General features: G+C 75.1%; 197 protein-coding genes, 3 tRNA genes, 2 rRNA genes and 6 pseudogenes (2 of these 208 running past the window's edge). 82 read left to right on the forward strand and 126 right to left on the reverse strand.

What is annotated here, in order from left to right:
• From ACOQFB_RS13935 to ACOQFB_RS13965, 7 genes are all read right to left on the reverse strand, one after another.
• Positions 1–1,032, reverse strand: partial view of a caspase family protein gene (locus ACOQFB_RS13935; RefSeq protein ID WP_421610576.1) — the 5' portion only. Its footprint begins 708 nt before the window's first position; only the first 1,032 of its 1,740 coding nucleotides appear in the window; it begins with the start codon at positions 1,030–1,032; the stop codon falls past the left edge of the window.
• A 119-nt stretch (positions 1,033–1,151) separates the two neighbouring features.
• Positions 1,152–1,982 (reverse strand): hypothetical protein, encoded by an 831-nt coding sequence (locus ACOQFB_RS13940; protein WP_059438368.1) that lies wholly within the window; start codon positions 1,980–1,982, stop codon positions 1,152–1,154.
• 4 nt (positions 1,983–1,986) lie between these two features.
• Positions 1,987–2,604 carry an RNA polymerase sigma factor gene (locus ACOQFB_RS13945; RefSeq protein WP_421610577.1) on the reverse strand — a complete coding sequence of 206 codons (618 nt, stop codon included), beginning with the start codon at positions 2,602–2,604 and terminating at the stop codon, positions 1,987–1,989.
• Positions 2,605–2,618: 14 nt separating this feature from the next.
• Positions 2,619–3,608, reverse strand: coding sequence for a lysylphosphatidylglycerol synthase transmembrane domain-containing protein (locus tag ACOQFB_RS13950; RefSeq protein WP_059438366.1), 990 nt, complete (start codon positions 3,606–3,608; stop codon positions 2,619–2,621).
• A gap of 3 nt (positions 3,609–3,611) precedes the next feature.
• The gene (locus tag ACOQFB_RS13955) at positions 3,612–4,454 is read right to left on the reverse strand and encodes a polysaccharide deacetylase family protein (RefSeq protein WP_421610578.1); all 843 of its coding nucleotides are present in this window, start codon (positions 4,452–4,454) and stop codon (positions 3,612–3,614) included.
• A gap of 7 nt (positions 4,455–4,461) precedes the next feature.
• On the reverse strand, positions 4,462–5,574 hold the full coding sequence (locus tag ACOQFB_RS13960) for a glycosyltransferase family 4 protein (RefSeq protein WP_059438364.1): 1,113 nt from the start codon (positions 5,572–5,574) through the stop codon (positions 4,462–4,464).
• 30 nt (positions 5,575–5,604) lie between these two features.
• Positions 5,605–5,883: a hypothetical protein gene (locus ACOQFB_RS13965; RefSeq protein WP_421610579.1), complete on the reverse strand. Its 279-nt coding sequence runs from the start codon at positions 5,881–5,883 to the stop codon at positions 5,605–5,607.
• A 101-nt stretch (positions 5,884–5,984) separates the two neighbouring features.
• On the opposite strand from ACOQFB_RS13965, the gene ACOQFB_RS13970 reads away from it, so the two are divergent.
• A complete protein-coding gene (locus ACOQFB_RS13970; protein WP_421610580.1) occupies positions 5,985–6,473 on the forward strand; it encodes a hypothetical protein in 489 nt (162 codons plus the stop codon).
• Positions 6,474–6,478: 5 nt separating this feature from the next.
• On the opposite strand, the gene ACOQFB_RS13975 is transcribed toward ACOQFB_RS13970, so the two are convergent.
• A complete protein-coding gene (locus tag ACOQFB_RS13975) occupies positions 6,479–7,381 on the reverse strand; it encodes a tetratricopeptide repeat protein (protein ID WP_421610581.1) in 903 nt (300 codons plus the stop codon).
• 94 nt (positions 7,382–7,475) lie between these two features.
• Between ACOQFB_RS13975 and ACOQFB_RS13980 the strand changes: the two genes are divergently transcribed.
• From ACOQFB_RS13980 to ACOQFB_RS14020, 9 genes and pseudogenes are all read left to right on the forward strand, one after another.
• Entirely contained in the window at positions 7,476–9,866 is a 2,391-nt protein-coding gene (locus ACOQFB_RS13980; protein WP_421610582.1) for an endonuclease MutS2, read from the forward strand.
• 201 nt (positions 9,867–10,067) lie between these two features.
• Positions 10,068–11,351 (forward strand): hypothetical protein, encoded by a 1,284-nt coding sequence (locus ACOQFB_RS13985; RefSeq protein WP_421610583.1) that lies wholly within the window; start codon positions 10,068–10,070, stop codon positions 11,349–11,351.
• Between the two features lie 96 nt (positions 11,352–11,447).
• Positions 11,448–12,110 (forward strand): annotated as a pseudogene (locus ACOQFB_RS13990) (ABC transporter substrate-binding protein); the annotation flags it as partial.
• Between the two features lie 101 nt (positions 12,111–12,211).
• Positions 12,212–12,580: an ABC transporter substrate-binding protein gene (locus ACOQFB_RS13995; protein ID WP_494492584.1), complete on the forward strand. Its 369-nt coding sequence runs from the start codon at positions 12,212–12,214 to the stop codon at positions 12,578–12,580.
• Between the two features lie 211 nt (positions 12,581–12,791).
• On the forward strand, positions 12,792–13,658 hold the full coding sequence (locus ACOQFB_RS14000) for a branched-chain amino acid ABC transporter permease (protein ID WP_059438842.1): 867 nt from the start codon (positions 12,792–12,794) through the stop codon (positions 13,656–13,658).
• Between the two features lie 4 nt (positions 13,659–13,662).
• On the forward strand, positions 13,663–14,667 hold the full coding sequence (locus ACOQFB_RS14005; protein ID WP_494492253.1) for an ABC transporter permease subunit: 1,005 nt from the start codon (positions 13,663–13,665) through the stop codon (positions 14,665–14,667).
• 119 nt (positions 14,668–14,786) lie between these two features.
• Positions 14,787–15,506 (forward strand): ABC transporter ATP-binding protein, encoded by a 720-nt coding sequence (locus ACOQFB_RS14010; RefSeq protein WP_059438844.1) that lies wholly within the window; start codon positions 14,787–14,789, stop codon positions 15,504–15,506.
• The gene (locus tag ACOQFB_RS14015) at positions 15,506–16,210 is read left to right on the forward strand and encodes an ABC transporter ATP-binding protein (RefSeq protein ID WP_421610584.1); all 705 of its coding nucleotides are present in this window, start codon (positions 15,506–15,508) and stop codon (positions 16,208–16,210) included. Before ACOQFB_RS14010 ends, ACOQFB_RS14015 begins: the two co-directional genes overlap by 1 nt.
• A 2-nt stretch (positions 16,211–16,212) precedes the next feature.
• Positions 16,213–16,662, forward strand: coding sequence for a CBS domain-containing protein (locus tag ACOQFB_RS14020; RefSeq protein ID WP_059438846.1), 450 nt, complete (start codon positions 16,213–16,215; stop codon positions 16,660–16,662).
• A 63-nt stretch (positions 16,663–16,725) separates the two neighbouring features.
• Here the strand turns inward: ACOQFB_RS14020 and ACOQFB_RS14025 are convergent, their stop codons facing one another.
• Positions 16,726–17,469: a sulfite exporter TauE/SafE family protein gene (locus ACOQFB_RS14025; protein WP_421610585.1), complete on the reverse strand. Its 744-nt coding sequence runs from the start codon at positions 17,467–17,469 to the stop codon at positions 16,726–16,728.
• Between the two features lie 96 nt (positions 17,470–17,565).
• On the opposite strand from ACOQFB_RS14025, the gene ACOQFB_RS14030 reads away from it, so the two are divergent.
• On the forward strand, positions 17,566–17,880 hold the full coding sequence (locus tag ACOQFB_RS14030; protein WP_059438848.1) for a hypothetical protein: 315 nt from the start codon (positions 17,566–17,568) through the stop codon (positions 17,878–17,880).
• A gap of 140 nt (positions 17,881–18,020) precedes the next feature.
• Here ACOQFB_RS14030 and rnr read toward each other — a convergent pair whose 3' ends face one another.
• Together rnr and ACOQFB_RS14040 are read right to left on the reverse strand one after the other, a co-directional pair.
• Positions 18,021–20,582: a ribonuclease R gene (gene rnr, locus ACOQFB_RS14035; protein ID WP_421610586.1), complete on the reverse strand. Its 2,562-nt coding sequence runs from the start codon at positions 20,580–20,582 to the stop codon at positions 18,021–18,023.
• 1 nt (position 20,583) lies between these two features.
• Complete coding sequence (locus ACOQFB_RS14040) at positions 20,584–21,429, reverse strand: TIGR00266 family protein (RefSeq protein WP_421610587.1); 846 nt, start codon at positions 21,427–21,429, stop codon at positions 20,584–20,586.
• A 111-nt stretch (positions 21,430–21,540) separates the two neighbouring features.
• On the opposite strand from ACOQFB_RS14040, the gene ACOQFB_RS14045 reads away from it, so the two are divergent.
• The 5 genes from ACOQFB_RS14045 (at position 21,541) to ACOQFB_RS14065 (ending at position 25,721) form a co-directional block, all read left to right on the forward strand.
• Positions 21,541–22,764: a molybdopterin molybdotransferase MoeA gene (locus ACOQFB_RS14045; RefSeq protein ID WP_421610588.1), complete on the forward strand. Its 1,224-nt coding sequence runs from the start codon at positions 21,541–21,543 to the stop codon at positions 22,762–22,764.
• 35 nt (positions 22,765–22,799) lie between these two features.
• Positions 22,800–23,546: a response regulator gene (locus ACOQFB_RS14050; protein WP_059437986.1), complete on the forward strand. Its 747-nt coding sequence runs from the start codon at positions 22,800–22,802 to the stop codon at positions 23,544–23,546.
• Positions 23,547–23,646: 100 nt separating this feature from the next.
• Positions 23,647–23,853: a helix-turn-helix domain-containing protein gene (locus ACOQFB_RS14055; RefSeq protein ID WP_011421488.1), complete on the forward strand. Its 207-nt coding sequence runs from the start codon at positions 23,647–23,649 to the stop codon at positions 23,851–23,853.
• A gap of 172 nt (positions 23,854–24,025) precedes the next feature.
• Positions 24,026–24,304 (forward strand): oxidative damage protection protein, encoded by a 279-nt coding sequence (locus ACOQFB_RS14060; RefSeq protein WP_012525478.1) that lies wholly within the window; start codon positions 24,026–24,028, stop codon positions 24,302–24,304.
• Positions 24,305–24,347: 43 nt separating this feature from the next.
• Positions 24,348–25,721 (forward strand): CUAEP/CCAEP-tail radical SAM (seleno)protein, encoded by a 1,374-nt coding sequence (locus tag ACOQFB_RS14065; RefSeq protein ID WP_421610589.1) that lies wholly within the window; start codon positions 24,348–24,350, stop codon positions 25,719–25,721.
• A gap of 268 nt (positions 25,722–25,989) precedes the next feature.
• On the opposite strand, the gene ACOQFB_RS14070 is transcribed toward ACOQFB_RS14065, so the two are convergent.
• The 5 genes from ACOQFB_RS14070 to ACOQFB_RS14090 form a co-directional block, all read right to left on the reverse strand.
• The gene (locus tag ACOQFB_RS14070; RefSeq protein ID WP_421610590.1) at positions 25,990–26,553 is read right to left on the reverse strand and encodes a Swt1 family HEPN domain-containing protein; all 564 of its coding nucleotides are present in this window, start codon (positions 26,551–26,553) and stop codon (positions 25,990–25,992) included.
• Positions 26,553–27,194, reverse strand: coding sequence for a DUF5343 domain-containing protein (locus ACOQFB_RS14075; RefSeq protein WP_421610591.1), 642 nt, complete (start codon positions 27,192–27,194; stop codon positions 26,553–26,555). Before ACOQFB_RS14075 ends, ACOQFB_RS14070 begins: the two co-directional genes overlap by 1 nt.
• Positions 27,195–27,389: 195 nt before the next feature.
• Positions 27,390–28,193 (reverse strand): class I SAM-dependent methyltransferase, encoded by an 804-nt coding sequence (locus ACOQFB_RS14080; RefSeq protein ID WP_421610592.1) that lies wholly within the window; start codon positions 28,191–28,193, stop codon positions 27,390–27,392.
• Positions 28,194–28,236: 43 nt separating this feature from the next.
• On the reverse strand, positions 28,237–29,511 hold the full coding sequence (locus tag ACOQFB_RS14085; RefSeq protein ID WP_421610593.1) for an ATP-grasp domain-containing protein: 1,275 nt from the start codon (positions 29,509–29,511) through the stop codon (positions 28,237–28,239).
• A 96-nt stretch (positions 29,512–29,607) separates the two neighbouring features.
• On the reverse strand, positions 29,608–30,738 hold the full coding sequence (locus ACOQFB_RS14090) for a thiamine pyrophosphate-dependent dehydrogenase E1 component subunit alpha (protein ID WP_421610594.1): 1,131 nt from the start codon (positions 30,736–30,738) through the stop codon (positions 29,608–29,610).
• A 234-nt stretch (positions 30,739–30,972) separates the two neighbouring features.
• On the opposite strand from ACOQFB_RS14090, the gene ACOQFB_RS14095 reads away from it, so the two are divergent.
• The 3 genes and pseudogenes from ACOQFB_RS14095 to ACOQFB_RS14105 form a co-directional block, all read left to right on the forward strand.
• Positions 30,973–31,875 (forward strand): LysR family transcriptional regulator, encoded by a 903-nt coding sequence (locus ACOQFB_RS14095; protein WP_421610595.1) that lies wholly within the window; start codon positions 30,973–30,975, stop codon positions 31,873–31,875.
• 665 nt (positions 31,876–32,540) lie between these two features.
• The gene (locus ACOQFB_RS14100) at positions 32,541–33,278 is read left to right on the forward strand and encodes a hypothetical protein (RefSeq protein ID WP_421610596.1); all 738 of its coding nucleotides are present in this window, start codon (positions 32,541–32,543) and stop codon (positions 33,276–33,278) included.
• A 143-nt stretch (positions 33,279–33,421) separates the two neighbouring features.
• Positions 33,422–33,661: pseudogene (locus ACOQFB_RS14105) on the forward strand (helix-turn-helix domain-containing protein); the annotation flags it as partial.
• Positions 33,662–33,961: 300 nt separating this feature from the next.
• On the opposite strand, the gene ACOQFB_RS14110 reads toward ACOQFB_RS14105, so the two are convergent.
• The 4 genes from ACOQFB_RS14110 to ACOQFB_RS14125 form a co-directional block, all read right to left on the reverse strand.
• The gene (locus ACOQFB_RS14110; protein WP_421610597.1) at positions 33,962–34,561 is read right to left on the reverse strand and encodes a hypothetical protein; all 600 of its coding nucleotides are present in this window, start codon (positions 34,559–34,561) and stop codon (positions 33,962–33,964) included.
• A 591-nt stretch (positions 34,562–35,152) separates the two neighbouring features.
• Positions 35,153–35,803, reverse strand: a complete 651-nt coding sequence (locus ACOQFB_RS14115) for a hypothetical protein (protein WP_421610598.1) — start codon at positions 35,801–35,803, stop codon at positions 35,153–35,155.
• A 152-nt stretch (positions 35,804–35,955) separates the two neighbouring features.
• Positions 35,956–36,028, reverse strand: a tRNA-Ala gene (locus tag ACOQFB_RS14120).
• 9 nt (positions 36,029–36,037) lie between these two features.
• Positions 36,038–36,319 carry a hypothetical protein gene (locus ACOQFB_RS14125; protein ID WP_421610599.1) on the reverse strand — a complete coding sequence of 94 codons (282 nt, stop codon included), beginning with the start codon at positions 36,317–36,319 and terminating at the stop codon, positions 36,038–36,040.
• 288 nt (positions 36,320–36,607) lie between these two features.
• Between ACOQFB_RS14125 and ACOQFB_RS14130 the strand changes: the two genes are divergently transcribed.
• On the forward strand, positions 36,608–37,720 hold the full coding sequence (locus tag ACOQFB_RS14130) for a hypothetical protein (protein WP_059437998.1): 1,113 nt from the start codon (positions 36,608–36,610) through the stop codon (positions 37,718–37,720).
• Between the two features lie 162 nt (positions 37,721–37,882).
• Here ACOQFB_RS14130 and ACOQFB_RS14135 read toward each other — a convergent pair whose 3' ends face one another.
• From ACOQFB_RS14135 to ACOQFB_RS14185, 11 genes are all read right to left on the reverse strand, one after another.
• Entirely contained in the window at positions 37,883–37,990 is a 108-nt protein-coding gene (locus ACOQFB_RS14135; protein ID WP_193388360.1) for an aminopeptidase, read from the reverse strand.
• Positions 37,991–38,062: 72 nt separating this feature from the next.
• The gene (locus ACOQFB_RS14140) at positions 38,063–39,526 is read right to left on the reverse strand and encodes a DmpA family aminopeptidase (RefSeq protein WP_421610600.1); all 1,464 of its coding nucleotides are present in this window, start codon (positions 39,524–39,526) and stop codon (positions 38,063–38,065) included.
• Between the two features lie 102 nt (positions 39,527–39,628).
• Positions 39,629–41,815, reverse strand: a complete 2,187-nt coding sequence (locus ACOQFB_RS14145) for a D-alanine--D-alanine ligase family protein (RefSeq protein WP_421610601.1) — start codon at positions 41,813–41,815, stop codon at positions 39,629–39,631.
• Between the two features lie 67 nt (positions 41,816–41,882).
• A complete protein-coding gene (locus ACOQFB_RS14150; protein ID WP_059438616.1) occupies positions 41,883–42,416 on the reverse strand; it encodes an RDD family protein in 534 nt (177 codons plus the stop codon).
• 4 nt (positions 42,417–42,420) lie between these two features.
• On the reverse strand, positions 42,421–42,633 hold the full coding sequence (locus ACOQFB_RS14155; protein ID WP_237758077.1) for a DUF4177 domain-containing protein: 213 nt from the start codon (positions 42,631–42,633) through the stop codon (positions 42,421–42,423).
• 2 nt (positions 42,634–42,635) lie between these two features.
• Positions 42,636–43,661, reverse strand: coding sequence for a porphobilinogen synthase (gene hemB / locus ACOQFB_RS14160; protein ID WP_059438614.1), 1,026 nt, complete (start codon positions 43,659–43,661; stop codon positions 42,636–42,638).
• A 91-nt stretch (positions 43,662–43,752) separates the two neighbouring features.
• Complete coding sequence (locus tag ACOQFB_RS14165; RefSeq protein ID WP_059438613.1) at positions 43,753–45,102, reverse strand: DUF1015 domain-containing protein; 1,350 nt, start codon at positions 45,100–45,102, stop codon at positions 43,753–43,755.
• Between the two features lie 18 nt (positions 45,103–45,120).
• The gene (locus tag ACOQFB_RS14170; RefSeq protein WP_494492585.1) at positions 45,121–45,687 is read right to left on the reverse strand and encodes an L-threonylcarbamoyladenylate synthase; all 567 of its coding nucleotides are present in this window, start codon (positions 45,685–45,687) and stop codon (positions 45,121–45,123) included.
• Between the two features lie 79 nt (positions 45,688–45,766).
• Complete coding sequence (locus tag ACOQFB_RS14175) at positions 45,767–47,179, reverse strand: sugar transferase (protein WP_421610603.1); 1,413 nt, start codon at positions 47,177–47,179, stop codon at positions 45,767–45,769.
• A 141-nt stretch (positions 47,180–47,320) separates the two neighbouring features.
• Positions 47,321–48,619: a glycosyltransferase family 2 protein gene (locus tag ACOQFB_RS14180; RefSeq protein WP_059438610.1), complete on the reverse strand. Its 1,299-nt coding sequence runs from the start codon at positions 48,617–48,619 to the stop codon at positions 47,321–47,323.
• A 151-nt stretch (positions 48,620–48,770) separates the two neighbouring features.
• Positions 48,771–50,282 (reverse strand): hypothetical protein, encoded by a 1,512-nt coding sequence (locus tag ACOQFB_RS14185; protein WP_421610604.1) that lies wholly within the window; start codon positions 50,280–50,282, stop codon positions 48,771–48,773.
• Between the two features lie 144 nt (positions 50,283–50,426).
• Here ACOQFB_RS14185 and ACOQFB_RS14190 point away from each other — a divergent pair, with 144 nt between their 5' ends.
• Entirely contained in the window at positions 50,427–53,123 is a 2,697-nt protein-coding gene (locus ACOQFB_RS14190) for a glycosyltransferase (protein ID WP_421610605.1), read from the forward strand.
• Between the two features lie 4 nt (positions 53,124–53,127).
• Here ACOQFB_RS14190 and ACOQFB_RS14195 read toward each other — a convergent pair whose 3' ends face one another.
• From ACOQFB_RS14195 to ACOQFB_RS14265, 15 genes and pseudogenes are all read right to left on the reverse strand, one after another.
• On the reverse strand, positions 53,128–55,314 hold the full coding sequence (locus tag ACOQFB_RS14195; protein WP_494492254.1) for a glycosyltransferase: 2,187 nt from the start codon (positions 55,312–55,314) through the stop codon (positions 53,128–53,130).
• Positions 55,296–56,738 carry a hypothetical protein gene (locus tag ACOQFB_RS14200; protein WP_421610998.1) on the reverse strand — a complete coding sequence of 481 codons (1,443 nt, stop codon included), beginning with the start codon at positions 56,736–56,738 and terminating at the stop codon, positions 55,296–55,298. The genes ACOQFB_RS14195 and ACOQFB_RS14200 overlap by 19 nt, the downstream gene beginning before the upstream one ends.
• Positions 56,739–56,749: 11 nt before the next feature.
• Positions 56,750–57,514: an ABC transporter ATP-binding protein gene (locus tag ACOQFB_RS14205; RefSeq protein WP_059439583.1), complete on the reverse strand. Its 765-nt coding sequence runs from the start codon at positions 57,512–57,514 to the stop codon at positions 56,750–56,752.
• 1 nt (position 57,515) lies between these two features.
• Positions 57,516–58,367, reverse strand: a complete 852-nt coding sequence (locus tag ACOQFB_RS14210; protein ID WP_421610997.1) for an ABC transporter permease — start codon at positions 58,365–58,367, stop codon at positions 57,516–57,518.
• Positions 58,368–58,437: 70 nt separating this feature from the next.
• Positions 58,438–59,820: an O-antigen ligase family protein gene (locus tag ACOQFB_RS14215; RefSeq protein ID WP_421610996.1), complete on the reverse strand. Its 1,383-nt coding sequence runs from the start codon at positions 59,818–59,820 to the stop codon at positions 58,438–58,440.
• A 69-nt stretch (positions 59,821–59,889) separates the two neighbouring features.
• Positions 59,890–60,972 (reverse strand): LptF/LptG family permease, encoded by a 1,083-nt coding sequence (locus tag ACOQFB_RS14220; RefSeq protein ID WP_059439165.1) that lies wholly within the window; start codon positions 60,970–60,972, stop codon positions 59,890–59,892.
• A complete protein-coding gene (locus ACOQFB_RS14225) occupies positions 60,969–62,084 on the reverse strand; it encodes an LptF/LptG family permease (protein WP_421610995.1) in 1,116 nt (371 codons plus the stop codon). Before ACOQFB_RS14225 ends, ACOQFB_RS14220 begins: the two co-directional genes overlap by 4 nt.
• A gap of 8 nt (positions 62,085–62,092) precedes the next feature.
• Positions 62,093–62,605, reverse strand: a complete 513-nt coding sequence (purE, locus tag ACOQFB_RS14230; RefSeq protein ID WP_012525445.1) for a 5-(carboxyamino)imidazole ribonucleotide mutase — start codon at positions 62,603–62,605, stop codon at positions 62,093–62,095.
• Positions 62,602–63,863, reverse strand: a pseudogene (gene purD, locus ACOQFB_RS14235) (phosphoribosylamine--glycine ligase). Before purD ends, purE begins: the two are co-directional and overlap by 4 nt.
• A 112-nt stretch (positions 63,864–63,975) precedes the next feature.
• Entirely contained in the window at positions 63,976–65,550 is a 1,575-nt protein-coding gene (purH, locus tag ACOQFB_RS14240) for a bifunctional phosphoribosylaminoimidazolecarboxamide formyltransferase/IMP cyclohydrolase (RefSeq protein WP_421610993.1), read from the reverse strand.
• Between the two features lie 148 nt (positions 65,551–65,698).
• Positions 65,699–66,253: a sigma factor-like helix-turn-helix DNA-binding protein gene (locus ACOQFB_RS14245; protein ID WP_421610992.1), complete on the reverse strand. Its 555-nt coding sequence runs from the start codon at positions 66,251–66,253 to the stop codon at positions 65,699–65,701.
• A 79-nt stretch (positions 66,254–66,332) separates the two neighbouring features.
• On the reverse strand, positions 66,333–66,839 hold the full coding sequence (locus tag ACOQFB_RS14250) for a MerR family transcriptional regulator (RefSeq protein WP_421610991.1): 507 nt from the start codon (positions 66,837–66,839) through the stop codon (positions 66,333–66,335).
• A 226-nt stretch (positions 66,840–67,065) separates the two neighbouring features.
• Entirely contained in the window at positions 67,066–68,697 is a 1,632-nt protein-coding gene (locus ACOQFB_RS14255; protein ID WP_494492255.1) for a protein kinase domain-containing protein, read from the reverse strand.
• A 117-nt stretch (positions 68,698–68,814) separates the two neighbouring features.
• Complete coding sequence (locus tag ACOQFB_RS14260) at positions 68,815–70,638, reverse strand: DUF4091 domain-containing protein (protein WP_421610806.1); 1,824 nt, start codon at positions 70,636–70,638, stop codon at positions 68,815–68,817.
• A gap of 445 nt (positions 70,639–71,083) precedes the next feature.
• Complete coding sequence (locus tag ACOQFB_RS14265) at positions 71,084–71,644, reverse strand: hypothetical protein (RefSeq protein ID WP_421610805.1); 561 nt, start codon at positions 71,642–71,644, stop codon at positions 71,084–71,086.
• A 346-nt stretch (positions 71,645–71,990) separates the two neighbouring features.
• On the opposite strand from ACOQFB_RS14265, the gene ACOQFB_RS14270 reads away from it, so the two are divergent.
• From ACOQFB_RS14270 to ACOQFB_RS14285, 4 genes are all read left to right on the forward strand, one after another.
• The gene (locus ACOQFB_RS14270; RefSeq protein ID WP_421610804.1) at positions 71,991–74,099 is read left to right on the forward strand and encodes a heparinase II/III family protein; all 2,109 of its coding nucleotides are present in this window, start codon (positions 71,991–71,993) and stop codon (positions 74,097–74,099) included.
• Entirely contained in the window at positions 74,096–75,445 is a 1,350-nt protein-coding gene (locus tag ACOQFB_RS14275) for a nucleotide sugar dehydrogenase (protein ID WP_059439160.1), read from the forward strand. The genes ACOQFB_RS14270 and ACOQFB_RS14275 overlap by 4 nt, the downstream gene beginning before the upstream one ends.
• A gap of 73 nt (positions 75,446–75,518) precedes the next feature.
• Positions 75,519–77,384, forward strand: a complete 1,866-nt coding sequence (locus tag ACOQFB_RS14280; protein ID WP_059439161.1) for a TldD/PmbA family protein — start codon at positions 75,519–75,521, stop codon at positions 77,382–77,384.
• A complete protein-coding gene (locus tag ACOQFB_RS14285) occupies positions 77,381–77,869 on the forward strand; it encodes a hypothetical protein (RefSeq protein WP_421610803.1) in 489 nt (162 codons plus the stop codon). Before ACOQFB_RS14280 ends, ACOQFB_RS14285 begins: the two co-directional genes overlap by 4 nt.
• Here ACOQFB_RS14285 and ACOQFB_RS14290 read toward each other — a convergent pair.
• Positions 77,821–78,837 carry an alkaline phosphatase family protein gene (locus ACOQFB_RS14290; RefSeq protein ID WP_421610802.1) on the reverse strand — a complete coding sequence of 339 codons (1,017 nt, stop codon included), beginning with the start codon at positions 78,835–78,837 and terminating at the stop codon, positions 77,821–77,823. The genes ACOQFB_RS14285 and ACOQFB_RS14290 overlap by 49 nt on opposite strands.
• A 94-nt stretch (positions 78,838–78,931) precedes the next feature.
• On the opposite strand from ACOQFB_RS14290, the gene ACOQFB_RS14295 reads away from it, so the two are divergent.
• From ACOQFB_RS14295 to ACOQFB_RS14310, 4 genes are read left to right on the forward strand one after another with little or no spacing between them, the layout of a single operon-like run.
• Positions 78,932–80,221: a 2Fe-2S iron-sulfur cluster-binding protein gene (locus ACOQFB_RS14295; protein WP_421610801.1), complete on the forward strand. Its 1,290-nt coding sequence runs from the start codon at positions 78,932–78,934 to the stop codon at positions 80,219–80,221.
• Positions 80,214–81,704, forward strand: a complete 1,491-nt coding sequence (locus ACOQFB_RS14300) for an FAD-dependent oxidoreductase (RefSeq protein ID WP_421610800.1) — start codon at positions 80,214–80,216, stop codon at positions 81,702–81,704. Before ACOQFB_RS14295 ends, ACOQFB_RS14300 begins: the two co-directional genes overlap by 8 nt.
• A gap of 15 nt (positions 81,705–81,719) precedes the next feature.
• Positions 81,720–82,544 (forward strand): pyrroline-5-carboxylate reductase, encoded by an 825-nt coding sequence (proC, locus tag ACOQFB_RS14305; RefSeq protein ID WP_059438148.1) that lies wholly within the window; start codon positions 81,720–81,722, stop codon positions 82,542–82,544.
• Positions 82,541–82,993 carry a hypothetical protein gene (locus ACOQFB_RS14310; protein WP_421610799.1) on the forward strand — a complete coding sequence of 151 codons (453 nt, stop codon included), beginning with the start codon at positions 82,541–82,543 and terminating at the stop codon, positions 82,991–82,993. Before proC ends, ACOQFB_RS14310 begins: the two co-directional genes overlap by 4 nt.
• A gap of 100 nt (positions 82,994–83,093) precedes the next feature.
• Here the strand turns inward: ACOQFB_RS14310 and ACOQFB_RS14315 are convergent, their stop codons facing one another.
• Positions 83,094–84,881: an adenosylcobalamin-dependent ribonucleoside-diphosphate reductase gene (locus tag ACOQFB_RS14315; protein WP_059438146.1), complete on the reverse strand. Its 1,788-nt coding sequence runs from the start codon at positions 84,879–84,881 to the stop codon at positions 83,094–83,096.
• Between the two features lie 161 nt (positions 84,882–85,042).
• On the opposite strand from ACOQFB_RS14315, the gene ACOQFB_RS14320 reads away from it, so the two are divergent.
• Entirely contained in the window at positions 85,043–85,228 is a 186-nt protein-coding gene (locus ACOQFB_RS14320) for an Em GEA1 (EM1) (RefSeq protein WP_059438145.1), read from the forward strand.
• A gap of 58 nt (positions 85,229–85,286) precedes the next feature.
• Entirely contained in the window at positions 85,287–85,985 is a 699-nt protein-coding gene (locus ACOQFB_RS14325) for a hypothetical protein (RefSeq protein ID WP_059438144.1), read from the forward strand.
• 223 nt (positions 85,986–86,208) lie between these two features.
• On the opposite strand, the gene ACOQFB_RS14330 is transcribed toward ACOQFB_RS14325, so the two are convergent.
• Positions 86,209–86,976, reverse strand: a complete 768-nt coding sequence (locus tag ACOQFB_RS14330; RefSeq protein WP_059438143.1) for a CehA/McbA family metallohydrolase — start codon at positions 86,974–86,976, stop codon at positions 86,209–86,211.
• A gap of 90 nt (positions 86,977–87,066) precedes the next feature.
• Entirely contained in the window at positions 87,067–87,327 is a 261-nt protein-coding gene (locus ACOQFB_RS14335) for a hypothetical protein (protein WP_059438142.1), read from the reverse strand.
• Between the two features lie 217 nt (positions 87,328–87,544).
• Here ACOQFB_RS14335 and ACOQFB_RS14340 point away from each other — a divergent pair.
• A pseudogene (locus ACOQFB_RS14340) lies at positions 87,545–87,743 on the forward strand (hypothetical protein).
• Between the two features lie 4 nt (positions 87,744–87,747).
• On the opposite strand, the gene tatA reads toward ACOQFB_RS14340, so the two are convergent.
• Positions 87,748–87,969 carry a twin-arginine translocase TatA/TatE family subunit gene (tatA, locus tag ACOQFB_RS14345; protein ID WP_059438140.1) on the reverse strand — a complete coding sequence of 74 codons (222 nt, stop codon included), beginning with the start codon at positions 87,967–87,969 and terminating at the stop codon, positions 87,748–87,750.
• Between the two features lie 211 nt (positions 87,970–88,180).
• On the opposite strand from tatA, the gene truD reads away from it, so the two are divergent.
• On the forward strand, positions 88,181–89,443 hold the full coding sequence (gene truD, locus ACOQFB_RS14350) for a tRNA pseudouridine(13) synthase TruD (protein ID WP_494492256.1): 1,263 nt from the start codon (positions 88,181–88,183) through the stop codon (positions 89,441–89,443).
• A 28-nt stretch (positions 89,444–89,471) separates the two neighbouring features.
• Here truD and ACOQFB_RS14355 read toward each other — a convergent pair whose 3' ends face one another.
• The 6 genes from ACOQFB_RS14355 to ACOQFB_RS14380 all read right to left on the reverse strand — a co-directional run bounded on the left by ACOQFB_RS14355 (position 89,472) and on the right by ACOQFB_RS14380 (position 94,445).
• Positions 89,472–89,948, reverse strand: a complete 477-nt coding sequence (locus ACOQFB_RS14355; RefSeq protein WP_059438138.1) for a DUF4265 domain-containing protein — start codon at positions 89,946–89,948, stop codon at positions 89,472–89,474.
• Between the two features lie 23 nt (positions 89,949–89,971).
• Positions 89,972–90,766: a uroporphyrinogen-III synthase gene (locus ACOQFB_RS14360; RefSeq protein WP_059438137.1), complete on the reverse strand. Its 795-nt coding sequence runs from the start codon at positions 90,764–90,766 to the stop codon at positions 89,972–89,974.
• A gap of 8 nt (positions 90,767–90,774) precedes the next feature.
• Positions 90,775–91,719, reverse strand: a complete 945-nt coding sequence (gene hemC / locus ACOQFB_RS14365; RefSeq protein WP_421610797.1) for a hydroxymethylbilane synthase — start codon at positions 91,717–91,719, stop codon at positions 90,775–90,777.
• 11 nt (positions 91,720–91,730) lie between these two features.
• Positions 91,731–93,071, reverse strand: a complete 1,341-nt coding sequence (hemA, locus tag ACOQFB_RS14370; protein ID WP_059438135.1) for a glutamyl-tRNA reductase — start codon at positions 93,069–93,071, stop codon at positions 91,731–91,733.
• Positions 93,068–93,922: a cytochrome C assembly family protein gene (locus ACOQFB_RS14375; protein WP_059438134.1), complete on the reverse strand. Its 855-nt coding sequence runs from the start codon at positions 93,920–93,922 to the stop codon at positions 93,068–93,070. The genes hemA and ACOQFB_RS14375 overlap by 4 nt, the downstream gene beginning before the upstream one ends.
• Before the next feature lie 61 nt (positions 93,923–93,983).
• Complete coding sequence (locus ACOQFB_RS14380; protein ID WP_059438133.1) at positions 93,984–94,445, reverse strand: hypothetical protein; 462 nt, start codon at positions 94,443–94,445, stop codon at positions 93,984–93,986.
• A 144-nt stretch (positions 94,446–94,589) separates the two neighbouring features.
• On the opposite strand from ACOQFB_RS14380, the gene trxA reads away from it, so the two are divergent.
• Positions 94,590–94,919 carry a thioredoxin gene (trxA, locus tag ACOQFB_RS14385; protein WP_011421548.1) on the forward strand — a complete coding sequence of 110 codons (330 nt, stop codon included), beginning with the start codon at positions 94,590–94,592 and terminating at the stop codon, positions 94,917–94,919.
• A gap of 109 nt (positions 94,920–95,028) precedes the next feature.
• Here the strand turns inward: trxA and rodA are convergent, their stop codons facing one another.
• Genes rodA through mreC form a run of 4 tightly spaced genes read right to left on the reverse strand, consistent with a single transcriptional unit; the run spans position 95,029 to position 99,571 of the window.
• Complete coding sequence (gene rodA, locus ACOQFB_RS14390; RefSeq protein ID WP_059438132.1) at positions 95,029–96,150, reverse strand: rod shape-determining protein RodA; 1,122 nt, start codon at positions 96,148–96,150, stop codon at positions 95,029–95,031.
• The gene (gene mrdA, locus ACOQFB_RS14395; protein WP_421610796.1) at positions 96,140–98,188 is read right to left on the reverse strand and encodes a penicillin-binding protein 2; all 2,049 of its coding nucleotides are present in this window, start codon (positions 98,186–98,188) and stop codon (positions 96,140–96,142) included. The genes rodA and mrdA overlap by 11 nt, the downstream gene beginning before the upstream one ends.
• Before the next feature lies 1 nt (position 98,189).
• A complete protein-coding gene (locus ACOQFB_RS14400) occupies positions 98,190–98,699 on the reverse strand; it encodes a hypothetical protein (RefSeq protein WP_011421551.1) in 510 nt (169 codons plus the stop codon).
• Entirely contained in the window at positions 98,696–99,571 is an 876-nt protein-coding gene (gene mreC / locus ACOQFB_RS14405; RefSeq protein ID WP_421610795.1) for a rod shape-determining protein MreC, read from the reverse strand. Before mreC ends, ACOQFB_RS14400 begins: the two co-directional genes overlap by 4 nt.
• A gap of 129 nt (positions 99,572–99,700) precedes the next feature.
• Between mreC and ACOQFB_RS14410 the strand changes: the two genes are divergently transcribed.
• The 3 genes from ACOQFB_RS14410 (at position 99,701) to ACOQFB_RS14420 (ending at position 102,543) form a co-directional block, all read left to right on the forward strand.
• Positions 99,701–101,164: a SurA N-terminal domain-containing protein gene (locus tag ACOQFB_RS14410; protein ID WP_494492257.1), complete on the forward strand. Its 1,464-nt coding sequence runs from the start codon at positions 99,701–99,703 to the stop codon at positions 101,162–101,164.
• A 126-nt stretch (positions 101,165–101,290) separates the two neighbouring features.
• Positions 101,291–101,875, forward strand: coding sequence for a Maf family protein (locus ACOQFB_RS14415; protein WP_421610793.1), 585 nt, complete (start codon positions 101,291–101,293; stop codon positions 101,873–101,875).
• On the forward strand, positions 101,872–102,543 hold the full coding sequence (locus tag ACOQFB_RS14420; protein WP_421610792.1) for a YggS family pyridoxal phosphate-dependent enzyme: 672 nt from the start codon (positions 101,872–101,874) through the stop codon (positions 102,541–102,543). The genes ACOQFB_RS14415 and ACOQFB_RS14420 overlap by 4 nt, the downstream gene beginning before the upstream one ends.
• Here ACOQFB_RS14420 and ACOQFB_RS14425 read toward each other — a convergent pair.
• Positions 102,530–102,742, reverse strand: a complete 213-nt coding sequence (locus ACOQFB_RS14425; protein WP_059439105.1) for a hypothetical protein — start codon at positions 102,740–102,742, stop codon at positions 102,530–102,532. The genes ACOQFB_RS14420 and ACOQFB_RS14425 overlap by 14 nt on opposite strands.
• A 353-nt stretch (positions 102,743–103,095) precedes the next feature.
• On the opposite strand from ACOQFB_RS14425, the gene ACOQFB_RS14430 reads away from it, so the two are divergent.
• The 3 genes from ACOQFB_RS14430 to ACOQFB_RS14440 all read left to right on the forward strand — a co-directional run bounded on the left by ACOQFB_RS14430 (position 103,096) and on the right by ACOQFB_RS14440 (position 106,408).
• On the forward strand, positions 103,096–103,845 hold the full coding sequence (locus ACOQFB_RS14430) for a DUF3108 domain-containing protein (RefSeq protein ID WP_059439106.1): 750 nt from the start codon (positions 103,096–103,098) through the stop codon (positions 103,843–103,845).
• Positions 103,846–103,929: 84 nt separating this feature from the next.
• The gene (locus ACOQFB_RS14435; protein WP_421610791.1) at positions 103,930–105,591 is read left to right on the forward strand and encodes a DUF4091 domain-containing protein; all 1,662 of its coding nucleotides are present in this window, start codon (positions 103,930–103,932) and stop codon (positions 105,589–105,591) included.
• Positions 105,592–105,619: 28 nt separating this feature from the next.
• Positions 105,620–106,408 (forward strand): DUF3108 domain-containing protein, encoded by a 789-nt coding sequence (locus ACOQFB_RS14440; protein WP_421610790.1) that lies wholly within the window; start codon positions 105,620–105,622, stop codon positions 106,406–106,408.
• Between the two features lie 7 nt (positions 106,409–106,415).
• On the opposite strand, the gene ACOQFB_RS14445 is transcribed toward ACOQFB_RS14440, so the two are convergent.
• From ACOQFB_RS14445 to ACOQFB_RS14460, 4 genes are all read right to left on the reverse strand, one after another.
• A complete protein-coding gene (locus ACOQFB_RS14445; RefSeq protein WP_421610789.1) occupies positions 106,416–106,772 on the reverse strand; it encodes a hypothetical protein in 357 nt (118 codons plus the stop codon).
• Positions 106,769–107,521, reverse strand: a complete 753-nt coding sequence (locus tag ACOQFB_RS14450) for a hypothetical protein (RefSeq protein ID WP_059439475.1) — start codon at positions 107,519–107,521, stop codon at positions 106,769–106,771. Before ACOQFB_RS14450 ends, ACOQFB_RS14445 begins: the two co-directional genes overlap by 4 nt.
• A 138-nt stretch (positions 107,522–107,659) precedes the next feature.
• Entirely contained in the window at positions 107,660–108,178 is a 519-nt protein-coding gene (locus tag ACOQFB_RS14455) for a DUF507 family protein (RefSeq protein WP_011421561.1), read from the reverse strand.
• Positions 108,179–108,531: 353 nt separating this feature from the next.
• A complete protein-coding gene (locus tag ACOQFB_RS14460) occupies positions 108,532–109,461 on the reverse strand; it encodes a class I fructose-bisphosphate aldolase (protein ID WP_012525398.1) in 930 nt (309 codons plus the stop codon).
• Between the two features lie 185 nt (positions 109,462–109,646).
• Between ACOQFB_RS14460 and ACOQFB_RS14465 the strand changes: the two genes are divergently transcribed.
• On the forward strand, positions 109,647–109,946 hold the full coding sequence (locus tag ACOQFB_RS14465; protein ID WP_421610788.1) for a DUF2795 domain-containing protein: 300 nt from the start codon (positions 109,647–109,649) through the stop codon (positions 109,944–109,946).
• A gap of 101 nt (positions 109,947–110,047) precedes the next feature.
• Positions 110,048–110,225: pseudogene (locus ACOQFB_RS14470) on the forward strand (HNH endonuclease); the annotation flags it as partial.
• Between the two features lie 21 nt (positions 110,226–110,246).
• On the opposite strand, the gene ACOQFB_RS14475 reads toward ACOQFB_RS14470, so the two are convergent.
• The 4 genes from ACOQFB_RS14475 to queD are packed head-to-tail and all read right to left on the reverse strand — an operon-like array spanning position 110,247 to position 117,361.
• Positions 110,247–111,713, reverse strand: coding sequence for a PD-(D/E)XK nuclease family protein (locus ACOQFB_RS14475; protein WP_494492258.1), 1,467 nt, complete (start codon positions 111,711–111,713; stop codon positions 110,247–110,249).
• Complete coding sequence (locus ACOQFB_RS14480; RefSeq protein ID WP_494492259.1) at positions 111,650–113,842, reverse strand: UvrD-helicase domain-containing protein; 2,193 nt, start codon at positions 113,840–113,842, stop codon at positions 111,650–111,652. The genes ACOQFB_RS14475 and ACOQFB_RS14480 overlap by 64 nt, the downstream gene beginning before the upstream one ends.
• Entirely contained in the window at positions 113,839–116,922 is a 3,084-nt protein-coding gene (locus ACOQFB_RS14485) for a PD-(D/E)XK nuclease family protein (RefSeq protein ID WP_494492260.1), read from the reverse strand. Before ACOQFB_RS14485 ends, ACOQFB_RS14480 begins: the two co-directional genes overlap by 4 nt.
• A 46-nt stretch (positions 116,923–116,968) precedes the next feature.
• On the reverse strand, positions 116,969–117,361 hold the full coding sequence (queD, locus tag ACOQFB_RS14490; RefSeq protein WP_059439394.1) for a 6-carboxytetrahydropterin synthase QueD: 393 nt from the start codon (positions 117,359–117,361) through the stop codon (positions 116,969–116,971).
• 100 nt (positions 117,362–117,461) lie between these two features.
• Between queD and ACOQFB_RS14495 the strand changes: the two genes are divergently transcribed.
• Positions 117,462–118,136: a class I SAM-dependent methyltransferase gene (locus tag ACOQFB_RS14495; RefSeq protein WP_421609718.1), complete on the forward strand. Its 675-nt coding sequence runs from the start codon at positions 117,462–117,464 to the stop codon at positions 118,134–118,136.
• 17 nt (positions 118,137–118,153) lie between these two features.
• Here the strand turns inward: ACOQFB_RS14495 and ACOQFB_RS14500 are convergent, their stop codons facing one another.
• Complete coding sequence (locus tag ACOQFB_RS14500; RefSeq protein ID WP_421609719.1) at positions 118,154–118,765, reverse strand: thiamine phosphate synthase; 612 nt, start codon at positions 118,763–118,765, stop codon at positions 118,154–118,156.
• A 45-nt stretch (positions 118,766–118,810) separates the two neighbouring features.
• Here ACOQFB_RS14500 and ACOQFB_RS14505 point away from each other — a divergent pair, with 45 nt between their 5' ends.
• Positions 118,811–119,617 (forward strand): hypothetical protein, encoded by an 807-nt coding sequence (locus tag ACOQFB_RS14505; RefSeq protein WP_421609720.1) that lies wholly within the window; start codon positions 118,811–118,813, stop codon positions 119,615–119,617.
• A gap of 180 nt (positions 119,618–119,797) precedes the next feature.
• Here the strand turns inward: ACOQFB_RS14505 and ACOQFB_RS14510 are convergent, their stop codons facing one another.
• Together ACOQFB_RS14510 and thiS are read right to left on the reverse strand one after the other, a co-directional pair.
• The gene (locus tag ACOQFB_RS14510; RefSeq protein WP_059439390.1) at positions 119,798–120,571 is read right to left on the reverse strand and encodes a thiazole synthase; all 774 of its coding nucleotides are present in this window, start codon (positions 120,569–120,571) and stop codon (positions 119,798–119,800) included.
• A gap of 3 nt (positions 120,572–120,574) precedes the next feature.
• Positions 120,575–120,775, reverse strand: a complete 201-nt coding sequence (gene thiS, locus ACOQFB_RS14515) for a sulfur carrier protein ThiS (RefSeq protein WP_011421571.1) — start codon at positions 120,773–120,775, stop codon at positions 120,575–120,577.
• Positions 120,776–120,949: 174 nt separating this feature from the next.
• Here thiS and dps point away from each other — a divergent pair, with 174 nt between their 5' ends.
• Entirely contained in the window at positions 120,950–121,489 is a 540-nt protein-coding gene (dps, locus tag ACOQFB_RS14520; protein ID WP_421609721.1) for a DNA starvation/stationary phase protection protein Dps, read from the forward strand.
• A 53-nt stretch (positions 121,490–121,542) separates the two neighbouring features.
• A complete protein-coding gene (locus ACOQFB_RS14525) occupies positions 121,543–122,271 on the forward strand; it encodes a VTT domain-containing protein (protein WP_421609722.1) in 729 nt (242 codons plus the stop codon).
• A gap of 1 nt (position 122,272) precedes the next feature.
• Here ACOQFB_RS14525 and ACOQFB_RS14530 read toward each other — a convergent pair whose 3' ends face one another.
• Both ACOQFB_RS14530 and ACOQFB_RS14535 read right to left on the reverse strand, forming a co-directional pair.
• Positions 122,273–122,881 (reverse strand): phosphorylase family protein, encoded by a 609-nt coding sequence (locus ACOQFB_RS14530; RefSeq protein ID WP_421609723.1) that lies wholly within the window; start codon positions 122,879–122,881, stop codon positions 122,273–122,275.
• Between the two features lie 37 nt (positions 122,882–122,918).
• On the reverse strand, positions 122,919–123,077 hold the full coding sequence (locus ACOQFB_RS14535; RefSeq protein ID WP_421609724.1) for a hypothetical protein: 159 nt from the start codon (positions 123,075–123,077) through the stop codon (positions 122,919–122,921).
• Positions 123,078–123,281: 204 nt separating this feature from the next.
• Here ACOQFB_RS14535 and ACOQFB_RS14540 point away from each other — a divergent pair, with 204 nt between their 5' ends.
• The 3 genes from ACOQFB_RS14540 to ACOQFB_RS14550 all read left to right on the forward strand — a co-directional run bounded on the left by ACOQFB_RS14540 (position 123,282) and on the right by ACOQFB_RS14550 (position 129,142).
• A complete protein-coding gene (locus tag ACOQFB_RS14540; RefSeq protein ID WP_494492261.1) occupies positions 123,282–123,812 on the forward strand; it encodes an insulinase family protein in 531 nt (176 codons plus the stop codon).
• Complete coding sequence (locus ACOQFB_RS14545) at positions 123,740–126,136, forward strand: insulinase family protein (RefSeq protein ID WP_494492262.1); 2,397 nt, start codon at positions 123,740–123,742, stop codon at positions 126,134–126,136. The genes ACOQFB_RS14540 and ACOQFB_RS14545 overlap by 73 nt, the downstream gene beginning before the upstream one ends.
• A 255-nt stretch (positions 126,137–126,391) precedes the next feature.
• The gene (locus ACOQFB_RS14550; protein ID WP_421609726.1) at positions 126,392–129,142 is read left to right on the forward strand and encodes an SNF2-related protein; all 2,751 of its coding nucleotides are present in this window, start codon (positions 126,392–126,394) and stop codon (positions 129,140–129,142) included.
• 1 nt (position 129,143) lies between these two features.
• On the opposite strand, the gene ACOQFB_RS14555 is transcribed toward ACOQFB_RS14550, so the two are convergent.
• The 6 genes from ACOQFB_RS14555 to aspS form a co-directional block, all read right to left on the reverse strand.
• Positions 129,144–130,109: a hypothetical protein gene (locus ACOQFB_RS14555; protein WP_421609727.1), complete on the reverse strand. Its 966-nt coding sequence runs from the start codon at positions 130,107–130,109 to the stop codon at positions 129,144–129,146.
• 40 nt (positions 130,110–130,149) lie between these two features.
• Positions 130,150–131,079 (reverse strand): diacylglycerol/lipid kinase family protein, encoded by a 930-nt coding sequence (locus ACOQFB_RS14560; RefSeq protein ID WP_421609728.1) that lies wholly within the window; start codon positions 131,077–131,079, stop codon positions 130,150–130,152.
• A 49-nt stretch (positions 131,080–131,128) separates the two neighbouring features.
• Positions 131,129–131,626 carry a 4Fe-4S dicluster domain-containing protein gene (locus ACOQFB_RS14565; protein ID WP_059438900.1) on the reverse strand — a complete coding sequence of 166 codons (498 nt, stop codon included), beginning with the start codon at positions 131,624–131,626 and terminating at the stop codon, positions 131,129–131,131.
• A gap of 57 nt (positions 131,627–131,683) precedes the next feature.
• Positions 131,684–132,994 carry a glycerol-3-phosphate dehydrogenase subunit GlpB gene (glpB, locus tag ACOQFB_RS14570; RefSeq protein ID WP_421609729.1) on the reverse strand — a complete coding sequence of 437 codons (1,311 nt, stop codon included), beginning with the start codon at positions 132,992–132,994 and terminating at the stop codon, positions 131,684–131,686.
• Positions 132,991–134,628, reverse strand: a complete 1,638-nt coding sequence (locus tag ACOQFB_RS14575) for a glycerol-3-phosphate dehydrogenase/oxidase (protein ID WP_059439151.1) — start codon at positions 134,626–134,628, stop codon at positions 132,991–132,993. The genes glpB and ACOQFB_RS14575 overlap by 4 nt, the downstream gene beginning before the upstream one ends.
• Before the next feature lie 110 nt (positions 134,629–134,738).
• Positions 134,739–136,550, reverse strand: a complete 1,812-nt coding sequence (aspS, locus tag ACOQFB_RS14580; protein ID WP_059439150.1) for an aspartate--tRNA ligase — start codon at positions 136,548–136,550, stop codon at positions 134,739–134,741.
• Positions 136,551–136,798: 248 nt separating this feature from the next.
• Between aspS and ACOQFB_RS14585 the strand changes: the two genes are divergently transcribed.
• Together ACOQFB_RS14585 and ACOQFB_RS14590 are read left to right on the forward strand one after the other, a co-directional pair.
• On the forward strand, positions 136,799–137,020 hold the full coding sequence (locus tag ACOQFB_RS14585; protein ID WP_059439149.1) for a YHS domain-containing protein: 222 nt from the start codon (positions 136,799–136,801) through the stop codon (positions 137,018–137,020).
• A gap of 158 nt (positions 137,021–137,178) precedes the next feature.
• Positions 137,179–138,189, forward strand: a complete 1,011-nt coding sequence (locus ACOQFB_RS14590; protein ID WP_421609730.1) for an MDR family oxidoreductase — start codon at positions 137,179–137,181, stop codon at positions 138,187–138,189.
• A 70-nt stretch (positions 138,190–138,259) separates the two neighbouring features.
• On the opposite strand, the gene recJ is transcribed toward ACOQFB_RS14590, so the two are convergent.
• Entirely contained in the window at positions 138,260–139,981 is a 1,722-nt protein-coding gene (gene recJ, locus ACOQFB_RS14595) for a single-stranded-DNA-specific exonuclease RecJ (RefSeq protein WP_059439147.1), read from the reverse strand.
• Positions 139,982–140,152: 171 nt separating this feature from the next.
• On the opposite strand from recJ, the gene ACOQFB_RS14600 reads away from it, so the two are divergent.
• On the forward strand, positions 140,153–140,818 hold the full coding sequence (locus tag ACOQFB_RS14600) for a hypothetical protein (RefSeq protein ID WP_421609731.1): 666 nt from the start codon (positions 140,153–140,155) through the stop codon (positions 140,816–140,818).
• Between the two features lie 64 nt (positions 140,819–140,882).
• On the opposite strand, the gene ACOQFB_RS14605 is transcribed toward ACOQFB_RS14600, so the two are convergent.
• The 10 genes from ACOQFB_RS14605 to ACOQFB_RS14650 all read right to left on the reverse strand — a co-directional run bounded on the left by ACOQFB_RS14605 (position 140,883) and on the right by ACOQFB_RS14650 (position 150,863).
• Positions 140,883–141,254 carry a response regulator gene (locus ACOQFB_RS14605; protein ID WP_237757977.1) on the reverse strand — a complete coding sequence of 124 codons (372 nt, stop codon included), beginning with the start codon at positions 141,252–141,254 and terminating at the stop codon, positions 140,883–140,885.
• Between the two features lie 398 nt (positions 141,255–141,652).
• Positions 141,653–142,861, reverse strand: coding sequence for a protein translocase subunit SecF (secF, locus tag ACOQFB_RS14610; protein WP_059438209.1), 1,209 nt, complete (start codon positions 142,859–142,861; stop codon positions 141,653–141,655).
• Positions 142,861–144,702 (reverse strand): protein translocase subunit SecD, encoded by a 1,842-nt coding sequence (gene secD, locus ACOQFB_RS14615; RefSeq protein WP_059438208.1) that lies wholly within the window; start codon positions 144,700–144,702, stop codon positions 142,861–142,863. Before secD ends, secF begins: the two co-directional genes overlap by 1 nt.
• On the reverse strand, positions 144,703–145,050 hold the full coding sequence (gene yajC, locus ACOQFB_RS14620) for a preprotein translocase subunit YajC (RefSeq protein ID WP_059438207.1): 348 nt from the start codon (positions 145,048–145,050) through the stop codon (positions 144,703–144,705).
• A 140-nt stretch (positions 145,051–145,190) separates the two neighbouring features.
• Entirely contained in the window at positions 145,191–146,354 is a 1,164-nt protein-coding gene (tgt, locus tag ACOQFB_RS14625; RefSeq protein ID WP_059438206.1) for a tRNA guanosine(34) transglycosylase Tgt, read from the reverse strand.
• A gap of 31 nt (positions 146,355–146,385) precedes the next feature.
• A complete protein-coding gene (locus ACOQFB_RS14630) occupies positions 146,386–147,006 on the reverse strand; it encodes a PilZ domain-containing protein (RefSeq protein ID WP_059438205.1) in 621 nt (206 codons plus the stop codon).
• A gap of 72 nt (positions 147,007–147,078) precedes the next feature.
• Positions 147,079–148,113 (reverse strand): tRNA preQ1(34) S-adenosylmethionine ribosyltransferase-isomerase QueA, encoded by a 1,035-nt coding sequence (queA, locus tag ACOQFB_RS14635; protein WP_421609732.1) that lies wholly within the window; start codon positions 148,111–148,113, stop codon positions 147,079–147,081.
• A 6-nt stretch (positions 148,114–148,119) separates the two neighbouring features.
• Complete coding sequence (locus ACOQFB_RS14640; protein WP_059438203.1) at positions 148,120–148,995, reverse strand: SpoIID/LytB domain-containing protein; 876 nt, start codon at positions 148,993–148,995, stop codon at positions 148,120–148,122.
• 7 nt (positions 148,996–149,002) lie between these two features.
• Positions 149,003–149,647, reverse strand: coding sequence for a VTT domain-containing protein (locus ACOQFB_RS14645; protein ID WP_494492263.1), 645 nt, complete (start codon positions 149,645–149,647; stop codon positions 149,003–149,005).
• Between the two features lie 7 nt (positions 149,648–149,654).
• Complete coding sequence (locus ACOQFB_RS14650; protein WP_421609733.1) at positions 149,655–150,863, reverse strand: KamA family radical SAM protein; 1,209 nt, start codon at positions 150,861–150,863, stop codon at positions 149,655–149,657.
• Positions 150,864–151,108: 245 nt separating this feature from the next.
• Between ACOQFB_RS14650 and ACOQFB_RS14655 the strand changes: the two genes are divergently transcribed.
• The gene (locus ACOQFB_RS14655; protein ID WP_059438200.1) at positions 151,109–152,353 is read left to right on the forward strand and encodes a KamA family radical SAM protein; all 1,245 of its coding nucleotides are present in this window, start codon (positions 151,109–151,111) and stop codon (positions 152,351–152,353) included.
• Positions 152,354–152,369: 16 nt separating this feature from the next.
• Here the strand turns inward: ACOQFB_RS14655 and ACOQFB_RS14660 are convergent, their stop codons facing one another.
• Positions 152,370–152,756, reverse strand: coding sequence for a RidA family protein (locus ACOQFB_RS14660; RefSeq protein ID WP_421609734.1), 387 nt, complete (start codon positions 152,754–152,756; stop codon positions 152,370–152,372).
• 63 nt (positions 152,757–152,819) lie between these two features.
• Positions 152,820–155,060 carry a RelA/SpoT family protein gene (locus ACOQFB_RS14665; RefSeq protein WP_082100259.1) on the reverse strand — a complete coding sequence of 747 codons (2,241 nt, stop codon included), beginning with the start codon at positions 155,058–155,060 and terminating at the stop codon, positions 152,820–152,822.
• A gap of 228 nt (positions 155,061–155,288) precedes the next feature.
• Here ACOQFB_RS14665 and ACOQFB_RS14670 point away from each other — a divergent pair, with 228 nt between their 5' ends.
• Together ACOQFB_RS14670 and ACOQFB_RS14675 are read left to right on the forward strand one after the other, a co-directional pair.
• Positions 155,289–156,401, forward strand: coding sequence for a double zinc ribbon and FHA domain-containing protein (locus ACOQFB_RS14670; RefSeq protein WP_421609735.1), 1,113 nt, complete (start codon positions 155,289–155,291; stop codon positions 156,399–156,401).
• A 21-nt stretch (positions 156,402–156,422) separates the two neighbouring features.
• Positions 156,423–156,725 (forward strand): MTH1187 family thiamine-binding protein, encoded by a 303-nt coding sequence (locus ACOQFB_RS14675; protein ID WP_011421604.1) that lies wholly within the window; start codon positions 156,423–156,425, stop codon positions 156,723–156,725.
• A gap of 1 nt (position 156,726) precedes the next feature.
• Here the strand turns inward: ACOQFB_RS14675 and ACOQFB_RS14680 are convergent, their stop codons facing one another.
• On the reverse strand, positions 156,727–156,915 hold the full coding sequence (locus ACOQFB_RS14680) for a hypothetical protein (RefSeq protein ID WP_421609736.1): 189 nt from the start codon (positions 156,913–156,915) through the stop codon (positions 156,727–156,729).
• A gap of 102 nt (positions 156,916–157,017) precedes the next feature.
• On the opposite strand from ACOQFB_RS14680, the gene ACOQFB_RS14685 reads away from it, so the two are divergent.
• Positions 157,018–157,908 carry a double zinc ribbon and FHA domain-containing protein gene (locus ACOQFB_RS14685; protein WP_421609737.1) on the forward strand — a complete coding sequence of 297 codons (891 nt, stop codon included), beginning with the start codon at positions 157,018–157,020 and terminating at the stop codon, positions 157,906–157,908.
• A 61-nt stretch (positions 157,909–157,969) separates the two neighbouring features.
• Here the strand turns inward: ACOQFB_RS14685 and ACOQFB_RS14690 are convergent, their stop codons facing one another.
• Positions 157,970–158,332, reverse strand: a complete 363-nt coding sequence (locus tag ACOQFB_RS14690; protein ID WP_011421606.1) for a TraR/DksA family transcriptional regulator — start codon at positions 158,330–158,332, stop codon at positions 157,970–157,972.
• A gap of 206 nt (positions 158,333–158,538) precedes the next feature.
• On the opposite strand from ACOQFB_RS14690, the pseudogene ACOQFB_RS14695 reads away from it, so the two are divergent.
• Positions 158,539–159,422, forward strand: a pseudogene (locus ACOQFB_RS14695) (DNA integrity scanning protein DisA nucleotide-binding domain protein).
• 45 nt (positions 159,423–159,467) lie between these two features.
• Positions 159,468–160,985 carry a glycosyltransferase family 39 protein gene (locus ACOQFB_RS14700; protein WP_059439494.1) on the forward strand — a complete coding sequence of 506 codons (1,518 nt, stop codon included), beginning with the start codon at positions 159,468–159,470 and terminating at the stop codon, positions 160,983–160,985.
• Here ACOQFB_RS14700 and ACOQFB_RS14705 read toward each other — a convergent pair.
• Genes ACOQFB_RS14705 through ACOQFB_RS14715 form a run of 3 tightly spaced genes read right to left on the reverse strand, consistent with a single transcriptional unit; the run spans position 160,903 to position 163,236 of the window.
• Entirely contained in the window at positions 160,903–161,892 is a 990-nt protein-coding gene (locus ACOQFB_RS14705) for a TIGR02757 family protein (RefSeq protein WP_421609738.1), read from the reverse strand. The genes ACOQFB_RS14700 and ACOQFB_RS14705 overlap by 83 nt on opposite strands.
• 55 nt (positions 161,893–161,947) lie before the next feature.
• A complete protein-coding gene (locus ACOQFB_RS14710; protein WP_421609739.1) occupies positions 161,948–162,460 on the reverse strand; it encodes a MogA/MoaB family molybdenum cofactor biosynthesis protein in 513 nt (170 codons plus the stop codon).
• Between the two features lie 56 nt (positions 162,461–162,516).
• Positions 162,517–163,236, reverse strand: a complete 720-nt coding sequence (locus ACOQFB_RS14715; protein WP_494492264.1) for a tetratricopeptide repeat protein — start codon at positions 163,234–163,236, stop codon at positions 162,517–162,519.
• On the opposite strand from ACOQFB_RS14715, the gene polX reads away from it, so the two are divergent.
• The 3 genes from polX to ACOQFB_RS14730 all read left to right on the forward strand — a co-directional run bounded on the left by polX (position 163,226) and on the right by ACOQFB_RS14730 (position 167,392).
• Positions 163,226–165,004, forward strand: a complete 1,779-nt coding sequence (gene polX / locus ACOQFB_RS14720) for a DNA polymerase/3'-5' exonuclease PolX (RefSeq protein ID WP_059439444.1) — start codon at positions 163,226–163,228, stop codon at positions 165,002–165,004. The two genes, ACOQFB_RS14715 and polX, sit on opposite strands and share 11 nt — an antisense overlap.
• A 61-nt stretch (positions 165,005–165,065) precedes the next feature.
• Positions 165,066–166,619 (forward strand): AmpG family muropeptide MFS transporter, encoded by a 1,554-nt coding sequence (locus ACOQFB_RS14725; RefSeq protein ID WP_059439443.1) that lies wholly within the window; start codon positions 165,066–165,068, stop codon positions 166,617–166,619.
• Between the two features lie 188 nt (positions 166,620–166,807).
• On the forward strand, positions 166,808–167,392 hold the full coding sequence (locus tag ACOQFB_RS14730; protein WP_059439445.1) for an outer membrane beta-barrel protein: 585 nt from the start codon (positions 166,808–166,810) through the stop codon (positions 167,390–167,392).
• Here the strand turns inward: ACOQFB_RS14730 and ACOQFB_RS14735 are convergent.
• From ACOQFB_RS14735 to ACOQFB_RS14770, 8 genes are all read right to left on the reverse strand, one after another.
• Positions 167,364–168,905, reverse strand: a complete 1,542-nt coding sequence (locus ACOQFB_RS14735) for a hypothetical protein (RefSeq protein WP_421609741.1) — start codon at positions 168,903–168,905, stop codon at positions 167,364–167,366. The genes ACOQFB_RS14730 and ACOQFB_RS14735 overlap by 29 nt on opposite strands.
• A 76-nt stretch (positions 168,906–168,981) precedes the next feature.
• Complete coding sequence (locus ACOQFB_RS14740; RefSeq protein ID WP_012525341.1) at positions 168,982–169,701, reverse strand: NuoI/complex I 23 kDa subunit family protein; 720 nt, start codon at positions 169,699–169,701, stop codon at positions 168,982–168,984.
• 4 nt (positions 169,702–169,705) lie between these two features.
• Positions 169,706–171,070 (reverse strand): complex I subunit 1/NuoH family protein, encoded by a 1,365-nt coding sequence (locus tag ACOQFB_RS14745; RefSeq protein WP_237758056.1) that lies wholly within the window; start codon positions 171,068–171,070, stop codon positions 169,706–169,708.
• A 30-nt stretch (positions 171,071–171,100) separates the two neighbouring features.
• Entirely contained in the window at positions 171,101–172,852 is a 1,752-nt protein-coding gene (locus ACOQFB_RS14750) for an NADH-quinone oxidoreductase subunit G (protein WP_421609742.1), read from the reverse strand.
• A gap of 32 nt (positions 172,853–172,884) precedes the next feature.
• The gene (locus tag ACOQFB_RS14755) at positions 172,885–174,177 is read right to left on the reverse strand and encodes an NADH-quinone oxidoreductase subunit D (protein ID WP_059438529.1); all 1,293 of its coding nucleotides are present in this window, start codon (positions 174,175–174,177) and stop codon (positions 172,885–172,887) included.
• 85 nt (positions 174,178–174,262) lie between these two features.
• On the reverse strand, positions 174,263–174,790 hold the full coding sequence (locus ACOQFB_RS14760; RefSeq protein ID WP_059438530.1) for an NADH-quinone oxidoreductase subunit C: 528 nt from the start codon (positions 174,788–174,790) through the stop codon (positions 174,263–174,265).
• A gap of 14 nt (positions 174,791–174,804) precedes the next feature.
• Positions 174,805–175,353: an NADH-quinone oxidoreductase subunit B gene (locus tag ACOQFB_RS14765; RefSeq protein WP_059438531.1), complete on the reverse strand. Its 549-nt coding sequence runs from the start codon at positions 175,351–175,353 to the stop codon at positions 174,805–174,807.
• A 16-nt stretch (positions 175,354–175,369) separates the two neighbouring features.
• Positions 175,370–175,759 (reverse strand): NADH-quinone oxidoreductase subunit A, encoded by a 390-nt coding sequence (locus ACOQFB_RS14770; protein WP_011421622.1) that lies wholly within the window; start codon positions 175,757–175,759, stop codon positions 175,370–175,372.
• A 160-nt stretch (positions 175,760–175,919) separates the two neighbouring features.
• Between ACOQFB_RS14770 and ACOQFB_RS14775 the strand changes: the two genes are divergently transcribed.
• The 11 genes from ACOQFB_RS14775 to ACOQFB_RS14825 all read left to right on the forward strand — a co-directional run bounded on the left by ACOQFB_RS14775 (position 175,920) and on the right by ACOQFB_RS14825 (position 187,702).
• Entirely contained in the window at positions 175,920–176,357 is a 438-nt protein-coding gene (locus ACOQFB_RS14775) for an NADH-quinone oxidoreductase subunit A (protein WP_059438532.1), read from the forward strand.
• An 82-nt stretch (positions 176,358–176,439) separates the two neighbouring features.
• Positions 176,440–176,961, forward strand: a complete 522-nt coding sequence (locus ACOQFB_RS14780; RefSeq protein ID WP_011421624.1) for an NADH-quinone oxidoreductase subunit B — start codon at positions 176,440–176,442, stop codon at positions 176,959–176,961.
• A gap of 111 nt (positions 176,962–177,072) precedes the next feature.
• Positions 177,073–177,663 carry an NADH-quinone oxidoreductase subunit C gene (locus tag ACOQFB_RS14785; protein WP_059438533.1) on the forward strand — a complete coding sequence of 197 codons (591 nt, stop codon included), beginning with the start codon at positions 177,073–177,075 and terminating at the stop codon, positions 177,661–177,663.
• A gap of 9 nt (positions 177,664–177,672) precedes the next feature.
• On the forward strand, positions 177,673–178,812 hold the full coding sequence (locus ACOQFB_RS14790; RefSeq protein ID WP_011421626.1) for an NADH-quinone oxidoreductase subunit D: 1,140 nt from the start codon (positions 177,673–177,675) through the stop codon (positions 178,810–178,812).
• Positions 178,809–180,203 carry a complex I subunit 1/NuoH family protein gene (locus ACOQFB_RS14795; protein ID WP_059438534.1) on the forward strand — a complete coding sequence of 465 codons (1,395 nt, stop codon included), beginning with the start codon at positions 178,809–178,811 and terminating at the stop codon, positions 180,201–180,203. The genes ACOQFB_RS14790 and ACOQFB_RS14795 overlap by 4 nt, the downstream gene beginning before the upstream one ends.
• A 13-nt stretch (positions 180,204–180,216) precedes the next feature.
• Positions 180,217–181,023, forward strand: a complete 807-nt coding sequence (locus ACOQFB_RS14800; protein ID WP_421609743.1) for a 4Fe-4S binding protein — start codon at positions 180,217–180,219, stop codon at positions 181,021–181,023.
• Between the two features lie 8 nt (positions 181,024–181,031).
• Positions 181,032–181,667 (forward strand): NADH-quinone oxidoreductase subunit J family protein, encoded by a 636-nt coding sequence (locus ACOQFB_RS14805; RefSeq protein ID WP_421609744.1) that lies wholly within the window; start codon positions 181,032–181,034, stop codon positions 181,665–181,667.
• A gap of 16 nt (positions 181,668–181,683) precedes the next feature.
• The gene (gene nuoK / locus ACOQFB_RS14810; protein WP_011421630.1) at positions 181,684–181,992 is read left to right on the forward strand and encodes an NADH-quinone oxidoreductase subunit NuoK; all 309 of its coding nucleotides are present in this window, start codon (positions 181,684–181,686) and stop codon (positions 181,990–181,992) included.
• Positions 181,993–181,995: 3 nt separating this feature from the next.
• A complete protein-coding gene (locus tag ACOQFB_RS14815; protein ID WP_421609745.1) occupies positions 181,996–184,467 on the forward strand; it encodes a proton-conducting transporter transmembrane domain-containing protein in 2,472 nt (823 codons plus the stop codon).
• A gap of 18 nt (positions 184,468–184,485) precedes the next feature.
• Positions 184,486–186,135 (forward strand): complex I subunit 4 family protein, encoded by a 1,650-nt coding sequence (locus ACOQFB_RS14820; RefSeq protein WP_421609746.1) that lies wholly within the window; start codon positions 184,486–184,488, stop codon positions 186,133–186,135.
• A gap of 16 nt (positions 186,136–186,151) precedes the next feature.
• Complete coding sequence (locus tag ACOQFB_RS14825) at positions 186,152–187,702, forward strand: NADH-quinone oxidoreductase subunit N (RefSeq protein WP_059437295.1); 1,551 nt, start codon at positions 186,152–186,154, stop codon at positions 187,700–187,702.
• Between the two features lie 235 nt (positions 187,703–187,937).
• Here the strand turns inward: ACOQFB_RS14825 and ACOQFB_RS14830 are convergent, their stop codons facing one another.
• The gene (locus ACOQFB_RS14830; RefSeq protein ID WP_059437296.1) at positions 187,938–188,789 is read right to left on the reverse strand and encodes a PHP domain-containing protein; all 852 of its coding nucleotides are present in this window, start codon (positions 188,787–188,789) and stop codon (positions 187,938–187,940) included.
• A gap of 101 nt (positions 188,790–188,890) precedes the next feature.
• On the opposite strand from ACOQFB_RS14830, the gene ACOQFB_RS14835 reads away from it, so the two are divergent.
• The 3 genes from ACOQFB_RS14835 (at position 188,891) to clpX (ending at position 191,685) form a co-directional block, all read left to right on the forward strand.
• The gene (locus tag ACOQFB_RS14835; RefSeq protein WP_059437297.1) at positions 188,891–189,373 is read left to right on the forward strand and encodes an RrF2 family transcriptional regulator; all 483 of its coding nucleotides are present in this window, start codon (positions 188,891–188,893) and stop codon (positions 189,371–189,373) included.
• Positions 189,374–189,482: 109 nt separating this feature from the next.
• Positions 189,483–190,508, forward strand: coding sequence for an agmatinase family protein (locus ACOQFB_RS14840; protein WP_421609747.1), 1,026 nt, complete (start codon positions 189,483–189,485; stop codon positions 190,506–190,508).
• Positions 190,509–190,578: 70 nt separating this feature from the next.
• A complete protein-coding gene (gene clpX / locus ACOQFB_RS14845) occupies positions 190,579–191,685 on the forward strand; it encodes an ATP-dependent Clp protease ATP-binding subunit ClpX (protein ID WP_421609748.1) in 1,107 nt (368 codons plus the stop codon).
• A 6-nt stretch (positions 191,686–191,691) separates the two neighbouring features.
• Here clpX and ACOQFB_RS14850 read toward each other — a convergent pair whose 3' ends face one another.
• Genes ACOQFB_RS14850 through ACOQFB_RS14860 form a run of 3 tightly spaced genes read right to left on the reverse strand, consistent with a single transcriptional unit; the run spans position 191,692 to position 194,411 of the window.
• Positions 191,692–192,198 (reverse strand): CvpA family protein, encoded by a 507-nt coding sequence (locus ACOQFB_RS14850; RefSeq protein WP_059437300.1) that lies wholly within the window; start codon positions 192,196–192,198, stop codon positions 191,692–191,694.
• Between the two features lie 2 nt (positions 192,199–192,200).
• On the reverse strand, positions 192,201–192,764 hold the full coding sequence (locus tag ACOQFB_RS14855; protein ID WP_059437301.1) for a J domain-containing protein: 564 nt from the start codon (positions 192,762–192,764) through the stop codon (positions 192,201–192,203).
• A gap of 36 nt (positions 192,765–192,800) precedes the next feature.
• Positions 192,801–194,411 carry an Hsp70 family protein gene (locus tag ACOQFB_RS14860; RefSeq protein WP_059437302.1) on the reverse strand — a complete coding sequence of 537 codons (1,611 nt, stop codon included), beginning with the start codon at positions 194,409–194,411 and terminating at the stop codon, positions 192,801–192,803.
• 191 nt (positions 194,412–194,602) lie between these two features.
• Between ACOQFB_RS14860 and ACOQFB_RS14865 the strand changes: the two genes are divergently transcribed.
• Positions 194,603–195,448 carry a class II glutamine amidotransferase gene (locus tag ACOQFB_RS14865; protein ID WP_421609749.1) on the forward strand — a complete coding sequence of 282 codons (846 nt, stop codon included), beginning with the start codon at positions 194,603–194,605 and terminating at the stop codon, positions 195,446–195,448.
• Positions 195,449–195,462: 14 nt separating this feature from the next.
• Here the strand turns inward: ACOQFB_RS14865 and ACOQFB_RS14870 are convergent, their stop codons facing one another.
• Together ACOQFB_RS14870 and mrtX are read right to left on the reverse strand one after the other, a co-directional pair.
• Positions 195,463–196,521 carry a deoxyguanosinetriphosphate triphosphohydrolase gene (locus ACOQFB_RS14870; protein ID WP_059437304.1) on the reverse strand — a complete coding sequence of 353 codons (1,059 nt, stop codon included), beginning with the start codon at positions 196,519–196,521 and terminating at the stop codon, positions 195,463–195,465.
• A 72-nt stretch (positions 196,522–196,593) separates the two neighbouring features.
• Positions 196,594–197,373 carry a myxosortase MrtX gene (gene mrtX / locus ACOQFB_RS14875; protein WP_421609750.1) on the reverse strand — a complete coding sequence of 260 codons (780 nt, stop codon included), beginning with the start codon at positions 197,371–197,373 and terminating at the stop codon, positions 196,594–196,596.
• 153 nt (positions 197,374–197,526) lie between these two features.
• On the opposite strand from mrtX, the gene ACOQFB_RS14880 reads away from it, so the two are divergent.
• Positions 197,527–202,764: a choice-of-anchor Z repeating domain-containing protein gene (locus ACOQFB_RS14880; RefSeq protein WP_421609751.1), complete on the forward strand. Its 5,238-nt coding sequence runs from the start codon at positions 197,527–197,529 to the stop codon at positions 202,762–202,764.
• 37 nt (positions 202,765–202,801) lie between these two features.
• Here the strand turns inward: ACOQFB_RS14880 and ACOQFB_RS14885 are convergent, their stop codons facing one another.
• A complete protein-coding gene (locus ACOQFB_RS14885) occupies positions 202,802–203,176 on the reverse strand; it encodes a response regulator (RefSeq protein ID WP_421609752.1) in 375 nt (124 codons plus the stop codon).
• On the opposite strand from ACOQFB_RS14885, the gene amrB reads away from it, so the two are divergent.
• A complete protein-coding gene (gene amrB, locus ACOQFB_RS14890) occupies positions 203,154–204,002 on the forward strand; it encodes an AmmeMemoRadiSam system protein B (RefSeq protein ID WP_494492265.1) in 849 nt (282 codons plus the stop codon). The two genes, ACOQFB_RS14885 and amrB, sit on opposite strands and share 23 nt — an antisense overlap.
• A 33-nt stretch (positions 204,003–204,035) precedes the next feature.
• On the opposite strand, the gene ACOQFB_RS14895 is transcribed toward amrB, so the two are convergent.
• On the reverse strand, positions 204,036–205,058 hold the full coding sequence (locus ACOQFB_RS14895; protein WP_421609754.1) for a matrixin family metalloprotease: 1,023 nt from the start codon (positions 205,056–205,058) through the stop codon (positions 204,036–204,038).
• Complete coding sequence (locus ACOQFB_RS14900) at positions 205,055–205,561, reverse strand: hypothetical protein (protein WP_421609755.1); 507 nt, start codon at positions 205,559–205,561, stop codon at positions 205,055–205,057. Before ACOQFB_RS14900 ends, ACOQFB_RS14895 begins: the two co-directional genes overlap by 4 nt.
• Positions 205,562–205,595: 34 nt before the next feature.
• On the opposite strand from ACOQFB_RS14900, the gene gltX reads away from it, so the two are divergent.
• The 3 genes from gltX (at position 205,596) to ACOQFB_RS14915 (ending at position 209,980) form a co-directional block, all read left to right on the forward strand.
• On the forward strand, positions 205,596–207,014 hold the full coding sequence (gene gltX, locus ACOQFB_RS14905) for a glutamate--tRNA ligase (protein WP_421609756.1): 1,419 nt from the start codon (positions 205,596–205,598) through the stop codon (positions 207,012–207,014).
• Positions 207,015–207,072: 58 nt separating this feature from the next.
• The gene (locus ACOQFB_RS14910; RefSeq protein ID WP_059437312.1) at positions 207,073–207,579 is read left to right on the forward strand and encodes a bactofilin family protein; all 507 of its coding nucleotides are present in this window, start codon (positions 207,073–207,075) and stop codon (positions 207,577–207,579) included.
• Between the two features lie 76 nt (positions 207,580–207,655).
• Complete coding sequence (locus ACOQFB_RS14915; RefSeq protein WP_421609757.1) at positions 207,656–209,980, forward strand: glutamine--tRNA ligase/YqeY domain fusion protein; 2,325 nt, start codon at positions 207,656–207,658, stop codon at positions 209,978–209,980.
• A gap of 146 nt (positions 209,981–210,126) precedes the next feature.
• On the opposite strand, the gene ACOQFB_RS14920 is transcribed toward ACOQFB_RS14915, so the two are convergent.
• The 6 genes from ACOQFB_RS14920 to ACOQFB_RS14945 all read right to left on the reverse strand — a co-directional run bounded on the left by ACOQFB_RS14920 (position 210,127) and on the right by ACOQFB_RS14945 (position 214,121).
• A tRNA-Glu gene (locus ACOQFB_RS14920) sits at positions 210,127–210,201 on the reverse strand.
• Positions 210,202–210,261: 60 nt separating this feature from the next.
• Positions 210,262–210,335: transfer RNA gene (locus ACOQFB_RS14925), tRNA-Gln, on the reverse strand.
• A 4-nt stretch (positions 210,336–210,339) separates the two neighbouring features.
• Positions 210,340–210,684 carry a hypothetical protein gene (locus ACOQFB_RS14930; protein ID WP_237758153.1) on the reverse strand — a complete coding sequence of 115 codons (345 nt, stop codon included), beginning with the start codon at positions 210,682–210,684 and terminating at the stop codon, positions 210,340–210,342.
• Positions 210,685–210,803: 119 nt separating this feature from the next.
• Positions 210,804–211,118, reverse strand: a complete 315-nt coding sequence (locus ACOQFB_RS14935) for a hypothetical protein (RefSeq protein ID WP_494492266.1) — start codon at positions 211,116–211,118, stop codon at positions 210,804–210,806.
• 280 nt (positions 211,119–211,398) lie between these two features.
• Complete coding sequence (locus tag ACOQFB_RS14940) at positions 211,399–212,673, reverse strand: cyclic di-GMP-binding domain-containing protein, MshE-related (RefSeq protein ID WP_421609759.1); 1,275 nt, start codon at positions 212,671–212,673, stop codon at positions 211,399–211,401.
• A 17-nt stretch (positions 212,674–212,690) separates the two neighbouring features.
• Positions 212,691–214,121 (reverse strand): aspartate ammonia-lyase, encoded by a 1,431-nt coding sequence (locus ACOQFB_RS14945; RefSeq protein ID WP_421609760.1) that lies wholly within the window; start codon positions 214,119–214,121, stop codon positions 212,691–212,693.
• Positions 214,122–214,379: 258 nt separating this feature from the next.
• Here ACOQFB_RS14945 and ACOQFB_RS14950 point away from each other — a divergent pair, with 258 nt between their 5' ends.
• Complete coding sequence (locus ACOQFB_RS14950) at positions 214,380–216,611, forward strand: OmcA/MtrC family decaheme c-type cytochrome (protein WP_421609761.1); 2,232 nt, start codon at positions 214,380–214,382, stop codon at positions 216,609–216,611.
• Positions 216,612–216,688: 77 nt separating this feature from the next.
• Here the strand turns inward: ACOQFB_RS14950 and ACOQFB_RS14955 are convergent, their stop codons facing one another.
• From ACOQFB_RS14955 to ACOQFB_RS14970, 4 genes are all read right to left on the reverse strand, one after another.
• Complete coding sequence (locus ACOQFB_RS14955) at positions 216,689–216,994, reverse strand: hypothetical protein (protein WP_059439008.1); 306 nt, start codon at positions 216,992–216,994, stop codon at positions 216,689–216,691.
• 59 nt (positions 216,995–217,053) lie between these two features.
• Complete coding sequence (locus tag ACOQFB_RS14960) at positions 217,054–217,767, reverse strand: NUDIX hydrolase (protein WP_421609762.1); 714 nt, start codon at positions 217,765–217,767, stop codon at positions 217,054–217,056.
• Positions 217,768–218,471: 704 nt separating this feature from the next.
• Positions 218,472–218,588 (reverse strand): 5S ribosomal RNA (gene rrf, locus ACOQFB_RS14965).
• 159 nt (positions 218,589–218,747) lie between these two features.
• A 23S ribosomal RNA gene (locus ACOQFB_RS14970) occupies positions 218,748–219,249 on the reverse strand; it runs 2,478 nt beyond the window's last position.

Genomic DNA, 219,249 nt, shown 5'->3' on the forward strand with positions numbered 1-219,249 from the left:
CCGCGTGGCGTAGCTGTACAGCTCCGGCTTCCCCTTCCGCTCCACCCGTCCCACCAGCACGATGGGATCGGCGCCCACCTCGGTGGACTCGGCGCTGGGCCGCTGCCGGCCGGCGGTGTAGGCGTAGGTCCGGCGGCGCGCGTAGTCGTGCGCCTCCGAGGCGGTCACCGCGCCGTCGCCGTTGCGGTCGGCGCCGGAGCGGAGCGCCTCGACCAGGAAGTACGTGTAGATGTCGTGCCCGAGCCGCTCGTCCTCGCGGGCCGTCTCGCCCCAGTCGCTGGCGGCGAGCACCGTGCTCGCGCGCGAGACCTCCTCGATGGGGCGCACCAGGAAGCCGGCCTTGGTGGCCTCGAGCTCGCGGCGGACCTCCTCCGGCAGGAGCGACTTGCCGCCGCCGGAGTGGCAGGTGGCGAGCACCAGCACCTTGCGGCGCGAGCGGAGCCGGTCGAACTCGGCGTTCAGCTCGTCCATGGCGAGCGCGGTGCCGGGCACGTCGTCGAGGCGCGTGTCGCGCACCACCAGGTAGCGGCGGAGCTGGCCGGCCGCGTCGCGCGCGAGCGTGCCGTGCGAGGAGACGTAGACGACCACCGTGTCGCGCTCGTCGCGATCGGACGAGGCGAGCGCCCGGAGCGCGTCGCGCACCTCGGCGCGCGTGGCGCCGGTGAGCACCCGCACCTCGTCGAACCCGCCCGGATCCCGCAGCGCCTCGCCGAGCGCGCGCGCGTCGGCGTCCGGGTACCGCAGCGGCCGCCAGCTCGCGTCGTCGAAGCGCTGCACGCCGAGGAGCAGCGCGATCCGCTTCGGCGCGTGCGCCGCCGCCACGGTCGCGCGGGGCAGGTCGAGCGGGACGAGCCCGCCCTTCTCCGCCGGCGCCCCGGGGTCCCCGGCGGGCGGCGGCGCGGGCGCGGCAGGGGGCTCCGCGCGGACGGCGGCCGGGGCGAGGCAGGCGAGCGCGGCGAGCAGCACGCAGGCGCGGCGCGCGCGCGGGGGCGCGGCCGCGGGCCGTGGCGGGCTGGGGGACGGCGCGAACATCGGGCTCCTTCGTCTCGCCGGCGGCGGTTCCCTCGGCCGCCGCCGGCCGTTGCTCCGGTCGAGGGAGCCGCCCCGTGGCCCCCGTCCCGGCGCGACCCCTCGCGCCGGCGCAGCCCCTCCTATTGCACCGTGACGTCCACCGCGTCCACCGAAAGCCCCTCCAGGCCGGGGGCGATCGGCTCCATCCGCGCACCGCCCGCCACCTGCCCGGCGGCGCGCGCGGCCGCGGCCTCGTCGAGGGGGGCGGAGCTCGCGATCGCCACGAAGCGCTGCGGGCCGGAGAGGTCCGCGAGCGGGTACGCCGCCGGCCGGCCCTCCACCGCGACCACGGTGCGCCCCGCGGGCAGCGACGCGCGGAAGAACACCTCCGGCAAGCGCCCCGGCGCCGCGCGCGCCAGCGCCACCTGCGCGGCGCGCCCCAGCTCCACCTCGAACTGCAGGCTGGCCGCGGCGGGCACCGCCTGCCCGGAGACGCCCTTCTCCACCGACGGCGCGCCGGCGCCGCCGGCGATCACGAGGAAGCGCAGCCGCACCGGGACCGCGGCGGGCGCCGCGCCCATGCCCTTCTCGCCGGTCCACTCCGGCCGGCCCGGCCGCTCCGGCGCCCGGCTCGCGAGCCACAGCCCGGCCAGCCCGGCGGCGACCACGCCCGCCGCCACCGCGAGCGCCGGGCGCGGGAGGCGGAGGCGCCCGGCGCCCCGGGCCTCGGCGGCGAGCCGCTGCTCGATGCGGCGGTACTCGAGATCGTTCCCGGGCGCGCCGGGCGGGCCGAGCGCCGCCAGGGCCCGGTCGGCGCGGGCGTCGAGCGCGTCCGGCTCCGGCCGGGCGGCGAGGAACGCCTCGCAGGCGTCGCAGCCGGTCGCGAGGTGGCGCGCCCAGGCGGCCGCCTCGTCCGGGGGAAGCTCGCCCCGGATCAGCTGCGCGTAGACGGGTTCGGTCAGGTGGGCCACGTGCCTAGGACTCCTCACCCCGCAGCCTGGCCACCTCGGCCAGCAGCCGGCGCTTCACCTTCGCCCGGAACCGCTCGAGCCGCATGGTGATCGCGCTCTTGCCGACGCCCAGGCGGGCCGCGATCTCGCGCGCGGTGAGCTGGCCCTCCAGGTAGAAGAGCCGGACCGTCTCCTTCTCGGGCCCCTCCGGCAGCTCGTCCACCACCCGGCGGACCAGCTCCAGCTCGGCGCCGGCCTCCGGATCCGGGGCCTCGGCCTCCGCCGTGCCCAGCGCCTCCGCCTCGCGCCCCAGGTCCTCGGCGAGCTGGCTCCGCGCCCGGCCGCGGGCGATGCGGGTGATGGCCCGGTTGCGGGCGATGGTGAGCAGCCAGCCGCCGAAGCGCGCCGGCTGCTCCAGCCGCGCCAGGCTCGCGAAGGCGCGGACGAACGCGTCCTGCACCACGTCCTCGGCGTCGTCGGCGTCGAGCGCCGGGAAGCCGCGCGCCAGCCGGTGCACCGCCGGCCGGTGCCGGTCGTAGAGCGCGCGCTGGGCGGCGCGGTCGCCGCGCAGGGCGGCCGCCACGTCGGCGGCGTCCGCCGCCCCCGCGTCCTCCCCGCCCTCGGCCTTGCCGTGCGCCGTCACGGGCGCGGAGGGTACTACGGACCAGTCGGAGCGTCCCGTCCCGCCGCGCGCGCCTCCCGCAGCAGCACCGCGCCGCCCACCACGCCCACCGGCACGAGGTGCGCGAGGTGGTACAGCAGCGCGAACGCCAGCGCGGCCTCGCGCGAGGCGCCCGCCCCCGCCAGCGCGAGCACCACCGCCGCCTCGAACGGCCCGGCGTTCCCGGGCGACACCGCCACCACGTTGGCCGCGGTGGACGCCACCACCGCCAGCCCCGCCGCGAACAGCGAGGGGGGCAGCCCCACCGCCACCAGCGCGAGCAGCGCGATGAGCACCTCGGCCGCCCACCCGGCGAGCCCCCACGCGAAGGACGCGGCGAGCGCGCGCGGATCGTGCGCCGCCGCGAGCCCCGCGCGCAGGCGCACCAGCAGGCCCGCCCCGCCGCCGCGCTCCGGCGCGCGCCCGCGCGGAGGCCGGAGCAGCCGCGCCAGGAGCACGCCGGCCACGGCCACCGCGGCGAACACGAGCAGCACCTGGCGCGCCCAGCCCGGCAGCGGCCCGAGCAGCGCCAGCGCGGCGAGGAGCGGCACCAGCGTGGCCGCGCCGACCACGTAGTCGAGCGCCGCTGCGGTGAGGAGCGACGCCACCGGCACGCCCGACCGGCGCGAGAGCAGCATGGCGCGGGCCACGTCGCCGGCCCGGGCCGGGATCACGAGCGAGAGCGCGAAGCCGGCCACCACCGCCGAGAACGCGTCGCGGAAGCGCACCCGCAGCGCGGGGCCGCGCACCACCGAGGCCCAGCGCGCGCTGTGCAGCGCGAGCGAGAGCAGGTTCGCGCCGCCCGCGGCGAGCAGGAGCAGCGGGTCGGCGCCGGCCACGACGCCGGCGACCTCGCGCAGGTCCACGTGGCGCGCCGCCAGCACCGCCAGCCCGGCGACCACCGCCAGGCCGGCCAGGTGGAGCGCGGTCCGGCTCCCGGGTCGCGCCGGCGCGAGGGACCGCAGGCCCGCGAGCCGGTCGCCCATCCGCTACGCGCCCCCCCGCGCGGCGGCACCCGCCCCGCCCGCGGCCGCCCGCGCCGCGGCGAACGCGTCCAGCGTGACGAACGCGTAGCCGGCCTCGCGCCAGCGGCGGACGATCTCCGGCACCGCCGCGGCGGTCTGGTCGCGCCGCGGGTCGAGGCCGGGCGTGGCGCAGCCGTCGTGCAGGAGCAGGATCTCGCCCGCCCGCATGCGGCGGCTCGCCCGCGCCGCGATGACCTCGGCGCCGGGCCGCTCGGTGTCGAACACGCCGCGCGTCCAGCCCACCAGCGTGAGGCCGCGCCGGCGCAGCGCCGGCCCGAGGAACGGCCCGCGGAAGCCGTGCGGCGCGCGGAACAGCGGCGCGGGCTCGACCCCGGCGGCGCGGATGGCCCCGGCGCAGCGATCCAGCTCGGCCGCCACCCGCCGCGGCCCGGCGAGGAGCAGCTTCGCGTGCGTGTCGCCGTGCAGGGCCACCAGGTGCCCGCGGCGCGCGACCTCCCGCACCCGCTCCGGCGCGCGGCGCGCGGCCTCGCCCAGCACGAAGAACGTGGCCCGCACGCCGGCGCGATCGAGCGCGTCGAGCACCGCCGGCGTGTCGTCGGAGGGGCCGTCGTCGAAGGTGAGCGCCACCGACCGCGCGCCGGCGGGCCCGCGCCGCAGGCTCCGGCCGGTGAGGTCGAACGGCACCCAGAGCGCCTGGAGCACGGCGAGCGCGGCGGCGACGGTGGCGAGCCCGAGCGCCGCGCCGGGACCGGGCCGGCCCTCGAGCGCGAGCCGCGCCGCCAGGCCGAGCAGCGCCACGCCCCCGAGCACCGCCAGCGCCACCGCGAGCCGCTTGCGGGCCGGCACGCGCGCCTCAGCCCCGCACGCCGATGGAGCGGTACAGCCCGAGCACCTCGCGCGTCACCGAGGGCCACGCGTAGCGCTGGGCGGTGAGGCGGCCGTGCTCGCCGTACGCCTGCGCGCGGGCCGGCTCGCGCGCGATGCGCACCAGCGCCCGCGCCCACGCGGCGGGGTCGTCGCCGGAGAGCAGCTCGCCCTCCCGGCCGTGCTGCATCACCTCCCGGAAGCCGTCGATGTCCGCGGCCAGCACCGGCTTGCCCGCCGCCATGGCCTCGAGCAGCGTCACCCCGAAGCTCGCCAGCCGCGTGGGCGCGCAGTAGACGTCGGCCGTCGCGTACCAGTCCGGGCGCTCGTCCAGCACCCGGCCGGCAAACACCACGTCCTCACGCAGCTCGCGCGGCACCATGGCACGATAGCGCGGCAGGAGCGGGCCGTCGCCGAGAACCAGCAGCCGCGCCCCCACCTGGCGCCAGGCGCGGTGGAACGACGCGAGCAGCCGGTCGAGGCCGTTGCGCGGCTCGAGCCGGCCCACGAACAGCACGTTCAGCTTGCCGTCGTCGTAGCGGCGGATGCGGCGCCCGCGCGCGAAGCGGTCGGTGTCCACGCCGTTCGGGATGATGCGGAAGTCGGCGTGCAGCCGGTCGCGGAACGCGCCCAGGCAGGCCTGCGAGACCGCCACCGCCGCGTCGAGCCGGTCGAGGTAGCGCTGCAGCGGCCCGCGCATCATGCGGAACAGCAGGCCGGGCCGGAAGTTGGTGTGGAACGTGCCGACGAGCGGCCCGGTGGCGTGGTGGATGGCCAGCAGCGGCAGCACCGGGGTGAGCGGCGCGTGCACGTGGACCACGTCGAAGCGCTCGCGGGCGAGCACCTCGCGCACCGCGCCGCGGATGCCGAGGCCGCCGGTGACCCGGCCGAAGCCGCCGTTGGTGTACGCGGGCAGGCTGCGGCCCAGGCGGATCACGTCGGGCTGGGGCGCGCCCGCCTCGGCGCCCAGGTCCGGCATGGCCGAGGTGACGATCCGGACCGTGTGCCCGAGCCGCCTCGCCTCGCGGGCGAAGTGGTGGACGTGCTCCTGGATGCCCCCGACGCTCGGGTAGTAGTACTCGGTGACGACGCCGATCTTCACGGGGCACCTCCCTCCGGCGGAGGGGCGCCGTCAGCGGGGCATCGCCTGGCGGCGCTGGAACGGGATCACCCGCGCCTCGCGCCGCGCCAGCGGGGTGAGCCGCCGGCCGAGGGGCGCGCGCCGCCAGAGCAGCGGGAAGAGCGCGAGCGCGGCGGCGAGCCAGGCGCGCGCGGTGACGAGGACGAGCGCCACCGCGGCGACGAGCGTGCGCGCGAGCAGCGCGAGCCGGCCCTCGGGGCTGCCGCGGGGGCCGGGGGCGGGGGCGAGGCGCAGGTGGCGGCGAGCGGGCTGGGCAGCGGGATCCGGCACGGGTTCCGTCCTCCGCGACGAATCTAGACACCGCTCCCGCGGACGGCCAGGCGACCTCGGGCGGTGGCGAGGGGCGGCGCCGACCTGCTACACACGGCGAGATGCCCGGCCCACCCCGACGCGCCCACGGCCTCACCCTGGCGGCCCTCGCGGGCGCCGTCCACCTCGCGTGCGACGCGGCCGCCGCGCAGGTCCACGCGGTCGCCCCGCCCTACCTCCTCCTCGACCACGCGGCCGAGCTCTTCAGGGATCTCCTGGCGTTGGATCGCACCGCCATCCTCGTCACCGTCTCGGTGGCCGCCTCGGCGGTGAACGGAGCCATCGCGGCGCTCATGGCGGTCGCGCTGGAGGACGCGCCGAGGCGCCGGCGCGCGCTCGCCTGGGTGCTCACCGCGTTCTGGGTGCTGTCCGGGGGCCTGCTCATGCTGATCTACCTGTCCCCGCCCTGGGGCGTGGCGCTCGGCAGCCTGGCCGCGGGGATCCCCCGCGCGTGGGCCGTGGCCTGGGTGCTCGATCGGGCGCTGGGCCGGCCCGCGCCGGCGGAGCCGGAGGGCGGGGCCGGGCGGCCGGATGGCGTGCCCCCGGCGTAGCCCGCTCAGCGGCTGGACGGCAGCAGCGGCCGCAGCACGCGCTCGCGCGTGCCGGACGCGGCCCGGGCCTTCGCCTCGGCGGCGCGCGCCTTGTCCTCGCGGTGCGTGCGCGCGTAGAAGCGGGCCAGCCGGTCCCAGCCGGCGGCGCGGTCCGGCGCGGCCTCCGCCGCCGCCACCAGCTCCGCCTCGGCCGCGGGCAGCAGCCCCGCCGCCTCGTACCGCTCGGCGAGGCGGGCGCGCACCAGCGCGTCGCCGGGCCGCTCGCGGCTGGCGCGGTGCAGCTCCAGCAGCGCCTCGTCGCCGCGCCCGAGCCGCTCCAGCGCGAGCGCGCGCCGCACCCGGACCTCGGGGTCGGCGCCGAGCTCGAGCGCGGCCGCGTACTCGGTCACCGCCGCCGCGTCGTCGCCGCGCAGCTCGGCGAGGCGCCCGGCCAGCACCCGGCGCCGCGGGACCGCGGCCGCCTCGGGGGCGCCGGCGATGAGCGTCGCGGCGCGGTCCAGCTCGCGGCCGTCCGCGACCAGCAGGTCGGCGAGCGCGAGGCGCGCCTCGCCGGACGCGGGCGCGAGCGCGAAGGCGGCCTCGAGGATCTCGCGCGCGCCCTCCAGGTCGCCGTCGCCGCGGAGCGCCTCGGCGCGGGCCACCAGCACCTCGGTGCGCGGGCGGCGGCCGCCGGGCTCGGCCGCGGGCGCCGGGGCCGGCGGGGTGGCCGCGGCGGCGGGCGCGCCGGCCGGGGCCGGCTGCGCGGGGGACGCCGCGGGGGCGGCGGCCGGGGTGGTCGCCGCCGGGGCCGCCTGCGCCTTCGGGGCCGCGGTGGTGGGCGGGCGCGAGAAGGTGTGGGCGCGGGGGGTGCAACCTGCGGCGGCCGTGGCGGCAGCGGCGGCGAGGACCAGGAGCGGGAGGGTGCGCATCACGGGCATGATAACCCCGGGGACCGCTCGCCCCTTCCCCCGGCGCGCGCCGGCCCTGGCGCGCCGCCGCCAGGCGCGGTAGTTCACGGCCCGCATGCGCGCGGAAGACACGCTGATCGAGCTGGGCTGGCCCCGGATCCTGGAGGCGCTGGCGGGCCGCTGCCGGCTGCCCGCCGGCCGCCGCCAGGCGGCGGCCCTCCCCTTCCTGCCCGACGCGCCCGCGGTGCGCGAGGCGCTGGCGCGGGTGGGCGAGGCGCGCGCCCTGTCGGAGGCGGGCACCTCGCTGCCGCTCGGCGGCGTCGCGGACGTGGAGCCACACCTCGAGCGCGCCGCCAAGGGCGGGGTGCTCGAACCGCTCGCGCTCCGCGAGTGCGCCGGGCTCGCCCGCGCCGCCGCCCGCACCCGGGCCACCCTGGAGCCGCGCGCGGCCGAGCTCCCGCGCCTGTGGGCGCTCGCCGGGGCGCTCTCCCCGACCGCGGCGGTGGCGGATCGCATCGAGCGCGCCATCGAGCCGGACGGCTCCATCTCCGACCGGGCCAGCCCGGCGCTGGCCGCGGCGCGGGAGCGCGCCCGCGGGCTGCACCGCGCGCTCAAGGCCCAGGTCGAGGCGCTGCTCGACGACGGCGACATGCAGCGCCACCTGCGCGACCGGTACTTCACCATCCGCAACGACCGCTACGTGCTCCCGGTGCTGGCGAGCGCGCGCGGGCAGGTCCCGGGCATCGTCCACAACGCCTCGCAGTCGGGCCAGACGCTGTTCGTGGAGCCGGACTCGATGGTGGAGCTCGGCAACGAGCTGTCCATCGCGAACGCCATGGCGGCCGAGGAGGAGCAGCGCATCCTGCGCGAGCTGTCGCAGGCGCTCACCGCCGGCGCCGGCGCGCTGGCGCGCGACCTCCAGCTGCTGGCCGGCCTCGACCTGCTCGAGGCGGAGGCGCGGCTCGCCTCGGACCTCGACGCGCACGCGCCCGAGGTGGGCCCGGAGCCGGCCGGCTTCGAGCTGCTCTCGCTCCGCCACCCCCTGCTCGTGCTGCAGGCCAAGAAGGTGGTGGCGAGCCACGTGCGCCTCTCGCCCCCGCAGCGCGCGCTCATCGTCTCCGGCCCGAACGGCGGCGGGAAGACGGTGGCCATCACCGCGGTGGGCCTCTCCGCGCTCATGCTGCGGGCCGGCCTGCCGGTGGCCGCCGCGGAGGGCTCGCGCCTCCCGTTCTACCTGGAGGTGAAGGCGGCGGTGGACGAGCGCGGCGACCTCACCAAGGACCTGTCCACGTTCACCGCGCACCTCGCCGCGGTGAAGGACATGCTGGCCGGCGCGGTGCCGGGCTCGCTCATCCTGGTGGACGAGATCGCCGCCGACACCGATCCGCGCGAGGGCGCCGCGCTCGCCGCGGCGATCCTGGAGGCGCTGGTGGAGCGCGGGGCCACCGTGCTCGTCACCACCCACCTCGACGAGCTGAAGGCGCTCGCGCTCACCGACGCGCGCTACGGCAACGCCCGCGTCGGCTTCGACGCGGAGCGGCTGGTGCCGACGTACCAGGTGCACCTCGGCGCGCCGGGCAGCTCGTCGGCCATCGAGGTCGCGGCGCGGGTCGGGCTGCCGGCCGCGGTGGTGGAGCGGGCGCGCGCGGCGCGGCACGGCCAGGGCGGCGCGCTGGGCGAGGCGCTCCGCGCGCTCGACGAGGAGCGCGGCCGGCTCGCGGCCGAGCGGCGCGGCGCGGAGGAGGCGCGCGAGGCGGCCCGCAAGGCCGAGGAGCGCGCGCGGGCGGCCGAGGAGGCGGCGCGCCGGGCGGAGCGCGACGCGGGCGCGCGCATGGGCGCGGCCCTGGCCGAGGAGCTCGAGGCGGCGCGCGCCGAGGTGGCCGACCTCATGGCCGAGCTGCAGGCCCGGCCGAGCGTGAAGAAGGCGGCCGAGTCGAAGGCGCGGCTCGACGCGTGGCACGCCACCGTCTCGCAGGCCGCCGAGGCGACGCGCGCCCGCGCCGAGGCGGGCCCGGAGGCGCTGCCCGGCGGCGAGCTGAAGCCGGGCGCGCGCGTGCGGATCCTGTCGCTCGGGCAGGAGGGCGAGGTGGTGGAGGTGGACGGCAAGGACGCGCTGGTGCGGGCCGGGCCGCTCAAGATCCGCCGGCCGGTGAAGGACCTGCTCGCGCTCGCCGGCAAGGCGCGCGACGCGGGGCTGGCGCGCACGCGCGGCGAGAAGCTCGCGGCGGCGAGCGCGGCGCGGCCGGACGCGCCGGTGAGCGCCGAGCGCCGCCTCGACGCGCGCGGCCTGCGCGTGGAGGAGCTGCTGCGCGAGGTCGATCGCTTCCTCGACCGCATGTACTCCGACGGTGAAGCCGAGTGCGTGGTGCTGCACGGCCACGGCACCGGCGCGCTCAAGCAGGCGCTCCGCGATCACCTTGCCGCATCCCCTTACGTGGGAGCCTTCCGTGCCGGCGACCGGCACGAGGGTGGCGATGCGGTGACGGTGATCGCCCTCCGCCGTTAGCGGGGGCCGTCTTTCTGCAAAATCCGGCACTTGACGAAGTGCGGCACGAACGCGCAGTGCCTGCGCGGGTGCAAGATTTGCCGACCGGGACAACAATTCTGCGCTCGGCTGTCTGTCTGATGTGGTAGGAAATTCCCACCCGTCCGGGCTGCAACTCGATTCGTCCGGACACACCCGCGCTCCGATTTCTGGAGGAACTGCATGAAGGCTCTGAAGAAGCTGTTCGTGGCAGCCCTCGCCCTGTCGCTGCCTCTGGCGACGCTCGCTCAGGCGACCGAGGCCGCAAAGCCTGCGGAGGCCGCCCCGGCGGCTGCGCCTGCCCCGGCCGCGAAGCCCGCCGAGGAGACCATCAAGGTCACGCCGTACGGCTTCGTGCTCCTCAACGCGTACTGGGACGGCAACACGCTCGTGAACAAGGACTACCCGGGCCAGGCGGCGGCGGCCGGCACGAACGAGGGCGGCGCGTTCCTGATGAGCGCGCGCCAGTCCCGCATCGGCATGCGCCTCGCGACGTCCGGTGAGAACTGGACGGGCGCGGCGCTCACCGGCGTCCTCGAGTTCGACTTCAAGGCCGGCCACCTCTCCACGGCCAGCACCGCCTGGTACAACGGCGTCATGCGGCTTCGCCTCGCGGCGATGACCGCCACCTGGAAGACCCCGTACGGCAACTGGGCGGTCCTCGCCGGCCAGGAGTACGGCCTGGTGAACCCGCTGTTCGCCGAGTCGCTGGCGTGGGTCGCCGACCCGCTGTTCTGGCAGGCCGGCAACCTGTGGCGCCGCGCGCCGCAGATCCGTCTGTCCTACAACGGCCAGTTCGACGCGGTGGGCCTGAGCCTCGCCGCCGCCATGCTGTCGCCCGCCGACGCCGGCACCCCGGTGGACAACGGCTTCGGCAACCGCTCCCGCACCCCGAACTTCGAGGCCCGCGGCGCCGTCAGCGTCAAGGCGGCCCCGGACATCAGCGGCACGGTCGGCGTGGGCTACCACATGCAGACCCGCCGCTACGGGTACGGCACGCCGGACGAGAAGGACGTGGACGGCTGGATGCTCGGCGTGGACGCCGACCTCAACCTGACCCAGTTCCTCCAGGTGAAGGGCGAGTACTTCACCGGCGAGGGCGCCGACGACACGTACAACACCATCGGCTCCCCTGCCGTGCAGACCGCCGCCCCGTACCAGAAGGTCAAGTCGGACGGCTTCTGGGCGCAGGGCATCATCAAGCCGCTGCCCCAGCTCTGGCTGACCATCGGCTACGGCCAGGCGAAGGCCGACGACGGTGACCTCCGCGCCTTCGTCACGCCGGCCAACCAGGCGACCACCCGCTACGAGAACAGCCAGCTGGCCGGTGGCGTGCTCGTGAACGCCGGCAAGTTCTGGCGGTTCGGCGTCGAGGCGATGCAGGTGACGACCAAGTACCTGGCCGCCGCTGGCGACCCCGAGCAGAAGGCGACCCAGATCGCGGTCTCCTCGCAGCTGAAGTTCTAGCTTCTCCTCGAGGGGCGCCCGGGCGACGCCCGGGCGCCCTTCGTGTTTTCGGCGCATCCCTTCACCAAGGAGCGAATCATGACGAAGAAGCTCGCGATGGCCGTGGCGGCGCTCGCCCTCGCGCTGCCCGGCACCGGCAGCGCGCAGGTGAAGATCGGCTTCATCAACTCCATCACCGGCCCCGAGGCGCCCATCGGCGAGAACCTCACCAACGGCGTGGACATGGCCGTCGAGGATCTCAAGAAGCAGGGCGTGAACGTGGCGCTGGTGAAGCAGGACGACACCGGCAAGCCGCAGGTGGCGATGAGCGCCATGGAGCAGCTCGCCACCGGCGACGAGGTCGCCGCCGTGGTCGGCCCGTACACCTCCGCGACCGCGAACGCCGTCGCGAAGCTGGCCCAGCAGTACAAGGTGCCGCAGGTCGTGCCGGCCGCCGCGAAGGAGGAGATCACCAAGCAGGGCTACGACTGGGTGTTCCGCCTGAACGCCCCGGCGCACCAGTACGCGCAGTCGCTCATCGACGCGGCGCTGGCGTTCGGCAAGCCGAAGTCGATCGCGTTCATCTACGAGTCCACCGACTTCGGCGCGTCGGTCGCCAGCGCCGGCAAGGACTACGCGCAGAAGAAGGGCCTGAAGATGGTGGCGGACGAGGCCTACCAGAAGGGCGCGCCCGACTACCGCTCCACGCTCACCAAGATCAAGGCGCAGAACCCCGACCTCGTCTTCATGGTCTCCTACGTCGCCGACGCGATCCTGCTCATGCGGCAGTCGCGCGAGGTGGGCCTGAAGCCCCAGGCGTTCCTGGCGGCGGCGCCGGCTTCGACACCGCGCAGTTCGAGGGCGAGAAGGACATCTCCAACCTGGTCTACTCGGTCACCCAGTGGACGCCCGAGTCCTCCAAGGCCGCCACCGCGTTCGCCGATCGCTACAAGGCGAAGTACGGCAAGAAGCCGACCTACCACGCGGCCTGCGCCTACGCGGCCATGATGATCGTCGGCGAGACCGCCGCGAAGAACGGCGGCGACCGGAAGAAGATCCGCGACGCGCTCGCGAACGGCTCGTGGACCGGCATCATGGGCAAGGTGGACTTCGAGACGTACGAGGGCTTCACCAACCAGAACAAGCTCGTCATGCCGGTGATCCAGTACCAGGGCGGCAAGTCGGAGACCGTCTACCCGAAGGAGGCGGCGCAGAAGAAGGCCGTCTACCCGTTCCCGGGCTGGAAGTAGAACCGCGCGCGGACGCGCGCGCAGCGTGAAGGCACTACGAGCCGGGGGGCGGCGCGACCGCCCCCCGGCTCTTCTTTTTCCGGCCCCGGCGCACCGTCGATCGTTGAAGTCCCAACTCGGCTTCGGGTACCCTGACGGGCCCCGTCGAGCCGGAGATGCACGGCGCGCTGCCGGCGCGCGGGCGCCAGAAGCGTCCAGCGGAGGAGCCTCGATGATCGTGTTCTTGCAGTCGGTGCTGAGCGGCCTGCTCGTGGGCGGCGTCTACGCGCTCATCGGGATCGGGCTCACGTTGATCTTCGGCGTGATGCGCGTGACGAACTTCGCGCACGGCGAGCTGCTCATGCTCGGCATGTACCTCGCCTGGCTCGCCTTCACCGGGCTCCACCTGGACCCGTTCCTGTCGATCGTGCTGGTCGCGCCCGCGATGTTCCTGTGGGGCGCGTTCCTGCAGAAGTCCTTCGTGAACCGGGTGCTCGGCGCGCTGCCGCAGAACCAGATCCTGCTCACCATCGGGCTCGGCCTGATCATGTCGAACACGGTGATGCTGATCTTCACCTCCGACTACCGGATCCTGACCACCACCTACTCGTCCTCCAGCTACAAGCTGGCCGGCCTGTCGATCTCGCAGCCGCTGCTCTACGCGTTCCTCATCACGGTGGCGATCACCGGCGCGCTCTACTGGTTCCTGCTCAAGACCGACACCGGCCAGGCGATCCGCGCCACGGCGCAGGACCGCGACGCGGCCCAGCTCATGGGCATCAACGTGCGGCGCATGTCGGTGCTGGCGTTCGGGATCGGCTCGGCGCTGGCCGGCACCGCCGGCGCGCTCATCTCGCCGACCTACTACATCTTCCCGCAGGTGGGCAGCACCTTCACCCTGAAGGCGTTCGTGATCGTGGTGCTCGGCGGCATGGGCAGCGTGGTCGGCGCCACGCTGGGCGGCATCATCATCGGCGTGGCCGAGTCGCTGTCCGCCGTCTACATCGCGTCCGGGCTGAAGGAGCTGGTCACCTTCGTGCTGTTCCTCGCCCTGCTCCTCTTCAAGCCCGCCGGCCTGCTCGGCAAGACGAGGGCCTGATCCGATGCGCACCCGACTCCAGGTTCCCCTCCCCTCGCGCGCCCCCCGCGGCTTCTCGGTGGTGGGCCTCCTCGTGTTCGTGGCGGTGGTCGCCGCGCTCGCGATCTTCCCGCAGTTCGTCAAGAAGCCCTACGTGCTGCACATGGGCGTGCTGCTGTTCCTGGCGGTCATCCAGGGGCAGGCCTGGAACGTGGTGGGCGGCTACGCCGGGCAGTACTCGGTGGGCCACGCCGCGTACTTCGGCGTGGGCGCCTACGTCACCATGATGCTGCTCGAGGTGAACAAGATCGCGCCGTGGTGGGGCGTGTGGGCGGCCATGGCGGCGGCGGTGCTGCTGTCGCTCGTGATCGGCAGCATCACCTTCCGGCTGCGCGGGCCCTACTTCGTGCTCGCCTCGATCTCGGTCGCCGAGATCATCCGGCTCGCCACCCTGTACTTCAAGGACTTCACCCGCGGGGCCGAGGGCTTCCTGCTCGGCGAGATCCCGACGATGAACCTCTTCGGCGAGGAGATCCTGTTCATCGGCAAGCGGCCCTTCTACTTCGTGGGCCTGGGCCTGGCGGTCGTGGCCGTGGCGGTCAACTGGGTCGTCCAGCACTCGAAGCTCGGCTACTACTTCCAGGCCATCCGGGAGGACCAGGACGCCGCGCACTCGCTCGGCATCAACCTGTCCTTCTACAAGAACGTGGCGCTCTCCATCTCGGCCGCGTTCACCGCGCTGGCCGGCGGCTTCTACGCCATGTTCGTGAAGTTCATCGACCCGAACACCGTGTTCGGCCTGGACGTGTCGGTGCAGATCGTCCTGCTCTGCATCATCGGCGGCATCGGGACCATCGTCGGCCCGGTGATCGGCGCGGTGGTGCTGGTGCCGCTCTCCGAGATCCTGCGCAACCCGAAGGGCCTGGTGCAGGTCGGCGTCCTCTCGGCCGACTCCGGCTTCGTGACGTTCGTGGAGCGGTACCTCTCGAACGCCCACCTGCTCGTGTACGGCATCCGGTGGTGCTCGTGATCCTGTTCGCGCCCGAGGGCGTGCTCGGCGTCATCCGGCGCGCCGCGGCGCGCTGGGGCCGCCGGCCGCAGGACGTCCCCCCCACCGCCGCGGCCAAGGCCTAGGAGACGGAGACCGCCATGGCGATCCTCGACATCAAGCACGTCTCCAAGTTCTTCGGCGGCCTCGCCGCCAACTCCGACGTCTCCTTCTCGATGGAGCAGGGGATGATCATGGGCCTCATCGGCCCGAACGGCGCCGGCAAGACCACGCTGTTCAACTGCATCACCGGCTTCTACCCGCCGTCCAAGGGCGAGGTGCTGTTCAAGGGCGTGCGGATGAACGGCCTGCAGCCGAACCAGGTGTGCCACCTGGGCATGGTGCGCACCTGGCAGAAGGTGCGGCCGCTCGCGAAGATGACGGTGCTCGACAACGTGATGGTGGGGGCGCTGGCGCGCACCACCAGCCTGAAGGTCGCGCGGCAGGTGGCGCTGGAGCAGCTGCACGTCGTCAAGCTCGAGCACAAGGAGGACTTCCTGGCCGGCGGGCTCCCCATCGGCGAGCGCAAGAAGCTCGAGGTGGCCCGCGTCCTCGCCACCAAGCCCGAGCTGCTGCTGCTCGACGAGGTGATGGGCGGCCTCAACCCGGCCGAGTCCGAGGAGATCATCCAGCTCATCCTCGAGCTCCGGAAGGGCGGCCTCACGCAGATGGTCATCGAGCACGACATGAAGGCCATCATGCGCATCTCGGATCGCATCGTGGTCCTCAACTCCGGCGAGAAGCTGGCCGAGGGCGCGCCGCAGGAGATCGTGAACAACAAGGACGTGGTCTCCGCCTACCTGGGCGAGGAGGTGGAGTGATGCTGAAGCTCGAGAAGCTGTCCTTCGCCTACGGCGACCTGAAGGTCCTCTGGGACGTGGACCTGGAGGTGAAGCAGGGCGAGATCGTCACGGTGGTCGGCGCGAACGGCGCCGGGAAGTCCACCATCCTCAAGAACGTCTCGCGCCTGGTGAAGCCGGGCCACGGCCACCTCACCTTCCTCGGCCAGGACCTGCGCAAGCTGGCCTCGCACGAGGTGGTGGAGCTGGGCGTCGTGCAGGTGCCGGAGGGCCGCCGCATCTTCCCGGAGATGACGGTGGTCGAGAACCTGCGCATGGGCTCGTTCGTGAAGGCGACGCGCAAGGACCGCGAGCGCAACATCGAGCGGGCCTTCACGCTGTTCCCGCGCCTCAAGGAGCGCCAGAAGCAGCTCGGCGGCACCATGTCCGGCGGCGAGCAGCAGATGCTCGCCATCGCGCGCGGCCTGATGGCCAACCCGAAGCTGCTGCTGCTGGACGAGCCCTCGCTGGGCCTTTCTCCGCTGCTGGTGAAGAGCATCTTCGAGATCATCAAGGAGATCAACCGCCAGGGGACCACGATCCTGCTGGTGGAGCAGAACGTCTACCAGTCGCTCCGCATCTCCACGCGCGCGTACGTGCTGGAGACGGGACGGGTGGTACTCTCCGGAACGGGCGCGGAGCTGCTCGACAACGCCCACGTCAAGAAGGCCTTCCTGGGGATGTGATCATGGCGGACGCGAAGCTCACGGTCGGCGACTGGATGACGAAGAACCCGATCACCATCGAGGACGAGGCCTCGGTGATCGAGGCGATCCACCTGCTCAAGGAGAAGAACATCCGGCGGCTGCCGGTGATGCGGCAGGGGCGCCTGGTCGGGCTGGTGACGGAGAAGATGCTGTTCGGCTACATGCCGGCGAAGGCGACCACCCTCGACCAGTGGGAGCTGCACTACCTGCTCTCCAAGACCCCGGTCCGCGCCGCGATGAACCCGGCGCCGCACACGGTCCACCCGGACACGCCGCTGGCCGAGGCCGCGCGCCTGCTCCACGACCGCAAGCTGAACGGCGTCATCGTGGTGAACGCGCAGGGCGACCTGGAGGGGCTGCTCACCACCACCAACGCGCTCGAGGCGCTCATCCACTTCTCGGGCGCGGCCTCCGCGAGCGCGAGGCCGTAGCCCGGCGCCGCGGCCCGAGGCCCGCCCGCCGCGTCCCGCGGGGCGCGGGCCCGGGCGCCGCGGCTACCAGAAGAACTTCGCCGCCGCGAACAGCCCGATCGCGATGGCGAACGCCTTCATCCCCGCCGGCGGGAGGCGCTGCGCCACGTGCGCGCCCACCCAGCCGCCCACCAGCGACGCGACCGCCATGAGCGCGGCGAGCGGCGGGTCCACCTTCCCCCACGCCAGGAACAGCACGCAGGCCACGCCGTTCGTGAGCAGCGCGAACAGCACCTTGAGCGCGTTCGCGTGCTGCAGGCTGGACGGCAGCAGGATGCCCATGGCCGCCAGCATCAGGATCCCGATCCCGGCGCCGAAGTAGCCGCCGTACACCGAGATGAGGAACTGGATCATCCAGAGCGCCACCGGGTGGTTCCCGGCGACCTGGTGCCCCACCGCGCGGCGGATGGGCCCCTGGAGCGCGAGCAGCGCGCAGGCGAACAGGATGAGCCACGGCACCACCGCCGCGAACGCCTTCTCCGGCAGCGCCAGCAGCAGCACCGAGCCGAGCGCGCCCCCGAGCAGCGCCGGCAACCCGAGCACGATGGCGCGGTGCCGCTCCTCGTCGATGTGGCGCCGGTAGGCCCACACCGAGGAGATCTGACCCGGCCAGAGCGCCACCGTGCTGGTGGCGTTCGCGGTCACCGGGGAGAGGCCGGCGAGCATCAGCGCGGGGAAGGTGAGCAGCGTGCCCCCGCCGGCGACGGCGTTCACCAGGCCGGCGGCGGCGGAGGCGGCGGTCACGAGGACGCCCTGGGCGATGGTCACCGGATGTGATTAGCGCGCCGGGCGGGCGCCCGCACCCCGACCGGCGGGTTGCGCGCGACGGCCGGCTGCGGCGAGATGTCGGTGGAGGTCACCCGCATGCCCGCCACCGTCACCGCCGATCACGGCGAGATCCTGCACCGGGCCGGTCGCGCCCACCTGTCCCCTGCCCTGCGCGACGGCGCGCCGGCCCTCGCCGGCCACGGCGAGACGGCCGGGCGGTGCGGGTGGGAGCCGTTCTTCCGCGCCCTGGGCGCCCGCGGCCTGGCGGTCGCGTTCGAGGAGGACGGCGGCGCCCGCCTGGTGCCGCGCGGGGACGCGCCCACCCACGCGGCGGGGCCCGGCGAGGGCGGCCTGGAGGGCGCGCGCCGGTTCCTGCGCGCGCTCCGGGGCGAGTGGACGCCGCCGGCCTGACGGCGTCACGCCCGATCCCTCCGCTCGGGGTTCGACGGGCTCACCCCGAGCGGATCGAGGTTCCGGTCACCGCGAGCGGATCCGGACCTTCCGCTCGCCCCGAGCCTGTCGAGGGGCGGGCGGAGGATGCGCAGCCGCCCTCAGCGCCCGCGGCGGCGGCCCTTGCCGCCCCCGCCCTGCTTCCCGCCCCGCGCCTTGGCGCCGCCCTGCGCGCGCCGGCCACCGGCCTGCTGCTTCCCGCCGCGCGGCTGCGCGCCCGCGCGCCGTCCGCCGGCCTCGGCGCGCCGCGGCGCCTTGCCGCCCGCGCGCCGCTGCAGCGCCTCGGCGAGGCTGCCGCGCCCGCGGGCCGGGCCGCGCGCCCCCGCCGCCTCGGGCGTCGCCACGGCCACCTCGGCCGGCCTGCGCTCGCCCGGGGCACCGCGCCGGCGCTTGCCGCGCGCGCCCTCCGCCGCGACCGCCATCGCCTCCGCGCCGGCCAGCACGAAGTCGATCCGGCGCCGCACCGGGCTCGCCGCCGCCACCAGGACCTTCACCTCGTCGCCGACCCGGATCGCCCGGCCGCCGGCCGCGTCCACCAGCGCGTGCTGCACGACGTCCAGCTCGAAGTCGCCGGGGAGGTCCTCCACCTTCACCAGCCCCTCGACCATCCAGCGCTTCAGCTCCACGAACGCGCCGAAGTCCACGACCGCCGCCACCACGCCGTCGAAGGTCTCGCCGACCTTGTCCTGCATGAAGAGCGCCGCGTAGAAGGACGCGATCTCGCGCTCCGCCTCCATGGCCGCCCGCTCGCGCTCCGACGCCAGCGCGGCCATCTCCTCCAGCGCCTCGCCCGGCGTGCCGCGCACCTGCCGCCCCTGGCGCCTGGCCCACTCCTCCTTGAGCAGCCGGTGGACCACGAGGTCCGGGTAGCGGCGGATGGGCGAGGTGAAGTGCAGGTAGTGCTCGGCGGCGAGGCCGTAGTGGCCGATGTTCTCCGGGCTGTAGACCGCCTGCATCATGGCCCGGAGCAGGAGCTGGTTGAGCGCGCGCTGCTGCGCGTGCCCGTGCAGCTTCTCCAGGAGCACGTTCAGCGCGCGCGGGTCGGCGGGCAGCTCCGGGACCTCGAAGCCGTGCGCCGCCGCGAGGTCGAGGAACGCCTGGAGCTTCTCCTCGTCGGGCAGCCCGTGCACCCGGTAGATGGTGGAGAGGTCGCGCGCGCCGAACCAGCGCGCCACCGCCTCGTTGGCGGCGAGCATGAACTCCTCGACGATGCGGTGCGCGCGGTTGCGCGGGCGGCGCTCGATGGCCGCGACCTGGCCGTCGTCGCCGAGCACGATCTTCGCCTCGGGCAGGTCGAAGTCGATGCTGCCGCGGCGCCGCCGCATGGCGGTGAGCTTGTCCTGCAGCTCGGCCATGAGCTCGAACGACTCGCGGAAGCGCTCGCGGCCCGGGACCCGCTCGCCGGCGAGCACGCGCGCCACCTCGGTGTAGGTGCAGCGCGCGGCGCTCCGCATCACCGCCTCGTACACCTCGGCCGTCTGCGCCTCGCCGCGCCCGTCCACCACCATGTCGGCGACCATGCAGAGCCGGTCCACCTCGGGGTTGAGCGAGCAGATCCCGTTGGAGAGCCGCTCCGGCAGCATGGGCAGCACCTGCATCGGGAAGTAGACGCTGGTGCCGCGCCGGAACGCCTCCTGGTCGAGCGCGGTGCCGGCGCGCACGTAGTGGGCCACGTCGGCGATGGCCACCACCAGCCGGTACATGGGCTTGCCCTTGCGCGAGGGCAGCCGCTCCACGTGCACCGCGTCGTCGAAGTCGCGCGCGTCCTCGCCGTCGATGGTGACGAGCGGCAGCGCGGTGAGGTCGCGCCGCCCGCGCCAGTCCTCGGAGCGGACGTGGTCCGGCGTCTCCACCGCCTCGGCCTGCACCGGCTCCGGGAACACGTCCGCGAAGCCGCGCGCGTAGGCGACCTTCAGCACCTCGACGCGCGGCTCGCCGGGCCGGCCGATCGCCTCCACCACCTCGCCGCGCAGCTCCGGGCTCTCCGGGTCGAGCGCGACCTTCACCACCTCGCCGTCGCGGGCGGCCGCGGTCTCGGCCACCGGCACGTAGCCCTCCAGCTCGGCGTCGGCGGGGACCACGAAGCTCTGCTTGCCGCGGGCGTGGTAGGTGCCGACCAGCAGCCGCCGCCGGCGCTCCACCACCTCGACGATCTTCCCCGCGGTGCGCCCGCCGCGCGCCGGGACGATCTCCAGGCGCACCAGGTCGCCGTCGAGCGCGCGCGCCGCCTCGTGCGGCGGCACGAACACGTCCTCGCCCTTGCGGTCGATGCGCGCCACGAACCCGAAGCCGTCGCGGTGCTTCTTGAGCGTGCCGAGCACGCCGCCGGTGCGCGCGGCCCGCCCCGCGGCGCCCGCGAGCCCCTTGCCGCGCGCGGACGGCGCGAGCCGCCCCGGCCCGGCGCCGTCGCCCGGGCGCCCCGGCCGCCTGCCGCCCCGCTCCGCCGCCGCGGGCTTCGCGCCCGCCAGCGAGAAGCGCTTCCCGTCGCGGAGCAGCAGGCCCTCGCGCGCGAGGTCGCGCAGCATGCGCTTGACCTCGGTGCGCTGGCCGGCGTGGATGTTCCCCCGCTGCATCACCTCGCGCACCGAGAGCGCCTTGCCCTCGGCCTTGCGGAGCTCGTCCATCAGCGCCGCCCGGCGGCGCTCCTGCAGGTCGCGCTGCATCCTAGTCTCCGAACAGGCGGCCGAGATCCGTGCCGCCCTGGTGCTGCGTGGGGAACAGCGGGAACAGCGCGCCCGCGAGCGCCTGGAGGTTGCGCGTCTGCAGCCACACCTCGCCCGGCCCGGCGAACTCGGCCACCAGCGCCTCGCCCGACACGATCGAGCGGAGCCACCCGCGGCGGCTGGCCTTGCGCACCTGGTACGGCATGGCCGCGTCGAACGCGACCACGTGGCCGGTGTCCACCACGTAGCGCCCGCCCGCCGGGATGGGCCGGCGCACGATGGCGCCGTAGGACGAGAGCAGCGCGGTGCCGCGGCCGGAGAGCCGGATGAAGAACAGCCCCTCGCCCGCGAACAGGCCGCGGAAGCCGGCGAACTCGGTGTCGATGCGGGTCTCCGGGTCCGAGGCGAGCCAGGAGGAGGACTGCACCAGCAGCGTGCGCCCCTCCAGCTCCAGCCCGATCACGTCGCCCGGCACCGGCGGGGCGAGCAGCACCTCGGCCGGCCCGCCCATCGCCGTGAACGTCGAGACGAAGACCGACTCGCGGGTGACCATCCGGCGGAGCGCGCCCATCACCCCGCCCTGCATCCGCGACTGCAGGTCCACGTTGCCGCTCATCGAGACCATGGCGCCCGCCTCGGCCAGGATCGACTGGCCGGCGGCGAGCTCCACGCGCGCGCACGCGAACGCGTTCCCGCCCACGAGCTGGTAGCGGAGCGTGCTCGCGGCGGAGGTGGTGGCGAGCACGTCCCCGGCCGCGGGGGCGGCCGCGCCGGCGCGCAGCACCGCGCCGCACGCGCGGCAGGTGGCGTCGGGCCCGGCCTCGTCTCCACAGTTGGGACAGCGCATGGCGCGAGTCTACACGCGATGCCCCAGGGCCAGGGGCGGAAGGCGGGGGAGCGCGCCCACCGCCCCGCCCGCCCGCGCGGGCGCCTCGCCGGCCGGGTGTATAAACGGTCCGTGCTCACCCCAGAGACCGCCCGGGCGCGCATCCTGGCCGCCCTCTCCCCGCTCGCGCCGCTGCCCGGCGAGCGCGTGCCGCTCGCCGACGCGGTGGGCCGGGCGCTGGCGGAGGACCTCGTCCCCGACCGCGACCTCCCCGCGTTCGCCGCCTCCACCATGGACGGCTACGCGCTCCGCGCCGCCGACGCGCGCCGCGCCGGCGCCCGCCTGCCGATCGCGTTCGAGGTGTACGCCGGCCGGCCCGCCGCCGCGCCGCTGCCGCCGGGGAGCTGCTGCCGGATCTTCACCGGCGCGCCGCTGCCCGAGGGCGCCGACGCCGTGGAGATGCAGGAGGAGGTGCGCCGCGCCGGCAAGGCCGCGGTGTTCCGCCGCGCGGCGGAGCCGGGGCGCTTCGTGCGCGCGCGCGGCTCGGACCTCGCGGCCGGCGCGGTGGCGATCGCCGCCGGGACGGTGGTGGACCCCGGCGCGGTGGGGCTCGCGGCCGGGATCGGTCGCGCGGAGCTGGTGGTGCGCCGGCGCCCGCGGGTCGCGATCCTGCCCACCGGCGACGAGCTGGTCCCGCCGGGCAGCATCCCCGGGCCCGGCGAGCTGGTGGACTCGAACGGCCTCGCGCTCGCCGCGGCGGTGCGCGAGGCGGGGGGCGAGCCCATCCTGCTCCGCCCCGCCCGCGACGAGGCCGCGAGCCTGGCCGCCGCGCTCGCCGCCGCCCGCGGCGCCGACGCGCTCCTCACCTCCGGCGGCGTCTCGGTGGGCGAGCGCGACCTGGTGCGCGCCGCGCTCGAGCGCGCCGGGGCGCGGCTCGACTTCTGGCGGGTCGCGATGCGCCCCGGCAAGCCCTTCGCGTTCGGGCTGTGGGGCGCGACCGCGGTGTTCGGGCTCCCCGGCAATCCGGCCAGCACGCTGGTGACCTTCGAGCTGTTCGTCCGCCCGGCGCTCCGCGCGCTGGCGGGACTCCCCGGCAGCGGCCGCGTGGTGGCCACGGGCCGGCTCGCGGCCGCGCAGGAGAAGCCGGCCGAGCTCACCGTGTACCTGCGCTGCCGCGTGCGGCCTTCGGGGGACGAGCTCGTGCTCGAGCCGCTCCGGACCCAGGTCAGCGGCAACCTCTCGTCCACCACGGGTCACGCCGCGCTGGCCGTCCTCCCGCCCGGCCGCGCGCGGCTCGCGCGCGGCGCCCGGGTCCGCGCGATCCTGCTCGCCGCCGACGTGCGGCACGATGGGTGAAGCCCACCCCCCGTCCGTGGTATGAGGGGCGCGCAATGGCCCGCGCGCGATGGGAACGCCCGGAGGAGCACGACCACGTCCTCCTCCTCGCCGACGACGACGACCTCCACCTCGAGGTCGTGAAGCGGCACCTGGAGTCCGTTCCGGGGCGGCAGCGCGCCCAGGTGCTGGGGCGCTACCCGCTCTATCGCATCCTGGTGGCGCGCAACGGCGAGGAGGCCCTGCGGCGCGCCACGGCGCAGGTGACCGCCGTCGCGGTGGACCTCGTCATGCCCCGCCGCAACGGCCTCGAGGTCATCCAGGAGCTGCGCGCCCGGCGCCCGGACCTCGCCATCCTCGCGTTCACGGCCGGTGCCCCTGCCTCCGAGGCGGTCGCGGCGGTGATGGCCGGCGCGGACTTCTTCCACGAGTACCGGGACGAGCCGGAGCCGCTCGCATTCGAGCGCGCCCTGGAGCTCGCGCTCGACCGGCGCCGGCTCACGCGGCTCATCGAGAAGGGCGAGGCCGAGGTGGACGAGGCCCGCGCGCGCCTGTCGCAGCTCTCCGGCGACCTCGCCCGCGCCATGCCCGGGTTCCGCCCGCCGCAGGCGCGCGAGGACGTGCTCCCGTTCAAGGAGGCTGCGCGGCGCTACCTCACCGCTTCGGCGCGCCTCTTCGAGGGGGACAGCCAGGGCCTGGCGCGCGCGCTGGGGATCTCGTACTTCGCGCTGAGGCGACTTCTCGCACGGTATCAGGTGCCCCTTCCGTCCAGGTCGAGGAGACACGGGACAACCTCGCGGTAGAAACGCCCCGCGAGAGGTGTTATTTCTCTCGGTGTGCGGAACCCGCAGTCCGGGTTGCGGATTCCGCAAATCACCCACCGTGACACCGCAGGGAGCCACCATGGCCGCACTCGCCGACAAGTTCGCCGTCAACCTCAAGAGCGAACGCCTCCGCCGCAAGCTCTCCCAGGAAGCCCTCGCCGCCAAGGCCGGGCTGTCCGTCTCGTACATCTCCATGCTCGAGCGCGGGCAGCGGACGCCGCCGCTCGACACGCTCGAGTCGCTGGCCAAGGCGCTGTCGGTCTCGCCGACGTCCCTGCTGTCCTGATCCACCGGCCCGCGCGCGCGGCGCGGCCCACCGCGTCGCGCGCCCGCCGGGCCGCGCACCGCTCCCCCCACCCGCGCCCGTCCACGTGGCGTCCGCCGCGGAGATCGCTTATGTTCCCGCGGTCCGCCGGTCCCGCCCCCCGACCGGCCTCCACCTTCGAAAGGACGTCGGCGTGGCGCGAATGGTGATGTGCAAGAAGCTCGGCCGTGAGCTGCCGGGCCTCGCCTACAAGCCCTTCCCGAACGAGCTCGGCCAGCGGATCTACGACTCGATCTCGCAGGACGCCTGGAAGCTCTGGCTCGAGCACTTCAAGATGATCCTCAACGAGTACCGCCTCGCCCCGGCGGACCCGCGGACCACCGAGATCCTCTACCAGCAGGCCGAGCAGTTCTTCTTCGGCGAGAACGCGCAGCTCCCGCCCGACTACCGGCCGCCGCCGTCCAAGGGCTAGCCGCCCCGCCGGCGCGGCGGGCGAGGTGACGCGGGAGCGCACGGTGCGGCGTCCGGGCGAGATCCTCCTCGTCTCTACCTACGAGCTCGGCCACCAGCCGCACGGGCTGGCGCTGCCGCTCGCCTTCCTGGAGCGGGCCGGCTTCGCGCCCGCCTGCCTCGACCTCGCGGTCGAGGCGCTCGACCCGGCCCGCGTCGCCGCCGCGCGCCTCGTCGCGATCTCCGTCCCCATGCACACCGCGCTGCGCCTCGGGCTCGAGGCGGCCGCGCGCGTGCGGGCGCTCCACCCGGCGGCGGCGATCGCGTTCCACGGCCTGTACGCGCCGCTCCACGCCGATCTCCTGCTCGCGGCCGGCGCGAGCGCCGTGCTCGGCGGCGAGTGCGAGGACGACCTCGTCGCGCTGGCGGTCGCGCTCGAGCGCGGCGAGGACCTCGGCCGCTTCGTCCAGCGCGGCGGCGACGCCGCGCCGCGGGCCCGGCTGGACTACCCGGTCCCGAGCCGCGCCGCGCTCCCGGCCCTGTCGCGCTACGCGCGCCTCGCGGCGGCCGACGGGACGCTCCGGGTGGCCGGCTACGCCGAGGCGACCCGCGGGTGCAAGCACCTCTGCCGCCACTGCCCCATCCCGCCGGTCTACCGCGGCCGCTTCGTGGCGGTCCCGGTCGAGACGGTGGTCGAGGACGTGGCCCGGCAGGTGGCGCTCGGGGCCGCGCACGTCACCTTCGGCGACCCCGACTTCCTGAACGGCCCCACCCACGCGCTCCGCGTCGCGCGCGCCGTGCACGCGCGCTTCCCGGCGCTCACCTTCGACTTCACCGCCAAGGTCTCGCACCTGGTGGCGCACGTGGACGCGGTCGCCGAGCTGGCCCGGCTCGGCGCGGTGTTCGTCACCTCCGCGGTCGAGGCGCTCTCGGATCGCGTGCTCGCCGCGCTCGACAAGGGCCACGACCGCGCCGACGCCGTCGCCGCGTTCCGCGCCTGCGCCGCGGCCGGCGTGCCGCTCCGCCCCACGCTGATGCCGTTCACGCCCTGGGGGACGCTCGACGACCTGGTGGACCTGCTCGACGTGCTCGAGGCGGAGGGGATGCTCCCCAACCTCGATCCGGTGCAGCTCTCCATCCGGCTGCTCGTGCCGCCCGGCTCGCTCCTGGAGCGCGCGCCCGGGATCGCGTTCGAGGGGCTCGACGCGGCCGCGCTCACCTGGCGCTGGCGCCACCCGGATCCGCGCATGGACGCGCTCCAGCCGCGCATCGCCGCCGAGGTCGAGGCCGGCGCCGCGCGCGACGCGCCGCCGCTCGAGACCATCGCGCGCGTCCGCGCGCTGGTCCTCGCCGCGGCCGGGCTCCCGCACCGCCACGTCCGCGTGCTCGCGCCCGACCAGCGCCGCGTGCCGCGCCTCACCGAGAGCTGGTTCTGTTGAGCAGAGCCGACCCGGAAAGCTCTCCGGTTCGGAGAGAAAGACGACGGGCCGGAGTTCGAAGTTCACCAGCCGGCGATGGAACGCCGCGGTTCAACAGTTGTTTTCCGCGACTTCGATGTGCCGCCTGAAACAGACAACCACGATGAGTGAACACGGCGCATCCGAACCGCTCCGGTCCTCAACGAAACCAAGTATGACGTCTCGACCCGTCCGACGTGACCGCGCCATACCACGGGCACGATGACGCCGCGCGCGTACGCGCGCCGGACTAGGGAGCGACCGCTCTGAACCAGTCGCGCAACACGATCCGAACCCGCTCGACCTCCTCGATCGGGACTACATTCATGTGGCACGTGATGTTCCGAAGGTGCGCGACATGGCGTGCCTCTTGAACAAGCGAGCGGTCGCGCAGCACTTCCTCGAAATCTTCCTTCCAGAGATGTTCGATGATCCGGAGTAACTGGGGGTACGTGGTCAGCGAAATCTTGTCCCGCGACCCGAGGCCCATCCAGAACTTCGTCTCCTCGTTCTCTTCTAGCTTCGCGACCTCCGTTTGGACGTCCGGCGGAACGCGAGTCCACCAGTTCTCCTTGTCCTTCTCCGAGAGGACGCCCAGAACTAAGTCGCGCAGGTACTGCTCAAAGACAAAGAACAGTCTGTAGACCTCGGCCGCTCTCGATGCGTCTCGGACTTCTGCCGGCAGAACGACCGCAAGGTCCAGCGAACCAGAGATGCGGAGAGACTCCGGAGGGACGGTTTCCGGATGAGCGTGCGCTACTCGACGCGCGGTCTGCCCAAGCATGAGGAACATCGCCAACCTGTCGCGATCCATCACGAGAACGTCCGGCGGATAGCGTTGAAGATGTTCAGGTAGGTCTCTTCCGTCCCGTTCGATGGAAGATGGACTTGGATGTTGAAATGGAACTCCGACCGCATCCCCTTGGGAACCGTGACGGGCATGGGAGGTTCTGCCCGAAATGGCGCGGCGGGTGACTCGCCCCCGTTCACCTTCTCCGGAACATCCGGAGACGAGTCCCCGCTTGCCACGCCGGAGAAGTCCGCGACCTTCACGAGAGCGTTGTACGTGCCGACGATCCTCTTGGTCATCGACTCGTCTGAGCCCGCGACCTGAGCGACAAGCCCCTTGATGCTCTCGAGATCGAGCTTGTGCGCGTCTTCGTTTGAATCGTAAAGCGGCGCGTACGCTCTCCGAATGCCTTCCGCGATCGCAGCCTTCGCGACCTGCCGGTTCTTGAGCCTTCCGTACTCCGGTGTGGGCCTGCTGCTCGCCGGATCGAGAAAGCCAAGAGTCTTCAGAAGCCCGATTAGCTGCCGATCGCCGGCGCTCTTCAACCCAATCGTCTCCGATAGGTAACGGGTGGTGAACGCATCCGGCGCCTTGGCCGAGGCGATCCGGTCGAACAGCACTCCAACGTTTTTGTAGCTAGCCAGGTAGGGAAGGTTTGCGGGCATCCGAGTCAATTACACCCTCCGTCCGACACTCAGTACGGGACGCGATGTGCCAGACGTGACCGCGCACCGAAATACCGTAAGCCTTTCCACTATTTACGCTGGGTTTACTTGAAATCCCCGTTGGATGGGAGCCAACGGTCCGTCAGGTCGACGGGCTCGGCGGCGACGGACGCGGGTGATCGCGGGCGCGCGCGCTCAGCGGCGGCCGCGCGCGGCCCAGGCGCGGGCGCGGAGCGGGATCGTACCGTCAGGCGCCACCGGGAGCGCCGCCCGGAACGCGTCCCGCAGCGCCGCGCGGCGATCCTCGGGGAGCGACATGGCGTAGGCGGGCGCCGGCCCCTGGCCGGCCAGGAACGGCGCCCAGCACTCGGCGAAGTCGCGGAAGACCGTGGGCACCTCCACCGCGCGCACCTCGACGCCCGCGAGGCCCGCGCCCTCGAGCAGCGCCGAGAGCGGCCCGGGCGCGCAGATCGGGAACCGCACCGCCTCGTCGAGCGCCGCGGCCGCCGGGTCGAGCGCGCGCGCCGCGTCCCAGAAGCGCCGGATGTACTCCATGCCGTCGGCGTAGTCCCAGACGTACAGCGCCACCGGCGCGCCCGGCCGCGCCGCCCGGGCCAGCTCCGCCACCATGCGCGCCGGCTCGGCGACGAAGTTCAGCACCAGCGCGGAGGCCACCGCGTCGAACGCGCCGTCGCGGACCGGCAGGACCTGCGCGTCCGCGGCGACGAAGGCCCGGCCGGCGCCGCCGGTGCGGCCGCGCGCGTGCGCGACGAAGCCCAGCGACCGGTCGAGGCCCACGACCACCGCCGGCGCCGCCTGCGCCGCGATCGCGTCGCCGAGCGCGCCGGTGCCGCAGCCCGCATCGAGCCAGCGGCCGCGCGGTCCCGCCCCCAGCCACGCGACCACCTCGCGCGCGACGAGCCGGCTCCACCGGCCGATGTACGCCTCGTAGCCGGCGCCGACGTCCCAGACGTCGTGCGCCGAGGGATCCGCGGACATGCCCTCCCCTTGCGCGGGAGCGGTCCGGCGCGCACGTCCCGGATCAGGCGACCGGCAGCGGGGCCCGGATGTCGAACGACAGCCGGCGGTGCGCCTCCCGGAGGGTGCGTTCCACCTCCTCCGGCGTCTCGCCCTTCGCGAACAGGAAGCCGAGGTAGCTGTCGCCCTCGGGGAGCGGCACCACCTCGCGCCCCTCGGGCACGGTGATCACCACGTCCTCGACGCCGGGCACCGCCCGCGCGTCGTCCACGCCCCGGACGCCGTGGAGGATCCCGCGCCGCGGGATGGGCAGCATCATCACGCCGGAGGCGCGCGCCTCGCGCCGGAGCTGCTCGAGCGGCAGGCCCATGGCGTGCGCCACCAGCACCTCCTCCAGCGAGAGGCCCGCGCCGAAGCGCAGCGTGCGCGAGCAGAGGCCGCCGATGGAGCGCGCCGCGATCTCCAGCACGACCGGGCCCTGCGGCGACAGGCGCAGCTCCGCGTGCACCGGCCCCTCGCGCAGGCCGAGCGCCGCGGCGCCGGCCGCGGTGATCCGCTCCACCTCGGCGCGGAGCGCGGCCGGGTGGCGCGACGGCGTCACGTAGATCGTCTCCTCGAAGTAGGGGCCGTCGAGCGGGTCGGGCTTGTCGAACAGCGCCAGGACCTCGAGCCGGCCGCCGCGCAGCAGCCCCTCCAGCGCCACCTCGGCGCCGGGCACGAACGCCTCCACCAGCACGCTGCCCGCCGACTCGCGCTCGCGGGCGCGCCGCTCGACGCGGGTGTCGTGGAGGAGGCGCTGGATCCGGCGCCAGGCCGCCACGAAGCCGGCCGGATCGTCGGCGCGGATCACGCCGCGCGACGCCGAGAAGATGAGCGGCTTCAGCACGCACGGGTACGGGGCGGCGCGGGCGGCCGCCTCCGGGTCCTCGTCGAGCGCGTGGAGGTGGAACCCGGGCACCGGCACCCCCGCGTCGCGGAGCGTGACGCGCATGGCGTGCTTGTCCGCGGCCCGGCGCGCGGCGACCGGCGGGTTGTAGGGCAGCCCGAGCCGCTCGGCCGCGAGCGCGGCGATGACGGCGGTCGGGTCGCTCCCCGGCACGATCCCGGCGATGGGCCGCGTGCGGGCGGCCTCGGCGATCTGGTCGGCGGCGTGCTCGGGCTTGCGGTAGTCGAGGGAGAGGAGCCCCGCCTCCGGACCGAAGGTGTCCTCGATCTGGTGGCAGCGATCGCTCCCGACCAGCAGCGGGACCCCCAGGCGCCGGGCGGCGTCGCGAAAGTCGTCGAGGCGGTAGCTCGTGGTGGGGACGAGGAGGAGCAGCGCTCCGTTCGGCGTGGGCATGGCGCCGGAGTTTATGCGGCCGGACGGCCGCGCGGGCAACCGGCACGCCGTCGGGCCGGATCCAGGCCGCGGCCGGCGATGGCCGGGCGCCCGGGGTCAGCCGCGGCGGGACGGGTGCGCCGCGCCCGCGGGCGGGACGGCCAGGCACTCGTCGCGCTGCTCGCGCTGCTGCCGGAGCGGCGCGGCGTACACGTCCTCGAACAGGCTCTCGCGCGCCGGCGGCGGCAGCGCCTCGACCCGGGCCACCGCGGCGCGGATCTCGTCGTCGGCCTCGCGCAGCAGGGCCGCGTGCGCGCCCGGGGCGAGCGCGCCGGTCCGCTCCAGGTGCACGCGCAGCCGCTCGAGCGGGTCCCGTGCGCGCCAGGGCGCCACCTCGGCGTCGTCGCGGTAGCCGCGCGGATCGTCGGAGGTGGTGTGCGGGCCGACGCGGTAGGTGACGCACTCGAGGAGCGTGGGCCCCTCCCCGGCCGCCGCCCGCGCGCGGGCGCGGCGGGTCGCCGCGTGCACCGCCAGCAGGTCGTTGCCGTCCACCCGCTCGCCGCGCACGCCGTAGGCGATGCCCTTCTGCGCGATGGTCTCCGCGGCCGTCTGCTGCGCGGTGGGCGTGCTGATGGCCCAGCCGTTGGCGCGGCACAGGAACACCACCGGCACCTCGTGCACGCCGGCGAAGCCGAGCGCGGTGTGGAAGTCGTGCGTGCTGGTGGCGCCGTCGCCGAACCAGGTGAGCGACACCATGTCCTCGCCCTTCAGCCGGGCCGCCCAGGCGGCGCCGACCGCGTGCGGCAGCTGGGTGCCGAGCGGCGCGCTCACCGACGTGTAGTGGCCCGGGCGCCAGGTCTCGTGGCACGGCATCTGCCGGCCGCGGGCGAGATCGCCCGCGTTGCCGAACAGGTTGCAGAGGAACGCGTCCAGCGGGAGCCCGCGCAGGAGCGCCGCGGCGTGCTCGCGGTAGCACGGGAAGAGCCAGTCCTGCGGCGCCATGGCGGCGGCCGCCCCCACCACGCACGCCTCCTCGCCCTCGGCGCCGACGTAGAAGCCGATGCGGCCCTGGCGCTGCAGCGCCGTCATGCGCGCGTCGAGCGCGCGGGCGCGCACGAGGTGCCGGTGCAGCTCGAGCGCCTCCTGCGGCCCGAGCGTCGCGTGGCGCGGGTCCGCGTCGCCGTGGTCGTCCAGCACCCGGAAGATCGGGAACGCCGCCTCCCACCCTCCCGCGGCGTCCGCCGCCATGCCGCCGCCGGCCGGCAGGCTGCGCGACGGCGACGGCGACGGCGACGGCGCCGGCGCGGGGACGGCGCGTACGCGGGGGACGCGGGGACGGCGGGGATCGGCCTTCTCGGGACGTACGGTGGAACGCACGGTCCGACCCTAGCGGCGAGGGCGAGCATAAGTCCAAGTGATTGTGGTGATGTAAGCATCACACGCGTTGATAAGATGGCGCGCCCGCCCCCGGAGGACGTCCGCATGGATCTCGCCCAGCTGGAGCTGCTCGCCGCCGTCGCCGAGGAGCGCAGCTTCACCCGCGCTGCGGAGCGCCTCCGGCGCACCCAGCCCGCGGTGAGCCAGGCGCTGCGCCGGCTGGAGGAGGAGGTCGGGGCGACGCTGGTGGACCGCTCGTCGCGGGACGCCAGCCTCACCGCCGAGGGCAAGGTGCTGCACGACTACGCCCAGCGGATGCTGAAGCTGCGGCGCGACGCGGGCGAGGCGCTCGAGGCGCTGCGCGACCTGCAGCGCGGCACGGTCGCGGTGGCCGCCAACGAGTACACCGCCACGCACCTGCTCCCCGTCCTCGCGGAGTTCCGCCGCCGCCACCCGCGCCTGCGCGTCGAGGTGCACCGCAGCCTGGCGCGCGACATCCCCACCGCGGTGCTCGGGCGCGACGTCGAGCTCGGCGTCGTGACCTTCCGGCCGTCGCAGCCGGGCCTGGTGGCGCAGCAGATCGCCACCGACGATCTGGTGCTGCTCGTCCCGCCCGAGCACCCGCTCGCCCGCCGCGGCACCGTGTCCATCCGGCAGCTCGGCGGCGAGTCGTTCCTCGCGCACCACGTCCGCTCGCCCAACCGCGAGCGCGTGGTGAAGGCGTTCGCGCGGCACCGGACCCCGCTCGACATCGTGATGGAGCTGCCCACGCTCGACGCGGTGAAGCGGCTGGTCGTCGAGCGGGTCGGCGTCGCGCTCATGCCCGCCCGCGTCGCCGAGCCCGAGCTCGCCCGCGGCGAGCTGGTCGGCCTGACCGTGCGTGAGATGCGCTTCCCGCGCCCGGTGCTGCTGGTGCACCGTCGCGACGCGCCGCTCTCCCGCGCGGCCGAGGCGCTGCTCGAGTGCGCGCGGGTGGCCGCGCCGCGCGCCGCCGCGCGGGCGGGGTGAGAGACCCGACCCGGCGCCGATCCGTGGGCGAGGCGCGTCGGCGAGGTATGCTCCCGCCATCGCCACGACGCGAACCTCGAGGCGGCGCATCGACACTGCGGGGGGGGCACCGCGCAGCGCTCCTCGCGAGCGACGTCTGCGGCTGCTTCTACTGCCTCGAGACGTTCTCCCCGTCGGAGATCCAGGAGTGGATCGACGAGGACAAGGCCGGGGTCGGCCAGACCGCGCTCTGCCCGCGCTGCGGCATCGACGCGGTGATCGGGTCGCGGTCCGGGCTCCCCCTGGACCGTGAGTTCCTGTCGAGAATGCACGCGTACTGGTTCGGTCGCTGACCATCGGTTTCAGAGGCGCAGGGCGGCTCTGGCCGGCAGCCGGCGCGCCGACGGGGCACACTCGGGGCACACGAAAGAAGACGGCGGTCAGGATTTTTCCTCAGCGGCCACTTCAGCGGCCACTTTGCCCATAAGCCTAGCAGTCACGCGAACTTGCCAGGCTGTCGCGGGATACGCGAGCGGCTCCCGGGGAGTTCGGGGGTCGTTCTGGGGGTATGGCGCGGGTACGCCGCTGCGCCGACGGGCTCCCCTCGCGAGGAGCCCAGGGCCTGATCTATGCGGGGTCGCCTGATCAACCCCAAGACGTCGGGCCATGCTCTACAATTGGGGCCCATGACGCCGATCGAGATATTCGAGAAGGTCGATGCCTTCTACCGGACCTCCTGGGACCATCTGCTGATCTTCGGATCGGTTCTCGGCCTGGTCATCGGCCTCATAGTTCCGCTGCTCCTCACGTTGTACCAGCGCAGGCTTTTCAAGCTGGAGGAATCAGCGGTCACTCAGACCGTCAAGATCCAGGTCGAGCAGGCGAAGTCCGCGCTCGCCGAAGCGTACAAGCAGGACCTCGCGTCCATTCGAAGCGAGATGGAGGCTAACGCCGCCGCGATCACGAAGAAGGTCGATGACGCACTGGCCCTTCTTCGCACGGAGCACACAGCCGAGTTTGCGACGATGAAGGAGCGGCTCGACCGCGATGCGGCGCGGCTGACTGGCGCCGTGTTTCACGTCCAGGGTGCGATGCTCGCCGAACAGAAGTCTTACATCGGCGCGATGGACAGCCTGCTCGATGCTGCGCTTTCACAGGCAAGGGCTGAGGACGAACTGAATCTCGGTCGAACCACTCGGGTCATCACCGAAGACCTCCTCCCCAACTTCACTAAGTCGCTGCTCTCGGGTTGGCCGGGAGATTTCGTTGCCAGGCTGGAGCGTCTGGAGGAGGTGCTCTCGGATCTCGACAAGCGCGGTCGGTGGCAAGACCGGATCGTTGACCTGCGCACAGCGAAGGAGCAAGCGTTAGCTAGGGAAAAGCCGACCGCTGTCGCACCGACGGCACCCCCCGCCGCCGCGTAGAAGTCCCCGGACCCCGTCAGCGCTCGGTCGGGATAGCGCCCCGGCCGTCGAGGTAGTTCATCGGCAGATGTAGAGCGACAGGATAACTGACCCCCTTGCGACACAACTTCTGACCCCCTCCCGCCTTCAGCGAGGAGGTGGAGATGGTCAGCGAAGTGGCGGCCGTGGCACCCCAGACGATGGAGGTGCCGATGGTCGAGGCGGAGGCGGTCAGGCAGATGCGGGACCTGGCGGCGAAGGGTTGGGGCGCGAAGCGGATCGCGCGCGAGCTGGGGCTGGCCCGCAACACCGTGCGTCGGTACCTGCGCGGCGGCGCCGAGGCGGAGGTGCAGCGGCACCCGACGCAGCAGCGGCTCGACGAGGCCCGGCGTGGCGAGGCCGTCGACGCAGCCCAGGTCCTCGAGGGCTTACCCGAGCGGGAGGACGGGCTCGTGTTCGGGCTGATCCCCGACGCGCGCCGCGCGTTCGCTGCCGCCGCGAAGGCCGCCGGTGTCGAGCGCGTGTGGCTTCACTTGATGCGCCACGTCGGCGAACCGAGACCGGCCGGGCTGGCGCGAGCCTCGCAAATCTGATGGCGTTCGGCGGGTGGGCGTCGCCGCGGATGGCGCACCGGTACAGTCACTCCGACCACCGACGGCAGCTCGAGATTGCGGAACGGAGGGAGGCGGCCCGCACGCGGACGGTCACGCGGCCGAACTCATCGAACGGGTAAGCCACTTGGGCGCAACCACGGTCCAGCCGCGTACAGGGTGAGGAGCGTTCGGACGCGACGCTTCGTCGACGATCTCGGGTTCCTCGTCGAGTTCGATTTCGATCCTCGTCAGGTGGCGGATCTTGCGTTCGTAGAGCGTCTTTAGTCCCTTCCCGGACAGCGAAAGCACGCGCGACTCAATCACTTCGCGAAAAGGCATAAGCGCCTTCTCTTCGCGCCCTAACGACACGTTCATGAAGGACGAACTCTCGCCCAGGAACCAAGCCGGAATCTTCACTGCGGCATTGAAGTCGACGGCCGCGTCCGGCACGGTCCCCGTGGGCTGCAGAAACATCAGTGAGCCGTTGTCCCCGGCACGGACCGAGTCCTGCTGCTTTGCGCTCAGCGCGTTGAGCGGACGCACCAACCATCCGCACACGTCGCCTTGGCGATCGATGTCGCAGCCGTGCGACTCGATCATGACCGCCTGCACCTTCAGCAGCGAGAGGACGGTCGGCGGCTTCACGAATACCTGTTCGTTCGCCTCTTGCCGCGCAAGAACGTTCTCGATACGAACGTAGCTCTTCTGCACCTCTGGAAGCGTGCGCTCACAGAGTTCGCAGACAGCCTTCTCTCGGACGCGCTTGTTACACCCCGGGCAGAGGCGCTTCGTGGATTCCCACGACAGAACCTGCGGCGTCCGATCCGCCAGTACGAGTTCAGGGACAAGGACCACATCGCCCTGGTACAGGGCGTTACTCGGCGCGGCTCTGTACACAACAACGTTCCTTACGGTCCGTGAACCTGGTACAAGCCATCCGGGAACGCATCGTCCGAGCCTGAGCCAGCAGAATCCGCCACCGCAACGACTTCGAGATCGTGCGGCGCAAGCTTACCCTTAACGCGGAAGCCCTTTTTCACATCGCGCTGTGTAAGCGACCCGGCGACCCTTGCGCTGCCCGTCGATTCGGTTCGCCGGACCGTGTGGACGCTGTCCACGCTAGCAACCTGCCCCTGAGAGAGCCAAAGCGCGGCCCCCAAGGTGACGCCGACCATTGCGCGAGAGACGTAGAAGCGCACTTCGCGAGGGCGACGTGCTGCGCCCCTGGTGCCCTGCGCGCGAGGGCCGGGCCTCTCGCCGAAGCTCAACTCGTTAATCTCGACGTCGAAGAGTGCCATTCGCCTACTCCGCGGGAATCTTGCGCCGCAGTTCCGGCTCAGCTTCCAGAATCGCCCTGCCCACACGCATCATTTCCGTCATGAGCAGTAGCGCCACGTTTGGAGTCATCGCGACTCTGACGCCGGACACGGTCGTATGAATCGGCTCTCCACGCATGGCCCGCCGAGCCGTGTATGCGTCTAGGTGCAGCAGATCTACAGAAAATTCGTCTTCGCTCACGGCCATCAAGGTAGCGTTCGCGCGAACGTGCGCTTCCTTGTCCGCCGCGACAGCGACCGGCATTGCAGTCAGCTCGCGGTAGCCGTCCGACTTTAAAATGCGTTGAACCGTCTGGATAAACGGCTCCCCACTGTCCCCGGGCTTTTCGATAGAGGGAAGGGTCTGAGCGCAGAATGGGAACAACGGGATGGTCACGTTCAGCGCGTACGAAAGGACCGGATGCTCGGGGTCCGTGTACAGCTTCTTCTTCCCAAAGATGATCGTCACCCCGTCGTCAGCACGACCGACCCAGACGTAGTCGGCGACGATAATCCGCTCGGGAACGTAGTCGTCATCCGCGACGCGCACGAGGAAGCCGTTCCCGTCCTTTTGGACGTCTAGCCGCGTTCCTCCACGCGAGGCCGTTTTGCCCGGATACCGAATTTCCTGTTTCACCAGCGCGCTCCCAAGATTCGGCCGGTCGGATGTTACCTGAACCGCAGCCCCGATACTGACCCATTAGGGCCGCGAACACTTCGAGCGGTCCGCCCAAGTCCCAAAAAAAGAAAACGGGCGGCTAGAACTAGTCTAACCGCCCGTTTTTACTGTGGACCCGACCGGGATCGAACCGGTGACCTTCTGAATGCCATTCAGACGCGCTCCCAGCTGCGCCACGGGCCCGAAGATCTTCTATGTCGTGCTGCCTGCGGGGCTCTCGCGCTCCAGCTCCGCGAGGTCCCGCTCCTGCTGCTCGAGCCGGAGCTCGAGGTCCTGCGCCTGCTTCACCACCGCCGCGAGCTCGGCCGGCACCGTCACCCGCCCGGCCCTGGCCAGCGCGCCGAAGCGCTCGCCGAGGTCGCGCAGGGCCCTGTCCAGCGCTCGCCGGGTCGCGGTCCGGTCCAGCTTCCGCTTCCCGATCTGCGATCGGAGCACCAGCCGATCCCGCAGCGCTTCGAAGAGCTTCCCTGCCACTCGCGTTCCCGCCCGGCCATCGAGGACCGCTCGGGAGGGGCAGTGATTAACGCGAGGGCGGCGCGGCAGTCAAGGCCGTTGTCGCCTGCCGCGGCCGGGCTCCGCGCGGATGGGCGGCGCCGTCACACCGCTGTCCTCGCGCAGCGTCACCCGGCCGCTCGGGCCCGGCCCGCGGCCGCGCCGCGCGCGCGGAAAGCGCCCGCGATCCCGCGGTCTCCGCGCCGGGCGCTCCCTCCGCGGGAGGAGGTGGCACCGCCGTTGCTACCCCGGTCCTTCCGGAGGTGTCCCATGCGGCTCACCGCTTCCCTGCTCGCCCTCTCGCTCGCGCTTCCGCCCGCCCTCGCGGCGGCGCGGGACGATCGGTCCACCGTCCGCGGCAGCGCCCGCGCGCCGGCACGCGGCGGCCCACCGCGCGGCGGCGCGGCCGGTCCACGCGGCGGCTTCCGCGGCGGCGGTCCGGTGGCGGCGCCGGTGCCCGGCGCCATGCCGGCGCCGTACGCCCGCGGCGCGCCGGCGGCCCCGCGCGCCTACGCGCCCGGCGGCTACGCCTACGCGCCCCGCGGAGCCGCCCCGTACGCCACGCGCGGCGCGCCCGCGCCCTACCGCGCCGCCCCCGCGCCCTATTACCGCGGCGCGCCGGCGCCCTACCCGTCGGCCCCGGCGCCGGGCCGCGGCGGCTATCGCGGCGGCTACGCCGTCGCGCCGGGCGTGGCCGTCGTCGCGGCCGCGCCGTTCTGGTGGGGCTGGGGCTGGGGCTACGGCTACTACCCGCTCTACCCGAGCCCGTACGGCGGCCCTCCGGGCACCGTCGCCGGCGACGGCAGCGGCGCGTACTACCCGCCGCCCGCGCCCGACCCGGTGACGCTGCGCCTCGACGCGCGGGTGGCCGCCGTGCCGGACGGCTACACCGGCGGCGTGGCCATCGCGATCGAGACGCCGACGCTCGGCTTCAACGCCAGCGTGGACGGCCTGGAGCGCGACGGGCTCACCCGGCTGCCGGGCGCGAGCGGCGACGCGCTGGGCTGGGGCACCGCCCACGTCACCTGGGCGTTCCTCTCCGAGCCCTCCGTCCAGCTCCGGCTGGAGGCGGGCGGCTCGATGCTCTCGATGCCGCGCACCGGCGCGTTCGCGGACAAGACGCACGCGGGTGACGTGTCGTTCGGCCCGGACGTCGGCGTCTCGGGGCAGCTCGGGCTCATCGGGCCCATCGGCCTCGAGGGGCACGCGCGGGTCACGCCGCTGCCCATCGCGGTGACCGACTCGCGCGCCGCCGTGGCGTTCCGCGGCGGCCCGCTGGCCGTCACCATGGGCTGGCGCGCCATCCACGTGTTCGGCGACGGCACCGAGGCGCCCTCGGCCGACTTCACCGGGCCGGAGCTCGGGTTGTCCTTCCGGTTCTGAGGCCCGGCTCACGTCGACGGGATCACCCTTCGACTCCGGCCGCGCCTGCCGGCGCGGCCTGCGCCCAGGGTGAGCGGATCGAAGGGCGCGGCGGAGACGAAAACGAAACGGCGGGCCCGGCGCGATGCCGGCCCGCCGTTCGCGTCCGGACGGGACGCGGGGCTACTTCTTCGAGGACTTCGTGGCCGCCTTCTGGCGCTTCTTGCGCGCCTTCCACTGCTGGCGGCGGCGGGACTTCATGCGGTTGTGCTTGCTCTTCGAGTTCGCCATGCGTCCTCCTGGAAAAGGGACCGCGAAACGCGGGGCGCCCTGTATACCACGGTCGCCGGCCGCGGGCCGCGCCTACCCCTCGCCGGACCCCCCGCCGTCGGGGCGCGGTCCCGCCCCGTCCTTCCCCCGCGCGCCCGCGCCCCGAGGCTCCTCCCGGCGCGGCTCCGCCGCCTCGCGCTTCGCCTCCTGCGAGTCGCTGCGCGCGTCCTGGCGCTCGATGCGCGTGGGGCTCCCCTGGCCCGCGCCCGGCCCCGCGGCGCCGGGCGGGCGGGCGGGCCGCGCCATGCCCTCGGCGCCGCGGACCGCGGTCGGCTTCGCGGCCGAGGCGGGCGGCGCGGTGCGGGACCGCGCGGCGGCGTCGGGCCCCGGCGGCCGCCGGCCGCGCATCGGGGGAGCGGCCGCCTGGCGCGCGGCGTCCGCCTGCCAGGTCGTGACCATCTCCTTCACGTCGTCGAGCGGCAGGGCCTTGCTCACGTTGCCGTTCACGCCCTCCATGTCCCGCGCCATGCAGAGCGCGTTCAGGATGGCCTCCTCGGTCGCCTCGATCACCGCCTCGTAGAGCGGGTCGAGCCGCTGGTCGAGCAGGATCTTCATCCGGTAGACCATCTTGTTGGTCTCGCGGGGCACCTGGTTGGCGGTCGAGAACGCCAGCACGATCTCGCCGGAGCCGTGCATGGCGGTGGAGCCGACGCGCCCGATGCCGAGCGCCGCGCGCTTGGCGAGGCGGTTGAGCTGGTGGGTGATGAGCGGCGCGTCGGTGGCGATCACCGCGATGATCGACCCGTAGTTGCGGGTGCGCCGGTTGGCCGGGCGGTAGCGGGCCTCCAGCACCTCGCCCACCGGCAGGCCGCCGATGCGGAGCTGCCGCATCACGCCGAAGTTGGACATCACCAGCACGCCCACCGTGTAGCCGCCCAGCGTCTCGGGGAGCTTCCGGCTGGAGGTCCCGATCCCCGCCTTGAAGTCGCAGGTGATCATGCCGGTGCCGCCGCCGACGCTCCCCTCCGGCACCGGCCCGTCGCTGGCGGTCCGGAGCGCCTCGTAGACGTGCTCGTCCTTCACGTGCCGGCCGGCGATGTCGTTCAGCCACGAGTCGTCGCACTCGCCGACGAGCGGGATGATGACGTCGTGCTCGTCGCCGATGCCGGGGTAGCGCTCCACCATCCACTTCACCGCCGCGTCCGACACGGCGCCGACCGACAGCGTGTTGGTGAGGAAGATGGGCGTCTCCACCAGCCCCCACTCCAGGAGCTGGGTCATCCCGGAGACCTCGCCGGCGCCGTTCAGCACGAAGCCGCCGCCGACCACCCGGTCCTCGAACACGTTGGTGGGGTTGGGGAGGATCGCGGTGACGCCGGTGCGGACCGGCCCCTTGCCCACGCGGAGCGGGCCGGCCCCGCGGGTCACGGTGGAGTGGCCGACGCGCACCCCGGCGACGTCGGTGATGGCGTTCCAGCGGCCCGGCTTGTAGCGGCCCAGCGAGATGCCCAGGTCGCGGGCGCGACAGCGCGGCTCGTTCGGTGCGGTCTCGGGCATGCGAAAGACTTACGCCACCCGCCGCCCCGGGCGAAGCGGAAATCCCGCCCGGGCGCGGACGGCCGGTCCGGCCGCGGGGCTCCCGCCGGGGCGCGGCGCCGATCAGTGCCGGTGCGGCGCCTGCGGCCGCCGCTCGCCGGCCTCGCCGCCCGTCCCGCCGTTCCCGCCGGCCGGCGCCTCCCCGCCCGGCGCGCCGTTGCCCTGCGGCGTGGCCGCCTGCGCCTCGCGCTCGGCGGCCGCCTGCGCCCGGCGGGCTCGCTCCCGCTCGCGCTCGCGCTCCTGGTACCGCCGGATCGCGAACGAGAGGATCTCGCCGATGAGCCCGCGGTAGTCCATGCCGGCGGCCTGCGCGATCAGCACGAGGTCCGACCAGCCGGGCGCGAGGCCGGGGAGCGGGTTGCACTCGATGAAGTGGATCCGCCCCTCGGCGTCCATGCGGAAGTCGAGCCGCGCCACGTCGCGGCAGCCGAGCGCGGTGAAGCACTCGCGCGCCGCCTTCTCCAGGCGCTCCAGCTCGCGCGGCGAGAGCTTCGCCGGGACCTCGTAGCGGATCCGCTCGTTCCAGTCCTGCTTCATCTCGAACGAGTAGATGGGCGTGGGGTCCTGCGCGTCGAGGAACACGATCTCCATGGGGGGGAGCACGCGCGGCCGCCGCTCGCCCAGCAGGCCCACCGTGAACTCGCGGCCGGAGACGTAGCCCTCCGCCAGCGCGGGCTGGCGGTACTTGGCGATGAGCTCGCGGGCCACCTCGCGCAGCTCGAGCTCGTCGCGGACCACCGACTTGCGGGTGACGCCCTTCGACGTGCCCTCCGCCACCGGCTTCACGATGAGCGGGAAGGTCAGCTCGCGCGGCAGCCGCTCGTTGCCGGTGTTCAGCACCAGGTAGTCGGGGGTGAGGATCCCGTGGGTGCGCACCATGCGCTTCGCGAGCGCCTTGTCGAGCGAGACCGAGAGCGCCGCTGGATCCGAGCCGGTGTACGGGATGTCGAGCAGCTCGAGCAGCGACGGCACCTGCGACTCGCGGCTGCGCCCCTTGAACCCCTCGGCGATGTTGAAGACCACGTCCACCGGCGTGGAGGCGAGCTGCAGCGGCAGGTCCTGGGTCGCCTCCAGGTCCACCACCTCGTGGCCCCAGCTCGCGATGGCCTCGCGGATGGCCTGCAGCGTCTTCGGCGAGTCGTACTCCGCCTCCTCGTCCTGCTCGCCGCCGGGGTCGGGGGTGACGCGCTTCACGTTGAAGCTGAAGCCGACCTTGAGCCGCTCGGTGCGCCGCGGCCGCCCGCGCCGGGCGCTCTTGTCCACGATGTTCCAGCGCTGCACCGCGCTCTGGATCACCGCCCCGAGCACCGCGTCCTCGTGCAGCCCCTCCAGCGCCGCCGCCGCGTAGATGCCGGCGCCGGGCTCCAGCGAGGGCAGCGCGTTGATCTCGAGGAAGTACAGCTCGCCGTCGTCGCCCAGGCGCAGGTCGATGCGCCCCAGGTCGCGGATGCCGAGCTCGCGGTAGACGGTCTCGCAGAGCTGCTGGATCCGCTCGGCCTGCCCGCGCTTCACCTTGGCGGGCGCGCGCACCGACACCGCCTTGTCGAGCCTGGTCTTCAGCTCGTAGTCGTAGATCGCGTACTTGCGGCCGGCGGTGACGGCGGGGTCGATGAGGTACTCGACCGGCTGGAGCACGCCGTGCCGGTCCGGCGCGGCCGCCTCCAGGAACGGGACGGTCAGGTCGCGCCCGACCACGAACTCCTCCACGAGCAGGCCCGCCGGGTAGCGCGCCAGCCCGTCCTGCACCACCTCGTGCAGGCGCATGGGATCGTCCACCACCGAGTCCTGCGTGATGCCCTTCGAGCTGCCCTCGAAGTTCGGCTTCACGATGACCGGGTAGCGGAGCGCGTTCACCTGGAGCTGCCAGGGCTCCTCGACGTACTGCCAGCGCGGCGTCCGGACGCCCTTCTGCGCCAGCACGAGCTTGGTGAGCTGCTTGTCGAGCGTGACCGCCAGCGCGTACGCGTCCGAGCCGGTGTACGGCATGCCCAGCTCGTCGAACAGCGCCGGGAAGAACGCCTCGCGGAAGCGCCCGCGCCGGCCCTCGGCGGTGTTGAAGATGAGGTCCGGCCCGAACGCCTCGAGGCGCGTCACGGTGCGCGACGCCGGGCCGGAGACCTCGATGCGCTCGACGCGGTGGCCGAGCCGCTCGATGGCGCCGGCGAGCGCGTCCACCGTCTCGCGGGTGTCGAACTCGGCCTCCTCCTCGGAGTCCGAGATCCGGAGGTTGTGCGTCAGGGCGATGCGCATGGGGAGACCTCTCCCGGCCCGTGGGGACGCGGGGCTCGAGGCGGGACGGCGCTGGCTGGTGGAGGCTTCATGCGGCCGCGCGCTGGCGCGTGGCGCTCGCCGGCGGGCTGGGCGGCGCCGGGCTGACGGGCGTGAGGTCGCGGACGACGGCGTCGTCCTTGGCGAGCACCTTCCCGTCCACCACCTGCGTGTCCGCGAAGATGTCGCCGATGCGGATGCCGAGCCGGTCCGAGACGATCATGTACGCCTCGAACGCCACGATGGGCACCCCGGCCACGAAGAACACCGGCCAGAGCAGCGGCACGGACCAGAACACCGCCACGAGCGCGAACGGCGCGTTGCGCAGCATCGACTCGTGGTAGCCGGCGGGGGCGCGCCGCGGGACCACCACGGTGCGCACGCCGAAGACCTTCTTGCCGATCGACTGGCCCTGCATGAGCCCGTCGGCGACGAGCAGGTAGAAGGCCGAGAGCACCGGCCCGATCTGCGGGGAGACCTGCGCGAGCGCGAACGCGACGGTGAGGTCGGCGAGGCGGGCCAGCCCCCGGAGCGTCAGGTCCGCCTTGGGATACGGGCTCCCCTCTCGCCGCGCATCGCGCATGCGGTCAGCGCTCCCGCGCCGCCGGCGGATCGCCGCGGACGAAGAACAGGTACGCGAGCGCGGGGCGGTGCGAGCCGTCGCGCGTCACGAAGTGCAGCGACTCGAAGCTCCAGCCCTCCCCCGTCCGCTCGTTCAGGGCGCGCTCCAGGGTCTCGTCGGACACCGGCGAGACCTCGACGACCTTGTACGTGGCGGGCTGGGGCACGGGCCGGAGCACGGTCAACGCTTCTTCCCGGTGAGGAGCTGGGCCGCGTGCTTCGCGTAGTAGGTGAGCACGAGGTCCGCGCCGGCGCGCCGGCAGCAGAGCAGCGTCTCGAGCACCACCCGGTCCTCGTCGATCCAGCCGCGCTCCGCGGCGGCCTTGATCATCGCGTACTCGCCGGACACGTGGTACGCGGCGGTGGGCAGGTCGAAGCGGTCGCGCACCTGGCGCACGATGTCGAGGTACGGGACGGCCGGCTTCACCATGATCATGTCCGCGCCCTCGGCGACGTCGAGCTCCACCTCGCGGAGCGCCTCGCGCCAGTTGGCGGGATCCATCTGGTAGCCCTTGCGGTCCTTGGGGATGCCCGGGCCCTCCACCGGCGCGCTCTCCGCCGCGTCGCGGAACGGGCCGTAGAACGCGCCCGCGAACTTCGCCGCGTAGGAGAGGATGGGCACGTCCTGGTAGCCGGCGCCGTCCAGCTCGGCGCGGATCGCCGCCACGCGGCCGTCCATCATGTCCGAGGGCGCCACGATGTCGGCGCCGGCGCGCGCGTGGGCGAGCGCCTCCTTGGCGAGGAGCGGCAGCGTCAGGTCGTTGTCGACCTGCAGCTCCTTGCTCGGGCCGCCGGCCTTCGACGCCTTGAGGATGCCGCAGTGGCCGTGGTCGGTGTACTCGCACATGCACACGTCGGTCATCACCACCATCCCGGGCACCTTCTCCTTCAGCGCCCGGATGGCCTGCGGGACGATCCCGTCGTCGGCGTACGCCTCGGTGCCCTGCGGGTCCTTGTGCGAGGGGATGCCGAAGAGGATGACCGAGCGGACGCCCGCCTCCCAGCCCTGCTGGACCTCGGCGACCAGCTCGTCCACCGAGAGCTGGAACACGCCCGGCATGCTCTTCACCGGGTTCCGCACCTTCGCGCCGGGGAGCACGAACAGCGGCCACACCAGGTGCTGGGGGGCGAGGGTGGTCTCGCGCACCAGGCTCCGGAGGGCCTCGGTGCGGCGCATGCGGCGGGGGCGGTGCTGGGGGAAAGGCATGGGCGTTTTCTAGCGCAGTCGGCGCCGCCGGGAAAGGCGGCCGAGTGCCCCGGGGGTCCACCCGGTCCGCCGGGCCGCCCGGCCGCCGGGCCTACGGCGACGGCGTGCCGGGCTCGAACACCTCGCGCATCACCAGCCCGCTCTGCAGCCGCGGGTAGAAGTAGGTGCTCTTCTGCGGCATCGTCTCGCCGGCGTCGCCCACCGCCTCGACCTGCCACATGGGCGTCGGGTTGACCAGGAAGCCGACCTGGTGCTCGCCGGACAGCACCCGGTTCACCGCCTCGCCCGCGTCGCGGACGTAGGTGAGGCTCTCCTGGTTCTCCTGGGCGCTGGCCGAGAGGCCGAGCACGTGCTGCAGCACCACCGAGTGGAGCACGGTGACGTCGAGCGCGCGGAGCGTCTCGTTGCGCGGGAGCTCCGCCTCCTCCAGGTCGGCCTCGTCGCGCAGCGTGAGCACGCGCGCCTTCTGGTCCTCGGCGGTGACCATCAGGAACGAGGACGACTTCCCGAAGTGCTCGGAGAGCTTGGCGATGGCCCAGGCGCGGCCGGCCGGGCGGCGGATGTCCTCGGGCAGCGTCTCGATCCTGAAGTAGCGCTCCAGCGCGCCGGTGAGCCGCGCCACGGAGAAGTCCTTCAGCCCGAACACCAGCCGGTGCGTCGGGAAGAGCATCAGGCCCGGGTCGCTCATCGGGCACAGGAACATGAGGATGTAGTTGTGCCCCGCGCCCGGCGGCAGCCCGGGCCGCTGCGCCTCCACCAGCTTGCGGTAGGCGAGCCCGGACACGTACCGGTGGTGGCCGTCGGCGATGAAGATCCGCTTGTCGGCCACCGCCTGCTGGAGCGCCGCCACCACCTCCGGCTGCTCGGCGCGCCAGAGCCGGTGGTGCACGCCGTCGTCGGAGTCGGTCTCGGCCACCAGCTCGCCGGCGGCGACCGCCTCCAGCGCGCGCGAGGTGGTCCGGTCCTCGTCGCGGTAGAGGCCGATGATGGGCGAGAGGTTGGCCCGGACCGCCTTCAGGATCTCGAGGCGGTCGGCGCGGGGCGCGGTGAGCGTCTTCTCGTGCGGGACGATGACGCCCTCGGAGAACTCGTGCAGCCGCACCGCCGCCAGGAAGCCGCGGCGCCGCGCCTGCCGCCCGTCGGGCGCCCAGAACGCCTGCTCCAGCGCGTACAGGGCCGGCCCGGGATCGCGGCGCAGGACCCCGCGCTGCATCCAGCCGGTCCAGAGCTCGGCGGCGCGCGTGTACTTGTTCGAGCCCGGCCCGTCGCCGGCGCGCTCCTCGCCGATGGCGACGTGGGCGATGTTCTCGGGGCTGCGGCGCAGCAGCTCGTCGCGCTGCTCCAGGGAGACGAGATCGTAGGGCGGGGCCAGCAGCTGGCCGAGGGCCCGGCCGCGGGTGGCGGCGTAACGGACGCCTCGAAACGGGACGATCTCGGCCATGGGGCCCCGGACCGTAGATCACGGCCCCGTACGGTGCAAGGCGCCGGTGGGGCCGCCGAGCGCCGCGGTCACCTGCTCGATGGACACGGCGCCGGGCCGCACCACCCGCAGCTCCTCGCCGGCGACCGCCACCACGGTGCTCGGGAGCCCCCCGGGCGTCGGGCCGGCGTCGAGCACGTGGTCCACAGCCGCGCGCAGGGCGGGGTCGAGCGCCTCGACCCGGTCCGGCGGCGGGCCGCCGGAGAGGTTCGCCGAGGTGGAGACCAGCGCCCCGCCCGCCATGCGCGCCAGCGCGCGCGCCACCTCCGACCCGGGGATCCGCACCCCGACGGTGCCGGAGCCCGCGGTGATGGCCTCGGAGAGGCCCGGCCGCGCCGGCAGCACCAGCGTGAGCGGCCCCGGCCAGAGGCGCCCGGCCAGCCGCGCCGCCGCGCCCTCCAGCGACGCCACCCGGTCCACCTGCTCCCGGTCGGCCGCGACGAGCGGCAGGGGCTTGCCCTCGGGCCGCAGCTTCGCGGCGGCGAGCCGGGCGAGCGCGGCGGCGTCGGAGGCGAGCCCCGAGCCCGTAGAACGTCTCGGTGGGATAGACCACGATGCCGCCGGCGCGCAGCACGGCGGCGGCCTCCGCGATCCGGGCCTCGAGCTGGGCGTCCATGCGCGGACTCTACCGCGCGCCGCGCCCGAGCAGCACCGCCGGGATGGTGCGCAGCACGATCCGCACGTCCTGCCAGAGCGACCACCGGTCGATGTAGTCGAGGTCGAGCTGCATCCAGCGGCCGAAGCCGACCTCGGACCGGCCGGACACCTGCCAGGTGCAGGTGAGCCCGGGCTTCACCGACAGCCGGCGCCGCTGCCAGCGCTCGTAGCGCCGGACCTCGTCCGGCAAGGGCGGCCGCGGGCCCACCAGGCTCATCTCGCCCCGGAGCACGTTCCAGAGCTGCGGCAGCTCGTCGAGCGAGGTGCGGCGCAGCACCCTCCCCACGCGCGTGACGCGCGGGTCGTCGCGCAGCTTGAACACCGGCCCGTCCATCTCGTTGCGATCGGCGAGCCGCGCCTGCTCCGCCTCGGCGCCGGCGCGCATGGAGCGGAACTTGTAGAGCGTGAAGGTGCGGCCGGACAGCCCGACCCGCCGCTGCCGGAACAGCACCGGGCCGGGCGAGTCGAGGCGCACCGCCAGCGCCACCGCGCCGAGCAGCGGCGAGAGCACCGCGAGCGCGAGCGCGCTCGCCGCCACGTCGATGGCCCGCTTCGCGAGCAGCGGCAGCGCGTCCTGCGGCGCGGAGGCGTAGGAGAGCACGGGGATGCCGTCGAGGTCCTCGACGGTGAGCCGGCCGTGGCGGGGCGGGAACGGCTCGAGGCCGATCTTCGCCACCACGCCCTGCTCCTGGCAGGCCGCCACCGCGGCCTCCATCTCCGGCAGGCGGTCGCGCGGGACGGCGAACACCACCAGGTCCACCACGTGCCGCTCCAGCACCGCCGCGAGCTCGTCCACGCGGCCCAGCACCGGGCCCGGGATGCCCCGCCGCGGCGCGCCCTCCTCGAGGACGAAGCCCGCGAACGTGAAGCCCCACTCCGGCCGCGCCAGCAGCCGCTGCCGCATGGCCCGCGCCAGCGGCCCGCTGCCCACCACCGCGAACGCGCGCGTGTTGTGCCCGCGCCGCCGGGCCTCGTGCGCCAGGGTGCGGACCGCCACGCGGCTGCCCGCCAGCAGCACCAGCGCGATCGCGTGCCAGCCGAGGAGCAGCAGCCGCGAGAGGTCCCGGTCGCGCCCGAGGAAGCTCGCCGCCGCGACGCCCAGCGCCAGCAAGCCGACCGCGCGCGCCAGCCGGAGGATCTCCTCGCGGCGCGACCGGGTGCGGTACTGACCGTACACCCCGGCGGCCCCGGCCGCGGCCGGCCAGAGCGCGAGCGCCACGGCGAGCCAGGCGAGGTGCCGGCCGGCCGGGAGCAGCGGCGGCACCGCCGGGACGTCCACGGCCGCGCGGAGCGCGAGGGCGAGCCCGAACGCGGCCGCCACCAGCGCCAGGTCGAGCGCGCGCAGCCCCGCGGAGACCGCCCCTGCCCGCTCCTTCAGCATGCATTCACCGTGTGTGACCCCGGCCGGCGGACGCCGCCGGTGCCACCAACGTCGCGACGCGCGCGCCCGCCCGGAAGCCCGGGCGCGGGGCGCAGCCCTGGCCGCGGCGCGGCCCCGGGCGCCCGGGCGCACCGTCCGGGCTCACGCGACGCTCTCCCCTCCCCGCCGCGGCCGGGCCGCCGTGCCGCCGGGGCCGGTCGAGCCGGCGGCCGTGCCCGCCGCGAGCCGGGCCTCGACCGAGATGCTCCGGGTGTGGCGCGTCGCCCCCCAGCGCCGGTCCCGCCGGCGCAGCAGCCCCGCCACCAGCAGGGGCGCCCAGGCGGCCTGCAGGAGCAGCGTGTACCCGTAGCGGAGCGCCACCCGCGCCGGCACGCGCTCCGCGGCGAGCGCCGCCACCGGGAACGCCACCGGGCACGCGAGCAGCGGCAGCCAGGCGGCGAGCGGGACGTGCGGGGCGCCCGCCGGGTGGCCCAGCGCCGCGGCCGCCACGCGCGCCGCGACCACCGCGCCCGCGAGCATCGCCACCGCCGACCTCGACGGCTGCAGGCAGGCCACCGCGCCGTCCAGCGCCGCGAGGTCGCGGTGCCGGAGCGCGCGCCAGAGCAGCGGCAGCGTGTGGCGGCGGGCCACGTCGAGGTGGCCGCGCGCCCAGCGGACGCGCTGGCGCCACGAGGCGGCGAGCGTGGCCGGCTTCTCGTCGTAGGTGACCGCCTCCGGGGCCCACTCCACCCGCACGCCGGCGCGGAGCAGCCGGAGCTGCAGCTCGCGGTCGTCGGTGAGGCAGGCGGGATCCGGGGGCCAGGCGCGCAGCACCTCGGTGCGGACGCAGTAGCCGGTGCCGTTCAGGAGCGCGGAGAAGCCGAGCCGCGCGCGCGAGCGCTCGAACAGGCGGGCCGCGACCGCGTGCTGGAGCGCGCTCGCCTGCGTGATCCAGCTGTCGTCCGGGTTCTTCGCCTCGATGGTCCCCTGGAGCACGCGGGCGCCGGCGGAGAGCCGGGCGTCCATGGCGGAGAGGAAGCCGGGCGCCATGACGTTGTCGGCGTCGAACACGCACACCGCGTCCGCCGGGTAGAGCGCCAGCGCACGCTCGCGGGCCCAGGCGAGCGCGTGCCCCTTGCCGAGGTCGCGGGGATCGCGCCGCTCCAGCACCGCGTCGGCGCCGGCGGCGCGCGCCCGGGCCGCGGTGTCGTCGGCGCAGTTGTCCGCGACCACCACCACCCGGAACAGCGACCGCGGGTGATCCTGCCGGAGCGCGGCCCGCACCGCGTGCGCCACCACCGCCGCCTCGTCGTGGGCGGGGACGAGCACCAGGAAGCGATGGCGGGGCGGCGCCGTCGCGGGCGCGCGGCGCGGGAGGAAGCCCGCCAGCGCCACCGCGAACGTGTACGCCATGAGGGCGAACAGGCCCCACTCGATCGCCGCCGCCACCGCCTGCGCCATCCGCGCTCCCCGGACGGCGTCCCGCGCACGCGTGCCCCCCGGGTCGCACCGGCGCCGCCGTCTCGCGGAGGATCTGCGTGCACCCCGGGCGCGCGACAAGGCTCCGGGCCGCCGGGGGGCCCGGATGCCCGCGGCCGTGCTTCACCCACCGTCACGTGGGCCGGCCGGCGCCGGCGCCGGCCCCGGCCGCTCCGGTGCCGGCAAGGCCGCGCGCGGGGCGCAGGGCGCGCGCCGCGAGCACCGCGGCGCCGATCGCCAGCCCGAGCAGGAGGTGCTGGATGGGGAAGCGGTAGCGCATCTGCCCCGCCCAGGGTTCGAGGGCCGGGCTGAGCGCGGCGTTCACCGCCGCGATCACCCAGAGCGTCGCGAGCGCCGCGCCCGCCCCGGCCGGTCCCGGCGCGTCGTCCCCGCGGCGGCGGCGGCGCGCGCGCAGCCAGAGCGCGAGCGGGGGCAGGAGCAGCGCGGCCGCGGAGAGCCACGGCATCCCCACCCGCCACACCGCCTCCGCGTCGCGCGCGGCGCGGTGCTGCCAGGCCCCGGGCGGCCACTGCGGCGGGCCGTCCGGCCGGGCGCTCCACCCCAGCTGCAGCGCGAAGCGGCCGAGGAGCTGCTCCGCCGCGTCCGCCCACACGCGCACGTAGCCGCCCGGCACGGCCGCGAGGGCGCGCAGCGCGACGCGCTCGGCGACCGGCTCCGCCGCGGCCACCTCGAGCCGCCCGGCCGCCTCCGCCCGCTCGGGCGCGACCACCGCCGCGAGCGGCCCCACGGCGCGCCACCACCCGATCCACTCCCGCCCCTGCTCGGCGGCGAGCCGCTCGTACACCTCGCGGATCCGGGCCTGGTCGGGCGGGAGGTGGCGGTACACCGCCGGGTGGCCGACGTGGTTGAGGAGCGAGAGCCCCGCGCCGGGGGAGAACTCGAACCGGCCGGCGCGCGCGAGGTTCACCGACGCCATCGCCAGCACGACGGCCGCGACCGCCGCCCACGCGAGCGCCACGTCGCGCCGCGCGAGCGCGCGCCTCGCCGCGAGGAGCAGCGCCGCCAGGAGGTACACGCCGGCGGAGGCGAGGAAGATGGGGCGCACCAGCGCGGCCGCGACCCACAGCAGGCCCGCGCCGACGACCGCCCCGCGCGCCCGGCCGGCGAACGCCGCGGCGGTGGCGAGCGCGGCGCCGCACACCAGCGCCAGGCAGAGCGTCTCGGAGTAGAGGGTCACCGCCATGAACAGCAGGTCCACGAAGGAGAGCGCGGCGAGGCCCGCGGCGAGCGCGGCGGCGAGGCTGCCGGTGAGCCGGCGGACCAGCGCGTACGCGAGCACGACGCTCGCGACCCACAGCGCCGCCTGCGCCCCGGCGACCCTCCCGAGGTCGGGCGCGCGCCCTCCCACGAGCGCGACGAACGCGGGGTAGCCGGGCATGCGCAGCCCGAGCGGCGGGAGCTCGCCGCGCGCGAGGTGGCCCGCGTCGTGGAGGTAGGACGGGGTGTCCCAGAAGCGGGCCGGCTCCAGGCCGCCCAGCATCCCCCAGGCCTCGAGCGCGCCCGCCACGAGGAGCGCGAGGGCAGCCAGGGCGCCCGCGCGCCCCACGGCGCGCCCCACGGTGCGATCGACGACGCGGCCGCGCGCCCCCGCCGCGCCGCCGGCCTCGTTGCCCGCAGCGTCCATCGCGCCACCTTAGCGCGCCCGGAGGCCCGTCCGCGGCGCCGCGCGCGGGAGGCCATCAGCGGGGCGCCCGCGCGCCCCCGCCGGCGCGCCGGCGGCGGGGCGCCGGGCGCTGGCCACGCGTGCGCCCGCCCCCTAGCTTTCCACGTGCCCATCGCCCTCGAGCGCGAGCCCCGCCAGCCCGATACCCTCCCCGATCCGGACGCCCCGGAGGCGGATCGCCTCCCCGAGGAGCTCGCCGCCGCGCGCGCGGTGGCCGAGCGCGAGCGCCGGCGCGCCGAGGCGCTGGAGGAGCGGCTCCGGGCCGTCGAGGGCGCGCTCCACGACGTGGAGGCGAGCCGCGCCTGGCGCGCGGCGCTCCTGTACTACCGCGTCCGCGACGCGGTGCCGGCCGTGGCCTGGGCGCGGCGGGCGGCGCGCGCGCTGCGCCGGAGCGTGCGGGCGCGGCCCGGCGCGGGCGGGCCGGAGCGCGCCCCGGCGCGGCTCCCCGCGGCGGGCGGCGCCGGGCCGCTCGCCGGGATGACGCTCGGCCACCGCGGCCGGGTCAGCGTGGTCCTGCCGGTGTTCGACCAGGCCGACCTCCTGCCGGCGGCGATCGAGAGCGTCCTCGCCCAGACCCACCGCGACCTCGAGCTCGTCGTCGTGAACGACGGCTCGCGCGACGGCGTCGAGCGGGTGCTGGACCGCTACGCCGATCACCCGCGGGTGGTGGTGCTCACCCAGCCGAACCAGAAGCTCCCCTCGGCGCTGAACAGCGGGTTCGCCGTCGCGACCGGCGAGTGGTTCACCTGGACCTCCGCCGACAACCTGATGCTGCCGAACCAGCTCGAGGTGCTGGTGGCCCGGCTCCGCGCCCGGCCCGACCTCGCCATGGTCTACTCGGACTACCAGGCCATCGACGGCGAGGACCGGCCGCTCCGCGACCCCGCCTTCCGGCCGCAGGACCAGGATCCGCGCGACCCGAGCCGCATGCGCCTGCCGCGCGAGGTCACCACCGAGAACCTGCTCCGGAGCGGCGACAACTTCATCGGCGCGAGCTTCCTGTACCGGCGCGACGCGGCCCGCCTGCTCGGCCCGTACGCCGAGGACACGTTCGGCGGCGAGGACTACGACTACTGGCTGCGCATGCACGCGCTGTTCGCGATCGGGCACGTGGACGAGGTGCTCTACCGGTACCGCGTCCACGCCAACAGCCTGAACGCCCGGGCGCGGGCGCTGCGCATCGCCGACGCGGTGGACCGGCTGCGCGCGCGCCACGAGGCGCGGCTGGCGGCCCTGGCCGCGCCGCCGGCCTGGCGCTGCATCGGGCTGGCGGTCCCGGGCGTGCGGCTCGCCGGGCCGGGCGAGCCGTGCGACGTCTCGGCCCACCTGCTCTCCCGCCGCGACGACCCCGCGGTGGAGGAGGCGGCGCGCCGGCCGGAGGTGCTGCGGGTGTGCGTGGTGGACCTGCCGCTCGACGCGCTGGAGCGCGAGGCGCTCGCCCCGTACGACCTCCTCCTCACCCGCGAGCCCGGCGCGCAGGCGCTCGCGAGCCGCTGGTTCCCGGAGCGGGCGTTCCTGCTCGACCCGTCCGCCGCCGCGCCGCTGCTGGCGCGCGTCGCCGCCTACCGCCTGTTCGAGAAGCGCCGCGTGCCCGCGCCGCGGCACCCGCCGGCGCGCGTCTACCCGGTCGCCTCGCCGCTGCGGGTGGGGCTCCAGGCGGAGGGGCTCGACCGCGGCGGCCTGGAGCAGGTCGTGGCCGACCTGGCGCTCAACCTCCCGCGCGAGCGGGTCCGCGCCACGGTGCTGGTGCACGCGCGCGCGCCCGGGGCCATCGGCGCGCGGCTGCGCGAGGCCGGGGTGGACCTCGTGATCACCGGCGGGGACGAGCGGCGGCTGGCGCGGGCGGTGGAGGAGCGGAAGCTCCAGGTCATGAGCCTCCACTACAGCGTGGCGGGCGCGCGCGACCTCGCGCGGCGCGGGCTCGCGAGCGTGTACACCGCGCACAACGCCTATGTCTGGATGGAGGGCGCGGAGCGGGCGCGCCGGGCGGCGGCGCTGCGCGGCATGGACCTCGTGGTGGCGGTCTCGACGCCGGTCGAGCGCTACGTCGAGGAGGTCTTCGGCGTGGACGCGCGGCGCCTGCGGGTCATCCCGAACGGCCTCGACCCGCGCGGCCTCGACGCCCCGCCCGCCTCGCGCGCGGCGCTCGGGATGCGCGACGGGGACGTGGCGTTCGTGCAGGTGGGACGGTTCGCGCGCGAGAAGCTGCAGGGCGTGACGCTCGAGGCGTTCCGCCGGATCGCCGGCGGGCTCCCGACCGCGCACCTGGTGCTGGCGGGCGCGCCGGCCGACGCCGGCTACGCGGCCGAGGTGACCGCCGCCATCCGGCGGGCCGGGCTCGAGGACCGCGTGCACCTCGTCCACCGGGCGGGGCGGGCCGAGGTGGCGGGGCTGCTCCGGATCGCGGACTGCCTGGTGCAGCCGTCGCTCGTGGAGGGCTGGAGCGTGGCGGTGATGGAGGCGATGTACCACGGGGTCCCGCTCGTGCTCACCGACGTCGGCTCGGCGCGGGAGGTGGTGCGCGGCGGCATCGGCCTGGTGCTGCCGAACCCCTACCCGCGCCTGGCGGCGCTCGACCTCGCGGAGCTGCGCGCGCTCGCCCGCAGCTACCCGGAGGCGAACCTCGCCGCGCTGGCGGAGGCCATGCGCGAGGTGGCGCTGCGCCGCGACGCGTGGCGGGCGCGGGCGGCGGCGGGCCGGGCGCGCGTGCTCGGCGAGCTGGACGTCGCCACCATGGCGCGCGCCTACGCCGACGCGTTCGAGGACGCCTGGCGCCGCGCCCGCAAGCCGGCGGCGCGCTGACGCCTCAGGCGGCCCCGAGCGCCCGGAGCACCTGCTCGACGCGCGCGGCCCAGGTGTTCGCGGCGACGGCCCGCTCGCGCAGCGAGCGGTGCGCCGGATCGTCCCGCCGGCCGAGCGCGGCCCGCAGCGCGGCCAGGAACGCGTCCGGCCCCTCGGCGACCGCGACCGCCGGCTCGCCGAGGCACGCGTCGATCGGGGTCGAGACCACCGGCGCGCCCGCCGCGAGGTACTCGTGGAGCTTCACCGGCGAGGCGGCGCGGGTCACCTCGTCCAGCACGAACGGGATCATCGCCGCGTCCAGGCGGCAGGCGTACCCCGCGAGCGCCGGGTGCGGCTTCTCGCCGAGCACGTGGACGTTGGGGCGCGGCGCGAGCCGGGCGAGCGCGCCGCCGTAGTCCGCCCCGAGCAGCACGAACGAGAGGTCCGGCGCGCGCGCGGTCACCGCGTTCAGGAGCGCCCAGTCCACCCACGGCGCGAACGCGCCCATGTACCCGACCACCGGCCGGCCCCGGGCGAGCACCGCGGCGAGGTCCTCCGGGATCGGCGCGCCGGGCGGGAGCGCGAAGTCCTCCGGCGCCACCGCGTTCGGCACGAGCAGCACGTCCTCGCGCAGCGGGCGCAGCCCCTCCGCGAGCCGGGACGCGGTGGCGAGCACCCGCTCCGCCTCGCGCGCCAGGGCGGCGCGATCCGCCTCCATGGCCGGCCCGTGCAGCGGGTCGAGCGAGGCGTGGTCCACGCAGTCGTAGACGAGGCGCGGCCGGCGCAGGAGCGCCGCGTGGACGCGCTGCTGCGGCCACATCAGCCAGAGCACCGGCCGCTCCAGCTCGCCGGCCAGGCGCAGGTCGGAGGCGAGGAACAGCCCGGGCTCCAGCTCGCGCAGCCCGTCCACCTCGTCGCGGGCCGGGTCCGGGGTGCAGAACACCACCGCGCAGCCGCGCCGGGCGAGCGCCCGGGCGAGCTGCTGCGGCCGCTGCCGCAGGAAGGTCCAGGGGAGGAGCGGCGGGAACACCACCGCGGCCGGCGCGCCGCGGGCGCGGGCGGCGAGCGCGCGGAGGGCCTCCCCCGAGCGCCCGCGCGGCGGCCCCGGGGCGACGGCGCGCTCCGCCAGCGCCCGCACGTGCGCGCGGTAGGGCGGGTCGGCCGAGGGCGGCGGCAGCCGGAGCCCGGCCGCGAGCGCGCGGGCGGCCGCGGCGCCGTCGCGGAGCGGGTCGGGCGCGCCCAGCGCATCCGCGGCGGCGGCGGCGCAGGACCGGCCGTCCTCCTCCGCCCCCGAGCGCCACCGCGCCCGCGCGCCCCGCAGCGAGCCGCGCAGGACGTCGCCGGGCGCGCGGCGGAGCGCCCCGAGCAGCCGGCCCGCCGCGTAGCCGCGCGGCGCGCGGGCCGCCTCGAGCGCCGAGGCGAGCGCGCCGGCCTCGCGCGAGAGCCAGCCCTCGGCCCCGGCCAGCGCCGCCGCGAGCGCGTCGCGCTCCGCCCGCCACGCGTCCCGCTCCGCCGCCAGCGCCCGGTTCACCGCGGCGAGCGCCGCCGCGCGCGCGGCGAGCGCCGCCACCGCCGGCGCCGGGCGCGGCGGCAGGTCGGGCGCGCCGCGGCGCGCGTACACCGCCAGCGCCTGCGCGCCGGGCCAGCGCGACCCCGGGCGCCTCGACACGTCCTCGGCGCGGAGGTCCCAGAGATCGAAGCCGGCCACCTCGGCCGGGAAGCTCTCCCACTCGAACGTCGCCTCGTGCTCGGGGATGCGGTCCCGCTCCTCGAACGGCACGAGCAGGACGGCCCAGCGCCGCACCCGGCCCAGCGCCGCCGCCAGCGCGCCCCAGGGGTCGCGGAAGTGCTCCAGCGTGTTGGAGGTGAACAGCGCGTCCACCTCGCCGGGCGGCGCGCCGTCGGCCCGCTCGAACGCGAGGCCGGGGTGGCGGCGCCGCGCGGCGGCCACCGCCGCGGCGGACACGTCCGCGCCCGCCACCGGCAGGCCGAGCCCGGCCGCCAGCGCGGCGGTCCCCTCCCCCTCGCCGCAGCCGAGGTCGCACACCGTGGCCCGGCGGGCGCGCAGGTCCTCGACCACCTCCGGCGCGAGCAGCGACAGCCCCACCTCGGCGAAGAACCGCGCCTGCGCCGGCCCGCCGTGGGCGTCCCAGTCGCCGGTGGCGAAGCGCGCCTCCCAGTACGCGGCCGAGTTCACGGCGTGCGCGGCCATGGCGCCTCCTCCCCGCTCCGGCCGGCCCGCGCCGCCGCGAGCAGCAGCGCCGCGAGCGGCACCAGGAACGCGACCCGAGACTGGTAGCGGCCGTTCGGCGAGGAGAGCGCCCCGCACACCGCCGCGTTCGCCACCACGCCGGCGAGCAGCACCGCCGCGAGCGCCCGCGCGTCCGCGCCGCGCCGATCGCGCGGCCTGCGCAGGAGCAGCGCCGCCGCGGCGAGCGCGCCGAGCCCCACCGAGGCCCGCTCGGCCCGCTCCAGCCCGCCGAGGTCGAGCGTCCCGCGCCGCTGCCGGCCGGCGTCGTAGGCGGCGAGCTGCGCCGGGAAGCTCCGCGCCAGCATCTCGTGCGACCAGCCGCCGGCCGCCTCCGCCGAGTCCACCCAGCGCAGGTCGAAGCGCACCAGCTGCTCGGCGCCGCCGCGCACCGCGTCCGCCGCGTGGCGGGCCAGCCAGCGGGGCTCCGACAGCGACGCCCGCACGATGCTCCGGCACTCGGCGATGCCCGCCGGCGAGAAGCCGCCGATCCGGTAGAACGGGCTGTCGGGCCGCCACACGAACCGGTCGATGTCGTGCGGCACCCGGGCGCGCCACCGGCACAGCCGCCAGCCGGCCTGCGGGCAGCGCGCCGCCAGCACCTCGTGCAGGAGCCCGGTCTCGGCCATGCGGCCGGCCAGGAACACCGGGGAGGCCGGCACGAGCGTGAGGCCGGCGCCCAGGTGGTGGTTCAGCGCGGCGAGCCCCGCGGCGCCGGCCGCGACGGCGAGGGCGGCCACCGCGACCCGGCCGGCCCGGGCCAGCCGCCCGGGCGCGCGCCGCAGGGAGACCGCGAGCGCGCCCGCGCAGACCAGCGCGCCGATGGGCAGGAGCGAGGCGTGCGACGCGACCGCGAGCGCGACCACCCCCCACGCGCCGGCCCGCGCCGCCGGGCCGGCCCGCTCGCCCAGCAGGAGCGCCAGCGACAGCAGCGCGCCGGGCGCGAGCACGTCGGGGAGCAGGTGGCCGGCGGTGACGCCGGCGCTGGTGAGCGCGGCGAGGCCGAGCGCGGCGAGGGCCGCCCAGGCGCCCGGCCGCGGGGCGCCGGCGGCGCGGAAGGCGGCGCGGAGGAGCGCCGCGAGCAGCAGCGCCTGGGCCGCCACGACCAGCCAGGGCCAGCGCCCCAGCGCCACGGCGCGCGCCACCAGGCCGTAGACGATGGGGCGATCCGGGTTGGGCTGGAGCACTCGCGCCGATTCGAGGTAGGTGCCGGTGTCGGAGTAGACGAGCGGGAAGCCGTTGTGGAGCGCCACCGCCGAGAGCGCCGCGGCCGCGAGGGCCAGGCCGGCCGCGGCCGCCGCCGCGCCCGCCGCGCGCCGGCCGAGCGCCGCCCCCGCGCGCCGCGCGCGCTCCGCCCCGGCCGCCGCCGCGAGCACCGCCTCGCCCACGCGCCCTCCGCTCAGCCGGTCCGCGCCACCGGCGGCGGCGTGAAGCCCTGCAGCTCCCGGTAGCGCCGGATGGCGTCGGCGGGCGCGCCGTCGTGGCACACGCCGCCCCGATGCAGGAGCAGCACCCGCCGGCACACCGCCGCCACCTGGTCCATCTGGTGCGAGACGAGGAACAGCGTGGTCCCGCCGGCGAGCAGCGCGCGGATCCGCTCCAGGCAGCGCGCCTGGAAGCGCTCGTCGCCCACCGCCAGCACCTCGTCCACCACCAGGATCTCCGGCTCGACGTCCACCGCGATGGCGAACCCGAGCCGCGCGTACATGCCGGAGCTGTAGTTCTTCACCGGCACGTCCTCGAAGCCCTCCAGCTCGGCGAACGCGAAGATCCGCTCCAGCCGCCGGGCCATGTCGCGCCGGGCCCGGCCCATCAGCGCGCCGTTCAGGAACACGTTGTCGCGCCCGGACAGCTCGGGGTCGAACCCGGCGGCGAGCTCGATGATGGGCGCCACCCGCCCCTCCACCCGCACCCGGCCCTCGGTCGGGCGCAGCACGCCGGCCGCCAGCTTGAGGAGCGTGCTCTTCCCCGAGCCGTTCGCGCCGACCAGCCCCACCGCCTCGCCCGGGCGCACCTCGAAGGTCACGCGGCGGAGCGCCCACAGCTCGTCCGCCTCGCGCAGGTGCCGGAACCCGCCCAGCACCGCCTCCTTGAGCGAGCGCACCCGCTCCCGGTGCAGGCGGTAGCACATCCCCACGTCGTCGAAGGTGATCGTCCCGGTCATGTCAGAGGTGGTGGATGTGGCCGTGCTCGCAGCGGGTGAACACCGCGGCGCCGAGCGCGAGCGAGCCGAGCGCGGCGAGCACCGCGAACGCGACGGTGGCCGGCGCGGGGGAGCGCCCCTCGTACACGGCGTCCTGGAAGAGCCGCACGATGGGCGCGGCGGGGTTCGCGGCGAGCACCGCGCGCAGCGCGGGCACCGGGAGCTGCTCGAGGAAGCTCGCCGGGTAGAACACCGGCGTCACGTAGAACCAGACCTGGAACAAGAGCTCGACGAGGTGGCGCAGGTCGCGGAAGAACACCGTCGCCGAGGAGAGCAGCAGCGCGAGCCCGGCCGTGAACGCGGTCGCGCAGGCGAGCGCGAGCGGGAGCCACGCCCAGCTCGCGCCGGGCGGCCGGCCGGCGGCGAACGCCAGGAGCGCCAGCGCGGGGAGCGAGAGCAGCGCGTCGGCGAGCTTCGAGCCCACCACCGCGAGCGGGTACACCGCCTGCGGCACGGCCACCTTCCGGATGAGCGACTGGTTCCCGACCAGCGCGGTGGACGCGCCGGTCGTCCCCACCGCGAGCAGCGACCACGGGAGCAGCCCGCACAGGACGAAGAGCGGGTAGTCGGGGACGCCGATCCGCAGGATGGTCGAGAACACCAGGGTGTAGACGACCATCTGGAGCAGCGGGTTGAGCAGCGTCCAGATCATCCCGAGGACGCTGCGCTTGTAGCGGACCTTGAGGTCGCGCAGCACCAGCAGCGCGAGCAGCTCGCGGAAGCGCCAGACGTCGGCGGCGGCGCGCGCCAGCGCGGGCGCCGCGGGGGGCGCGGCGGGGCGGGTCGGCGAGGCGGAGGGAGAGAGCGCGGTCACGTCCGAGGGAACGTAGGCGTCGATCGCTCGCCCGGGCACCCGCCTGCCCCGCGCGGTCGTGCGTCCCGGCTCAGGAGACGGCCCGCAGCACGGGCCGCGCGCGGGACGCCCCGCCGGAGCGCGGGTGCGCCAGCACGGCGGCCGCCGCGAGCAGGAACCCGTTCGCGTACAGCGGCTCCATGGCCCACAGGACGTCGTGGACGAGCGCGTTCACGCTCAGTGCGGCGAGGGCCGCCAGCGCCCCGGCCGAGGCGGCGCGGGCGAGCGCGTCGCCGGCCCGGCGGGCGCGCAGGAACGCGCGCACCAGCAGCGCCACCCAGGCGAGCACCGCGCCGGCGAGCAGCGGGCCGCCCTCGGCCCAGGCGGAGAGCGGCGTGTCGTGGCACCAGGAGCGCACCGGGGTGTCGGCGCTGTAGGTCTCGTAGTAGCGCCGGCCCACCACGGGGAGCGCCTTGTAGCCGACCCCGGTGAGCGGGTGATCGGCGATCACCGCCAGGCAGGCGCGCCAGATGGCGGCCCGGTCGGCGTTGGTGTCGGCGGAGAAGGCCCGCTCCAGCCGGACGCGCAGGTCGGGGACGGCGCAGCCGGCCGCCACCGACGCGGCGATGGTGAGCGGCAGCGCGACGCGCCGGACCCGCCGCCCCGCCGAGAGCGCCAGCGCCACCGCGGCCACGGCGAGGCCGGCCCAGGCCGCGCGCGAGGTGGTGAGCACCACCGCCCAGGCGGCGCCCCCCGCGCCGAGCGCGAGCGCGAGCCGGGTGCGCCGGCGCAGCGGCGCCAGCAGCGCGAGCGCGGCCGCCAGCGCGGCGAGCGGCGTGAGCGAGAGCGCCAGCCGCGTGTACCAGCTGAACAGGCCGACCGCCCCGTAGCGCCCGGTGGGCACGTCGAGCGGGCCGACCCCGGTGTAGAGCGTGGCGCGCAGCGGCGCGTCGCGCAGGCCGAGCGCGTGGAGCAGGTCGAAGCCGGTCCGGTGCTGCGCCCAGGCGATCGACGCGGGCACGAGCGCCGCCACCGCCCAGGCCACCACCAGCGCGAGCGCCCGGCGCCGCGGCGCCTCGGGATCCTCGCCGGGATCGCCGCGCTCGATCGCGAGCAGGATCACGAGCGGGACGCCGAGGCCCCGCGCGTAGAGCACGTGATCGAGGCGCCCCGCGCCGGCGCCGGCCAGCGCCGCGATCGCGATCGACGCCAGCGCCGCGCCGAGCAGCACCACCGTCGCGAGCGCCACCTGTGCGCCCGGCGCCGCGACCCGCGGCCCGCGCCCGCCGGCGGCGCGCCGCAGGAGGAGCGCCCCCAGCGCGACGCCCGCGCCGATCTGCATCCCGGCGATGGAGACGGGGAGCGAGATCGCGGTCAGCGCGGCGCCGGCCCAGGCCAGGCGCACGAGCACCGCGCGGGCCGCCTCGGCCCGCCCTCCCTCCGCGTGAACGACCACCGCTTCGGCCCGGCGCACTCGGGCGCAAGGTGGGGCGCCGGGCGGCCGGGCGCGAGCGGGGTGTTGGGGGCGGGGGCGCCGGGCGGGTCACCGCGCCCGGTGCACCGCGATCGCGCCGAGCGCCAGGAACACCAGGTTCGGCGCCCAGGAGGCGACCCACGGGGCGACGCGCCCGGAGAGGCCGAGCGCCTCGCTCACGCCCTGCATGCCCCAGAACAGGAGCGTCACGCCCACCGCCTCGAGGAGCGCCGCGGACAGGTGCCCCTTGCGGTCGCGCCGCAGCGCGAGCGCCAGCGCCAGCAGCGCGCCGGGGATGCCGGCGAACGGGTACGCGAGCCGGTCGTAGCGCTCGAGCTGGAACTCGGTCACCGGCTGGCCGAGCCGCTTGCGGATCCCGATCTGCCGGATGAGCGTGTTCCAGCGCATCTGGTCGGGCTTGCCGGCGATGACGGCGAACGCGTCGGGCGGCTCGTCGAACGCGTACCGCTTGCGCTCCGCCCGCTCCAGCGCCATCGACCCGTCCGGCCGGAAGGTCCGGTCCTCGACGTCCTCCAGGATCCAGGCCCGGCCGTCGGGGTGCATCCGCGCGGCGTCGATCCGCCGCGCCAGCGTGAACGCCTCGGAGAGCTCGTACACGGTGACGCGCTCGAAGCCGCCGTCGGGCAGGTTGCCGCGCAGGTGGTACACGCGCTTGCCGTCCACGCCGCGGAACCAGCGCTTCGGCTCCCGCGCGGCGAGGAACCGGCGCAGGTTGCCGCCGCGCGCGAAGCGGTGCGCGGTGATCTCCTCGGCGCGCTCCGCCGCCTGCACGCCCACCACGTCGTTCAGCACCACCAGCACGCCGCCGGCGAGCAGCGTCACCGCCAGCACCGGGACCGCCAGCCGCCACGGGCCGAGCCCCACCGCGCGCATGGCGGTGTACTCGCGCGTCTGGCGGAACATGGACGTGGCGATGCCCGCGCCGAGGATCAGCGCCGCCGGGGCCACCATGTACGTGACGCCGGCGGCCTTGTACGCGTAGAGCTGCAGCACCGCCGGCAGCCAGCCGGCGCCGGTGTACGCGGCGGCGTTGTCCACGAAGTCCACCGCCAGGTAGATGCCGACCACGCCGGCCAGCGCCACCAGGAATGCGCCGAGCATGCGGCGCGCGACGTAGCGGAACAGGATCACCGCACCGCCTCGGGCCCGCGCCGCGCCATGAGCAGGACCAGCACCAGCCCGGCCGCGCCCAGCACCAGGTTCGGGAGCTGCAGCGCCAGCGCCGCCGGCAGGTGGCCGAGCTGCGTGAGCACCTCGCCGCCGCGCAGCAGCAGGTAGTGCAGCACCACCAGCAGGAAGGTGGCGCCGATGCCGAAGGCGCGGCCGCCGCGGCGCTCCGCGCCGAGCGGGACACCGAGCAGCGCGAAGGCGACGACCACCAGCGGCGCGGAGAGCTTGCGGTGGAGGTAGCCCTCCTGCCGGCGCACCTCCATGACGTCGCCCTTCTCGCGCGCGGCGGCGGCGCGGGCGCGCAGGTCGGACACGGTCGCCTCGCGGCTCGACTTCGCGAGCACGTTGCGATCGCTGAGCGCGGTGCCCAGCCCGACCAGCAGCTCGGCCTTGCCGAACGCGGCCGAGGCGTAGTCGGCGGTGCCGACCTCCTCGCGGTGCACCTCGCCCTGCTCCAGCACCAGCCGCATGTCCTGGCCCGCGCCGACCGGCTCGAGGCGGCCGCGGCGCGAGAGCGCCAGCATGGGCGCGTCCGGGTTGGAGCGGTCCTGGATGAGCACGTTCTCCCAGCGGCCGCCGCGCGCCCGCTCCGTGTAGATCGTGTAGCCGGGGATCTGGTCGTAGAACGTGCCGCCGCGGACGTCGTTCGTGACGTTGCGCTTCACCACGTCGTTGAGGCGCAGGCGCGCGGCCCGGATGCTGGCGGGCTCGACCGAGAGCGACAGCCACGCGCCCAGCGCCGCCACCACCAGGCCGAGGAGCAGCGGCACGCGCACCAGGCGCACCGGGGACAGCCCCGCCGCCCCGAGCGCCACCACCTCGCGGTCCTCCGCCAGCCGCCCGACGCCGAGCACCACGCCCAGCAGGAACGCCACCGGGATGACGTAGCCGAGCAGGTGCGGCATGAGGGACAGCATCACCAGCCCGACGTCCACGAGCGAGACGCCCGAGCCGAACAGGACGTCCGCCTGCCCCAGGATCTGCGTGGCGAGCAGGATCTGCGTCAGGAACAGCAGGGCCGCGGCGAACGGGAGGAGGATCTCCCGTGCCAGGTAGCGGTCGATCAGGCCCACGCGCCCGGCTATCCCTTCGCGCCCAGCCTGGCCTGGAGCGCGGCGTCCTTCGCCTCGACCTCCTCGGCCATCTTCCGCCGCTGCGCGCGCACGCGCTCCGCCACCTCGGGATCGGCGCGAGCCACGATGCGCGCGGCGAGCAGGCCGGCGTTGCGGGCGCCGGCCTTGCCGATGGCGAGCGTGCCCACCGGCACGCCGGCCGGCATCTGGGCGGTGGAGAGCAGCGCGTCGAGGCCCTTCAGGTCGCTCGCGGCGAGCGGGACGCCCAGCACCGGCAGCTCGGTCTCGGCGGCGCAGACGCCGGCGAGGTGCGCGGCCGAGCCGGCGCCGCAGATGATCACCTGGATGCCGCGGCCGGCCGCCTCGCGCGCCAGCTTGCCGGTGCGCTCGGGCGTCCGGTGGGCGGACGACACGTGGACCTCGGTCGCGACGCCCATGTCCTCGAGCGCCTTGCGCGCCTCCGACATCGCCTCCCAGTCCGAGTCGGAGCCCATCAGGATCAGCACCTTGGGTTCGCTCATGGCTTCTTGCCGATGTCCTTTCGGTACTGCATGCCGCGGAAGCGGATCGGCCGGTGGCGGCGTAGGCCCGCGCCGCGGCGTCGTCGAGATCGCGGCCCAGCGCGCAGACCGTCAGCACGCGCCCGCCGCTCGTCACCACGCGGCCGGCCGCGTCCGCGGCGGTGCCGGCGTGGAACACCTGCACGCCCTCGTCGAAGGGGCCGTCCAGCCCGTCGATGGCGTCGCCGCGCGCCACCTCGCCCGGGTAGCCCTCGGCGGCGAGGACCACGCCCACCGCCGCGCGCGGGTCGAACGCGATCTCGGCGCCGGAGAGGTCGCCGCGCGCCGACGCGAGCAGCGCCGGCACCACGTCGCTCGCCATGCGGAGCAGGATGGGCTGGGTCTCGGGGTCGCCCAGGCGCGCGTTGAACTCGAGCACCCGCGGGCCGCGCGGCGTGAGCATCAGGCCGGCGTAGAGCGCGCCGCGGAACGGGCGGCCGCGCCGGGCCAGCTCCCGCACCGCCGGGAGCAGCACGTCGCGCTCGACCATCTCGGCCACCGCGGGCGTGACGTTCGGCGTGGGCGAGAACGCGCCCATGCCGCCGGTGTTGGGCCCGCGGTCGCCGTCGAAGATGCGCTTGTGGTCCTGCGCGGCCGCGAGCAGCCGGATCCGCTCGCCGTCGGTGAAGCAGATGCAGCTCGCCTCCGGGCCCTCCAGCCGCTCCTCCACCACCACCCGGGCGCCGGCGCCGCCGTGCACCCGGTCCACCAGCATGGCGCGGAGCGCGGCCTCCGCCTCGGCGGCGTCGCCGCACACCACCACGCCCTTGCCGGCGGCGAGGCCGTCGGCCTTCACCACCACCCGGCCGTCGCGGGCCCGCGCCCACGCGACCGCCGGCGCGACCTCCTCGAACGTCTCGTACTCCGCGGTCGGGATCCCGGCCGCCCGCATCACGTCCTTGGCGAACGCCTTCGAGCCCTCGATCTCGGCCGCGGCGGCGGCGGGCCCGAACGCCGGGACGCCGGCCTCCTGGAGCCGGTCCACCAGCCCGGCGACGAGCGGCGCCTCCGGGCCGACGACCACCAGGTCGATGGCGTTCTGCCGCACCCACGCGACGAGGCCGGCCACGTCGGTCGCGGCCAGCGGGACGAGCGTGGCGACGCGCGCGATGCCCGGGTTGCCGGGCGCGGCGAAGAGGGCCCGCACCAGCGGGCTCCTCGAGATCTTCCAGGCGAGCGCGTGCTCGCGGCCACCCGATCCGACGACGAGGACTCGCATGAGAACCCGGGCTTATACCACGGGCCGCCACGGCGGGAGGGCCGCCGGAGGCGCGCACCGAGGGGGTCCCCGCGCGGCGGGGGCGGGGTCGCCGCCGCCGCGTGGCCGGCGATCAGTGCCGGAAGTGCCGCATGCCGGTCGCGACCATGGCGATGCCGGCCTTGTCGGCGGCGGCGATCACCTCGGCGTCGCGCATCGAGCCGCCGGGCTGGATGATGGCCGTGGCGCCGGCCTTGATGATCTCCTCCACGCCGTCGGCGAACGGGAAGAACGCGTCGGAGCCCACCGAGGAGCCGCGGACGTCGAGCGCCGCCTTCATGACCGCGGTCTTCACCGACTCCACCCGGCTGGTCTGGCCGCCGCCGATCGCCACGGTCCGGTCGTCCTTCGCGAACACGATGGCGTTCGACTTCACGTGCTTCACGACCTTCCAGGCGAACAGCAGGTCCTTCCACTCCTGCTCGGTGGGCGCGCGCTTCGTCATCACCTTGCAGTCCTCGCGGCGGACCGAGCCCAGGTCCCGGTCCATCACCAGCAGGCCGCCGGGGATGGAGCGGAGCTCGCGCCCCTCCTCGGGGCGCCGGCGCCAGGTGGCGCGGGCGGCGCCGAGCCGCGGGGCCTCGAGCAGGCGGAGGTTCTTCTTCACCGCCAGCGCGGCGCGGGCGGCGGCGTCGTAGCCGGGCGCGATCACGCACTCGAGGAACAGGCTGGTCAGCTCCGAGGCGGTGGCCTCGTCCACCGGCCGGTTCAGCGCCACGATGCCGCCGAACGCCGAGACCGGATCGCACTCGCGGGCGCGCGCGAACGCCTCGCCCGCCGTGCGGCCCGTGGACACGCCGCAGGGCGTGTTGTGCTTGATGACGACGCAGGCGGTCTCGTCGAACTCCATCACGCCGGCGAGCGCGGCCTGCAGGTCGAGCAGGTTGTTGTAGCTGAGCTCCTTGCCCTGCAGCACCTGGGCGAACGCGACGCTCGGCTCCTCCGGCTCGCGGGCCGCGCGGTAGAACGCGCCGGCCTGGTGCGGGTTCTCGCCGTAGCGCAGGTCGTACGCCTTCGTGTAGACCGCCGCCAGCGTGGCGGGGAAGTGCGCCGGCGCGGCGTCGGGGGCCTCGCGCGCGGTGAGGTACTCGGAGATGGCGGCGTCGTACGCGGCGGTGTGCGCGAACGCCTTCTTCATCAGGTAGAAGCGCGTCGCGTCCGACAGCGTGCGCGTCGCCTCGAGTTCCGCCGCCACCTTGTCGTAGTCGGCCGGATCGACCACCACGCCCACGTGCGCCGAGTTCTTGGCGGCGCTCCGCACCATGGTCGGCCCGCCGATGTCGATCTCCTCGACGCAGGTCTCGAACGGCTTGCCGGCGGCGACCGCCTCGCGGAACGGGTAGAGGTTCACGACCACCAGGTCGATGGGCGGGATGTCCCGCGCCTTCACGTCCGCCTCGTCGGAGGCGAGGCCGCGCCGGTAGAGGATGCCGCCGTGCACGCGCGGGTGGAGCGTCTTCACGCGGCCGCCCAGGATCTCCGGGGCCTGCGTGTAGTCGCCCACGCCGATCACCGGGATGCCGGCCTCGGCGAGCGCCTTCTGCGTGCCGCCGGTGGAGAGCAGCTCCACGCCGAGGGCGGCGAGCCGCCTGGCGAAAGCAACGAGACCGGTCTTGTCGGAGACCGAGACGAGCGCGCGGCGAGTCATGTCGGGCTTCCTCCGTGGGAGGGCGCCCTTGTAACGCTCGCGGCGACACCTTTCAAGGGCGTGGGTGGCCAAGGCCCCGCCGCAGCGGGGCCCCGCCGGACCCTTCGGCAAGCTCAGGGTTCGTGGGGCGGGGCGCAGCCCCGTTCGATCAGAACCCTTCGTCCTCGGCGGCGAGGTCCGCCGCGGTCCGCGGCTCGTCCTCGGCGACGGCGCGCAGCTTGAGCAGCCCGCGGGTCTCGACCTGGCGGATGCGCTCGCGGGTGAGGTTCATGATCGAGCCCACCTCCTCGAGCGTGATCCCGCCCCGGTCGGCCACGTCGAGCGCGCAGGTCTCGCCCAGCTCCCACACCTCGCGGTCGGGGAAGTTGAGCTTGATGGAGCCGGTGGACGGGTTCACGTCCAGGTAGAGGTGGTGCTTGCAGGAGATGAACATGCAGGGCCGCGGCCCGTTGGCGCACTCGGCCCGGGACCGCGGGCGGCGCGCCTCCATCTCCTTCATCACCTCGTCCAGCTCGGGGTCGACCAGGCCGAACGCCCGCTGGCGCCGCAGCTCGCGCGCGATCTCCTTGCGCGACATGGTCTTCGAGCGCCGCCGCCCGCGCTGCCCCTCCCCCGCGTCCTGACCCGCCGCCGTCTCCTCGGCCTCCGGCTCCAGCCCCTGCCGCTCCGGCGCGGGCTCCGCGCTGCGCTTCGCCTCGCTCATCCCCTGCCCTCCCTCTCCACCTGCGGCGCCCCTGAGGGCACCGGCCACCATCCACCTCGGGCACCACCCACCGCTGCCGCTAGCCGGCCCGGACCGCCTCGTCCGCGCCCACCGTCGCGACCGCGCCACCCACCCGCTCGATCCGCCCGAGCGCCGCCTTCAGCTGGCGCTCGGCCTGCACGAGCTCGTCCTCGAACCGCTTCCGGCGCGGGTGCGACCGCGCCTTCTCCGCCAGCTCCGCCAGCAGCGCGTGGAGCCCCTGCTCCACGTCCTCGAGCCGGTTGCGCACCGTCACGAAGCTGCCGCGGATGTCCTCGACCGTGTAGCCCTCCGCCATCATCCGCTTGATGAGCGCGATGCGCCGCACCACCGACACCGGGTAGAGGCCGGTGGAGCCGGTGTGCTTGCCCTTGCGGCCCACCCGCCGGCTCCGGGGCAGCAGCCCCAGCTGCACGTACTTCCGGAAGGTCGCCGCCGACAGGCGGGCGCCCCGCGACTCGAACAGCCGGACCACCTCACCGCTCGTGATCCCGCCGGCGCGCTCCCGCTCCAGGCGGGCGATCTCGTCGTTGCGGAGGAAATCCACTCGATCGATTCGCTTGAGAGTTGAACATCGAAAACTTGATTTCGAGGCTAAGCCATTGAATGGCGAACGTCAATGGACGAAGGCGCGGCACGGGCGGGGCGTGGACGCGCCGCCCGGGCGCGGGCGCGCCTGCGACACGGCCGTACCTGGGGTGATCGGGGGGGTGAGCGGATCGGGATCCCGCCCGCGAGCGGCGAGCGGCGGGCGCGGCGCCGGGGGAGCGGCGCTACCGGAGCGTCAGGTTCGCGTGCCGGTCGGTCCGGCGGCCCGGCGCGATCTCGACCGTCAGCTCGCGCGCGCCGTACCGGGGGTGGCTCACGCGGACCCGGTGCGTCCCCGGCGCGAGCGATCGGGTGACCGGGGTCTCGCCCACGCCCTGCCCGTCCACCTGGACGTAGCCCCACGGCGTCGCGGTGACGTGGAGCAGGCCGGGGCGGCCGGGCTCCTCGGGCGCGGCCGGGGGCGCCGCCGGCGCGGCGACCGCGGGCGCGGCCGGCGCCGGCGCCCGCCGCGCGGGCCCGGGCGCGGGGGACGGCGCGGGCGCGACTGCGGCCGGAGGTGCGCCGGCCGCCGGCGGCTCGACCATGGGTGAAGGCCTCCGCGCGCCCGGGTCGACGGAGGCCCCGGCCCGGGCGGCCGGTCCCCAGCGGAGCGCCGCCGCGCCGGCCGCGGCGAGCGCCGCCGCCGACGCGATCGCGACCGCGGTCCGCGCCCGCCTCGCGGGCCGGCGCGACGGCCCGGACGTCGCCACGCGGGTCCGGGTCGGCGCGGTCGCCTCGCCGGCCGGCGCGCGGGCGGCGGCCTCGGCCGCGCGCGCCGCCTCGACCTCCGCATCCGCCGCGGCGCCCTCCCCTCCCCCGGAGCCGCCCGCGGGCGGCTCCGCCGCGAGGAGCACGGGCTGGACGCGGGTGGGCTGCGAGCCCGGGCCCGCCGGCGCGGCGGCCCCGTCCGGCCAGAGCCGGTGCATGAGGGCGCGCAGGTCCCAGTCCTCCGGCGCCTGCGCGAGGCGCAGGAGGACGCGCGAGAGCGCAGTGGCGAGCTCGCCGGCGGACGCGGTCCGGTTCGCCGGGTCGCGCTCCAGCGCGGCCAGCACCAGCGCGTCCAGCTCGGGCGGCACCTCGTCGTTCCACGCCGAGGGCGGCGGCGGCGGCGCGCCCTCGAGCACCGCCGCGAGCGTCGCGGCCTCGCTGTCGCGCGCGAAGAGCCGGCGCCCGGCGCACAGCTCCCAGAGCACCACGCCCAGCGCGAACACGTCGGCGCGCGCGTCCAGCGGCGCGCCGCGCGCCTGCTCCGGCGCCATGTACGCGAGCTTGCCCTTCACCGTCCCGGGATCGGTGAACCCGCCCTGGCTCATGGCGCGGGCGATGCCGAAGTCGGCGAGCTTCACCTCGCCCTCGAACGACACGAGGACGTTGTGGGGGGACACGTCGCGGTGCACCAGCCCGAGCGGCCGCCCGCCGTCGGCGAGCCGGTGCGCGTAGGAGAGGCCCCTCGCGACCTCGGCGCACGCGTGGACGGCGCGGGCCAGGCCGAGCCGGACGCCCGCCTCCCGCGCGCGCTCCACCACCTGGCCGAGGTGGCGCCCGCGCACCAGCTCCATGGCGATGTAGTAGCGGCCGTCCACCTGGTCGAACTCGAAGACCTGGACGACGTTCGCGTGGGTGAGGCGCGACGCGAGGCGCGCCTCCTCGATGAACATCCGGACGAAGTCGCTGCGCGCGCCGTGCTCGCCGCGCACGCGCTTCAGCGCGACCTCCTTCACCACCCCGGCCGCGCCCGCCACCTCGGCGCGCCACACGTCCGCCATCCCGCCCGACGCGAGCAGCTCGACCAGCCGGTACTTTCCGAACGTCCTCACCGGGCGTGATTGTACCCGGCCGTCACTCCCAGGAAAGGTACGGCGGGGCGCGCCGCGCGGACGCGCCCCGCCGGAGGAGGGTCCGGCGCGACCGGGATGACCGGCCGCGCCGGTGCATCAGCGACCGCGCCGCGCCGCCACCGCCCGCGCCAGGGCGCGGCGCCGCGGGACGAGCGCGAGCAGCGCGAGGGCCGGGAGCGCCAGCAGCGCGCCGCCGCCGGACCCGCCGGCGCTGCCGCAGCCGCCGCCGCTGCCGGAGAAGCCCGCCTCCACCGCGGCCGGCATGGGCTTGCCGGTGAGCTCGAGGATGCGCTGCGCGATCTGCTGACGCGCCTGGTCGAACTGCTCCGGCGCGACGTCGGTGGACCACGCGTTCGGGAACAGGTCGCGCGCGATCTTCCGGGCCAGCTCGGGGTCGCCCGCGTCGGAGAGCGCCTTCAGGTACTCGTAGTCCTGCATGCCGGCGCGGATCATCTTGAGGCGGACCGAGGCCACCGGGACGTCGGTCTTGCCGCCGATGCGGGAGGGCTTGCCGGGGTAGAACAGCGTCCCGTCGCCGTTGCCGGAGAAGTCCCACTGGCTCGACCACGGGTCGCGGCGGAAGCTGTAGGCCGTCTCCCAGTACAGCTCGCCGCTGGCGCGCTCGAGGAACGTGATCCACTCCATGGCGCGGTTCCGCGAGGCGGAGGCGTCCACCATGTAGCTCGGCCAGCCGGTGAAGTAGCGGTCGGACTCGGAGGGCGAGCCGATGTTCACGGTCCCGCCGCAGCCGTGGCTCATGCAGCTCTGGTACAGCCAGACCTCCTTGCGCGGGCCCGAGGCGAGGAACGGGTCGTAGCGGTCGCGCTGGTCGCCGGCGACGGCGCTGCCCGGCCGGTCGTCCATCCAGTTCACCACCGGCACCATCACGTCGATGTCGTCGGCCACGCCGTGGTCCTCGGCGTCCCAGAGCTGCGTGGTGACGAGCGTCCGGAACTCGGGGTCGCCCTGCTTCGCCGCGCCGGCGCGCGCCGGGATGTCGCTCCAGGCGCAGGTGAGCGGCGGCTCGTCGCAGGTGTAGTCGAACAGCCGGTCGAACCACCCCTGCTCGCGCGCGTGCTTCGCCCAGGCGGCGTGCTCGGCCACGCTGGTGCGGCCGCCCACGTACTTCACCGCGGTGAGCTTCGCGCCCTGCAGGCGGGTCGGGGCGGTGCCGTCGATGAGCGGCCCGTAGAAGCGGTCGAGGTGGCCGAAGTCGGCGTGCTGGCCGTCGTCGTTCAGGCCGGTGAGCGTGATGCGGTGATCGAGCGCGAGCTGGCCGTAGCGCGCGCGGAGCGCGGCGTCGGCGTCGCCGGACACGCCGTGGGCGGCGGCGATGACGCCGTAGGAGAGGCCGAACGACGTGCGCAGCGACGAGGTGGACGGGAGCACGAAGTCGTAGACGCTCACCGCCACCGGGACGCGCGCCTCGCCCGCGTCGGACGAGATCACCACCGCGCCCTGGTAGACGCCCGAGCGCGCGCCGGCCGGCACGTGCACGTCCACCCAGACCGCGCGGCTCTCGCTCCCCACGTCGAACGGGAACGCGTTGCGCTGCTCGCCCACCACGTCGTCCACGGCGGGGACGAGCGCGTCGGGCCAGCGGCCGGTGCCGCCGTCCACGGCGGACGGGCTGGTCACGTCGAGCGTGTCGACGCGGAACAGCGTGGCCTGGAGCCCGTCGAGCCCCTCCACGCGGGCGGAGACGCGCTTCGCGGGGCCGGTGACGACCACCTGGAACGCGGCGAACTCGTTGCGGGCCGCCGCGAGGTGCGCCTCGGTCTGGGGCCGCGCCTTCGCGTCGGGCCGGATCTTCTCGGTGGCGCTCGCGACCCACGCCTCGGCGGCGGAGGCCGCCAGGGGCAGCAGGGAGAGCGCCAGCGCGACGGCGGCGGCGGTGAAGGCTCGGCAGCGGGTCTTCATCGGGGTCGTCCTTTCCGGGTTCGTTGCAGCGCCCGGACAACGACAGGCCGACCGACCGAATTTCTCGCCTTCCGTGGGGCAGGGGTGCGTGGAAGAGGGTGCAGGTCGGCCACACGCGCATGCCATCCCACGCGCGCCGCCACCTCGACCGCACGCCCTCACCTGAGCCTACACCGGGCTCGCTCGCTCGTCGTTTCGCTGCGGCCGTGGGGCACGGCGCGCTGCGCCGGCGCCCCTCCCGCCGTGCGTGCGGGCGCCGCGCCGCCCGGCCTTGCACCGGGCGCAACGCTGGACGTGGAGAAATTGGGGCCCGCCGGCGGCGGGCACTGGCCGCGGCGCGCCGGAGGACGCAGCGGACGCGCCGCGGAGGGCCCTCCGCCGGCCTGCGAGACCGCGATCGGCGGACGGGGTCAGCGGCTGCGAGCGCCGCCGCGCCGCGCCGCGATCACTCGCCCGGCGGCCACGGGGCCGCCGCGGCGCCCGGCAGCGGCGGCGGGGTCGCGGCCGCACGCTGCGACGGCAGCGGCGGCGGGCGCAGCGCGCCGGGCCGAGGGGTCGCGACGCCGGCCCCGCGCGCGGGCGCGATCACCGCCGGCCCGTGCTCCAGCAGGTCGATGCGCATGCGCACGCGCTCCAGGCGCTCGAGCGCCGCGGCGAGCGCCTCGTCGAGCCACTCGTCGGCGGCGCGCCGCTCGTCGATGGCCACGATGCGCCCGGCCCGCCGCAGCGTGTCCCAGAGCGCGCGGTGGAGCAGCTTGAACTCGCGCGCCACGCGCGCGGGCGGCGCACCGGACCGGACCAGCACCCCGCAGCGCAGCAGGCCGTCGGCGCCGCGCGCGGCGCGCCCCGGCGGCGCGTCCCCCCGGAGCGCCAGCGACAGCTCGCGGAGGAGCGGCCCGACCGCGAAGCCGATCGCCTCCTCGCCCCCCAGCTCCTCCGACACCGCGCGCCGCCACGCCTCGGCGATCTCGCCCCGCTGCTCCTCGACGAGGAGCCCCACCGCCACCGCACCCAAAAGCTGCCTCCCGGGAACGCGTCCCGGACCCGGAACCGGCCGGGTCCGCGGGGACGGTTAGCAAGCCGCCGGCCAGCGGCCGCGCACCGCTGCCGCGCCGCCGCGCCGCCGCTCGCGCGGGCGGTCGTGGGAACGCCGCTTCCCACCCGGCGAACGGAGCGCCACCGCGGGAGGCGTCGCGCGCCTCGCCCGGCGGTGCGCGCGCCTCCGGGGCGTGGCGCGGCGCGTGGCCGGGCCTTTGCTTTGCGGCACCGGGGACGGCGGGGCGGCACCGGGGTGGTCGCCCCGGCCCCCGGCCGCGCGGGCGGGGGGCCCGGAACGGAAGCACCGGGGCGGGATGGGCGCGATCGGCTACTACGGATACCTGGCGGCGCGCGTGCCGCCGCACCGGCTGCTCGCCACCGCGGCGCGCCGCGCGGTGCGGGGCGCCCGCAACCGGCTCGCGCCGCCGCTCGCGCCGTCGCCGCAGGGGCTGCTCGAGGCGCTCGGCTGCGACGGACCCGCGGGGCTCGCCGCGCTGCTGGCGCGGCCCCGTCCGGCGCGCCCGGCCTGGAGCCCGGTGGCGCTGCGCCGCGCGCTGGAGCGGCGGATCCCCGGCGAGGTCGATCGGGCCCTGGCGCGGGCCGAGGCCGCCGCCGCCGGGCGGCTGGTGGTGTACGGGCGCGAGGTGGACGTGCGCCGCGGCGACGGCGGGACGGACTGGCAGCGCGATCCGATCCACGGCGGCCGCTTCGACGGCCGCGCGCCCTCGGCGGCGCTGCCGCCCGCGCCCGGGCTCGATCCCAAGATGGCGTGGGCGCTCGGGCGCGGGGAGCACTGGGTCGCGCTCGCCTGCGGGGCGGTGCTCCACCCGCGCGCCGCCGGCGGCGAGGCGCTCGCGGAGGCGCTCGCCGCCTCGGTGACCGACTTCGCCGCGCAGAACCCGGTGGGCCGCGGCGTCCACTGGACGTGCGCCATGGAGGTCGGGCTGCGCGCCTGGCACCTCGCCACGGCGCTGTGGGTGCTGGCGCTGCGGCGCGCGCCGGCGCCGGCGCTCGCGGCGGAGGCGGCGCGGCAGCTGGTGGTGAGCGGGCGGTTCGTGCTCGCGAACCTCGAGGACGGCGGCGCCGTGCCCAACAACCACCTGGTGTGCGACTGGCTCGGCCTGCTCGCCTGCGCCGAGGCGCTGCCGGAGTGGCCGGAGGCGCCCCGCTGGCGCGCGCTCGCGACGGAGGGGCTGGCGCGGACGCTCGCGGACCAGGTGCACGCGGAGGGCACCAGCTTCGAGGGCTCGGTGCCGTACCACCGCTTCGCGCTGGAGCTGTTCGCGGCCGGCTTCCTGCTCGCGCGCGCCGGCGGCCCGCCGCCCGCGCAGGCGTGGCGCCTCCGCGCGATGTTCCGGGCCACCCGCGCGCTCACCGCCGCGTCCGGGGACCTGCCGCAGCTCGGCGACAACGACTCCGGCCACGCGCTCGCGCTGCGCGCCCGCGGGCCCACCGAGGCGGGCTACCTCTGCGCGCTCGGCGCCGCGCTGTTCCGCGAGCCGGCGCTGCTGCGCCCCGGCGCCCCGGCGGACGACGCCGTGGAGGCGGCGTGGCTGCTCGGGCCGGAGGCGCTCGACTGGCTCGGCCGCGCCCGGCCCGGCCCGCCGCCGGGCAGCGTCTCCTTCCCCGCGGCCGGCGTGCACGTGCTCCGCCGCGGCGCGCTGGAGGCGTTCGTCTCCTGCGGCCCGCACGGCCAGCGCGGCGTCGGCGGGCACGACCACAACGACAAGCTCTCCTTCGAGCTGCGCGCCGCGGGCGCGCTGGCGGTGTGCGACCCGGGCATGCCGGTGTACGGCCGCGCGCCCGAGGTGCGCGACGCGTTCCGCTCCACCCGCGCGCACGCCACCGTGACGGTGGACGGCCTGGAGCAGTCGCCCATCCCGCCCGGCCGCCTGTTCGCGCTGCCCGACGCCGCCTCGGCGCGGCTGCTCGCGTTCGCGCCGGGCGGCGAGGCGGAGCGGCTCGCCGGCGAGCACCGCGGCTTCGTGGCGCGGGCGGGCGTGGTCCACCGGCGCGAGCTGGCGCTCGCCGACGCGGGGCTGGTGGTGGTCGATCGCCTGTCGGGCCCCGGCACGCACGCGGTGGAGCTGCGCTGGCCGCTCGCCCACCCCGGGCCGCGCCTGCGCGAGGCCACCGCCGCCGAGGCCGCCGCGCTCGCGCGCCTCGCCCGGCTGGCGCGCCTGCGCCGGCCCGCGGACCCGTCGCGCGTCGTGGAGGTGCCGCTCGGCCCGGCCGGCCACCTCCTCGTCGCCTTCTCGGCGCCGGCGGGCCTCGCGCCCGAGCTGGCCCCGTCGCTGCGCTCGCCGGGCTACGGCGAGCTCGTCCCCGCGTCGGTCGCGACGCTGGCCGGCCCGCTGGCCTGCCCCGCCGCGCTCGCCACGCTGTTCCTCCACGTCGAAGCCGAAGGGAGCCACCCCCGATGATCGAGACCCACGCCGCCGAGCCCGACCACGCCACCGACCTCCTCTCCCGCCTCGCCGCCCGCACCGCCCGCGTGGCGGTGGTGGGGCTCGGCTACGTTGGCCTGCCGCTCGCGCTCACCTTCGCCCGCCGCGGCGGCCTGTCCGCGCTGGGCATCGACGTGGACCCGGAGAAGGCGCGCGCGGTGGGCGAGGGGCGCAGCTACCTGCGCACGGTGGACGGCGCCGCGGTCCGCGAGGCGGTGCACGACGGCCGGCTGGAGGCCACCACCGACTTCGCGCGCGTGAGCGCCTGCGACGCGGTGGTGATCTGCGTGCCCACGCCGCTCACGCGCGAGCGCGAGCCGGACCTGTCCTACGTCGAGCGGACCGGCGAGGCCATCGCGCCGCACCTGCGCGCCGGCCAGGCGGTGGTGCTCGAGTCCACCTCGTACCCGGGCACCACCGAGGAGGTGCTGCTGCCCATCCTGGAGCGCGGCAGCGGCCTGCGCGCGGGCCGCGACTTCTTCCTGGCGTTCTCGCCCGAGCGCGAGAACCCCGGCTCCGGCGTCGCCACGCACGTCATCCCCAAGATCGTCGGCGGGTACACGCCCTCCTGCCTCGAGGCCGCGCTCGCGCTGTACGCCTCGGCGTTCGACCGCGTGGTGCCGGTGTCGTCCACCCGGGTGGCCGAGATGACGAAGCTGCTCGAGAACGTGTTCCGGAGCGTGAACATCGCGCTCGTGAACGAGCTGAAGATCCTCTGCCACCGCATGGACCTCGACGTGAACGAGGTCATCGACGCCGCGTCCACCAAGCCGTTCGGCTTCATGCCGTTCCAGCCGGGCCCGGGCCTGGGCGGCCACTGCATCCCCATCGACCCGTTCTACCTGACCTGGAAGGCGCGGCAGTTCGAGTTCCAGACGCGCTTCATCGAGCTGGCCGGCGAGGTGAACACCGAGATGCCGCGCTACGTGGTGCACCGGACCATGGAGGCGCTCGACGCGCGCGGCCGCACGCTCAAGGGCGCGCGCGTGCTGGTGCTGGGCATCGCGTACAAGAAGGACGTGGACGACATGCGCGAGAGCCCGGCCGTCCGCATCATCGAGCTCCTGCAGGAGCGCGGCGCCCAGGTCGTCTACCACGACCCCTACGTCCCCCGGGTCCCGCGCATGCGCCAGCACCGGCTCGACATGGTGAGCGTGCCGCTCACCGACGAGGCGCTCGAGACCGCCGACGCGGTGCTGATCGCCACCGACCACGGCGGCGTGGACTACGCCCGCGTGGTGGAGCGGGCCCGCCTGGTGGTGGACACGCGCAACGCCTGCCGCGCGGTGCGCGTCGGGCGCGAGAAGATCGTGAAGGCCTGAGCGGGCCCCGGCGGGCCCGCCGCGCGCGCGCCGCGGCCGATGCGGTGAAGCGCGGCCGCGGGGCCCGTGCTACATGGGCGGGATCAGGCTCCCGAGGTCCCGCTTGCGCACCGCCCGACTGCTCGCCCCCTTCCTGCTCCTCGCCGCCGCCCTCCCCGGCGCGGCCGCGCCGGACCTGCCGGCCGCGCCCGATCCGCGCCTCGGCACGCTCGAGGCGATGCGCGCGGAGCTGGCCCGCTCGATGGAGCGGCTCCGGCTGAAGGGCTACGAGGCGCCGTACTTCGCGTCGTACCAGGTGACCGAGGTCGCGCGCGAGGAGGTGAGCGGCCGCTACGGGGCGATCTTCGACGACCGCTCGCGGCGCGACCGGAGCCTGGCGGTGGACCTGCGGGTGGGGACCTACGAGCTCGACTCGTCCGCCCCGGAGGAGAACACCATCGTCATCGGCGGCGGCGACGCCGGGCCGGGCTGGTACGCGCCCCGCGACGCGCCGCTCGACGGCGACGTCGGCGCGCTCCGCAACGCGCTCTGGCTCGCCACCGACGAGAAGTACAAGGAGGCGCTCTCCTCCTACTTCAAGAAGAAGTCGCGCGCGGTGTACCGGCAGGACGACGCCGACCGGCCGCCCAGCTTCTCCCGCGAGCCGCCGGCCCGCCACGTGGACGCGCCGCGCCCGTTCCCGTTCGACCGCGCGCGCTGGAAGGGCGTGGTGCGCGACGTCACCGCCCGGTTCCGCGAGCACCCCGACGTCTTCGACGCGCAGCTCCGGGTGTCGGCCGAGAAGCAGGTCCGCTGGTTCACCTCCAGCGAGGGCTCGGCGCTGCTCACCGAGCGCACCGTCTACTCGGTCCACCTGCAGGCCGTGGCGCGCGCGCCGGACGGGCAGCTGCTCGAGGACGGCCGGGACTTCTACGCGCGCAGCGAGGCCGAGCTGCCCTCGCCGGAGGCGCTCCGCGCCGCCGCGACCACCGTCATCGCCGAGCTGGAGGCGCTGCGCCGCGCGCCCGCCATCGACCCGTACACCGGCCCCGCGGTGCTCGAGCCGGAGGCGGCCGGCGTCCTGTTCCACGAGGCGGTGGGCCACCGCCTCGAGGGCGAGCGGATGGAGGACGAGCAGGACGGCCAGACGTTCAAGGGGCAGGTGGGGCGGCCGGTGCTGCCGCCGTTCCTGACGGTGGTGGACGATCCCACCGCCGAGCGGGTGGACGGGGTGGCGCTGAACGGCACCTACGGCTTCGACGAGCAGGGCGTCCCGGCGCGCCGCACGGTGCTGGTCCGCGACGGCCGCCTGGAGAGCTTCCTGCTCTCGCGCCGCCCGGTGAAGCCGTTCGATCGCTCCAACGGCCACGGGCGCGCCCAGGCCGGGCGCCAGCCGGTGGCGCGCATGGCGAACCTCATGGTGGAGTCGCGCAAGCGCGTCGCGCCGGCCGAGCTGAAGCGCATGCTGATGGCGGAGGCGCGGCGGCAGGGCAAGCCGTACGGGCTCGTCATCCGCGACATCACCGGGGGCAACACGAACACCATGTCGATCGGGTACCAGGCGTTCAAGGGCACCCCGCGCATGGTCTACCGGGTGGACGCCCGCACCGGCGCCGAGGAGCTGGTCCGCGGCGTGGAGCTGGTCGGCACGCCGCTCACCGCCATCAACAAGGTCCTCGCCACCGGCGAGCGCCCCCGCGTCTTCAACGGCTACTGCGGCGCGGAGAGCGGGTACGTGCCGGTGTCCACCGTCGCGCCGGCGGTGCTGATCGCCGAGCTGGAGCTGCAGCGGGTGGCCCGCGCCACCGACCGCAGCCCCATCCTGCCGGCGCCCTGGAGCGAGCGCGGCGGCACGCCGCCCGCGGCCGCGCCGCCCGCCGCACCCACCCCCGCGACGCCCGCGCCCGCCGCGCCGGCGCACCCCGCGGTCCCGCCGGAGCAGCCGGAGCACGCCCGATGAGCACGCCCGCCTCGACGCCCCTCCCCGTCCCGCCCCTCGAGTCGATCCTCCTGCAGCCGCGCCGCGCCGCGCTCGACGCGTTCGCGCGGTCCGGCTGGCGCCCCTACGCCACGCCCATCTCGCTCGACGCCGAGCGGCGCCGCCTGCTCAACATCGACCTCACCGAGCCGGAGATGGCGTTCCACGACGCGGAGGGCGGGCTCGCCGCGGTCGCGAACGTCGAGACCGATCGCGAGGGCCGGGTCACGCACGTCGAGGTGGTGGGCGCCGAGCCCGCCGATCCGGTGCGGGTGGCGCTCGCGCTGCTGGGCGAGGTGGGCCCGCCGCGCACGGGCGGCGGCGGCGAGGCGCGCGAGTGGATCTGGGGCCCGGAGTCCGGCGCCGCGCTCGAGGTCGGCGGCGAGCCGGTGCGCGTGTGGATGTGCGCGGAGCGGGCCTACGGCGACCGGCTCTGGCTGGTCGCGAGCGTGGTCCGCCGCGGCTGACCGTCCGCGGGGGTGCCCGCCCCGGCCAGCCGCAGCAGCAGCGGCGCCACGCCGGTGAGGTCCCTCACCTGCTCCACCTCGGCGGCGGCGCGCCCGAAGCCCAGCACCGGCACCGGCGCCCGGGTGTGGTTGCGCAGCGAGAGGTCCTCCAGGTTGCCGTGGTCGCTCGCGACCACCAGCGCGTCGTCCGGCCCGAGCCCGTCCACCAGCGCCCGCAGGAACGCGTCGAGGCGCCCGAGCGCGTCGAGCGCGCGCTCCATCGACTGGGCGTGGCCCGCCTCGTCGGTCTCGAAGAACTCGAACAGCGCCAGGTCGTGGCCGGCCGCGAGCCGCAGCAGGATCTCCGCCGCCTCCTCCGGCGCGCGCCGCGGCAGCGACACGCCGAGCCCGCGGGCGCGCTCGCCGCTGAGATCGTGGGTGAGCCCCTCCCCGCGCCGCGCGTCCTCCAGCGTCCGGAACCGGCCGCCGCCCGCCGCGTAGGCCACCGTGGTCGCGGCGGCGCGGGCCCGGCGGCGGGAGCCGGCCAGCGCGGGTTCGGGCGCGCCGTCCGCCGCGTGGCCGAGCGCGCGCAGGTAGGCGACGGGGTAGGCGTTCGCGAACACGCCGCGGCGCCCCGCGGCCGCGAGCGCGCGGAACAGCGACCGCTGCTCGAGCAGCGCCCGGAGCGGCGCGTTGGGGAAGCCGAGGAGGTGTCGGCCCAGGTGCGCGGGCGCGTTCTCCCCGGTGAGCAGGGTGGCCTGGCCGGTGGCGGACTGCGGCCGGCCCGCCACGCCCAGGCAGGCGTCGGCCAGCGCCGCCCGGCCGCCGCGCGGCAGGGGCGCGCCGCCGCCGCCGGCGAAGCGCGAGAGCAGGAAGTCCCCGCGGGCGAGCGGGTTTCGCGCCGGGTCCCGGTCGCCCGCGCCCACCCCGTCCACGAACACGAACAGCGCCGTCACCCGGGGATCATAACGCGCCGCCCCGCGCCCCACCCGCCGCGCCGCCGGACGCCCCGCCGCCGCCCGAGACGCGGAGTCGTCCCGGCGCTATCCTCCCGCCGCTTCCGGACCCCAGAGCGCGCGCACCATGCCCAGACTCCCGGACTTCCCCGCCGACTGCACCATCACCTTCGACGGCAGCGCCGTGCCGGCGCGCCGCGGCGAGTCGATCGCCTCCGCGCTGCTCGCGGCGGGCCGGCCGCTCCTGGCGCGCAGCGCCAAGTACCACCGCCCGCGCGGCCCGTTCTGCCTGGCGGGCTCCTGCGGGAGCTGCCTGGTGCGGGTGGACGGCCTGCCCGACCAGCGCGCCTGCCGGACGCCCTGCACCGACGGCCTCTCGGTCGAGACGCAGAACGCGCTCCCCGACGCGGCGCACGACCTGCTCGGCGTCATCGACCGCGCCTTCCCGCACGGCCTCGACCACCACCACCTCGCCACCTGGAACGGCCTCGCGAACCGCGCCGCGGTGGCGTTCTCGCGCCAGCTCGCCGGGCTGGGGAAGCTCCCCGGGCCGGAGCGGGCCGCGGGGCCGCTCCCGCCCGCGCCGCGCGAGGAGGCGTTCGACGCCCTGGTGGTGGGCGCCGGGCCGGCGGGGCTCGCCGCGGCCGAGGCGCTGGCCGGCGCCGGGCGGCGCGTGCTCCTCGCCGACGCCGAGCCGGCGCCGGGCGGGCGGCTGCGCTGCCGGCTCGACCTCCCCGGCGATCCGCCGCTGGCGTGGGCCGGCGAGGTGGCCGCGCGCGTGGCGTCGGCCGGCGGCGAGCTGGCCTCCGGGACCGCCGTGCTCGGCCTCTGGCGCGACGGCGGCGCCCCGCTCGCCGCGCTCGCACCCGCCTCCGGCGCGCTGCGCCTGGTGCGGCCGGGCGCGGTCCTCGTCTGCGCCGGCGGCCACCCGCAGCCGCCCGGGCTCGAGGACGACGATCGCCCGGGCGTCCTCGCCGGCCGCGGGGTGGCGCGCGCGCTCGCCGAGCACGGGGTGGTGCCGGGGCGCCGCGCCGCGGTGCTGGGCGCCGGGCCCGAGCCGGAGGCGCTCGCGGCGCGGCTCGCCGCGGCGGGCGTGGAGGTGGAGCGGGTGGAGGTGGCGGAGGGGCGCGTGCTCGGGCGGGCCCGGGTGCGCGGCCTCGCGCTCGCGGACGGCCGGCGGGTGCGCTGCGACGTGCTCGCGGTGGCCACGCCGCCCGCGCCCGCGACCGAGCTGGCGCGGTCGCTGGGGGCACCGGTGGCGCTCGACCCGGCGCTGGGCGCGTTCGCGCTCCAGGTGGACGCGCAGGGGCGCACCGGGGTCCCGGGGCTCCTCGCGGCGGGCGAGGTGACGGGGGCGATGGACGCGGCGCGCGCGGCCGAGGCCGGGCGGCGCGCGGGGGAGGCGGCCCGTGGGTAAGCGGCTGGTCTGCGCGTGCGAGGACGTGTCGCTGGACGAGGTGCGCCGCGCGTTCGCGGCGGGCCACCGCGACCTCGAGTCGGTGAAGCGGGTCACCGGCCTCGGCACCGGCCCGTGCCAGGGCAAGTCCTGCGTGACGCGGGTCGCGCAGGAGCTGCTCCGGCTCGGCGCCACGCCGGCGGAGATCCAGCCGTTCACCGCGCGCACCCCGGTGCAGCCGGTGCCGCTCGGCGCGCTCGCCGCGCTGGATCCCGCCGGGCTGCCGCTCGACGACGGCGTGCCGCTCCCGCCGCCGGACGGCGCGGCGGCGTCGCCGGCCGCGCACCCGCAGCCGGATCCGCTCCCGGCCCGCGCCGACGTGGTGATCGTGGGCGGCGGCATCCAGGGGCTGTCGATCGCGTACGAGCTGGCGCGGCGGGGCGTGCGCGACGTGCTGGTGCTGGAGCAGGGCTACCTGAACGCCGGCGCCTCCGGGCGGAACGGCGGCGGGGTCCGCGCGCAGTGGACCACCCCCACCATGATCCGCCTGGCCCGCCGCTCGCTCGAGCTCTGCGACCGGTTCGCGGTGGAGATGGGCATCAACGTCTGGTTCCGCCGCAGCGGCTACCTGTTCCTCGCGCCCACCGCCGAGCAGGTCTCGCGGATCGAGCGGAACGCGGAGCTGCACCGGCGCGAGGGGCTGCGCACGCGGGTGGTCGGGCCGGACGAGGCGCTGCAGGTCGTGCCGGAGCTGGACCCGCGCCGCTTCCGCGCGGCGGCCTGGAACCCGGACGACGGCGTGGTGTTCCCCTGGCCGTTCCTGTGGGGCTACGCGTCGCGGGCCGAGGCGCTCGGCGCCAAGGTCCGGACCTTCACCCGCGTGACCGGCTTCGACACCGCCGGCTCGCGGGTGACCGCGGTGCGCACCGATCGCGGCCGGGTGGCCTGCGAGCTCGTGGTGGTGGCGGCCGGCGCCTGGTCGCGGGACGTGGCGGCGCTCGCCGGGGTCTCGCTCCCGAACCGCCCCACCCGCCACGAGATCCTGGTGACGGAGCCGCTCAAGCCCTGGCTCGGGCCGCTCGTGTCCGTGCTGGGGAACGGCCTCTACTTCTCGCAGTCGCAGCGCGGCGAGATCGTGGGCGGCATGGGGGATCCCCAGGAGCCGGAGGGCGTGGTTCAGGGCTCGACCCTGCGCTTCCTGGCCCGGTTCGCGCGGGCGGCGGTGGAGACCGTGCCGCGGCTCGCGGAGGTGAAGGTGATCCGGCAGTGGGCGGGCTGCTACGACGTCACCCCGGACAACAACCCGGTGCTCGGCCCGGCCGGCTTCGAGAACTTCCACCAGTGCTCCGGCTTCGTCGGGCACGGGTTCATGATGGCGCCCGCGGTGGCCGAGCGGTACGCCGACTGGCTCGCCGGCCGGGGCAAGGACGAGATCTTCGAGCGCTTCACGCTGGGACGATTCGAGTCCGGCGCCGTCGCCCGGGAGGACTTCATCATCGGGTAGCGGTAATCTGCCCGGATGCCACTCGGGAAGAAGATCGCGTTCCTCGGGACGGGGAACATGGCCGAGGCCCTGGTGAAGGGCCTGCTGCGCGCCGGCACCGCCACCCGCGAGGAGATCCTCTGCTCGGAGCCGCGCGCCGAGCGCCGCGCGGAGATCCAGGCGCGCTACGGGGTGGAGACCTCCGGCGACAACCGCGCGCTGGCCGAGCGCGCCGACATCGTGGTCCTCTCGGTGAAGCCGCAGACGATGGACCCCCTGCTGGTCGAGATCGCGCCGGCCATCGACCACCGCAAGCTCGTCGTCTCCATCGCCGCCGGCATCCCCATCCTCGCCATCGCCCGCAAGCTCGGCGCCGGCGTCCGCATCGTCCGCGTCATGCCGAACACGCCGGCGCTGGTGGGCGCGGGCGCGACCGCGCTGGCCCGCGGCGCCCACGCCACCGACGCCGACCTGGAGCAGGCGCGCGCGCTGTTCCAGTCGGTCGGCACCACCGAGGTGGTGGAGGAGCCGCTGCTCGACGCGGTGACCGGGCTCTCCGGCTCCGGCCCGGCGTTCGTGTTCCTCGCCATCGAGGCGCTGGCCGACGGCGGCGTGAAGGTCGGCCTGGCGCGGCCGGTGGCGATGGCGCTCGCGGCGCAGACGGTGCTCGGCTCGGCGAAGCTCGTCCTCGAGACCGGCGAGCACCCCGGGCGCCTCAAGGACCAGGTCACCAGCCCGGGCGGCACCGCCATCGCCGGCGTCCACGCGCTGGAGGTGGGCGGGCTGCGCGCCGCGCTCATCGCCGCGGTGGAGGCCGCCACCCGCCGCTCGCGCGAGCTGGGCGAGAAGGCGGCCAAGTGACCCGCCTCCGGCTGGCGGCGATCGCCGCCGCGCTCGCGCTCTCGGCCTGCCGCACCACCGCGGGCGCGGTGCTGCGCGTCGATCCCCCGCCCTCCGAGCCGGGCGCGGTCGCCGACGCGCAGCAGTACCGGATCGCCCGCGCCATCCGCGACGTGGTCGCGACCGACCGGATGGAGTGCCGCGACGGCTCCGGCCCGGTGCTGCTCTCCTGCTTCCCCGCCGACGTGGGCACGCGCAGCGCGCAGGTGACGATCCAGCTCGAGCGCTCCGGCAGCGGGTACCAGGTGAGCCTGCTGGAGTCGTTCCTGGCGCTCGGCGGGCCGAAGGCGCTCTGCGCCATGCAGGACCGGCTGATCCGCGGCATCGACGCCGAGCTGGGCGTGCCCAGCGCGCGGCCGGATCAACGCGGCCGCTGCGCCGGGCAGCCGCCGAGGAACGGCGGTCCCTGATCCGCGATCGCCCGCGAAGGCGGGCGCGCGAGGTCACGGGACCCGCGAAGCAAGGTGGGGCCCCGCGGAGCTCCGCTCCGTGGGGCGGGGCGCAGCGCCGTCATATCACCGTCTCGCAGCTGCCCCAGCCGCAGCGCGGGCAGGTGCGGCAGCCGCCGGAGAGCGACACCGGCCCCTCGCACTGCGGGCACAGCTCGCCGTTGCGCGTGGCGCCGCTCACCAGCACCTGCTTCTCCCGCGAGCCGTCGCGGTAGACGGTGATGCCCTTGCAGCCCAGCTCGAACGCGAGGCGGTAGGCGCCCGCCACGTCCTCGACCGAGGCGGTCCGCGGCAGGTTGATGGTCTTCGAGACCCCGTTGTCCACGTGGCGCTGGAAGGCGGCCTGCATGCGCACGTGCGCGTCCGGCGCCACGTCGTGCGCGGTGGCGAAGACCCGCGCCACCGCCTCCGGGACGCCGGCCACGCCGCGCGCCCGGCCGGCCGCGCGCACCGCCGGCAGCGCCGCCTCGGCCCCCGCGGCGTGCAGCGCGCGCCCGAGCGCCGGGTGCTCCTCCGGCAGCGCCGCGTCGCCGAGCGCGTGCCGCACGTAGGTGAGCGCGAAGAGCGGCTCGATGCCCGACGAGCAGCCCGCGATGATGGCGAGCGTGCCGGTGGGCGCGATGGTGGTGACGGTGGCGTTGCGGCGGGGGCGGCCGCCGGCGCGCGCGGGCGCGCTGCTCGCGAAGCCCGGGAACGCCCCGCGCTCGGCGGCCAGCGCCTCGCTCGCCGCGTGCGCCTCGCGCTGCACGAACCCCATCACCTCGCCGGCGAGCGCCAGCGCCTCCGGCGCGTCGTACGGGACCCCGAGCGCGACGAGCAGGTCCGCCCAGCCCATCACCCCGAGGCCGATCTTCCGGTTGCGCCGGGAGATCTCCGCGATCTGCGGCAGCGGCCAGACGTTCACCTCGAGCACGTCGTCGAGGAGCCGCACGCCCTCGCGCACGCAGGCGCCGAGCCGCTCCCAGTCCACCCGCCCTCCCCGCTCGAAGCGCGCCAGGTTCACCGAGCCGAGCGTGCAGGCCTCGAACGGCAGGAGCGGCTGCTCGCCGCACGGGTTCACCGCCTCGAACCGGCCCAGGTCCGGCGTGGGGTTGGCCGCCTCCACGCGGTCGAGGAACACGAGCCCCGGCTCGCCCGAGGCCCACGCCGACGCGGCGATGCGCTCGAGGAGCGCGGCCGCGTCCACCTCGCGCACCACCGCGCCGCCGCGCGGGTGCCGCAGCGCCCACGGCGCGCCGCGCGCGGCCGCCTGGAACAGCGCGTCCGGCGCCGCCACCGAGATGTTGAAGTTCTCGAGCCCGGCGGCGCGCTTCGCGTCCACGAACTCGAGCACGTCCGGGTGGTCGGCGGCGAGCACCGCCATGTTCGCGCCGCGCCGCACGCCGCCCTGCTTGATGATCTCGGTGGCGGCGTCGTAGACGCGCATGAACGACACCGGCCCGCTGGCGACGCCGTGCGTGGTCTTCACCACGTCGCCGCGCGGCCGCAGCCGGGAGAAGGAGAACCCGGTGCCGCCGCCGGACTGGTGGATGAGCGCCGCCCACTTCAGCGCGTCGAAGATGGCCGCGAGGTCGTCGTCCACCGGCAGCACGAAGCAGGCGGCGAGCTGGCCGTGCGCCCGCCCGGCGTTCATGAGCGTGGGCGAGTTCGGCAGGAGCTCCAGCGCCGTCATCCGGGCCTCGAACCGCTCCGCCCAGAGCGCCCGCGCCGCCGGGGCCTCGGCCGCCGCCACCGCCTGGGCCACCCGGCGGAACATCGCCTCGGGCGTCTCGATCACCTGCCCGCCCTCGTCGCGGAGCAGGTAGCGCCGCTCGAGCACGTGCCGGGCGTTCTCGCCGAGCTGGACCATGAGGGGGAATTTAGCCGGATGGCGGGCCCGCCGCCGGGGGCAGGCGCGCCGGGGGCCCGGCCGGTCCCGCGCCGGAAGGAGGCGCGCGCCCTTGCCGCACCTGCGGGGGGCTCCCAGATTCGCTCCGCGGCGAGGCCGCTTCACGCGTGCAGGAGGCAAGGATGGACGACAAGGACAGGGCGCAGCGCCGGAACGGCGGGGGCATGACGGTGCGCGAGGCGGGCCGCCTCGGCGGCGAGGCGCGGAAGGAGCAGCTGGGCTCGAAGGGCTACGCGGAGCTGGGCCACAAGGGCGGGCAGCGCGTGCGCGAGCTCATCGAGGAGGGCAAGCAGGCCGAGCGGAAGTGAGGGGCGCGCCGCGGAGCGCACGCTTGCGGGCCATCCCGACCGGTGCGAGAAAGGGCGCATGCGACGCGCCCTCTCCCTCTCCCTCGCCCTGCTCGCCCTCGCGGCGTGCGCCCCCCGCGCCACCATCCCCGACGCCGAGCGCGAGCGCATCTCGCGCGCCCTCGACGGCGCCCAGCGCTACCTGCGCGTGGCCGCCTATGCAGGGCCGCTGTGGGGCGACACCGGCAAGGTGTTCCTCTCCGACGCACCGCCCGCCGAGCTGGACCTGGTGGAGACCCCCGGCGGCGAGCCCATCGCGCCGCCGCCCGCCGAGCGCGTGCTGCCCCCCGGCACGCCGGTGCGGGTGGACGAGATCGAGGTGCCGACCGGCTGGATGATCTCGCAGCGCGTCGTCACCACGCCCCGCTACCACCCGTGGGCGTACGTGAAGGTCGCCGGCGACGCGCGCCCGCACGTGATCGTGCTCTCGCAGACCGCCGCCAGCCTGGAGGACGTCCGCGGCGAGCTGGAGCGGCTGCTCACCGCCGACGACCCGAGCCCGGTCTTCGCGGCGCTGCCGCCCGAGCACCGGCAGGCCGTCATGCGCAAGGAGGCGCTCGAGGGCATGAGCGCGCGCGCGCTGGAGATGGCGTGGGGCGTGCCCGAGCGGAAGCGCATCGACCGGCCCGCCGGCACCGAGGAGTGGTCCTGGGCCGAGGGCAAGCGCCGCGCGTTCCTGCGCGACGACCGGGTCGAGCGGCTGGTGAAGCAGCGGTAGGGCGTCCGGCTCTGGCTGCGAGGGTCCGGCGGGGTCGCGGGCGGTGCTGCTCGCAGCCTCGCGGGGCCGAGCGGCCTCAGGGCGAGGCGCCGCTCGCAGTGAGCCTGTCGAACTGCGAGCGGTGAGCCCTGTCGCCAAGCCGAGCGCGGTGGACTGGCTCCGGCTCGGATCGAGACGCTCGCGCAGCGTGAAACGGCTCGGCTGAGCCACCGGCGGCCGACGCCTACCGCCGGCCGTGTCCGCCGCCGTGCCCGCCACGGCCGCGGCCGTGCCCGCCGCGGTGGCCGCCCCGGTCGCCGCGCTCACCGCGGTCGCCCCGCTCGCCGCCGCGATCGCGCGGCGCGCGATCCGGCTCGGAGGGGGTCACGCCCGCGGCGACGCAGTAGACGGTCCCGGCGCGGAGCTGCCGGACCACGTCCGCCTCGCTCGCCACCGGGTCGCGGAACAGCGTCGCGGCCTTCCCGATCTCGGCGAGCTCGTGCGCGCCGGAGCCGCCGGTGCACGGCAGGCTCATGTGATCCGCGGCCTCGATGGCGAGGTCGTTGGCGGGCCCCTTGCGCCGGGCGTTCAGCCCCTCGATGGCGGACAGGCCGTCGAGCGTGAACACCACGTCGCCGCAGGGCCGCTCGACGGTCTTGTCGTAGGGGTGGGCCGCCACCACCGCGCCGCCCAGCTGCCGCACGCGCGCGAGCACCTCGCGCACCGGCCAGGGCCGGGCCGCGCCGAACAGCTGGACGGGCGCCGGCACCGCGGCGGGGTCGGGGAAGAAGCAGAGGAAGTGGCCGCGATCGGTGGTCACCTCCACGCCGCACAGCGCGAGCAGCCCCTCGTCCCGCGCCGCCGCCCGGATCTCCTCCAGGCCCTCGAGCGTGTCGTGGTCGGTGAAGGCCACGCCGTCCAGGCCGGCCTCCCGGGCCCGGCGCACCACGTCCCGCGGCGCGAGCGCGCAACCGCGGGTGTGGTGGCTGTGGACGTGCAGGTCGATGAGCATGGGGTCGCCCCGGGGTGCGGATCGGTCCCGGGTGCCTTAGCACGCGCCGCGCGGCTTTTGAAGGACGCGGCGCCCCGCGCCCACGCCCGTTCAGGCGAGCGCGGACTCGCGCGGCGCCGGCGCACGCCGCTCCTCGGCCGCGCGGATCAGGTATCCCATCAGCATCAGGCTCGAGGTGTTCTCGATGGCGCGCTCGGGATCCCGCGAGATGAGGCTCGCGCTGTACGAGAGGAAGAACTGCGCCAGCTCCTCGCCCGCCTCGCGCACGATGAGCGCGTTGAGGTCCGCGGACTCCATCGTCCGGATCCGGTTGATGAAGTCCACCGCGTGCCCCTTCTTCGCGCCCGCCATGTCCGCCTCCGTCCCCGCGCCGCCGCGCGACGAAATCTAGGGACCCGCCGCGCCGGCGGAACCGGTCGCGCGCGGGGCGATCGAAAAAGCGCGAGGAACGCTCGCAGCTTGGAGCGGTCGCAGGTTTGACACCGGCATGGGCGTCTGGCACAACCTGACGGGGGATTACGCGCCGGCGGGGGCGAGGGTGTTGCGTGCCGGGGAACGGGAGAGCGCGATGCACTTCACGGGCGTGAAGGTCTTCTCCGCCACGAAGGCGAAGGAGCGCGAGGAGCTCGGCGAGACCGTCACGCGCTGGCTGCGGTCCAACGACGTCGAGGTGGTGGACCGTCGTCACCCAGTCGAGCGACGACGAGTTCCACTGCCTGAGCATCGTGATCTTCTACCGGCCGCGCGAGGCGCAGGCGCCGGCCTAGCGCGCTACGCCGGGCCGCCGGCGGGCGGCTCGGGCGGGCGCGGCAGCTCCCTCGGCTGCGCGGCGGGCGGGCCGGCGGGCGCCTCCTCGTTGCCGCTGGCGGCGGCCTTGAAGTTCCGGATCGCCTTGCCGAGCCCTTCGCCGAGCTGGGGCAGCTTCTTCGTCCCGAAGAGCAGCACCACCACGACCAGGATGATCAGCAGCTCGCCCATTCCCAGCTCTCCCATCGCGCGCTCCCACCCGCTCCCGGCGCTTTCGATACACTCGTTCGGGCCGGCGCGCCAGCGCCGCAGCGCGCGCCCCTTCCGTTCGACCCCCACCCCGCGGCCCGCGCGTGATACGGAGCGCCCATGAGGCTCAAGCAGCGACCGGAGGACTTCCAGGTGACGGAGTCCTGGAAGTTCGACGAACCCCCGCGGCGCCTGGTTCGTCTACCTGATGGACAAGCAGAAGCTGTCGACCTTCGAGGCGGTCGATCGCATCTGCGCGCGCTTCAAGATCCCCAGGGCGTCGGTGAGCTACTGCGGCCTGAAGGACAAGCAGGGGCGCACCACCCAGCTCGTGGCCGTCGAGCGCCACGAGCTCGAGCTGCAGGACACCGACCTGCGCCTCAAGCTGCTCGGCCGGAGCCGCACGCCGCTCTCCGCCGCGAACACCACCTCCAACCGCTTCGCGGTGACGGTGCGCGACCTCGGCGAGGACGACGTGGCGCGCCTGCCCGCGTCGGTCGCCGAGGTCCGCCGGCTCGGCGTGGTGAACTACTTCGACTCGCAGCGGTTCGGCTCGCTGAAGCACGGCCAGGGCTTCATCGTGAAGGACCTGATGCGCGGCGACTTCGAGATCGCGCTGCGCAACGTCCTGGCGCGCCCGAGCGAGCTCGACCAGTCCGGCGACGCGAAGGTGAAGGCGTTCTGGAAGGAGCACTGGGGCGAGTGGGACCGGCGCAACCCGCACCCGGGCGCCGAGCGCTACCAGGCCGTCGTGAAGTGGCTGCGCGACCACCCGGAGGACTACCGGGGCGCGCTGCTCCGCACCGAGCCGCGCTGGCGCGCGCTGCAGGTGTTCGCCTACCAGAGCTGGCTCTGGAACGAGGGCGTGAAGCAGTACCTGCGCGAGGTGGTGGGGATCGGGCGGCTCGTGTCCCTGCGCTACCAGGCCGGGTCGCTCCTGTTCCCGCGCGAGCTGGACGCGCCGCTCGTGCGGCTGCTCTCGTCGAAGACGTTTCCGCTGCTCGCGCCCACCACCCGCTTCGACGATCCGGCGGTGGAGCGGGCCGCGCTCTCGGTGCTCGGCCGCGAGGACATGGGGCTCGCCGACCTGGCGGTGCCCGGGACGCCGGAGATCCACTTCGACCCCGAGGAGCGGCCGCTCTTCTCGTTCCCCGGCCGCCTCGCGGTCGGCGAGGCGCGCCCGGACGAGCTGAACCGAGATCGGTTCCGGGTGAACGTCGCGTTCACGCTGCCGCCGGGCGCCTACGCCACGCTGGTGGTGAAGCGGCTGTTCCACTGGACGCTCGAGCCGCGCCGCGCGCGAGAGGGCGTGCGCTCCCGGGCGCCCGCGCCCGCCACGCGCGCCGCGCCGGAGGCGGCACGGGCGCCCGCGGAGGCGCCGCCGGCCGCGCGGAAGGGCTTCCTGGCCCGCAAGCGGGACGAGAAGGCCGCGCGCGCCGAGCGCCGCGCCGCCGCGCGGAAGGGGCGCTAGCCCGGCGCGGGCGAGCCGCCCGCGCCGCTCAGCACGGCATCGGGTCCGCCCACTCCCACAGCAGCGTGCCCTCGCGCGCCCGCTCCTGCAGCAGCTCGGCGACCAGCGTCAGGTCGGCCTCGGGCGGCACGTCGATGGCGACGAGCTTCGGGCGCAGCAGCTCGTGCGTGCAGCCCACCTCGAGCAGCCGCTCCAGCAGCCCCTGCACCGGGCGCGCGCCGAGCTCCGCGCCCGGGTCCAGCGCCAGGCGGAGCGTGCGGTGGCCGCCCTTCTCCACCACGTCCTGGAGGCGCGGGCTCTCCTCGCCCTCCGCCCCGGCGGCGCTCACCACGTCGTCCCGCGACACGCCGTAGGCGAAGAACGGGCAGCTCTCCACCCGGAACCGGCCGCTGCCGAGCGGCTCCGCCCAGATCCAGTCCTCGGCGGGCCCGGGCTCCCCGGGCGCCCGCTCCAGCGGGACGCGGACCCGCACCAGCCCCTCGGCGGCCTCGAGCTCGACGGTCATCGACGCGGCACCCCCGAGCGAATCTACCCGGGCCCGAGCCGCGCGGCGATGGCCTCCGCGAGGTCCCGGCCGGTGTAGTGCGCCGGGACGGCGCCCACGGGGAGCCCCGCCTCGCGCAGGGCGTCCGCCGTGGTGGGGCCGATCGCCGCGACCAGCACCCCTCGGAGGAGGGCCGCCCGGGCGCCCAGCGTGCCGATCACGGCCGCCACCGCCGACGGCGACGCGAACGCCACCGCCGCCACCTCGCCCGCGGCGAGCCAGCCCGCCAGGCGCTCGAGCGCCTCCGGGGGCGCGGGCACCGTGCGGTACGCCTCCACCGCGGTCAGCTCGGCGCCGGCGGCGAGCAGCCCCGCGACCGTCTCGGGCCGCCCCTCGGCCGGACGCGGGAACAGCACCCGCCGGCCGCGCACCTGTTCTCCCAGCGTGCGCGCGAGCACGTCCCCCTTCGCCTCGTCCGGCACCACGTCCGGCGCGCGCACCAGCGCGGCGAGCCGGTCGGCGGTGGCCGGCCCGACCGCGGCGAGCCGGAGCCGGCCCAGGGCGGCCGGATCGAGGCCGAGCGCGCGCAGCCGCTCCACCGTCCGGTCCACCGCGTTGGCGCTGGTGAACACCGCCCAGTCGAAGCGCTCGAGGGCGCGCAGCGCGGCGTCGAGCGGGGCGGGATCGGCCGGCGGCGCGAACGCGATCGACGGCAGCGCGCGCACCTCCGCGCCCAGCTCCTCGAGCCGGGCCGCGAGCGCGTCCTTCCCCTCGGAGCCCTTGCCCCGGGTCACCACCACGGTGCGGCCGGCCAGCGGCCGCGCGGGCGCGGCAGGCACCGCGCCCCCTACCCGCGCTTCGGCGCGGCGAGCCCGGGCGCCTTCCCCTCGGTCTCGCGCAGGATCTGGTCGGCGCCGCGCGAGAGCAGCTCCTCGGCCAGCGACTCGCCGAGCGCGCGCGCCTCGGCGTACGCGCCGGTCCGCTCGCCGCGGATCACCCGGGTGCCGTCGAGCGAGGCGACCAGCGCGCGCACCGTGATCCTGCCGCCGGCGAGCGTGGCGTGGCCGGCGATGGGCACCTGGCAGCCGCCCTCGATGCGGGCGAGGAACCCGCGCTCCGCCTCGATGCGGACGCGCGTCTCCGGATCCTCCAGCGCGGCGAGCCGCTTCAGCGTCGCCTCGTCGTCGGCGCGCGCCTCCAGCGCCAGCGCGCCCTGGGCCACCGCCGGCAGCATCTCCTCGGGCGGGAACACGTAGGTGGCGTGCTCGGCGAGGCCCAGCCGGCGCAGGCCGGCGTAGGCGAGCACCACCGCGTCCAGCCCCTCCGACGCCTTGCGGAGGCGCGTCTCCACGTTGCCGCGCACCATCTCCATCTGGAGATCGGGGCGGAGCGCCTTGAGCTGCGCCGAGCGGCGCAGGCTGGAGGTGCCCACCCGCGCGCCCTTCGGTAGCGCGGCGAGCGTCTTCCAGCGCGGCGAGCAGAGCGCGTCGCGCGGGTCCTCGCGCTGCGGCACCGCCGCGAGCACCAGGCCCGGCGCGAGCACGGCGGGCAGGTCCTTCATCGAGTGGACCGCCACCTCGGCGTCGCGGTTGAGGAGCGCGTCCTCGATCTCCTTCACGAACAGCCCCTTCCCGCCGACGTCGGCGAGCGGGACCTCGAGGATCTTGTCACCCCGGGTGACCAGCTCGTGGAGCCGGACCTCGAGCCCCGGCTCGCGGTCGCGGAGGAGCTGGGACACGTGGTTCGCCTGCCACTTGGCGAGGGGGCTGCGGCGCGTCGCGATGCGGATCATCCTGTCTCCGTTCATGTTCCCTGGCTGCGGACCGGCCCGGCGCCCGGCGCGGCGGCGGCGCCCTCGGCCCCGCCCTCCCGCCGTTCCCCGCCGGCCGGCTCGTTCTCGATCCCGAACAGCTCCGCGGCGGCGCCCGGGAGCGCGCTGTCGCCGGAGGAGGCCGCCTCCTTCAGGCGCGAGGTCGGCCCGTGGAGGAGCTTGTTCACGATGGCCTGGGCCATGGCCTCGACGCTCTTGCGGCCCTTGTCGTCCAGCTTCCCGCCGACCTGCGCGAGCGTGCGCTCCGCCTCGGCCCGGGCGATCCGCTCGGCGTGCCGGCGGAGCTGCGCCAGCACCGGCAGCGCGGCGCGCGCCTCGCGCTCCTTCGCGAAGGCCATCACCTCGGCCTCCACGATCGCCTCCGCGCGGATCGCCTCCTCCTGCCGCGCCTGCTTGCTGGTCGCGACGACGCGCTCCATGTCGTCCACGTCGTAGGCGTAGACGTCGGAGAGCTCGGCGCAGGCGGGGTCCACGTTGCGCGGCACCGCCAGGTCGATGAGGCAGATGGAGCGGCGGCGCCGCGCCTTCATGGCGGCCTGCACCGACTCGCGCGTCACCACGTAGGTGGGCGCGCCGGTCGAGACGATCACCACGTCGGCCTCGCCGAGGAGCCGCTGCAGCTCCTCCCAGCCGCGGTAGCTGCCGTTCACCTGGGCGGCGAGCGCGAGGCCGCGCTCGGGGGAGCGGTTGGTGACGAGGATGCGATCCGCGCCGAGCACCGCCAGCGCCTTGGCCGAGAGCGCGCCCATCTTCCCGGCGCCGACCAGCAGGATGGCGCGGCCCTCCAGCCGCCCGAAGATCTTCTCCACCAGCTCGACCGCCACCTGCGACATGCTGGTGGCGCCGCGGCCGATCTCGGTCTCGGTGCGCACCCGCTTCGCGGTCGCGAACGCGCGGTTGCACAGGCGCGAGAGGTAGGAGCCGGCCGCCGACGCGGCGCTCGCGAGCCCGTAGGCCTCCTTCACCTGGCCGAGGATCTGCTGCTCGCCGACCACCATCGAGTCGAGGCTGGCGGCGACGCGGAACAGGTGCCGGACCGCCTCCACCCCGTCCTTCGCGTAGAGGTGGTCGCCCGCCGCGGGCGAGCGCTCGGTGAAGAACCGGCGGGCGGCGTCGGGCCGCTCGGAGTGGACGAACACCTCCACCCGGTTGCAGGTGGAGACCACCAGCGCCTCGGAGACGCCCTCCATCGCCTTCAGCTCGCACAGCGCCGCCTTGAGCGCGTCGCCGGTCAGCGCCACGCGCTCGCGGACGTCGATGGGCGCGCTCTTGTGCGAGAGCCCGACCAGGAAGAGGCGGCGGTCGCCGTTCACTGCGCCCCTCCGGTGTGGGCCGACCCCGCGTAGTCCCCGGCGTGGCGCGTGACGCCCGGCACGGTCCTCAGGGTCACCATCGAGCCCAGCACCACCACGAACCCGACCAGGGTGAGGAGCGCGTACCGGCGGCCGTGCCAGCCGGTGTGGCGGAGCTGCACCATGGCGCCGTACAGGATCCACACGCCCACGGAGATGATCTGCTGCGGGTCCCAGGACCAGGGGCTCTTCCAGATCGCGGTGGCGGTGATCGTCCCGGCGACGAGCGCGACGGTGTACGAGACGAAGCCGGCGCGCACCAGCCGCTGGTTGAGCTTGTCCAGGGCGTCGAGCGAGGGCAGGCGGGAGAAGAGGGCGCCGAAGCGCTTGCCCTTCACCTCGCGCTCCTGCAGCAGGTACATGAGCGCCACCGCGAACGCGAGGCCGAAGAGCGCCACGCCCAGGCCCGCGGTGAGGATGTGGATGGTCACCGACTTCTGCCGCAGGGTCTCGGGCGGCACGCCGGGGTGGCCCGGATCGCCGAACATCGCCGGCAGCAGCACCATCAGGATGAGCGGCGTGATGAACGCGCCCACGGTCGGCAGGTGGTAGCGGCGCTGGAGCACGAGGTACGCGCCCGCCAGCAGCCACACCATCAGGACCAGCCCCCCGCGCAGGCTGAAGAACTCGCGGCCGCCGAACTCGGCGCAGCCCACCCCGATGGCGGCGGCGTGGATGGCGAACGCGGCCGCGAGCAGCCAGTAGCCGGCGGTGGCGGCGCGGGCCAGGCGGGGGCGGGCGAAGTACACGATGTAGGACGTGGCGGCCGCCGCGTACATTGCGGCGGCGACGCGCAGGATGATGACGCTCATGGTCGCTTCCCCGCGGCGGACGGCCGGGCCGTCGTCGCGCGCTCTCCGGCCGAGGCTCCGGTCAAGACAGGTTCTCCAGCAGGAAACGGGCGAGGGCCTCCGCCTCCTTCCGACGTTCCTCCAGCTCGCGCGGCAGCGGGGCCTTCCCCCCGCCCGCCGCCCCGCCCTGCGCGCCGGCGCGCGGCCGCCCGCCCGGCGCGGCGACGGCGGCCTGCAGCGCCGCGGCCTCCGCGAGGAACCCGGGCTGCACCTCGTAGGCGACGTCGCCCAGGATGCAGGAGTCGTTCACCGGCTCGGCGCCCAGCTCGCGCAGCTGCGCCGCCGTCTTCACCTTGTGGAGGAGCCCGTGCGGATCGCGCTCCGCGCCCAGCACCGCCATGAACCGCAGCGCGGGCTCGAGCGCGTAGCTGCGCCCCTTTCCTTCTCCCGCCAGGAGGGTCATCACGTTGCCGACGAAGTCGATGCGCCCCTGTTCGGCCCAGCTGTCGAGCATCGACTGGGTGACGAAGAGGAGACCTGCCATGCGCCGTTCCGTTCCGCGGATCCCGCTCGCCGCGGCGCGGAGGCGCGCACGGCGGAGCCGGAAATTAGCACGCCCGCCTCGCCGCTTGCCAGCCTCGGAGCGCGCGGATATGACTCGCGCCAACTTCGGACATCGGGAGATTCCATGGCCTCGAACGACGTCGTAGTGCTGCAGGACTCCACCTTCGAGCAGGAGGTGCTGAAGAGCGACACCCCCGTGCTCGTGGACTTCTGGGCGGTGTGGTGCGGCCCCTGCAAGGCGATCGCGCCCGTCGTCGACGATCTGGCCGCCCGCTACAAGGGCAAGCTGAAGGTCGCCAAGATGGACGTGGACCAGCACCAGGGCGTGCCGCAGCAGTACGGCATCCGCTCGATCCCCACGCTGCTCGTGTTCAAGGGCGGCCGCGTGGTGGACACCGTCATCGGCGCGGACAAGACGCGCCTCGAGGACAGCGTCAAGAAGGCGATCGGCTAGGCGACCGCCGCCCGCTCGCGGCCGCCACGGCGGGCCGCGGGCGGTGCGACCGGGCGGCGGGTGCGGCAAGGTGTCGCGCCGGCCGCCGGAGGCGCGGCAGGCGTCACCCTCAGTTCACGAACCGCCGCATCCCGACGTTCGCGAGCAGGCCGATCCCGCTGTAGATGACGATCACGCTCGACCCGCCGTAGCTCATCAGCGGGAGCGTCACCCCCACCACCGGCAGCAGGCCGATCACCATCCCGATGTTGATGGCGACGTGCCAGAACAGCATCCCGGTGAGCCCCACCGCCAGGAAGTGGCCGAACCGGTCGCGCGCGTTCCCGGCGACGTCCATCGCGCTCGTCACCAGCGCGAAGTAGAGCGCGAGCAGGAGCAGGCAGCCCACGAACCCGTGCTCCTCGGCCCACACCGAGAAGATGAAGTCGGTGTGCTGCTCCGGGAGGAACGACAGGTACGTCTGCGTGCCCTGCCCCCAGCCCTTCCCCAGCCCCTGCCCCGAGCCCACCGCGATCATCGACTGGGTGGCGTGGTAGCCCGCGCCGAGCGCGTCCGCCTCCGGGTTGATGAACGTCTCGACGCGCTTCTTCTGGTACGGCTTCAGGTGCGGGTAGACGAGCACCGACCCGACCACCGCCACGCCCGCCAGCAGCGCCAGCGTCTTCCAGCGCACCTTCGCGAACAGGATCTGGGTGAAGCCGACCGACAGCACGATGAGCGCGGTGCCCAGGTCCGGCTGCTTCAGGATGAGCACCGCCGGGACGAGCGCGATCAGCATCGGCACGACCAGGCGCAGCAGCCCGTAGCCGTCCTTCCGCCGCTCCGCGTCCGACGCGAAGAAGCTCGCCAGCGCGAGCGCCACCGACAGCTTCGCCAGCTCCGAGGGCTGGAAGTTCACCGGGCCGATGGTCAGCCAGCGCCGGGCGCCCATCACGTAGCGCCCCTTCACCATCACCAGCACGAGCAGCACCAGCACGACGGCGTAGAACACCCAGGCCATGCGGTGGAACGCGCGGTGGTCCACCAGCGTGATGGCGAGCGCCAGCACCGCGCCGGCGCCCATCCACCAGGTCTGCGAGATCCAGACCGGCGCGTGCGCGCTGCGCGAGGCGGAGGAGAGGTTCCAGATCCCGATCGCCGAGATGGACAGGACGATCAGCGCGAGGTGCCAGGGGAAGTGCGCGAACACGCGCCGGTGCGGCGTGGCCGCGAGCGAGACGTCAGGCGCCACGGTCCACCCCCGGCACGGCGGCGGACGCGCCGCGCGCGCCCAGCCTGGCCGGCTCGATCGTCCCCGGCGGCGGCGCCGCCGGCGGCGCGGCGGGCGGCGCCGCCTCGGGCGCCGGCCCCTGCGCCGGCCCGGCCCGCTCGGCCGCGTCCTCCGCCTTCAGCTCCATGTACCGCTTCACCAGCGCCGACGCGGTCGGCGCCGCGTTGGACGAGCCGAAGCCCGAGTGCTCGTTCAGGACCACCACCACGATCTCCGGATCCTCCGCCGGCGCGAACGCCGCGAACCACGCGTGGTCGCGCTCGAAGTACGACACCTGCGAGGCCTTGAGCCGCCGCGCGCCCAGCTTCACCACCTGCGCCGTGCCGGTCTTGCCCGCCATGACGTAGTCGGGGGAGCGCTGCGAGTAGGCGGTGCCGAACGGCTGGTTCACGGCCGCGAGCAGCCCCTTCAGCACCGTGTCGCGCGTGGACGGCTTGATGGGCAGCGTGCCGCGCGTCTCCGGCGCGAACGCCTGCACCACCTTGCCGTCCGGGTCCTCGACCCGCAGCACCACCTGCGGCTTCCAGAGCTTCCCGGTGGCGAGCGCGCCGTAGAACACGAGCTGCTGCATGGGCGTGACGTTCACGTCGCCCTGCCCGATGGAGAGGTTCACCGCCATGCCGCGCTGGTAGCCGCCGGCCTGGTGCTTGTCGTGCCAGGCCGCGTCGGGCACCACGCCCGGCACCTCGCCGGCGATGTCGAAGCCGGTGGGCACGCCCAGGCCGGAGAGGTGGCCCCACTTCGCGATGGCGTCGGCGCCGAGCTGCGCGCCCGCCTGGTAGAAGAACACGTCGCAGCTCGCGCCCAGCGCGTGCTCGAAGTCCACGTAGCCGTGGCCGCTGTCCTTGTCGCAGCGCCAGCGCGCCCGGCCCATGGTGAAGTGGCCGGGGCAGTACACCGAGGTGTTCGGCTTGTAGACCCCCTCCTCCAGCGCCGCGATGCTTGTGAGCGCCTTGAAGGTGGAGCCGGGGTGGTAGTGCTGCTGGATGGCGCGGAACAGCTCGGGCTGCAGCGGGTCGGAGTGGATCGCGGCCAGCTCCGCCGAGGTGATGCGCCCGGACATCTTGTTCGGGTCCGGCGCCGGGCGGTCCACCAGCGCCAGCAGGAAGCCGGTCTTCGCGTCCATCGCCAGCACCACGCCGGCGGTGGCGGGGAAGGTCTTCTCGGCGAACTCCTGCAGGCGCCAGTCGATGGACAGCACCAGGTTGCGCCCGGGCACGCTCGGCACCACGCGCTGGTCGGGCGGGATGAGGTCGTCCGCGTCCTCCTTGCGGCGCCCCTTCGCGTCCACCGGCACGCGCTCCTTGCCGTCCACGCCGCGCAGGTCGCGCTCGAAGCGGCGCTCCAGCCCGCGGCGGCCGACGTAGTCGCCCATGTAGTACGGGCCCTGCGGCGAGGCGGTGCGCTGCAGCTCCTCGTTGAGCCGCTTCAGCTCCTCGCCCCCGACCTCGTTCATGTAACCGATGAGGTGGCCGCCCAGGCCGCCGAAGCGGTAGTTGCGGTGCGGGATGGGCTGGACGTCCACGCCGGGCAGGTCCATCTGGCGCGCCAGGTACCGGTCCAGCTCCTCGCGCGTGATGTCCACCTTCACGGTGAACGGGCGGAAGCGCTCGAGCTTGCGCGCCGAGCGGAGCTGCCCCTGCGCCCGGGCCACCTCCTCGGGCGACATCTGGAGCAGCGCCGCCACCCGCGCCAGGATCTCGTCGCACTGCTTGCCGCAGAAGTACGGCGTGAGCGTCACGTCGTACGAGGGCCGCGAGTCCACCAGCACGCGCCGGTTGCGGTCGAGCATCAGCCCGCGGTCGGCGGGGATGCGCAGCTCCTTCACGAAGTTCTCGTCGGCGCGCTCCTTGTACTCGTCGCCGCGGAGGATCTGGAGCTGGTACAGGCGCCCGAGCAGCGTCAGGAACACGAGCACCACGAGACCCGTGGCCCACGCCAGGCGCGGCCGGAACTCCTTCTGCGCCGCACCGGGCGCGCTGGGCGGGATGAGCGACATGTCAGCGCAGGAGCCCCGGCTCCTCGCGGTGGAACAGGCCGTCGATGCGGCGCATGCCCGCCGCCACCAGCGGGGCCGCCGCGGCGGTGAGGAGCGCCTCGAGGAGCATGCGCGGCAGGAGCGCGGCGCCGGGCTGCACCTCCGGGGCCGAGGTCAGCCGGGTGAGCAGCAGGGCGCCGAGCGAGAGCGTCAGCGCGCCCAGCCCGGAGAGCGCGGCGAAGCCGGCCCGCCCGCGCACGTCCACCGCGGCGCCGGCGCCGCGGGCGAGCACGAACACCGCCACCGCCAGGAAGGTCATGAGCCCCTTGGGCGAGCCGGTCATGAGGTCGAGCACGTAGCCGACCCCGGCCGAGGCCACCGAGCCGTCCACGTTCCCGCCCTGCAGGCCGAGGTAGACGATGCAGGCGGCGAGCAGCGAGACCGAGAACGCGCCGCCGCCCACCCAGCGGAGCACCGCCGCCTGGAGCCCGGCCAGCAGCAGGGCGAACACGACGTGCGCGAGCGGCTTCACCGCTGGCTTCCCGGCGCGTACGCGGAGGGCTGCGCCTCGACGGCGCGCTCCGCCGAGGTGATCACCAGCAGCTCCTCGACGCGCGTGACGTCCACCGCGGGGATCACCTGCGCCTCCTGGAACAGGCCGTTCGCGCTGCGCTGCAGGTGCGTGACGCGGCCGACCGGCAGGCCGGGCGGGAACACGCCGTCGGTGCCGGAGGTGACGAGCTGGTCGCCCTCGATCATGTCCTCGGTGCGGAGCGCATAGTCGAGCTTGCAGCCGTCGGGCTTGCCGGTGCCGCGCACGTTGGCGCGCGCGCGGGTGCGGTCCACGCGCACCGCGATGGAGCTGTTGCGATCGGTGAGCAGCAGCACGTCGGCGGTGTGGTCGGTGACCGAGTGCACCCGCCCGACCACGCCCTCCGCCACCACCGCGGGCATGGCGCGGTCCACGCCGTCGGCGGCGCCGCGGTCGAGCGTGACGATCTGCAGGCCGGCCGTGCCGAGGCGCACGCCGATCACCCGCCCGCCCACGTAGGTGCGCTCGGGGGTGGCCTGCGCGAACGCGAGCAGCTTGCGGATCCGCTCCGCCTCGGCGCGCTCGCTGACCAGCTGCTGCTTCTCCATCTGGAGCAGGTTCACCTGCCGTGACAGGTCGGCCGCGCGCTCCTGCGCGTGACGCAAGGCGACGTATCCCCGCCACCCGTCGAGCACGCCGGTGACGCCCCACGCCACCACCCGCTGCACCGGGTAGGTGATCCAGAGCACCACCCGATCCAGGCGGGTGCGCTCGCTGGGCTGCTTTGCGTGGGCGAAGAAGACCCCGAGGGGCACGAGGAGCAGGACCGCGACCAGGATCAGCTCGCGGTACCGCTTGAGCAAGGCGAACACGGGGACTCCGGAGACTCCAGCAGGGCCAAAAACCCTTGCATTTTAGCCCTTGTTGACTAGGGTGTTCAACTTCGCGGCGCCCACCCCTTTCCAGGGCGTTCGTCTTACAACAACTCGGAGCATCGCTTCATGCTCGATATCGTCCGGGCCAACAAGAAGGGCATCCTCTCCTGGCTCATCGTCCTCGGGATCGTGGTGGTGTTCGCCATCAACTTCGGTCCCGGTTCGCTGTCCAAGGGGGGCGCCGGCTGCGGCGGCGCCCCGGCCTACGCCGCCCGGGTCAACGGCAAGAGCATCTCGGCCGCCGACTTCGAGCGGCAGTACGAGAACCTGCTCCGCTTCTACCAGCAACAGGCGGGTGAGGGCTTCACCCGCGAGCTCGCCGCGCAGCTCGGCCTCGGCCGGCAGGCGCTGGGCGTGCTGGTGGACCGCGAGCTGGCGCTGCAGGAGGCGCGGCGCCGCGGCGTCGTGGTCACCGACCGCGAGGTGTCCGAGGCGGTCCACCAGATGCCGGCGTTCCAGGAGAACGGCCAGTTCCGCTACGAGACCTACCTCGAGGCGGTCCGCGCGAACTACGGCTCGCCCGGCAACTTCGAGGCGGCGGTCCGCGACGACCTGCTCTACCAGAAGATCCTGGGCGCGCTCGTCGAGACGGTGAAGGTGCCCGCCACCGAGGTGCGCGCGCAGTGGGCCGCCTCGGCCGACCGCGCCGCGCTGCAGTTCGTGCGGTTCCCCGTCTCCGCGGCGCAGGCCGAGGTGAAGGTGTCCGACGCGGACGCGAAGGCCTTCGCGGACAAGGAGGGCGCGCGCGTCGAGGCGTTCTACAAGGAGAACGCCGACCGCTACGACCAGAAGGCCAGGGTCCACGTCCGCCACGTGCTCGCGCGCGTCGCGCCGGGCGCCTCCGCCGACGAGGAGGCGGCCGCGCGGAAGAAGATCGACGAGGCGGCGGCGCGGGTGAAGAAGGGCGAGGACTTCGGCAAGGTGGCCGCGGCGCTCTCCGACGACCCGAACACCAAGGACCGGGGCGGCGACCTGGGCTTCGTCTCCGAGGGGCTCGCCGACGCCGCGTTCGCCAAGGCCGCGCTCGCGCTGAAGGCGGGCGAGGTCTCCGACCCGGTGCGCACCCCCGCCGGCTGGCACCTCATCCGCGCGGAGGAGGTCGCCCCGGCGCGCCAGGTGACGCTCGAGGCGGCCCGCCTCGACATCGCCCGCGAGCTGCTGGCCCGCGACCGCGCGCAGGCGCTGGCCCGCGAGAAGGCGCAGGCCGCGCTGGACGCGGCGCGCAAGGGCAAGGCGCTCGGCGAGCAGTTCCCGCCCGCCGGCAAGGGCAAGCAGGTCACGCTGGGCGGCACCGTGCTCGCCGCCGAGGAGACCGGGCCGTTCGGCGCCGGCTCGCCGGTGGTGCCGCGCATCGGCGCGGCCCCCGAGCTGGCGCAGGCCGCGCTCGCCGCGAAGGCGGGCCAGGTGCTCCCGAAGGTCTTCGACACGCCGAGCGGCCCGGTGATCGCCGCCGTCGAGCTGCGCGAGTCGCCGGATCCGGCGAAGTTCGAGGCGGAGCGCGCCGGCATCGAGGCCCCCTCCAGGGCATGAAGGCGGAGCAGGTGCGCCGCGCCTGGCTGGAGGAGCTGCGCGGGAAGGCGAGGATCGAGGAGAACGTGGCGCTGCTCGGCGCGACCCAGCCCGCCGCGCCGCAGCCCTAGCGGCGGAGGGCCGCGCTTGGCGCCCCGGCTCGTCCTCGCGTCGCAGAGCCCCCGCCGGCGCGAGCTGCTCGGGCAGCTCGGCCTCGAGCTGGAGGTCCGCCCGGCGGACACCGACGAGCGCGTGCTGCCCGGCGAGGCGCCCCGGGACTACGTGCTCCGCGTGGCGCGCGAGAAGGCGCGCGCGGTGCCCGGCGACGTGGTGCTCGCGGCGGACACCGCGGTGGTGCTCGGCGGCGAGGTGCTCGGGAAGCCGCGCGACGCCGAGGACGCCCGGCGGATGCTCCGCGCGCTCTCCGGCACGCGCCACGAGGTCCTCACCGGCGTGTGCGTCCGGCGCAACGCGAGCGCGCTGGGCGTCGAGCTCGACGCCGTGGTCGCGACCGAGGTCGCCTTCGCGCGGCTCGGCGACGCCGAGATCGACTGGTACGTCGGCACCGGCGAGCCGCTCGACAAGGCGGGCGCCTACGCCATCCAGGGCGCCGGCGGCGCGTTCGTGCAGGAGGTCCGCGGCAGCGTGTCGAACGTGGTGGGCCTGCCGCTCGCCGAGACCGCCGCGCTGCTCCGCCGCGCCGGCTTCCCGCTGCCGTGGGAGCGGCCGTGAGCATCGCCGAACGGCTCGCCGCGATCCGCGCCGAGCTGCCGGCCGGCGTGACGCTGGTCGCGGTCTCGAAGACGCAGCCGCCCGAGGCGATCCGCGAGGCGTACGCCGCCGGCCAGCGCGACTTCGGCGAGAACTACGCGCAGGAGTGGCGCGCCAAGGCCGACGCGCTCGCCGACCTCCCCGGCCTGCGCTGGCACTTCATCGGCGGCCTGCAGACGAACAAGGCGAAGTACCTCGCCGGCCGGGTGGCGCTCGTCCACGCGGTGGACCGGGAGGAGCTGGCGGCCGAGCTGTCGCGCCGCTTCGGGCAGAAGGGCGCCACCGCGCGCGTGCTGCTCGAGGTGAACGTCGGCGGCGAGGCGTCGAAGGAGGGCTGCCCGCCGGACCGCGTCGAGGCGCTGGCGGCCGCGGTCCGCGCGCTGCCGTCGATCGAGCTGGCGGGGCTCATGTGCATCCCGCCGCCCGCCGACGACCCGCGCCCGCACTTCCGCGCGCTCCGCGCGCTGCGCGACCGGTTCGGCCTGCGCGAGCTGTCGATGGGGATGAGCGCCGACTGGCGGATCGCCGTCGAGGAGGGCGCGACCCTGGTCCGCGTGGGCACCGCCATCTTCGGCGCGCGGCCGCCGCACGGCGCGCGCGGCGGCGCCGGCCCGGCTACAGCGGCTTGAGCCGCAGGCGGCCGGCCTCGGTCACCACCACCGAGAAGTCCTGCCCGCAGTAGAAGCAGCGGACCTCGTCGCCGTCGCCGAAGCCGTCGTCGTACGGGTTGTTGGCGGCGCAGTCCGGGCAGTCGAAGTCCTGGAACCGCCGTCCCCTCCCCTCGTCCGACTCGACGTCGTCGTCCTCGTACCCGCGATCGATCGGCACCGCGCTGCTCCCTCCGCCGCGCGCCCGGCCGCGGCTCGGCGCGAGCCTAGACCAGTTCGGGGTGAGGCGCGAGCGAGCGGGCGCCCGGCCGCGTCCCTCGCGCGAGGGGGTGGGAATGCGGGGGACCCTCCCGTCCATTCTGGTCGGAGGGACCACCCCCGAAGGCCGGGCGACCGTGTCGGACGCGCGACACGCCTGTCGCGCTCCCGCATCAGTCGTTGCGCAGCGGCCTTCGAATCCCGAAGAATGTCCGGCTGGCGCGGACGTGGCACCGGCCTTGCTCTGTCTCCGGGTGACCGCGCACCGCTTCGCGCGCGGCGTGGCTCGGAAGAAGCGACTGGAGATCCGCCGCAATGACCAAGACCTGGACCCTCGCCCTCGCCGCCCTCCTCGCCGCGGTCCCCGCCTCGCGCGCCGACGCCTTCGCGCCGGGCGAGGAGACGGTCTTCAGCGTGCGGTACCTGAACCTCCCCACGGGTGAGGGGCGCATCGTGGTCGGCCAGCCCGAGGGCGACGTCTGGCCGGTGATCTTCCAGGCCAAGACCGAGGGCGTGGCGGGGTTCATCGACATCCGCGAGCACCTGGTCTCGTACTGGGACGCCACGGCGCGGATGAGCCGCGGCTCCGACCTGAAGGCGTACGAGGTCGGCGACTACCACGTGGACTCGGCGCGCTTCGACCGGGCGAACGGGCAGGCGACGGTGGTCGTGCAGCGGAAGGGGAAGCGCAAGGAGAAGACCTTCCCCATCGCGGCCGACGCGCACGACCTGACCAGCGCGTTCATGTGGATCCGCCTGCAGCCGCTCACCATGGGGCACCGGTACGAGCTGCCGGTGGTCTCCGGGTCGAAGCAGTTCACCCTCGTGGCCGAGGTGGTCGGCCAGGAGCGCATCGAGACGCCGGCCGGGACGTTCCCCACGCTGAAGGTGAAGGTCCGCACCGCGCTGGAGGGGAAGTTCTCGACCAGCCGCGACTCGTACATGTGGCTCTCCGACGACCCGCGCCACATCCTGGTCCGCGCCTCCGCCGACTTCGCGGTGGGCAGCATCGTCGCGACGCTGAAGAGCTACCGGCCCGGCGGCGAGGTGGCGGCGGCCCGCTGAGGACCGCCCGCCCGGGCGGCGCACGCGCGGGGTGAGCCCGCGCGCTCGCTTGTGCCCGCGAGGCCGGGCGTCCACCTTCGCGGCGTGACCGCCCCCGCGCTCCTGCTCGCCCTGCTCGCCCTCGCCCGCCCCGGCCCGGTCCCCCGGGCCCCGGCGGAGCCGGCGCTCGAGTGGGCGGTGGCGAGCGGCCTCGACAAGCTCCGGCCCTCGGATCCGCTCCCCGCCGCGCGCGCGGTGGACATGGTGGCGGCGCGCGGCGAGTGCGAGTCGGCGCAGGTGGCGGTGCGGCCCCGCGGCGCCCCGCTCGCGCTCGGCGCCGAGGCCGCGCCGCTCCGCCCCGACGAGCGCCGCCGCGGGCGCCGGATCCCGGTCGCGCTCTACCGCGTGGCCACGGTGCGCCTGGCGCGCCCGAGCGGGCCGGACGGCGCCGCCGGGGAGTGGCCGGACCCGCTCGTCCCGGTGCGCGACGCCTGGTTCCGCGAGGCGCGCCGCGCGTTCCCGGTGGAGGTCGCGGCGGGCCGGCTCCAGGCGATCTGGGTGGAGGTGTGCGTCCCGCAGGACGCCGCGCCGGGCACGTACGCGGGCGTGGTGCGGCTCGCGGCGGGCGGCCGGCGCGCCGCCGCGGTCCCGGTGCGGCTGCGGGTGTGGCCGTTCGCGATCCCGCGCACCGGCACCTTCGCCGCGCCGTTCGGCCTCTCCACCCGGCTCGGCACCCGCGCGCTGGGCGTGCCGGACGATCCCGAGGTGGCGCGCGCGCTCGCCGCGGCCGCGCTGCGCCACCGGGTGACGCCCTTCACGCTCTCGGCGGACCCGCCCGACGGCGCCTGCACGGCGGGGCGCTGCGCGCTCGACTGGACGCGCTACGACGCGGAGGTCGGGCCGGTGCTGGACGGGACGCTGGTGCCCGGCGTGCGCGGCGCGTTCGCCGAGGTGCGCATCGCCGGGCGCGTCTGGGACGGCCCGGAGGCGGACCTCGCCGCCACGCTCCGCGCCTGGCGGGCGCACTTCGAGGCGCGCGGCTGGGCGGACCGGCTCTGGCTCTACACGCTCGACGAGCCGCGGCCGGAGCAGCTCGGCGAGCTGGCCCGCCGCGCGCGGCTCGCCCGCGCCGCCGGCATCCGCGTGTTCGCCACCACGCTGCCGCAGCCGGCGCTGGACGGGCTGGTGGACGCCTTCGCGCCGGTGCTGAACGCGCTGCCGGAGGGGCGCGCGCCGCCGCGCGTGGCCTTCTCCTACGCGTCCTGCATGTCGCACGGGTGCGCGGAGCTGCCCGGGGGCGGCCCGCTCCGCGCGGAGATGCTCCGCACGTTCACCGGCTGGCCGGGCTACGAGATCGACCGGCCCGGCGCGGCCGCGCGCGCGGTGGCCTGGCTCGGCTGGCGGCGCGGCCTCTCCGGCGAGCTCTACTACGATATGCTCCAGGCCTGGCGAGGCGACCCTTGGACCGACGTGCGCGCGTTCGCGGGGAATGGCGACGGGACGCTGCTCTACCCGGGGCGGCCGGCCGAGCTCGGCGGGACGCACCCGTTCCCGGTGGAGTCCATCCGGCTCAAGATCGTCCGCGACGCGCTGGAGGACGTGGAGCTCCTGCGGCTCGCCTCCGCCGCGGGCCTCGGCGGCCTGGCCGGCGCGACGGCGGAGGGGCTGGTGCCGGCGCCGCGCGGGTGGGAGCGCGACCCGGCCCGCTGGCTCGCGGCGCGGCGGCGGCTGGGGGACGCGCTCGCCCGGCGGCTCGCGGCCCGCTGAGCGCCGGCGCGCGCGGGGGGCGGCGCAGATGACCCCCGCCGCGCTGCTCGCGCTCGCCCTGCTCGCTCCCTCCGCCACGCCGGCCGCCCCGGCCTGCGGCCCGCCGCCGCTCGCCGCCGGGGCGCGCCCCTGGGGGCCGGGCGAGACGCTCACGTTCGACCTCGACCTGCTCGGCATGGTGCGCACCGGCACGCTCCAGCTCTCGGTGGAGCGCCCCATGTCCGGCGGGCGCGTCGTCCCGCTGCGCGCCCGCGCGCGCACCGACGCGTCCCTCGCCGCGCTCAAGAACGTCACCGCGGTCGGGTTCTCGTGGGTGGACGCGGACACGCTCCTGCCCGAGCGGTACCGCGACGAGGCGCTGGAGAACGGCGTCCGCAAGGTGAGCGACACCCGCCTCGCGCCGCCGGCCGGCGAGGTGGTGGTCGCGTACCGCTACGGCGACCGCGAGGGGAAGACCGCGTACCCGCGCCAGGGCCACGTGCTCGACCCGCTCTCGGCGGTCTACCTGCTGCGCGCGGCGCGGCTCGCGCCCGGCGAGGCGTTCTGCTTCGACCTGGTGGCGAACCGGCGCTTCTGGCGGCTGGAGGGGACGGTCGCGCGGAAGATCGAGCCGGTGGACACGCCCGCCGGCCGGTTCCAGACGCTGCGCGTGGACGCGGTGGCGCGCCGCGCGGACGACCCGGGCGCGCGGGCGCGGCCGCTGCACCTGTGGTTCTCGAACGACGGGCGCCGCCTGCTGGTGGCGGCGGTGAGCGAGATCGACCTCGGGCCGGTGCGCGCGATGCTGGCGAGCGTCCACGGCGCGCGCGCGCCGTAGCCCGACCTCACATCCGCGCGGCGACCTGCGCCAGCCGGCGGCGCACGCTCCCGAGCACGCCGGAGAGGTAGTCGAGCCGCTCGGTGGGCGCGCCGCCCAGCGCGAGCGACAGCAGCCGCTGCTGGCTCGACTCGCCGTCGGAGAGGGCCGCCTCGACGTTCGCCACGTACGCCGCGACCGCGGACAGCGCCGCGCGCGCCTCGCGCAGGTCGTCCTCCAGGAAGTCGAGCACCACGTGCTCGCGCGCGGTGGAGCCGGCCAGGCGCCGGCGGAGCGCGTCCACGGCGCCCGGAGCGGCCGGGGAGACCTCGACGGCCTCGGGCTCCAGGGACTCGGCGAGGGCGACGGCGGGCAGGCGGCTCATGGCTGGCCTTTCTGCGCCGCGCGCGCGGCGCGGCGTCGGACGGTCTCGATGGCGGCCGCGATGCGCGAGGCGCTCTGCCCCTCGGCGAGCAGGTCGCGCACGTCGCGGAGGGCACGGCCCAGCGCGTCCGGCCCCTCCTCGCCGCGGGCGTCGCGGAGCGCGCAGGCGAGCGCGGCCTCCGGCCCGGCGGCGGCGGGCGGCGGCGGCGCGGCGGATGCGCGGGCGGCGGGCGCGGGGACGTCGGGCGCCCGGACCGGGAGCGCGGCGGGCATGGCGCGGCCGAGCAGCACCTCGTCCCCCGGCGCCCGGCCGGCCGCCTCGCGCGGCAGGTACACGCGCCAGAGCGTGCCGCGGTTGTCGCGGTGGAGCGGGCGCGCGAAGCGCTGCTCCACCAGGGCGTCGAGGACGCGCAGCAGCCGGCGCTCGGACAGGCGCAGCCGCGCCATGAGGTCGCGCTTGGCGGCGCGGCACCAGTTGCGCCCCTCGCCGAACGAGAGCCGCAGCAGGTGCAGGTACGCGGCCTGCTCCTCGGCCTCCAGCGCGGTGGCCGCCGCGTCGAACGCGTCGAGCGGGATGGCGACGAAGCCGGCGCGCACCCGGGCGGCGCCGAGCAGCTCGCCCTCGAACGGCAGGCGGCGCATCTCGCCGGGCTCGAGCGCCTCGGCGCCGACCGCGCCGGCGTCGAGCGGGCGCGTGGCGAGCGCCGCGCTCCCGCGGACCCCACGGTAGAACCGATCCGCCCGCGCCATCGCCGCCACCCTCCGCACCGAGGGTCCACGGTAATCGGGCGATATCGAAGGTCAACTTTCCGGCGGCGGCGCCGGGGGCCGGACACGCGACGGCCCGCCGTGGGCGGGCCGTGGGTGACGCGCGGTGGAGCCGGCGGGCTAGATGAGCCCGCGCGAGCGGCGGAGCAGCTCGACCGTCTTCTGGTACTCGATGTCCCAGGCGGCGGTGCCCTCCTGCAGGTGCTTCAGCCGGGCGCGCGCCTCGCGGTCGATCTCCTCGTCCACGTCGAGGTGCTTCTTGAAGATGTTGAAGACCTTCTTGCGGAGGACGTGGTCCTCGGAGAAGACCTCCTCCACGTTCCGGGAGATGAGCAGGAACTCGATCATCTGGCCGATGACGTACTCGATCCCCTCGTCGCCCATCTTGAAGCCGCGGACGTCCGCCATCTCGCGCTTCACCTGGTTGAACCGGGAGTGATCGTAGCCGCGGCGCTCCAGCGCCTCGCGCGTGGCGGCGTTCACCCGCTCCTCCGCGGCGAGGTACTCCTTCATGATCGCCGCCATGTCCATCTCGGCGTCGGCGATGCGCAGGGTCTCCACCTCCACGTCGCCGTCCTGCATGAGGGTCTGTACGACCTCGCGGGCGATCGTCGGGATGACCTTCGGGTAAAGCCGCATGGAGTGTGTCCTTGCCTCGACGCCGCGGTCCGCGCCGCGGGCCGGATGCCGGTGCGAAGACCGCGAAACAAAAGGTAAAGCCGTATAAACCCCGCCTGCCTTCATAGGCAAGAGAAAACAGCGGCTTCTGGCATGTTCCATGCCGCGGGACGGGCGCGCATCGGCCCCCGTGGGCCCGGCCCCGCGCGGGCCCGACGAGTTCACGTTACGTACGGCAGGCGGGCGATCGGCGCGCGCGCCGGCGCCGCGGCGGCGGCCGCCCTCGGGCGGAACGCCGCGCGGCGCCTCCCCGGAAACGGCGAGGGCGGCGCCCGGCGGCGCCGCCCCCTGGACCCGCGCCGGCGCGTGCGACGCTAGCTGGCGTAGATCTTCATCACCTCGGACAGCAGCTTCAGCGCCTCGGCCTTCGGGCGCTGGAACGCGTTGCGGCCCATGATCGAGCCGAACGCGCCGCCCTCCTTCAGGCCGCGGATCTCCTCGAGCACCGCGTCGGTGCCCTTCGCCTCGCCGCCCGAGAAGATCACGATGCGCTTGCCGTTGAACGCGCTCTGCACCACGTGGCGCACGCGCTCGGCCAGCGTCTTCGTGGGGATCTTCTGCTCCTCGTAGACCTTCTTGGCCGCGTCCAGCTCGACCAGGTCCTTGGGCGGCTTCACCTTGATGACGTGGGCGCCCATCTGCGCGGCGATCTGCGCGGCGTACGCGCTGATGTCCACCGCGGTCTCGCCGTCCTTGGAGACGCCGGAGCCGCGCGGGTAGCTCCACACCACCACCGCGAGGCCCATCGACTTCGCCTCCTGGGTGATCTCGCGGAGCTCCTCGAGCTGCGTGTTCCGCGCGTCGGAGGCCGGGTAGATGGTGAAGCCGACCGCGGAGCAGCCCAGCCGGACGGCCTCCTTCACGGAGGCGGTCACCGCCGAGCAGGGCGCGCCGCCCATCTTCGACAGCGAGTCGGAGTTGTTGAGCTTGAGGATGAGCGGGATCTGGCCCGCGAACTTCGCCGCGCCCGCCTCGATGAAGCCGAGCGGGGCCGCGTAGGCGTTGCAGCCCGCGTCGATGGCGAGCTGGAAGTGGTAGTCGGGATCGTAGCCGTCGGGGTTCTTCGCGAACGACCGCGCCGGCCCGTGCTCGAAGCCCTGGTCCACCGGCAGGATCACCATCTTGCCGGTGCCGCCCAGCTTGCCGTGCATGAGCATGCGGTGCAGGTTCGCCAGCGTCCCGGGGTTGTCCGATCCGTACCAGGACAGGATCTGCTTCACGCGCTCGGTCGTGTGCTCGGGCATCTCTCTCTCCAGCGATTTCGGTTGGCGGTGTCGGTGGCTCGGGGGCGGTGCCTGAATTTCGCCCGCAATCTACGGACCCGTGCCCGAACGAGGCAAGGGGAAAAGCCGGCGGCCGCCGGGCCGCGCCTCGCCCTCTCCTCGCGGGCTGCGCAGGTTCTCCTGGTCCACCCGAAAGGAAGGCAACCATGGCCCGTGGAGTGGGAGAGCGTCCGGAGCGGAGCCCCTCGGCGATCCTGTCGGCGGTCGAGTACCCGATCACGCGCGACGAGCTGGCGTCGGCGGCGGCCGAGGCCGGCGCGCCGGCGGACGCCATCAACTTCCTGCGGTCGCTGCCCGACCGGACGTACACGAGCCCGTCGGACGTGCTCCGGGAGTTCGGCGAGGGGAGCGCGCGCTTCGGGATGCACCGGACGGACGTGCGGCACCGGGAGGACCTGGGGAAGGAGGCGGTGGAGACGGGCGCCAATCCGACCCGGCATCCGTAGAACGGGGCTGCGCCCCGCCCCACGGACCCTGAGCCTGTCGAAGGGGCCGCGGGGCCCCACCCCGCTCCGCGGGGCCCGTGACCTCGCGCGCCCGCTGACGCGGCGATTCGGCACGCATGCACCTCACCGTCTCGAAGGCGTTCCTGAAGAAGCTCGACGCCGCGCGCGATGCGCTCTCGCATGCCATGCCGGGCACCACGCGAGAACGTCCTCGAGTCGGCGCTGGAACTGCTCCTCGCCGATCGCGCGCGGGCCGCCACGCCGCGGAGGAGCGTCCGCTCACGGACCGTAACCGTTCGCTCAGGCTCCGTGCCGGCGCGGGAAGCAGCGCGGGACGTACCCGCAGCCCTCGGCGCGGCAGCGGGCCTCGTCGCGACCGAGCTCGGCGGGGGACGGCTCGGCGCCCTTGCGGGCCTCGGCGGCGAGGCGCGGGGCCTCCTGCTCGAAGCGCTCCAGCTCCCTCGAGCTGGGGGTCACGTCCACGGTCCGGTGGTCGCCGCGCAGGAACTGCAGGCGGGCGCGGACGCGGGCGCCGGGGTGGGCGCGGGCGGCGGCGAGCACGTACGCGAGCAGCTGCAGCCGGTAGCGCTCCGCGGCGCCGGCCCTCGGCGTCGCGTACTTGTAGTCCACCACGGTGAGCCCGCCGCCGCGCCGCTCCTGCACCAGCGCGTCGAGCGCGCCGACGAGGTACACGGGCGGCGCGCCGTCGCCGGGGCCGAGGCGCAGCAGGAACGGGACCTCGCGCGAGAGCCGCCCCTCGCGCGCGGCGAGCGCCAGCTCGCGCTCGCCGGGCGACTCGGCGAACCGCGCCACCTCCAGCAGGATCCGGCGCACGCCGGGGCCGGCGGGGTCGTAGCCGCGGCGCGCGGCGGCGGCGGCGAGCTGGGCCCGGCGCTCGAGCGGCGGCGCGCCGAGATCGGTCTCGGCCAGCATGGCGTGCGCGAGCGTGCCGCGCGCGGTGGCGCGGCCGGGGTCGTCGCCGGGCGGCACGCCGGGGGCGCCGCGCGGCTCGGGGATCCCGAGCACGCGGCCGAGCAGGTGGCGGCGCGCGCAGCGAGCGTACTCCGCCAGCTCGGTGACGGCGGCGCGGACGGGCGAGGGCGGCGCGGGGGGCGCCAGCGGCGGCGGCGCGAGCGGCTCGACCATCGGCCCCGGGGCGGGCGCGAGCGTCACCGGCGCAGCGCCGGGCGCGCTCACCTCGGCCATGGGGATCCGGCGCGCCAGCTCCGGCCGCTCCGCCAGCCCGGCCTCCACCAGCCCGCGCCAGGTCTCGGCGCCGGAGCCCTCGCCGGAGAGGACCAGCAGGTCGCGGGCGCGCGTGAGCGCCACGTACAGCAGCCGCCGCGACTCGGCCGCGGCGGAGCGCTTGTCGTCCTCCCGCGCGCGCGCCAGCGCGGCGGTCTCGACGAACGCCTCGCGGGCGGGGTCGAACAGCGCCACGCACAGCCGCCCCTCCCGATCGAGCAGCGCGCGCCGCAGGTCGGCCCGGGCCCGCGCGCCCAGGTCGGGCACGAACGCCACCGGCCACTCCAGCCCCTTCGCCTGGTGCACCGACAGGAGCGCCACCGCGTCGGCCGCCTCCAGCTCGGCCTCGGGCTCGCGCGGCGGCCGGGCCGCCTGGGCGCGCAGGTGCCCGGCCAGCTCCGCGGGCGTGCCGCCGTCCTCGCCGAAGCGCGCGGCGAGCGCGAGCGCCTTCTCGAGGTTCACCGCGCGCCGCTCGCCGTCGGGGCCGGCGAGCAGCGCGGCGTCGAGGTCCAGGGCCTCCACCGCGCGCGCGCACAGCTCGCCCACCGGCACCCGGTCGCGGAGCGCGTGCAGCCCGCGGTACGCGGCGAGCAGCCGGAGCAGGCGGGCCCACTCGTCCGCAGGGATCGCGCGCGGCGCGGCGTCGGGGAGCGGGGTCGTGCCGGGCGCGGGCGCCGCGACGGCCTCGACGACGCCCTGGGCGGCCGCGCCGGCCGCGGCGCGATCGACCTCCGCGGCCAGCTCCGCCGGCGAGAGCCACGGGAGCCGGCCCAGCCCGGCGCGGGCGAGCAGCAGCAGCGATCCCTCGGACACCGCGCACGCCGGCGACCGGAGCAGCGCGGCCCACGCCACCGCGTCCGACGGGTCGGCGAGGGCCGCGAGCAGCTCGCCGAGGTCGCGCACCTCCGGCGCCTGGTAGAAGCCGCCGCCGCGCGCCAGCCGGTACGGGATGCCGGCGGCGCGCGCAGCGCCCGCTCGTACGGCGCGATCTGCGTGAGTCGCCGGAACAGGATGGCCACCTCGCCGAAGCGCGGGCGGCGCGCGGTGACGCCGTCGCGCTCGCGGATGTCCACCCCCGCCGCGCCGGACACGAGCGCCCCGATCCGCGCCGCGATGGCCTCCGCCTCGCGCTCTCGCCGCTCGGCGGCGTTCCCCTCCGCGCCGTCCTCCAGCACCTCGCAGGCCGGCCGGAGCGCCTCGGGGCGCGTGGGGACGAGCCGGTCGTGCTCGCCGAACACGAGCTCGTCGTCGCGCGGCGGCGCGCCGGGCGGCGGGCGGAACGCGCGCGCGGAGACCTCGTTCACGAGGTCGAGCACCGCCGGCGCGGAGCGGTGGTTCTCGGAGAGGTGCAGCACCCGCCCCTCCCCGGCGTCCAGGCGGCGGATGAGGCGCGCGAACACCGCCACGTCGGCGCCGCGGAACCGGTAGATCGACTGCTTGAGATCGCCCACCGCCACCAGCACCGGCCCGGCCGGCCCGCCGCCGGGGCCGGCGACGAGCTCGAACACCTCCTGCTGCACCGGGTTCACGTCCTGGTACTCGTCCACGAGCAGCGCGCGCAGCCGCCCGCGCAGCTCGGCCCGCACCCCGGGCTCCGCGCGCAGGAGGTCGCGCGCGCGGAGCAGCAGGTCGTCGAAGTCCACCGCCCGCGCCGAGGCCTTCCGCGCGGCGTAGCGCGCCTCCGCGTCCTCCACCAGCCGCGCCAGCTCGGCCTGCTGCGGCGCCGCCAGCACCCCCGCCGCGAGCGGCTCCAGCGCCTCCCACGCGGCCGCGAGCGCCTCGCGCGCCTCGCGCAGCGCCGGGCCGTCCGCCTTGAGCACGCGCTTGCCGCGCAGCGCGTCCGCGAGCCCGCCCAGCCGCGCCAGCGCGCCGGCGGAGAGCGCGCCGTCGAGATCGCCGGGCCGGAGCGCCTCGCGGGCGCGCGCGACCGCCTCGACGAGCGCGCGCGCCCCGGCGGTCGCGGCCTCGGCGCGGACGCAGAGCAGCGCGAGCGCGGCCGCGTCGAGCCGCGCGCGGGCGGCGAGGGCGGCCTCCTCGTCGGCGGGCGCGAGCAGGACGGGCCCCCCGTCGCCGCGGGTGGCGCGCTCGCGCAGGAGCCCGCCCACCAGCGCGGGGAGGCCGCCGCGCGCCGCGCCGAGCCCGGCCGCGAGCGCGCGCGCCGCGGGGCGCCCGGCGTCGAGCGCCGCCACCACCGCCGCCTGGGCCGACGCGGCGATCCAGCCGGAGGCGCGGTCCTCGTCGAGCACCGCGACCTCGGGATCGAGCCCGGCCTCGGGCGCGTGCTCGCGCAGGAGCCGGCCGCAGAAGCCGTGGATGGTGCCCACCGCCATCGCGTCGAGCCCGTGCAGCCGCTCCAGCCAGGCGCGGGCCTCGGGTGAGTCCGGGTCCGCCTCGCGCGCCGCGCGGGCGCGCGCCGCGACCGCGCCGCGGAGCCGCTCCTCCAGCTCCTCCGCCGCCTTCTCGGTGAACGTGATGGCGGCGAGCTCGCGCGGCTCGCACGGCGAGCCCAGCGCGGAGCCCTCCAGGAGCCGCACGCACAGCTCCACCAGCGCGGTGGTCTTGCCCGAGCCCGCGCCGGCCGACACCGCCGTCGGCGCCTCCAGGCGGAACAGCGCCTGCGCCGCCGGGCCGAACGTCACCTTCCCGCTCACGGCGCGGCGTCCTTCCCGGCGGCGGCGGCGCCGCGGCCTGCGAGCGCGGCGGTGCCCTGGAACCGGCACACCGCGCCGAACGGACAGCCGTCGCAGCTGCGCGAGGCGATGGGGAACGCGCCGGCGCGGACCTGCCGGACCGTCTCCACCACCGCGGCCGCGAACGGCCGCGGTCCCTCCAGCTCGCCCGGCACCGGCGCCGGCGGCGCGGCCGCGAGCAGCGGATCGCCCGCGTCGAGCGCGACCGGGTCCAGCCGCTCGGCGCGGCGGAGCAGCGCGTAGGTGGCCTCGAGCCGCGGCCGCCCCGGGAACGCGCGCGCCGCCGCCATCAGGTAGGCGGGGATCTGGAACGCGGCGTCGCCGAACGCCTCCGGGTCGAGCCCGTCCGCGTACGCGTCGCCGTTCCGCGCGTTCTTGTAGTCCACCACCAGCAGGCGCCCGGGGCCGGCGTCGATCCGGTCCACCCGCCCCTCCAGCCGCACGCGCTCCCCGTCCCAGGCCAGCTCCAGCGCCGGCAGCGGCCCGCCGCGCCCGAAGCGCAGCTCCACCGCCGCGGGCGCGAGGCCGCCGTGGTCGCGCGCCTCGGCGCGCACCACGCGGTCGAGCCGCGCCAGCACCGCCTCCCGGCGCGCCGCCCACGCGGCGGGGTCGCCGGTCCGCCCCTCGCGCTCGAACCGCGCGAACGCCTCGGCCGCCGCGGCCCGCATCTCCGCCAGGTCGGCCTCGCCGCCGTCCGGCGGCCAGGCGCGCCGCTCCATCCGGCCGCGCACGAAGCGCTCCAGCACCGCGTGCAGGAGGCTGCCCTCGTCGCGCGGGTCGATGTCGAGGTCGGCGGCGGCGCGATCCGGGAGCCGCAGCACCTGGGCCAGGAAGCCGCGGAACGGGCAGCGCGCGAAGCCCTCCAGCCGCGTGGGAGCCCACTCCTCCGGGAGCGCGGCCGCGAGCGCCGCGAGCGCGGGCGCGTCCACCTGCCCCGCGAACGGCGCCGGCCGGCGCGCCAGCACCGCGTCGCGCCGGGCCGCCTCGATGGCGCCGCGCCGGAGCGCGTCCGCGGCGCGCGGCCCGAGCGCGGTGCCGGCGAGCGCCGCCGCGCCGGCGTCCCCTGCGCGCGCCGCGGCCCGCAGCGCCGCGCGGACCGTGCGCGCCCGCGCCAGCGGCGGCTCGGCCGCGGGCGCGGCGACCTCCGCGCCGGCGGCGGCCAGCGCCTCGGCCGCCAGCGGCGCGAGCGGGCCGCCGTCGCCGGCGGGGCCGGGCGCCGCCCAGGTGATCGCGACCACCTCGCGGCCGGCCGCGAGCGCCGCGAACGCGCGGTAGGTCGCCTCGGCGCGCCGCGCGCCGGCCGGCGCCACCGCGGCGCGCCGCAGCCGGCGGTTCAGCGCGAGCCGCTCGGGATCGCGCAGGAGCGGCTCGGGCGGCGGCGCGGCGGGGAAGGCGCCGCGGCCGGCGCCGGTGACCACGACCGCCCGCGCCGAGAGGCCGGGCGCCTCGTCGAGGCCGGACAGCTCCACCGCGCCGGCCGCCGGCTCCGGGCCGGGCGGGAGCGCCGCCTGCTCGAGCGCGAGCCCCAGCCGCTCCAGGAACGCCGCCGGCGCGAGCGCCGCGCCGCCCTCGCCGAGCAGCGCGGACGCGCGCACCACCGCCTCCGCCGCCTCCTCCAGGCCGGCCAGCGCGGCGAGGTCGCGCGCCACCTCGGCCCGCGGCCCGCGCGCGGCCCGCCGCCGGAGGCCGGACGCGTCCAGGAACGCCGACAGGCGCGCGGCGTGGGCGCGGGCCGTGCCGGGCGCGGCGAGCGGGCGGAGCGCGGCCTCCAGCGCCTCGACCGCGCCGGCGGCCCGCGCCACCGCGGCGCGCTCGCGCCCGGCGGCGCCCCCGAGCCCGGCCAGCCGCCGCCGCAGCGCCGCCGCCGGCGGCCCCCGCCCGTCGAGCGCGCCGGCGCGGTCGAGAACCGGCCCCACCGCGCCGCCGCCGGGCGCCGCGAGCCAGCCGCTCGAGAGCAGCCGCTCCGCGGCCGCGCGGCCCAGGCCCCCGGCCGCCGCCAGCGCCTCGCGCGCCCAGCGCACCAGCGGCACCTCGGCGAGCGCGGGGCCGCGACCGGACGCGAACGGGATGCCGCGCGCGGCGAGCGCGCGCGCGAGCGCGGGGCCGGCCCGGCGCGGCGCCGGCGAGACCACCGCCACGTCCTCCGGCGCGAGCCCGCCCGCCAGGAGCCGCTCCACCGCCTCGGCGACCGCCTCCGCCTCCCCCGCCTCGCCCGCGCCGGGCAGCGCCAGCACGTGGCCCTCCGGCCCGCCGGCCCGGCCGGCGCCCCGCCCGCCGGCGAACGCGGCCAGGAGCGCGGAGGGCCGGCCGGCGCGGTCGGCGCCGTCCACGTGCGGCAGGACCAGCTCCACGTCGCGGCGGGAGGCCACCTCGTGGAGCGCCTCGAGCCGCCGGAGCAGCGGCTCGGCGGGCGCGCACAGGTCGGGCCGCTCCGGGAAGTACGGGAGGTGGACGCGGCTCCGCCGGGCGCGCGCCATGAGCGCGGCGACGAGGTCCCACTCCGCCGGCGCGAGCGCGACGTGGCCGTCGAGCAGGAGCAGGTCGAGGCCGGCGGTCTCGGGCGAGGCGGCCCCGCGCGCCGCGGCCGCGGCGGCGGTGCGGGCCGCCCCGGCGCGATCGAGGGCGCCGAGCGCGGCGAGCCGCGCCTCGTACGCGGCCAGCGCGTCCGCCAGCGCCCGGATCCGGCCGGCGGCCGCGGCGGGCAGGTCGCCCTCCTCCGCGGCGGCGCGCGCGTCGGACGCCGTCACCTCGGCGCGGCGCAGCTCCGCGAGGGCCGCCGCGAGCGCGGCGGCGAGGCCGCTCGACGCGCGCAGCCCGGCGAACGGACCGCCCGCCTCCGCCCCCGCCCCGGCCGCCAGCAGCCGCTCGGCGAGCGGCGGCAGCACCGCGCGCCGGTCGCCGGAGGCGGCGAGCAGGCCCGGCACGAGGCGATCGATCGTGGAGACCGAGGGCCCGAACAGGAGCCCGCCCTGCGCGTCGCACAGCCGGCGTGCGGCACGGACCGCCGCGAGCGGCGTGGGGACCAGGCAGAGGACGGGCACGCCCGACCCTACCGCGCGCGGCTGACGCCCGAGGGCGCCGCCGCGGTCACTCCTCGCGGTAGACCGCCAGCGAGCCCTCGTTCTCCCAGACGTCCACGCGGGACACCGTCACGCGCCCGCCCTCCAGCTCGGCGAGGCGCCGCGACATCTCCTGGTAGAAGAACCGGGCGATGAGCTCGGCGGTGGTGTTCTCCTGGTCGAACGGAGCCACCTCGTTGACGTTCTGGTGATCGAAGCGGGACCCGACCTCCGCGACCAGCCGCTGCAGGTCGGCGAAGTCGATCACCATCCCGATCCGGTTCAGCGCCGAGGCGCGCGCGTGCACGCGGACGCGCCAGTTGTGGCCGTGCAGCCGCTCGCACTTCCCGCCGTGGAAGCGGATCTGGTGCGCGGCGCTGAAGACGAAGTCCTTCGAGATCTCGTAGACGGGACTGCCCATGCGCGCGGCAATATACCCGGGCACCGGCCGGCGTGCACCCCGCTTCGGCCGCGGCGCCGCCGGCGCGAACCGCCGGGGCGGGAAAGGGCTCCCAGGGACCATGAGCGGACACGGACACCACGGCGGCGGGCACGGACATGGCGGCCACCAGCACGGGCACGGGCACGGCGATCACGCGCCGGGCCGGGACCGGCACGGGAACCCGGAGGACCTCGCCGCATACCTCGCCAAGCTGGAGGGCGCGGACCGCGCCGAATGGCAGAAGCCGGACGCGGTGGTGGAGGCGCTCCGGCTGCCGGAGGGCGGCGTGGCGTGCGACGCGGGCGCCGGCCCCGGCTACTTCTCGCTGCGGATGGCGCGCGCGGTGGGGCCGCGGGGGCGCGTGTACGCCGTCGACGTCGAGCCCCGGATGATCGAGCTCCTGCGCGAGCGGACCCGCGCCGCCGGCGTCGAGAACGTGCACCCGCTGCTCTCCACCGACGGCGCGCCGGCCCTGCCGCCCGAGCCGTGCGACGCGATCCTCGTCGTCAACACGTTCCACCACTTCCACGACGGCGCCGCCGACCTTCGCCGGCTCGCCTCGCGCCTGAAGCCCGGCGGGCGGCTCGTGAACGTGGACTTCCAGCCGGGCGAGCTCCCGGTCGGCCCGCCGCCGGATCACAAGGTGTCGCGCGAGGACTTCCTCGCCGCGGCGCGCGAGGCCGGGCTGGAGCTGGCGGAGGAGCACGCGTTCCTGCCGTACCAGTACTTCCTGTCGCTGCGGCGCGCCGGCTGAGCGCACGGCGCGCGCGATCAGCGGCCGAGGAGCGCGCGCACGGCGCCGGCGGGATCGTCGCCGGTGAGCCAGGCGCGGATGGCCGCGACGCCGTGCGCGCCCGCGGCGCGCACCTCGGCGACGCGCGACGGGTCCACCCCGCCGAGCGCGACCAGCGGGAGCCCGAGCCGCGCCGCCGCGCGCAGCGCGCCGACGCCCACCGGCGCGCCGTAGGGCCGCTTCGAGGGCGTGTCGTAGACCGGCCCGAACGTGGCGAAGCTCGCCCCGCCCGCGCGGGCGCGGAGCACGTCCGCCTCCGAGTGGCACGAGACGCCCAGCAGGGCCGCGGGGCCGAGCAAGCGCCGCGCGTCCGCCGGCGAGACGCCCGCCGACGGGAGGTGGACGCCGTCGGCCCCCGCCGCGAGCGCCACGTCCAGCCGATCGTTCACGAGCAGCCGCTGGCCCGCGTCGCGGCAGACCGCGGCGAGCGCGCGCGCGAGGCGCAGCAAATCCAGACCGCAAAGGTCCTTCTCTCGCAGGTGGATCGCGGCGATCCCGGGGGGCAGCCCGCGCAGGGCCGCCGCCGCGCGGGCCGGCAGCGAGGAAGCGAGCCGCCGGTCCGTGATCAGGTGGACAACGGGGACCTCCATCCGTAATCTCCGCCTCCGGCAGCATCCTGCGCGAGGAGAGCATCCGTGTCGAGCGATCTCCAGAGCTTCCTCGCCTTCCTGGAAGCGCAGAAGGCGAAGCAGGCCCCCCGTTTCCCGTCGGTGAAGTTCGACAAGGTGCTGTCCTTCATGGGCACCACCAGCCTCGGCGGCACCTACAACGCGGTCTCGGTCAACCGCGTGCTCGGGATCGAGCCGGGCCCGACCGGCCGCGAGCTGCGCCTCCGCCTCGCCGGGCCGCTGGCGCGCACGCCGGCCCGCGGCGAGTGCATCACCGTCCACCTCACCCGCGTCGAGCAGTACCAGGGCTTCCAGGTGAAGACCCGCGCGCTCTCGGTGAACTCGGTGGCGGCCGACCTCCTGGAGGAGGACCGCGACGGCCTGGTGGTGAAGGGCGCCTCGATCTTCACCGTCCACCACAGCCCGTACACGCTCAAGTTCTTCGAGAACGTGCCGTTCGAGGAGCTGGTGCAGATCGTGGGGAGCGTCCGCTACGCGCTGGTCGGCGTGGGCGAGACCGCGAACATCTCGCCGCGGTTCATCTTCCACCACGAGGTCCGCGACGGCCGCCTCACCCTGTTCCACGGCGACGGGCTCGCGCTGAAGACCTACATGAACCTGAAGTCGAACCGGCTCGAGACGCGGGCCGTGATCGACCTCGACACGTACCGCGGCCACGCGCTGCGCGGCACCGTGGAGGAGTTCGCGCCGCACCAGCACCCCGAGGCGTACGACAAGATCTGCCGCGGGTACACCGCCGGTGGATGGGGCAAGCCCTCGCGCGTCTTCCGGTCGGTCATCGACGACGTCGCGCCGCTCGAGCCGGCCGGGTAGCGCAGCTCGCTCGGCAGGCGCGGGCCCTTCGACTCCGGCGGGCCTGCGGCCCCTTCGACTCCGGCGGGCCTGCGGCCCGCCTACGCTCAGGGTGAGCGGATCGCAACCCGCTCATCCCGAGCGTAGCGCGGCCGCCAGGCCGTGCGGAGTCGAGGGAGGATTCGAGGGAGGGAGGACGGCTCAGGTCCCGATGAGCCCGCTCATCGGCGAGGACGCCGCGGCGTGCAGCTTCATCGGGATCCGGCCGGCCAGGAACGCCTTCCGGCCGCCCTCGACGCCGGCGCGCATGGCCTCCGCCATGAGCACCGGGTCCTTCGCCTCGGCGATGGCGGTGTTCATGAGCACCGCGACCGCGCCCAGCTCCATCGCGAGCGCCGCGTCGCTGGCCGTGCCCACGCCCGCGTCCACCAGCACCGGCACCTTCACCGTCTCCATGATGATGCGGAGGTTGTACGGGTTGCGCAGGCCGAGGCCCGAGCCGATGGGCGCGCCGAGCGGCATCACCGCGGCGCAGCCGGCGTCCTCGAGCTTCTTCGCGGTGACCGGGTCGTCGTTCGTGTACGGCAGGACGGTGAAGCCCTCCTTCACCAGCACCTTCGCCGCCTGGATCAGCCCCTCCACGTCGGGGAACAGCGTCCGGCGGTCGCCGATGACCTCGAGCTTCACGAGGTCGCCCATCTCCAGCTCGCGGCCGAGGCGCGCGGTGCGGATGGCCTCCTCGGCGGTGAAGCAGGCGGCGGTGTTGGGCAGCAGCTTCATGCCCTTCGGGATCCAGGCGAGCAGCGACTCCTCGCCGTGCTTCGACAGGTCGAGCCGCCGCACCGCGACCGTCACCACCTCGGCGCCCGAGGCGGCGAGCGCCCGCTGCATGGTGGGGAAGTCGGGGTACTTGCCCGTGCCCACCAGCAGGCGGCTGGTGAACGCGTGCGCGCCGATGCTCCAGGTGTCCGCCATGGCCTACCCTCCTCCGACGAAGGCGACGATCTCCACCGAGTCGCCCGGACCGATCCGGTGGGCCTCGTAGCGGTCCTTGGTGACGACCGCCTCGTTGACCTCGACGGCCACCCGCGGCGCCTTCACGCCGAGGTGCGCGAGGAGGCCGGCGACCGTCAGTCCGTCGGGGATCTCCCGGAGCTCTCCGTTCAGCCTCACCTGCATGGTGCGGGGGATCTAGCAACGGCGGCGCCGCCGCGTCAAACGCCGCGGGCCGCGGGCGCGGCGGGGGCGCCCGGCGCGTGACAGTCTCAGCCTATCAGCGCCATCGCGACGATGTCTTGGAGTTATCAGTCGGGCGGCGGCATCCTCCTTCGCGTCCGAGAGGAGGACCTGAACATGACGACCACGACCCGTACCCAGCCCCCCGCCACCCCGCCCGCCCGCGCCGCCCGCCGCGACCTGTACCGCAGCCCGAGCGCGCTCCCCGAGGCCGACCGCCGCCGCATCGCGGACGCCCTCGTCGCCACCCTCGCCGACGGCATCGACCTGCAGACGCAGGCGAAGGTCGCGCACTGGAACGTGAAGGGGCCGGGCTTCGCCCAGCTCCACGCGCTCTTCGAGGAGCTCGCCACCGCGCTCGCCGCCCACTCCGACGACCTCGCCGAGCGGGCCGTGACCCTGGGCGGCCGCGCCGCCGGGACCGCGCGCGAGGTGGCCGCGGCGAGCAGCGTCCCCGAGCTGCCCGCGGGCGCCGTCCGCGACCTCGAGCTGGTCGCGCTGCTCGCCGACCGGATCGAGGCGTACCTCGGCGGCCTCCGCGCCGCGCAGGCGCTCGCCGAGGAGCACGGCGACCCGGAGACGGTGGACCTGCTCACCGGCGTCATCGCCGGCGTCGAGAAGCACGGCTGGTTCCTCCGCGCCACCCTGGGCGAGTGAGCCGCGCGCGGAGGGAGCGGGCGGATCGGGGCGCGGGGCGCTACACTGCGCGCGTGATCCCCGGCTCCCCTCCCCCCGCCCGCCTGGCCCGCCTGGCCCGGCCCGCCGCGGCCGTGCTGCTCGTCGCGGCCGTGGCGGCGCTCGCCACGCTCGCGCCCGCCCCGGCCACCCGCGCGCTGGAGGCGCTCCGCCAGAGCGCGCCCGCCGCGGCGGCGGCGCTGGCCGCGGCCTACGTGGCGGGCGGCCCGCTCATGATCCCCGCCCCGCTGCTCCACCTCGCCGCCGGGTTCGCGCTCGGGCCGGTGTCCGGCACGCTGCTCGCCGTCCCGGCCAGCACCGCGGGCGCGTGCGCCGCGTTCGCGGCGGGGCGCTGGCTGGTGCGCGGGCGCGCCGCCCGGCTCGCCGCCCGCTCGCCCGCCCTGGCGGGCCTCGACGCCGCGCTGGGCGCCTCCGGCTTCCGCGTGGTGCTGCTGCTCCGGCTCGCGCCGCTGGCGCCGTTCACCGTCCTCAACTACCTGCTCGGCGCCACCCCGGTGCCGCTCCGCGCGTTCGCGCTCGCCTCCCTGCTCGGGAGCGCCCCGGGGCTGATCGTGTCGGTGTACGTCGGCTCGCTCGCCGCGGACGCCGCGGCGCTGCGCGCGACGCTCGACGCCGGCCGCGGCGGGGCCGGCGCGCTGATCCTCCCGGCGCTCGGCACCGGCGCCGTCCTGCTCGCCATCTCCTGGGTGCTGCGCCGCTCGCTCGCGGCCGCGTCCGCCCGCCCCGCCATCCCGCCGCGCTGACTCAGGTCCCGCGCCCGGCCGGCGCCGGGAGCACGCCGCGCGCCTCGAGCGCCGCCCGGAGCGCCGCGCTCGCGGCGGCGTGCGTCGCCTTCCACTCGGCGTGCGCGTCCGGCCCGACCCGGTTCGCCACCGCCAGGGCCGCGGCCGCCGGCACCCCCGCAGCGTGGCAGGCGGCGAACACGCCGGTCAGCTCGAGGTGCTCCGCCGCGGCCACCGCCGCGAGCGCGCGGGCGCCCGCCGCGGTGCGGGTGATGGCGGGCGGCACCGCCACCGCGTGCGCGGGGAACGGCAGGTCCCAGCCCGCCGGCCAGCGCACCCGCTCGATCGCCGGCCGGTACGCCCGCCCCTCCACCTCGTCGAGCGAGGTCGCGACGGCCTCGGACGCGGAGAGCAGGTCGCCGGGCGCGAGCCGCGCGTCGTAGGCGCCGCAGGTCCCGACGAACAGCACGCGCGCCGGCGCGTGCAGGGCGACGAGCCGCGCCGTCTCGAGCGCCGCGGCGACGGCGCCCACCCCGGTGACGCCCGCGATCCAGCCGGGCGGGGGCGCCGCGTCGAGGCCCGCCAGCTCGGGCGGGAAGGCGGCGAGGAGCAGGCTGGGGCGTTCGGCCATGCCGCATCGTAGTCCACCGCGGGGTGCCGCGTGCGGGCTACGAGCGGGCCGGCGCCGGCGCCGGGGCGTGCGCCAGCTCGACCTGGGCGCCGCGGCCGTTCGAGGCGACGTCGGCGGAGCCGGTGGGGACCGCGAGCGTGAAGAGGAAGCCTGCTTCGAGGGCGATGGCGAGAGCGACGATTGCGAGGGCCTTCATGTCCAACCTCCGTTGGCCTTTCCTACGGAGAGAGGCCGGGCCTATTTCGACGCGACGGCGCGCGCCCCTCCTGGCCGCGGGCGTCACGGACCGGTCCGCCGCGCCTCCGGGAAGGGACGGCGTGGCGCCGGGGGAGGCGCCGCTTGCCGGTCGCCCCACCCCGTGCTTTCGTCCCTTCCCGTTCACCCGAGGGAGATCCGCCGCATGCGCCCGACCCCTGCTCCGCTGCTCCTCGCCGCCGCCGCCGCCATCGCAGCCCTGGCCCTGGCCGCGCCCGCCTCCGCCGCGCCGCCGCGCGCCGGCGCGGGCGACGTGCTGCCCTTCCCCGCCGCCGAGCGGACGCTCCCGAACGGCCTGAAGGTGATCGTGGTGCCGACCGGCTTCCCGGACCTCGTGTCGGTCCAGATCCCGATCCAGACCGGCTCGCGCAACGAGGTCGAGCCCGGCAAGACCGGGTTCGCGCACTTCTTCGAGCACATGATGTTCCGCGGGACGAAGGCCTACCCGCCGGACGCGTACCAGGCCGTGCTCACGCAGATCGGCGCGCGGCAGAACGCGTACACGAGCGACGACTCACCAACTACCACACCACCTTCGCGAAGCAGGACCTGGAGAAGGTCCTCGAGATCGAGGCGGACCGCTTCCAGCACCTCGACTACTCGGTGGAGGGCTTCAAGACCGAGTCGCGCGCCATCCTCGGCGAGTACAACAAGAACGCCTCCAACCCGCTGGTGAAGCTGGAGGAGGTGCAGCGCGACGCCGCGTTCCGCGCGCACACGTACAAGCACACGACCATGGGCTTCCTCGCCGACATCGAGGACATGCCGAACCAGTACGACTACTCGCGCACGTTCTACGCGCGCTGGTACCGGCCCGAGCACGCGACGGTGATCGTGGCCGGCGACGTGAAGCCGGAGCAGGTGTTCCCGCTCGTCGAGCGGTACTTCGGCGGCTGGAAGCGCGGCGACTTCCAGGCGCGGATCCCCGCCGAGCCCGCGCCGCAGGGACCGGTCTACGCGCACGTGCCGTGGACCACGCCGACGCTGCCGTGGGTCACCGTGGCGTTCCACGGCCCCGCGTTCTCCGAGACGGGCAAGGACTGGGCGGCGGTGGACCTCCTGTTCGACCTGCACTTCGGCGAGACCTCCGACGTGTACCGGAAGCTGGTGGTGGACGAGCAGAAGGTGGACGCGCTGTTCACCGACACCGGGCCGAACGTGGACCCGGGGCTGGTCACCGTCTACGCGCGGCTCAAGAAGGCGGAGGACGCGCCGTACGTCCGCGACGTGATCCTGAAGGCGTTCGCGCAGGCCCGCGCCGCCGCGCCGGACGCGAAGAAGCTCGCCGACCAGAAGTCCCACGGCCGCGCCGCGTTCGTGCGCCGGCTCGACTCCACCGACGCCATCGCGGGGATCGTGGCGCGCTTCGCGCACTTCCGGCGGTCCTACGCCACGGCGAACCAGCTCTTCCGCACCTACGCGTCGCTCCAGGGCGCCGACCTGCTCGCCGCGGCGCGCCGCTACTTCACCGACGCGGGCCTGGTGGTGACGACGCTCGCGAAGGACCCGCTCCCGGCCGCCGTGAAGGCGCAGCCCGCGCTCGCGTCGCTCGAGCCGCGGCCGCCCGCGCCGGCCGGCGTGCCGGTCACGCTGCTCCCCTCGAAGCTCCCGGTGGTCACGGTGAAGCTCGTGTTCCCGGCCGGCAGCGCGAAGGACCCGAAGGGCAAGGAGGGCCTGGCCGCGCTGGCCGCCGACATGCTCGCCGCCGCGGGCTCGCAGCGCATGCGCCTCGACGAGATCCGCGAGGCGCTGTACCCGCTCGCCGCCAGCCTGGACGCGCAGGTGGACAAGGAGATGGCCACCCTCACCGGCCGCTTCCCCGCCGACGGCTGGCGGCGGTTCGCGGACGTGGCGCTGCCGCAGCTCACCGAGCCCGGCTTCCGCGAGGAGGACTTCCGGCGCATCAAGGACGAGCACCTGAACGCGCTCGTGCAGGACCTGCGCGAGTCGAACGACGAGGAGCTGGCCAAGGAGCGGCTGCAGGCGAACGTCTTCGCCGGCACGCCCTACGGCCACCCCGCCATCGGCACCGTGGCGGGCATCCAGGCGGTGACGCTCGACGACGTGAAGGCGTTCGTGAAGGCCCGCTACGCGCGGCCGGACGTGCTGGTCGGCGTGGGCGGCGACGCGCCGAAGGCGTTCCTCGAGCGGCTCCAGGCGGAGCTGGGGCGGCTGCCGGTCGCGCCGGCCGAGCCGGCGCCCGCCGTGGCCGGGCGGCGGCCGAAGGGGATCGAGGTGGAGCTCGTCGAGAAGGACACGCGCGCCACCGCCATCTCCTTCGGCCTGCCCATCGCGGTGACCCGCGGCCACCCGGACTTCCCGGCGCTCTGGCTCGCCAAGACCTGGCTGGGCGAGCACCGCTCGTCCACCTCGCACCTCTACCAGCGCATCCGCGAGACGCGCGGGATGAACTACGGCGACTACGCCTACGTCGAGGCGTTCCCGCGCGGCATGTTCCAGTTCTTCCCGGATCCGAACCTGGCCCGGCGGGCGCAGCTGTTCGAGGTGTGGATCCGGCCGGTGCAGCCGCAGAACGCGCAGATGGCGATCCGGATCGCGCTCCACGAGCTGCGCAAGCTGGTGGACGAGGGGCTCTCCGAGGCAGACTTCGAGGCCACCCGGGCCTACCTCATGAAGAACGTGTACGTGATGACCGCCCGGCAGGAGCAGCAGGTCGGGTACGCGCTCGACTCGCGCTGGTACGGCATCCCGGAGTTCACGCGCTACCTGCGCGACGGGCTCGCGAAGCTCACCCGCGAGGACGTGAACCGCGCCATCCGCACCCACCTCTCCGCCACCGACCTCTCGTTCGTGATCGTCACGAAGGACGCGAAGGGGCTCGCGGCGGCGCTCGCCGCGGACGGGGTCTCCACCGTCAAGTACGACGCCGAGAAGCCCGCCGCGCTCCTCGAGGAGGACCGGGTCATCGGCGCGATGAGGCTCGGCATCCGGCCGGACGCCATCCGCGTCACGCCGGCCGCCGACGTCTTCGCCCGCTGACCGGGCAGGGCCCGCGGCGCGCCGCCCGGCGCGGCCGCCGCGGGCGCCACCGACCGCCCCGTCCCCGTCGCGCGCGTGGGGGCGGCGCGCACACGCCTGCCCCGACGCGGCCGCACGAGCGGCTGCCGCCGGGATCCGGATGCTGGTACAGTGGCCGCTCCGGTATCGCGGGATACCGGGCGGCGCGGCGGGAACCTCCGCGCGCCGCGGCGTGGGCGGGCGCGTGGGCGCCCCGGGTGGCGGGAGGCGGTGCGGATGGGCGGGGTGTCTCAGGTTGCGTCGCGCGCGGGCTCGGCCCGGCCGCAGCTGACGCGGTTCCACCAGCGGGTTGCGGCGGAGGCGCTGACCGCGCGCGGCGGGGGCGGCACGTCCCGGCTCGCCCCGGCGCTGGCCCACTCCGCGGTGGACCTGAACCCCCACCAGATCGAGGCGGCCGCGTTCGCGCTGGCCGCGCTCCCCACCGGCGGCGCGGTGCTGGCCGACGAGGTCGGCCTCGGGAAGACGGTCGAGGCGGGGCTGGTGCTGGCGCAGCTCGCGGCCGAGGGGAAGCCGCGCGCCGTCATCCTGGTGCCGGCCTCGCTGCGCGCGCAGTGGCGCGAGGAGCTGCGGTCCAAGTTCGGCCTCGAGGCGGACGTGGTGGACGGCGACACCTGCCGCGAGCGCGAGCGCCAGGGGCTGAAGACCAACCCGTTCGACACCGGCGGGATCGTCATCTGCTCGCACCCGTTCGCCGCGCTCCGCGCCGCCGAGGTGGAGCGTGTGCACTGGGACGTGGCGGTCATCGACGAGGCGCACCGGCTGCGCAACGCCTACCGCAAGGACCACCGCACCGGGCAGGCGCTGCGCCGCGCGCTGCGCCGCTCGCCCAAGCTCCTGCTGACGGCCACCCCGCTCCAGAACGACCTCATGGAGCTGCTCGGCCTGGCGGCGTTCATCGACGACGCGCTGCTCGGCAACGAGGAGACGTTCCGGCTCCAGTACGCCTCCGGCGAGCTCACCGAGGACAAGGCCGCCGACCTGAAGGCGCGGCTGGCGCCGGTGGTGGTGCGCACCCTGCGCCGGCAGGTGAAGGAGTACGTCAAGTACACCGCCCGCCGCTCCATCGTGGAGGACTTCGCCCCCACCGCGCAGGAGCAGGAGCTGTACGACCGCGTCTCCGAGTACCTGCGGCGCGAGGACGCCTACGCCATCCCCATGGCCCGGCGCGCGCTGTTCGTGCTGGTGTACCGGAAGATCCTGGCGTCCTCGTCGTTCGCGCTCGCGGCCACGCTGGACCGGCTCGCCGACACGCTCGACCAGAAGATCGCCGGCGTCGAGTGCACCGCCCAGGCCGACCTCCTGCTGGAGATGGACGGCTTCGCCGAGGAGGTGGAGGAGCTGTTCGACGAGGACGGCGCGCCGCAGAAGCCGAAGGGCCAGCTCGCCCTGCGCCGCATGAACGACGAGCTCGGCGAGCTGCGCGCCTGCGCGCGGCTGGCGCGCGAGATCAAGGTCAACGCGAAGGGCGACGCGCTGGTGCGCGGGCTCGACCGCTGCTTCACCGTGGCCAAGGCGTGCGGGTGGCCGGAGAAGGCGGTGGTGTTCACCGAGTTCCGGCGCACGCAGGACTACCTGCGGCGGCTGCTCGAGTCGAAGGGCTACAGCGTCACCTGCCTCTCCGGCGACGTGGGCGGCACCGAGAAGCGCGCCGCGCTGGTGGAGGAGTTCCGCGACCGCACCCAGATCCTGCTGATGACCGAGGCGGGCGCGGAGGGGCTCAACCTCCAGTTCTGCAACCTGGTGGTCAACTACGACCTGCCCTGGAACCCGCAGCGCGTCGAGCAGCGCATCGGCCGCTGCCACCGCTACGGCCAGCAGCGCGACGTGCTGGTGCTGAACTTCCTCAACCGCTCCAACGCGGCCGACGCGCGCCTGTTCGACCTGCTCTCGCAGAAGCTGGCGCTGTTCGACGGCGTGTTCGGCTCGTCCGACGAGATCCTGGGCGCGCTCGGCACCGGCATCGACTTCGAGAAGCGGGTGCTGGACATCTACCAGTCCTGCCGCTCCGGCGAGGAGATCGACCGCGCGTTCTCGAAGCTGCGCGGCGAGCTGGACGACCGGATCTCGGCGCGCTTCGCGGCGGCCCGCGCGCTCCTGTTCGAGCGGTTCGACGGCGAGGTGCGCGGCCGGCTCCGGGTGGCGGAGAAGAACGCCAAGGAGGCGGTGGCCCGGCGCGAGGCCGACGAGGAGGCGCTGGTCGCGGCCGCGTTCGAGGAGGAGTCGGCGGCGCCGCCGCCGGAGGAGCCCGCTCGCGGCCGCACCCGCCGCGCGAAGCTGGTCCAGGCGGCGGCGGAGCGGATCCGCGCCCGGCCGCAGGACGCGGTCTCGTTCCTGGAGCTCCCGAACCGCCTGCTGCCCGCCTCGCTGGGCAAGCTGGCCGGGCGCGAGGGCTGGTGGTTCGCCTACAAGTACGCGTTCGACGCGCTCGTCTCGGAGGAGCGGGTCGTCCACCTGGTCCTCTGGTTCGACGGCGAGCGGTTCCACGCGCTCTCCACCGAGGACGCCGACGCGTTCGCGGCGCTGCCGGCGGAGGAGACGCAGGCGGGCCCGCGCGGCGCCACCGTGTCGATCGGCGAGGCGCAGGAGCAGGCGCTGGAGGCGTTCCACCAGGCGCTGGTCGCCGACCTGCAGGAGCGGATCGGCGCCGCCTACGACGCCTCCCGCGACCGCTGGGACCGCGCCGTGGAGGACGCGCTCGCCGCGCCGCGCAAGGCGGTCGAGGACGCGCGCGCCGCCTGGGGCCGGGCGCGCGGCGCGCTGGGCGACCGCTCCGACCTGCCGCTGCGGGATCGCCGGGCGCTCCTGGAGCGGGCCGAGCGCGAGTACCGGCGCAAGCTGGACGACCTGCGCGCGGTCGAGGCGCAGCGCTACGCCGAGAAGGACCGCGCCGTCGCCGACCTCAAGAAGCGCTCCGAGGTGAAGGAGCGCCGGACCCTGGTCGCGACCGCGTACTGGCGCTGCGTGTGACCTAGCGCGCCGGCGCCGAGCCGGTGCCGGCGGCCGCCGCCGTCGCCGGCGCCACCAGCTCGAAGCGGATGGGCACCGCCACCCGGCCGCCGCCCGGCGCCGCCAGCGTGGCGAGCGCGCGCTGCACGCAGGTGGACAGCTCCGGCGTCCCGGTGGAGTCGGCGGCCACGCCGATCCGGCCGCCGCCCAGCTCGACCACCAGCACCCCGTCCACCGCCGGATCCCGGCGCAGCGCCTCCGCGTAGCAGGCCTGCAGGTCGCCGGCGCGGGTCAGCACCGCGCGCTTCGCGTCCGACGGGCCGGCGATGGGCTCGCCCACGTCCACCCTGGGCGTGGCGCCCTGCGCCGCGGTCGCGAGCGGGCGATCCGCGCCGGCCCCGCCGCGGGCCAGCGCCGCGCCGCCGTCGGTCCAGGCCCACTCCACCGGCTCGACCGGCAGCGTGAAGGTCTTGCCGCGCGGGTCGGCGCCGCAGGTCGCGTCGTCGGGGAGGTCGAAGGTCAGCTCCAGCGCGAGCCGGCCGGCGCGCTGCGCCTCCAGCACGCGGCGCGCGGCGCCCGCGTCGGCCTCCACCGGCAGCCCGCGCTCCTCGCTCGGCCACAGCCGCGACCCGCCCTCCGCCACCGGCAGCACGCCGGGCTCGGCCAGCGAGAGCCGCCGCTCGCTCGCGTCGTACGGCGCGAAGGGCAGCCGGGCGGCGGGGAGCGTGATGGCGTAGCGCGCCACGATGGCGGCGTCGCGGTCGGCGTCGTGGCGGGCCTCGGCCTCGCCCCGCTCCACCGCGTCGCCGCGCGGGCGGAGCCGCTCCGGCGGGGTGAGCGCCCGGCACAGCGCGGCCAGGTCCTCCGCGGAGCGGATGGCGCGCGGCGAGGGCCCCGGGGTCCCGGCGTGGCGGACGGCGGGGACGGCGGCCTTCCCGCCCGCGGGGGTTGCGGCGGTGAGCAGCGCGGCGACGAGGGCGAGCGTCATGATGCTGGAGGGTAAGGACCGTGGAGCGCCGGCGGCGAGGTCAACGCCCCACGCGGATCCGGAGCGCACCCGGGAGGATCGTGAACCGCGCCGGCAGGCGGCCCGGCGACTCGCCGTCGGAGTCGATGCGCACGCGCGCCCCCTCCAGCGGCTCGGCCTCCAGCGTGCGCGCCCGCAGCACGCGGGTGTTCTCGAGGCGCACGTGGGTGCCGTCGTAGAGCATGGGGCGCTTCGCGACGAAGTCGCCCATGCCGAACGCCTTCCACACCACCACGTCGAACACGCCGTCGTCCATGCGCGCGTCCGGCGCCACCATCATGCCGCCCCCGAAGTAGCGCCCGTTGCAGACCGAGATGGCGGTGATCCGCTCCTCGTGCCACGGTCCGCCGTCCACGCGCCACCGCACCGGCTGGTCCGACCAGCTCATCAGCGCGCGCGCGGAGGCGAGCATGTAGGACAGCTTCCCGCTGGGGAGCTTCAGCCCGCGGTTCACCAGCGCGCTCACCTCGCCCGACACGCCGAACCCGGCCACGTTGGCGAAGTGGCGCGTGACCGGCGCGCCGTCCGGGCCCGCCAGCTCCAGCCGCCCCAGGTCGAGCACCGCCACGTCGCGCGAGGCGAGCGTGCGCGCCGCCGAGTCCACGTCGGGGTCGATGCCGAGCGTGCGGCACAGGTCGCCGCCGGTGCCGCGGGGGATGAACCCGAAGTGCGCCTCGGGATCGCGCGGGCCGGTCTCGCCGGTGAGCCCGTCGATGACCTCGCTGGCGGTGCCGTCGCCGCCCACCGCCACCACCAGCTTGCCGCCCGAGGCGAGCGCCTCGCGGGCCAGCCGCACGCCGTCGCCGCGCGCCCTGGTGAAGGCGCACTCGAAGTCGCCGATGGAGGCGCGCACCGCGCGGGCGATCCGGTCGAAGTGGCGGCCGGTGCGGCCGGAGGCGCTGGCTGGGTTGACGATCAGGAAGGGCTTCACCGCTCGGGATCATATCCCGGGACGGCCCGCCGCGGCGCGGCGTCGCGCGTCACGCGGCGCGCGTACGCCCCGGCGGCGGCGCCCCACCCGGCACGGTGCGGGCGTCCTGCGCGCCCCGGGCGGCCCGCAGCGTCGCGCCGGCCTCGGCCCTCGCCCGCAGCGCCCGGACCACGCGCGCGATGGGCACGCCCGTCGGGCACCGCGCCTCGCACGCGCCGCAGCCGTCGCAGGCCTCGAGCGCCGCCGCGGACAGGGCCAGCTCCGGCCCGGCCCGGCCGTGGAGCCGGAAGGCCGCGTGCAGCCCCAGCGCGCGCACCGCCGGTGCGGCCCGCGCCAGGTCGCAGGCGGGCTCGCACAGGCCGCAGGAGATGCAGGCCGAGGCGGCCTCGTCCACCTCCCGATCCTGGAGGAGCGTCGGGAGCAGCCCCTCGGACACGTACGCCGCCCGGAACCGCTCCAGCCCGGGCCCGCGCGCGCGCAGCCGCTTCAGCGGGTGCGCCACGAGGGCGCGGTAGGCGAGGTAGGCGAGCGCGCGCGGCGAGGCCATGGAGCGAGTGTAGCAGCCGGCGCGCCGGCGGCACCTGTGACGTGGGGTCCCCCGCGCTCAGCCCCGCGCCGCCGCGGCGCGCCCGGCCAGCCAGCCGGTGAGGATGGCCACGCCCAGGCCGGTCCCGTCGCTCGCGTGCTCGTGGCCGCCCACCAGCGCGCCCGCCGCGAACAGCCTCGGGTGGACCGGCCGGCCGCGCCCGTCGAGCGGTCGGAGCGACGGATCCACGCGCAGGCCGGCGGAGAGCAGCGGCTGGGGCGCGCGCCGGTCGCGGACGGTGAGCGAGGTGGCGGGCCGTCCCGCGAGGTGCACCCCCGCGTCGTGCCCCTCGGCGGCCTCCACCGGCAGGCCCAGGGTCCGCTCCGCCAGCGCCCCGTGCCGCACCAGCCCGCCGCCCACGAACCGCCCGGTGGCGAGCACCCAGCTCCCCGCCAGGATCGCGGCGTCGCCCACCTCGACCCGGTCGCCCGGCGCGCCGCCCGCCGCCCGCAGCTCGCCGGTCACCACCGTCACCCCGGCGCGCGCCAGCCGCGCCTCGAGCGCCGCCTGCAGCCGGAGCCCGGGGACGCTCGGGACGTCGGAGAGCGTCTCCGCCACCGGCACGCCCGCCACGGCCGCCACGCGCTCGGGGACGTGCGCCGCGGGCGAGAGCCCCAGCACCGGCGGGAGCAGCACCGCCGCGGCGCCGCGCGCGCCGTTCGCGAGCGCCGCCCGCAGCCGCTCCCCCAGCCGCTCGGCCTCGCCGGGCGGCTCCAGCGCGCGGGCCAGCTCGTGCGGGCGCGCCCACGGGTCGAGGCCGGGCAGCTCCACCTCCAGCTCGCGCACCTCCGGGCCGCCGCGGCCGGCGTGGCGGCCGAGCCCGTCCGCGACCAGCGAGGCGTCGAAGCCGAGGTGCCCGCGGAGCCCGGCCACCGCCAGCGGCCCGGCCACCGCGAGCAGGTCGCCCGGCTCGGCCGCGCGCTGGCAGGTGGCCGCCGCGACCACCTCGCCGGTGGGCGTGGCGAGGAAGCGCGGGCGCTCCAGCACCGGCGCGAGCAGCGGATCGAGCGCGCGCACCGCGAAGTCGAGCGCGTCGGGGAGCAGCACCAGCCCCTCGCCCACCGCGGCGTAGGGGTGCCCGGGGCGCTGCCGCGCCAGGCGACGCGCCGACTCCACCGGCCCGCGCCGCCAGGAGAGCGGGTCGCCGGGGAGCGCGGACAGGTCCGGCGCCACGCCCACCGAGCCGGAGGAGAGCGCGGTCGCGCCGGGCGCGCGCCGCACCAGCGCCACCTCGCAGCCGGCCGCCCGCGCCGAGAGCGCCGCCAGGGCGCCGGCCATGCCGCCGCCCACCACCAGCACGTCGGCCCGCACCGTGCGCGACGGGGTCACGGCGCCTCCCAGGGGCCGCAGCCGCCGCGCAGCAGCTCCTCGGCGGCGAGCTGCGCGCCGTCCAGCACCGGCCGCCGCTCGCGCCAGCCCTGGTCGAGCAGGTCGGAGAGCTCCGCCCGGACGCGCTCGGGCGGCCAGGACAGCTCGCGGCCGGCGAGCTGCGCGCCCACCCGCGCGCAGTCGAGGCCGCCGCAGGCGCCCACCGCCAGCCGGCAGCGCCGCCGCAGGTCCTGGAGCCGCCGCACCTGCTCGTGGCGCGCGCAGTAGACCACCTCGGCCGCGAGGATGCCCTCGTCTCGGCACAGCACCAGGCCGAGGCGCCGGTCGTCGCGGACCATGCCGCAGATCTCCCGCGCGCGCCCGCCGTGCCGGTACACCAGCCGCGCCGCCACCGCCGCGTCCACCGGGAACTCGCGCGCCAGCGCGGCCGGATCGGGCACCTCGTCGCCGCCGGGCAGCGGCTCCTGGTGCGTGCGGCAGGGCGTGACCGGCCGGCCGAGCAGCGCCTCGATGCGGTCGGCGGCCTCCTCGGACTGCGCCCGGTACGAGGCGAGCTTCCCGCCCACGATGGAGAGCAGCCCGGCCGCGCCGTCGGCGGCGCCGTCGAGCAGCTGGTGCTCGCGCGAGAGCGCGTCCTCGTTCGGCCCGTACGCGTACACCGTGGTGCGCAGGCCGCACCAGGCGCGCGTGATCCGCGCCCGCCGCACGCCGGGGACGAGCGAGGCGGCGCCCTCCAGCAGGTACTCCACCTCGTCCTGGGTCGCCTCGAGGTCGTCCGGGTCGCCGTACCAGTCGTCGTCGGTGGTGCCGACGATCGACTCGTTCTCGTGCGGCATGAGGAACATCTGCCGCCCGTCCACCGCGGTGCAGATGACGCCGTAGCTGGACCAGCGGCGGTCGAGCGTGAGGTGCACGCCCTTGCCCGGGCGCATCGGCACCCGCACGCCGCTCGCGCGCGCCAGCGCCGGGGACCACGCGCCCGCCGCGTTGAACACCACCGGCGCCCGCGCCTCGCCCTCCTCGCCGGTGAGCGCGTCGCGCCAGCGGACGCCGCGCACCCGCCCGCCCTCGGTGAGCAGCTGGCGGACCTCCGTCCAGGTGCGCAGCTCGGCGCCGTGCGCGCGGGCGGAGAGCGCGTTCAGCGCGCAGAGCCGGAACGCGTCGATGCCCCACTCGTCCAGCGTCACCGCGCCGTGCAGGCCGGGGCGCAGCCCGGGCTCGAGGCGGTACAGCTCCTCGGCGGTCAGCCGCGTGGAGGGCCGCCCGCGCTTCAGCGGCTGGTACAGGTCGTAGGTGCCGACGTAGACCTCGGTGGCGTACCAGGCGGCGCGCTCGGCGAGCGTGGCGCCCTCGGCGCGCGAGCCGAACGGCATCAGGAACGGGATGCGGAACAGCAGGTGCGGGGCGATCCGCTGGATGTACCCGGAGTCCCGGCAGGCCAGCTCGGTGACCTTCCGGTCGGAGAGCATGTAGCGGATGCCGCCGTGGATCATGCCCGAGCTGTTGCCGCTCGCGCCGACCCCGAAGTCCGACTTCTCCAGCAGCAGCACCCGCAGCCCGCGCATGGCGCAGTCGCGGGCCGTGCCGGTCCCGTTCACGCCGCCGCCGACGATGATGACGTCGTGCTCGCCCATCGCGCGCGCCCCCGGCCCCGGAGCGTAGCCCGGACCGGGGGCGCGGTCGCGCGAAAGGTGAGGCGCCGGGGACGGCCGGCCGCGGCGGCGCGCCGCGGGACGGGCGCGACCTACTTCGGCTCGAACGTGCTCTTCACGTACAGCTCGCGCAGCTGGCGGCCGTCCACGTCGCCGGGGGCGCCGGTCATGAGGTCGGTGCCCTTCTGCGTCTTGGGCCAGGCCACCACGTCGCGGAGCGACTCGGCGCCGGTGAGGAGCATGACCAGGCGGTCCATGCCGAGCGCGATGCCGCCGTGCGGCGGCGCGCCCATCTTGAGCGCGTCGAGCAGGAAGCCGAACTTGTTGCGGGCCTCCTCGTCGGTGATGCCCATGGCCTTGAACACCCGCGCCTGGACCTCGGGGTCGTGGAGGCGGATGGAGCCGCCGCCGATCTCGAACCCGTTCAGCACCAGGTCGTAGCGGTAGCAGTTCACCTTGCCCGGGTCGCTCTCGAGGAACTGGAGGTCGGAGTCGTGCGGCCGCGTGAACGCGTGGTGCGCGGCGGCCCACTGGCCGGACTCCTCGTCGTACTCGAACAGCGGCGGGTTCACCACCCACAGGAAGCGCCAGGCGCCGCCCGAGCCGTACTCGGGGATGAGGCCCATGCGCTTGGCGAGGTGCACGCGCAGGTTCGCCATCACCGTGTGGACCACCGACTCCTTGCCGAACTGGAACAGGAGCAGGTCGCCCGGCTTCGCCTCGCAGGCCTCATTGACGGCCTGGCGGAGCGCGGGGGTGATGGTCTTCGCGAGCGGCGACTGGGTCCACTCGCCGCCCTCGCCGACCTTGGCGCGGGCGAGCCCCTTCGCGCCCATGCCCTTCACGTACTCCTCGAGCTTGTCGATCTCGGTGCGCGAGAAGTTCGCCGACGCGGGCACGCGCATCGCCTTGACGATGCCCTTGGCCTTCACGGCCTCGTCCATGAGCGGGACGCCGCCGCCGTCGTGCTGGCGCACCAGGTCGGTGAGCACCACGTGCGGCATGTCGAAGCGGAGGTCGGGCTTGTCGTTCCCGTACTTCGCCATCGACTCCTCGAACGGCATGCGCTGGAACGGGCGCGGGATCTCGATCCCGAGCACCTCCTTCCAGAGCTTCACCACCAGCCCCTCCAGCACGTCGAACACGTCGTTCTGCTCCACGAACGACATCTCGACGTCGATCTGGGTGAACTCGGGCTGGCGGTCGAGCCGGAGGTCCTCGTCGCGGAAGCAGCGGACGATCTGGAAGTACCGGTCGAAGCCCGCCATCATGTACAGCTGCTTGAAGAGCTGCGGGCTCTCGGCGAGCGCGTAGAACTTGCCGGGGTTGAGGCGCGAGGGGACGAGGAAGTTGCGGGCGCCGCCCGGCGTGTACTTCACCATGAACGGCGTCTCGAGCTCGAGGAAGCCCTTGTCGGTGAAGTAGTTGCGGGTGAGGTGGTTCACCCTCGCGCGCGTCATGAGCGTCTGCTGCAGCGGCGCGCGGCGCAGGTCGAGGTAGCGGTACTGGAGCCGCTTCTCCTCGCTCGTGTCGATCCTGTCCTCGATCTGGAACGGCGCCGGCTCGGAGCGGTTGAAGATCTCGAGGTCGGAGGCGTGGACCTCGATCTCGCCGGTGGGGAGCTTCGGGTTCACGTTGCCGCCGCGCGACACCACCTTGCCGCGCACGCCGACGCAGTACTCGAGCCGGAGCTGGCCGGCGAGCTCGTGCACGTCGGGGCGGACGTCCTCCTCGAACACCACCTGGGTGAGCCCGCCGCGGTCGCGCAGGTCGATGAACACCGCGCCGCCGTGGTCCCGCCGGTTGTTCACCCAGCCGAACAGCACGACCTCCTTGCCGATGTCGGCCTTGGTGAGTTCACCGCAGGAGTGGGTTCGCTTGAGCTCGGTGATGAAGCGCGGCAAGGGGCGGGCCTCCGGACGTGGGGAAAGGCAGCTAACACTGCGGAACCTCAGGCGTCAAGGACGACCGCAGCCCTTCCGGTGCGCGCCGCCGCAGGCCCTCCCCGGCCTCGCGGGCATGTGGAAGTTTCAGCCCGGACCCTGGAATTCCTGCAGGGCGCCGCGGCGCGGAGCGGACGCGGGCCCGCCCGGCGGCGTGCCGGCGCTGGCCCCGTGGTTGCAGTCCCGGCGCCCGGGGAGGGAGGCATCGCATGGACGTGGACGAGGGCGGCGTCGGGATCGATCCGGTGTGCGGGCGGCCGGTGCTCCAGGAGGACGCCGAGGCGTTCGAGTACAAGAAGCGCCGGTACTTCTTCTGCTCGCGCCGGTGCCGGGAGCGCTTCGAGCGGCACGCGGAGCGGCTCCACATGGGCGAGCTCGCCAGGATGGGCGCGCTGTTCGGGGAGCGGCGCGGTCGCTGGGGCGTGGCCTGAGCACCCGCGCCGCGCGGGATTCCCCGAGATGACGGGCGCATGCGCCGCGCGGCGCGCACGTCCCTGATCCGGGCACTGGACCCCTCCGGCGGGCTGGACGCAGGATGGCGGTCCCCTTCGCCTTCCGTCCGCCTCCCCTCGCACCCGGAGACCCGCCCATGCCCGCGCCCTCGCTGCCGCAGCGCTTCCGCGCCTTCGTCGTCCGGGAGGGCGACGGCACCCGCTCCGCCGGCTTCGAGGAGCTGCCCGCCTCGGCGCTGCCCGAGGGCGAGCTGACGGTCGCGGTCCGCTACTCGAGCCTCAACTACAAGGACGCGCTCGCGGTCACCGGCAAGGGCAAGGTGATCCGGAAGTTCCCCATGGTCCCGGGCATCGACCTCGCCGGCACCGTGCTCGAGTCCCGCGATCCCTCCTTCCAGCCGGGCGACGAGGTGCTGGTGACGGGCTGGGGCATCGGCGAGGCCACCTTCGGCGGCTACGGCGGCCTGGCGCGCGTCCGCGCCGAGTGGGCGCTGCCGCTCCCGCGCGGCCTGACCGCCCGGCGCGCCATGGCGATCGGCACCGCCGGCTTCACCGCCGCGCTCTGCGTGGACGCCCTGGAGGACGCCGGCGTGCGCCCCGGCGGCCGGCCGGTGATCGTCACCGGCGCGGCCGGCGGCGTCGGCAGCGTCGCCGTCGCGCTGCTGGCGCGCGCGGGGTACGAGGTCGCCGCCTCCACCGGCCGCCCCTCGGAGCGCGCCTTCCTGGAGTCGCTGGGCGCCTCGCGCATCGTGCCGCGCGAGGAGCTGGCGAGGCCGGGCACGCGGCCGCTCGAGTCGGAGACGTGGGCGGGCGGCGTGGACGCGGTGGGCGGCGCGGTGCTGGCCACCGTGCTCCGCCAGACCGCCTACCGCGGCGCGGTCGCCGCCTGCGGGCTCGCCGGCGGCACCGACCTGCCGGTCACGGTGCTCCCGTTCGTGCTCCGCGGCGTGCGCCTGCAGGGCGTGGACTCGGTGATGGCGCCCCAGGCGCCGCGCGCGCGGGCCTGGGGCCGCATCGCGCGCGATCTCACCGCCGACCACATCGACGCGCTCACCACCGAGATCCCGCTGGCGGAGGTGCCGGCCTGGAGCGAGCGGATCCTCGCCGGCCAGGTGCGCGGGCGCGCCGTGGTCGCGGTCGCGCCCTGAACGGCGGTTCGTGAGCGGCGCCCCGGCGGGCTCGCTGCGCTCGCTCATCGGCCACCTGCGGTGCCGCGCCTCAGCGCGCCGGCCGCAGGTCCTTCAGCTTGAGCTGCAGCCGGCGGGTGCCGTCCCACTCGTCGAAGCCGATGGTGAACGCGGCGTCCACCGGGCCCCCGCACGCCGGCGCGCGGTCGCCCATGCCGAAGCCGATGGCGTCGAGCCCGCGCCCGAGCGCGAGCTTCAGGTGCGCGCCCCCCGCCCCCACCGTCCGCGCGCGCGCCGCGGCGCCGCGCAGCGCGAACACCGGCTCCGGGTGGCCGGCGCCGAACGGCCCGAGCCGCGCCAGCCCCTCGGCGGCGTCCTCGGTGACCTCGGCGTCGCCCACCCAGCCGTCGATCCGGCAGCGCGGCACCAGGTCCTCGTCGGCGATGGTGGCGGCGGCGTGCGCCTCGAACGCGGCGCGGAACGGCTCGACCTGCGCCCGCTCCACCGTGACCCCGGCGGCGTGCCGGTGGCCGCCGAAGCGGGCCAGGTGGCCCGAGCACGCGGCGAGCGCGTCGTAGAGGTGGAAGCCCTCGATCGACCGCCCGCTCCCCTTCCCGGCGCCGTCCTCCAGCGCCACCAGCACCGCCGGGCGGTGGAAGCGCTCGACCACGCGCGACGCGACGATGCCCACCACGCCGGCGTGCCAGCCGTCGCGGGCCAGCACCAGCCCGCGCGCGCCGGCGGCCACGCGCGCCGCCGCATCGGCGAGCGCCTGCTCCAGGATGCGCCGCTCGATCTCCTGCCGCGCCTGGTTCTCGCGATCCAGCTCGTCGGCGAGCGCCTGCGCGGCCGCCGCGTCGCCGGACAGGAGCAGGCGCACGCCGCGCCCCGCGTCGTCGAGCCGGCCCGCGGCGTTGATGCGCGGCGCGAGGCGGAAGCCCACCTGCCCGGCCGTGATCGGCGTCCCGTCCGCGATGCCGGCCACGCGCTTCAGCGCGCGCACGCCCGGGCGCCGGCTGGTCGCGAGCTGCTCGAGGCCCCAGCGCACCAGGATCCGGTTCGCGCCCACGAGCGGCACCACGTCGGCGACCGTGCCGAGCGCGACGAGGTCGAGCACCTCCTTCAGGTTCGGCTCGGGCCGGGCCGGGCCGAAGCGGCCCCGCTCGCGGAGCCGGCGCCGGAGCGCCATGGCCAGCGCGAACGTCACGCCGACCGCGGCCAGGTCCTTCGACGGGTAGGCGCAGCCGGGCTGGTGGGGGTTGAGGATGGCGGCGGCCGCCGGCAGCTCCACCGGGACGGTGTGGTGGTCCACCACCACGGTGTCGACGCCCAGCCCGGCGGCGACGCGCACCTCGTCCACGCTCGTGATGCCGCAGTCGAGCGTCACCAGCAGGCGGACGCCCTGCGCGGCCAGGCTGCGGACCGCCTCGCCGTTCAGGCCGTAGCCCTCCACCAGCCGGTGCGGCGTGTAGGTGACGACGTCGGCCCCCGCCGCGCGCAGGAACCCGCAGAGCAGCGCGGTCGAGGTGACGCCGTCCACATCGTAGTCGCCGTAGCAGGCGATGCGCTCGCCGCCCTCCAGCGCGCGCACGATCCGCTCGACCGCGGCCTCCATGCCCTTCATGCGGAACGGGTCGGGCAGGTCGGCGAGGCGGGCGGCCAGGAAGGCCTCGGCCTCCGCCGCGTCGCCGCGGACGCGCGCCGCCAGCACGCGCGCGGCCAGCGGGTGCAGGTCCAGGGCGGCGGCCAGCTCCGCCGCGCGCGCCGCGTCCACCGCCGCCTCCACCCACCGCTTCCCGGTCGCGACCGACACGGTCCGCTCGGTAGCACGCCGCCCTGACAGGGCGGCGGCCGGGCGCGGGGGCGCGGCCGCGCGCGCGGAGGGCTCGCGCGCCCGCAGGCGGTGCGGCGCGCGCTCCGGGCCGGGCGGGAGGGCATGCCCAGGTTTCGGACCGCCGCGCAGACGCGCGAGACGGGAGGACGCATGAAGCACGCAGCGAGATGGATCCTGGCCGGCGCGCTGGCCGCGACGGTGCTGGGCGGCGCGTACGCGCAGAGCGGCGGCGCGGGCGGCACCGGGACCGGCACGTCCGGCACGCCGGGCTCCGCGGGGACCGGCACCGGCACCGCGGGGACGGACGCGACCGGCACCGGCACGATGGGCACGGGCACGACCGGGACCGGCACCGACGGCACCGGCACGTATCCGCCGCCGGCGGACGCGGGCACGACCGGCGCGCCGGGCACGGGCACCGGCACGGACGCGTATCCGCCGCCGACCGGCACGGGCACCGGCAGCGACACGACGGGGACCGGCACCACCGGCACCGGCACCACCGGCACCGGCACCACCGGCACCGGCACCGACGGCACCGGCACCGACGGCACCGGCACCACCGGAACGCCGGGCACGGGCACGGGCACGGGCACGGGCGGCACCGACGCGTACCCGCCGCCGGCGGGCACGGGCACGGACACGAACGGCGCGGGGACGACCGGCACGACCGGGACCACCGGCACGGGCACCTACCCGCCGCCGGCCGGCACCGGGACCGACACGGGCGACGCCGGCACGACCGGCGCCGCCGGGACCGGCACCGCGGGGACGGGCGCGCAGGGCACCGGCACCGCCGGCGGCGTGCAGCGCTGACGGGGGCGCCGCGGCTGCCTCCATCACGGAAAGTGGACGGAAGCGGCCGCGGCTCAGCCGCGGCTCAGGAGGCCGCGCGCCGCCTCGCCAGGGCGGCCTCGATCGCGGCGACCAGGCGCGCGGGCTCGAACGGCTTCCGGAGGAACACGTCGGCGCCGGCCCGGCGGAACGCCTCCTCCGCGTGCTCGTCGCCCGACATGCCGACGAGCACGGGGTGGTGCCGGCTGGGCGCGTCGTGCACCGCGCGGATGACCTCGCCGCCGAGCCGCCCGGGCAGGCGGTGATCCACCACCCAGACGTCCGCAGGCGGCAGATCGGCGAGCTGGAACACGCCGGCCTGCGCAGGCAGGCCGATCACCGCGTGGCCCATCCGCCGGAGCACCTCGACGAGCAGCTCGCGCAGATCGGCGTCGTCGTCGATGACGACGATGCGCAATCCGGCCCTGGAACCGCTCGCCCCCATGCCGCATGCATGCGCGCTCCGCGCCGATACGCGAACCCCCCGCGCGGGGTCGCTCCTCGTGATTGCGGAATCGGTGGCGCGGCGGTTCACCCACCGGCTGCGTCCCGTCGCCCGCTTCACTGAGGGTGTGCGGCCCGCGGCCGCGGCGCCGGCGTTCCGCGGGCGCGCGCGTCGCGCGGCTCCCGCCAACGGGGGCCATGCCTCGGCCCCGACCGCGAGCGCGCCGCGGCGCGGCGCGGCGCGGCGCGGACACGATCGGCGCGTCGCCGCGGACGTGCGGAGCGTGACCGCGGGCCCCCGGAACGACGAAGGCCCCTCGCATGCGCGAGGGGCCCTCCCGAACCAGAGCAGCCGGCCAGCCGGGCGCCGCGCTACTTCGCGGTCCGCGCCTGCGGCTGGGCCGCGGCCGAGCCGGCCGCGCCCTTCGCCTTCGCCCGCTTCTTCTCGGCGCGCTCCTCCAGCCAGATGGTCATCGGGGCGGCGATGAACCAGGTGGAGTAGGTGCCGGACACGATGCCGAACAGCATCGCCATCGAGAAGTCGAAGATGGTCCCGACGCCGTAGACGAGCAGGCCGATGAGCGAGAGCGCCGTCGCGAACGAGGTGAGGAAGGTGCGGCCCAGCACCTCGTTGATGGAGAGGTTCACGATGTCCGAGAGGCTCCGGCCGCGCAGCTTGGCCTGGTTCTCGCGGATGCGGTCGTAGATGACGACCGTGTCGTTCACCGAGTAGCCGACCACCGTCAGGATCACCGCGATCGAGGTCAGGTTGAACTCGCGGCCGGTGATGGTGAAGTAGCCCATGGTCATGATCGCGTCGTGCAGCATCGCGATGACCACGCCCGGGCTGAAGCGGAAGTCGAACCGCAGGCCGATGTACACCACGATGAGGCCGATGGCGTAGAGGATGGCCTTCAGGCCCTGCGCCTGGAGCTCGCGGCCGGCGGCCGGGCCCACGTACTCGACGCGGCGCACGTTCGGCTGCGCGTCGCCCAGGTGGTCCTTCAGGCCCGCCTGGACGTTCTCCTGGATGCCCTGGGTGATGACCGCGTAGGAGCGCGTGCCGGCGGTGAGCCCCTGCTCCTCGCGGACGTCGCGCACCTTCACGCCGGCCGCCTCGACCGCCGCCCGGACCGCGGCGGCGTCCACCGCGCCCGAGAACTGGAAGTCGATCTTGTCGCCGAACTCGGGGTTGAAGGCGAAGCCCGCCACCGGCAGCTTCGTCTTCACCGCGTCGGCCACCCGGGCCACGTCCGCCTCGGTGAGCAGCGAGATGCGCTCGACGCGGATGAGGAAGGTGTGCTCGGCCTCGGCGCCGTAGGTCTGGACCGAGGCGCCCTTGAAGCCCAGGTCCTCGACCGTCTTGCGGATGTCGGCGGGATCGACGGCCTTGCCGAACTGGACCTCCATCTCGGTGCCGCCCGCGAAGTCCACGCCCATGTTCAGGCCGTGGACGAACGGGAGCGACCACAGGATGATCGCCAGGTTCACGACCAGCGAGAGCGCCACGGCGATGTGGCGCTTGCCCACGAAGTCGAACTTCGTGTCGTGGGGGATGATGTCGAAGGTCTTGAATTGCATCAGACGCTCAGGCGCGCCGTGTCGTGGCGCGTGAAGTACTCCATGATCACCCGGGTCACCACGATGGACGTGAACATCGAGGCGACCAGGCCGATGATCAGCGTCACCGCGAAGCCGCGGATCGGCCCCGACCCGTACTGGAACAGCACCACGCCGGCGACCAGCGTGGTCACGTGCGAGTCCACGATGGTCCAGAACACGCGGTCGTAGCCGAGCTGCACCGACTGCCGCACGTTGCGCCCGGCGCGCATCTCCTCGCGGATGCGCTCGTTGATGAGCACGTTCGCGTCCACCGCCATGCCGAGCGTGAGCACGAACCCGGCGATGCCCGGCAGCGTCAGCGTGGTGCCGATCATCGACATGACCGCCAGCACCAGCAGGCCGTTCAGGGCCAGCGCCACGTCGGCCACCAGGCCGGTGCCGCGGTAGTAGACGACCATGAACACCACCACCAGCGCGAGCCCGACCAGCGCCGCGAGCGTGCCCTTGCGCACCAGCTCCGGCCCGAGGGTGGCGCCGACGGTGCGCTCCTCGGTGATGGTCACCGGGGCGGGGAGCGCGCCGGCCTTCAGCACCAGCGCGATGCCGTTCGCCTCGTCGAACATGTCCTGCTGGTTGCGGCCCGAGCCCAGCGTGATCTGGCCGTTCGAGGAGATGCGGCCCTGGATGTAGGGCGCGGTCTCGACCTTGTCGTCGAGCACGGTCGCCATGCGGCGCCGCATGTTCTCGCTGGTGAGCTTGTCCATCAGCCGCGCGCCCTCGGGCGACATCTTGAAGGACACCACGGGGCGGCCGCGCTGCAGCGTGTCGGACTGGTCGATGGCCACCGCCGCGTCGGCGATGTAGTCGCCGGTCAGCTCGGTCTTCGCGCGGAGCAGGTACGTCCGGTAGTAGGTGGTCTTGATGGGGCCCTGGCCGACCTGGCCCTCGCCGATGCCCACCACGTTCTTCTGCGGGTCGAGCAGCGGGTTCAGCTTCTCCTCGATGACCTTCTCGAGCTCGGTGCGGGTGTTGGCCGCGACCATGGTGGCCGCGCGCGACCCGCCGTTCGGCAGCTCGACCGGCTCCACCGTCCAGCAGCCGCTCTCGGGCAGCGGCAGCGAGAGCCCCTGGCGATCGCCCTGGCACTGCGGGAGCTGCGTGCGGACCTGGTCGAGGACCGGGTTCTCGTCGTCGGCGATCTTGAACTCGAGCTGCGCGGTGCGGCCCAGCAGCTCCTTGGCCTTCTCCGGATCCTTGAAGCCCGGCAGCTGGACCTGGATCTGGTTGTTGGCCTTGGTCTTGATGTCGGGCTCGGTGACGCCCCACTTGTCCACGCGGTTGCGGATGACCTTCTCCGCCTGCTTCACCGCCTTCTCGCGGAAGTCGCGGAGCACCGCGTCCTTGAAGGCGAAGCGGACCGCGCCCTCCGGCGCGCCACCCGGCGAGTACATCTCCTCCGAGTAGCCGGTCGAGCCGAGCACGGCGTCCTTCACCTCGCCCGGGTTCGCGGCGGTCACCTCGACCTGCGCGCCGCCGCCGACCACCTGCGTGCCGGTGAACGCGACGTTCTTGCCCTTCAGGAACTCGCCGATCTCGTCGGCGCGGCGGGCGACCTTGGTCTTCACCGCGCGGTCGACGTCCACGCCCATGGAGAGCAGGATGCCGCCCTGGAGGTCCAGGCCGAGGTTGAGGTGGTGCTTCGCGTCCGGCGCCCAGCCCGGCACCGAGGTGTCGTACGCCTCGGTGTTCCGCTGGTCGGGCGGGAGCTTGAAGTAGAACCAGCTCGGGACGAGCTGGTAGATCGACAGGATCGCGACCGCGACGACGAGCGCGACGCGCCAGTACCAGGAGCGTTCCATCTACTTCTTCCCCTCCGCCTTGGCCGGCTGGGCCTCCACCTGCTTCCACTGACCGGCGACCTGGCCCTTGAGCACGCGGAGCTTGGTCCCCGCGCCGACGTCGATGGTCACCGTGCGGTCCTCCACCAGCACGACCGTGCCGATGATCCCGCTCTGCGTCACCACCTCGTCCCCCTTCTTCAGCGCGGCCACGAACGCCTGGTGCGCCTTCGCCTGCTTCGCCTGCGGGCGGAAGAAGACGAAGTAGAAGACCACCGCGATGGCGATGAAGGGCAGGAACTGGACGACGGGGTTCGGCGCCTGACCGTCGGCGGTCTGCGACAGGAAGGCGTGCAGGACGGGATGCATGGATGTGCTCCGGAGCTCGATCCGCTCGGTGAGAAAAAGCGCTGTGTTCTAGCGTGATTTCGACGACGGCCGCAACCCCTTTGTTCCCCGCCGGGACGCCCGGGCGTGCGCGGCCGCGCGCACCCGGCCGGCGGGCCCCGTCAGCCGTCGCCCGCCGCGCGCCAGGCGGACAGCCGCTCGGCGCGGAACGCCGCGAACCGGCCCTCCTCGACGGCGCGCCGGGCGTCCGCCATGAGCGACAGGTAGAAGTGCAGGTTGTGCAGGGTGTTCGCGCGCAGCGCCAGGATCTCGCCGGCCTTGAACAGGTGGCGCAGGTAGGCGCGGGTGAACGTCCGGCAGGCGTAGCACCCGCACTCCGGATCGGCCGGCCGCTCGTCGTCGGCGTAGCGCGCGTTGCGGATCACCACCTTGCCGCGGCTCGTGAACAGCAGGCCGTTCCGCGCGGTGCGGGTGGGGAGCACGCAGTCGAACATGTCCACGCCGGCGGCGATGCCGGCCAGCAGGTCCTCCGGCGTGCCCACGCCCATGAGGTAGCGCGGCTTCTCGCGCGGCAGCCGCGGCGCGTCCCGCGCCACGCCGTCCCACATCTCCGCCGGCGTCTCGCCCACCGCGTAGCCGCCCAGCGCGTAGCCGGGCAGGTCGAGCGCGGCCGCCTCCTCGATGGCCCGCGCCCGCAGGTCCCCGTGCAGCCCGCCCTGCGCGATGCCGAACAGCGCGCACCGCGGCCCCTCGCGCGCCTCGATGGCGCGCCAGGCGTCGCGGCACCGCACCAGCCACCGCTGCGTGCGCGCCAGCGACAGCTCGTGGTAGGCGCGGTCGGCGAGCGCCGGCGGGCACTCGTCGAAGGCCATGATCACGTCGGCGCCGAGCGCCTCCTGGACCTCGATGGCCTTCTCCGGGGAGAGGAAGTGGCGCGAGCCGTCGAGGTGGCTGCGGAAGGTGACGCCCTCCTCCGCGATCTCGACCAGGCCCGGCCCGCCGCGCTCGCGGCCGGCGCCCTTCTCGCCCAGGCTGAACACCTGGAAGCCGCCCGAGTCGGTGAGCACCGCGCCGGGCCAGGACATGAACCGGTGCAGCCGGCCGAGCCGCTGCACGCGCTCGTGCCCCGGGCGCAGGTACAGGTGGTAGGTGTTCGCGAGCACGATCCCGGCGCCCAGCGCCTGGAGGTCGCGCGGCTCGAGCGTCTTCACCGTGGCGGCGGTGCCCACCGGCATGAACACCGGCGTCTCGATGGTGCCGTGCGCGGTCTCGAGCCGGCCGCGGCGGGCGGCGCCGTCCTCGGCGAGGAGCTGGAAGCGGATCACCGGGCCGGTGTCGCCCGGGCCGGCGGGCCTGTCAAGCCGGGCGCCGGCCCACGCGCGCCACCCCGGCCACCACGCCGCGCCAGGCCCGGCCCGCCCGCCCCTCCAGCACGAGCCGCAGCCCGGCGGTCCGCTCCACCGCGCCGCCCGGCTGGTTCCAGCACACCACCGCGCGCGCCGCGGGCGCGAACACCCCGCGGCCGAGCCGCAGCATGACGAGATCGCCGACCAGCGGGAGCTGCCCGGGCCAGCGCACCGCGCAGCCGCCGTCCGAGACGTTGAGCGCGCTCGTGTCGAAGGCGCCGCCGCCGTGCTCGACCCGCAGCGGCAGGTCGCAGGGGAAGCGCGGCGCCCGCTCCTGGAACGTGACCGGCTCGCCGCGGGCGGCGGTGGCGAGGAACCCGGCGGCGGGCAGCGAGGCGCGGTCGAGCGCGAGGTCCACGCCGGGCGGCAGCGCCGGCCGCCCCATCCGCCGGACCATGGCGACCTTCCCGTAGAGGGTGGCCCGGATGGCCTGGCCGTAGATCCCGACCCGCACCGCCACGCGATCGCCCACGCGCGAGTCGGAGAGCGCCGGCACGAACAGCTGCCCCGCCTCCGGCCGCCAGCCGGCCAGGTATTGCCCCGGCTCCACGTTGACCGAGACGCTGTGCACGCCCCCCGCTCCTCGCCGCCCGTATAGCACACACCCGCGCACCTCACGGCGCGCCGGACGGGACGCGCGGGCTCAGCGGCGGAGCAGGAGCATCGCGTCCCCGTAGCTGAAGAACCGGTAGCCGCGCGCGACCGCCTCGCGGTAGGCGGCCAGCACGCGGCCCTGGCCGCCGAACGCGCAGACCAGCACCAGCAGCGTGGAACGGGGGAGGTGGAAGTTCGTGACCATCGCGTCCACCGCGCGGAACGGGTGGCCGGGGCGGATGAACAGCTCGGTGCGGCCGGGGCCGGCGGCGACGGCGCCGTCGCGCCAGGCGCTCTCCAGCGTGCGCACCGAGGTGGTGCCCACCGCCACGATCCGCCCGCCGCGCGCGCCGGCCGCGGCGAGCTCGGCCGCGGCGGCCGGGGACACCTCGTAGCGCTCGCCGTGCATGCGGTGCGCGTCGAGGTCGTCCCCGCGGATGGGCAGGAACGTCCCGGGGCCGACGTGCAGCGTCACGGCGGTCCGCCGGACGCCGCGCGCGGCCAGCCGCGCCAGCAGCGGCTCGGTGAAGTGCAGCCCGGCGGTGGGCGCGGCGGCGGAGCCGGGGGCCCGCGCCCAGATGGTCTGGTAGCGCGCCGCGTCCTCGGCGTCCGGGGCGCGGCGGATGTACGGCGGCAGCGGGATGCGCCCGGCGCGGCCCAGCGCCGCCTCCAGCTCGGCGCCCTGGCGGTCCAGGGTGACCTGGTAGAACCCCTCGCCCTCCGCGGCGTCCACGCGCGCCTCGAGGCCGTCGAAGGTGAGCACCGCGCCCTCGCGGATGGGCTTCGACGCCTGCCCCATGGCCCGCCAGCGCCGGCCCAGCCCGCCCTCCAGCGGCTCGCACAGGAGCAGCTCCACCTTGCCGCCCGACGCCTTGTGGCCGAGCAGCCGCGCCGGGATGACGCGCGTGTCGTTGAAGACGAGCAGGTCGCCCGGCGCGAGCAGCTCCGGCAGGTCCGCGAAGCCGCGGTGCGCGGGCGCGCCCTCCGGCGCGAGCACCAGGAGGCGCGAGGCGTCGCGCGGCGTGACCGGCGCCTGGGCCACCAGCCCCTCGGGCAGGGCGAAGTCGAAGTCGGAGAGGCGCACGGTCGGTCAGTACATCCGCAGGACGTCGGTGCCCGGGTAGTAGTGGCGGAGGATCTCGCGGTAGTCCTTCCCCTCGCGCGCCATCCCCGCCGCGCCCCACTGGCACAGCCCGGCGCCGTGGCCCTGGCCGCGCCCGTCGAACGCGAACCCGCGGCGCACCTCGCGGACGTCGAACGCGAGCGAGGGCAGCCGCGCCCAGCCGAGCCGCTGCCGGAGATCGGTGGCGGCCAGCGTGACCCGCCGCCCGCGCCCGGCCACCTCCACCTTCTCGGCGCGGCCGCTCGCGGTGCGCGCCACCACCCGCGCCCCGGTGGCCGCCCCGCCCAGCCCGGCGAGCCGCCCCAGCTCCGCCGCGCCCACCTCCAGCGACCAGCGCACCCGCGGCGCGCGATCGCAGCGCCCGCACTCGACCGAGGCGAGGTACGGGAGGTCGCGGCCCAGCGCCGGCATGCCGGCCTCGGTGCGCCCGCCGCAGGCCGCGTGGAAGTACGCCTCCACCGGCTCCATCCCCTGCACCAGCACCTCGCCGTGCGTCGCGTCCACCGCCGCGCGCGCCTGCGGGCTGGCGCGCCCGGCCGCGAACACCTGCGCGATGACGCCGCTCGCGATGTCCCAGCGCCGGTTCGCCGCCTGCGCCTCCACCTTGCGCGTGAGCGCGTAGCTGCGCGCGGCGACCGCCTGCGCCTTGAGCGCCTCGGGCGGGAAGCTCCCCGGCATCTCGCCCGCCACCACGCCGGCCACGTAGTCCTCGAGCCGGAGCTCCTGGATCTCCTCCGGCTGCGCCCGGACCTGCACGCGGATCAGCTCCTCGGCGCGCGCGGGCGCGGCGGCCGCGGCGAGCGCGGCGGCCAGCGCCGCGGCGGTGGCGAGCGGGCGGCGCAAGGCGGGCTCAGCCCTCGTCGGCGGCGGCCGGCACCCGGGCGCGGCGCGCCTCCTTCACCTTGTGCCAGACGAACCAGCCCACCGCGAGCACGCCCGCGACGACGATGGCCAGCTCGAAGCGGTGGTAGACGGCCTTCACCCGCGGATCGGTGTGCCAGGCCTCGCCGGCCCACTCGCCCACCCACGCCAGCGCGTAGCACCACGGGTACGAGCCGACGAACGTGTAGGCGATGAACTTGCCCATCGGCATGCGCGACACGCCGGCGGGGAACGCGATGAACGTGCGGATCACCGGGAGCAGCCGGCCCGCGAACACCACCCACTGGCCCCAGCGCTGGAACAGCCGGTCGGCGAGGTCGAGCTCCTTGTGCGAGAGGAGCACGTAGCGCCCGTACTTCTCGATGAGCGGCCGCCCGCCGAACTGGCCCAGGTAGTAGGCCGGGATCGAGCCGACCACGCAGCCGATGGCGCCGGCCAGCGCCGCGCCGTGCAGCGTCATCTCGCCCCGGTACACGAGGTACCCGGCGAACGGCATGATGATCTCGGACGGCAGCGGGATGCACGCGCTCTCGATGGCCATCAGCAGCACGATGCCGCCGTAGCCCATCGACGAGATCACCGACGTGGTGAACACCGCCAGCGCCTCGATCACCTGGAGATCATTCGCCCTCGCCGTCCCCGCCCGCCGGGCCGCCGCGCGCGGCCCCTTCGGCGGGGTAGTAGACCGCCTCGTAGGGGCAGGTGCAATCCTGCTCCGGCGGCTCCGGATAGAAGTAGCGCTCGCCGCGCCCGTTGCGGAGCCACTGGCCCCGCGCGCCCGGCGCGCCTTCCCCCGCCAGGTAGTCCGGCTGCAGCGTGACCTTGCCGCCGCCGCCCGGGAGGTCCACCGCGAGGTGCGGGATGGCGAGCCCGCTGGTGCGCCCGCGCATCGCCTCGAGGATCGCCACGCCCGCCGCGAGCGGCGTGCGCAGGTGGCCGGTGCCCGCGGCGAGGTCGCCCTGGTGCAGGTAGTAGGGGCGGACGCGGAAGGTGAGCAGGCGCTCGTTCAGGTCGGTGAGGATGCGCGCCGAGGAGTTCAGGCCGCGCAGCAGCACCGACTGGTTCTCGACCGGCACGCCGTGGTCCACCAGCCGCTCGCAGGCCTCGCGCGCCTCGGGCGTGCACTCCTTCGGATGGTTGAAGTGCGTGACCACGAACAGCGGCGCGTGGCGGCGCAGCGCCGCCGCGAGCGCCTCGGTGACGCGCATCGGGTTCGTGACCGGCGCGCGCGTCGCGACGCGGAGCACCTGCACGTGCGGGATGGCCCGCAGGCCGGCCAGGATCCCGTCGAGCTTCTGGTCGGAGAGCGAGAGCGGGTCGCCGCCGGAGACGATGACGTCGCGCACCTCGCGGTGCGCCCGCACCCAGGCGATCCCCTCCTCCACCGCGGCGCGGTCGAAGCCGCCCTCGTCGTCGCTGAAGGTGATGCGCCGGCGGGTGCAGTGGCGGCAGTAGACCGCGCAGCGGTCCACCGCCAGGAACAGCGCGCGGTCGGGGTACTTGTGGACGATCGCGCGCACCGGCCGGTGCGGCTCCTCGCCGATGGGATCGTCGAGGTCGCCCGGCGCGGGCACCGCCTCGGCCGCCGACGGCATGACCTGAAGGCGGATCGGGCAGGCCGGGTGGTCGCGGTCGATGAGCGAGGCGTAGTAGGGCGTCGCCGCCACGCGGGTGTGGCCGGCCGCGAGCGCGAAGCCGCGGCGCTCGGCCTGGGTGAGCGGGAACAGCCGCTCGAAGTCGGCCGCCGTGGCGAGCGCATGGCGCTGCTGCCAGCGCCAGTCGCGCCACTCGGCCTCGGTGGTGCCGGGGAAGAGCTCTCGCCAGGTCATCGCGGGTGCGGCGCAGGCCTCAGGAGACCGGGGGGGGAGCGCACGCGAGGCGCGGAAGGTAACGGCAGCAGGCAGCCGAGTCAAACCTCCAGCGGCCCGGCAGGGTTCCACGCCTGCCCTCCAGGCGAGGGCTCCCCTTTCGGCTACACCACGGGGGCCCGGTCGCAGATGTCAATGGCGGCCCTCTCTGTTAATCAATGCGGGCAAACGGGCCGCCGGACCGGGCCTCCTGGAGCGAGCACGACATGGCGAATCTTCCGGTGATGGGCGACGTCGGCGGGGTGACCGAGGAGCTGGCCGGCGGCGGCCGGACGAACGGGGAGGCGAAGGCCCCGGTGCGGCGTGAGGACGCGCCCCGTCCGGTGGCGAACGTGCTGTCCCGGTTCAAGCCGGGCCCGCGCTCGATCTGGGCCGACGTGCCCGACGCGCTCTGGAACGACTGGCACTGGCAGCAGCGCGAGCGCGTCATCCGGCTCGACCAGCTCGAGCGCGTCCTGCGCGTCACGCCCGAGGAGCGCGAGGCGGCGGTGAAGACCGAGGCCGAGTTCCACATGGGCATCACGCCGTACTACGCGGCGCTGATGGACCCCGAGGACCCGACCTGCCCCATCCGCCTCCAGTCGGTGCCGACGATGGGCGAGCTCAACATCCTCGCCTCCGACCTCGAGGACCCGCTCGCGGAGGAGCGGGACATGCCGGTGCCGGGCATCACGCACCGCTACCCGGACCGCGTGCTGTTCTACACGACGCACAACTGCCCGGTGTACTGCCGTCACTGCACGCGCAAGCGGAAGGTCTCCGACCCGACCAGCGCCGCGGCCAAGCGGCAGATCGAGGAGTCGCTCGCGTACATCGCGCAGCACACCGAGATCCGCGACGTGGTGATCTCCGGCGGCGACCCGCTCTCGCTCTCCGACGAGCGGCTCGACTACATCCTCGGCCGGCTCCGCGCCATCCCGCACGTCGAGATCTTCCGGCTGGGGACGCGCAACCTGGTCACGCTGCCGCAGCGCGTGACCGACGACTTCGTCTACATGCTCCGCCGGCACCACCCGGTCTTCGTGAACACGCACTTCAACCATCCGAAGGAGTGCACGGCCGAGGCGTTCGAGGCCGCCCGCCGCCTCGCCGACGCCGGCTGCGTCATCGGCAACCAGATGGTGCTGCTGAAGGGCGTGAACGACGATCCCGCGGTGGTGAAGGAGCTGAACCACAAGCTCCTGCTCATGCGGATCCGGCCCTACTACATCTACCAGTGCGACCTGGCGCGCGGCATCAGCCACTTCCGCACGCCGGTCGAGGCCGGCATCCGCATCATCGAGGCGCTCCGCGGCCACACCTCGGGCCTCGCGGTCCCGCAGTTCGTGGTGGACGCGCCGAACGGCGGCGGGAAGATCCCGGTCAACCCCGAGTACGTGGTCTCCCACGAGGGGAAGCGCTGGGTGCTCCGCAACTTCGCCGGCAAGCAGTTCGAGTACGTCGAGCCGTAGCCGGCGCGGCCTCACCTCAGTCCACGACGGCGATCGCGTCGATCTCCACGCGGGCGCCGCGGGGGAGCCCGGCCACCTGCACGGTGGAGCGGGCCGGCGCCGGCGCCGGGAAGTGCTTTGCGTACTCCGCGTTCATCCGCGCGAAGTCCGCGAGGTCGGTGAGGAACACGGTGGTCTTCACCACGTGCTCCGGCCCGGCGCCCGCGGCGGCCAGCACCGCGCGCAGGTTCCGGAGCGCGCGCGCCGTCTCCTCCTCGATGGTGCCGGAGAACAGCTCGCCGGTGGCCGGATCGAGCGGGACCTGGCCGGAGAGGTAGAGCGTGCGGGCGCCGCGCGCCTCGACGCCCTGGCTGTACGGGCCGATGGCCTTCGGGGCGCCGTCCGTCGCGATGGGGGTCTTCATGCGCGGCACCCTACCCGCGCCCGCCGCCCCCGGCAACGCGCCGGCCGGGGCCGCGGGCCGGGATCACACGCGCTGGACCGACTGCACGCCCTCGATCCGCTCGATGCTGCGGATGACGGAGTTGAGCTGCTTCAGGTCGCCGATGGTGACCTCGAAGTCGTTCACGGCGCGCTCGCCCGGGGTGGTGCGGCAGCTCGCCTGCGAGATGTTCACGCCGGCCTCGCTGAACGTCTGCGAGATCTTGGCGAGGATGCCGGGGCGATCGGTGGTGATGACCCGCAGCGAGACCGGGCGCTTGAAGTCGCCGCGCACGTCCCAGGCCACGTCCACGCGCCGCTCCGGGTCGATGCCCAGCACCTTGTCGCAGGAGGCGGTGTGCACGGTCACGCCGCGGCCGCGGGTGATGAAGCCCACGATGGCGTCGCCGGGCACCGGGTTGCAGCACTTGCCGTAGCGGACCAGCACGTCGTCGATGCCGTTGATGCGGACGCCCTCGGTCGGGCGGCGCGCCATCTTCCGGAACAGCTCGGTGATGCGGCTGGTGGGCGGCGCCTCGGCGGGCGGCGGCGGCTCGGCGAGCCGGTCGGGCGGGAGCACCTGCTGCAGGAGCTGCCCCGGCGACACCTTGCCGTAGCCGACCGCGGCGAGCACGTCGTCCGCCTGGCGGTACCCGAGCGCCTGCGCCGCCTTCTCCAGCTCGCCGCCCTTCTGCAGCTTGTTCAGCGTGACGCCGAAGCGGCGCAGCTCCCGCTCGGCGATGTCGCGGCCGATCTCCACCGAGCGCCGGTGCTCGGCCTGGCGGATGAACTGGCGGATGCGGGCCTGGGCGCGGCTGGTCTTGACGAAGGTGAGCCAGTCCTTCGACGGGTGCGCGTTCGGGCTGGTGAGGATCTCGATGGTGTCGCCGTTCTTGAGCTTGTAGCGGAGCGGGACGAGCTTGCCGTTCACCTTGGCGCCGACGCAGTGCTCGCCGATCTCCGAGTGGATCGTGTAGGCGAAGTCCACCGGCGTGGCGCCGCGCGGCAGGCTCTTCACCGCGCCCTTCGGCGTGAAGACGAACACCTCGTCGGAGAACAGGTCGACCTTGACCGTCTCCAGGAACTCGCGCGGGTCGGCGAGGTCGCGCTGGAACTCCACCAGCTGGCGCAGCCAGCCGAAGGACTCCGCGTCCTTGCGCGACAGCTCTGCGCCCTTCCCGTCGCGCCCCTTCTCCTTGTAGGCCCAGTGCGCCGCCACGCCCTCCTCGGCGATGCGGTGCATCTCGCGGGTGCGGATCTGCACCTCGATGCGCTCGCCGGCCGGGCCCACCACGGTGGTGTGGAGCGACTGGTACAGGTTGGGCTTCGGGATGGCGATGTAGTCCTTGAAGCGGCCGGGCACCGGCTTCCAGAGCGCGTGCACGAACCCGAGCGACTCGTAGCACTCGGCCACCGTGTCCACGATGACGCGGAACCCGACGACGTCCTGGATCTGCTCGAAGTCCACGTCGAGCTGCCGCATCTTCCGGTAGATCGAGTAGACGTGCTTCACGCGCCCCGAGACGTCGGCCTTCATGCCGGCCTCGGCCAGCCGGCGCCGGATGATCTCCACCACCTCGGCGACGAAGCGCTCCTTCTCGCGGGCGCGCACCGAGACCTTCTCGTTCAGCTCCGAGTAGTCGGCCGGGCGCAGGTACTTGAACGACAGCTCCTCCAGCTCGGTCTTGATCCACTGGATCCCGAGCCGGTTCGCGAGCGGCGCGTAGATGTCGAGCGTCTCGCGGGCGATGCGCTCCTGCGACTCGGGCTTCATCGCGTCGAGCGTTCGCATGTTGTGGGTGCGGTCCGCGAGCTTCACCAGCAGCACGCGGATGTCCTTCGCCATCGCCACCACCATCTTGCGGAAGTTCTCCGCCTGCTTCTCCTCCTGGGTGTTGGCGGCGGTGAACTGCGAGAGCTTGGTGACCCCGTCCACCAGCTCGGCGATCTCCAGGCCGAACAGCTCGGAGATCTCCTTCTTGGTGGCGAGGGTGTCCTCGATGGTGTCGTGCAGCAGCCCGGTCACCACCGACGACTCGTCCAGCTTCAGCTCGGCGAGGATGCCAGCGACCTCCAGCGGGTGGACCAGGTACGGCTCGCCCGACTTGCGGATCTGGCCCTGGTGCACCTTGGCGCTGTAGACGTAGGCCTTCTTGATCAGGTCGAGATCGGGATCGGGGTGGTAGCCGGATACCCGGTCGAGGATGTCGTTGAGCCTGAGCAAGGTCGAAGGGCCAGCGTAACGGGTCGCGTCCGAGTGCGGCAAGCTTGTGGGCCTGCCCATCATCTCAGATCCCGTAACGCGGCGCGCCAGCCCGTGCCATGACCCGGGGGCGCGGCAGGCGCCGGGACGGGTCGGACGGCCCCGGCGAAAGGGCGGGGGGCGCCCGTCGGGCCGTCCGGCCGCGCGGAGGGGCCGGGAGCGCGCGCGACCCCCACCGGCCCGGCCTGCACCGGACGTTGAGGAACCCCGGCGGCACGGGGTAACGTCCCGCCGGGCCAGGGAGACGACGGGATGACCTGCGAAGGCTGCGGCGCGGCGCTCGACGCCACCATGGACCGGTGCCCGGCGTGCGGCCGCGAGCTCGAGTTCGGCCGGCTCACCGGCATCCTGGGCGTGGTCTGCCGCGCCTGCGACGCGTACAACGAGCCGGGCGCCCGGGCCTGCTCCGCCTGCGGCAAGCCGCTCGGCGCCGGCGAGCCGCCGCCCGGCGCCCCGAAGCCGACGCCGGCGCCGGCCCCTGCCCCGGCCCGCGCGCCGCCGGCCGCCGCGTCCCCTGCGCCCGCGCCCGCTCCCGCGCCGCCGGCGCCTGGTTCACCCATCGTGCACGCCATCGGGCGCGCCGGCGCGGCCGCCACCCGCTTCATCCCCGCCTCCGCCATCCGTGCGCTCCGGCCCGACCCGCGCCCCGCGCCGGCCCCCGCCGCCGCCGCCGCCCCGGCCCCCGCGGCGCCCCCGCTCGCGCCGGGCCGCGTGGAGCTGGTGCCCGAGCCCGGCCCCGGGCCGGCGCGCGCGCCGTTCCGGCTGGCGCGGCCGTCCACCGTGGCAGGCCGCAGCGAGGGCGCGCTCCGCCTCGCCGACGACCCGTCGATCGGCGACCGCCACGCCACGTTCCTGTTCCGCGACGGCGCGCTGCTGGTCCGCGACGAGGGCGCGCCCGGCGGTGTGCTGGTGCGGCTGCGCGGCCACCCCGCCTCGCTCCGCCCCGGCGATCCGTTCGCGGTGGGCGGCCGCCTGCTCCGCTACGCCGGGCCGCTCCCGCCCCCGCCGCTGCCCTCGGCCGACGGCACCCGGCGCATCGGCTCCCCGCGCCCGGCGCCGCCGGCGGTGGCGGTGGAGGAGCTGCTGGAGGGCGGCGCGCCCGGGCGCACCTGGGTGCGCAGCGGGCCGTCGATCACCGTGGGACGGGCCGGCGCGGCGGTGTCGCTGGGCGACGACCCGAGCATCGCGCCGGCGCACGCCGAGCTGCGCATCGAGGCGGACGGGACCGCCCGGCTGAGGGATCTCGGCTCCGCCACCGGGACGTTCGCGCGCGTCCCGCCGCACGGCGAGCGCGAGCTGCGCGAGGGCGACGCGGTGCGGCTGGGCCGGACGGTGCTGCGCGTGAGCGCGGTCGCGGATCCCTGAGCCGACGAGGAGGAGCGAGCCATGGCCGTCGTGTTCGTCTCGATCACCCCGCTCGGCACCGGGACGCCGAGCGTGTCGCGCTACGTGGCCGGGGTGGAGCGGATCCTCCGCGGCACCCGGCTCACCAGCCAGCTCACCGCCATGGGGACGATCATCGAGGGCGACCTCGACGAGATCCTGGCGGTCGTGCGGCGGATGCACGAGCACCCGTTCACCGAGGGCGCCGTCCGGGTCTCGACCTCCATCAAGATCGACGACCGGCGGGACCGGCCGGAGCACAGCATCGCGGGGAAGGTGCGGTCGGTGGAGGAGAAGCTGAAGTAGCTCAGCGCGCCGGGGGACCGGGCGCGGGCGCGGGCGCGGGCGCAGGCGCAGGCGCAGGCGGCACCCGGTACCGGAGCTGGCGCTCCGCCGCGCCCCGGCGCGCCAGGACCACGATGACGAGGCCGCCGGCGACCGCGACCGCCATCGCGAGCACGAAGAACCAGAACGGACCGCGGCGGCGGGTGGGCACCGCCCGATGGTAGCCCGGCGCGCACCGCGCCGCACGTCCGCGCGTCCCGCGTTCCCGGTACCTGCGTTGACCCATGGCGAAGGGCGTGGCGGAATGCGCCGCATGGCGAGGGAGGCGGCGTGCGCGCGGTGCGGACGGGAGAACGGGACGGCGGCCGCGTTCTGCCAGCAGTGCGGGCTGCCGCTGCGCGCGCCCGGCCCGGCGGCGCCCGAGCCGCCCGCGGCGCGCGGCCGGCGCTGCGGCGGCTGCGGCGCCGGGCTCGACCCCGCGGACCGGTTCTGCCCGCGCTGCGGGACCGCCGCCGCGCCCCGGCCCGGCGACCCGCACGCCGCGCCCACCGCCTCCGGCATCGCCGGCCCGCCGCCGCCGTCCTTCCGGCTCGCCGCGGTCCGCACCGACGGCCTGCCCGGCGCCGAGTACGGCGTGCCCGCGCCGGAGGCGGTGTGCGGGCGCACCGAGGGCGAGATCCGGATCCCGGACGACCCGACCGTCTCCCCGCGCCACGCCTGCTTCCGCGTGCAGGGCGCCGCGCTGCGGGTCGAGGATCTGGGCAGCGCGAACGGCACCTTCGTCCGCATCCGCCGCCCGCACCGGCTGGCCGTCGGCGAGGAGATCCGCGTCGGCCGGCAGCTCCTCCGGCTCGAGCCGCTCCCGCGCCCGCCCCCCGCGGTGCACGGGGTGCGGAGCTGGGGCGCGCCGGATCCGGGCTGCCGCTTCCGCCTGTCGCAGCTCCTGGAGGGCGGCGGCCAGGGCGAGGTCGTCCCGCTGCTCGAGGGCGAGAACGCCATCGGCCGCGAGGCCGGGCGGATCAGCTTCCCGTCCGACCGCTACGTCTCGGCGCGCCACGCGCGCATCGACGTGCGCGGCGACGCGGTCACGCTGGTGGACCTGGGCAGCTCCAACGGGACGTTCGTGCGCATCTCGGCGCCGACCGAGGTCGCGCCGGGCGACCAGCTCCTGCTCGGCGCCCAGCTCCTGCGCGTCGAGGCCTGAGAACACGACGGCCGGGCGTCTCCGCCCGGCCGCGCGCGAGACCCGAGGCTCGGGGACGCAGCTAGCCGAAGGACTTCTCCTTCTGCTCCTGCTCCTCCTTGCAGCGGATGCAGAGGGTGGTCACCGGCCGCGCCTCGAGGCGCTTGGCGGAGATCTCCTCCTCGCACTTCTCGCAGATGCCGAACGTGCCGTTCTCGATGCGCGCCAGCGCCTTGTCGATCTTGGCGAGCAGGAACTTCTCGCGGTCCCGCAGCCGGAAGATCATCGACTGCGTGTACTCGCTCGAGGCCAGGTCGATCTCGTCCGGGAGGTCGTCCGTGTCGAACGACGATTCCTCGGTCAGGGTCTTCTTCGCCTGCACGAGGAGCTGGCGCTTGGACTCCTCCAGCATCGTCTTGAACCTCTTGAGATCCTTCTTGTTCAAGCGTGCACCCCGCTCCGCCCCGAGACCTGGGGCCGGAAAATGAAGGCCGAGAACCTAAACGGCAGGGGTGCCGGTGTCAAGGTGAGGGGGCGCCCGCGGGGCGGGCCGCCGGCGCGGCGCCTCCCGCGTCCGGCGGAGGAGGGCGGCGGCGCGCGGGGCAGGCGAACCTTTTTGACTCGGGCGCCGCCGCGGCGGATCCTCCGCGCATGCCCGACGGCAAGCTGGATCGCGACTTCCTCCGCAGCGCGCTCGCGCTGATGTCGCGCTCGGACGTGGACCGGCTCCTGTTCGTGTCCGACCACCCGCCCCTGCCGACCGAGGTGCGCGGCCGTCCGACCAAGCGCAAGCTGGTCTACGCGGTCTCGAGCGAGGGCATCGCCAACCAGCTCAAGGCCAAGAAGGCGACGGCGGTGATGATCCCGCCCTACGACTACACCCGCATCGAGAAGATCAAGGTGGCGGTGGTGGCGGCGCAGTCGGCCGGGCTGCTCAAGGACGGCGACACCGTGCTGGCGCTGTGCGGCCCCGGCGACGACCGGGTCATGGACACGCTGGTGAAGCTGGTGATCGGCTCGGAGGACCCGGAGGAGAAGATCCGGGTGGACACGCTGGGCCTGCCGCCGGAGTTCTCGTCGCAGGTGGTGGAGAGCCTCATCCACACCGCCATGGAGATCGGCGCGGAGGGCTACGAGGGCCACCCGGTGGGCACCATCGTGGTCGTCGGCGACTCGACCGCGGTGATGGAGAAGAGCCGCCAGCTCATCCTGAACCCGTTCCAGGGGATCAGCGAGGCGGAGCGGAACGCGCTCGACCCGCCATCCGCGAGGCGATCAAGACGTTCTCGGCGCTCGACGGCGCCTTCATCATCCGCGAGGACGGGGTGGTGCTGGCGGCCGGGCGGTACCTGCTCTCCATGTCGCGCGACGTGAAGCTGCCCATGGGTCTGGGGGCGCGCCACAGCGCCGCGGCGTCGATCACCGCCGAGTCCAACGCCGTCGCCATCACCGTGTCCCAGACCACCGGGACGGTGCGGGTGTTCCGGGAGGGCGAGATCGCCCTGGAGCTGCGGCAGAAGCTGCGGCGCGTCTGATCGGCTCGCTTCGCGCGCGCCCCGCTTCGCGGTACCCTCCGCCGCGTGCCGAGCCCCGCCGAGCCCGCTCCGTCGCCGCGCGCCGTCCCCTCCCCTCCGCCCGCCTCGCCCGCCCGCGACCCGCGCCTCGACCGGCTGGCGCTCGCGCTCGGCGCGGCCGTCACCGCCCTGCACGTCGCCTACGGCGGGCTGATCGCGCTCTCGCCGCAGGAGGCCTACTACTGGACCTGGAGCCGGCGGCTCGCGCTCTCGTACTTCGACCACCCGCCCCTCGCCGCCTGGACCATCGCGCTCACCACCGCGCTCGCCGGCGAGGGCGAGCGCGCCATCCGGCTGGCCGCCGCGCTGCACTCGGCCGTCTTCGCGGCGTTCCTGTGGCTCACGGTCCGGCGCTTGTTCGGCTCCCGCCCGGCGCTGGTGGCGCTCGCCGCCGCGCTCAGCGTCCCGCTGTTCGGCATGGGCCAGGTGATCGTCACGCCCGACGCCCCGCTGCTCTCCGGCTGGGCGATGGCGCTGTACTTCACGGTGCGCGCGCTCGACGAGGAGCGGCCGCGCTGGCTGCTCGCGGCCGGCGCGGCGGTGGGCTGGGCGGTGCTGGGCAAGTACACCGGGTTCCTGCTGCTGCCGCAGATCCTGCTGGTGCTCGCGCTCGACGCGCGCGGCCGGCGCATGCTGCGCACGCCCTGGCCCTGGCTGGGCGCGGCGCTGGCGCTGGCGCTGTTCTCGCCGGTGATCGCCTGGAACCTCCAGCACCGGATGGCGAGCTTCGCGTTCCAGACCGCCGAGCGCGTCGAGCGCTCCGGCTTCCGGCCGGTGCTGGTGGGGCGCTTCCTCGCGCTGCAGGCGGGCCTGGTCACGCCCATCGTGCTCGTGCTCCTGGTCGAGGCGGTGGTGGCCGCGGTGCGCCGCCGCCGCGAGGCGGCCTACCGGATCTGCGCGATCTTCTCGGCGCCGCTGCTCGTGCTCGCGGCGGTGATCTCCCCGTTCCACTGGGTGAAGGGCAACTGGCTGGCCGCGGCCTACCCCACCGCGCTCGCCGCCGCGGCGGCCCTGGCGGTGGAGCGGCGCGGCTGGCGCTGGAAGGCGGGCGTGGCGGGCGTGGCGCTCGCGGCGGTCGCGTCGGTGTACGTGCACCTGGTGCCGCTCTGGCCCGCGCTGCCGTTCCCGGCGCGCGACGAGGGCTCCTCCGGCTGGCGCGAGCTGGCCGCGCGGGTGGAGGCGGAGCGCGCGGCGCTCGGGCCCGACGCGTTCGTGGCCGGCTGCAACTACAAGGTCTCCGCCGAGCTGGAGTACTACCTGCCCGGCCGGCCGCGCACCTGGTCCTCCGAGATCACCGGCGAGCACGGGCTCCAGTACCGCTACTGGTTCGACCCCGAGGCGCTCCGCGGCCGCTCCGGCGTCGTGGTGCTCGACCGGCGCGAGAAGCGCACCTGCCTGCGCCGCGCCGAGGCGTGCGCGCCGCTCGAGGCGCTGCCGCCGCTCACCGTGCGGCGCGGCGGCGACGAGGTGACGACGTTCCAGCTCTGGCGCTGCCGCTGGGCCGGGCTCCCCTCGTCCCGCTGATCCCGCGCGCCCGCGCCAGGCAGGCCGCGCCGAGCGTGCAGGCCTCGCACCGCGCCGGATCGCGGCGCGCCGGGCACAGCCCGCTCATGCCGAGGTGGCAGAGCGCGAAGTCGAAGCGGACCGGATCGGCGGGGTCCACGCGGCGGAGCGCGGCGGTGATCTCCTCGGCGGTCCGCCAGCTCGCGTCGCGGCGCGCGGTGAGCCCGAGCGCGCGCGCCACCCGGTGCACGTGGGTGTCGAGCGGGACCACCAGCGCCGCGGCCGGGACCTCGCGCCACAGCCCCAGGTCCACCGCGTCGGGGCCGCGCACCATCCAGCGCAGGTAGAGGTTCCAGCGCTTCGACGCGCCCGGGCCGGCCGGGTCGGGGAGCAGGTGGCGGAGCCCGCGCGGCCCGCGCCCGCGCAGCAGCGCCCGGGCCTCCGGGGCGTCGCGCAGCTCCGCCGCGAGCCGGGCCAGCGCCGGCCGGAGCGCGGCCGGGCCGCCCCCCGCCTCGCGGAAGAGCGCGCCGAGCCGGCGCCCGATGCCGCCGTGGCGGCGGCGCAGGGCGCCGATCGCGGCCGCCAGCGCGGCGAGGTCCGGCGGCCGGTTGAACCGGTAGACGACGTCCGCGAACGCGGCCGGGTCGGGAGCGGCCGCGAACGCCTCGCAGAACCGCGCCGGCGAGGGGCCCATGGCGGCGAGCACGCGCGCCACCACCGGCTTGAACAGGTCGGCGCGCCCGTAGGCGAGGCTCACCGCCACCAGCCCCGCCACCTCGGCGTCGGCCGGGTCGCGGAACGCGCGCGGGAACTCCACCGGGTCGGCGGCGATGCGCGCGGCGCGGTCGAGCGAGCGATGGAGCCGCTCGAGCAGCGGGCGCAGCGCCTCGGCGCGGGCGGCGGGGAAGGCGGCGGCGCGGCGGGGCATGGCGCCCCTCTTGTGCCGCGCGGGGGCGGCGCGCGCAACCCCGGGCGGCCGGCGGTCAGCGCCCCGCGTCCTTGCGGAGCTCGCGGATGACATGGCCGAGCTCCGGCCCGATCAGCTTCTCCCAGGCGAGCCGCACCGCGGCCCGCGAGCCGGGCACCGAGAAGATCACCCGCCCGCCCCAGGTGCCGGCCACCGCGCGGGACAGCATCGCCGCGCTGCCGATCTCCTGGAAGGAGAGCATGCGGAACAGCTCGCCGAAGCCGTCCAGCCGCTTCTCCAGGACGCCGGCCACCGCCTCGTAGGTGCGGTCGCGGCCGGCGATGCCGGTCCCGCCGTTCACCACGATCGCCTCCGCGCCCGCCGCCGCGGCCTCGTCCAGGGCGGCGCGGAGCTGGGCCGGCTCGTCCTTGACGATCCGCGAGCCGGCCACGTCGTGACCGGCGGCGAACACCGCGTGCTTGAGGAACGCGCCGCTCTCGTCCTCGGCCTCGCCGCGCGTGTCGGAGGCGGTGATCACGAAGACCCGCACCCGCTTCGGCGCCTCGTGCCTGTGCTCCTGGTGTCCCATGTCGTCCCCCGTCCGCGCGGCCTCGATCCACGAGGTGCGGCGCCCGGATCCGTGACCTAGTTCCCGCCGGGCGCCCCGTCTCCGCCGTCCAGCGCGTCCAGCCGCTCCGCCACCTCCGCGGCGTCGGGGGCGTCCGGCCGCAGCCGGAGGTACTCGCCCCAGGCCGCGGCCGCCCCGCGCCGGTCGCCCAGCGCCGCGCGGGCGCTCCCGAGCGCGCGGTGCGCCTCGGGCAGCGACGGGTCGAGCGCCGCCGCCCGGGCCGCGTAGTCCGCCGCGTCGGCGGCCTCGCCCCCATCGAGCAGGACCTCGGCGGCGGCGGTCAGCCCGCGCGGCTCGTCCAGGTCGAGCGGCCCGTACGGCCAGCCCTCGGGCCGCAGCGCCGCCCCGACCCGCACGCCGGCGAGGCCGCCCGGCACCTCGCGCACCTCCTCGACGTACCCCGGCGCGCGGAAGCGGAGCACGTGCCCGCCGGCGTCGTCGCGGTCCACCGGCACGGTGCGCGCGCCGCGCCCGAGCGGGCGATCGTCGAGCAGCACCTCGGTCGAGCGCGGCAGGACCTCCACCAGCAGCGACGCCGGGCGCGTCCCCTCGAACCGCGCGCGCGCCGCGCGCGTGCAGCCCGCGCCGAGCGCCAGCGCGGCGGCCGCGGCGAGCGCGCACGCCCCGCGGCGCCGCGCGAGGCGGTCCCCGCGCCGGCCGGCCGGGCCCGGGAGGGAGGTGTCGGGGTGCGGCTCCATGCGCGCCGCGACGGTATATAAGCGCTCGATGCCGGACAAGTTCGCCGTGGCGCAGGCGCTCCGGGAGATCGGCGCGCTGCTGGAGCTCGAGGGCGAGAACCCGTTCAAGATCCGCGCGTACGACACCGGCGCGCGGGCGCTCGAGGGGCTCTCCGAGGACCTGGCGCGGGTCGTCGCCGAGGGGCGGCTCACCGAGCTGCCCGGGATCGGCGAGGCGCTCGCGAAGAAGATCGCCGACCTGCACGCGACCGGCTCGACCGACCTGCTGGCGCGGCTGCGCGCGCGCCACCCGCCCGGCGTCCTCGAGCTGCTGCGCGTGCCGGACCTCGGCCCGAAGAAGATCGCCGCCCTGCACGCGGCGCTCGGGGTGGGCAGCGTCGCGGAGCTCGAGGCCGCCTGCCGGGAGGGGCGCGTCCGCGGCGTGAAGGGCTTCGGCGAGAAGACCGAGCAGCGGATCCTGGAGGGCATCGCCCGCCTGCACGCGCGCGAGGCCGACCGGCGCGTGCTGCTCGCCGAGGCGCTCGCCGCCGCCGAGCCGCTGCTCGCGCACCTGCGCGCGGTGCCGGGGGCCGAGGCGGTGGAGCTGGCCGGGTCGGCGCGCCGCGGGCGCGAGACGGTGGGCGACGTGGACCTCGTCGCCGCGTCCCGCGACCCGGCCGCGCTCGCCGCGGCGCTCACGGGCCACCCGCTGGTCGCGGCGGTGCTGGGGAGCGGCGACACCAAGACCAGCGTCCGGCTCGGCTCCGGGCTGCAGGTGGACCTCCGGGTGGTGCCGCCGGAGGACTTCCCCACCCTGCTCCACCACCTCACCGGCTCGAAGGCCCACCACGTCCGGCTGCGCGGCATCGCCCGCGACCGCGGCTTCACGCTCAGCGAGTGGGGGCTCTTCCGCCTGCCGCCGCGCGAGCGCGGGGCCGCCGCCCCGGCGCCGGAGGCCGCGCCCGACCCCGCCGCCAAGGTCCCGCTCGCGAGCGAGGCCGCGCTCTACGCCGCGCTCGGCCTCGCCTACGTGCCCCCCGAGCTGCGCGAGGACCAGGGCGAGATCGAGGCCGCGCAGGACGGGACGCTCCCGGCCGACCTGGTCGAGGCGCGCGACGTGCGCGGGATGGTGCACTGCCACACCACCTGGTCGGACGGCCGGGCGAGCGTGGAGGAGATGGCCCGCGCCGCCGAGGCGCTCGGGATGGCGTACCTCACCATCACCGACCACTCCGGCTCCGCCGGCTACGCCGGCGGGCTCGACCGCGACCGGCTCCGGCGGCAGTGGGACGAGATCGACCGGGTGCAGGAGCGGGTGTCGGTCCGGCTGCTGAAGGGCACCGAGGCGGACATCCTCGAGGACGGCGCGCTCGACTGGCCCGACGACGTGCTGGAGCGGCTCGACGTGGTGGTCGCGAGCGTCCACTCGCGGATGCGCATGGACGAGGACCAGATGACGCGCCGCCTCGCCCGGGCCATGGCGCTCCCGGTGTTCAAGATCTGGGGGCACGGGCTGGGGCGGCTGCTGGGCGAGCGCGAGCCGTACGCCTGCCGCGTGGAGGAGGTGCTCGACGCGCTCGCCGGCGCGCCGGGCGCGGTGGAGGTGAACGGCGATCCCCGCCGCCTCGACCTCGAGCCCCGCTGGATCCGGGCGGCGCGCGCGCGCGGCATCCCGCTGGTCCTGTCGGTGGACGCCCACTCGGTCGCGGCCCTCGGGTACCTCCGCTTCGCGGTGACCACCGCGCGCCGCGGCTGGGCGCGCCGCGGCGAGGTGCTGAACGCGCTCCCCGCGGACGCGTTCGCGCGGGCGGTCCGTCCGGTGCGGTAGGTCCGGCCGCCTCGCCGGGCGCTCGACGCGGGCGCCCATCTCGCCTACCTTTCCCGGCTGCGTGCCCACCCAGCCCACCACCCGCGAGGCCCTCCGCAAGGCGTTCACCAGCTGGCGCACGGGGGTGGTGGCGCTGCTCGCGTTCCCTTCCGGCCTGCCGCTCGGCATCGTCCTCTACACGGTCCCGTACTGGATGCAGCAGGAGGGGATCGACATCAAGACCATCGGGCTGGTGAGCGCGGCGCAGATCCCGTACGCGTTCAAGTTCGTCTGGTCGCCGCTCATCGACCGGTTCGCGCCGGCCTGGGGGCGCAAGCGCGCCTGGATCCTCGTCGGCCAGGCCATGCTGGTCGCGTCGCTGGCCGCGTTCGCGGCGAGCTCGGGCCACCCCACCGTGCCGCTGGTCGCGCTGCTCACGCTGGTGGTCTCGTTCGCGTCCGCCACCCAGGACATCGCCTACGACGCGTACACCGTCGAGGTGCTGCGGCCGGAGGAGCGCGGCGTGGCGGTGGGCGCCCGCAACGCGCTGGCGCGCGCCGGCATGTTCGTGGGCCGGGTGGTGAACACGTTCGGCCCGAAGCTGGGCTGGGCCCCCACCTTCGCCGCCATCGCGGCGAGCTTCCTGCCGTTCGCGGCGGCCACCGTGAAGGCGCCGGAGCCCGACGTCCCGCCGGCGCCGCCGCGCACGCTGCGGCAGGCCATCTGGGAGCCGTTCGTCGGGTTCTTCCGCCACTCCCGCGCGCTCGAGATCGCCGCGTTCCTGTTCCTCTACAAGTTCGCCGACAACCTCGTCACCGCGCTCGTGTCGCCGTTCCTGGGCCAGCTCGGCTTCGACCCGGTGGACATCGGCATCGCGCAGGGGACCATCGGCATCGTCGCCACCATCGGCGGCACGTTCCTGGGCGGCATCCTGTGCACGTCGTGGGGCGTCGGCCGGGCCCTGTGGATCTTCGGCCTGCTCCAGGCGGTCTCGAACCTGGGCTACGTCGCCATCGTGGACGCGGGCGTGAACCGGCCGGTGATGTACGCGGCGGTGGCCTTCGAGGCGGCCACCAGCGGCATGGGCACCGGCGCGTTCGGCGTGCTCCTGCTCCGGCTCACCCAGCGCCGCTTCAGCGCCACGCAGTACGCGCTGTTCTCGAGCATCTTCGCGCTCGGCCGCACCTTCGCCGGGCCGCCCGCCGGCGCGCTGGTGGACGCCATCGGCTGGCGCGACTTCTTCCTGCTCACCGTCCCCTGCGCCATCCCCGGCATGCTCATGCTGCAGCGCTTCGTGCCCTGGCGCTCGCGCGAGATCCCGGCCGCGCTGGACGAGGAGGCCCCGCCGGCCGCGCACGGCACGCCCGCCACGCTGGGCGGCCTGGCGGCGCGCGGGCTCGCCGGCGCGCTGGCCGGGACGGCGCTCGCGTACCTGGCGTCCGCGCTGCTCGCCGCGCTGAAGGCGATGCGCGGCGGGCAGGCCGGCCTCGACCTCGGCGCCGCGCTGGTCCGGATGTTCCACCCGGTGCGCGCGGTGGACTGGGTGGACGTGGTCGGACCGCCGGTGGCGGGCGTCGTGATCGGCTTCGCGGTCGCCGCGTACGTGGCCGCGCGGCGCGGGATCCGGACCGCGTAGCGCCCGCCGCGCCGCCGGGTGGGCGCTCCCCGTGCGCGCCGCGCACCTCGCCGCACCGCCGCGTCGGCGCACGCCCATCGCCCCCGGCCGGGCGCGCGCGTGGGCTCGCGAAGGGCTCGCCGCGCGCGCGCCCTTTCGCTTAGGATGCCGCCTCGTTCGTAGGGACCTTTCACGATCAGGAGAACATGATGAGCTCGGCTCCCCGCCTCGCAACCCTCGCCCTCGCCGCGCTGCTCGCGCTGCCGGGCGTCGCCTCCGCGCAGTCCCGGTACTCGTCGCAGCCGTCCATGCGGCTCGGCGGCCTCATCGGCTTCGACTCGGGCGACCTCGACGGCCTCGCCCTCCGCCTCGACGGCGAGCTGGACCTCCAGCGCATCTCGCCGAACGTGACGCTGGTCGGCGTCGGCTCGGTCGGCTGGTCGCACCTCTCCGACGACCTCGGCTACGGCTACGACGTGACCAACGACGTGTTCACGATCATGCCGGCGGCCCGCCTCGCGGTGGCCCTCGCCCCGCAGGTCGGCGTCTACGGCGACCTGGGCCTCGGCCTGTACCACGCGTCGCTCGAGGTGGACGTGCCGGATCCGTTCACCGGCCTCCGCCGCACGGTGGACGACTCGGCCACCGGCCTGGCGATGCGCATCGGCGCCGGCGCGTACTTCAACATCGCCCCGAAGGTCCGCCTGGTCGGCGAGATCGCGCTGCACCCGTACTTCGGCGACTACGACGACGACACGTTCACCTTCATGGTGGGCGCGACGTTCGGCCTGTAGCACCCGCGGGGCTCGAGGGCGGCGCGGGCGCGAGGACGTCCACCGTCCCGCGCCGCTCCAGCACCCGCACCGGCCAGAGGCGGAAGTCGCGCAGCGCGCGCTCCGCCTCGGCCTCCTTCCCCCGCACCCTGCAGATCCGCAGCGCCTCGCGCGGCGTCCCGGCCCAGTCCGACACCGTCGGGTTGGCGCGGTGCGCGAGCCCGTGGACGGGCGCGTCGAGGCCGCGCGCGTGCGCGGTCCAGGCGACGTGCCACACGGCCGGCCACACCGACCAGTAGTCGCCGGTGATCAGGCGGCAGCGCGCCGCGAGCACGTCGGCCGTCCAGCGCCCCGCCGCCGCGTCCAGGTCGGCGCGCACGCGCGCGAGCGAGGGCGGGCCGGCCACGGCCAGCGCCGCCGCCGGGACCAGCGCCAGCGCGACCGCGCGGGCGAGCGGCCCCTCCCGCAGCGCGCGCGCCACCGGATCCGCCAGCAGCGACACCGCCGCGAGGTGGACCAGCACCGCCGCGGGCGCGAGGTAGCGCCAGTGGAACGCGTTCACCTCGACCCAGCGCAGCACGCCGGCGGCCAGCGCGTAGGCGAGCGCCGCGAGGCAGAGCGCGGCCGCGCGGAGCACGGCCGCCCGCGCGTGCGGCCGCGCCGCGGGCCAGGCGAGCTGCGCCAGGACGCCCGCCGCGGCGCACGCGCCGAGCGCCGCCGGCCACCGCCCCGACGCCTCCCAGGCGCGCCCCAGCAGCGCCGCCCAGGCCCGCGGCCACTCGTGCGCCGGCAGCGTGCCGAGCGGCAGCCGGAGCGGGTTGCCGGTGAGGACCGGGTAGAGCCGGATCACGACCTGGCCCGCCCCGAGCCCGGCGGCGAGCAGCGCCACCTCGGTGCCGAGGCGCAGCCGGAGCGCGGGCCGGCTCGCGCCCTGCGCGAGCTCCACCGCGGCGCGGGCGGCCGCCAGCGGGAGGAGCACCAGGCCCACCGCCGCGTTCACCCAGTGCGCGGCCAGGCACAGCGCGAGCCCGGCGGCGATCCGGCCCTTCCCGGGCAGCGCCGGCGCGAGGCGGTCCGGGTCGGGGCGCGGCTCGGCGGCGGCGAGGCCGGCGAGCGCCAGCGCCAGCGAGAGCCCGTAGGGCTGGCTCCAGAGGTACTCGAACAGCCACGGCGCCGGCGCGGCGGCGAGGAGCGCCGCGGCCGCGAGCGCGCCGGCGAGCCGCCAGCGCGCCCCGAGCGCGTGGCGGGCGAGCAGCACCACCGCCGCGAGGCCGGCCAGGCCCAGCAGCGCGCGCTGCAGCAGCAGGTTCCAGAGCGGATCGCGGACCGGGAGGGCGAGCAGCGGGACGAGCATCCCGTACCGCTCCTGGTCCCAGTAGAACGGCGTCCAGCGCTGCAGCGAGACCAGCACCGGGACGATCGAGTCGCCGTCCTCCAGCCGGTGCAGGCCCCCCAGGTCGAGCAGCGCCGCCGCGGCGGCGAGCGCCGCGAGGGTGGCGAGCGCGGCCCGCGCCCTGGTGATCGCCCGCGTCACGGCGCCTCCCTCCCGGACGCACGAAGGCCCCGCCGCCGGAGCCGGCGGGCGGGGCCTCGGCACGCCCGGGCCGGGCCTACTTCCGGGCCGCCTGGGCCCGGTCCCTGGCCTCGGCCGCGAGCGCCCGCACCGAGAAGCCCGGCGTCTGGCTGGCCTCGTCGGTCGCGACCGTCGGGAACGGCTTCGCGCGCGCGCGCATCTCCTCGAGCTTGTCGGGCGGGATGGAGGGCGAGCCGCGGCGCAGCCAGGGGTCGTACTGGTACGACACCGGGGGACCGCGGAGCAGCCGCTTCTCGTCCCAGATCTGCGCCGAGCGCTCGTACGACGGCGGCGTGTGCTCGCCGGAGTCCATGCGGATGGCGTCCTTCGGGCACGCCTCCACGCAGAAGCCGCAGACGATGCAGCGCAGCTCGTCGATCACGAACTTCGCGGGGTACTTCTCGACCGGGTCGTCCGGGTACTCGGCGGCCTCGATGTAGATGCACTGCGCCGGGCAGATGGTCGCGCACATGTAGCAGGCGACGCAGCGGGGCTTTCCGTCCTCGCGCGGCACCAGCCGGTGCAGCCCGCGGTAGGCCGGCGCGTAGGGCGCCCGCTCCTCGGGGTACTGCAGCGTGACGTTGTCCGAGTGCCCGAAGCCCCCGCGCTTGCGGGCGAGGATGTCCGGGTTCGCGTCGCGCGAGAAGAACAGGTTCTTCAGGAAGTGCTTCGTGATCGTGCCGATGCCCCGGATGATCTCCGGGAAGTACATCGACTCGCGCAGGTCCGGCGGGCGGTTCTCGAGCTGGTAGGGCATGGCGTCAGTGTCCGGCGGCGGCGTGGGCGGCGCCGTGCCCCGCCGCGGGGGCGGGCGCGCGGCCGACCGCGGCGGTGAGGACGGCGATGACGACGATGGTGAGGACGCCGATCCAGGCCAGCAGCTGGCCGCTCGGGTCGAGCAGCAGGGCGGCGCCGGTCACGAAGACGTTCACGAGGGCGGCCGGGAGCAGCAGCTTCCAGCACAGCTTCTGGATCTGGTCGAAGCGGAAGCGCGGCAGCAGCCAGCGGATGGTGAGCTGCAGCCACATCATGACGATCATCTTCGCGATGAACGCCCCGGCGCCGACGGCCGCGAACCAGAACGGCGTCAGGTTCTGGCGCAGCCAGCCCTCGAACAGGATGGGGTGCCAGCCGCCCAGGAACACGGCGGTGATCACGCCCGCGAGCACCACGATCTCGGCGAACTCGGCCAGGAACAGCAGGCCGAACTTCATGCCGGAGTACTCGACGAAGTAGCCGACGATCTCGCTCTCGCCCTCGGGGAGGTCGAACGGCGCGCGCTTGGTCTCGGCGAAGGCGCTGGCGAAGAAGATGAGGAAGCCGATGGGCTGCAGCAGCAGGCCGAGCGCCGGCACCGGGCCGAGCACCGGGTTCCCCTGCGCCACCACCATCTCCTCCAGGCGGAGCGTCCGGTAGGCGATCATCGTGCCGACCAGCGACAGGCCCAGCGAGACCTCGTAGCTGATCATCTGCGAGGAGGCGCGGACGCCGCCGAGCAGGGCCAGCTTGTTGTTGGACGCCCACCCGGCCAGCGCGGTGCCGTACACCTGGAGCGAGGCGATCGCGAACAGGTACAGCAGGCCGGTGTCGGTGCGCGAGACCTGCAGCGCGATCTGCTCGACCGCGCCCGCGGCGGCGGCGCCCGCCAGGCCCGGGATCTGGTTCAGCTCGATCCCCTGCCCCACCGGGATGATCGCGAACAGCGCGAACACCGGCGCGAAGGCCAGCATGGGCGCGAGCTCGTAGAGCACCCGGGTGCGCCCGGTGGTCTCGATGCGCTCCTTGGTGAGCATCTTGAGCGCGTCGGCGGCGAGGAACGGGATGCCGCCCAGCGCCGAGCCGAACACCTTGATGCGGTTCGCGCCGATGCGGTTCTGGATGAGCGCCGACCACTTGCGCTCGGCCACCGTGAGCAGCGACGCGCTGATCATCAGGACCACGAGCAGCAGCGTGAGGACGTTCGCCACCGAGGCGCCGTAGTACACGGCCGGGCGGGACACGCCCGGCGACCCGCTGATCCAGCCGGCCAGGGCGTTGAAGCCCCAGCCCAGCCACCCGGCCGCCAGGTAGAACCCGGCCGACAGCAGGACCAGGCCGGCCAGCGTCGCCGCGATGACGAGGAGCATTCCGAAGAATCGGTTCACCGGCTCTCCCTCCTACGACGTGCGCGACATCGCGCGGCGGTAATCCTCGGTGGTCTCGGACGGCACGCGGTCGCGGTTGCCCGACAGGCGGCCGTCCACGGTCCCGGCGGCGAGCGGCACGATCCCGAGCCGCTTGCCGGTGGACGCCAGCGAGTCCCAGGCGAAGTCGCCCAGCGCGGCCCCGAGCTGCGGCCCGAGCGCCGCGAACACCTCGCGGCCGCTCGCGAACGCGAGCGGGAGGCCCAGCGCGGCCCCGAGCTCGGCGGCGAGCGCCCAGTGCGGCCGCGACTCGCCCTTCGGGAAGTACGCCATCTCGAAGCGCTGCGCCCGCCCCTCGAAGTTGACGAACGTGCCGTCCATCTCCGAGTGCGGCGAGGCGGGCAGGAGCACGGTGGCGTGCTGCGCGAGCGCCGTGTCGCCGTACGACTGCGCCACGACCTCGAGCGCGCCGAGCTTCTCGGCGGCCTTCGCGTCCGGCACCTCGGTGCCGACCGCCCAGAGCGCCTTCACCTTGCCGGCGCCGGCGGCGGCGACCAGGTCCGCGAACGGCCGGACGGCGAGGCCGTACGCCGCCGCGGCGAGCTCCAGCCCCTTGCGGTTGGGGTTCTCGTCGGCGCGCTTCAGGAAGTCGTCCTGCCAGCCGTCGGCGCGGCCGCCGGCGTAGACCTCGGCGACCTTGAGCCCCTCCTTCGCGACCTTGCAGGCCACCAGGAGGTCCTCGAGCGACGCCACCGGCGAGAGCAGCACCGCGAGCGAGCCCGCCGCGACGTGCGGCAGCAGCACCTCGGCGGCGCGCCGCGGCGCGACCTTGCGCGGGAGCGGCTGCGCGTTCGCGCCCCGGCCCTCGCGCGCCACCAGCACGCGGCCGGCGTTCAGGTACTTGTAGGAGGTGCGACCGTCGTCGCACATCCACTCCTCGTTCACGGCGTCGTTCTCGCGCGGGCGGTAGCGGTAGGTGACGTCGTTCAGGTAGTCGAGGAACGTGTTGCAGCCGCGGGCGCAGCCGGTGCAGATCGAGCGGGCCGAGCTCATGAACCAGACGCGGCCGCGGAAGCGGAAGTCGGTCGAGGTGAGCGCGCCCACCGGGCAGATGTCCACCACGTTGCCGGCGTACTTGTCGTCGAGCGGCTGGCCGGGGAACGTGGTGATGAAGCTCTCGTTGCCGCGCTGGGCGACGCCGAGCTGCGGGTTCTCGGCCACCTCGCGCATGAAGCGGACGCAGCGCGTGCAGAGGATGCAGCGCTCCTGGTCCAGCGTCACGGTGGGCCCGAGCTCGACGCGCTTGCCCTTCATGACCTTCGGCACGTCCAGCCGCGAGGGCTGCCGGTCGTAGGCCATGTAGTAGTCCTGCAGCTTGCACTCGCCGGCCTGGTCGCAGATGGAGCAGTCGACCGGGTGGTTGAGCAGCAGGAACTCGAGCGTGGCGCGCTGCTGGTCCTTCACGCGCGGCGTGTCGGTCTTCACCGTCACGCCCTCGGCCACCGGCATCTGGCAGGCCGGCATGAGCTTGCCGCCGGGCGCGTTCGACATCTCCACCAGGCACATCCGGCAGTTGGCCGCGATGCTGAGGCGCTTGTGGTAGCAGTAGTACGGGATGTCGATCCCGACCGCCTTGGCCGCCTCGATGACGGTCGTGCCGGGCTTCACCACGACTTCCTTGCCGTCCACGATCGCGGTCACGAAGCCGGGGTTCTTCGGCGGCGGCGGGGCCGGGGGGCCGGGCGGCTTGGGCGGCGCGGCGTCGGGCTTCTTCTCTTCGGCCATGCGAGGCTCCTGGTTCCGGTTCCCGGGCGAGGCTACTGCTCCACCTCGCCGCCGATCATGTTGATGCTGTCGAAGGTGGGGATGAGGTCGGACAGCAGCGAACCCTTGGTCATCACCGGCAGGGCGGCCAGCATGGGCCAGCCCGGCGCGCGCAGGCCGAGCTTGTAGGGGCGGCCCCCGCCGTCGGAGACGACGTAGAAGCCCAGCTCGCCGTTCGCGGCCTCGGTGTAGCTGTACACCTCGCCGGCGGGGATCTTGATCCCCTCCATCACCAGCTTGAAGTGCGCCATCACGCCCTCGATGGTGCCGTACACGAGCGGCTTGGGCGGCAGCGCGTAGCGGAAGTCCTGGACGATGATCTCGCCGGGCGCCATCTGCTCGAAGCACTGGCGGACGATCTTGTCCGACTGCCGCATCTCCTCCATGCGCATCAGGTAGCGGTCGAAGTTGTCGCCGTTCGAGCCCACCGGGATGTCGAAGTCGAGCCGGTCGTAGACCAGGTACGGCGCCGCCTTGCGCACGTCGTAGGGCTCGCCGGAGGCGCGCAGGCACGGGCCGGTGAAGCCCAGCTCGAGCGCGTCCTCGCGCGACACCTTGCCCGTGTTGCGGCAGCGGTCGATGAAGATGCGGTTGCGGTTGAGGAGCTGGCCGATCTCCTCGCGGATCGCGACCACGCGGTCCATCACCTTCAGCGTCTTCTCCTGCCAGCCCTCGGGCATGTCGCGCGCCACGCCGCCGATGCGCGCGTAGTTCGAGGTGAGCCGCGCGCCGCACAGCTCGGCGAGGCGGTCCCAGAGCAGGTCGCGGGCCTCGATGCCGTAGAGGAACACGGTCATCGCGCCGAGCTCCATCGCCATCGCGCCCACCAGCGTGAGGTGGTCGCAGATGCGGTGGATCTCGCTGGTGATGACGCGCAGGTACTTGGCGCGCTCGGGGACGTCGAGCTTGGCGAGCTTCTCGACCGCCAGCGCGAACCCCACGTTGTTCATGATCGAGCTGACGTAGTTGAGCCGGTCGGTGTACGGGAACACCTGGCCCCAGGTCACGTTCTCGCAGCTCTTCTCGAAGCCGCGGTGGAGGAAGCCGATGTCCAGCTTCATCTCCTCGATGATCTCGCCGTTCAGCTCCACCACGGCGCGGGTCACCCCGTGCATGGCCGGGTGCGACGGGCCGAGGTTGATGACCATGTGCTTCGACGGCATGGGCGCGTAGAGCTCGCCCTCGCCCGCCGGGGCCAGCGTCCCCACGGGCGGCCGCTCGCCGGCGCCGGCGCTGCCCGGCGTCGCCCGCGGATCGATGCCTCCGACTCCCTTCGCCTCGCTCATCTCGTCCTCCGCGCGCCCGGTCCTTCCGGAGGGGCGCCCGCCGCCACCGCGCGAGCGCGCGGCCCGGCGGCGTGGAAAGAAACGGCTAGTCGCGCGACGCGGGCCCGGGCCCGCGGAAGATGTCGTGCACCTCGCGCTCGGCGACCAGCGGCTGCCGACCGCGCAGCGGGTAGTCCTTGCGGAGCGGGTGCCCCTCGAACTCGTCGTACATCAGCAGCCGGCGCATGTCCGGGTGCCCGGAGAACGGGATCCCGTACATGTCCCAGCAGTAGCGCTCGAACCAGTCGGCGCCGCGCCACAGCGACGTGACCGACGGCACCACGCCCTCGGGCCCCTCGGGGACCTTCACGCGCAGGCGCACGCGCTTGTTGTGCACGGTCGAGAGCAGGTTGTAGACGACCTCGAAGCGCGGCGTGGCGCCGAGGTAGTCCACCGCCGTGATGTACGGCGCCATGTTGAAGGCGAGCGCCGGGTCCTCCTTCAGGAACCGGCACACGTCGACGATCCGGCTCCGCTCCACGAACGCGCAGTCGTCGCCGCCGACACCCTCGTACGGGGCGTGGACGGCATCCGGGAAGCGCTCGACGAGCGCGGCGATCACGGCCTTGGACATGAGGGTCCTCGCGCCTACCGGCCGGCGCCGCCCGCGATCACCGGGAGCGGCTTGCGGTCGATGAGCTTGTGCGACTGGTTCTGGATCTTCTTCTGGAGCAGCATGATGCCGTCGAGCACCTGCTCCGGCCGCGGCGGGCAGCCCGGCACGTAGACGTCCACCGGGATGATGCGGTCGATGCCCTGCACCGTCGCGTAGTTGTCGTAGAAGCCGCCGGAGCTGGCGCAGACGCCGAACGCCATCACCCACTTCGGATCGGCCATCTGCTCGTAGACGCGCCGGAGGATGGGCGCCTGCTTGCAGTTCACGGTGCCCACGACCATCAGCAGGTCGGCCTGGCGCGGCGAGAACCGCGGCATGGCCGCGCCGAAGCGGTCCGAGTCGTACCGCGCCGAGGCCATGGTCATGTACTCCATGCCACAGCAGGCGGTGACGAACGGATAGGTGAACAGCGAGTACTTTCGCGCCCAGCCGAGGCTCTTCGAGACGAGGCCCTGGAGGAACCCCTCCGCCTCCTCCCGGCGCGTGGCGATGACGGGCAGCCCGTCGAGCTCCGATGCCATGTGCGGTCGCTCCTCTCTAATCCGCCCAGTCGAGGACGCCCTTCTTCCAGACGTAGACGAGGCCCGCGACCAGGGTGAAGACGAAGATCCCCATCGAGATGAACCCGGGCCAGCCGAGGCCGGGGTAGCCCTGGCCGTCGGGCAGCAGCAGCACGGCCCACGGGTAGAGGAAGATCGCCTCGATGTCGAACACGATGAAGAGCAGCGCCACGACGTAGAACTTCACGCCGAACCGCTCGCGCGCGGAGCCGATCGGCTCCGACCCGCACTCGAACGGGGTCTGCTTCACCAGGCTGGGTCTGCGCGGTCCGAGCACGTTGGCCAGACCGAGCATCGTGAAGGCGAGAACGACCGCCACCAGCAGGACTACGCCGATCGGGAAGTAGATCTGCAGGGGTGTCAGCATAGGTGGGTACTGGTCGGGGTGGGGAGCCCGTTAAGTGCCCGCCCCAATGGCCTTTGTCAACGGGTTTCCACCCCTTGACATCAGGTTCCCCTTCTGTAGACTCCGCCCGCCTGTTTCCCTAGATTTGCCGACAGGATAGGTCCACAAAGGGTCGCCAGCCATGGGCTTCGATTTCGGTACCGTACTCGTCTTCGCGGTGGTCGCCGTCGGGTTCGCGCTCGGTGGAATCGCGGCATCTCGCGCACTGGGTCCGAAGTGGCCCAACCCCGAGAAGGCATCCATCTATGAGTGCGGCGAACGCCCCGTCGGGGTGGCGTGGTTCAACTTCAACCCGCGCTTCTACCTGGTCGCCCTGGTGTTCCTCGTCTTCGAGGTGGACATCGCCCTGACCTTCCCGGTCGTGGCGGTCTTCAAGGGCTGGGTGGCCGGGGGGCCGGGCATGGCCTGGGTGGCCTTCTTCGAGCTCCTGGTCTTCACCGGCATCCTGGTGGTCGGCCTGGCCTGGGCCTGGGCGCACGGCGACCTCGAGTGGATCAAGACGCTGGGCACGCCGAGCGAGGAGGCGCCTGCCCGGGCCGAGCCGCGCCGAGCCGCCTGACGGAACAACTCGGGCTGTACCGGCGGTTCATCGACTGATCGCGGTCAAACGCAGGACGCGCAAGGCAGGAGGCGGTTCGCACATGGCGGCACGCATGGACCCGGGGATCGGCGGCGAGGTCACGCTGCTCCACACGAGCCAGCTGGACAACCTCATCAACCTCGCGCGCGCGAGCTCGCTCTACTACCTGACGTTCGGCCTCGCCTGCTGCGGCATCGAGCTGATGCAGACCGGCGGCCCGCGCGCCGACCTGATGCGCTTCGGCGCGATCCCCCGCGCCTCCCCGCGCCAGGCCGACTTCATGATCGTGGCCGGCACGCTCACCTACAAGATGGCCGAGCGCGCCCGCCTGCTCTACGACCAGATGCCCGAGCCCAAGTACGTCATCTCCATGGGCTCCTGCTCGAACTGCGGCGGCCTGTTCCAGCTCGGCTACTCGGTCTGCAAGGGCGTCGACAAGGTCATCCCGGTGGACGTCTACGTCCCGGGCTGCCCGCCGCGCCCCGAGGCGCTCACCGAAGGCCTCCTCCGGCTGCAGGAGATCGTCCGGAGCGAGCCCTGGTCCACCAAGCGCCGCCCGGCGGCGCAGGCGGAGGGTGCCTAGGGCGTTCCCGCCTGCCACTCGCATCTCGCTGACCGGCTGTTTCAGGACGGGGCGGGGCGGAACGCTCGGATGGGGCGTACCGCTTCGCCCTGTACCGTAGAAGAGGGACGAATGACGACTCATGAAATCCACGAGCGGCTGAAGGCGCGGTTCGGAGACGACGTCGGCCCGCTGTCCGAGCCGAAGATCGACGCGTTCTGCGTGGTGAAGGCGGAGCGGATCGTCGAGGTCTCCCGCTTCCTCGCCGCCGAGCCGGGGCTCGAGCTCGACTTCCTCGAGGACCTGACCGCGGTCGACTGGCCGAAGCGGAACGTGATCGAGGTCGTCTACCACCTGCTCTCGTACCGCCACCGCCACTCCATCGTGCTGAAGGTCGAGGCGGACCGCGCCGCGCCGGTGGTCCCGACCGTCGAGGGCGTCTGGAAGACGGCGAACTGGTTCGAGCGCGAGGTCTACGACCTGTTCGGCGTGACCTTCACCGGCCACCCGGACCTGCGCCGCCTGATGCTGCCCGACGACTGGGTGGGCCACCCGCTGCGCAAGGACTACCAGGAGGCGGGCGGCTGGCACGGCATCTCCAACGTCCGCGAGAACCCGCTCGTCGAGCTGAAGCGGCTCGACGACCAGCGCCGCGCCGAGGCCGCCGCGAAGGCGGCGCCGCCCGCCGCGCCCGACGCCGCCGCGGCCGCCCCCAAGGCGTAGGGAGACGACATGGAAAAGCTCATCCTCCGCCGCGTGGACCGCCAGAACGAGGAGATGATCCTCAACTTCGGCCCGCAGCACCCGTCCACCCACGGCGTCATCAACTTCCTGGTGGAGACCGACGGCGAGGTGCTGAAGCGCGCCACGCCGGACGTCGGCTACCTGCACCGCTCGATCGAGAAGATCGGCGAGCTGGTCGGGTACCCCGGCTTCATGCCGTACACCGACCGCGTGGACTACGTGGCGGCGATGTTCGCCAACGAGGGCTACGCCATCGCGGTCGAGCGGCTGCTCAAGATCGAGGTGCCGCAGCGGGCCCAGTGGCTGCGCGCCATCTCCTGCGAGCTGTGCCGCATCGCCTCCCACCTCGTCTCGGTGGGCACGATGGTCATGGACATCGGCGCGTTCACCCCGATGCTCCACGGCATCCGCGAGCGCGAGACCATCAACGACCTGCTCGAGGCGCTCTGCGGCGCGCGGCTGACCTACAACTACCACCGCATCGGCGGCGTCGCGTTCGACCTGCCGGAGGGCTGGCGGGACAAGGTCCTCCACTTCCTCGACCACTTCGACAAGTTCCTGGCCGAGTTCGACCGGCTGATCTCGTTCAACGAGATCTACGTGAAGCGCCTCGCGAACGTGGCCGTGATCCCGGGCCCGATGGCGATCAACTACGGCCTGGTCGGCCCGAACCTGCGCGGCTCCGGCGTGGACTGGGACGTGCGGCGCGACCTCCCCTACGGCGCCTACCCGAACTTCAAGTTCGACGTGCCGGTGGGCAAGGGCTTCTTCGGCACCGCCGGCGACTCGTTCGACCGGTACTACGTGCGCTGCCTGGAGATGGCCGAGTCCTCGAAGATCGTCCGCCAGGCGCTGGACTCGCTGCCCGAGGGCGAGATCACCGCGAAGGTGCCCCGCAACATCAAGCCGGAGGCGGGCGAGGCGCTCGGCCGCGTGGAGAGCGCCCGCGGCGAGCTGGCCTACTACGTGATCTCCGACGGCACCAACAAGGCGTACCGGGTGCGCGCCCGCACCGGCTCGTTCACCGCCATGTGCATCATCGAGGACATCTCGCGCGGCCTGATGGTCGCCGACCTGGTGGCCCTCATCTCGTCGCTCGACGTCGTCGCCCCGGAGATCGATCGATGAACGCCCCCGCCATCAAGAACCAGGACCTGAGCAAGGGGCCGGGCCGGACGGCCCGCGGCGTCGTGCTCGCGACGCTCGCGGTCGGCTTCGGCCTGCCGACGATCCTGCTCGCCGCGGTGCTGGTGCTCTCCCCGCTCTCCAAGCCCGCCATGCTCGCCGCCGCGCTCCGCGCCGCCGGGGTGGACGTCTCCGGCTGGTCGCAGACCGGCCAGTACGCGCTGTGGCTGGTGGCGATGGCGGTGCTGGCGCTGATCCTCGTGTCGTTCGGCGCGGTCATCTCCGGCATGACGGTGTGGTGGGAGATGCGGGTCAGCGCCCGCATGCAGAGCCGCATCGGCTACAACCGCGTGGGCGCCGCCGGCTTCTTCCAGTGGATCGCCGACGCGGTGAAGCTCCTCCTCAAGGAGGACCTCATCCCCGCCGACGCCGACCGGCTGCTGTTCCGCGCCGCCCCCTACTTCGTGCTGGTGGGCTTCGCGCTGGTCTTCGTCGCCCTGCCCTTCGGCGAGAGCCTCATCGCCGCCGACCTGAACGTCGGCATCTTCTACATCACCGCGGTCACCGCGCTGGTGGTGGTCGGCATCCTGGTGGCGGGCTGGTCCTCCAACTCCAAGTGGGCGCTGTTCGGCGGCATGCGGTCCGCCGCGCAGGTGATCTCCTACGAGATCCCGGCCGGCCTGGCGGTGATGGTGCCGGTGCTCATGTCCGGCACGCTCTCGATGCAGGGCATCATCCGCTCGCAGGGCGCCTGGCCGTGGGAGTGGCACGCACTCACCAACCCGTTCGCGCTGGTCGCGTTCGCGATCTTCTTCGTGGCGCAGCTCGCCGAGGGCAACCGCACCCCGTTCGACCTCCCCGAGGCCGAGTCGGAGCTGGTGGCCGGCTACCTCTCCGAGTACTCCGCCTTCCGGTTCGCGCTCTTCTTCCTGGTCGAGTTCGGCAACCTCTGGGTGATGTCGGCGATCAGCGTGACGCTGTTCTTCGGCGGCTGGCAGGTGCCGTTCGCCGGCCCCGCGGTGTTCGAGGCGGCGCGCGGCACCGGCGACCTCCCCGGCCTGGGCTGGTGGGGCCTGCAGCTCGCCTCGATGCTGGTCTTCGTCGCGAAGACGCTGGTGCTCCTCAACGTGGTGGTGTGGGTCCGCTGGACGCTCCCCCGCATCCGCGTCGACCAGATGATGAGCCTCTGCTGGAAGTACCTGGTCCCGTTCGCCTTCGTCTGCTTCGTCGCCACGCTGCTCTGGCAGATCCTGGTGGCGCGCGTCCCGGCCACGGCGCCGGTGGTGGGCGGCCTGATGCTCGTCGCGGCGGTCGTGGCGGGCTTCTCCTTCCTCCGCCTGACGCGGCGGAACATCTCCGCGGTCGGCGACCGCGTCGACTTCACCAACTGGTAAGGGGACCGGAACGATGCCTCAGACCGTCCGCGCGTACACCGGCGCCATCCGGGACACGGTGAAGTCCTTCTGGCACGGCCTCTCGATCACGCTCTCGTACCTCGCCCGCCGGCCGACCACGGTCCAGTACCCGGACCGCACGCCCATGCCGGTGCGCGACATGCTCCCGCCGCGCTACCGCGGGTTCCTCGAGGTGGACACCGGCATCTGCACCGGGTGCCAGGCCTGCGAGCGCGCCTGCCCGATCGGCTGCATCCAGATCTCGCTGGAGAAGGACGCGGCCAACCCGAAGCAGCGCGTCGTCACCCAGTTCGACATCGACGAGGCGAAGTGCATGTTCTGCGGCCTGTGCGTCGAGCCCTGCCCCACCGGCTCGATCCAGCACACCCGCGAGTTCGAGGGCACGCACAAGCACATCCGGAACCTGGTGTTCCGCTGGGCCGACCCGATGAACCCGTTCCCGGTCTACAAGGTGGACAAGAACGCGGAGTACTACCCGCGCGTCCCGCTGGGCTCGCTGGTGCGCCAGCGCCTCGAGACCATGGCCTGGGACCGGTCGGCGCCGCAGTTCCTGCCGCCGGAGCCGCCCAAGCCGGCCGAGGCGAAGCCCGCCGCGAAGGCGGCCCCGGCCGCGAAGCCCGCGCCGGCCGCCGGCGCCGCCGCTGCTGCCGCCCCGGCCCCCGCTGCCGCGGCCCCCGCCGCTCCCGCTCCGGCCAAGCCCGCCGCCCCTGCTCCCGCGGCCGCCGCCGCCCCCGCCGCGCCGGCCGCCGAGGCGCCGGCCGCGCCCGCGGCCCCCGCCGCCAACCCCGAGTCCAAGTGAGGCCGCCGATGGAATCCAAGGGAGGAAAGCTCACCACCTGGGCGGTCGCCACCGTCGCGGTGATCGCCTTCGTCGGCTACATGACCACCCAGGTGATCCGCCCCGCCGCGCTGGCCACGCCGCGCCCCGAGGCGGCCGGCCTGGGCCTGCCGGACGTGCTGTTCTACGTGCTCGCGGTCCTCACCGTGGCCGGGGCCGCCGGCGTCGCGCTCTCGCGCAACATCCTCTACAGCACCTTCGGCCTGCTGGTGGCGCTGCTCGGCGCGGGCGCGCTCTACGTGCTGCTCTCGGCGGACTTCGTCGCCGTCACCCAGCTGCTCATCTACATCGGCGGCGTGCTGGTGCTGATCCTGTTCGCGGTGATGCTCACCAACCGCATCACCGACATCAACGTCTCCAACACCAGCTTCGGCCTGTTCGGCGGGTTCCTGCTGTTCGTGGCCGGCGCGCCGGTGCTGCTGGCGGTCGCGCTGCTCACCCCGTGGCAGGCCGGGGCCCCCGCGCCGCTCGCCCCCACCACGCAGGCCATCGGCGACGCGTTCCTCTCGCGGTGGCTGCTGCCGTTCGAGGTGGCGTCGCTGGTGCTGCTCTCGACGCTCGTCGGGGCCATCGTCATCGCGCGCAAGGAGATCAAGGCCGACTGACCGGCCGGAGAACGCCATGCAGATCTCGCTCTCGCACTTCCTCGTCGTCGGCGCCCTGCTGTTCGCCTTCGGCATCGTGACCGTGGCCACCCGGCGCAACGCGGTCGGCGTCCTGATGGGCGTCGAGCTCATCCTGAACGGCGCCAACGTGAACTTCGTGGCCTTCAACCACTACTCGGGCGGCGGCGTCACCGGGCAGGTCTTCGCCCTGTTCGTCATCGTCCTGGCGGCGGCGGAGGCGGCGGTGGGCCTCGCCATCGTCCTGGCCATCTTCCAGACGTTCAAGACCATCGACGTCCGCGCCGCGGACCTGATGCGGGAGTAGCCGATGCACGAGACCGCTCACGAGCTCGGCCGGATCGCCGTCACGAACGTCGGCTACCTCTGGCTCATCCCGCTGTTCCCGCTCATCGGCGCGACCATCAACGCGCTGGTCGGCTGGAAGCTGCAGCAGCTGTTCGGGAAGAAGATCGTCCACCGCATCGCGGTGACCGCGATGTTCGCGGCCTTCGGGGTGGCGCTGGTCGCGTTCTCCCAGATGCTGCGCCTCCCCTCCGAGGAGCGCTTCCTCCAGGACACGCTCTGGAACCTGATGACCGCCGGGCGGATGACGGTGGACTTCGGGTTCGCGCTCGACCCGCTCTCGATGATGATGGTGCTCGTCATCACCGGGATCGGCTCGCTCATCCACGTCTTCTCCATCGGGTACATGCACGACGAGCCGTCGTACTGGCGGTTCTTCAGCTACCTGAACCTGTTCGTCTTCGCGATGTTGCTCCTGGTGATGGGCGACAACTTCGCGGTGATGTTCTTCGGGTGGGAGGGCGTCGGCCTCGCCTCGTACCTGCTCATCAGCTTCTGGTACACGGACCCGGAGAAGGCGAAGGCCGGCATGAAGGCCTTCGTGGCGAACCGCTTCGGCGACTTCGGCTTCCTGGCCGGCCTGTTCCTGCTGTTCTGGGCCCTGGGCGGCGCGTGGACGCCGCGGACCGGCAGCGGCCTGCGGAACAACGACTACCAGCCCATCGCCGAGCTGAACGCCACCGCCGGCGCCGCCACCGCCGCGCAGGCGCACGCGCTCGCCCCGGCCGTCCACGACGTGAAGGTCGGCCCCACCATGAGCTTCCGCGAGCTGCGGGATCAGGTGGTGATCGAGTCCACCGGCGTGAAGGAGCACCTGGCCGGCTCGACCATCTGGGGCGTCTCGCTCCTGACGCTGGTCTGCGTCCTCCTGTTCGTCGGCGCGATGGGCAAGAGCGCCCAGATCCCGCTCTACGTCTGGCTCCCGGACGCGATGGCGGGCCCGACGCCGGTCTCCGCCCTCATCCACGCCGCCACCATGGTGACGGCCGGCGTGTACATGGTGGCGCGCCTCAACTTCCTGTTCGCGCTCTCGCCGAGCGCGATGGGCTGGGTGGCGCTCATCGGCGCCGCGACCGCGATCTTCGCCGCGTCGATCGGTTTCTTCCAGTACGACATCAAGAAGGTCCTCGCCTACTCCACCGTCTCCCAGCTCGGCTTCATGTTCATCGGGGTCGGCGTGGGCGCGTACTGGGCCGGCGCGTACCACCTGCTCACGCACGCCTTCTTCAAGGCCACGCTGTTCCTCGGCTCCGGCTCGGTGATCCTCGGCTGCCACCACGAGCAGGACATGCGGAAGATGGGCGGGCTGAAGAAGCACATGCCCATCACGCGCTGGACCTACCTCGCGGCGTGCTGGGCCATCGCCGGCTTCCCGTGGATGAACGGCTTCTACTCGAAGGACGAGATCCTCTACAAGGCGTTCACCAGCGGGCACCTGGCGCTGTTCGGCGTGCCCACCCCGTGGCTCGGGCCGGCCATCTTCGTGGTCGGCATCGTCGCGGCGACCGGCACCAGCTTCTACATGTTCCGGTCCTACTACATGACGTTCACCGGCGAGTACCGCGGGAACGCCGGCCACCACGACGAGCACAACGAGGACCCGCACTCCGCCAGCGCCGCGGCCATGTCGCACCTGTCGGTCTCGGTCCACGCCTCGGACGGCGCGGTCCACGCCGACGGCCACGCGCATGGCCACGCCGCCCCGGCCCACGGCCACGCGGTCCACGCCCCGGCCGCCGCGGCGGCGACGGCGCACGCGCCGGCGCACGACGACCACGGCCACCACGGCGGCACGCCGCACGAGTCGCCCTGGACCGTCACCCTGGTCCTCTCGCTGCTCGCGCTCGGCTCCTTCTTCACGCTGTTCCTGGGCATCCCCATGGCCTGGACCGGCAAGGCGCCCATCCTCGAGCACTGGCTCGCGCCCGCGCTCACCGCGCAGGAGGGCGTGCCCTTCCAGCACCTGTCGCACTCCACCGAGTACATGTTCCAGGCGATCGGCGTGCTGGCCGGCGCGGTCGGCTGGTTCTTCGCGATGCTGCTGTTCAAGGACGCGAAGAGCGAGGTCCCGGCGCGGCTCAAGGAGCGCTTCCTGGGCGTCTGGACGGTCGTCTACGAGAAGTACTACGTGGACGAGCTGTACGCGGTCGCCGTCCTGAAGCCGTCGCTGAAGGTCGCGCAGGCCGCGTCCTGGTTCGACTCGAACGTGATCGACCGCCTGGTGCTGCTGACCGGCACGGTCACCCGCGTGGTCGCCAACCTCGACGGCGCCATCGACAAGTACCTCGTGGACGGCGCGGTGAACGCCGTCGCCAGCGTCACCCAGGAGTGCGGCCGGTACCTCCGCTCGCTCCAGACCGGCAAGGTCCAGACCTACCTGTACGGCGCGCTCGGCGGCGCGCTGGTGGTGGTCCTGCTCAACTTCCTCATCTCGTAGCAACCGGGAGAGCGCGTCATGTTCACGCCAGGAAACGTCCTCAGCTGGGCCACCTTCTTCCCGGTCATCGGGTCGGCGCTCATCGTCGTCCTGCTGGCCGCGAAGTTCTTCCTCCGCCTCGACAAGAAGCTCGTCGACGACGGCTCCCGCTGGATCGCGCTCGTGACGAGCGCGCTCTCCTTCGCGGCCGCCATCGCCGCGTGGCGCATGTACGACCCGTCGGCCACGGGCGTGCAGCTGGTCCAGCACTTCACCTGGATCCGCGCCTTCAACATCGAGTTCTACTTCGGGGTCGACGGCATCTCGATCTCGATGGTGCTGCTGTCCGGCCTCATCTCCTTCATCGCCACCATCGCGTCGATGCCGTGGTGGTCGGGGAAGAAGGACGCCGAGATGGCCGGCATGGTGGACGACGGCCACGACGACCCGCACCACCCCAAGCACTTCTCGGTGCGGATGGTGCCGGGCTACATGGCCATGCTGCTGCTGCTGCAGACCGGCATGATGGGCACCTTCGTCGCCCTCGACATGTTCCTGTTCTACGTGTTCTGGGAGATCATGCTCCTGCCGATGTACTTCCTCATCGGCATCTGGGGCGGGCCGCGCAAGGAGTACGCGGCGATCAAGTTCTTCCTCTACACCCTGGCCGGCTCCGTGCTGATGCTCCTCGCGATCATCGGCATCTACTACAACAGCGCGCCGGCGCAGCTCGCCGACGGCTCCTGGTCGAGCGGCCACACCTTCAACCTCATCGAGCTCGCCAAGCAGGGCGCGGCCGGCCAGTTCCGCAACGCCGCCCCCATCCTCGGCTTCTCGTTCGCGAAGCTCGTCTTCATCGGCCTGTTCATCGGGTTCGCCATCAAGATCCCGATGTTCCCCTTCCACACCTGGTTGCCCGACGCGCACGTCGAGGCGCCCACGCCCATCTCCGTCATCCTGGCCGGCGTGCTCCTGAAGATGGGCATCTACGGCATCCTGCGCTTCAACTACGGGATCCTCCCCGACGCGACCGCCTGGGCGGCCGGCGCCATCGCGGTGTTCGGCGTCATCAACATCATCTACGCGGCGTTCGTCTGCCTCGCGCAGAAGGACCTGAAGAAGCTCATCGCGTACTCCTCGGTCTCGCACATGGGCTTCTCGCTGCTCGGCATGGCGGCGATGACGCCCCAGGGCATCTCGGGCGCGGTGCTGAACCTCTTCACCCACGGCATCATCAGCCCGATGCTGTTCCTCATCGTGGGCGTGATCTACGACCGCGCCCACCACCGCGAGATCGAGAAGTTCGGCGGCCTGGCGCAGGAGCTGCCCGAGTACAGCGCCATCATGGGCCTCGCGTTCTTCGCCTCGCTGGGCCTCCCCGGCCTGGCCGGCTTCATCTCCGAGTTCACGGTGTTCTCGGGCGCGTTCCCGGTGTTCACCACCTACACCATCATCTCGGCCACCAGCGTCATCCTGACCGCCGCGTACTACCTGTGGGCGATCCACCGGATGTTCCTGGGCAAGCTGAACCCGGTCTACAAGGGCTACCCGGACCTGAACTGGCGCGAGCGCATGGCGCTGTACCCGCTCGCCGTCATCTGCATCTACCTGGGCTTCTACCCGCAGGCGATCCTGGGCGTCATCAACCCGGCCCTGCACGCCCTCATCCAGAACATCAAGCCGCTGTAGGCCCGAGGGGCGACGCATGACGGACCTCATCCCACTGGTCGAAGAGAACCTGCGCTCCACCGCGTGGTTCCGCCCCGAGGCGGCCCTCACGGTGGGCGCGCTGGTCCTCTTCGTGCTGGACATCGCCTGGAAGAAGAGCGCGGCCCGCGTGGCCTGGCTGAGCGCGGCCTCGCTGGTGGTGTTCGCGGCGGCGGCGGCCCTGCTCGCGCAGCAGCCCGCCGACGCGCAGGCGCTCTTCAACGGCATGCTCGCGAACGACGCGTTCGCGATCTTCTTCAAGTGGCTGTTCCTGGGCGCCGGCGCGCTGACGGTGCTCATCACCGCGCAGGGCAAGGACTTCGACGCCTCGCGCGTGGGCCAGTTCTACGGCCTGCTCACCGCGGTCGTGCTCGGCATGTTCATGATGGCGAGCGCGACCGACCTGCTCATGATGTACATGTCGATCGAGCTCGTCTCGATCGTGAGCTACGTGCTCGCCGGCTTCCGCCGCGGGGACCGCAAGGCCGCCGAGGGCTCGCTGAAGTACGTCATCTACGGCGGCGTGGCCTCGGGCGTGATGCTGTTCGGCATGAGCTACCTGTACGGCCTCACCGGCACGACCAGCCTGCTCGAGCTCGGGCCGCGCATCCAGGCCATCCAGGCCTCGGGCCTGCCGCTCGCCGCCACCCGCATCGCGCTGGTCGTCGGCGCCGTCTTCGTCGCCGCGGGCCTCGGCTACAAGATCGCCGCGGTCCCGTTCCACATGTGGTGCCCGGACGTGTACGAGGGCGCGCCGACGCCGTTCACCGCGTTCCTGTCGGTGGGCCCGAAGGCGGCCGGCTTCGCGCTGGCGCTCCGCTTCTTCCTGTCCGCGTTCGCGGGCCCGGCCTCCCCCACCACCGGCCTGGCCGACGCGCTGGGCGGCATCCCGTGGCCGGCCGTGATCGGCGTGGTCTCCGCGGTCACCATGACGCTCGGCAACCTGAGCGCGCTCGCGCAGACCAACCTGAAGCGCCTGCTGGCGTACTCCTCCATCGCGCACGCCGGCTACACGCTCATGGGCCTCGCGACGGTCTCGGCCATGGGCGTGCAGTCGGTGATGATCTACATGCTCGTGTACCTGGTGATGAACCTGGGCGCGTTCCTGGTCGTCATCTGGGTGGCGGAGTCCACCGGCTCCGAGTCGATCCTCGACTACCGGGGCCTGTCGAAGCGGGCGCCGGTCGCGGCGGTCGCCTTCGCCATCTTCCTGTTCTCGCTCACCGGCATCCCGCCGTTCGCCGGGTTCGCGGGCAAGTGGTACCTGTTCTACGCCGTCTTCGAGCGGATCCCCGGCCCGGGCGGCAACTGGTACGCGCTGCTCGCGATCATCGCGGCGCTCAACACCGCGGTGTCGCTCTTCTATTACGTGCGGATCATCCGGGCGATGTTCATCGACGTGCCGTACGCCGAGCCCGCGGCCATGCCGGCGAAGCCCGGCTACCAGCTCATCCTGGGCGCGTTCTCGGTCGCCATCCTGGTCTTCGGCATCTGGTGGGCGCCGATGATCGAGTGGACGCGCGCGTCGCTCACGCTGTTCCGGGGCTAGCGGGAACCCTCCCCCCGCCAAGCCCTCCCCGGGCCCGGCCAGCGCCCCCGCTGGTCGGGCCTTTTTATGTCGGGGCTGCGCCCCGCCCCACCCTGCTGCGCGGGGCCCGTGACCGCTCGCGCCCGCCTGCGCGGGCGCGCGAGCGGTCCCCGCGGGGAGGGGTTGCACCCCTCCCCAGCCTGCGGCTGGGGCCCCTCCCTGCTGGTGTCCTTCGCCTGCGCCCTCGCCCCGACGGCTACGGCCTCCGCGCCTCGAGGCGCGCGAGCTCGTGCTCGGGCATGCTCACGTCGCCGAGGTGGCGGTCGGGCGCGACCGCCTCGCCGTGGAAGTCCGAGCCGGCGGTGGGCACGAGGTCCAGCGCCTCGGCGATGCGCAGGTACTTCTCGCGCACCGAGGGGTTGTGATCGACGTGGTAGACCTCCAGCCCCTCCACGCCCGCCTGGCGGAGGCGCTCGAGGTCCCAGCGCTCCAGCTTCGAGACGCCGGGGTGCGCGACCGTGGTGGTGCCGCCGGCGGCCCGCACCAGGCGGACGGCCTCGTCGGCCTCGAGGCGGTAGCGCTGCACGTAGGCCGGCTTCCCCTCTCCGAGGTAGGCGTCGAAGGCCTCCTTCACGGTGGCCACCGCGCCCTGCTCGACCAGGGCCCGCGCGACGTGGGGGCGGCCGATGGTCTTGCCGCCGCTCCACTTCTCGATGTCCTCGACGCGCAGGCGCAGGCCCAGCGCGCCGAGCTTCTCCACGATGCGCTGCATGCGCTCGCGCCGGCGCAGCGCCAGGAAGTCCTCGAACGCGCGCAGGCGCGGGTGCGCGGGATCCACGAAGTGGCCGAGCAGGTGGATCTCGCGGCGCTCCAGGAACGCCGACAGCTCGATGCCCGGCACCAGCCGCAGCCCGAGCCGCGACGCCGCCGCGGCCGCGTCGTCCATCCCCGCCACGGTGTCGTGGTCGCAGAGCGCCCACACGCCCACGCCCGCCGCGCTCGCCCGCTCGGCTACCTCGGCGGCGGGATACTGGCCGTCCGACGCCTTGCTGTGGGAATGCAGGTCTATCTTTCCGTTGACGCCCTGACCGGCGGCCGGCTTGCCCATGAACTGTGCACCTCGGTCGTGATAGGATAGCCGCCTCTCCAGGTCGGCGCGCGCCCGGAAGGGAGAGGGGCCGGCGCGCGGAAAGGCGAAGGTTCAGCTCCATGCAGCACGTACTCCGGATCTCACGGAAGATCGACTACGGCCTCCGGGCCATGATCTATCTCGCGTCGATCCCGCAGGACTCGGTGGTCCCGTTCCGCGAGATCGCCCGGCAGATGGACGTGCCGGAGGACTTCCTCGCCAAGATCCTGAAGACCCTGGTGGATACGGGCCTGGTCCGCTCGACCCGCGGCCCGCACGGCGGCTACGCGCTGGCGCGGATGCCGGCGGACATCAGCTTCCTCGACGTGATCGAGTCGGTGGAGGGCCCCGTGGCCCTCAACGTCTGCCTCGACGGCGAGGACGCCTGCGGCCACTCCACCGCGTGCACCATGGTGTCGGTGTGGCGCCTGGGCCAGGAGCGGATGCTCGACGTCTACCGTCAGGCCAAGCTCTCCGAGCTCGCCTTCAAGCCCGCCGACGACGGCCAGATCGGCCTGGTGCAGCTCCAGCTCCAGTCGTCCGCGCGACCGCCGGTGGTGTGAGCAGTTGAACGGGGCTGCGCCCCGCCCCGCGGACCCCGAGCCCGCCGAAGGGGCCGCGGGGCCGCGACCTCGCGCGCCCGCGGCTGCGGGCGCGCGTTAGACTCCCCCCATGACCTTCGATCCCTCCGCCGCCGCGCAGCCCGGCTCCGGCGTGTTCGGCCTCCCCCACTCCGAGCGCGACGCGGGCGTGGTGCTCGTCCCGGTGCCGTTCGAGGCCACCACCTCCTACGGCGGCGGCACCTCGCGCGGCCCCGAGGCGATCCTCGACGCGAGCCGGCAGGTGGACCTGTTCGACGTGGAGACCGGCCGCCCGTACGAGGCCGGCATCCACATGCTGCCGGTGCCGGAGGAGCTCGCGCGGCTCGATCGCGAGGCGCGCGCGGCCGCCGAGCCGGTGATCGCCGCCGGCGGCGTGGTGCCCGGCCGGGAAGACCTGGCCCGGGCGGCCGCCGAGGTGGACGAGGCCTGCGGGCGCGTCAACGCCTGGGTCGAGGAGCGCGTCGCCGGGCTGCTCGCCCGCGGCAAGGTCGTCGGCCTGGTGGGCGGCGACCACTCCACCGCGCTCGGCGCCATCGCCGCGCACGCGCGGCGCCACCCGGGCATGGGGCTCCTGCACGTGGACGCCCACGCCGACCTCCGCGTCGCGTTCGAGGGGTTCACCTACAGCCACGCCTCGGTGATCTACAACGCGGCCGAGCGGCTCCCGGAGCTGTCGCGGATCGTGCAGGTCGGGCTCCGCGACCTCTCCGAGGAGGAGCACGCCTACGCGGCCGCGTCGGGCGGGCGCATCGTGCAGCACCACGACGCGGCGCTGGCCCGCGCGCGCTTCGAGGGCGAGCCCTGGGCGGCGCAGGTCGCGCGCATCGTCGAGCCGCTCCCGCGCGAGGTGTACGTCACCTTCGACGTGGACGGGCTCGATCCCACGCTCTGCCCGCACACCGGCACGCCGGTGCCCGGCGGCCTGTCGTTCCAGGAGGCCGCGTACCTCGTCGGCGCGGTGGTGCGGAGCGGCCGGCGCGTCGTCGGCTTCGACGTGGTCGAGGTCTCCCCGGGCCCCGAGGGCGGCGACTGGGACGGCAACGTGGGCGCCCGCCTGCTCTACAAGCTGATCGGCTGGGCGCTGGCCGGGCGCTGAGCGGCGCCGCGTCCCGGCGCGCGCCCGGCGCGCCGTTGCCGCGCCGCCGCCCGGCCATACCGTTCAGGGTGTGAAGCCGCCGCTCCGCCTGGACGAGCCGCTCCCCGTCCTCACCCCCCGCGAGATCCACGCGCGGCTCTCGCAGTACGTCATCGGCCAGGAGCACGCGAAGCGCGCGCTGGCGGTCGCGGCCTACGGCCACGCGAAGCGCGTGGCCCTGCGGCGCGCCAGCCGCGAGGTGGCGCTGCAGAAGTCGAACGTCCTGCTCATCGGCCCGACCGGCTGCGGCAAGACCCACCTCGCGCGCCACCTGGCCCGCGTGCTCGAGGTCCCCTTCCACGTCGCCGACGCCACCGAGTTCACCGAGGCCGGCTACTACGGCAAGGACGTGGAGACCATGATCGGCGAGCTGCTGCTGCGCGCCAGCCACTCCATCGAGGAGGCGCAGCGCGGCATCGTGTTCGTGGACGAGGTGGACAAGATCGCCCGCCGCTCGCAGCCGGTCCGCGGCGGCGCGGGCCAGCGCGACATCGGCGGCGAGGGCGTGCAGCAGGCGCTCCTCAAGCTGCTGGAGGGGCGCGAGGTGCACGTGCCGCTCGGCCTGGGCGGGCCGCAGTGGGCGCGGCGCGACACCGTCCCGGTGGACACGACCGACATCCTGTTCGTCTGCGCCGGGACGTTCTCCGACCTGTTCGCCTACGGCGGCGACGGCCGCTCGCTCGGCTTCGGGGCGGCGCGGCCCGGGGCGACCGCGGCGCGCCGGCGGATCCGGCCGCGCGACCTGGTCGAGTACGGGATGCTCGCCGAGTTCCTGGGCCGGCTCCCGGTGGTGGTGCAGCTCGACGAGCTCGGGCCCGAGGCGCTGCTGGAGGTGCTCACCGGCCCGCCGGACGCGGTGCTCCGCCAGATGCGCGCGCTGCTCGCCGCGGACGGCGTGGAGCTGGACGTCACCGAGGGCGCGCTGCGCGAGCTGGTCGCGTTCGCGCGCGAGCGCGGCGCGGGCGCGCGCGGGCTCCGCGCGGTGGTGGAGGAGGCGCTGGCGGAGCTGCTCTTCGAGGCCCCGGAGCGGGGCGGCACGCGCGTGCTGCTCGACGCGGCGTGGGTGCGCGCGCGGCTCGAGGCGATCGGGCCGGGGATGCTCGCGGCGGAGGAACCGGAGCGGCTCGCCGGCGGGTGAGCCGCCTCAGCGGTGCAGCGCACGCTCCAGCGCGCGCGCCTGCTCCGGGTCGAGCCGCTCCAGCAGGTCGTGCGACCGCACCAGCGCGGCGAAGTCGCTGCCCCGCAGGTCGAGCCCGAGCGCCCGGGGCGCGCCGCCGGCCGCGAGCAGCAGCGCCGAGACCAGCACCCAGGCCGCCAGCGCGCCCTTCGCGCCCCCGAGCAGCGCCCCCAGCCCACGGTCGGCCGGGCCGCGCACCACCCCGGACACGCCGGTGGCGCGCAGCACGAACGCGCCCACCAGCGACACGAGCGCCCAGGTGCCGAGGAACAGGAGCGCCGGGGCGGCCGCGCGCGCCACCAGCCCCGGCATCCAGCGCTCGAGGCCGCCGGCCACCGCGCCGGCGAGCTGCCGCGCCGCGAGCCAGCCCAGCACCGCGCCGCCCAGCTCCACCAGCTGGCGCAGCGCGCCGCTCATCGCGCCGGCCACCGCGGCCAGCGCCAGCACCGCGAGCACGGCGAGGTCGAGCGTCACGCCTACTTGATCCGGTAGTCGCCCTTGGGGCGGAGCTTCTCGGCCTCGGCGGCGACCAGCGCGAGCTGCTCCTTGAAGCGGGCGTTGCCCGGCTCGTACATGAGCGCGCTCTTCAGCGCGCGCTCGGCCGCGTCCCAGCGCCCGGCCTGGATCTCGGTGAGCGCGGCCGCGTAGAACTTGCGGCCGTTCGGCGTCTGCCCGAGCTGCTCCTCCAGCTTGCGCTTCTGCTCCTCCTTCACCGCCGCCTCGTCGGCCTCGGTGAAGCGCAGCTTGCGCTCGCGGTCCGGCCCGGAGATGTCGGCCAGGTAGCGCGCGCGCTTGCGGTCGTCGCGCAGCACCGTGTACGCCTCGTTCACCCGGCGGTAGATGCGGCCCACCAGGTCGCGGACCTCGGCGCTCGGCACCGCCGCGTAGCGGTCCGGGTGGAAGGTGCGCGACTCGCGGTAGTAGGCGGCCTTGATCTCCGGCGGCGTGGCCGTGGCGGGGATCTTCAGCACGCCGTAGTAGTCGAGCTGGTCGAGCGCGGCCGCCAGCGTCTCCACCTCGATGAGGAACTGCGCGTCCATTCCGTCCCGTCCGTCGTCCGCGGGCCGCCCGGCCGGTCAGGCCGCGCGGGGGCCGCGCGCGAGCTCGATGCCCGCGTTGTCGTCGATGGCCTTGCGGAGGTCCTGCTCCGAGAGGCCGGAGGAGAGGCTGATGGTGGTCGAGGTCTTCTGCCCCGTCTCCAGGTCGGTGGCGGAGACGTTCACGATGCCGTTCGAGTCGATCTCGAAGGTCACCTGGATCTGCACCTCGCCGCGGTAGCCGATGCGGAACCCGGTGAACTCGAACTCGCCCAGCAGCTCGCAGCCGTCGGCGCGGTTCGACTCGCCCTGGTAGACGCGGATGCGCACCCGGTCCTGGCCGTCGCGGCTGGTGGTGAACGTCTTCGACTTCTCGATCGGGATGGGGGTGTTCTTCTCGATGATCTTCTCGGTGAACCCGCCCACCGTGCCGACCCGCAGCGAGAGCGGGGTCACGTCCAGCAGGTAGCTGGCCTGGCCGGCGGTCGCCGCGGTGGTGGAGAGCAGCGCGCGCGCCTGGATGGCGGCGCCGAGCGCGACCACCTCGTCCGGATCCACCCCGGTCATCGGGTCGCGCTGGAAGTAGTGGCGGACGCTGTTGCGGATGATGGGCAGCCGGGTGGGCCCGCCCACCAGGATGACCGCGTCGATGTCGCCGGCGGTGAGGCGCGCCGACTGCAGCGCCTCGTCGCACACCTTGAACGTGCGCTGCACCAGGTCCATCACCATCCGGTTGAACTGGTCCTGGGTGAGCTTCTGCGCGAGGTCGATGACCTCGCCCTCCGGCGACTGGCAGATGCCCGGCACCTGGATGGCGGCCACCCCGTCGCGCCCCACGTCGATCTTGGCGCGCTCGCCCGCCTCCTTCAGCATCTGGAGGCAGAACTTGTTCTGGCGGAGGTCGAGCCCGTGCTTCGCCAGGAAGTCGTCGGCGAGCCACGTCATGATCCGGTCGTCGAAGTCGTCGCCGCCGAGGTAGGTGTCGCCCGCGGTGGACAGCACCTCGAACACGTCCTTGCCGATCTCGAGGATCGACACGTCGAACGTGCCGCCGCCGAGGTCGTAGACGCAGATCTTCTGGTTGATGTCCCGGCCGAACCCGTAGGCGAGCGCCGCCGCGGTGGGCTCGTTGATGATGCGCAGCACCTCGAGCCCGGCGATGCGGCCGGCGTCCTTGGTGGCCTGGCGCTGGTTGTCGTTGAAGTAGGCGGGGCAGGTGACGACCGCCTTCTTCACCTCGCGCCCGAGCGCCGTCTCGGCGATGGCCTTCATCTCCTTCAGCACCAGCGCGGAGACCTCGGGCACCGAGAAGATCTTGTCGCGGACCCCGATGCGGACCGAGTTGTTCGGCCCCTCGACGATCCGGTACGGCATCACCGCCTGCGCCTTCTTCACCTCGTCGGAGAAGTAGAAGCGGCCGATGAGGCGCTTCGCCGAGTACACGGTGTTCTCGGCGTTGGTGATGATGTTCTTCTTCGCGTCGTTGCCGACCAGCACCGTGCCGTCGTCGAGGAACGACACCACCGACGCGTGCGTGCGCTCCCCCCATTCGTTGGGGAGCACGGCGGGCGGCGCCCCGTCGCCCTGGGCGGTGGCCACGCAGCTGTAGCTGGTTCCGAGATCGATACCGACGGCGATGTCGTCGCTCATGATGGTGCGGGGGCCCGGCGAGTAGGGCCAGCGGTTTCGCCGGGTTAGGGCATCCTAGCGGCGCGTTCGGGAAGGTGTCAAACGCCGCGCGCCGCCGGTGTGCGCACGGCCGGGCTGTCCACGTCGGAGCCGCGCGTTATTACTCTTGGGGTGGCGGCCCCCGCCACGCCGGACGACCAGGAAGGAGCGCCATGGGCGCGCTCGCAGCCATCCTCCAGAGCGATCCGAACCTCATGCGGTGCCAGCTCGCGCGGTTGCGGGCGAACGTGTCCCTGCAGGACGGGGACGTGCCGCCGGATGGCTACGGGTTCGGCTACTACCAGGCCGGCAGCGTCCTGCTCGGGAAGCGTCCCACCGGCGCGCCGTCGGCGCTCGCGCTGCCCGATCTGGTGGGTCGCGTGGACTCCGAGGCGGTGCTCGTCCACGCGCGCCGCGCCACGGTCGGGACGGCCAAGGACGAGAACACCCATCCGTTCCGGTTCCGCAGGTGGCTGTTCGCCCACGACGGCGCCATCGAGGGCTTCGAGCAGGTGAAGCCCAGGCTCCTCGAGGGCCTCCCCGAGTTCCTGCGGCGCAACATCGCCGGCGAGACCGACTCCGAGCACGCGTTCATGTGGTTCCTCAAGCTGCTCCGCGACGAGGGAGCGCTCGACGACCTCGACCTCGACGCGCAGGTGGCCGGGCGCGCCCTGGCGCGCACCGTCCGCCAGATCGAGGCGTGGTGCCGCGAGGTGGGCGAGCAGCGGCACTCGCGGCTGTGCTTCGTCGCGACCAACGGCCGCTCGCTGGTCGCCACCCGGCGCGGCGGGCCGCTGTTCTACGCGCTGCTCGAGGGCATCGTCCCTTGCGAGCTGGACGAGATCGGGCCGGACACGCCGGAGAGCGATCCGCGCGTCCGGCCGCACCGCCGCGTGAAGGCGGTCTGCTTCGCCTCGCGGCTCCTCGCGCCGAACGGCTTCATCGAGGTGCCGGAGGGGAGCGTCGTCTCGGTGAGCCGGACGCTCCAGGTGACGGTGTCCTCGCTGGCGAGCGCCTAGCGCCTCGCCGCCCCCTACAGCAGCGACCAGGGCCGGGGCACGAACAGCTCCTCCCAGGTCGCGAGCGCGAACCGGTCGGTCATCCCCGAGAGCCAGTCGGTGACGGCGCGCTCCAGCCCCTCACCGTCCCGCGGCACGACGCCGTGGCGGGTCGCCAGGCGCGCCGGGTCCTCCAGGCACCACTCCCACAGATCGCGCAGGATGCGCTGCGCCTTCACGAACTCGTCGTGGACGACCGGGTTCTCGTAGACGCGCGCGTACAGGAAGTCGCGGAGCGCCAGCAGCGCCTGGTGCACGTCCGGCGACATCTCGATGTGCCCGCCGCCGTCCACGTCCGACCGGCGGATCACGTCGTGGACCAGCGTGGCGAAGCGCTCGGAGCGCCCGCCGCCCAGCGTGCGGCGGATGTCGGCGGGCAGGTCGGACTCCGCGAACAGGCCGGCGCGCAGCGCGTCGTCGAGGTCGTGGTTCACGTAGGCCACGATGTCGGCGATGCGGACGATCTCCGCCTCGAGCGTGAGCGCCTTCTCGCCCGAGCCCTTGAGCAGCACGTTGCCCTTGCCCTTCGAGTGCCGGAGGATCCCGTCCCGCACCTCGGCGGTGAGGTTGAGGCCGCGGCCGTCCTTCTCCAGCACGTCCACCACCCGCACCGACTGCACCACGTGGTGGAAGCCGCCCGGCACCTCCTGGTTCAGCACCCGCTCGCCCGCGTGGCCGAACGGCGTGTGGCCGAGGTCGTGGCCCATCACCATCGCCTCGACCAGCATCTCGTTCAGCCGCAGCGCGCGGGCGATGGACCGCGCCACCTGCGCCACCTCGAGCGTGTGCGTGAGCCGGGTGCGGTAGTGGTCGCCGCGCGGCGCGAGGAACACCTGCGTCTTCCCCGCCAGCCGGCGGAACGCCTTGCAGTGCAGCAGCCGGTCGCGATCGCGCTGGAACGCGGGGCGCTCCGGATCCGGCTCCTCCGGGCGGGCGCGGCCGCGCGAGGCGGCGGAGCGCGCCGCCCGCGGGTGGAGCGTGCGCTCCTCCAGGTCCTCCAGCATCTCGCGGATGGTTCCCGTTCCCGATCCCATGCCGTGCCCCTCGCGCCGGCCGGTGCGGCCGCACCCCGGCGCTGCCCTACTTAGCGCCCGCCCCCCGGCCTGTCACCGGTAGAAGGAGGCCTCCAGCGTGGCCAGGAGCAGGTTCGACGCCGCGTGCACCAGCACCGGCGCGACCAGGCCGCCGGTGCGCGCCCGCAGCCAGCCGAAGAGCAGGCCGGGCAGCAGCGTGGCGAGCCGCCAGGGCTGGAGCGTGACGAGGTGCCCCGCCGCGAACAGGAGCTGGGTCCGCAGGAAGCCGGCGCCGAGGCGGGCGCCGAGCACGGTCCGCCCCTGCCCCGGCGCGGTGCGCGCCCACGACGTCTGCATCCACCCGCGGTAGAACAGCTCCTCCGGGAGCGCCACCACCAGCACCTGCACCGCGACCAGCCGCAGCGCGTGGTCCGGCAGGCGCGGCGCGAGGTGCGGCGCCCCGGCGTAGGGCGCGAGCGCGCGGGTGAGGCCCTCCGGCAGGCGGGGGAGCAGCTCCGCGTACGCCCAGAAGCCCGCCACGAACGGCGGGAACACCACCGCGCAGGCGAGGAGCGCCGCGAGCGTCCCGCGCCCGAGCGCGCGCCAGGTGCGCGGGTCGCGGGCGCCGTGCCAGGGCAGGCCGTACGCGTCCCATCCCTCGGCGCGCGCGCGCAGGCGCGCGTCGGGGAGCGCGATGAAGGCGAACGCCGCCACGCCGGCCAGGTTCGCGCCGAGCAGCCCGGTCGGCTCCACGACGGCCACCGCCTTCGCCAGCGCGATGGCGAGGATGGCCTTCGCCCACGTCGCCACCAGCGTCCGCGGCGGATCCGGCGGGGCGGGCGCGGCGCCGGCGGTCGGGAGCGGCTCGGGCACGCCGCCGGGATCGCACGGCCCCGCGGCGCGGTCAACCACCGGCACCGCGGATGTGCGCGGCGGACGGACCTGTGGGACGGGAGGTGACGGGCGGCCCCTCGCCCGCTTCACGGACCGTGTGCTAAGGCTCGGCGGCCACCGAGGAGTGTAACCATGACCCCCGCTCGCTCGTCACTCGTCCGCAAGCTCTGGTCCGGCGTCGCCCCGCTCGCGCTCATCGCGGGCGTGCTGCCGCTGCTCGCCCCCACCTGCGGCGACCTGCAGCCCGGCCCCAAGGTCTTCGCCCGCGGCTCCCTCGTCATCCCGATGGACCGCTGCTACCAGTTCCAGACCGACGGCGCGACCGGCACCGGCCAGCCCTCCGGCTGCCCGCAGGCGGCCGACGCGGGCGACGCGATCAAGGCGTACGGCCTCGTCTACCAGCTCATCCGCAACGACGTGGCGGTGTACTGGGCCATCGATCCGGCCAAGGCCTCGCTCACCGCGCACGACTTCGCGATCCAGTACGACGGCGGGTTCCCGGTGCTGTCGTACGACTGGGCCAGCGGCGGCACGGGCGCCCCGCCCACGCAGGACCACGTGATCCGCTACATGGGCGGGCCATTCGTGGTGGACGGCTCCGACCAGGCGAAGGCGCTCGCCGTCCTGCAGCGCTACCGGGCGACGTTCGAGGCGGTGAACGTCCACGTCGCGAACGTGGCGTTCCGCGCGCCGGTCGCGAAGGTGATGGCGGGCGGCTGGAGCGCCGGCGGCGCGACGCCGCCCAAGCTCGCGCTCCTCGACATCGGCTCGGGCAACCTGACCTCGACCTCTCCGGTCACGGTCACCTCGGCGAAGAACGCCGAGCCGGTGATCTCCGGCTACCTCGCCCGCGCCGGCATCGGCTCGGGCACGGCCGCCGGCACCGCCACCGGGCCCCACGGCGAGATCTACGACCGCCTGGGCATCGAGGACTTCCAGCCCGCGCCCGGCTCCACCGACTACCGCACCAGCCGGTTCTTCCAGAACGGCTACCAGATCCTCTGGGTGCCGCACTGGGTGGCGCCCGGCTCGTGCTCCAGCTTCGGCAGCAACAGCGCCTGCGCCTCGTCGCTGTACCCCACCGCCAAGGTCGACCAGGTGCTCCGCACCATCGCGGGGTTCGTGAAGGACGGGAAGGACGTGTTCGCGGAGTGCGCCGGCCTGGGCAGCTTCGAGGGCGCGTTCAAGCGCGGCTCCAACACCGCCTACACCCTCGACTACTCCGACGGCTTCGAGGACGTCGCCGCCGGCCTCTCCACCCGGTTCCAGACCACCACCGGCGTCCGCTACAACGAGCTCCCCACCAGCCCGTTCCCCGCGCCTGCGGTGGTGGGCAGCTTCGCCTCGCCGCTCATGCAGCTCGGCGACTTCCCCTTCAAGCCGCTCACCGGCGCGGTGGAGGACTACCGCCCGGCCGACGCCTCCGCAGGCGGCGCCTACCAGGCCGGCGTGCAGCGGCTCGTCGCGGCGAGCGATCCGTACGGCACCTGGGACTACTTCACGCTGCGCCCGGCCGACGCGTCGCACGGCACGGTGGTGTACCTCGCGGGCCACAGCTACTCCGGCGTGCAGGGCAGCTTCCAGATCGCGGGCTCGCGCCTGGTGCTGAACACGCTGTTCAACCTGGGCGCGGGCTGCACCGAGAGCGGCGTCTCCTGCGACACCGGCCGCCTCGGCGTCTGCGGCAAGGGCGTGCTGCGCTGCTCCGCCTCCGGCCAGCCGGTGTGCGAGCAGGTGAAGGGCCCGGCCGCCGAGATCTGCAACGGGCTCGACGACGACTGCGACGGCTTGGTGGACGAGGACCTCGAGCAGGCCTGTTACGGCGGGCCGGCCGGCACCGAGAACGTGGGCGTGTGCCACGCCGGCGTGTCCACCTGCGCGAAGGCGGCCGACGGCAGCTACGCCATGACGGCCTGCGCCGGCGCGGTGGTGCCGGCCCAGGAGAGCTGCAACGGCCTCGACGACGACTGCGACGGCCAGGTCGACGAGGACCTCACCCAGGCCTGCTACTACGGACCGGAGAGCAGCCTCGACCCGGTGAGCCGGCAGCCGCGCGGCGCCTGCCGGGCCGGCACGCAGGCCTGCACCGCCGGCAGCTGGGGCGCGTGCACCGGCCAGGTGCTGCCGCAGCCGGAGGTGTGCCTGGCGGAGGGCGGCGGCGGCACCGCGTCCGACGAGGACTGCGACGGCGCCATCGACAACGGCTGCCAGGCCTGCACCGCGGGCGTCCAGCGCGCCTGCTACACCGGGCCGGCCGGCACCGCCGGCGTGGGCCGGTGCGCCACCGGCGTGCAGACCTGCGGCACCGGCGGGCAGTGGAGCAACTGCGTGGGCGAGGTGCTGCCGTCCACCGAGCTGTGCCGCGACGGCATCGACCAGAACTGCAACGGGATGGCGGACGACGGGCCGCCGGCCTGCGCCGCCTGCCGGGACGGCGAGACCGAGGCCTGCTACGACGGCCCCGCCGGCACCGCCGGGGTGGGCCTGTGCGCCGCGGGCGCGCGCGCCTGCGTGGGCGGCGAGTTCGCCGGTGCGTGCGCCGGGCAGCTCCTGCCCGCGCCGGAGCTGTGCGACGGCCAGGACAACGACTGCAACGGGTCGGTGGACGACGGCGCCTCCTGCGGCGACGGCTTCTCCTGCGTGCACGGGGTGTGCGTGCCCTCCACCTGCGGCGTCGAGCTGCCCTGCCCCGAGGGCTACGCCTGCAGCGCCTCCGGGACCTGCGAGCGCGGCAGCTGCGGCGGCACCACCTGCCCCGACGGCCTGGCCTGCTCGTACGGTGCGTGCAACGATCGCTGCGCCGGCGTGGACTGCGGCGAGGGCTCGGTCTGCGCGCGCGGCTCCGGCACCTGCGTGGGCGGGAGCTGCTACCTGGCCGGCTGCCCCGCCGGCGAGGTGTGCCGGAACGGCGCCTGCACCGCCGACCCGTGCGCCGGCCTCACCTGCCCGGCCGGCACGTTCTGCCGCCAGGGTGACTGCGTGCAGGCGTGCACGTTCGTGACCTGCCCGGCCGGGCAGAAGTGCGGCGTGGACGGGTTCTGCGAGGTGGACGCCTGCGCCGGCAAGGCCTGCGCGCCGGACCAGCGCTGCCAGGACGGCACTTGCGTGGCCGATCCCTGCGCCCGGCTCGGCTGCGGGCGCGGCCAGGTGTGCCGCGACGGCACCTGCGTGGACGACCCGTGCTCGGGCGTGGTCTGCCCGGCCGGCGCCTGCGCGGGCGGCCAGTGCTACGCGTCCGGCACCGCGCCGGTGACGGTGCCCCCCGCGGCCGGTTCCGGCGGCGGCGGCGGCTGCGCCTCGGCCTCGGGCGACGCGGGCCTGCTCTCCGCGCTCGGCGTGCTCCTCGCGCTCGCGGGGCTGCGGCGCCGTGCGCGCCGCGGCGCCGGGCCGTCCGCGCTCGCCGCGTTGGCGATCGCGGCGGCGCTGCTCGGCACCGCGTGCAAGGGCGGCGGTGGCGACGCCGCGGCGTTCGATCCCGCGAGCTGCGAGGCGAGCTGCGAGGGCGAGCAGCGCTGCATCGACCTGCGCACCGATCCCGCGCACTGCGGCATGTGCGGGAACGCCTGCGGCGCCGGCCAGATCTGCGCGGCGTCCGCCTGCGGGCCGGGCGGGCCGGTCGCACCTTACGTCCGCCAGGTCACCCCGGGCGCCGCCCCGCGCGGCGGCCTCGCGCCGGTGACGGTGGAGCTGTCGGGCGATCGCTTCGCGGCCGGCGCCACCGTGCGCACCGCCTCGGACGCCGGCACCCGCACCTGGCCGGCGGAGCGGGTCCCCGACGGCCGGCTCCGCGTCCAGCTCGCGCTCGCCGATCTGCCGGCAGGCGCGCTCTGGCTGCGCGTGGTCAACCCGGACCGCGTGATCTCCAACGCGGTCCGCTTCGACGTGGTGAACCCCGAGCCGCACCTCACCGCGCTCACGCCCGCGAGCGCCCCCGCAGGCGCGGTCACCTCGGTCCTGGTGGAGGGCACCGGGCTGGGCACGGAGAGCCGGTGCCGGATCCGTGGCGACCGCCTGGCGGAGCAGGGGCTCCCCTCCACCCCCGGCGACGCCGGCCTCACCTGCACGCTCGACGCGACGCTCCTGCCGCCGGGCGCCGGGTACCAGATCTGGGTGGTGAACGACGCGGTGCCGTCCCCGCTCCCCTCCAACGCGCTCCCGTTCGCGATCGTGAGCCAGGCGCCGGTCGCGAGCGCGGTGAGCCCGAGCGGCGCCGGCGCGGGCGAGATCGTCTCGCTCACGGTGACGGGCGACGGGTTCGACCTCGCGAGCCGGGTGGTGTTCGACGGCGTGGAGCAGCCCACCACCTACGTGGACGCGAACCGGCTGCTGGTCGGCCAGCTCCGGCTGCCGGGGTGCGCGGTGGGCACCTGCACCTCCGAGGTCTGGGTCCGCAGCGGCCAGGGCGCCGACTCGGCCCGGCTGCCGTTCGTGGTGGGCGCCTCGCCCGCGCAGGTCACCGGCTTCTCGCCCGCCACCGCCTACCAGGGCGACGCGGTGACGCTCGCCTTCGCCGGCACCGGCTTCCCCGCCGACGCGCAGGTGCAGGTGCAGCCGCCCGGCGGCGCCTTCCGCCCGCCGCTCGCCTCGACGGTGGACGCGGGCGGCACCTCGGTGTCCGCGCCGCTGTCGCTCGACGGCGAGCCGGAGGGCTCGTGGCTCGCGCGCGTGTGGTTCCCCGGCGCCGGCACGGCCTCGGGCACGTGGACGTTCCGTGTGCTCTCGAACCAGGCCATCCTCCAGGCCGCCAGCGTGCGCGGCCGCGAGCAGGGCGCGGCTGCGATCCCGGTGACGCTCACCGCCGCGAACCTGCGCCCGCCGCTCTCCGGCGTGCGCGTGATCTTCACCGGCGCCGCCGCCGAGCTGGTCCCCACCGCCACGACCGCGACCAGCGTCACGGTGAGCCTGTCCACCGTCGGCCTCGACACCGGCACCTACGCGCTGCAGGTGCGCAACCCGGGCGCCGCGCCGTCCAACGCGCTCTCGTTCAACGTCACCCCGGGCGCGCCGACGCTCGCCGCGGTCAGCCCCGCCTCGGCCCGCCAGTCGGACACGCCGGTCACCGTCACGCTCACCGGCACCAACTTCGCGAAGCCCGACGCCTCCGGCACGGGCGGCTCGGCGGTGATGGTGACCTCGGAGCTCATGCCGGGCTGGCCCGGCGCGCCCGCTTTCCAGGCGGTGCCCGGCACGGTGACGGTGGAGAGCCCGACCCGGATCACGGTCCAGCTCGACACGCGCGCGGCCTACGCGGCCCCGGGCGGCACCGCCTACCACGTCGCGGTCTGGAACCCCGGCGGACCGACGCCGCCGCAGCGCTCGGACGCCGGGCAGGCCGCCGCCTCGCTGCCCGCGTTCACCGTGATGCCCTGAAGGCGTGCGCGCCCCGCCGGCAGGGCGGGGCGCGCCGTCACGCGCGCGGCGCGGCGCCCATCACCGCCGCGACGGCGGCGGCCGGGTCGAACGGCTTGCGGAGCACCTCGTCCGCCCCGAGCCGGCGGTAGGCGTCCCGCTCGGCCTCGCCGATGCGCGAGGACATGAGCACGAGGTGCGTCTTCCGCCAGTGCGGGTGCGCCTTGAGCAGGCGGCAGACGTCTGCCCCGTTCAGCCGCGGCATGTAGACGTCGAGCAGCACCGCGTCCGGCTCGACCGAGGCCATCTTGCGGAAGACCTCCTCGCCGTCGGCGGCGGTGGCCACCTCGAAGCCGGCGTCCTCGAACGCGACGGTGAGCGCGTCCACCACCGCCTTCGAGTCGTCCACGATGAGGACCTTCCGGCTGCCCATGATCCCGGGCGTTATACTCGATCGCGCCATGGTCCGGGAGCCTGCGGTCGCGGGAGCGTTCTACGACGCCCGGGCGGCGACGCTCGCCGCCGAGGTGGACGCCTGGCTGTCGGCCGGCGCCGCGCCCGCCCCGGCGCTCGGCGTGCTGGTGCCGCACGCCGGCTACGTGTACTCGGGCGCGGTGGCCGGCGCGACGTTCGCGCGCGTGGCGGTGCCGCCGCGCGCCATCGTCCTCGGCCCCAACCACACCGGCCTCGGGCACGCCGGCGCGGCGCTGTGGCCCGGGGGCGCGTGGCGCACGCCGCTCGGCACCGTGCCGGTGGACCCGGAGCTCACCGCCGCGCTCGCCGCCGCGCCCGGCGTCGAGGGCGACCGGCTCGCCCACCTCCGCGAGCACTCGCTCGAGGTCGAGGTGCCGTTCCTCCAGCGCGCCCGGCCCGGCGTCGCCATCGCGGCGCTGTGCCTCGGGCCGCTCTCCTTCGCCGAGTGCGAGGCGCTCGGGACGGCGGTGGGGGCGGCGGCGCGGGCGGCCGGCGCGCTGGTGGTCGCGTCCTCGGACATGAGCCACTACCTCCCGGCCGCGGAGGCCCGCCGGCGCGACCGGCGGGCGCTGGACCGGCTGCTCGCGCTCGACGCCGAGGGGCTCTACGAGGTGGTGCGCCGCGAGGGGATCACCATGTGCGGCATCGTCCCGGCCACGGTGATGCTGGTGGCGGCCCGCGCGCTCGGCGCGACCGGCGCCGAGCTGGTGCGCTACGCGCACTCCGGCGAGGTGAGCGGCGACGACGACGCGGTGGTGGGCTACGCCGGCGTGGTCGTGCGCTGAGCTCCCTCGACGCCGCGCGGCCTGCCGGCCGCGCTACGCCCGGGAAGAGCGGTGGAGGAGCACGCGCTGCAGCAGCGCCGCGCCGGCGAGCAGCAACGCGCCCAGGCCACCGTCGCCGCCCGCGCCGCACCCGCCGCCGCTCTTCTTCCCGCTGATCTCCTGGACCGGGCCCGCCGCGGTGTAGATGGCGCAGACGCCCTCGACGTCGTCCGCGGCCAGCGTCCGCTTCTGGATCTCCTTGGGCGGGGCGGTCGGGTACATCGTCACGTCCGGCGAGGAGGTTCCCGGGCACGCCTTGCCGTCGCACGGATGCGCCAGGCCGATGAAGTGGCCGGCCTCGTGGGTGAGCGTGTTCTGCAGGTCCTCGTAGCCGCAGCTCGCCTGGCCGTAGGTCGCGCAGGTCTGCCCCAGGGTCGAGTCGCTCCCGCAGGTGAAGTACCAGCCATCGGACGCGCCGACGATGCTCGTCCCGGCGCCGGCGCCGCTCCAGTCCGCCACCTCGAGGTCGGCGTCCTGGATCGCGCCCGAGTTCGGGTTGTAGATGACCGTGGTGATGGCGAGCACGCTCTTGCCCAGCCCGCCCTGGCCGCCGCCCGGGCCCTCGTCGTCGAAGCAATCGAAGGTGTTGTTGCAGGACGCGGTCGCCCAGCACGGATCCGCATGTGCCGCGGCCACGTCGGAGCACCAGCCCTTGCGGAACACCACCAGGTGCTCGCTGCTCGTCCCCATCCCCGTCTGCGCGATGGCGGTGCTGGTGGTCCCCCCGAACGGCAGCGAGAGGTGGGCGCACGGCGCGCCCTCGCCCGCCCGCGTGGCGCCCTCCCAGGCGGCGAACGCGGCCTGGGCCGCCTGCACCGCGGGATCGGCGCCGGCGGCCGCGTCGCAGCTCGGGGAGCTGCCGCCGCGCACCGGGTTCACCTTCCAGGTCACGGCCGACGGATCCGGCCAGTAGAAGCAGACGGTCAGCTTGCCGTTCGTCGCGCAGGACCGCTTGTAGGCCTGCGCCGGCCACGCGGCGAGGAGCGCCAGGGCCGCGGCGATCGCGCGCGCGCTCATCGCGCCGCCCTCACCCGCCGCTCCAGCTCGGCGACGGAGGTCCGGGCGAGGCGCGCCTCGCCGGCGCGCAGCGGCGCGGCGAGCTGCTCGTCCTCGTCCACGTCCGGCTCGGCCCGGTCGCCGTCCACGCGGAACTTCCCGAGCGCGAGCCCGTTCACGCGCCAGCCGCCGCCGCGGCGGTAGAGGAACAGCACCACCTCCTCGCCGTCCGCGAGGCGCGGCGCCGCGCTCACCCACATCCCGACGTCGCCCACCACGCCGCCCGGCACCGTGACCGTCACGCGCGCGCCGGGGCTTCCCTTCCAGGCGCTCGAGACCGCGATCACCACGTCGGTGACGATGCGGCGGCCGTCCGCCTCGACGCGCGACGCCTGCCGCTCCACGCGGCCGCGGACGACGGCGTCGGAGGAGCGGGCCGCCTCCTCGATGGTGGTGGAGCGGAAGGTCGCGGCCGCGGCGGGGAGCGCCACCGCGGCGAGGAACAGGGCGAGCGCTCTGTGCACCGGCCGATTGTAGCTATGGTAGCTTGCGCCCGCCATGGACAAGCCCCGCGTACGCTTCGCCCCCTCCCCTACCGGTTACCTCCACATCGGCGGCGCCCGGACGGCGCTCTTCAACTGGCTGTGGGCGCGGCGCAACGGCGGCACGTTCGTGCTGCGCATCGAGGACACCGACCGCGAGCGCTCCACGCAGCTCGCCGTGGACGCCATCCTCGACGGGCTGCGGTGGCTGGGCCTCGACTGGGACGAGGGGCCCGGCGTCGGCGGGCCGCACCCGCCCTACTTCCAGACCGAGCGGCTCGACCTCTACAAGGCGCACGCCGAGCGGCTCATCCGCGAGGGCAAGGCGTACGCGTGCTACTGCACGCGCGAGGAGCTGGACGCGCAGCGCAAGCAGGCCGAGGCCCAGAAGCGCCAGTTCCGCTACCCCGGCACCTGCCGCGACGCGCCCTACGATCCCTCGCGCCCGCACGTGATCCGGTTCCGCGTGCCGGACGCCGGCGCGACGAGCTGGAACGACCTCGTGAAGGGCGTCATCTCGACGCCGCACGACACGCTGCAGGACGAGGTGATCCTGCGCGGCGACGGCGTGCCGCTCTACAACTTCGGCGCGGTGGTGGACGACATCACCATGGAGATCAACCTGGTCGGCCGCGGCGACGACCACGTGAACAACACCGCGCGCCAGATCCTCATGTACGAGGCGCTCGGCTACCCCGTGCCGACGTTCGCGCACTTTCCGATGATCCTGGGCGCGGACAAGGCCCGGCTCTCGAAGCGCCACGGCGCGACCAGCGTCACCGCGTACCGCGACATGGGCTTCCTGCCCCAGGCGGTGGTGAACTACCTCGTCCGCCTGGGCTGGTCGCACGGGGACCAGGAGCTCTTCACGCTCGACGAGCTCGTCCGCTACTTCGACCTGAAGGACGTGGGCGCGACCGCGGGCGTGTTCAACCCGGAGAAGATGGCCTGGGTGAACCACGAGTGGCTGAAGCGGCTCTCGCCCGAGGAGCTGGCGAAGCTGGCGCTGCCGCACTTCCGCGCCGCCGGCCTGCCCGCCGAGGACGACGAGAAGCTGCGCCACGTCTGCGCGGTGGCGCGCGAGCGCGCCAGGACGCTGGGCGAGTACGCGCAGCAGTTCCGCTACTTCTACGCGCCCATCGCGCTCGACCCCAAGGCGAAGGCCAAGTTCCTGACGGCCGACACGAAGCCCGTGCTCCAGGCCGTCCGCGACGCCATCGCCGCCCTCCCCGCGCTCGAGACCCAGGCCGTCGAGCAGGTGTTCCACGGCGAGGCGGAGCGCCGCGGGGTGGGCCTGGGCAAGGTGGCGCAGCCGGTCCGCGTGGCGCTCACCGGCGGCACCGCCTCCCCGGGCATGTACGACGTGGTGCAGATCCTCGGGAAGGACGAGACGCTGAGGCGGCTCGACGAGGCGCTCCACGGGATCGCCGGGTAGGCGCCGAAATATCGGCGCGCGCCGTGCGTAGGCCCGGTCACCGACCCGGGAGCCCCCCATGCGCACGTGCCTCGCCGCCCCCCTCCTCGCCGCCGCGCTCGCCGCGGCCCTGCCGGCGCGCGGCGCCGACTGCCGCGTCCGGATCGGCTCCTCCGGGCGGTTCGCCCAGGACCACGACCTCGTGATCGGCCCGGGTGAGCGGGTCCACGAGGCGGTGGCGCTGCGCGGGCGGGTGGTGGTGCGCGCCGGAGGCCACGTGGACCAGGCGGTCGCCCTGGCCGGCGACGTGGTGGTGGAGCGCGGCGGCACCGCGGGCGAGGTCACGAGCCTCGGCGGCGACGTGCACCTGCAGGAGGGCGCCCGGGTGGCGGGCGACGCGACCGCGCTGGGCGGCCGGGTCGAGACGGCGCCGGGCGCGCGGGTCGCCGGCGACGTCACCATGCTGTCCCTCGAGCTGGGCGCCAGCCTCGGCGTGCGCGGCGCGGTGCGCGGCTGGACGCGGGACCTGCGCTGCGCCGCCACCGCCGACCCCGGGATCGCCGGGGTGGACATGGACGTCGACTAGGGCGCGCCGCCGGCCCGCCGGGCGGGCCGCCAGCGGGTTGCGGGGCAAGGCCCGGTGGGATACCACCTCTGGCTGCATGAGCGACGCCCCTCGCCCCAGGAACTTCCTCGCGGAGATCGTCGAGGCCGACCTGGCCGCCGGCCGGAACGGCGGCCGCGTGGTCACCCGCTTCCCGCCCGAGCCGAACGGCTACCTGCACATCGGCCACTCGAAGTCGATCCTGCTCAACTTCGGGCTGGCCCGCGCCTACGGCGGCCGGACGCACCTCCGGTTCGACGACACCAACCCGGTGACCGAGGACACCGAGTACGTCGAGGCCATCCAGGAAGACGTGCGGTGGCTGGGCGGCGACTGGGGCGGCCACCTGTACTTCGCCTCCGACTTCTTCGACCGGATGTACGCCTGCGCCGAGCGCCTGGTCGGCGAGGGGCTCGCCTACGTGGACACGCAGTCGCAGGACGCGATCCGCGAGCAGCGCGGCAGCTTCGACCGCCCCGGCGTGAACAGCCCGTTCCGCGACCGCCCGGCCGCCGAGAACCTCGACCTGCTGCGCCGCATGAAGGCGGGCGAGTTCCCCGACGGCGCCGCGGTGCTGCGCGCGAAGATCGACATGAGCCACCCCAACGTGCTCATGCGCGATCCGCTGCTGTACCGCGTCCGCCACGCGCGCCACCACCGGACCGGCGACGCCTGGTGCATCTACCCGATGTACGACTTCGCGCACCCGCTGGAGGACGCCTGCGAGGGCGTCACGCACTCCATCTGCACGCTGGAGTTCGAGTCCAACCGCGAGCTGTACGACTGGGTGCTCGACCACACCGGCCCGTGGGATCCGCGGCCGCGCCAGTACGAGTTCGCGCGGCTCGCGCTCGGCTACACGGTGATGTCGAAGCGCAAGCTGCTCCGGCTGGTGAACGAGCGGCGCGTGTCGGGCTGGGACGACCCGCGCATGCCCACCGTCGCCGGCATGCGGCGGCGCGGGGTGACGCCGGAGGCGCTGCGCGACTTCGCGGACCTTATCGGCGTCGCCAAGAACAACAGCCTGGTGGACATCGGAAAGCTCGAGTTCGCCATCCGCGCCGACCTGGAGCGGCGCTCGCCGCGCGCCATGGCGGTCGTGCACCCGCTGGCGGTGTCGATCGAGAACTGGCCGGCCGGCAAGGTGGAGGAGCTCGACCTGCCCTGGTGGCCCGGCGAGCCGGAGCGCGGCGGCAGCCGCAAGGTGCCGTTCGGCGGCGAGCTGTTCATCGAGCGGGACGACTTCGCGCTCGACCCGCCCAAGGACTGGAAGCGGCTCGCGCCCGGGCGCGAGGTCCGCCTGGCCGGCGCCTACGTGATCCGCTGCGACGACGTGGTCCGCGGCCCCGGCGGCGAGGTGCGCGCGCTGCGCTGCACCTACGATCCCGCCTCGCGGACCGGCGAGGGCGCGACCCGGCGGGCCGGCGGCACGCTGCACTGGGTCCACGCCCACCTGTCGGTCCCGGCGGAGGTCCGCATGTACGACCGGCTGTTCGCGGTCGAGCAGCCCGACGCGGAGGAGGACTTCATCGCCGCGCTCAACCCCGGCTCGCTGGCGGTCGCGAAGGGCGCCCGCGTCGAGCCGGCGCTGCGCGACGCCCTGCCCGGCAGCCGCTACCAGTTCCTCCGCCAGGGCTACTTCTTCGCCGACCCGGTGGACTCCGTCCCCGGCGCCCCGGTGTGGAACCGGACCATCACGCTGAAGGACACCTGGAGCGCCCGGGCCCGCGAGGCCGCGGCCGCGCCCCGCCGCGCCCGCGAGCCGCGGCGCGACGAGCCCGCCGCCACCCCGGCCGCCCCCCGCCGCAGCCGCGCCGAGGCGCGCGCCGAGCTCCGCGCCGCGAACCCCGCGCTCGCCGCCCGGCACGCGCACTACCTCTCGGCGCTGCGGCTCCCCGCCGACGACGCCGACCTCCTCGCCGGCGATCCCGCCACCGCCGCCTACTTCGACGCCGCGGTCGCGGCCGGCGCGCGCCCGGCCACCGCCGCGAAGTGGCTGCTCAACGACCTGGCCGGCCTCGCCGGCGACCGGGCGCTCGCCGCCCTCCCGCTGGACGGCGCGGCGTTCGGCCGGTTCGCGGCGCTGGTGGACGCGGGCCGCCTCACCCCCGCCGCGGCGAAGACGCTGCTCGCCGAGCTCGCCGCCGGCGGCGGCGATCCCGAGGCGCGGATGCAGGCGCTCGGGCTGGAGCGCCGCGAGGACGCGGGCGCGCTCGAGGCCGCGCTGGAGAAGGCGCTCGCCGCGCACGCGGCGGAGGCCGCCCGCTACCGCGCCGGCGAGAAGAAGCTGCTCGGCGTGCTGCTCGGCGCGGTGATGCGCGAGGCCGGCGGCGCCGCCGACGCGGCCCAGGTCCGCGCGGCCCTCCAGAAGAAGCTCGGGTAGCCGGCTCCCCGGCGGCGCGAGGCGCGGACCCGGCCGCCCTGCGGCCGCCGGGGCCCGCGCGCGCCGTCGCCGCACGAGGCGCTCGCCGTCGCGGGCTCAGGAAAGAAAAAACCCCGAGAACCGGACGAAGTTCTCGGGGGCACAGATGGTGACCCGTACGGGATTTGAACCCATGTTTTCGGCGTGAGAGGCCGACGTCCTGACCGCTAGACTAACGGGCCACGAAGCGCTGCATGTCTATCCTCGGTCGAAGCGGCAGTCAACGCCGAGGAACATCAAAGTGGCTGGGGGACTAGGATTCGAACCTAGATAGCCAGATCCAGAGTCTGGCGTCCTGCCGTTAGACGATCCCCCAATAGTCAGTCGCCCTTCCTGACGAGCACGAAGACGCGGACCTCGCCCTTCAGCTCGTACACGTTCAGCCCTTCCCACTGCCCCGGCCGCGGCTCCGGGTTGACGATGTGGACGGCCTTCACGCCTGGCTGATCGGCGATCGGCCGCCGGGCGAACCGGGGTCCGTACGTCTGACGGAAGAACCGGATCGTCTCCTCGTAGGTCTTGGGAACCCGGTAGCGGTTCTCCGCGACCTTCACCGCGCCGTCCGGGAGCACCGCGCCCGCCACCTTCACCTCGGCGAGGGCGATGCCCGGCACGGCCACGAGGACCGCGACGAGGGCGGCCTTATATCGGGCAAAAAGGGTCACGGTCAAGCGTTCCGTGTACCGGTCCCGCCCCCGCCCGTCAACCGCGCCGGCGGGCCGGCGGCGCGCCCCGGGCTGCGGCGTTCCGCCCCGCCTCCGGGCGAGGGCGGACGGCGTCGCGATCACCTCCAGACCGCCACCAGCCCGCCCTTGTGGCCGGCCTCGCGCAGCTTCAGCTCGCCGCGCTTCAGCGCGGCCGCGGCGTGGGGGCCGATCCAGTAGCCCTTGGGATCGCTGCGCCGCCAGTTCTTGCGGAAGAGCTGGTGGACCTCCTCGAAGATGCCCTTCAGCGCGAGCGGCTTCCCCTTGCGGTCGTTCGGGTCGTCGGTGATGTCCAGCTCCGCCCAGAGGCGGCCCGCCACCAGCTCCCCGGCGTCGTTCCGCACCGAGCGCTCGTAGTGGAACACGGGCGACGGGATCTCCTCGATGACCAGCATCCCCTTGTCCGGCCCGCGCTTCAGGGGGTGGACACCACCGGGCCGAGCCGCTCCACCGCCAGGTAGTAGGCGGGCTGGTCGAGCGCCTCGACGGCGTGCTCGTCCACCCGCACCGGCTGGTAGCCGGGGGGATCAGCTCGGGGTAGGCGGTCAGCTCGCGCCGGGCGAGGTGGCGGAACACCGCCCGCTCGTCGTCGGGCAGCATGAAGTAGTGGAGCGTGGCGGCCATGCGCGCGGACGTTAGCGCAAAACCGCCCGCGCCGCGCGGTCGCCGGCCGGGTCACCGGACGCGGGCGAGGAGCGCCTCGTAGCTCTGCGAGATGCGCGTGGCCAGGATGAGCAGCTCCCCCACCGCCCCCGCGTCCACCAGCCCGCCGCGCCCGGCGTCGGCGTAGAACACGTTCACCACGCGGCCGCGCGCCAGGATGGGCAGCACCAGCGCGTTCGCCGGCACCCCGCCCCCGAGCCGCTTCAGGAGCAGCACGTTCGCCTCGGTCTTGGGGATGGGGCCGAGGAAGTGCGCGCGGGTGCGGACCACGGTGTCGACGATCCCGGGCGCGCCGAGCGGCAGCCGGAGCCGCCGCACCGCCTCCGCCCCCACCCCCTCGCCCATCCCCGCCCACCCGCGCGCCGCGCCGTGCTGGACGGTGAGCAGCAGGGCCCGCCGGAAGCGCGAGCGGGCGTGGCGCAGCACCGTCCGCGCGATGGCGCCGCGCTCCTCCACGCCCTCCAGGAACCGGACCGCGTCCCGGAAGTCGAGCGGCGAGGGCTCCGGCTCGGGGCGGGCCGGCGCGGCGGGGGCGAGCCGCACCGGCGGCGCGTGGCCGGCGCGGGCCGCCAGCGCGGCGAGCACCTCGGGCGGCGGGGCGGCCACCTCGTCCGCCTCGTCGAGCTCGAGGATGGCGTCGTCGGGGAGCTCGGGCGGCTCGCCGCCGCGGCCGTCCGCCGGCGCGGCGCCCGGGAGCGCGAAGGCGCCCGTCCCGCCGTAGACCGCCTCGAAGTCGTCCTCGGTCATCAGGTCCGCGGCGGGGGCGGCCGGCCTCGCCGCCGGGGACGGCGCCGCCCGGGCGGGCCCGGCGCCGCCGGCCCGGCGCGGGCGCTCGAAGTCCACCTCGATCCCGCGGAGCTGCCGCTCGATCCCGTACGCGCGCCGGAGCAGCGCCCACACCCGCGCCTCCGGCGCCGCCAGCGCGTGCACCTCCCGCCCCGCCGCGAACGCGACCTCGTCGAGCACGCGCAGGTCGGACGGATCCACCGCCAGGACCGCGAGCCGCCGCCCCGCGAGCAGGAACGGCACCACGTCGCACCGGTCCGCGACCTCGGCGCGCAGGACCGCCACCGCCTCCGGCTCCAGCCGCACGTCGCCGAACAGCGCCGGCACGCCGTGCTGCTGGCCGAGCGCCCGCGCCAGCGCGCCCTCCTCGACCGCGCCGAGCTCGAGCAGGTTCGTCCCGAGCCGGCCGCCGAAGATGACCTGGTTCTCGAGGGCGTCGCGGATCGCGTGGGGCGTGCACGCGCCCGCGCGCAGGAGGAGCTCGCCGAGGCGGGTGCGCACGCGCCGAGGATAGCAGGTCAGCCGCCGCGGCCCGGCCGCGTGAGGCGCACGGCGTCGAGGGCGCGCCGCGCCTGCGCGGGCGTGAGGCCTCCCCGCTCGACCGCCAGGTCCACGATGGACCGGCCGGTGGCCACCGAGGCCTTCACGATGTCCGCCGCCGCCGCGTAGCCGAGCCGCGGCGCGAGCGCGGTGGCGAGGCTCACGGTGCGCTCGGCGTAGTGCCGGGCGCGATCCCGGTCGGCCTCGAGCCCGCGCGCGCAGCGCGCGTCGAACGCCCGCACGGCCCGGGCCAGGACGTCGAGCGCGTGGCACAGGTCGAACGCCACCAGCGGCATCATCACGTTCAGCTCGAGCTGGCCGCCGCTCGCGGCCCAGGCCACCGCGCCGTCCAGCGCCACCACCTGGTACGACACCATGGCCAGCATCTCCGCCATGGAGGGGTTCACCTTACCCGGCATGATCGACGACCCGGGCTGCACCGGCGGGAGCCGCAGCTCGCCCAGCCCGGTGTTCGGGCCGCTCCCGAGCAGGCGCACGTCGCCGCCGATCCGGAGCAGCTCCAGCGCGGCGGTGCGGAGCGCCCCCGAGAGCGCCACGAACGGCGCGAGCGACTGCATCGCGTAGAACGGGTTCGGCGCCGGGGTGAGCGGCACGCCGGTGAGCCGCTCCAGCTCCCGAACCACCCGCGCCCGGTACCGGGGATCCGCGTTCAGGCCGGTGCCGACCGCGGTGCCGCCGAGCCCCAGGACCGACAGCTCCGGGAGCGCGTCGCGCACCCGGCCCGCCGCCGCGCCCAGCGCCGCGGCCCAGCCCGACACCTCCTGCCCGAGCCGGATGGGTGTCGCGTCCATGAGGTGCGTCCGGCCGGACTTCACCACGCCGTCCCAGGCGCGCGCCTTCGCGTCGAACGTGCCGGCGAGCGCGGACAGCGCCGCGATGACCTCGGGCGCGAGCTCGAGCGCCGCGAGCCGGATGGCGGTCGGCACCACGTCGTTGGTGGACTGCGCCATGTTCACGTCGTCGTTCGGGTCCACCAGCGCGCGGTCGCCGCGCCGCCCGCCGAGCAGCTCGCAGGCGCGGTTCGCGAGCACCTCGTTCACGTTCATGTGGTGCGAGGTGCCGGCGCCGGCCTGGTACACGTCCACCACGAACTGCTCGCGGTGGCGGCCGGCCAGGACCTCGCGCGCCGCCTGCTCGATGGCGCGCGCCTTGCGCCGCGGCAGCAGGCCCAGCGCGGCGTTGGTGCGCGCGGCGGCGAGCTTGATCCGGACGGTGGCGTCCACGAACGCCGGGTGGGCGCGCAGGCCCGAGATGGGGAAGTTCTCGACCGCGCGGGCGGTCTGGGCGCCGTAGAGGGCCGTCGCCGGGACGGTCATCTCGCCCATGGTGTCGCGCTCGATGCGGGTGCGGGCGCCGCGTGCGGCGCGGGCCCGGGGCTGTCTGGCCATGTGAGGTCGCCTCCGAGGCGAGTCTACGTGCGCGGCGGGCCGCCTGCTCCGGAATCGTGCCGCCGGGGGGTCCGCCGGGCCGCGAGGCCCCGGGGCGCCCGCTCGCGCGCTCCCTGCCCGGATGTGTCGGCGCCACCGCGAGGGGGTGCCGACCCTGCCGAACCGCCTCACCCTGCAACGTGCGCGGCTACGGTCGAGGGGACGCGTGTGTGCGTGGAGGCGGGGCGTCGAGGGCGGCTGCACGGCTCGGGAGGCAACATGAGGAAGGCGTGGCGAGGACTGGCGCTCGTCGGGACGATCGGCGGGCTCCTGGCGATGGCGGCGGCGGGCGGGTGCGGCGACGGCCGCAAGGACAAGGGGCCCGGGGGTGGAGGAGGCGGAGGTGGTGGGGGCGGGGGCGGCGGAGGAGGCGCGCCGGCCAGCCAGCTGAACATCACGATCCAGTCGGCCGACGTGCCGGCCACCGGCAATCCCACGGTGACGTTCAAGGTGACCGACGCGGCCGGCAACCCCATCGACCTGCTCGCCGAGATCGCGAACGCCGCCGCGAGCGGCACGCCGCCCGCGCCGCGCATGAGCCCGCGCTTCTCGCTCGGGCAGCTCGAGGACGACGGGACCTACACGCACTACTACGAGACCACGGTGAACGCGCAGCCGTACACGGACGCGGGCGGGACGGCGCAGACGCCGTCCGGCTCCGCCGTGCAGCCGCGCACCGAGCCGCCCAGCGGGCCGTTCCCCACGTCGCAGCTCGCGGCGCAGGGCAACGGCGTGTACACGTACACGTTCTCGCCGCCGACCACCGATCCGGCGAAGCGCGAGCGCGCCCGGACGCACACCGTCGGGATCTGGGCCACGCGCACGGTGAGCGAGGGGACCCCGGCGGCCGAGGTCGCCTACCCGGCCAGCGCCACGTTCAACTTCGTGCCGGGCGGCGGCACCGCGGCGAAGTACGAGACGGTCACCGACGCCGCCTGCAACACCTGCCACGGCGTGCTCGAGGCCCATGACCGCCGCCGCGGGACGCAGCTCTGCATGACCTGCCACGCCGGCGACAAGGGCACCACCTACGCCGACCCGGAGTCCGGGAACACCATCGACTTCCGGAACATGATCCACCGGATCCACTCCGGCCAGGCGGGCTACCACATCGTCGGCTTCCGCCAGACCGACGTCACCTTCTCCGACATCCGGTTCCCGCAGGACATCCGCAACTGCACCACCTGCCACACCGGCGCGAACGCCGACGACTGGAAGAACAAGCCGTCCGCGGTGGCGTGCGCGTCCTGCCACTCCAACCTGCGCTTCGACGCGTCGGCGTCCGCCGACTGCACGCAGGGCCACGTCGAGACCGCGGCCTGCAACCACCCGTTCGGCGTGAACGCGACGGCGAACTGCGCCGGCTGCCACGCCGCCGGCGGCAACCTCGGGCCGGACAAGGTGCACGTGGTGCCCCAGCTCGCCTCCGCCGCGACCTACAAGTACGAGATCGTCGGCGTCACGGTGGGCGGCGACCGCATCCCGGTCGTCCAGTACCGCGTCCTCCAGAACGGCGCGCCCATGGCGCTCGACGCGGAGCCCTGGACGCACGGCAGCGCCAGCCGCCTGTTCGTGGACGTGGGCTGGCCGTCCGTCGAGTACGACAACGCCGGCGCCGGCGCGGAAGGCCAGCCGGTCCAGATCAACGCGCTCACCGCCGCGGCGGGCGGGTCCGCCACGCCGGTGGCCGGCCAGACCAACGTGTACCAGGTGACCTCGACCGTCGCGCTGCCGGCCGGCGTGGACCAGTTCACGGTCGCGCTGGAGGGCCACCCGGCCATCGCCGATCCGTTCAACCCGGGCCAGTTCCTGCGCGTACCGGTCACGAACGACGTGAAGTACTTCACCGCCGCGGGCGCGGCCGGGCAGGCGCGCCGGACCGTGGTGGCGGTCGAGAACTGCAACAAGTGCCACGGCGTGCTGAGCGCGCACGGCCAGAACCGCAACGGCACCACGCAGGTGTGCGTGGTCTGCCACAACCCCGCCGGCACCGACGCGGCCCGCGTGCCCTCCGGCGGCACGGTCGAGCCCATCGACTTCAAGGTGCTCGTCCACCAGATCCACGCCTCGGAGATCAAGCAGAAGGAGGTCACGATCTACGGCTTCGGCGGCTCGGCGAACGTCTTCCCGCTCGAGTTCCCGAACCAGATCGGCAACTGCGCGCTGTGCCACGCGGGCACGAGCTACCAGCTGCCGCTGGCGGCGGAGGTGAAGGACACCATCAACCCGGCCGGCGGCACCACGCCGAAGACCATCGCGGTGTGCACGTCCTGCCACGACACCGTGAAGTTCGACGGCTCGGCCGCGCAGTCGTGCGGCCCCGGCGTGATGGGCGACTGCAACCACCGCGGCGGCACGCAGACCGGCGACGCGCAGTGCGCCACCTGCCACGGACCGGGCACGCTCGCGGACGTGGCCAAGGTGCACCCGATCCCGGCGCCGGCGCAGTAGCGGCGCGCGACGAGCGCGGACCAGCGGGGGCCCGGCGGGATCCGTCCTGCCGGGCCCCTCGCGTCCCGGGCGCCGCGCTACTGGACCTCGATCTCCTGGGCCCGCGCGCCGGCGTCCACCACGTACCAGATCCGCACCCGGCGGCCGTGCGCGAGCGCGACGGCGGGGCCCGCAGGGCTCCCGGCGCGGTCGAAGACCGGGACGTCGGCCCCGACCTGGAACGTGACCACGCCGGCGGGGGTGGTGACGCGGAGCAGCCCGCGGGCCGGATCGCTCGACAGCACCGCCCCGGTGTCGCAGCGGGTGCGCTCGGTGACCGGGGCGTGGCGGGGCGCGGGGAACGGCGCCGCGGCGAGCGCCAGCGCGAGCAGGAGGGCGGGCATGCGCGGGAGTATCGCCCCGGGTGGCGGGGGCGCGCCAGCGGGCGGTCGGCGCCCGCGGGTCAGGGTGCGCGAGGCGGGGCCGCCTCGAGGGGCACGAGCGCGACGCCGAGCCGGCCGGCGAGGCGGCGGAGCGCGAGCTCCGTCTTGGCGTCCTCGATCTCGCCGGCCTCGCAGGCGCGCACGGCGGCCTCGAGCCCGCGCCACTCCAGCAGGGCGCCCTCCTCGAGCGGCGAGCCGTCGCCGTCGCCGTCCGCGTCGTACGGCCCGTCCACCGGCGGGCGCGGGACCTCCACCTCGAGCAGGTGGATCTTCTCCGACGCGATCCCCGGGAGCAGGAAGAACGGGCCGCCCAGCGGCCGCAGCGAGCCGGGGGCCACCTCGAGCCCCGCCTCCTCGCGCAGCTCGTCCGCGCCCCGCCGCTGCAGCGCCGCCAGGCCCGTCTCGCCGGGCTCCACCACGCCCGCCACGATCTCCTCGACCAGCAGGTACTCGGGCTCGGGGAGGGCGGCCCGCTTGCCGCGCCGGAAGTACGCGGCCGGGCGGAGCCCGCGGCGGGTGAGCACCTCGATCCCGCGCGGCGTGCGGGCCCAGGCGCAGACCGCGACCGCGTCCAGCGCCGGGCGATCGATCACGTCGATGGGGTACTCCGGCGAGGCGCTCCCGTCCGCGCGCCGGTTCCGGGCGCGCAGCCGGCGGAGCCGCAGGAACCCCTCGTCCAGGCGGGCGTGCGCGCTGCGGTCCTCGACGATCTCGATGGCGGTCACGCGGGGCATGCGGGGATGGTGCACCGCCCCCCGGCGCGAGGGAAGCGGCGCTCGCCGCCACGGCCGCCGCCGCGACGGGGGCGCCCGCGCCTCCCGGCCAGGGGTCGTTCGCCGGCGGCGCCGTTCCCAGCTTTGCCGCGGAGGAAGCCCGATGAGCACCCCCGAGACCCTGGCCGAGCTCGGCCGCCTGCTGCAGCTGGAGGTGGACGCTGCCACGGCGTACGCGGCCGCGATCTCCGCCGCCGGACCGGGCGCCCTGCGCGAGGAGCTGAGCCTGTTCCAGGCCGACCACCAGCGCCGGGCGCTCGCCCTGCACGAGGCGTTCGCGCGCCTGCGCGCCTGCCCGCCCGAGATCCGCCCGAACGTGCGCGGCGCCGCCATCGGCGCACGCCGGGCGCCCGCCGGGCGGCCCCGCCCCCGCGACCTGGTCGCCGCGCTCAGCGGCAACGCGCGCCTCGCCGGCACGTCTACGCGAGCGCCCTGGCGCGCCCGCTGCCGCCGGAGGTGCGCGAGGCCGTGGAGCGCGCGCTCGGCGAGGAGCGCCGCCACCTGGAGCGCCTGCAGCGGCTGCCGGCGGCCACCGCGCTCGCCTGAGCCGGCGCGATCGCCCTCGCGCTGTCGACGTGCCGCGCCCGCCGGGCGCGAGGGGCGACGGCGCGCGCCAAAAAAAGAAAAAGCCCGCCAGAGCGGATTGCTCTGGCGGGCACGAAAAGATGCGGCAGCGACCTACTCTCCCACACCGCTTCCGGTGCAGTACCATCGGCTCTGGTGGGCTTAACTACCGTGTTCGGGATGGGAACGGGTGTGACCCCACCGATATAGCCACCGCAAACCTTTGAAAGAACGTGAGGCTCGTCGCCTCTCGACAACCGTTACGAAGGGAAAAGAAGAGCACCGCACCGCGGGGCCGCTGAGGGCCGTGCTTCCACTGCTCCTGCGAAGGAATTCGATCTCGACCTCGAGCAGGTCGCCTACGACCTGAGAAGAGGGAGACCAAGCCGCACGCCCTATTAGTACCGGTCAGCTGAGCGCCTCACAGCGCGTACACCTCCGGCCTATCGACCTCGTCGTCTTCGAGGGGGCTTCAGGGGCTTGCGCCCGGGAGAAGTCGTCTTGAGGTTGGCTTCCCGCTTAGATGCTTTCAGCGGTTATCCGTTCCGCACATAGCTACCCAGCGATGCCTCTGGCGAGACAACTGGTACACCAGCGGTGCGTCCATCCCGGTCCTCTCGTACTAAGGACAGATCCTCTCACTTCTCCTACGCCCACGGCAGATAGGGACCAAACTGTCTCACGACGTTTTGAACCCAGCTCGCGTACCGCTTTAATTGGCGAACAGCCAAACCCTTGGGACCTGCTCCAGCCCCAGGATGCGATGAGCCGACATCGAGGTGCCAAACCGCGTCGTCGATGTGAACTCTTGGACGCGATAAGCCTGTTATCCCCAGAGTACCTTTTATCCGTTGAGCGATGGCCCTTCCATACAGAACC

The sequence above is a fragment of the Anaeromyxobacter sp. Red801 genome, assembly GCF_049201065.2.
GTDB lineage: Bacteria > Myxococcota > Myxococcia > Myxococcales > Anaeromyxobacteraceae > Anaeromyxobacter.

Excerpts from the sequence above, each read along its gene's own strand:
- ACOQFB_RS14840 (WP_421609747.1), top strand. The coding sequence starts at position 189,483 with ATGACCTTCGATCCCTCCGCCGCCGCGCAGCCCGGCTCCGGCGTGTTC.
- ACOQFB_RS14540 (WP_494492261.1), top strand. The coding sequence starts at position 123,282 with ATGCGCCCGACCCCTGCTCCGCTGCTCCTCGCCGCCGCCGCCGCCATC.
- ACOQFB_RS14530 (WP_421609723.1), bottom strand. The coding sequence starts at position 122,881 with ATGGCCGAACGCCCCAGCCTGCTCCTCGCCGCCTTCCCGCCCGAGCTG.
- ACOQFB_RS14820 (WP_421609746.1), top strand. The coding sequence starts at position 184,486 with ATGTTCACGCCAGGAAACGTCCTCAGCTGGGCCACCTTCTTCCCGGTC.
- ACOQFB_RS13980 (WP_421610582.1), top strand. The coding sequence starts at position 7,476 with ATGCGCGCGGAAGACACGCTGATCGAGCTGGGCTGGCCCCGGATCCTG.
- ACOQFB_RS14665 (WP_082100259.1), bottom strand. The coding sequence starts at position 155,060 with ATGATGGGCAGGCCCACAAGCTTGCCGCACTCGGACGCGACCCGTTAC.
- ACOQFB_RS14260 (WP_421610806.1), bottom strand. The coding sequence starts at position 70,638 with ATGAAGACCCGCTGCCGAGCCTTCACCGCCGCCGCCGTCGCGCTGGCG.
- ACOQFB_RS14655 (WP_059438200.1), top strand. The coding sequence starts at position 151,109 with ATGGCGAATCTTCCGGTGATGGGCGACGTCGGCGGGGTGACCGAGGAG.
- ACOQFB_RS14590 (WP_421609730.1), top strand. The coding sequence starts at position 137,179 with ATGCCCGCGCCCTCGCTGCCGCAGCGCTTCCGCGCCTTCGTCGTCCGG.
- ACOQFB_RS14465 (WP_421610788.1), top strand. The coding sequence starts at position 109,647 with ATGGCCCGTGGAGTGGGAGAGCGTCCGGAGCGGAGCCCCTCGGCGATC.
- ACOQFB_RS14960 (WP_421609762.1), bottom strand. The coding sequence starts at position 217,767 with ATGCCCCGCGTGACCGCCATCGAGATCGTCGAGGACCGCAGCGCGCAC.
- ACOQFB_RS14555 (WP_421609727.1), bottom strand. The coding sequence starts at position 130,109 with ATGACGCTCGCCCTCGTCGCCGCGCTGCTCACCGCCGCAACCCCCGCG.
- ACOQFB_RS14885 (WP_421609752.1), bottom strand. The coding sequence starts at position 203,176 with ATGGGCAGCCGGAAGGTCCTCATCGTGGACGACTCGAAGGCGGTGGTG.
- tatA (WP_059438140.1), bottom strand. The coding sequence starts at position 87,969 with ATGGGAGAGCTGGGAATGGGCGAGCTGCTGATCATCCTGGTCGTGGTG.
- rnr (WP_421610586.1), bottom strand. The coding sequence starts at position 20,582 with ATGCAGCGCGACCTGCAGGAGCGCCGCCGGGCGGCGCTGATGGACGAG.
- ACOQFB_RS14865 (WP_421609749.1), top strand. The coding sequence starts at position 194,603 with ATGGGCGCGCTCGCAGCCATCCTCCAGAGCGATCCGAACCTCATGCGG.
- ACOQFB_RS14815 (WP_421609745.1), top strand. The coding sequence starts at position 181,996 with ATGCACGAGACCGCTCACGAGCTCGGCCGGATCGCCGTCACGAACGTC.
- ACOQFB_RS14915 (WP_421609757.1), top strand. The coding sequence starts at position 207,656 with ATGAGCGACGCCCCTCGCCCCAGGAACTTCCTCGCGGAGATCGTCGAG.
- ACOQFB_RS14710 (WP_421609739.1), bottom strand. The coding sequence starts at position 162,460 with ATGGGACACCAGGAGCACAGGCACGAGGCGCCGAAGCGGGTGCGGGTC.
- ACOQFB_RS14150 (WP_059438616.1), bottom strand. The coding sequence starts at position 42,416 with ATGCGCGATGCGCGGCGAGAGGGGAGCCCGTATCCCAAGGCGGACCTG.
- ACOQFB_RS14185 (WP_421610604.1), bottom strand. The coding sequence starts at position 50,282 with ATGGACGCTGCGGGCAACGAGGCCGGCGGCGCGGCGGGGGCGCGCGGC.
- ACOQFB_RS14705 (WP_421609738.1), bottom strand. The coding sequence starts at position 161,892 with ATGCCCCGCCGCGCCGCCGCCTTCCCCGCCGCCCGCGCCGAGGCGCTG.
- ACOQFB_RS14080 (WP_421610592.1), bottom strand. The coding sequence starts at position 28,193 with ATGTCCGCGGATCCCTCGGCGCACGACGTCTGGGACGTCGGCGCCGGC.
- ACOQFB_RS14910 (WP_059437312.1), top strand. The coding sequence starts at position 207,073 with ATGCGCACGTGCCTCGCCGCCCCCCTCCTCGCCGCCGCGCTCGCCGCG.
- ACOQFB_RS14040 (WP_421610587.1), bottom strand. The coding sequence starts at position 21,429 with ATGCGCTGTCCCAACTGTGGAGACGAGGCCGGGCCCGACGCCACCTGC.
- ACOQFB_RS14005 (WP_494492253.1), top strand. The coding sequence starts at position 13,663 with ATGCGCACCCGACTCCAGGTTCCCCTCCCCTCGCGCGCCCCCCGCGGC.
- ACOQFB_RS14165 (WP_059438613.1), bottom strand. The coding sequence starts at position 45,102 with ATGGCCGAGATCGTCCCGTTTCGAGGCGTCCGTTACGCCGCCACCCGC.
- ACOQFB_RS14785 (WP_059438533.1), top strand. The coding sequence starts at position 177,073 with ATGACGACTCATGAAATCCACGAGCGGCTGAAGGCGCGGTTCGGAGAC.
- ACOQFB_RS14565 (WP_059438900.1), bottom strand. The coding sequence starts at position 131,626 with ATGGCCTCGCCGCGCGCGCTCGCCTACCTCGCCTACCGCGCCCTCGTG.
- ACOQFB_RS14135 (WP_193388360.1), bottom strand. The coding sequence starts at position 37,990 with ATGGCGAACTCGAAGAGCAAGCACAACCGCATGAAGTCCCGCCGCCGC.
- queD (WP_059439394.1), bottom strand. The coding sequence starts at position 117,361 with ATGGGCAGTCCCGTCTACGAGATCTCGAAGGACTTCGTCTTCAGCGCC.
- purH (WP_421610993.1), bottom strand. The coding sequence starts at position 65,550 with ATGACTCGCCGCGCGCTCGTCTCGGTCTCCGACAAGACCGGTCTCGTT.
- ACOQFB_RS14795 (WP_059438534.1), top strand. The coding sequence starts at position 178,809 with ATGAACGCCCCCGCCATCAAGAACCAGGACCTGAGCAAGGGGCCGGGC.
- ACOQFB_RS14660 (WP_421609734.1), bottom strand. The coding sequence starts at position 152,756 with ATGAAGACCCCCATCGCGACGGACGGCGCCCCGAAGGCCATCGGCCCG.
- hemC (WP_421610797.1), bottom strand. The coding sequence starts at position 91,719 with ATGATCCGCATCGCGACGCGCCGCAGCCCCCTCGCCAAGTGGCAGGCG.
- ACOQFB_RS14835 (WP_059437297.1), top strand. The coding sequence starts at position 188,891 with ATGCAGCACGTACTCCGGATCTCACGGAAGATCGACTACGGCCTCCGG.
- ACOQFB_RS13950 (WP_059438366.1), bottom strand. The coding sequence starts at position 3,608 with ATGGGCGACCGGCTCGCGGGCCTGCGGTCCCTCGCGCCGGCGCGACCC.
- dps (WP_421609721.1), top strand. The coding sequence starts at position 120,950 with ATGACGACCACGACCCGTACCCAGCCCCCCGCCACCCCGCCCGCCCGC.
- ACOQFB_RS14295 (WP_421610801.1), top strand. The coding sequence starts at position 78,932 with ATGCCCAGACTCCCGGACTTCCCCGCCGACTGCACCATCACCTTCGAC.
- ACOQFB_RS14775 (WP_059438532.1), top strand. The coding sequence starts at position 175,920 with ATGGGCTTCGATTTCGGTACCGTACTCGTCTTCGCGGTGGTCGCCGTC.
- ACOQFB_RS13985 (WP_421610583.1), top strand. The coding sequence starts at position 10,068 with ATGAAGGCTCTGAAGAAGCTGTTCGTGGCAGCCCTCGCCCTGTCGCTG.
- ACOQFB_RS14320 (WP_059438145.1), top strand. The coding sequence starts at position 85,043 with ATGGACGACAAGGACAGGGCGCAGCGCCGGAACGGCGGGGGCATGACG.
- ACOQFB_RS14055 (WP_011421488.1), top strand. The coding sequence starts at position 23,647 with ATGGCCGCACTCGCCGACAAGTTCGCCGTCAACCTCAAGAGCGAACGC.
- ACOQFB_RS14335 (WP_059438142.1), bottom strand. The coding sequence starts at position 87,327 with ATGGCGGGCGCGAAGAAGGGGCACGCGGTGGACTTCATCAACCGGATC.
- ACOQFB_RS14510 (WP_059439390.1), bottom strand. The coding sequence starts at position 120,571 with ATGGCGGACACCTGGAGCATCGGCGCGCACGCGTTCACCAGCCGCCTG.
- ACOQFB_RS14780 (WP_011421624.1), top strand. The coding sequence starts at position 176,440 with ATGGCGGCACGCATGGACCCGGGGATCGGCGGCGAGGTCACGCTGCTC.
- ACOQFB_RS14015 (WP_421610584.1), top strand. The coding sequence starts at position 15,506 with ATGCTGAAGCTCGAGAAGCTGTCCTTCGCCTACGGCGACCTGAAGGTC.
- ACOQFB_RS14175 (WP_421610603.1), bottom strand. The coding sequence starts at position 47,179 with ATGCTGAAGGAGCGGGCAGGGGCGGTCTCCGCGGGGCTGCGCGCGCTC.
- ACOQFB_RS14575 (WP_059439151.1), bottom strand. The coding sequence starts at position 134,628 with ATGGGCGAGCACGACGTCATCATCGTCGGCGGCGGCGTGAACGGGACC.
- ACOQFB_RS14180 (WP_059438610.1), bottom strand. The coding sequence starts at position 48,619 with ATGGCGCAGGCGGTGGCGGCGGCGATCGAGTGGGGCCTGTTCGCCCTC.
- ACOQFB_RS14100 (WP_421610596.1), top strand. The coding sequence starts at position 32,541 with ATGACGCCGATCGAGATATTCGAGAAGGTCGATGCCTTCTACCGGACC.
- polX (WP_059439444.1), top strand. The coding sequence starts at position 163,226 with ATGCCGGACAAGTTCGCCGTGGCGCAGGCGCTCCGGGAGATCGGCGCG.
- trxA (WP_011421548.1), top strand. The coding sequence starts at position 94,590 with ATGGCCTCGAACGACGTCGTAGTGCTGCAGGACTCCACCTTCGAGCAG.
- ACOQFB_RS14375 (WP_059438134.1), bottom strand. The coding sequence starts at position 93,922 with ATGAGCGTCATCATCCTGCGCGTCGCCGCCGCAATGTACGCGGCGGCC.
- ACOQFB_RS14860 (WP_059437302.1), bottom strand. The coding sequence starts at position 194,411 with ATGAGCGACGACATCGCCGTCGGTATCGATCTCGGAACCAGCTACAGC.
- ACOQFB_RS14760 (WP_059438530.1), bottom strand. The coding sequence starts at position 174,790 with ATGTCCAAGGCCGTGATCGCCGCGCTCGTCGAGCGCTTCCCGGATGCC.
- ACOQFB_RS14460 (WP_012525398.1), bottom strand. The coding sequence starts at position 109,461 with ATGCCCGAGCACACGACCGAGCGCGTGAAGCAGATCCTGTCCTGGTAC.
- ACOQFB_RS14880 (WP_421609751.1), top strand. The coding sequence starts at position 197,527 with ATGACCCCCGCTCGCTCGTCACTCGTCCGCAAGCTCTGGTCCGGCGTC.
- purE (WP_012525445.1), bottom strand. The coding sequence starts at position 62,605 with ATGAGCGAACCCAAGGTGCTGATCCTGATGGGCTCCGACTCGGACTGG.
- ACOQFB_RS14140 (WP_421610600.1), bottom strand. The coding sequence starts at position 39,526 with ATGCCCGAGACCGCACCGAACGAGCCGCGCTGTCGCGCCCGCGACCTG.
- ACOQFB_RS14670 (WP_421609735.1), top strand. The coding sequence starts at position 155,289 with ATGACCTGCGAAGGCTGCGGCGCGGCGCTCGACGCCACCATGGACCGG.
- ACOQFB_RS14145 (WP_421610601.1), bottom strand. The coding sequence starts at position 41,815 with ATGCGCATCGCCCTGACGCACAACCTCCGGATCTCGGACTCCGAGGAG.
- truD (WP_494492256.1), top strand. The coding sequence starts at position 88,181 with ATGGACAAGCAGAAGCTGTCGACCTTCGAGGCGGTCGATCGCATCTGC.
- ACOQFB_RS14455 (WP_011421561.1), bottom strand. The coding sequence starts at position 108,178 with ATGCGGCTTTACCCGAAGGTCATCCCGACGATCGCCCGCGAGGTCGTA.
- ACOQFB_RS14495 (WP_421609718.1), top strand. The coding sequence starts at position 117,462 with ATGAGCGGACACGGACACCACGGCGGCGGGCACGGACATGGCGGCCAC.
- ACOQFB_RS14600 (WP_421609731.1), top strand. The coding sequence starts at position 140,153 with ATGAAGCACGCAGCGAGATGGATCCTGGCCGGCGCGCTGGCCGCGACG.
- ACOQFB_RS14095 (WP_421610595.1), top strand. The coding sequence starts at position 30,973 with ATGGATCTCGCCCAGCTGGAGCTGCTCGCCGCCGTCGCCGAGGAGCGC.
- ACOQFB_RS14870 (WP_059437304.1), bottom strand. The coding sequence starts at position 196,521 with ATGGGATCGGGAACGGGAACCATCCGCGAGATGCTGGAGGACCTGGAG.
- ACOQFB_RS14800 (WP_421609743.1), top strand. The coding sequence starts at position 180,217 with ATGCCTCAGACCGTCCGCGCGTACACCGGCGCCATCCGGGACACGGTG.
- yajC (WP_059438207.1), bottom strand. The coding sequence starts at position 145,050 with ATGCATCCCGTCCTGCACGCCTTCCTGTCGCAGACCGCCGACGGTCAG.
- ACOQFB_RS14315 (WP_059438146.1), bottom strand. The coding sequence starts at position 84,881 with ATGGTCCAGCTCGGCGAGAACGCCCGGCACGTGCTCGAGCGGCGCTAC.
- ACOQFB_RS14450 (WP_059439475.1), bottom strand. The coding sequence starts at position 107,521 with ATGGCGCGGGCGGATCGGTTCTACCGTGGGGTCCGCGGGAGCGCGGCG.
- ACOQFB_RS14895 (WP_421609754.1), bottom strand. The coding sequence starts at position 205,058 with ATGAGCGCGCGCGCGATCGCCGCGGCCCTGGCGCTCCTCGCCGCGTGG.
- ACOQFB_RS14355 (WP_059438138.1), bottom strand. The coding sequence starts at position 89,948 with ATGACCGTCGAGCTCGAGGCCGCCGAGGGGCTGGTGCGGGTCCGCGTC.
- ACOQFB_RS14550 (WP_421609726.1), top strand. The coding sequence starts at position 126,392 with ATGGGCGGGGTGTCTCAGGTTGCGTCGCGCGCGGGCTCGGCCCGGCCG.
- ACOQFB_RS14730 (WP_059439445.1), top strand. The coding sequence starts at position 166,808 with ATGAGCTCGGCTCCCCGCCTCGCAACCCTCGCCCTCGCCGCGCTGCTC.
- ACOQFB_RS14950 (WP_421609761.1), top strand. The coding sequence starts at position 214,380 with ATGAGGAAGGCGTGGCGAGGACTGGCGCTCGTCGGGACGATCGGCGGG.
- ACOQFB_RS14430 (WP_059439106.1), top strand. The coding sequence starts at position 103,096 with ATGACCAAGACCTGGACCCTCGCCCTCGCCGCCCTCCTCGCCGCGGTC.
- ACOQFB_RS14740 (WP_012525341.1), bottom strand. The coding sequence starts at position 169,701 with ATGCCCTACCAGCTCGAGAACCGCCCGCCGGACCTGCGCGAGTCGATG.
- ACOQFB_RS14830 (WP_059437296.1), bottom strand. The coding sequence starts at position 188,789 with ATGGGCAAGCCGGCCGCCGGTCAGGGCGTCAACGGAAAGATAGACCTG.
- ACOQFB_RS14130 (WP_059437998.1), top strand. The coding sequence starts at position 36,608 with ATGCGGCTCACCGCTTCCCTGCTCGCCCTCTCGCTCGCGCTTCCGCCC.
- ACOQFB_RS14685 (WP_421609737.1), top strand. The coding sequence starts at position 157,018 with ATGGCGAGGGAGGCGGCGTGCGCGCGGTGCGGACGGGAGAACGGGACG.
- gltX (WP_421609756.1), top strand. The coding sequence starts at position 205,596 with ATGGACAAGCCCCGCGTACGCTTCGCCCCCTCCCCTACCGGTTACCTC.
- ACOQFB_RS14935 (WP_494492266.1), bottom strand. The coding sequence starts at position 211,118 with ATGCTGGTCATCGAGGAGATCCCGTCGCCCGTGTTCCACTACGAGCGC.
- ACOQFB_RS14000 (WP_059438842.1), top strand. The coding sequence starts at position 12,792 with ATGATCGTGTTCTTGCAGTCGGTGCTGAGCGGCCTGCTCGTGGGCGGC.
- ACOQFB_RS14280 (WP_059439161.1), top strand. The coding sequence starts at position 75,519 with ATGGGCGGGATCAGGCTCCCGAGGTCCCGCTTGCGCACCGCCCGACTG.
- ACOQFB_RS14955 (WP_059439008.1), bottom strand. The coding sequence starts at position 216,994 with ATGCCCGCCCTCCTGCTCGCGCTGGCGCTCGCCGCGGCGCCGTTCCCC.
- ACOQFB_RS14270 (WP_421610804.1), top strand. The coding sequence starts at position 71,991 with ATGGGCGCGATCGGCTACTACGGATACCTGGCGGCGCGCGTGCCGCCG.
- ACOQFB_RS14790 (WP_011421626.1), top strand. The coding sequence starts at position 177,673 with ATGGAAAAGCTCATCCTCCGCCGCGTGGACCGCCAGAACGAGGAGATG.
- ACOQFB_RS14750 (WP_421609742.1), bottom strand. The coding sequence starts at position 172,852 with ATGGCCGAAGAGAAGAAGCCCGACGCCGCGCCGCCCAAGCCGCCCGGC.
- ACOQFB_RS14440 (WP_421610790.1), top strand. The coding sequence starts at position 105,620 with ATGACCCCCGCCGCGCTGCTCGCGCTCGCCCTGCTCGCTCCCTCCGCC.
- ACOQFB_RS14675 (WP_011421604.1), top strand. The coding sequence starts at position 156,423 with ATGGCCGTCGTGTTCGTCTCGATCACCCCGCTCGGCACCGGGACGCCG.
- ACOQFB_RS14010 (WP_059438844.1), top strand. The coding sequence starts at position 14,787 with ATGGCGATCCTCGACATCAAGCACGTCTCCAAGTTCTTCGGCGGCCTC.
- ACOQFB_RS14030 (WP_059438848.1), top strand. The coding sequence starts at position 17,566 with ATGCCCGCCACCGTCACCGCCGATCACGGCGAGATCCTGCACCGGGCC.
- mrdA (WP_421610796.1), bottom strand. The coding sequence starts at position 98,188 with ATGTCGCTCATCCCGCCCAGCGCGCCCGGTGCGGCGCAGAAGGAGTTC.
- ACOQFB_RS14325 (WP_059438144.1), top strand. The coding sequence starts at position 85,287 with ATGCGACGCGCCCTCTCCCTCTCCCTCGCCCTGCTCGCCCTCGCGGCG.
- ACOQFB_RS14755 (WP_059438529.1), bottom strand. The coding sequence starts at position 174,177 with ATGAGCGAGGCGAAGGGAGTCGGAGGCATCGATCCGCGGGCGACGCCG.
- ACOQFB_RS14205 (WP_059439583.1), bottom strand. The coding sequence starts at position 57,514 with ATGACCGGGACGATCACCTTCGACGACGTGGGGATGTGCTACCGCCTG.
- ACOQFB_RS14085 (WP_421610593.1), bottom strand. The coding sequence starts at position 29,511 with ATGCCCACGCCGAACGGAGCGCTGCTCCTCCTCGTCCCCACCACGAGC.
- ACOQFB_RS14825 (WP_059437295.1), top strand. The coding sequence starts at position 186,152 with ATGACGGACCTCATCCCACTGGTCGAAGAGAACCTGCGCTCCACCGCG.
- ACOQFB_RS13975 (WP_421610581.1), bottom strand. The coding sequence starts at position 7,381 with ATGCGCACCCTCCCGCTCCTGGTCCTCGCCGCCGCTGCCGCCACGGCC.
- secD (WP_059438208.1), bottom strand. The coding sequence starts at position 144,702 with ATGGAACGCTCCTGGTACTGGCGCGTCGCGCTCGTCGTCGCGGTCGCG.
- ACOQFB_RS14195 (WP_494492254.1), bottom strand. The coding sequence starts at position 55,314 with ATGGCCGCGCACGCCGTGAACTCGGCCGCGTACTGGGAGGCGCGCTTC.
- ACOQFB_RS14745 (WP_237758056.1), bottom strand. The coding sequence starts at position 171,070 with ATGCTCCTCGTCATCGCGGCGACGCTGGCCGGCCTGGTCCTGCTGTCG.
- ACOQFB_RS14585 (WP_059439149.1), top strand. The coding sequence starts at position 136,799 with ATGGACGTGGACGAGGGCGGCGTCGGGATCGATCCGGTGTGCGGGCGG.
- ACOQFB_RS14090 (WP_421610594.1), bottom strand. The coding sequence starts at position 30,738 with ATGGCGGCGGACGCCGCGGGAGGGTGGGAGGCGGCGTTCCCGATCTTC.
- ACOQFB_RS14805 (WP_421609744.1), top strand. The coding sequence starts at position 181,032 with ATGGAATCCAAGGGAGGAAAGCTCACCACCTGGGCGGTCGCCACCGTC.
- ACOQFB_RS14050 (WP_059437986.1), top strand. The coding sequence starts at position 22,800 with ATGGCCCGCGCGCGATGGGAACGCCCGGAGGAGCACGACCACGTCCTC.
- ACOQFB_RS14765 (WP_059438531.1), bottom strand. The coding sequence starts at position 175,353 with ATGGCATCGGAGCTCGACGGGCTGCCCGTCATCGCCACGCGCCGGGAG.
- ACOQFB_RS14445 (WP_421610789.1), bottom strand. The coding sequence starts at position 106,772 with ATGAGCCGCCTGCCCGCCGTCGCCCTCGCCGAGTCCCTGGAGCCCGAG.
- ACOQFB_RS14410 (WP_494492257.1), top strand. The coding sequence starts at position 99,701 with ATGCTCGATATCGTCCGGGCCAACAAGAAGGGCATCCTCTCCTGGCTC.
- ACOQFB_RS14770 (WP_011421622.1), bottom strand. The coding sequence starts at position 175,759 with ATGCTGACACCCCTGCAGATCTACTTCCCGATCGGCGTAGTCCTGCTG.
- ACOQFB_RS14285 (WP_421610803.1), top strand. The coding sequence starts at position 77,381 with ATGAGCACGCCCGCCTCGACGCCCCTCCCCGTCCCGCCCCTCGAGTCG.
- ACOQFB_RS14855 (WP_059437301.1), bottom strand. The coding sequence starts at position 192,764 with ATGGACGCGCAGTTCCTCATCGAGGTGGAGACGCTGGCGGCCGCGCTC.
- ACOQFB_RS14075 (WP_421610591.1), bottom strand. The coding sequence starts at position 27,194 with ATGCCCGCAAACCTTCCCTACCTGGCTAGCTACAAAAACGTTGGAGTG.
- thiS (WP_011421571.1), bottom strand. The coding sequence starts at position 120,775 with ATGCAGGTGAGGCTGAACGGAGAGCTCCGGGAGATCCCCGACGGACTG.
- ACOQFB_RS14070 (WP_421610590.1), bottom strand. The coding sequence starts at position 26,553 with ATGGATCGCGACAGGTTGGCGATGTTCCTCATGCTTGGGCAGACCGCG.
- ACOQFB_RS14330 (WP_059438143.1), bottom strand. The coding sequence starts at position 86,976 with ATGCTCATCGACCTGCACGTCCACAGCCACCACACCCGCGGTTGCGCG.
- amrB (WP_494492265.1), top strand. The coding sequence starts at position 203,154 with ATGAGGACCTTCCGGCTGCCCATGATCCCGGGCGTTATACTCGATCGC.
- ACOQFB_RS14275 (WP_059439160.1), top strand. The coding sequence starts at position 74,096 with ATGATCGAGACCCACGCCGCCGAGCCCGACCACGCCACCGACCTCCTC.
- ACOQFB_RS14650 (WP_421609733.1), bottom strand. The coding sequence starts at position 150,863 with ATGACCTGGCGAGAGCTCTTCCCCGGCACCACCGAGGCCGAGTGGCGC.
- ACOQFB_RS14945 (WP_421609760.1), bottom strand. The coding sequence starts at position 214,121 with ATGGCCAGACAGCCCCGGGCCCGCGCCGCACGCGGCGCCCGCACCCGC.
- ACOQFB_RS13970 (WP_421610580.1), top strand. The coding sequence starts at position 5,985 with ATGCCCGGCCCACCCCGACGCGCCCACGGCCTCACCCTGGCGGCCCTC.
- secF (WP_059438209.1), bottom strand. The coding sequence starts at position 142,861 with ATGCAATTCAAGACCTTCGACATCATCCCCCACGACACGAAGTTCGAC.
- ACOQFB_RS14245 (WP_421610992.1), bottom strand. The coding sequence starts at position 66,253 with ATGAGCGAGGCGAAGCGCAGCGCGGAGCCCGCGCCGGAGCGGCAGGGG.
- proC (WP_059438148.1), top strand. The coding sequence starts at position 81,720 with ATGCCACTCGGGAAGAAGATCGCGTTCCTCGGGACGGGGAACATGGCC.
- ACOQFB_RS14535 (WP_421609724.1), bottom strand. The coding sequence starts at position 123,077 with ATGAAGGCCCTCGCAATCGTCGCTCTCGCCATCGCCCTCGAAGCAGGC.
- hemB (WP_059438614.1), bottom strand. The coding sequence starts at position 43,661 with ATGCCTTTCCCCCAGCACCGCCCCCGCCGCATGCGCCGCACCGAGGCC.
- nuoK (WP_011421630.1), top strand. The coding sequence starts at position 181,684 with ATGCAGATCTCGCTCTCGCACTTCCTCGTCGTCGGCGCCCTGCTGTTC.
- ACOQFB_RS14500 (WP_421609719.1), bottom strand. The coding sequence starts at position 118,765 with ATGGAGGTCCCCGTTGTCCACCTGATCACGGACCGGCGGCTCGCTTCC.
- ACOQFB_RS14380 (WP_059438133.1), bottom strand. The coding sequence starts at position 94,445 with ATGGCAGGTCTCCTCTTCGTCACCCAGTCGATGCTCGACAGCTGGGCC.
- ACOQFB_RS14020 (WP_059438846.1), top strand. The coding sequence starts at position 16,213 with ATGGCGGACGCGAAGCTCACGGTCGGCGACTGGATGACGAAGAACCCG.